The 208,287-nt window shown below is 60.8% G+C and carries 185 protein-coding genes, 2 tRNA genes and 2 riboswitches (1 of these 189 cut by a window edge); of the genes, 128 read left to right on the forward strand and 59 right to left on the reverse strand.

Annotated features, from left to right (window positions below):
- The 4 genes from JFN91_RS13805 to JFN91_RS13820 form a co-directional block, all read right to left on the reverse strand.
- Nucleotides 1-1,114 carry the 5' portion of a phospholipase D-like domain-containing protein gene (locus JFN91_RS13805; protein WP_199389769.1) on the reverse strand. The gene continues 416 nt to the left of window position 1, outside the view, so only the first 1,114 of its 1,530 coding nucleotides appear in the window; the start codon lies at nucleotides 1,112-1,114; the stop codon falls past the left edge of the window.
- Nucleotides 1,111-1,851 (reverse strand): endonuclease/exonuclease/phosphatase family protein, encoded by a 741-nt coding sequence (locus JFN91_RS13810; protein ID WP_199389770.1) that lies wholly within the window; start codon nucleotides 1,849-1,851, stop codon nucleotides 1,111-1,113. Before JFN91_RS13810 ends, JFN91_RS13805 begins: the two co-directional genes overlap by 4 nt.
- Nucleotides 1,852-2,150: 299 nt before the next feature.
- Nucleotides 2,151-3,623, reverse strand: a complete 1,473-nt coding sequence (locus JFN91_RS13815; protein WP_199389771.1) for a leucyl aminopeptidase — start codon at nucleotides 3,621-3,623, stop codon at nucleotides 2,151-2,153.
- A gap of 23 nt (nucleotides 3,624-3,646) precedes the next feature.
- Nucleotides 3,647-4,999 carry a class II 3-deoxy-7-phosphoheptulonate synthase gene (locus JFN91_RS13820; protein WP_199389772.1) on the reverse strand — a complete coding sequence of 451 codons (1,353 nt, stop codon included), beginning with the start codon at nucleotides 4,997-4,999 and terminating at the stop codon, nucleotides 3,647-3,649.
- A 204-nt stretch (nucleotides 5,000-5,203) separates the two neighbouring features.
- Between JFN91_RS13820 and JFN91_RS13825 the strand changes: the two genes are divergently transcribed.
- Entirely contained in the window at nucleotides 5,204-6,679 is a 1,476-nt protein-coding gene (locus JFN91_RS13825; RefSeq protein ID WP_236015149.1) for a C13 family peptidase, read from the forward strand.
- Nucleotides 6,680-6,926: 247 nt separating this feature from the next.
- On the opposite strand, the gene JFN91_RS13830 is transcribed toward JFN91_RS13825, so the two are convergent.
- Both JFN91_RS13830 and JFN91_RS13835 read right to left on the reverse strand, forming a co-directional pair.
- Nucleotides 6,927-8,309 carry a TldD/PmbA family protein gene (locus JFN91_RS13830; RefSeq protein ID WP_199389774.1) on the reverse strand — a complete coding sequence of 461 codons (1,383 nt, stop codon included), beginning with the start codon at nucleotides 8,307-8,309 and terminating at the stop codon, nucleotides 6,927-6,929.
- Nucleotides 8,294-8,533 (reverse strand): DUF4911 domain-containing protein, encoded by a 240-nt coding sequence (locus JFN91_RS13835; protein ID WP_199389775.1) that lies wholly within the window; start codon nucleotides 8,531-8,533, stop codon nucleotides 8,294-8,296. Before JFN91_RS13835 ends, JFN91_RS13830 begins: the two co-directional genes overlap by 16 nt.
- Before the next feature lie 211 nt (nucleotides 8,534-8,744).
- On the opposite strand from JFN91_RS13835, the gene JFN91_RS13840 reads away from it, so the two are divergent.
- The 5 genes from JFN91_RS13840 (at nucleotide 8,745) to JFN91_RS13860 (ending at nucleotide 19,816) form a co-directional block, all read left to right on the forward strand.
- A complete protein-coding gene (locus JFN91_RS13840) occupies nucleotides 8,745-9,956 on the forward strand; it encodes a COG1470 family protein (RefSeq protein ID WP_236015150.1) in 1,212 nt (403 codons plus the stop codon).
- 242 nt (nucleotides 9,957-10,198) lie between these two features.
- Nucleotides 10,199-15,802, forward strand: coding sequence for an OmpA family protein (locus JFN91_RS13845; RefSeq protein WP_236015151.1), 5,604 nt, complete (start codon nucleotides 10,199-10,201; stop codon nucleotides 15,800-15,802).
- Nucleotides 15,799-17,019, forward strand: a complete 1,221-nt coding sequence (locus JFN91_RS13850; protein WP_199389777.1) for a hypothetical protein — start codon at nucleotides 15,799-15,801, stop codon at nucleotides 17,017-17,019. The genes JFN91_RS13845 and JFN91_RS13850 overlap by 4 nt, the downstream gene beginning before the upstream one ends.
- 28 nt (nucleotides 17,020-17,047) lie before the next feature.
- Nucleotides 17,048-18,835, forward strand: coding sequence for a sensor histidine kinase (locus JFN91_RS13855; RefSeq protein ID WP_199389778.1), 1,788 nt, complete (start codon nucleotides 17,048-17,050; stop codon nucleotides 18,833-18,835).
- Nucleotides 18,836-18,847: 12 nt separating this feature from the next.
- On the forward strand, nucleotides 18,848-19,816 hold the full coding sequence (locus JFN91_RS13860; RefSeq protein ID WP_199389779.1) for a GGDEF domain-containing response regulator: 969 nt from the start codon (nucleotides 18,848-18,850) through the stop codon (nucleotides 19,814-19,816).
- On the opposite strand, the gene JFN91_RS13865 is transcribed toward JFN91_RS13860, so the two are convergent.
- Nucleotides 19,794-21,041 carry a peptidase U32 family protein gene (locus JFN91_RS13865; protein WP_199389780.1) on the reverse strand — a complete coding sequence of 416 codons (1,248 nt, stop codon included), beginning with the start codon at nucleotides 21,039-21,041 and terminating at the stop codon, nucleotides 19,794-19,796. The genes JFN91_RS13860 and JFN91_RS13865 overlap by 23 nt on opposite strands.
- 429 nt (nucleotides 21,042-21,470) lie before the next feature.
- Here JFN91_RS13865 and JFN91_RS13870 point away from each other — a divergent pair, with 429 nt between their 5' ends.
- The 8 genes from JFN91_RS13870 (at nucleotide 21,471) to JFN91_RS13905 (ending at nucleotide 29,577) form a co-directional block, all read left to right on the forward strand.
- A complete protein-coding gene (locus JFN91_RS13870; protein WP_199389781.1) occupies nucleotides 21,471-22,466 on the forward strand; it encodes a LysM peptidoglycan-binding domain-containing protein in 996 nt (331 codons plus the stop codon).
- Nucleotides 22,467-22,485: 19 nt separating this feature from the next.
- Nucleotides 22,486-23,565: a DNA-processing protein DprA gene (gene dprA, locus JFN91_RS13875; protein WP_199389782.1), complete on the forward strand. Its 1,080-nt coding sequence runs from the start codon at nucleotides 22,486-22,488 to the stop codon at nucleotides 23,563-23,565.
- Nucleotides 23,566-23,590: 25 nt separating this feature from the next.
- Entirely contained in the window at nucleotides 23,591-25,933 is a 2,343-nt protein-coding gene (gene topA, locus JFN91_RS13880) for a type I DNA topoisomerase (RefSeq protein WP_199389783.1), read from the forward strand.
- A 432-nt stretch (nucleotides 25,934-26,365) separates the two neighbouring features.
- The gene (gene trmFO, locus JFN91_RS13885; RefSeq protein ID WP_199389784.1) at nucleotides 26,366-27,679 is read left to right on the forward strand and encodes a methylenetetrahydrofolate--tRNA-(uracil(54)-C(5))-methyltransferase (FADH(2)-oxidizing) TrmFO; all 1,314 of its coding nucleotides are present in this window, start codon (nucleotides 26,366-26,368) and stop codon (nucleotides 27,677-27,679) included.
- Nucleotides 27,680-27,764: 85 nt separating this feature from the next.
- Nucleotides 27,765-27,965, forward strand: coding sequence for a hypothetical protein (locus JFN91_RS13890; protein WP_199389785.1), 201 nt, complete (start codon nucleotides 27,765-27,767; stop codon nucleotides 27,963-27,965).
- A 77-nt stretch (nucleotides 27,966-28,042) separates the two neighbouring features.
- Nucleotides 28,043-28,618: a Maf family nucleotide pyrophosphatase gene (locus tag JFN91_RS13895; protein ID WP_199389786.1), complete on the forward strand. Its 576-nt coding sequence runs from the start codon at nucleotides 28,043-28,045 to the stop codon at nucleotides 28,616-28,618.
- Between the two features lie 16 nt (nucleotides 28,619-28,634).
- Entirely contained in the window at nucleotides 28,635-29,330 is a 696-nt protein-coding gene (locus JFN91_RS13900) for a YggS family pyridoxal phosphate-dependent enzyme (RefSeq protein ID WP_199389787.1), read from the forward strand.
- A 16-nt stretch (nucleotides 29,331-29,346) separates the two neighbouring features.
- Nucleotides 29,347-29,577 carry a hypothetical protein gene (locus JFN91_RS13905; RefSeq protein WP_199389788.1) on the forward strand — a complete coding sequence of 77 codons (231 nt, stop codon included), beginning with the start codon at nucleotides 29,347-29,349 and terminating at the stop codon, nucleotides 29,575-29,577.
- Here JFN91_RS13905 and JFN91_RS13910 read toward each other — a convergent pair.
- Nucleotides 29,574-29,951 carry a hypothetical protein gene (locus JFN91_RS13910; protein WP_199389789.1) on the reverse strand — a complete coding sequence of 126 codons (378 nt, stop codon included), beginning with the start codon at nucleotides 29,949-29,951 and terminating at the stop codon, nucleotides 29,574-29,576. The genes JFN91_RS13905 and JFN91_RS13910 overlap by 4 nt on opposite strands.
- 333 nt (nucleotides 29,952-30,284) lie before the next feature.
- Here JFN91_RS13910 and JFN91_RS13915 point away from each other — a divergent pair, with 333 nt between their 5' ends.
- From JFN91_RS13915 to JFN91_RS13925, 3 genes are all read left to right on the forward strand, one after another.
- Entirely contained in the window at nucleotides 30,285-31,907 is a 1,623-nt protein-coding gene (locus tag JFN91_RS13915; RefSeq protein ID WP_199389790.1) for an ABC-F family ATP-binding cassette domain-containing protein, read from the forward strand.
- Nucleotides 31,908-32,166: 259 nt separating this feature from the next.
- Nucleotides 32,167-32,544, forward strand: coding sequence for a hypothetical protein (locus JFN91_RS13920; protein ID WP_199389791.1), 378 nt, complete (start codon nucleotides 32,167-32,169; stop codon nucleotides 32,542-32,544).
- A gap of 325 nt (nucleotides 32,545-32,869) precedes the next feature.
- Nucleotides 32,870-34,069, forward strand: a complete 1,200-nt coding sequence (locus JFN91_RS13925; protein ID WP_199389792.1) for a class I SAM-dependent rRNA methyltransferase — start codon at nucleotides 32,870-32,872, stop codon at nucleotides 34,067-34,069.
- A 10-nt stretch (nucleotides 34,070-34,079) separates the two neighbouring features.
- Here the strand turns inward: JFN91_RS13925 and JFN91_RS13930 are convergent, their stop codons facing one another.
- Nucleotides 34,080-34,487, reverse strand: coding sequence for a bacteriohemerythrin (locus JFN91_RS13930; protein ID WP_199389793.1), 408 nt, complete (start codon nucleotides 34,485-34,487; stop codon nucleotides 34,080-34,082).
- A gap of 131 nt (nucleotides 34,488-34,618) precedes the next feature.
- Here JFN91_RS13930 and JFN91_RS13935 point away from each other — a divergent pair, with 131 nt between their 5' ends.
- On the forward strand, nucleotides 34,619-35,215 hold the full coding sequence (locus tag JFN91_RS13935; protein ID WP_199389794.1) for a hypothetical protein: 597 nt from the start codon (nucleotides 34,619-34,621) through the stop codon (nucleotides 35,213-35,215).
- 71 nt (nucleotides 35,216-35,286) lie between these two features.
- Here the strand turns inward: JFN91_RS13935 and JFN91_RS13940 are convergent, their stop codons facing one another.
- Nucleotides 35,287-35,469, reverse strand: a complete 183-nt coding sequence (locus JFN91_RS13940; RefSeq protein ID WP_199389795.1) for a hypothetical protein — start codon at nucleotides 35,467-35,469, stop codon at nucleotides 35,287-35,289.
- 168 nt (nucleotides 35,470-35,637) lie between these two features.
- On the reverse strand, nucleotides 35,638-36,459 hold the full coding sequence (locus JFN91_RS13945; protein WP_199389796.1) for a polysaccharide deacetylase family protein: 822 nt from the start codon (nucleotides 36,457-36,459) through the stop codon (nucleotides 35,638-35,640).
- Nucleotides 36,460-36,614: 155 nt separating this feature from the next.
- Between JFN91_RS13945 and JFN91_RS13950 the strand changes: the two genes are divergently transcribed.
- From JFN91_RS13950 to JFN91_RS13985, 8 genes are all read left to right on the forward strand, one after another.
- Complete coding sequence (locus JFN91_RS13950) at nucleotides 36,615-37,061, forward strand: thioredoxin family protein (protein WP_199389797.1); 447 nt, start codon at nucleotides 36,615-36,617, stop codon at nucleotides 37,059-37,061.
- 98 nt (nucleotides 37,062-37,159) lie between these two features.
- A complete protein-coding gene (locus JFN91_RS13955) occupies nucleotides 37,160-37,306 on the forward strand; it encodes a hypothetical protein (RefSeq protein WP_199389798.1) in 147 nt (48 codons plus the stop codon).
- Nucleotides 37,303-39,159: a sensor histidine kinase gene (locus tag JFN91_RS13960; RefSeq protein WP_199389799.1), complete on the forward strand. Its 1,857-nt coding sequence runs from the start codon at nucleotides 37,303-37,305 to the stop codon at nucleotides 39,157-39,159. The genes JFN91_RS13955 and JFN91_RS13960 overlap by 4 nt, the downstream gene beginning before the upstream one ends.
- 1 nt (nucleotide 39,160) lies before the next feature.
- A complete protein-coding gene (locus JFN91_RS13965) occupies nucleotides 39,161-39,598 on the forward strand; it encodes a response regulator transcription factor (RefSeq protein WP_199389800.1) in 438 nt (145 codons plus the stop codon).
- A gap of 116 nt (nucleotides 39,599-39,714) precedes the next feature.
- Entirely contained in the window at nucleotides 39,715-40,362 is a 648-nt protein-coding gene (locus JFN91_RS13970; protein ID WP_199389801.1) for an outer membrane protein, read from the forward strand.
- A gap of 23 nt (nucleotides 40,363-40,385) precedes the next feature.
- On the forward strand, nucleotides 40,386-41,198 hold the full coding sequence (locus JFN91_RS13975; protein WP_199389802.1) for a PAS domain-containing protein: 813 nt from the start codon (nucleotides 40,386-40,388) through the stop codon (nucleotides 41,196-41,198).
- Between the two features lie 274 nt (nucleotides 41,199-41,472).
- Complete coding sequence (locus JFN91_RS13980; RefSeq protein ID WP_199389803.1) at nucleotides 41,473-43,881, forward strand: PAS domain-containing sensor histidine kinase; 2,409 nt, start codon at nucleotides 41,473-41,475, stop codon at nucleotides 43,879-43,881.
- A gap of 83 nt (nucleotides 43,882-43,964) precedes the next feature.
- Entirely contained in the window at nucleotides 43,965-44,450 is a 486-nt protein-coding gene (locus JFN91_RS13985; RefSeq protein WP_199389804.1) for a WbuC family cupin fold metalloprotein, read from the forward strand.
- Nucleotide 44,451: 1 nt separating this feature from the next.
- Here the strand turns inward: JFN91_RS13985 and JFN91_RS13990 are convergent, their stop codons facing one another.
- From JFN91_RS13990 to JFN91_RS14015, 6 genes are read right to left on the reverse strand one after another with little or no spacing between them, the layout of a single operon-like run.
- Entirely contained in the window at nucleotides 44,452-45,360 is a 909-nt protein-coding gene (locus JFN91_RS13990) for a polysaccharide deacetylase family protein (protein WP_199389805.1), read from the reverse strand.
- 18 nt (nucleotides 45,361-45,378) lie between these two features.
- Entirely contained in the window at nucleotides 45,379-46,290 is a 912-nt protein-coding gene (locus JFN91_RS13995; RefSeq protein WP_199389806.1) for a formyltransferase, read from the reverse strand.
- Nucleotides 46,280-47,218 (reverse strand): glycosyltransferase, encoded by a 939-nt coding sequence (locus JFN91_RS14000; RefSeq protein ID WP_199389807.1) that lies wholly within the window; start codon nucleotides 47,216-47,218, stop codon nucleotides 46,280-46,282. The genes JFN91_RS13995 and JFN91_RS14000 overlap by 11 nt, the downstream gene beginning before the upstream one ends.
- Nucleotides 47,215-48,378 carry a DegT/DnrJ/EryC1/StrS family aminotransferase gene (locus JFN91_RS14005; protein ID WP_199389808.1) on the reverse strand — a complete coding sequence of 388 codons (1,164 nt, stop codon included), beginning with the start codon at nucleotides 48,376-48,378 and terminating at the stop codon, nucleotides 47,215-47,217. The genes JFN91_RS14000 and JFN91_RS14005 overlap by 4 nt, the downstream gene beginning before the upstream one ends.
- Nucleotides 48,379-48,392: 14 nt before the next feature.
- Nucleotides 48,393-49,433 (reverse strand): bifunctional UDP-4-keto-pentose/UDP-xylose synthase, encoded by a 1,041-nt coding sequence (locus JFN91_RS14010; RefSeq protein WP_199389809.1) that lies wholly within the window; start codon nucleotides 49,431-49,433, stop codon nucleotides 48,393-48,395.
- 60 nt (nucleotides 49,434-49,493) lie between these two features.
- Nucleotides 49,494-51,155, reverse strand: coding sequence for a phospholipid carrier-dependent glycosyltransferase (locus JFN91_RS14015; RefSeq protein WP_199389810.1), 1,662 nt, complete (start codon nucleotides 51,153-51,155; stop codon nucleotides 49,494-49,496).
- A 407-nt stretch (nucleotides 51,156-51,562) separates the two neighbouring features.
- On the opposite strand from JFN91_RS14015, the gene JFN91_RS14020 reads away from it, so the two are divergent.
- The 17 genes from JFN91_RS14020 to JFN91_RS14100 all read left to right on the forward strand — a co-directional run bounded on the left by JFN91_RS14020 (nucleotide 51,563) and on the right by JFN91_RS14100 (nucleotide 66,243).
- Nucleotides 51,563-51,637, forward strand: a tRNA-Val gene (locus JFN91_RS14020).
- A 327-nt stretch (nucleotides 51,638-51,964) separates the two neighbouring features.
- Nucleotides 51,965-52,495, forward strand: coding sequence for a cob(I)yrinic acid a,c-diamide adenosyltransferase (cobO, locus tag JFN91_RS14025; protein WP_199389811.1), 531 nt, complete (start codon nucleotides 51,965-51,967; stop codon nucleotides 52,493-52,495).
- Nucleotides 52,496-52,529: 34 nt separating this feature from the next.
- The gene (locus tag JFN91_RS14030; RefSeq protein WP_199389812.1) at nucleotides 52,530-52,934 is read left to right on the forward strand and encodes a cobalamin B12-binding domain-containing protein; all 405 of its coding nucleotides are present in this window, start codon (nucleotides 52,530-52,532) and stop codon (nucleotides 52,932-52,934) included.
- Between the two features lie 183 nt (nucleotides 52,935-53,117).
- The gene (meaB, locus tag JFN91_RS14035; protein WP_199389813.1) at nucleotides 53,118-54,062 is read left to right on the forward strand and encodes a methylmalonyl Co-A mutase-associated GTPase MeaB; all 945 of its coding nucleotides are present in this window, start codon (nucleotides 53,118-53,120) and stop codon (nucleotides 54,060-54,062) included.
- A gap of 80 nt (nucleotides 54,063-54,142) precedes the next feature.
- Nucleotides 54,143-54,979 (forward strand): L,D-transpeptidase, encoded by an 837-nt coding sequence (locus JFN91_RS14040; protein ID WP_199389814.1) that lies wholly within the window; start codon nucleotides 54,143-54,145, stop codon nucleotides 54,977-54,979.
- 72 nt (nucleotides 54,980-55,051) lie between these two features.
- On the forward strand, nucleotides 55,052-55,690 hold the full coding sequence (locus JFN91_RS14045; protein ID WP_199389815.1) for a DedA family protein: 639 nt from the start codon (nucleotides 55,052-55,054) through the stop codon (nucleotides 55,688-55,690).
- Between the two features lie 287 nt (nucleotides 55,691-55,977).
- On the forward strand, nucleotides 55,978-56,724 hold the full coding sequence (locus JFN91_RS14050; RefSeq protein WP_199389816.1) for an RNA methyltransferase: 747 nt from the start codon (nucleotides 55,978-55,980) through the stop codon (nucleotides 56,722-56,724).
- Nucleotides 56,725-56,830: 106 nt separating this feature from the next.
- Nucleotides 56,831-57,577 (forward strand): 5'/3'-nucleotidase SurE, encoded by a 747-nt coding sequence (gene surE / locus JFN91_RS14055; protein ID WP_199389817.1) that lies wholly within the window; start codon nucleotides 56,831-56,833, stop codon nucleotides 57,575-57,577.
- A 59-nt stretch (nucleotides 57,578-57,636) separates the two neighbouring features.
- Nucleotides 57,637-58,281 (forward strand): protein-L-isoaspartate(D-aspartate) O-methyltransferase, encoded by a 645-nt coding sequence (locus tag JFN91_RS14060; RefSeq protein WP_199389818.1) that lies wholly within the window; start codon nucleotides 57,637-57,639, stop codon nucleotides 58,279-58,281.
- A 48-nt stretch (nucleotides 58,282-58,329) separates the two neighbouring features.
- On the forward strand, nucleotides 58,330-59,328 hold the full coding sequence (locus JFN91_RS14065; RefSeq protein WP_199389819.1) for a sigma-70 family RNA polymerase sigma factor: 999 nt from the start codon (nucleotides 58,330-58,332) through the stop codon (nucleotides 59,326-59,328).
- Nucleotides 59,329-59,345: 17 nt separating this feature from the next.
- A complete protein-coding gene (locus JFN91_RS14070) occupies nucleotides 59,346-59,861 on the forward strand; it encodes an adenine phosphoribosyltransferase (protein ID WP_199389820.1) in 516 nt (171 codons plus the stop codon).
- 51 nt (nucleotides 59,862-59,912) lie between these two features.
- Nucleotides 59,913-59,989, forward strand: a tRNA-Arg gene (locus JFN91_RS14075).
- Nucleotides 59,990-60,403: 414 nt separating this feature from the next.
- The gene (locus JFN91_RS14080) at nucleotides 60,404-61,468 is read left to right on the forward strand and encodes a toll/interleukin-1 receptor domain-containing protein (protein WP_199389821.1); all 1,065 of its coding nucleotides are present in this window, start codon (nucleotides 60,404-60,406) and stop codon (nucleotides 61,466-61,468) included.
- On the forward strand, nucleotides 61,465-63,222 hold the full coding sequence (locus JFN91_RS14085) for an SIR2 family protein (RefSeq protein WP_199389822.1): 1,758 nt from the start codon (nucleotides 61,465-61,467) through the stop codon (nucleotides 63,220-63,222). Before JFN91_RS14080 ends, JFN91_RS14085 begins: the two co-directional genes overlap by 4 nt.
- Before the next feature lie 160 nt (nucleotides 63,223-63,382).
- Nucleotides 63,383-64,345 carry a putative phage abortive infection protein gene (locus JFN91_RS14090; RefSeq protein ID WP_199389823.1) on the forward strand — a complete coding sequence of 321 codons (963 nt, stop codon included), beginning with the start codon at nucleotides 63,383-63,385 and terminating at the stop codon, nucleotides 64,343-64,345.
- Between the two features lie 69 nt (nucleotides 64,346-64,414).
- Nucleotides 64,415-65,032 (forward strand): type I restriction endonuclease subunit R, EcoR124 family, encoded by a 618-nt coding sequence (locus JFN91_RS14095; RefSeq protein ID WP_268898708.1) that lies wholly within the window; start codon nucleotides 64,415-64,417, stop codon nucleotides 65,030-65,032.
- Nucleotides 65,033-65,154: 122 nt separating this feature from the next.
- Nucleotides 65,155-66,243, forward strand: coding sequence for an endonuclease NucS domain-containing protein (locus JFN91_RS14100; RefSeq protein WP_199389824.1), 1,089 nt, complete (start codon nucleotides 65,155-65,157; stop codon nucleotides 66,241-66,243).
- 256 nt (nucleotides 66,244-66,499) lie between these two features.
- Here JFN91_RS14100 and JFN91_RS14105 read toward each other — a convergent pair whose 3' ends face one another.
- Both JFN91_RS14105 and JFN91_RS14110 read right to left on the reverse strand, forming a co-directional pair.
- Nucleotides 66,500-66,874 (reverse strand): hypothetical protein, encoded by a 375-nt coding sequence (locus JFN91_RS14105; protein WP_199389825.1) that lies wholly within the window; start codon nucleotides 66,872-66,874, stop codon nucleotides 66,500-66,502.
- Between the two features lies 1 nt (nucleotide 66,875).
- Entirely contained in the window at nucleotides 66,876-67,211 is a 336-nt protein-coding gene (locus tag JFN91_RS14110; protein WP_199389826.1) for a hypothetical protein, read from the reverse strand.
- Nucleotides 67,212-68,149: 938 nt separating this feature from the next.
- Here JFN91_RS14110 and JFN91_RS14115 point away from each other — a divergent pair.
- The gene (locus JFN91_RS14115) at nucleotides 68,150-68,464 is read left to right on the forward strand and encodes a helix-turn-helix domain-containing protein (protein WP_199389827.1); all 315 of its coding nucleotides are present in this window, start codon (nucleotides 68,150-68,152) and stop codon (nucleotides 68,462-68,464) included.
- 129 nt (nucleotides 68,465-68,593) lie between these two features.
- Here the strand turns inward: JFN91_RS14115 and dnaB are convergent, their stop codons facing one another.
- From dnaB to JFN91_RS14160, 9 genes are all read right to left on the reverse strand, one after another.
- A complete protein-coding gene (dnaB, locus tag JFN91_RS14120) occupies nucleotides 68,594-69,970 on the reverse strand; it encodes a replicative DNA helicase (protein ID WP_236015152.1) in 1,377 nt (458 codons plus the stop codon).
- On the reverse strand, nucleotides 69,924-70,802 hold the full coding sequence (locus JFN91_RS14125) for a hypothetical protein (protein ID WP_199389828.1): 879 nt from the start codon (nucleotides 70,800-70,802) through the stop codon (nucleotides 69,924-69,926). The genes dnaB and JFN91_RS14125 overlap by 47 nt, the downstream gene beginning before the upstream one ends.
- Nucleotides 70,803-71,043: 241 nt before the next feature.
- Nucleotides 71,044-71,271 carry a helix-turn-helix domain-containing protein gene (locus JFN91_RS14130; RefSeq protein WP_199389829.1) on the reverse strand — a complete coding sequence of 76 codons (228 nt, stop codon included), beginning with the start codon at nucleotides 71,269-71,271 and terminating at the stop codon, nucleotides 71,044-71,046.
- Nucleotides 71,272-71,447: 176 nt separating this feature from the next.
- Entirely contained in the window at nucleotides 71,448-72,095 is a 648-nt protein-coding gene (locus JFN91_RS14135; protein WP_199389830.1) for a hypothetical protein, read from the reverse strand.
- A gap of 36 nt (nucleotides 72,096-72,131) precedes the next feature.
- Complete coding sequence (locus JFN91_RS14140) at nucleotides 72,132-73,454, reverse strand: tyrosine-type recombinase/integrase (RefSeq protein ID WP_199389831.1); 1,323 nt, start codon at nucleotides 73,452-73,454, stop codon at nucleotides 72,132-72,134.
- Nucleotides 73,455-73,855: 401 nt separating this feature from the next.
- Nucleotides 73,856-74,146, reverse strand: a complete 291-nt coding sequence (locus tag JFN91_RS14145) for a hypothetical protein (RefSeq protein ID WP_199389832.1) — start codon at nucleotides 74,144-74,146, stop codon at nucleotides 73,856-73,858.
- Nucleotides 74,147-74,213: 67 nt separating this feature from the next.
- Nucleotides 74,214-74,510 (reverse strand): hypothetical protein, encoded by a 297-nt coding sequence (locus JFN91_RS14150; RefSeq protein WP_199389833.1) that lies wholly within the window; start codon nucleotides 74,508-74,510, stop codon nucleotides 74,214-74,216.
- A 425-nt stretch (nucleotides 74,511-74,935) separates the two neighbouring features.
- Nucleotides 74,936-75,919 carry a Gfo/Idh/MocA family protein gene (locus tag JFN91_RS14155; RefSeq protein WP_199389834.1) on the reverse strand — a complete coding sequence of 328 codons (984 nt, stop codon included), beginning with the start codon at nucleotides 75,917-75,919 and terminating at the stop codon, nucleotides 74,936-74,938.
- 254 nt (nucleotides 75,920-76,173) lie between these two features.
- Nucleotides 76,174-76,491 carry a hypothetical protein gene (locus JFN91_RS14160; protein WP_199389835.1) on the reverse strand — a complete coding sequence of 106 codons (318 nt, stop codon included), beginning with the start codon at nucleotides 76,489-76,491 and terminating at the stop codon, nucleotides 76,174-76,176.
- 329 nt (nucleotides 76,492-76,820) lie between these two features.
- Here JFN91_RS14160 and JFN91_RS14165 point away from each other — a divergent pair, with 329 nt between their 5' ends.
- From JFN91_RS14165 to JFN91_RS14175, 3 genes are all read left to right on the forward strand, one after another.
- Nucleotides 76,821-77,228: a hypothetical protein gene (locus JFN91_RS14165; protein ID WP_199389836.1), complete on the forward strand. Its 408-nt coding sequence runs from the start codon at nucleotides 76,821-76,823 to the stop codon at nucleotides 77,226-77,228.
- 353 nt (nucleotides 77,229-77,581) lie between these two features.
- A complete protein-coding gene (locus JFN91_RS14170) occupies nucleotides 77,582-78,250 on the forward strand; it encodes a PEP-CTERM sorting domain-containing protein (protein ID WP_199389837.1) in 669 nt (222 codons plus the stop codon).
- A gap of 270 nt (nucleotides 78,251-78,520) precedes the next feature.
- Nucleotides 78,521-80,401: a sensor histidine kinase gene (locus tag JFN91_RS14175; protein WP_199389838.1), complete on the forward strand. Its 1,881-nt coding sequence runs from the start codon at nucleotides 78,521-78,523 to the stop codon at nucleotides 80,399-80,401.
- A 62-nt stretch (nucleotides 80,402-80,463) separates the two neighbouring features.
- Here JFN91_RS14175 and JFN91_RS14180 read toward each other — a convergent pair whose 3' ends face one another.
- The gene (locus tag JFN91_RS14180; protein WP_236015153.1) at nucleotides 80,464-81,516 is read right to left on the reverse strand and encodes a polysaccharide deacetylase family protein; all 1,053 of its coding nucleotides are present in this window, start codon (nucleotides 81,514-81,516) and stop codon (nucleotides 80,464-80,466) included.
- Between the two features lie 812 nt (nucleotides 81,517-82,328).
- On the opposite strand from JFN91_RS14180, the gene JFN91_RS14185 reads away from it, so the two are divergent.
- The 11 genes from JFN91_RS14185 (at nucleotide 82,329) to JFN91_RS14235 (ending at nucleotide 92,196) form a co-directional block, all read left to right on the forward strand.
- The gene (locus tag JFN91_RS14185) at nucleotides 82,329-82,523 is read left to right on the forward strand and encodes a Flp family type IVb pilin (RefSeq protein WP_199389839.1); all 195 of its coding nucleotides are present in this window, start codon (nucleotides 82,329-82,331) and stop codon (nucleotides 82,521-82,523) included.
- Nucleotides 82,524-82,716: 193 nt separating this feature from the next.
- Nucleotides 82,717-83,079: a TadE/TadG family type IV pilus assembly protein gene (locus JFN91_RS14190; RefSeq protein WP_199389840.1), complete on the forward strand. Its 363-nt coding sequence runs from the start codon at nucleotides 82,717-82,719 to the stop codon at nucleotides 83,077-83,079.
- 27 nt (nucleotides 83,080-83,106) lie between these two features.
- A complete protein-coding gene (gene cpaB, locus JFN91_RS14195; RefSeq protein WP_199389841.1) occupies nucleotides 83,107-83,988 on the forward strand; it encodes a Flp pilus assembly protein CpaB in 882 nt (293 codons plus the stop codon).
- 97 nt (nucleotides 83,989-84,085) lie between these two features.
- Nucleotides 84,086-85,573 (forward strand): type II and III secretion system protein family protein, encoded by a 1,488-nt coding sequence (locus tag JFN91_RS14200; protein ID WP_199389842.1) that lies wholly within the window; start codon nucleotides 84,086-84,088, stop codon nucleotides 85,571-85,573.
- A complete protein-coding gene (locus tag JFN91_RS14205; RefSeq protein WP_199389843.1) occupies nucleotides 85,552-86,619 on the forward strand; it encodes a pilus assembly protein TadG-related protein in 1,068 nt (355 codons plus the stop codon). Before JFN91_RS14200 ends, JFN91_RS14205 begins: the two co-directional genes overlap by 22 nt.
- A 30-nt stretch (nucleotides 86,620-86,649) precedes the next feature.
- Nucleotides 86,650-87,798: an AAA family ATPase gene (locus tag JFN91_RS14210; RefSeq protein ID WP_199389844.1), complete on the forward strand. Its 1,149-nt coding sequence runs from the start codon at nucleotides 86,650-86,652 to the stop codon at nucleotides 87,796-87,798.
- Nucleotides 87,799-87,808: 10 nt separating this feature from the next.
- On the forward strand, nucleotides 87,809-89,122 hold the full coding sequence (locus tag JFN91_RS14215; RefSeq protein WP_199389845.1) for a CpaF family protein: 1,314 nt from the start codon (nucleotides 87,809-87,811) through the stop codon (nucleotides 89,120-89,122).
- A gap of 2 nt (nucleotides 89,123-89,124) precedes the next feature.
- Nucleotides 89,125-90,075: a type II secretion system F family protein gene (locus tag JFN91_RS14220; RefSeq protein ID WP_199389846.1), complete on the forward strand. Its 951-nt coding sequence runs from the start codon at nucleotides 89,125-89,127 to the stop codon at nucleotides 90,073-90,075.
- A gap of 13 nt (nucleotides 90,076-90,088) precedes the next feature.
- A complete protein-coding gene (locus tag JFN91_RS14225; RefSeq protein ID WP_199389847.1) occupies nucleotides 90,089-91,000 on the forward strand; it encodes a type II secretion system F family protein in 912 nt (303 codons plus the stop codon).
- Between the two features lie 98 nt (nucleotides 91,001-91,098).
- Complete coding sequence (locus tag JFN91_RS14230) at nucleotides 91,099-91,545, forward strand: response regulator (RefSeq protein WP_199389848.1); 447 nt, start codon at nucleotides 91,099-91,101, stop codon at nucleotides 91,543-91,545.
- A gap of 89 nt (nucleotides 91,546-91,634) precedes the next feature.
- Nucleotides 91,635-91,711: riboswitch (cyclic di-GMP riboswitch) on the forward strand.
- A 53-nt stretch (nucleotides 91,712-91,764) separates the two neighbouring features.
- On the forward strand, nucleotides 91,765-92,196 hold the full coding sequence (locus JFN91_RS14235) for a bacteriohemerythrin (RefSeq protein WP_199389849.1): 432 nt from the start codon (nucleotides 91,765-91,767) through the stop codon (nucleotides 92,194-92,196).
- Nucleotides 92,197-92,199: 3 nt separating this feature from the next.
- Here the strand turns inward: JFN91_RS14235 and JFN91_RS14240 are convergent, their stop codons facing one another.
- Nucleotides 92,200-93,420: a sensor histidine kinase gene (locus JFN91_RS14240; RefSeq protein ID WP_199389850.1), complete on the reverse strand. Its 1,221-nt coding sequence runs from the start codon at nucleotides 93,418-93,420 to the stop codon at nucleotides 92,200-92,202.
- 216 nt (nucleotides 93,421-93,636) lie between these two features.
- On the opposite strand from JFN91_RS14240, the gene JFN91_RS14245 reads away from it, so the two are divergent.
- A complete protein-coding gene (locus JFN91_RS14245) occupies nucleotides 93,637-94,278 on the forward strand; it encodes a response regulator transcription factor (RefSeq protein ID WP_199389851.1) in 642 nt (213 codons plus the stop codon).
- Between the two features lie 3 nt (nucleotides 94,279-94,281).
- Here JFN91_RS14245 and JFN91_RS14250 read toward each other — a convergent pair whose 3' ends face one another.
- Complete coding sequence (locus JFN91_RS14250; protein WP_199389852.1) at nucleotides 94,282-95,340, reverse strand: response regulator; 1,059 nt, start codon at nucleotides 95,338-95,340, stop codon at nucleotides 94,282-94,284.
- An 846-nt stretch (nucleotides 95,341-96,186) separates the two neighbouring features.
- Between JFN91_RS14250 and JFN91_RS14255 the strand changes: the two genes are divergently transcribed.
- Complete coding sequence (locus JFN91_RS14255; RefSeq protein WP_199389853.1) at nucleotides 96,187-96,513, forward strand: hypothetical protein; 327 nt, start codon at nucleotides 96,187-96,189, stop codon at nucleotides 96,511-96,513.
- Nucleotides 96,514-96,596: 83 nt separating this feature from the next.
- Here JFN91_RS14255 and JFN91_RS14260 read toward each other — a convergent pair whose 3' ends face one another.
- Entirely contained in the window at nucleotides 96,597-96,887 is a 291-nt protein-coding gene (locus JFN91_RS14260) for a hypothetical protein (RefSeq protein WP_199389854.1), read from the reverse strand.
- 58 nt (nucleotides 96,888-96,945) lie between these two features.
- Nucleotides 96,946-97,021: riboswitch (cyclic di-GMP riboswitch) on the reverse strand.
- Between the two features lie 67 nt (nucleotides 97,022-97,088).
- Nucleotides 97,089-97,394, reverse strand: coding sequence for a hypothetical protein (locus JFN91_RS14265; protein ID WP_199389855.1), 306 nt, complete (start codon nucleotides 97,392-97,394; stop codon nucleotides 97,089-97,091).
- A 988-nt stretch (nucleotides 97,395-98,382) separates the two neighbouring features.
- On the opposite strand from JFN91_RS14265, the gene JFN91_RS14270 reads away from it, so the two are divergent.
- From JFN91_RS14270 to yjjJ, 3 genes are all read left to right on the forward strand, one after another.
- Nucleotides 98,383-98,637 carry a DUF4160 domain-containing protein gene (locus tag JFN91_RS14270; RefSeq protein WP_268898709.1) on the forward strand — a complete coding sequence of 85 codons (255 nt, stop codon included), beginning with the start codon at nucleotides 98,383-98,385 and terminating at the stop codon, nucleotides 98,635-98,637.
- Between the two features lie 183 nt (nucleotides 98,638-98,820).
- Complete coding sequence (locus tag JFN91_RS14275; RefSeq protein WP_236015154.1) at nucleotides 98,821-99,135, forward strand: hypothetical protein; 315 nt, start codon at nucleotides 98,821-98,823, stop codon at nucleotides 99,133-99,135.
- Nucleotides 99,136-99,276: 141 nt separating this feature from the next.
- Nucleotides 99,277-100,776 (forward strand): type II toxin-antitoxin system HipA family toxin YjjJ, encoded by a 1,500-nt coding sequence (yjjJ, locus tag JFN91_RS14280; RefSeq protein WP_199389857.1) that lies wholly within the window; start codon nucleotides 99,277-99,279, stop codon nucleotides 100,774-100,776.
- 93 nt (nucleotides 100,777-100,869) lie between these two features.
- On the opposite strand, the gene ftsH (JFN91_RS14285) is transcribed toward yjjJ, so the two are convergent.
- The 4 genes from ftsH (JFN91_RS14285) to JFN91_RS14300 all read right to left on the reverse strand — a co-directional run bounded on the left by ftsH (JFN91_RS14285) (nucleotide 100,870) and on the right by JFN91_RS14300 (nucleotide 104,620).
- Nucleotides 100,870-102,795, reverse strand: a complete 1,926-nt coding sequence (gene ftsH / locus JFN91_RS14285) for an ATP-dependent zinc metalloprotease FtsH (protein ID WP_199389858.1) — start codon at nucleotides 102,793-102,795, stop codon at nucleotides 100,870-100,872.
- A gap of 79 nt (nucleotides 102,796-102,874) precedes the next feature.
- Entirely contained in the window at nucleotides 102,875-103,363 is a 489-nt protein-coding gene (locus JFN91_RS14290; protein WP_199389859.1) for an adenosine-specific kinase, read from the reverse strand.
- A gap of 92 nt (nucleotides 103,364-103,455) precedes the next feature.
- A complete protein-coding gene (locus JFN91_RS14295) occupies nucleotides 103,456-103,866 on the reverse strand; it encodes a hypothetical protein (protein WP_199389860.1) in 411 nt (136 codons plus the stop codon).
- A 79-nt stretch (nucleotides 103,867-103,945) separates the two neighbouring features.
- The gene (locus JFN91_RS14300) at nucleotides 103,946-104,620 is read right to left on the reverse strand and encodes a DUF6639 family protein (protein WP_199389861.1); all 675 of its coding nucleotides are present in this window, start codon (nucleotides 104,618-104,620) and stop codon (nucleotides 103,946-103,948) included.
- A gap of 358 nt (nucleotides 104,621-104,978) precedes the next feature.
- On the opposite strand from JFN91_RS14300, the gene JFN91_RS14305 reads away from it, so the two are divergent.
- Nucleotides 104,979-106,868 (forward strand): UvrD-helicase domain-containing protein, encoded by a 1,890-nt coding sequence (locus JFN91_RS14305; protein WP_199389862.1) that lies wholly within the window; start codon nucleotides 104,979-104,981, stop codon nucleotides 106,866-106,868.
- A gap of 686 nt (nucleotides 106,869-107,554) precedes the next feature.
- Here JFN91_RS14305 and JFN91_RS14310 read toward each other — a convergent pair.
- The 3 genes from JFN91_RS14310 to JFN91_RS14320 form a co-directional block, all read right to left on the reverse strand.
- Nucleotides 107,555-107,920: a hypothetical protein gene (locus tag JFN91_RS14310; protein WP_199389863.1), complete on the reverse strand. Its 366-nt coding sequence runs from the start codon at nucleotides 107,918-107,920 to the stop codon at nucleotides 107,555-107,557.
- 219 nt (nucleotides 107,921-108,139) lie between these two features.
- The gene (locus JFN91_RS14315) at nucleotides 108,140-111,529 is read right to left on the reverse strand and encodes an HYR domain-containing protein (protein ID WP_199389864.1); all 3,390 of its coding nucleotides are present in this window, start codon (nucleotides 111,527-111,529) and stop codon (nucleotides 108,140-108,142) included.
- 54 nt (nucleotides 111,530-111,583) lie between these two features.
- Nucleotides 111,584-111,901: a PilZ domain-containing protein gene (locus tag JFN91_RS14320; RefSeq protein ID WP_199389865.1), complete on the reverse strand. Its 318-nt coding sequence runs from the start codon at nucleotides 111,899-111,901 to the stop codon at nucleotides 111,584-111,586.
- A gap of 354 nt (nucleotides 111,902-112,255) precedes the next feature.
- Here JFN91_RS14320 and JFN91_RS14325 point away from each other — a divergent pair, with 354 nt between their 5' ends.
- Complete coding sequence (locus JFN91_RS14325; RefSeq protein ID WP_199389866.1) at nucleotides 112,256-112,951, forward strand: helix-turn-helix domain-containing protein; 696 nt, start codon at nucleotides 112,256-112,258, stop codon at nucleotides 112,949-112,951.
- 68 nt (nucleotides 112,952-113,019) lie between these two features.
- On the opposite strand, the gene JFN91_RS14330 is transcribed toward JFN91_RS14325, so the two are convergent.
- Nucleotides 113,020-113,331: a hypothetical protein gene (locus JFN91_RS14330; protein ID WP_199389867.1), complete on the reverse strand. Its 312-nt coding sequence runs from the start codon at nucleotides 113,329-113,331 to the stop codon at nucleotides 113,020-113,022.
- Nucleotides 113,332-113,508: 177 nt separating this feature from the next.
- On the opposite strand from JFN91_RS14330, the gene JFN91_RS14335 reads away from it, so the two are divergent.
- Entirely contained in the window at nucleotides 113,509-114,069 is a 561-nt protein-coding gene (locus JFN91_RS14335) for a YcbK family protein (protein ID WP_199389868.1), read from the forward strand.
- 136 nt (nucleotides 114,070-114,205) lie between these two features.
- Here the strand turns inward: JFN91_RS14335 and nhaD are convergent, their stop codons facing one another.
- The 6 genes from nhaD to JFN91_RS14365 form a co-directional block, all read right to left on the reverse strand.
- Nucleotides 114,206-115,489, reverse strand: coding sequence for a sodium:proton antiporter NhaD (nhaD, locus tag JFN91_RS14340; RefSeq protein WP_199389869.1), 1,284 nt, complete (start codon nucleotides 115,487-115,489; stop codon nucleotides 114,206-114,208).
- A gap of 154 nt (nucleotides 115,490-115,643) precedes the next feature.
- Nucleotides 115,644-117,023, reverse strand: coding sequence for a TRAP transporter large permease (locus JFN91_RS14345; protein WP_199389870.1), 1,380 nt, complete (start codon nucleotides 117,021-117,023; stop codon nucleotides 115,644-115,646).
- Complete coding sequence (locus tag JFN91_RS14350) at nucleotides 117,020-117,694, reverse strand: TRAP transporter small permease (RefSeq protein ID WP_199389871.1); 675 nt, start codon at nucleotides 117,692-117,694, stop codon at nucleotides 117,020-117,022. The genes JFN91_RS14345 and JFN91_RS14350 overlap by 4 nt, the downstream gene beginning before the upstream one ends.
- 75 nt (nucleotides 117,695-117,769) lie before the next feature.
- The gene (locus JFN91_RS14355) at nucleotides 117,770-118,780 is read right to left on the reverse strand and encodes a TRAP transporter substrate-binding protein (RefSeq protein ID WP_199389872.1); all 1,011 of its coding nucleotides are present in this window, start codon (nucleotides 118,778-118,780) and stop codon (nucleotides 117,770-117,772) included.
- 461 nt (nucleotides 118,781-119,241) lie between these two features.
- Nucleotides 119,242-120,618, reverse strand: coding sequence for a sigma-54-dependent transcriptional regulator (locus tag JFN91_RS14360; protein ID WP_199389949.1), 1,377 nt, complete (start codon nucleotides 120,616-120,618; stop codon nucleotides 119,242-119,244).
- Nucleotides 120,619-120,829: 211 nt separating this feature from the next.
- Nucleotides 120,830-123,328, reverse strand: a complete 2,499-nt coding sequence (locus JFN91_RS14365) for a PAS domain-containing sensor histidine kinase (protein ID WP_199389873.1) — start codon at nucleotides 123,326-123,328, stop codon at nucleotides 120,830-120,832.
- 164 nt (nucleotides 123,329-123,492) lie between these two features.
- Here JFN91_RS14365 and JFN91_RS14370 point away from each other — a divergent pair, with 164 nt between their 5' ends.
- From JFN91_RS14370 to lgt, 5 genes are all read left to right on the forward strand, one after another.
- Nucleotides 123,493-125,334, forward strand: coding sequence for a UbiD family decarboxylase (locus tag JFN91_RS14370; RefSeq protein WP_199389874.1), 1,842 nt, complete (start codon nucleotides 123,493-123,495; stop codon nucleotides 125,332-125,334).
- A 270-nt stretch (nucleotides 125,335-125,604) separates the two neighbouring features.
- Nucleotides 125,605-126,369, forward strand: a complete 765-nt coding sequence (locus JFN91_RS14375) for a TlyA family RNA methyltransferase (protein WP_199389875.1) — start codon at nucleotides 125,605-125,607, stop codon at nucleotides 126,367-126,369.
- Between the two features lie 38 nt (nucleotides 126,370-126,407).
- Nucleotides 126,408-126,752: a histidine triad nucleotide-binding protein gene (locus tag JFN91_RS14380; RefSeq protein ID WP_199389876.1), complete on the forward strand. Its 345-nt coding sequence runs from the start codon at nucleotides 126,408-126,410 to the stop codon at nucleotides 126,750-126,752.
- A gap of 63 nt (nucleotides 126,753-126,815) precedes the next feature.
- The gene (locus JFN91_RS14385; RefSeq protein ID WP_199389877.1) at nucleotides 126,816-127,313 is read left to right on the forward strand and encodes a DUF4124 domain-containing protein; all 498 of its coding nucleotides are present in this window, start codon (nucleotides 126,816-126,818) and stop codon (nucleotides 127,311-127,313) included.
- Between the two features lie 170 nt (nucleotides 127,314-127,483).
- Nucleotides 127,484-128,257, forward strand: a complete 774-nt coding sequence (gene lgt, locus JFN91_RS14390) for a prolipoprotein diacylglyceryl transferase (protein ID WP_199389878.1) — start codon at nucleotides 127,484-127,486, stop codon at nucleotides 128,255-128,257.
- On the opposite strand, the gene JFN91_RS14395 is transcribed toward lgt, so the two are convergent.
- The 5 genes from JFN91_RS14395 to JFN91_RS14415 form a co-directional block, all read right to left on the reverse strand.
- Entirely contained in the window at nucleotides 128,258-128,680 is a 423-nt protein-coding gene (locus JFN91_RS14395) for an ATP-binding protein (protein WP_199389879.1), read from the reverse strand.
- A gap of 31 nt (nucleotides 128,681-128,711) precedes the next feature.
- Nucleotides 128,712-129,053, reverse strand: coding sequence for an STAS domain-containing protein (locus JFN91_RS14400; protein ID WP_183347466.1), 342 nt, complete (start codon nucleotides 129,051-129,053; stop codon nucleotides 128,712-128,714).
- A 91-nt stretch (nucleotides 129,054-129,144) separates the two neighbouring features.
- Nucleotides 129,145-132,381 carry a SpoIIE family protein phosphatase gene (locus JFN91_RS14405; RefSeq protein WP_199389880.1) on the reverse strand — a complete coding sequence of 1,079 codons (3,237 nt, stop codon included), beginning with the start codon at nucleotides 132,379-132,381 and terminating at the stop codon, nucleotides 129,145-129,147.
- Complete coding sequence (locus tag JFN91_RS14410) at nucleotides 132,381-132,629, reverse strand: hypothetical protein (RefSeq protein WP_199389881.1); 249 nt, start codon at nucleotides 132,627-132,629, stop codon at nucleotides 132,381-132,383. The genes JFN91_RS14405 and JFN91_RS14410 overlap by 1 nt, the downstream gene beginning before the upstream one ends.
- On the reverse strand, nucleotides 132,626-134,188 hold the full coding sequence (locus JFN91_RS14415) for a bifunctional aminoglycoside phosphotransferase/ATP-binding protein (protein ID WP_199389882.1): 1,563 nt from the start codon (nucleotides 134,186-134,188) through the stop codon (nucleotides 132,626-132,628). The genes JFN91_RS14410 and JFN91_RS14415 overlap by 4 nt, the downstream gene beginning before the upstream one ends.
- A gap of 213 nt (nucleotides 134,189-134,401) precedes the next feature.
- Between JFN91_RS14415 and JFN91_RS14420 the strand changes: the two genes are divergently transcribed.
- From JFN91_RS14420 to JFN91_RS14485, 14 genes are all read left to right on the forward strand, one after another.
- Nucleotides 134,402-136,126, forward strand: a complete 1,725-nt coding sequence (locus tag JFN91_RS14420) for a tetratricopeptide repeat protein (protein WP_199389883.1) — start codon at nucleotides 134,402-134,404, stop codon at nucleotides 136,124-136,126.
- Nucleotides 136,123-137,703, forward strand: a complete 1,581-nt coding sequence (locus JFN91_RS14425) for a peptide-binding protein (protein WP_199389884.1) — start codon at nucleotides 136,123-136,125, stop codon at nucleotides 137,701-137,703. Before JFN91_RS14420 ends, JFN91_RS14425 begins: the two co-directional genes overlap by 4 nt.
- 43 nt (nucleotides 137,704-137,746) lie before the next feature.
- Nucleotides 137,747-138,727 carry an ABC transporter permease gene (locus tag JFN91_RS14430; RefSeq protein WP_199389885.1) on the forward strand — a complete coding sequence of 327 codons (981 nt, stop codon included), beginning with the start codon at nucleotides 137,747-137,749 and terminating at the stop codon, nucleotides 138,725-138,727.
- A 76-nt stretch (nucleotides 138,728-138,803) separates the two neighbouring features.
- Nucleotides 138,804-139,655 (forward strand): oligopeptide ABC transporter permease, encoded by an 852-nt coding sequence (gene opp4C, locus JFN91_RS14435; RefSeq protein WP_199389886.1) that lies wholly within the window; start codon nucleotides 138,804-138,806, stop codon nucleotides 139,653-139,655.
- A gap of 221 nt (nucleotides 139,656-139,876) precedes the next feature.
- The gene (locus JFN91_RS14440; protein WP_199389887.1) at nucleotides 139,877-140,389 is read left to right on the forward strand and encodes a hypothetical protein; all 513 of its coding nucleotides are present in this window, start codon (nucleotides 139,877-139,879) and stop codon (nucleotides 140,387-140,389) included.
- Nucleotides 140,390-140,598: 209 nt separating this feature from the next.
- The gene (gene tilS / locus JFN91_RS14445; protein WP_328747142.1) at nucleotides 140,599-141,915 is read left to right on the forward strand and encodes a tRNA lysidine(34) synthetase TilS; all 1,317 of its coding nucleotides are present in this window, start codon (nucleotides 140,599-140,601) and stop codon (nucleotides 141,913-141,915) included.
- A 179-nt stretch (nucleotides 141,916-142,094) separates the two neighbouring features.
- Nucleotides 142,095-143,933 carry an ATP-dependent zinc metalloprotease FtsH gene (gene ftsH, locus JFN91_RS14450; RefSeq protein WP_199389889.1) on the forward strand — a complete coding sequence of 613 codons (1,839 nt, stop codon included), beginning with the start codon at nucleotides 142,095-142,097 and terminating at the stop codon, nucleotides 143,931-143,933.
- The gene (gene folP / locus JFN91_RS14455; protein WP_199389890.1) at nucleotides 143,933-144,769 is read left to right on the forward strand and encodes a dihydropteroate synthase; all 837 of its coding nucleotides are present in this window, start codon (nucleotides 143,933-143,935) and stop codon (nucleotides 144,767-144,769) included. Before ftsH (JFN91_RS14450) ends, folP begins: the two co-directional genes overlap by 1 nt.
- Before the next feature lie 45 nt (nucleotides 144,770-144,814).
- The gene (gene cdaA, locus JFN91_RS14460) at nucleotides 144,815-145,573 is read left to right on the forward strand and encodes a diadenylate cyclase CdaA (RefSeq protein ID WP_183347435.1); all 759 of its coding nucleotides are present in this window, start codon (nucleotides 144,815-144,817) and stop codon (nucleotides 145,571-145,573) included.
- Nucleotides 145,570-145,959, forward strand: a complete 390-nt coding sequence (locus JFN91_RS14465) for a YbbR-like domain-containing protein (protein WP_199389891.1) — start codon at nucleotides 145,570-145,572, stop codon at nucleotides 145,957-145,959. Before cdaA ends, JFN91_RS14465 begins: the two co-directional genes overlap by 4 nt.
- Before the next feature lie 84 nt (nucleotides 145,960-146,043).
- Nucleotides 146,044-147,408 (forward strand): phosphoglucosamine mutase, encoded by a 1,365-nt coding sequence (glmM, locus tag JFN91_RS14470; protein WP_199389892.1) that lies wholly within the window; start codon nucleotides 146,044-146,046, stop codon nucleotides 147,406-147,408.
- Nucleotides 147,401-148,120 (forward strand): pyridoxine 5'-phosphate synthase, encoded by a 720-nt coding sequence (locus JFN91_RS14475; RefSeq protein WP_183347430.1) that lies wholly within the window; start codon nucleotides 147,401-147,403, stop codon nucleotides 148,118-148,120. Before glmM ends, JFN91_RS14475 begins: the two co-directional genes overlap by 8 nt.
- Nucleotides 148,121-148,258: 138 nt before the next feature.
- Entirely contained in the window at nucleotides 148,259-148,540 is a 282-nt protein-coding gene (locus tag JFN91_RS14480) for a peptidylprolyl isomerase (protein WP_199389893.1), read from the forward strand.
- Between the two features lie 84 nt (nucleotides 148,541-148,624).
- Nucleotides 148,625-148,894 (forward strand): hypothetical protein, encoded by a 270-nt coding sequence (locus JFN91_RS14485; protein WP_199389894.1) that lies wholly within the window; start codon nucleotides 148,625-148,627, stop codon nucleotides 148,892-148,894.
- 433 nt (nucleotides 148,895-149,327) lie between these two features.
- On the opposite strand, the gene JFN91_RS14490 is transcribed toward JFN91_RS14485, so the two are convergent.
- The 5 genes from JFN91_RS14490 to JFN91_RS14510 all read right to left on the reverse strand — a co-directional run bounded on the left by JFN91_RS14490 (nucleotide 149,328) and on the right by JFN91_RS14510 (nucleotide 156,291).
- Nucleotides 149,328-150,887 (reverse strand): DHA2 family efflux MFS transporter permease subunit, encoded by a 1,560-nt coding sequence (locus JFN91_RS14490; RefSeq protein WP_199389895.1) that lies wholly within the window; start codon nucleotides 150,885-150,887, stop codon nucleotides 149,328-149,330.
- 197 nt (nucleotides 150,888-151,084) lie between these two features.
- The gene (locus JFN91_RS14495) at nucleotides 151,085-152,161 is read right to left on the reverse strand and encodes an HlyD family secretion protein (RefSeq protein WP_199389896.1); all 1,077 of its coding nucleotides are present in this window, start codon (nucleotides 152,159-152,161) and stop codon (nucleotides 151,085-151,087) included.
- Between the two features lie 69 nt (nucleotides 152,162-152,230).
- Entirely contained in the window at nucleotides 152,231-153,496 is a 1,266-nt protein-coding gene (locus JFN91_RS14500) for a TolC family protein (protein ID WP_199389897.1), read from the reverse strand.
- A 13-nt stretch (nucleotides 153,497-153,509) separates the two neighbouring features.
- Nucleotides 153,510-153,944 carry a MarR family winged helix-turn-helix transcriptional regulator gene (locus JFN91_RS14505; RefSeq protein ID WP_236015155.1) on the reverse strand — a complete coding sequence of 145 codons (435 nt, stop codon included), beginning with the start codon at nucleotides 153,942-153,944 and terminating at the stop codon, nucleotides 153,510-153,512.
- A gap of 229 nt (nucleotides 153,945-154,173) precedes the next feature.
- On the reverse strand, nucleotides 154,174-156,291 hold the full coding sequence (locus JFN91_RS14510; protein ID WP_199389898.1) for a lytic transglycosylase domain-containing protein: 2,118 nt from the start codon (nucleotides 156,289-156,291) through the stop codon (nucleotides 154,174-154,176).
- A 684-nt stretch (nucleotides 156,292-156,975) separates the two neighbouring features.
- On the opposite strand from JFN91_RS14510, the gene rnr reads away from it, so the two are divergent.
- The 35 genes from rnr to JFN91_RS14685 all read left to right on the forward strand — a co-directional run bounded on the left by rnr (nucleotide 156,976) and on the right by JFN91_RS14685 (nucleotide 196,620).
- Nucleotides 156,976-159,189, forward strand: a complete 2,214-nt coding sequence (gene rnr / locus JFN91_RS14515; RefSeq protein WP_199389899.1) for a ribonuclease R — start codon at nucleotides 156,976-156,978, stop codon at nucleotides 159,187-159,189.
- Nucleotides 159,190-159,270: 81 nt separating this feature from the next.
- Nucleotides 159,271-160,119 (forward strand): twin-arginine translocase subunit TatC, encoded by an 849-nt coding sequence (gene tatC, locus JFN91_RS14520; protein WP_199389900.1) that lies wholly within the window; start codon nucleotides 159,271-159,273, stop codon nucleotides 160,117-160,119.
- A 15-nt stretch (nucleotides 160,120-160,134) separates the two neighbouring features.
- Nucleotides 160,135-161,121, forward strand: coding sequence for a bifunctional riboflavin kinase/FAD synthetase (locus JFN91_RS14525; protein ID WP_199389901.1), 987 nt, complete (start codon nucleotides 160,135-160,137; stop codon nucleotides 161,119-161,121).
- A gap of 66 nt (nucleotides 161,122-161,187) precedes the next feature.
- A complete protein-coding gene (locus tag JFN91_RS14530; RefSeq protein WP_199389902.1) occupies nucleotides 161,188-162,216 on the forward strand; it encodes a lysylphosphatidylglycerol synthase transmembrane domain-containing protein in 1,029 nt (342 codons plus the stop codon).
- Nucleotides 162,206-164,062 (forward strand): glycosyltransferase family 117 protein, encoded by a 1,857-nt coding sequence (locus JFN91_RS14535; RefSeq protein ID WP_199389903.1) that lies wholly within the window; start codon nucleotides 162,206-162,208, stop codon nucleotides 164,060-164,062. The genes JFN91_RS14530 and JFN91_RS14535 overlap by 11 nt, the downstream gene beginning before the upstream one ends.
- Nucleotides 164,062-164,916 (forward strand): shikimate dehydrogenase, encoded by an 855-nt coding sequence (aroE, locus tag JFN91_RS14540; protein WP_199389904.1) that lies wholly within the window; start codon nucleotides 164,062-164,064, stop codon nucleotides 164,914-164,916. The genes JFN91_RS14535 and aroE overlap by 1 nt, the downstream gene beginning before the upstream one ends.
- Nucleotides 164,917-164,988: 72 nt before the next feature.
- Nucleotides 164,989-166,695, forward strand: coding sequence for a type IV-A pilus assembly ATPase PilB (gene pilB, locus JFN91_RS14545; RefSeq protein WP_199389905.1), 1,707 nt, complete (start codon nucleotides 164,989-164,991; stop codon nucleotides 166,693-166,695).
- A gap of 32 nt (nucleotides 166,696-166,727) precedes the next feature.
- Nucleotides 166,728-167,831: a type IV pilus twitching motility protein PilT gene (locus JFN91_RS14550; protein ID WP_199389906.1), complete on the forward strand. Its 1,104-nt coding sequence runs from the start codon at nucleotides 166,728-166,730 to the stop codon at nucleotides 167,829-167,831.
- 40 nt (nucleotides 167,832-167,871) lie between these two features.
- Entirely contained in the window at nucleotides 167,872-169,095 is a 1,224-nt protein-coding gene (locus tag JFN91_RS14555) for a type II secretion system F family protein (protein ID WP_199389907.1), read from the forward strand.
- Nucleotides 169,096-169,099: 4 nt separating this feature from the next.
- Complete coding sequence (locus tag JFN91_RS14560) at nucleotides 169,100-170,722, forward strand: two-component system sensor histidine kinase NtrB (RefSeq protein ID WP_199389908.1); 1,623 nt, start codon at nucleotides 169,100-169,102, stop codon at nucleotides 170,720-170,722.
- A 57-nt stretch (nucleotides 170,723-170,779) separates the two neighbouring features.
- Nucleotides 170,780-172,156, forward strand: coding sequence for a sigma-54-dependent transcriptional regulator (locus JFN91_RS14565; protein ID WP_199389909.1), 1,377 nt, complete (start codon nucleotides 170,780-170,782; stop codon nucleotides 172,154-172,156).
- 215 nt (nucleotides 172,157-172,371) lie between these two features.
- A complete protein-coding gene (locus JFN91_RS14570) occupies nucleotides 172,372-172,596 on the forward strand; it encodes a type IV pilin protein (RefSeq protein WP_199389910.1) in 225 nt (74 codons plus the stop codon).
- Between the two features lie 35 nt (nucleotides 172,597-172,631).
- On the forward strand, nucleotides 172,632-172,994 hold the full coding sequence (locus tag JFN91_RS14575) for a hypothetical protein (protein WP_199389911.1): 363 nt from the start codon (nucleotides 172,632-172,634) through the stop codon (nucleotides 172,992-172,994).
- 149 nt (nucleotides 172,995-173,143) lie between these two features.
- Nucleotides 173,144-173,938 (forward strand): ABC transporter permease, encoded by a 795-nt coding sequence (locus tag JFN91_RS14580; protein WP_199389912.1) that lies wholly within the window; start codon nucleotides 173,144-173,146, stop codon nucleotides 173,936-173,938.
- Nucleotides 173,935-174,798 carry a hypothetical protein gene (locus JFN91_RS14585; RefSeq protein WP_199389913.1) on the forward strand — a complete coding sequence of 288 codons (864 nt, stop codon included), beginning with the start codon at nucleotides 173,935-173,937 and terminating at the stop codon, nucleotides 174,796-174,798. The genes JFN91_RS14580 and JFN91_RS14585 overlap by 4 nt, the downstream gene beginning before the upstream one ends.
- A gap of 8 nt (nucleotides 174,799-174,806) precedes the next feature.
- A complete protein-coding gene (locus tag JFN91_RS14590; RefSeq protein ID WP_199389914.1) occupies nucleotides 174,807-175,670 on the forward strand; it encodes an ABC transporter ATP-binding protein in 864 nt (287 codons plus the stop codon).
- Nucleotides 175,651-177,372: a tetratricopeptide repeat protein gene (locus JFN91_RS14595; RefSeq protein ID WP_199389915.1), complete on the forward strand. Its 1,722-nt coding sequence runs from the start codon at nucleotides 175,651-175,653 to the stop codon at nucleotides 177,370-177,372. The genes JFN91_RS14590 and JFN91_RS14595 overlap by 20 nt, the downstream gene beginning before the upstream one ends.
- Nucleotides 177,369-178,211: a decaprenyl-phosphate phosphoribosyltransferase gene (locus JFN91_RS14600; RefSeq protein ID WP_199389916.1), complete on the forward strand. Its 843-nt coding sequence runs from the start codon at nucleotides 177,369-177,371 to the stop codon at nucleotides 178,209-178,211. Before JFN91_RS14595 ends, JFN91_RS14600 begins: the two co-directional genes overlap by 4 nt.
- On the forward strand, nucleotides 178,208-179,185 hold the full coding sequence (locus JFN91_RS14605; RefSeq protein ID WP_199389917.1) for a glycosyltransferase family 2 protein: 978 nt from the start codon (nucleotides 178,208-178,210) through the stop codon (nucleotides 179,183-179,185). The genes JFN91_RS14600 and JFN91_RS14605 overlap by 4 nt, the downstream gene beginning before the upstream one ends.
- Entirely contained in the window at nucleotides 179,182-179,949 is a 768-nt protein-coding gene (locus JFN91_RS14610; protein WP_199389918.1) for a glycosyltransferase family 2 protein, read from the forward strand. The genes JFN91_RS14605 and JFN91_RS14610 overlap by 4 nt, the downstream gene beginning before the upstream one ends.
- Nucleotides 179,933-180,697, forward strand: a complete 765-nt coding sequence (locus JFN91_RS14615; protein WP_236015157.1) for a glycosyltransferase family 2 protein — start codon at nucleotides 179,933-179,935, stop codon at nucleotides 180,695-180,697. Before JFN91_RS14610 ends, JFN91_RS14615 begins: the two co-directional genes overlap by 17 nt.
- Entirely contained in the window at nucleotides 180,694-181,533 is an 840-nt protein-coding gene (locus JFN91_RS14620) for an ABC transporter permease (RefSeq protein ID WP_199389919.1), read from the forward strand. Before JFN91_RS14615 ends, JFN91_RS14620 begins: the two co-directional genes overlap by 4 nt.
- A gap of 11 nt (nucleotides 181,534-181,544) precedes the next feature.
- A complete protein-coding gene (locus JFN91_RS14625) occupies nucleotides 181,545-182,840 on the forward strand; it encodes an ABC transporter ATP-binding protein (protein WP_199389920.1) in 1,296 nt (431 codons plus the stop codon).
- An 85-nt stretch (nucleotides 182,841-182,925) separates the two neighbouring features.
- On the forward strand, nucleotides 182,926-183,714 hold the full coding sequence (locus tag JFN91_RS14630; RefSeq protein WP_199389921.1) for a class I SAM-dependent methyltransferase: 789 nt from the start codon (nucleotides 182,926-182,928) through the stop codon (nucleotides 183,712-183,714).
- Entirely contained in the window at nucleotides 183,711-185,528 is a 1,818-nt protein-coding gene (locus JFN91_RS14635; RefSeq protein WP_199389922.1) for a glycosyltransferase family protein, read from the forward strand. The genes JFN91_RS14630 and JFN91_RS14635 overlap by 4 nt, the downstream gene beginning before the upstream one ends.
- Nucleotides 185,525-186,934 carry a hypothetical protein gene (locus JFN91_RS14640; protein WP_199389923.1) on the forward strand — a complete coding sequence of 470 codons (1,410 nt, stop codon included), beginning with the start codon at nucleotides 185,525-185,527 and terminating at the stop codon, nucleotides 186,932-186,934. Before JFN91_RS14635 ends, JFN91_RS14640 begins: the two co-directional genes overlap by 4 nt.
- A gap of 17 nt (nucleotides 186,935-186,951) precedes the next feature.
- The gene (locus tag JFN91_RS14645) at nucleotides 186,952-188,130 is read left to right on the forward strand and encodes a glycosyltransferase (protein WP_199389924.1); all 1,179 of its coding nucleotides are present in this window, start codon (nucleotides 186,952-186,954) and stop codon (nucleotides 188,128-188,130) included.
- Between the two features lie 61 nt (nucleotides 188,131-188,191).
- Nucleotides 188,192-190,231: a glycosyltransferase gene (locus JFN91_RS14650; RefSeq protein WP_199389925.1), complete on the forward strand. Its 2,040-nt coding sequence runs from the start codon at nucleotides 188,192-188,194 to the stop codon at nucleotides 190,229-190,231.
- Nucleotides 190,232-190,233: 2 nt separating this feature from the next.
- Nucleotides 190,234-191,166, forward strand: coding sequence for a glycosyltransferase family 2 protein (locus JFN91_RS14655; protein WP_199389926.1), 933 nt, complete (start codon nucleotides 190,234-190,236; stop codon nucleotides 191,164-191,166).
- Nucleotides 191,159-191,995 carry a class I SAM-dependent methyltransferase gene (locus tag JFN91_RS14660; RefSeq protein ID WP_199389927.1) on the forward strand — a complete coding sequence of 279 codons (837 nt, stop codon included), beginning with the start codon at nucleotides 191,159-191,161 and terminating at the stop codon, nucleotides 191,993-191,995. The genes JFN91_RS14655 and JFN91_RS14660 overlap by 8 nt, the downstream gene beginning before the upstream one ends.
- Nucleotides 191,996-192,003: 8 nt before the next feature.
- Nucleotides 192,004-192,945 (forward strand): glycosyltransferase family 2 protein, encoded by a 942-nt coding sequence (locus JFN91_RS14665; RefSeq protein WP_199389928.1) that lies wholly within the window; start codon nucleotides 192,004-192,006, stop codon nucleotides 192,943-192,945.
- A gap of 34 nt (nucleotides 192,946-192,979) precedes the next feature.
- The gene (locus JFN91_RS14670) at nucleotides 192,980-194,152 is read left to right on the forward strand and encodes a glycosyltransferase family 9 protein (protein ID WP_215907398.1); all 1,173 of its coding nucleotides are present in this window, start codon (nucleotides 192,980-192,982) and stop codon (nucleotides 194,150-194,152) included.
- A gap of 42 nt (nucleotides 194,153-194,194) precedes the next feature.
- Nucleotides 194,195-194,878, forward strand: coding sequence for a glycosyltransferase family 2 protein (locus JFN91_RS14675; protein WP_199389929.1), 684 nt, complete (start codon nucleotides 194,195-194,197; stop codon nucleotides 194,876-194,878).
- A gap of 37 nt (nucleotides 194,879-194,915) precedes the next feature.
- Nucleotides 194,916-195,293, forward strand: coding sequence for a hypothetical protein (locus tag JFN91_RS14680; RefSeq protein WP_199389930.1), 378 nt, complete (start codon nucleotides 194,916-194,918; stop codon nucleotides 195,291-195,293).
- A complete protein-coding gene (locus JFN91_RS14685) occupies nucleotides 195,277-196,620 on the forward strand; it encodes a hypothetical protein (protein ID WP_236015160.1) in 1,344 nt (447 codons plus the stop codon). Before JFN91_RS14680 ends, JFN91_RS14685 begins: the two co-directional genes overlap by 17 nt.
- On the opposite strand, the gene JFN91_RS14690 is transcribed toward JFN91_RS14685, so the two are convergent.
- Nucleotides 196,612-198,405 (reverse strand): hypothetical protein, encoded by a 1,794-nt coding sequence (locus JFN91_RS14690; RefSeq protein WP_199389931.1) that lies wholly within the window; start codon nucleotides 198,403-198,405, stop codon nucleotides 196,612-196,614. The two genes, JFN91_RS14685 and JFN91_RS14690, sit on opposite strands and share 9 nt — an antisense overlap.
- Before the next feature lie 149 nt (nucleotides 198,406-198,554).
- Nucleotides 198,555-200,243, reverse strand: a complete 1,689-nt coding sequence (locus JFN91_RS14695) for a hypothetical protein (protein WP_328747138.1) — start codon at nucleotides 200,241-200,243, stop codon at nucleotides 198,555-198,557.
- A 370-nt stretch (nucleotides 200,244-200,613) separates the two neighbouring features.
- On the opposite strand from JFN91_RS14695, the gene JFN91_RS14700 reads away from it, so the two are divergent.
- The 8 genes from JFN91_RS14700 to JFN91_RS14735 all read left to right on the forward strand — a co-directional run bounded on the left by JFN91_RS14700 (nucleotide 200,614) and on the right by JFN91_RS14735 (nucleotide 208,177).
- Nucleotides 200,614-201,411, forward strand: coding sequence for a glycosyltransferase family 2 protein (locus JFN91_RS14700; RefSeq protein ID WP_236015162.1), 798 nt, complete (start codon nucleotides 200,614-200,616; stop codon nucleotides 201,409-201,411).
- 2 nt (nucleotides 201,412-201,413) lie between these two features.
- On the forward strand, nucleotides 201,414-202,406 hold the full coding sequence (locus tag JFN91_RS14705) for a lysylphosphatidylglycerol synthase domain-containing protein (RefSeq protein WP_199389933.1): 993 nt from the start codon (nucleotides 201,414-201,416) through the stop codon (nucleotides 202,404-202,406).
- A complete protein-coding gene (locus JFN91_RS14710) occupies nucleotides 202,403-203,830 on the forward strand; it encodes a hypothetical protein (protein WP_199389934.1) in 1,428 nt (475 codons plus the stop codon). Before JFN91_RS14705 ends, JFN91_RS14710 begins: the two co-directional genes overlap by 4 nt.
- Nucleotides 203,827-204,231, forward strand: a complete 405-nt coding sequence (locus JFN91_RS14715; protein WP_199389935.1) for an HAD family hydrolase — start codon at nucleotides 203,827-203,829, stop codon at nucleotides 204,229-204,231. Before JFN91_RS14710 ends, JFN91_RS14715 begins: the two co-directional genes overlap by 4 nt.
- On the forward strand, nucleotides 204,231-204,971 hold the full coding sequence (locus JFN91_RS14720; protein WP_199389936.1) for a glycosyltransferase family 2 protein: 741 nt from the start codon (nucleotides 204,231-204,233) through the stop codon (nucleotides 204,969-204,971). The genes JFN91_RS14715 and JFN91_RS14720 overlap by 1 nt, the downstream gene beginning before the upstream one ends.
- A 44-nt stretch (nucleotides 204,972-205,015) precedes the next feature.
- Nucleotides 205,016-206,635 (forward strand): hypothetical protein, encoded by a 1,620-nt coding sequence (locus JFN91_RS14725; protein ID WP_199389937.1) that lies wholly within the window; start codon nucleotides 205,016-205,018, stop codon nucleotides 206,633-206,635.
- A 201-nt stretch (nucleotides 206,636-206,836) separates the two neighbouring features.
- Nucleotides 206,837-207,244: a hemerythrin domain-containing protein gene (locus JFN91_RS14730; protein WP_199389938.1), complete on the forward strand. Its 408-nt coding sequence runs from the start codon at nucleotides 206,837-206,839 to the stop codon at nucleotides 207,242-207,244.
- A 168-nt stretch (nucleotides 207,245-207,412) separates the two neighbouring features.
- Nucleotides 207,413-208,177, forward strand: coding sequence for an undecaprenyl-diphosphate phosphatase (locus JFN91_RS14735; RefSeq protein ID WP_199389939.1), 765 nt, complete (start codon nucleotides 207,413-207,415; stop codon nucleotides 208,175-208,177).
- Nucleotides 208,178-208,287: the final 110 nt, after the last annotated feature.

Consider the following 208,287-nt stretch of genomic DNA (forward strand, 5'->3'; position numbering starts at 1 on the left):
CCGAGCCGATGGTGAGGAAGCGGTCGTCGATCAGGAGCAGCTTGCTGTGGATGAAGGTCATCTTGCGGTTGCCGTGATCCATCTCGGCCGAGGAGTAGACGCTCAGCGTATGCCCGGTCTTTTCGGCAACCTGCTGCAGGGCACGGATCATGCGCATCTGGGGCAGCCCCAGGAACAGCTCCTCGGTCAGCGGCAGCCGGTCCGGGAGTATCATGATGATCTGCAGCGGCGGGCGCTCCGCCATGCTCATCCGGGCCACCAGGGACCAGAACACCACCTGCGAGCTGAAATACTGGTTTTCCAGGTAGATGAGGTGCTGCGCCGACATGATGGCGTTGACGAACAGGTGCCGGATCTCGTGGACCTCGCGCTGGTCGGTGAGCGGTGTGCGCGCGACGGTGCGGCACACCGCGACCCGCGACGTGGGGAGGGGAAAGGCACCGGCAGGAACCGTCGGCGTCAACGCCCCCGCCTGCGGCAGTTTCAGCTCCCCCCCTCCAGAGTCGCGCCAGCGCTGCCGGAACAGCTCGAGCAGGACACCGACCACCGGCCCGGTGTGGTAGGTCTGAATGTCATGGTAGGAGCCGTACCTGGCGCCGTCGACGTCGACCCGGGCAGGGTTGTCCTTCATGTGGCGGCGATCGTCCCAGCGTGCGGAGCAGATGTCCATTCCGCCGAGGTAGGCGATGGCGCCGTCGGCGATGACGAACTTCTGATGGTGGGTGGCGCCGGTCGCGTGGACGCTGTCGAACCGGAACTGCACCTGCTCGTTGGTGGTCCAGTTGAAGATGATGTCCTGGAACCACTCCCTTTCCAGCGAGAAGACGGTGCTGAAATCCCAGGCGAGGATGTAGATGTGCAGGTGCGGGTTCACTTGGCAGAGCCGCTGCAGGAACTGCAGGAACCTCGTGTCTACGACGGCGCCGTGTTCCTCGTCCCCGCGCAGTAGGCGGACCTCCGAGTCGAACTGCCACCCGGCCAGGAGCAGGTAGCTGTGCGCGGCCAGGGCGGTGTGGTAGAAGGCGCGATAGTAGTCCTCCGCATCGACCAGTACCCCTGTACCCTCGACCGGATAGATGCCCATGCAATTGGTGCCGGGTTTAAGGACCGTCATGGCAGCTCCAGCGTGACGACCAGAGGCAGGTGGTCTGAGGCAACCCTCGTCAGCGGGGTGCGCGGCACCCAGACCTGGCGCACCTTGAGCTCCCGCGATACGAACATGTGGTCGATACGCATGAAAGGGAGCTGAGAGGGCCAGGTGCCGCGCGGGAGGCGTCCCTTGAGGCCACGCTGCACGTCGTGCAGTTGCCGGGTAAGTAGCCGGTAGACCGATGAGCCGGCCATGGCGTTGAAGTCGCCGCACAGCACCACCGGGTGGCTGCACTCCGGATGTTCCAGCCATTCATGGCCGGTCATCGCCCGGGCCTGCTGCATCCGTTCGCCGCGGTTCAGCCCGAAGTGGGTGGCGAGCACCTGGATTACGTGGCCGCGCAGCGTCACCTCGGCCCAAACCGCACCGCGGCGCTCGAAAGACGGGTGCAGTGGATCGGTGGGCACCGCGCCCGCCTTGATGAGCCGAACGTCGCCGCGGCTCAGCACGGCGTTGCCGTAGCCCCCTTCCTTCAGGTGGATGGAGGAGTGGAAATGAAACGACATCTCCAGTGTCATGGCGATGAGGTGGGCCTGGTCGATCATCTGGGTGCGCGGCAGCCCGGCGTCGAGTTCCTGCAGCGCCACGATGTCGGGGTTGCACCGATCGATGACCTCTGCGATGCGCAGCGGGGAGAGTTTGCGGTCGGTCCCGATGCAACTGTGGACGTTGTAGGTCATCACGGAGAATGTTCTGGGCATGGGAGGCTCCCGGGGCCGCTGGCCCTAGGATTAAAAAGCTTTTATAGAGTACATAGCAGGTGGGGGATGTCAATCGGAGCACACCGTCGGAGGTCCGACTGGTCCGACTAGTCTGACGGCGGGCGTTGGGCGTTGGGCAGGGGGCAGGGGGCAGGGAGGGGGAGGGGGAGGGGGAGGGGGAGGGGGAGGGGGAGGGTGCCATCATTGCCGCATGTTGCAGCTTCACCCACCCCCCGACCCCCTCCCGTCAAGGGAGGGGGGGAAAGGCCAATGGTCAGCGGAGATTACAGATTAATGCATCACCGTGCCTGCAGGAACTCCAGCAGCAACCGGACGCCGACGCCGGAGGCGCCTTTGGGGCCGTAGGGGCGGGCCTTGTCGTTCCAGGCGGTGCCGGCGATGTCCAGGTGCGCCCAGCGGGTGTCGCCGACGAACTGCTTCAAGAACCAACCGGCGCTTATGGCACCGCCGTCCCTGCTGCCGGCGTTCTTAAGGTCGGCGACGTCGCTCTTCATTACCTCGCCGTATTCCTCCCAAAGCGGCAGGGGCCAGGCCCGCTCGCCGGTCTCGTCGCCGGCCCGCTTCAGGGCGTCCACCAAGCGCTGGTCGTTGCCCATGAGACCGCTCGCTTCGTGCCCGAGGGCGACCACGCAGGCACCGGTAAGGGTGGCGAGGTCGACCATGGCGGCGGGCTTGAACTGCTGCCGGGCAAAGTGGAGCGCGTCGCACAGGATCAGGCGCCCCTCGGCGTCGGTGTTGGTGATCTCGATGGTGGTCCCGGACATGGAGGCAAGGATGTCGCCGGGTTTGAAGGCGTTGCCGTCGGGCATGTTCTCGGCGGTGGGGATGATCCCCACCACGTTCACCGGGAGCTTGAGCCGTGCCGCCGCTTCCAGGGTACCCAGCACAGCGGCGCTGCCGGCCATGTCGGTTTTCATCGCCTCCATGCCGGCGCCGGGCTTGATGGAAATGCCGCCGGAATCGAAGGTGATCCCCTTGCCGACCAAGGCCACCGGACGCCCCTTGCCGCCGCGATACTGCAGCACGATAAGGCGCGGCGCGACGGCTGCCCCTTTGCCGACGCCGATGAGCGCATTCATCCCCATCTGCTCCAGCTCTTCCAACTCGTAGACCCGGCATTCCAGCACGTTGCGCTCGGCAAGCTCCCGGGCCGCCTGGGCGAGGTATGCGGGAGTCACCACGTTGCCGGGGTGGGAAACCAGGTCGCGGGCCAGGGTGACGCCGTCATTTACGATCTGTGCCCGCTCCAGCGCCTGGCGCCCGGCCGACTCCTGGCCCGCGGGGAGCAGCACAGTCAGCGTGTCGAAGCCGAAACGTTCTTCTTTTTCCTTGGTCTTGTACTGCTCGAAGCTGTAGCTGCCAAGCAGCATCCCCAGCGCCGCGTTCTCGGCGGAGTCAGGGGCGGCAACGGCGAGGTGCAGGGCGCTGCTGAAAGAGGAGACGCGTGCGCCGCGCAGCGCGGACACGGCGTTGCCGGCACCCTGGCGCAGACGCTCGGCGCTCATGTCCTTTTTCTTGCCCAGCCCGACCAGCACCAGGCGTTCGGCCGGGAGCTTCCCCAGCGTATGCACAAGCTTGGCGGAGCCGTTCTTGCCGGTGAATTCACGGCTCTCCGCCAGGCGCCCGAGCAGGCCGCCCAGGGCGGTGTCGCAGTCGTGGTACAACTGGTCCTTGTCGTCCTCGAAACAGCCAAGGACCAGGGCGGAGGTGGCGTGCCGCAGCGGGTGGGCAGAGCTGATTTCGATTCTCATGGGAATACCTCGCTAAGGTTTGGTTACTTGCACGGGTGCAGCATTTCGGCGAGCTCGAAGGCGAGCTCTACGCTTTGCTCCGCGTTGAGGCGCGGGTCGCAGTTGGTCTGGTAGTTCAGGTGCAGGTGCTTGTCCAAAAGCTGCCTGCTGCCGCCGGTGCACTCGGTGACATGGTCGCCGGTCAGCTCCAGGTGCACCCCGCCCGCCACGGTCCCCTCGGCCTTGTGGATCTCCCAGAAGGTCTTGATCTCGCGCAGGATGTCCTCGAACTTGCGCGACTTCTGTCCGAACTCGTTCTGGTAGGTGTTGCCGTGCATCGGGTCGCAGCTCCAGACCACACGATACCCCCCGCGGCTCATCTCGCGCAGCAGCTTGGGGAGGTAGTTGGCCACCTTGTCGGCGCCGAAGCGCGTGATCAGGGTGAGGCGCCCGGCCTCGTTGTCCGGGTTGAGCCGGTCCACGATCGCTTTGATGTTGTCGATGTCGTAGTTGGGACCGATCTTCATCCCCAGCGGGTTCTTCACGCCGCGCAGGAACTCGATGTGGGCGCCGTCCAACTGCCGGGTGCGGTCGCCGATCCAGAGCATGTGGCCGCTGCAGTCGTACCAGCCGCCGGTGGTGGAATCCATGCGGGTGAGGGCCTCCTCGTAGTCGAGCAGCAGCGCCTCGTGCGAGGTGTACAGGGTCACCTGGTTCAACTGCGGCGTGTGCTGGGGGTCCAGGCCGATGGCGGTCATGAAGTTGATGGTCTTCCAGATCTGGCGCACCAGGTCCTCGTACTTCTGCCCGGCGGGGAGGGCGTCCAGCGAGGCGCGGTGCCAGGCCTGCACCCGGTCCAGCGCGGCGTAGCCGCCCAGGGTGAAGGAGCGCACCAGGTTCAGCGTGGCGGCGGCGCGGTAGTACCCCTCCAGCATGCGGCGCGGGTCGGGCGTTCTCGCCTCCAGGGTCGCCTCGGGGCTGTTCACCATGTCCCCGCGGTAGCTGGGGAGTTCGACGCCGTTCACCATTTCCGTATCGGAGGAGCGGGGCTTGGCGTACTGCCCTGCCATGCGCCCGATCTTGATGACCCGCTTCTCGCCGGCGTAGGCAACGACCACCGACATCTGCAGGATGACCTTCAGCAGTTCCCGGATGTCCGGGCCGGTGCAGCGCGAAAAGTCCTCGGCGCAGTCGCCGCACTGCAGCACGAAGGCGTTGCCGTCGACAGCCTCGGCAAGCTGCGCTTTCAAGGTCTGGCACTCGCCCGCGAAGACCAGCGGTGGCAGCTGCGACAGCGTTTTCAGCGAATCGTCCATTGCGGGCCCTGCCGGCCAGACCGGCTGCTGCATGGCGGGAAACGAGCGCCAGCTCGATTTGCTCCATTTCGTGGTAGGCATGCTGAAACCTCTTTCATCGGTGAGAATGGGTATCCGTTGCAAGCGCACAAGGCTGCAGGCGAACGCGTTGCAATGGTAGCAGGATTGCACCCGATTGAAAAACTAAAAAGTTAATAAAATCAATGAAGGTCATGTTAAAGACTCTTCCAAACCGGCGCCGTCGTGGTATGATGCACGACCATGAATGAGGATCGTCCCACCGACATGACACCTAAAAGCCCCACTAAAGCACCAGCCGAAACTGCGCCCGATACGGCGTGCGCACAGCCGTGCAGCGCGCAAGACGGCGTACCTGTCGAGCCGGTGACGCTAAAGAGCACCCTGTCCCGCCTCGGGGCGGATCTGTACGGCGGCCTGCGCGGCGCATGCTTTCTCCGCTCGGGTTTCGAAAGGCTCGACTGCACGCCACTGAGCCTGCTGCTGCTGGTCGTCGCAGACCTGGTGCTGAACCTGCTGGTCTCCCTGCTGCTGGTCGGGCGCGGCGGGAGCTTCTCGCTCTCTTCGCTGCCGTACTTCCTTTTCTACCTGCCCCTTTTCCTGCTCTTCGCTGTAGCGGCCAGGTACCTGGTGCACCGCCCCCTCGCCATCTCCGGTATCGCCGCCACCTTGGTCGCTTTCAGCATCCCCATCGAAGTCTGCCACGGCATCCTGGAGTGGCTCGCCCAGTGGCGCTCCTTCGAATGGTTTTCAGACTACCTCGCCGCTCCGCACTACTACCGCTTCTTCGGCTGGTGGATCGCCGCCTCCCTGGTCTTCCTGCTGCGCCTGGATGGTCCGCGCGGTTTGGGGCGTCGCCTCCGCCTGGCGCTCCTGTTCCTGGTGCTGGTGGCCGTGCCGCTCTACTATTACCAGCGCGCCGACCTCTGGGTCAGCAAGGAGGGGGGCAACGAGAGCGGCGAATTGTCGCTCACCGACGAGGTGCTTACGGCGCAGAACCGGCTCCTGGATGAGCAACTCGCCGCCCTGCAGCCCGGGCGCCGCGGCCACAGCGACCTCTATTTCGTCGGCTTTGCCGGGGATGCCTCCCAAGACGTATTCCTCAAGGAACTGAGCGTGACCCGGCAACTCTTCGACACCCGCTTCGGGACCGAGGGGCGCTCGGTGCTGCTGGTCAACAATCCGCAGAGCGCCACCGCGCTCCCCTTCGCCACGGTCGGCAACCTGGAACGAGCCCTGGTGCGGGTGGGCGAGGTGATGAACCGCGACGAGGACGTCCTCTTTTTCTACCTGAGTTCGCACGGTTCCCGCGATCAGGAACTGGAGGTGAGCAATCCTCCGCTGGAGCTGAAGCAGGTGACGCCGGAACTGCTGCGGCGACTGCTGCGCAAGGCGGGGATCAGGTACAAGGTGGTGGTGGTTTCGGCCTGCTTCTCCGGAGGTTTCATCCAGCCGCTGCAGGATCACGACAGCCTGTTGATCACGGCGGCCGACGCGACCCACGAGTCCTTCGGCTGCGGCTTCGGGGAGAACTACACCTGGTTCGGGGAGGCCTTCGTCGGCGACGCGTTGCGCAGCACCTACAGCTTTACGGAAGCCTTCGAAAAGAGCCGCGACACCATCAGGAAGTGGGAAACAGAGAAGGACGAGACCCCCTCCAACCCGCAGATCTGGGCCGGGAAAGACATCTGGCCGATCTTGAAGAGGCTGCAAAAGGAACTGGAGCAGCGGGGAGGAAAATAGATAACAGCGTCGATGCAGGCGTAATGGAACCTGCTCGTCGATGCTTTGATGCCGCGGAGAGGGCTCCTCTCACGCGGCATTTTGTTGGAAGTCCCCCTTTTACAAAGGGGGATTTAGGAGGATTTGCTTTGGTTGAGGAGAGGGAAATCCCCCCTGTCCCCCCTTCGCAAAAGGGGGGGACGTGATGCCGACTTTCAACAGAAGAACATCTGCAAAGGGGGGAAGGCAGGTCAGGGGAATTCTTTTATTACCGTGCACCGCCGACGGTGATGGCGGGGATGAGAAGGGTCGGCTGGGCGTCGGAGACCGGCACGCCCTGGCCGTCCTTGCCGCAGGTGCCGATGCCGAAACCGAGGTCGCTGCCCACCATGGCGATCCGGCGCAGCACCTCGGGGCCGTTCCCCGCCAGGGTCGCCCCCCGGACCGGCTCGCCGATGGCGCCGTTCTCGATCAGGTACCCCTCGGTGACCTCGAAGACGAAGTCGCCGTTCACCGTGTTGACCTGTCCTCCGCCCATGCGCTTCACGAACAGGCCGTTGGGCACGCTCCTCAGGATCTCGCCGGGGTCGCTGTTTCCCGGCGCGATCAAGGTGTTGGTCATGCGCACGATGGGGCGGTTGCGATAGGATTCTCGCCTGCCGTTGCCGGTGGAGGCACAGCCGTCCTTCAGGGCCGAGAGCCGGTCATACAGGTATCCCTTGAGGATGCCGTTTTCCACCAGCACCGTCTTCTGTGCCGGCGACCCTTCGCTGTCGAAACCGAACGAGCCGCGTGCGTAGGGGATGGTGGCGTCGTCGATGACCGTGATCAGTTCCGAAGCGACCTGCTCGCCGATCCTCCCTCGGTACACCGAACTTCCCGCCTGCACCAGATCCGCCTCCAAGCCGTGCCCGATGGCCTCGTGCACCATGGTTCCCCCCGCCTCGCTGGAAAGGACCACCGGGAACTGACCGGCCGGGGACTTCCGGGCCCCCAGCATCATCACGCCGCGCGCCGCAGCCTTGAGCGCCAGTTCCTCGGGCGGGAATTCGTCAAAGAGTTCGAAGCCGCGGGCGGCGCCCACCGGCTCGTACCCGGTCTGGGTTACCTTGCCGTCCTGCGCCACGACCTGGGCGAGAAAGACGGTCGAGCAGGAACTCTCCTCGTGGAACTCGCCCAACGAATTGACGCTCTGGGTTTTGACCCGGGTATCGCGGTACACCGCCAGCACCTGCCTGATGCGCGCATCGTAGCCGCGCGCGGCGCGGTCGGCCCGCCCCACCAGCGCGACCTTTTGCGCCAGGTCCACCTGGTCGGGGGGGACCGCCACCGCGTAACCTGGCGCGGACTTGCGGACGCAGAGGTTGAAATCGGGGTGGGGGACGCCGCTGCGCACGCCGCGGCTCACCGTTTCCGCCAACTGCAGCAGGGAGTCCTGGCTCAGCTGGTTGGTGTAGGCATAAGCAGTCGAAAAGCCCGATATGACGCGGATACCGATGCCGCGGTCGGCCGCCGACAGCACCCGCTCCACCTTGCCGTCCTCGCAGGTAACCGAGGTGTAGGCGCCGTCCTCGTAGTAGATGTCGGCGAACTCGCCCCCCGCGGCCAGGGCGCGCTTTAGGATCGCCTTGACGTCTACGCTTTCGAGCACGGCTCACCTGCCTCGGTCACCTCGGTGACCTGTATCTCCTGCCCCAGCGCCTGCATCATCGAGTCCACCTGGTCGGCGAAGCATACCGGGTAGTTGACCCGGACGATACCCCGCTTGCCGTCGATGGTGCTCATCATGGTCAGCCCCTCGTGGGCCTCCAGGATGTATTTCATGTACACGATGTCGCGGTTGGCCAGCTGGTAGTAACGGTTGGCGGTTTCCATCATTCCTCCCTCGGGACCTTTCGGTCCGGTTTTCGTTCATACCATTTGAAGGGGGAAAAGACAAATCTTCTTTCCCCCGGTTGCCTATGCGCCACCGTCTGATATTTTCTAAGACATGATATTAATTCTTTCTAATAAGTTCTCTTCCCCCCCTAACACCCTGATCCGATTGTTTGCGCAGCTTTGCTGCGTTTTGTTTTTCCTGTTCTTCATGGGAAATGAGGCCTTCGCCGCGTGCCGTCCCGACCTCATGGTCCGGCTGGCCAGCGAGACCGATGCGGCCTACCTGGGCGAGGGGATCTACGAGGGCACTGCGGTGGTGCAGACCCGGTCGCAGCCGGCCTACCCGGGGCTTCCGGCCCAGTTTCGGGTACTCCTGAAGAACGCGGGAGACCAGCCCGATCGCTTCCTGCTCACCGGGCCCGGCAGCGGCAGCGCGGTCACGGTCAGCTACCTCGATGGCGCCGGTGCCAACCAGTCCGCCGCCCTGTCCGGCGCCGGGTATCTTACCGCGATGCTGGCCCCTGGAGAATCGCTGGTGTTGCTGGTGCGGGTGAGCCCGGCTAGCTTCACGGCCGGGGCTAGCTACCGGGTAGCGGTAACGGCGCTCTCCATCGGTGACCCTCTGGCCGTGGACCAGGCGAAGACGGAGACGGTGGCGTGTGTGCAAACCCCTGCGGTGACCGTCTCCGCACCGCCGGACGGGTCCGGCGCCCCCGGCACCGTGGTCAACTACCCGTACACCGTCACCAACGTCGGCAATGGCGACAATGCCTTCGCCCTCTCCGTCACCATGGGGAGCGGCTGGAGGGGGGAACTCTTTGCCGACGACGGCGCCGGCGGTGGGATCGCCGGCGACGGCATACGCCAGCCCGGCGAGACCAACGGCTGCCTTGGAACGGGATCCCTGGCGCCGGGGGGAGCCTACCGGTTCTTCCTTGCGGTCACCGTTCCGGAGGCAGGAAACGACGGGGCACGCGGTGAATCGCTACTGGCGGTATCGGGCACCGGTGCCAGCGGGACCGACCAGGTCAACACCACTGCGGTAGCCCCCGTCGTGGTACTGAGCGAGGGGGTGCGCAACCTCACCAAGGGAGGGATCTTCGCGGCCAGCGCCGATGCAGTGCCCGGGGACCTGCTGCAGTATCGCATGGCCGTCACCAACGGCGGGTCGGCCCCGGCCAGCTCGGTAACCATCGACAGCCCCATACCCGCCGGACTCTCCGTCGCGCCGGATTCGCTGCTGTTGTCCCTGGTGTCGGACGGCGAAGGGGCACCCTGTGCGGCAGCGGAATGCGGCTTGGCCAGCATCGCGGAGGGGAGCGTCACCGCACAACTCGGCACCGGGGCCACAGCCAGTAGAGGCGGCGTCGTGCCACCGGGCAAGACCATCTATCTGTTTTTCAAGGCGCAGGTTCAATAATGCACACAGATTAGCGACCATCGTCCGCTACCTTCCGGCTCCCGCCTTTTGAAAAGGCTCTATTAGCGAATGCTGTTGGTATTTCCTGGTTCCCAAGCTCCAGCTTGGGAACCCCATATGGCGCAAAGCTCCAGCTTTGCATCCGAGGGAAGTCGGAGCTTCGGAGAGGTTTGCGTTCCCAAGGTGGACCTTGGGAACGAGATCAAGGCACAAGTTCAATAATGCAATGATCGGGGAAAGTCATGACGGTCCCGGGATGGCGCAACATGGGAGGGAAACTGGTCCGGGCATGCCTCCTCGGGGTGGCGCTCACGCTCGCCTTTCCTGGTGCTGCGCGCTGCCTCACCCCGTCCGGAACCGTGATCAGCCACGACTTCACGGCGCGTTTCGCTATGCCCGCCCTGCACCAGGCCCGCTCCAACCAGACCCAGATCGTTATCAAGGATCTTGCCGACCCGGCACTGGTCCCTCCCCGGACGGCGTCCGCCAAAGTCGGGGTCCCGGTGGACTTCCAGCACGTACTTACCAACAGGGGAAACTTTGCCGACAGCTTCCAGCTGAAGGCGGTGGTGGCGCGGGGGGTGACCGACACCGGCCCGGCGCCCACGTTCCGTTTCTACCAGGCCGACGGCGTGACGCCGGTGCCCGCCACCACGGAGGGCGTGCAGGTCATCGGACCGGTTCCCGCAGGTGGTTCAGTAGATCTGGTACTGAGGGCGGTTGCTCCCGTGGGGGGCGAGGGGAAGGTGGCCAACATCGTCGTTTCGGCGACCTCGGTGCTGGTCCCGGCCCGGAGCAGCAGTGTTTCCGACCAGTTGCTGGTCCCTGTTCCCGGCGGCGTCACCATTTTGAAGACGGTGAGCCCGGGAGGGGCGGTGCTGCCGGGGGCGGTGCTCTCATACGGCCTCTCCCTGATCAACGGCGATGCGTCACCCGTGGCCGGTGTGCTGGTGGTGGATCCTCTGGATGAGCTTCTCGAGTACCAGCAGGGGAGCGCAGCGCTGCCCGGAGGACTGGCCGGCACGGTCAGCTATGACGCAGGCAGCAGGTCATTGCGTTTCGCGATCCCGATGCTGCCGGCAGGTTTCAGCGGAGAAGTCACTTTTCGTGCCGCGGTGCGCAAGGATGCCCCCGGCAATGCCCCCATCGTCAACACCGCCGGCGTCACCAGCAGCCTGAGCGGCGCCCCCATTCTCAGCAACAGCACCTTCAACACCGTCCTGGCGCGTGCCCTCGTGGTCACCAAGCAGGCCGGCAGTACCGTGGCCGAGGCGGGGGACATCGTGGCCTATACCGTCCGGGTGGAGAACGTCGGGGCGGCGCTTTTGGAGCACGTCATGGTCGAGGACCGCATCCCCAGGGGCTTTCGTTACCTGAAGGGCTCCAGTCACGTGGACGGCTTTGCCGTCGCCGACCCGCGCGGAGCCGCGCTGAAGCTGAGTTGGGACGTGGGGAGCATGGCTCCCGGCGCGGCAAAGGTGCTCTCCTACCGGCTGGTGTTGTCGGCGGACGTCCCCGTCGGCACCAGCGTCAACTGGGCCCGGGCCTCCGGCGTCACCGGGAGCGGCAGCAGTATTTCCCCTCCGGCCTCTGCGGCGGTGAAGGTGCGTCCCTCCATTCTCGGGGACAAGGCGGTGATCCTGGGCAGGATCTTCCGGGACAGTAACGGCAACGGCGTGCCCGACCCCGGCGAGCCGGGCGAGCCCGACGTGAGGATCTACCTGGAGGACGGCTCCTTCGTGTTCAGCGACAGTGAGGGGAAGTACAGCTTCACCGGTGTCGCTGCCGGGAACCACGTGCTGAAGATCGACCGCAGCACCCTGGACCCCGCACTGCGCTCGCTGCCGTACAACACCGCCTTTGCCGGGGTGGGGTGGTCGCAGTTCGTCACCGTCCCCTTCGGCGGCCCCGCGCGCGGTGACTTCGCGCTGGTGCCGGCAATGGAGGCGCTCTCGCCCCCTGCCGCCGCTGCCGCCGGGGCAGCTCCCCCGACGCCGCTCGCACCGGCGACTCCCCTGGCGCCCATGTCTTCGCGCTCTCCCATGAGCCCCGCTCCCTCCGCCGACTGGCTCCTGGTCGGTTTGGGGAGTGTGACGGTGGGAGCCAAGGCCGGCGGTGACGCCGGGATCTTCGACGAGGAACGGCTTGCCTTCTACACCCGTGGCCCCTTGTTGGGCGACTACCGCTTCACCGCTGCCTACGACTCGGACAAGGAGCGCCGCGACGGGGTGTTCCAGGCCATCGACCCGGAAAAGTACTATCCGGTCTACGGCGACGCCACCGACATCGGTTACGACGCGCAGTCCCGTGGGAAGCTCTACCTGAAGGTCGAGTCCTGCCGCTCCTACCTCATGGAGGGGGACTACCGCACCGACCTCTCGGAAAACGAGTTCTCCCGCTACGACCGCGCGCTGAACGGCGCCAAGCTGGAGGTGAATCGGGACCACCTCACCGTGAAGGGGTTCGAAAGCCGCACCGAGGAAACCATCACCCGCGACGAGATCCCGGGCAACGGCACCTCCGGCCATTACCTGCTGTCGCGCAGGCCGGTCTTCGAGAACAGCGAACGGGTCCGCATCGAGGTGCGCGACCGCTATCACTCGGAGCGGGTCATTTCCATCACCGAGAAGGTGCGCTACGCCGACTACTCCATCGATTACCTCGCGGGCTCCATCCTGTTCAAGGAGCCGGTCCCGTCGCTGGACCAGTTCCTGAACCCGGTCATAATCGTGGTCACCTACCAGGCTCAAGGGGGCGGCGGAAAGCGCTACGTCTACGGCGGTCGCGTCCAGGTCCGCTCCGACCAGGGCTCTTTTCTCGGCGGGACCGCCGTCATCGAGGAGCACGCCGGCAAGGACACCTCGCTGTATGGCCTCGACGCCGCGTGGCGCCTGGGCCGGTGGCTCGCCGTGAAAGGCGAAGGGGCGGTCAGCGAGAGCCTGGAGAAGGGCAGGGGGAGCGCCTGGAAGACGGACCTCACCCTTCGGCCGGTGGACCCGGTCTCGCTCGGGCTCTACTACCGCAAGGTCGACGCCGATTTCTTCAACCCATCCATGAGCGGCGACGAGACCGGCACCGAGAAGTACGGCGGCCGGCTCGACTACCGCGCCCCGTTCACCACCCTCGTCGTCGCGGAGAGCTTCGTGCAGCGCGACGAGATCGCGCGGCGCAGGCTGGTCGGCAACCAGCTCGGGGTGGCGAGGAAATTCACCCTGCTGGACGCGGAGGCGGGCGTGAAGCTTATGAGCGAGGAGAAGGAGGGAAAGAGCGGCGATGCCGACCTGGTCTACGGCGGCGTCAAAGGGAGCATCACGCCGCGGCTCGACGCCACGCTGCGCCGCGAGCAGCTGCTCTCCACCTCCAGCATCGCCGAATACCAATCCAAGACCTTCCTGAAGCTCGACTACCGCTTGAGCGACCGGACCAAGGCGTTCATCACCGAGGAATACCAGGAGGGCTCGCCGCTGATCAGGCACGCCACCCTGTTCGGTCTGGAGAGCAGACTTTCCGAACGGATGCGCCTTACCACCGGCTACAGCCTTTCCAGCGGCGTGCTCGGCAGCACGGAGCAGAGCAACATCGACCTGCACAGCAAGCTGATGGAGCACGACGGCTTCAGCCTCGCCTCGCGCACCGGCTACCAGCTGGAAAACTCGCTCTCCGGGGAGCGCGGGCAGGCGGTACTGGGGCTGAACAGCCGCTACCGCGTGGCGCAGGGGGTGTTCGTGAACTCGAGCTTCGAGCGGGTGCAGACGGTGCAGGGCGACGGCGGCACGAGGACCGCCTTCACCCTGGCCGGCGAGTACCTGCGTCCCCAGGACCTGAAGGTGACCGGCCGCTACGAGGTGCGCACCGGGCCCGGCGAGACCGCCTCGCTCTACGGCGCCCATGCTGCCTACAGGTTAACCCCCTCGTGGACCCTGTTAGGGAAGGCATCCTTCTGGGACCGCGACACCGATGCGGGCAACGACGTCACCGTGGACAGCTACCTGGGCGGCGCCTTCCGCCCCCTGGCCGGCAACCCGTTCCAGCTCCTCTCCCTGGTGCGCTACAAGGTGGAGACGCGCGGCACCCTTGCCGGAAGCCCGAACCTGCGCGGCGTGATCGTCTCGTCGGAACCGACCTACCGCCTGGTGAGCCGCTGGACGGCGCAGGGGAAATACGCAGGCAAACTGAGCTGGTCCGCAGGAACCGGGGGGCGCTGGAACAGCTACACCGACCTCTTCCTCGCCGGCCTCTCCTACGATCTGGCCGAGCGCTGGGAACTCTCCGCCTACCTAAAACTCATGAACCAGTACGATGCCGGCATGCACTCCCTTGGTGTGGTGGGAAGCGCCGGTTACCGGGTCTACCGCAACGTGGTGCTCTCGGCAGGCTACAACTACGCCCGGCTCGACGACCGCGACCTGACCGGCGAGACCTACCAGGGGCAGGGCCCCTTCCTGGGCATCAAGGTGAAGTTCGACGAAGACATGTTCGCATCCGCCGACGCGAGGGCGCTGCCGCTGCCCGACCCTCCCCCGGCGCCGGTGGCAGCGGCCCCGCCCGCGCCGGACCCGGAACCGGTCCCGGCGGTGCTGGTGACCCTGGAGCGCACCGACGAACCGCTGCTCTTATCCGGCAGCGCGGAACTCTTCACCCTGCTCGTGAACGGTGAATCGGCCCGACTGCCATCCACTGCGGTCACGCTGTCCCGGGAACGGTTCGCCTCACTGGACCTGAAGGGGGCGCGCTTCGCCACGCCGCTGCGGCTCCTGGCCAGCGTCGAAGACCCGGACCAGATCCGTTCCTGGAGCATCGTGTTCATGAACCGCGCCGGAGAGGAGATCAGGAAGATCGGCGGCAAGGGGGCCCCCCCCAGGCGTATCGACTGGGAGGGGAAGACCGACCGGAGTCGGGTGGAGCAAGGGGGAATCTACCAGTGCCAGCTCCAGGTCACCTACCTGGACGGGTCCGTGTTCCGCACCGGTCGCGAACTCTTCGGCGTGAACCGGCGCGAGGCCGTGCTGCTGACCCTGGCGGGCGGCGCCTTCGTTTTCGACAAATCCGCCCTGACCACGGAGGCCAAGCGCCTCCTGAGCGGGGCGGCCCGGGTGCTGCGGGAGCACCCCGACGAGCAGGTCATCGTCGAGGGGCACACCGACGGCATCGGCAGCGTGGAGTACAACATGGCCCTTTCCAAAAGACGCTGCGACGCGGCCGCGGATTACCTGGTGCGGTCGGAGGGGCTCGCCCCGGCGCGACTGGTGCGGCGCTGGTACGGCAAGTCGAGACCGGTCGCCGACAACATCACCACCCCCGGGCGGCGTCTGAACCGCCGCGTGGAGTTGAAGGGGGACTACGAGCAGCTGCGGCCGACCGGCCCCGACGACCGGTATCGCACCCGTCCCTTCGTGACCATCAACGGGCGCGACATTCCGGTCGACACGCTGGGGCGGTACGAAACCACCATCCCCGGCGAGACCCGCCGCCTCAAGGTGGAGATGGGGGATTCGCGCGGCAGGTTCCTTGCCACCGAACTCCCGCTGCCGGAAGTGACCATCGCGCAGCCGGGCGGTGCCGTCATCGTCCGCTACGGGGCCGCAGCTTCCGGCGTAAGCGTCTCCCCGGACGGGGCCATCCAGTGCCGGGTTTCCGGGAGTACCGGGGAAGGGGAGCGGCTGGAGCTTGACGGCCGCGAGGTTCCGCTGACCTCGCTGGGGACCTTTGCCCTTGACTACCCGCTTGGCAGCAGCGACCGGGTGCTGGGCATGGTGGTCAGAAACGGCGCCGGGTGCTCCAAGCTCCTCAACTTGCGGCTGCGGACCGAAAAACAGCTGGTCCCGCCGGATGCGGTGCAGCCATGACGGCGCGGGAGCGTTTGCGCAAATGGGCCGGCGTGGCCGCCGAGACGGCACTCTCGCTGCTGCTTGTCCTGGTGCTCTTCTGGCTCTTCATCCTGTTTCTGTTCGCCGTTTTCCCTTCAGGGACGCCGCTCAAGGAACTGGTCTCGGAATCGGGCGAACCCGCGCCTGCACGCAGCGGCTTGAAACGGCCGGAGGCCGCCCTGCAATCCCTGGTACGGGACGTGCGCTATCGGCGCGGTGACTCGGTCGCCTGGGGGGATGCCAGTGAGGGGATGCTCCTGTACAACCGCGACGCCATCCAGACCTTCGACCGCTCCGGCGCCACCATCTCCTTTGCACCCGGCGACGCCCTCGCCATGGGGAGCAACTCGATGGTGGTGGTGACCCGCCTGAACGAGACGGTGGAGGGGGGGGCAAGGTCGTACCGGGTACACGTCGAGGGGGAGCTTAGGGGGAGTTTTTCGGCAGAGAAGCGGGTGCGCCTGGAGGTCGCCACCGCAGGCCACCTGGCCCGGGTGGTGCCGGGGCGCTCGCGCTTCACCTTCACCCCCCTCGGAGACAACGCCGCCAGTCTCACCGTCCATGCCGGAGAGGTTCGGGTCCAGGGAGAGGACAGGGTGATCAGGGTCCCGGCCCACTACGGGGTGACGCTCAGGCGGGGTGTGCCGCTGGGCCCTGCGCTCCCCCTGCCGGGCTCACCCAAGCTGAAGAACGAGAACCTGCTCTACCGCTACCGCCAGCTCCCGCCCAGGGTCCGCTTCAACTGGACCGGCGGCGAAGGGGTCTACCACTTCCAGCTCTCCGACGAGCCGCGCTTCAAGAAGGTGCTGCTGGACAGCAGGGTCACCGGCTCCGAGTTCGCGGCCGGGCTGCTCGACGCCGGGAACTACTACTGGCGGGTGAGCCGCATCGAGGATGGCAGGGAAGGCCCCTTCAGCCGGACCGGCCGCTGCCGTCTGCAGCAGCTGCTGGACCCCCCCCCGCTCCGGGTGGAGTTCCCGTCCGCCTCCGTCGGCATAGGAAGCTTCCGCCTCACCGGCAGGTGCCAGCCAGGGGCCACGGTCTACGTGAACGGTACGGCGGCGGTCATCGGCGACGACGGCAGTTTCAGCCACGAAGTCGAGCTCAAGTCGGGCGTCAACCTGATCAGGGTCGAGGCGGTCGACCAGGCCGGCAACGCAAGCTACGCCTCGCGCGTGGTGTACGGCAAAGAATAGGGACGGCAGAGAATAGGGGAGGCCATAGATGCAAAACAGACTCAAATTCCCGCTCCGGTTCAAGATGCTCCTCTCCCAGCTGCTGGTGGTCTCGGTGGTGCTGAGCCTGATCACCTTCACCATGGCCAACCTGTTCCAGGCCGACAAGACCGCCTACATCCACGATCTCACCTCGACCATGGTGCTGCACACGGCCGAAGAGGCAAACACGCTGGTGGCGGGCTACACCGAGAAACTCAGGCTCTTCTCCAGACTCATGGGAGACCAGGAGATGGCGGGGCGCGAGCAGGCGCTGCAGGGGCTCTTCGAGGAGTTCGGCGAATTCGTCATGGTGAGCCGCAGCGGCGCCGACGGCGAGCAGAACGTCTACGACCAGGGAGCACTGGCAGGCGCCGGGGTGACCGCGGAGCAGCTATTGTCTTACCGCGAAAGCCATCCGCTCCCTCTGCCCAGCCCCGGGGGGGGAGCGCGCCTGCAGCTCTCGACGGTCGGGCCCGGGCTTCCCACCCTGACGCTCGCTATTGCCGAACCTGCCGCCAGAGGGGAGGAGCCGGTGGTGACCTCGGGGGTGATCCGCCTGGACCGGCTGCAGCGGCTGGCCAGCCGTTCGCGGGTCTTCGACACCTTCCTGGTCGATGCCTCCGGCAATTACCTGGCGCACGCCGATCGCCGCAGAATCGGCCAGGCCCCGCAGACCGGGTGGTGGGGCAAGGTACGGGGCACGCCGCGCCTGAGCGGGCTGACGCTCGAATACCAGGAACGTGATCGGGCCATGGTGGGAGGCTTTTCCCGCACCGAACTGGGGGAGGTCACGGTCGGGGTCCAGATCCCGAAAAGTACCGCCTTTCTCACCTCCCGGGCGCTGCTGTTCGACCTCCTGGTGCTCTCCCTGGTCCTGCTGGGCGGCGCGGCGCTCCTGAGCCAGTTCTGGTCGCACCGGCTCACCCGCCCCATCGAGAAGCTTTCCGAGGCCACCAGGATGGTGGGGCAGGGTCGTTTCGAGATCGAGGTGCCTGCCGTCTCCGGCGACGAGATCGGTGCCCTGGCCGGTTCCTTCAACCGCATGGCGGTGGAACTCAAGCATCGCGAACAGGCGCTGAAGGACCTCTACGGGCAGCTGGTGCAGTCCGAGAAGATGGCGGCGTTCGGGGCCCTCGGGGCGGGCATCGCCCACGAGGTGAAGAACCCGCTGGCGGGGATCCTCGGCATCACCCAGCTTTCGCTGCGCGGCGTGGAGAGCGGCCACCCGCTGGAGAAGAACCTGCACATCATCGAGAAGGAGACCAAGCGCTGCAAGACCATCATCGAGAACCTCTTGAAGTTCGCCCGGCAGGAACAGGTGGAGTTCGGCGAGGTGGACATGGCCCAGGTGGTGGCGGATGCGCTCGCCATAGTGGACCACCAGCTGGGGATCAACAGCGTCAAGGTGGAGCAGGTGGTGGAGCCGGGGCTTCCCGCCTGCCGCGGCAACGCCAACCAGCTGCAGCAGGTGCTCATGAACCTGATGATCAACGCCCAGCAGGCGATGGGGGGGACGGCGGGAGTGGTGCGGCTCTCGGCGCGCCGGCTGGAAGAGGGGGGGCTGGAACTGCGGGTCTCCGACAACGGCCCCGGCATCCCCAAGGAGATCCAGGCCAAGATCTTCGACCCCTTCTTCACCACCAAGCCGGCGGGGCAGGGGACCGGGCTGGGGCTATCGGTAAGCTACGGCATCGTCAAGGACCACGGCGGGGAGATCCGCCTGGAGAGCGAGGAGGGGGTGGGGACCACCTTCATCATCACCCTTCCCGCTCCTGCCGCCGCCAATGCGGCCTAGAGGAGGACGGACATGGAGCTTTTAGTCGTCGACGACGAGGAGACCTTGAGAAGCGTGGTGTCGCAGGTACTGACCGCGGACGGGTTCACCGTCTCCGAGGCGGCCAGCGGCGAGGAGGCCCTGGAGGCGTTCCGGGCCGGGTCGCACCAACTGGTGATCACCGACATCAGGATGAGCGGCATGAGCGGCATCGAGCTTTTGAGCGAGATCAAGAGCCACAACCCGGACACCCAGGTGGTGATCATGACCAGCCACGCCTCGCTCGACAGCGCGCTCACCGCCCTGCGGGCCGGCGCCTACGATTACCTGGTGAAGCCGTTCGAGAGCCTCGACCTGATCTCGGCGGTGGCGGGGCGGGCGGCGGAGAAGGCGCGCCTGGTGGCGCAGAACCGCGAGCTCCTGGAGCAGCTGACCCGGGCCAACCGGGAACTGCAGGAGGCAAACCAGGCGCTCAAGGAGGTGGCGGTGCGCGACGGCCTCACCTCGCTGTACAACCACCGCTACTTCCAGGAGGCCTTCGCGCAGGAAGTGGCCCGCTCCAAACGCTTCGACAAGCGCTGCAGCCTGATCTTCTTCGACGTGGACAACTTCAAGCACTACAACGACACCCACGGGCACCCGGAGGGGGACCGGCTCCTGAAGGGGCTGGCCCAGATCGTCATTTCCCACTCCAGGGCCTGCGATGTCGCCGCGCGCTACGGGGGGGAGGAGTTCGTGCTGCTCTTGCCGGAGACGGGAAAGGAAGGGGCGGTGAAGGCGGCCGAGGAGATGCGGGCGCGGGTGGCGGAGCACCCCTTTGCGGGGCGGGAAACCCAGCCCCTGGGGCGGGTCACCGTGAGCGTGGGGGTGGCCTCCTTCCCGGAGGACGGCAGCGAGGCCCAGGCGCTGTTGGAACGTGCGGACCAGTTCCTGTACCAGGCCAAGAACAGCGGCAAGAACAAGGTGGTGACGGCGGTGGCTACTCCGTCTTCTCCCGTCTGATCAGGTCGAATTCGCCGGCACCCTGAACTCCCACCAGGATCACGTGCTGGTTGGGATGCGCCACGGTGAGGGGGACGCCGTCCAGGTCGGTCATGGCGGAGAGCGTGAAGCGGGTGAAATGGGCGCCCTGGCCGATCAGTTCCAGCACGTCGCCGGCCTGGAGCCGGTTGCGCACCACGACCTGGACCCCTGCCTCGACCTCCTTTTCCACCAGTGCCACGAACTCGAAGTTGCGCACGTAACAGGAGAGGTACTCGTGGTCCACGTCGCGCGGTTTGCCCAAAAGGAACCCGGTGGTGTAGCCGCGGTGGCTCACCTTGGCCAGTTCCTCGAGCCACTCCGGCTTGAGCCGGTACCCCTGCGGGTCCTCCCAGTAGCGGTCCAGCGCCTCGCGGTAGATCCGGATCACGCTCGCCGCGTAGTAGATCCCCTTCATGCGCCCCTCGATCTTCAGGGAGTCGACGCCGCACTCGACCAGGGCGGTGAGCTGCTCGATCAGGCAGAGGTCCTTGGAGTTGAAGATGAAGGTGCCGCTTTCGTCCTCGTGGATGGGGAAGTACTCGCCGGGACGGGTCTCCTCCACGATGGAATAGTTCCAGCGGCAGGGCTGGGTGCACTCACCCTTGTTGGCGTCGCGCCCGGTCATGGCGGAGGAGAGCAGGCAGCGCCCGGAGTAGGAGATGCACATGGCGCCGTGGATGAATACCTCGAGCTCGACGTCGCAGCGCTGCGCCGTTTCCCGGATCGCGTCCAGGGACATCTCGCGGGCCAGGTTGACCCGTGTCACCCCCTGGGCCTGCCAGAAACGGGCGGCACGCCAGTTGGTGGTGTTGGCCTGGGTGGAGAGATGGATGTCCCGCCCCGGGCAGCGCTCGGCGATGAGCGCAACCACGCCGGGGTCGGCGGCGATGAAGGCGTCCAAGGGGATGTCGGAGACCTCGGCCAGGTAGCGCTCCAGGGCCGGGAGATCGTCGTTGTCGGCGAAGGCGTTCACGGTGAGATAGACCTTCACCCCGTGCGCGTGCGCGTAGGCCACCGCCTCGTCCAGTTCCAGCCGGGTGAAGTTGCCGGCCAGGTTCCTGAGGCCGAATGCCTTCCCCCCCAGGTAGACGGCGTCGGCGCCGTAGCGGATCGCCACCTTCAGCTTCTCCATGTTGCCGGCCGGCGCCAGCAGTTCCGGTTTCACCCGCGGGCGTACCACCCGCTCCCCCTGTGTCTCAGCCATAGCCAACTTCTCCAGCCCCATCCCGTTACCAGTCAAACCGTGCTCCTTGTCGGTGCTTCGCTGCCGGGTTGCCTTGTCGCTTGAGCGGCCGCACCCGGACACCGGACAACCTAGCATACACCGGGCGGCTAAGGGAACCCCCCAAAGGCGCTTTCCCCTTGACATTGATAGGCAAAAGGCTTTAATTATGTTAAATTTTTTCGGTACCAAGGGTTGCCACGCCAAAAAAGGGGTCTGCTAAGCTCTCGGTTTCATAAGCTTATCCGGCACCCCTTTCATGCTTTCCCTATAAAATGCGTCCCGAAAACTAATGAATGGTTCGCTGTCGATCTGGTTACCGTTGTCATGAGCGCTGTATCACTTTGCACACCTCGCCACGGGGTAAGGGCGAGGAGGAGGGTGGGGCGTTTGGTGCCCCTAAAGGAGCCTATGAAAAAACACCTCTGTCTGGCACTGCTCTTCCTGGGGCTGACCGCACCGTTTGCGGCGGCACAGGAACAACCCACCATCTACACCATCGTCCCCGGCGACACCCTGTGGGGGCTCTCGCAGCGCTTCCTGAAGGATCCCTACTACTGGCCCAACGTCTGGGCCAACAACCAGTCGGTCGGCAATCCCCATTTCATCTATCCGGGCCAGAAGGTACGCATCTATTCCGACCGCATCGAGATCGGGCCGGCGACCGACGTCCCGGCGGCGCCCCAGGCCTCCGCCTCCCAGGAACAGCGCGAGGAGCCGCAAGCGGTGACCTTCTCGGTCAACGGCAGCGAAGGGTTCCTGATCGAGAACGGCATGAAACCGTCCGGGACCGTGATCTCCCTGCACCAGAACCGGGAGATGGCCGGCACCGACGACATCGTCTACACGGACATCGGGCGCGCCCAGGGCGGCAACCCGGGTGACCGCTACCAGATCTTCAAGAAGATCGGCCCGGTAAGCCACCCGGTCACCAACGTGATCCTCGGCCAGCAGGTGATACCGCTGGGCGAGTTGCAGCTCTCCGAGCTGGAGGAAAAGGCTTCCAAGGCCATCGTCACCAAGTCGTTCCAGGAAATCAGCGCGGGCTCCTTCCTGCTTCCCTACCAGGAGCGCAAGCTGACCATTCCGCTCAAGTCCGCCGACCGCGATCTCACCGGCTATATCGTGCAGACCCAGACCGGCAACCAGGCCCTGGCGGTAAACGACGTGGTCTTCCTCGACCTGGGCAAGGCCCAGGGGGTGCAGGCCGGCAACATGCTGTACATCGTGCGCGACGTGGTGCCCGACCAGCGCTACGCCAACGCCAAGATCGAGAAGCTCCCGGTGGAGGTGATCGGAGCACTTGTGGTGGTCTCCATCGGCATGAACAGCTCCACCGCCGTCATCGTGAAGAGCGTGGACACCGTGTACCGCGGCGACCGCGTGGAGATGAAAAAGAGCAGGTGACGCCAAAGGGGGTAACCCCATGGATCACTACTATTGGTTCGCGCTGAAGTCCGTGCCGCAGGTGGGTAACGTCACCTTCCTGCGGCTTTTGGCGCACTTCGGATCTCCGCAGGCGGCGCTCGAGGCTTCCTTCGAGGAGCTTGCCGCGGTCAAGGGGGTGAGCGCTGCTACCGCCCGCTCCATCGCCGGGCACGACTACCGCGCCGGGGCCGAGGCCGAATGCGAGCGGGTGCGGCGCGGCGGCGCGCAGGTGGTGGACATCCTCTCCGAACGCTACCCGCGCCTCTTGATGCAGATATCCGACCCGCCCCCCTTCCTCTACCTCAGGGGGGCTATCGAGGGAAGCGAGACCGCGGTGGCCATGGTCGGCTCCCGGCATGCCACCCAATACGGCCTGTGTACCGCGACCCGCCTCGGCAAGGAGTTGGCCGGGCAGGGTGTCACGGTGGTTTCCGGCATGGCGCGCGGCATCGACACCGCCAGCCACTGGGGGTGCCTCAAGGCGGGAGGGCGCAGCATCGCCGTCCTCGGCTGCGGCGTCGACGTGATCTATCCGCCGGAAAACGCTGCGCTCTACCGCACCCTGTGCGAGCAGGGCGCGCTGGTCAGCGAGTTCCCCATGGGGACCTCCCCCGTGCCCGAGAACTTCCCCAGGCGTAACCGCATCATCAGCGCACTGGCCCGCGGGGTGCTGGTGGTCGAGGCGGGGGAGGGGAGCGGATCGCTGATCACGGCGCAGTACGCGCTGGAGCAGGGGCGAGAGGTGTTCGCCGTCCCGGGTAACGTCACCACGTCCGGCAGCCGCGGCGTCAACGGTCTCATCAAGCAGGGAGCCAAGCTGGTGGAACGGGTGGAGGACATCCTCGAGGAGCTTGGCATCGTGCCGTTGGCGACCCACCCCCAGGAACAGCCCCCGGCTTTCCCGCTCACCCCGCAGGAGGCCGAACTCTACACCCTGCTCAGTCAGGGCGTGCTGCAGATCGACGATATCATCGTACAGAGCGCGTTGACAGCAGGCGAGGTTTCCGCTACCTTACTTCGCTTGGAAGTGAAAGGGATCATCATTCAGCTTCCCGGCAAACGCTTTGCGGTCGTCTGAACCAATACCGTAACCAGGTGGACACATGTCTCAGAATCTCGTCATAGTCGAGTCTCCCGCCAAGGCGAAGACCATAGAAAAATTTCTCGGCCCCGATTACAAGGTGCTGGCGTCGTTCGGCCACGTGCGCGCGCTCCCCAGCAAGCAGGGGTCCGTGGACGTGGAGCACGATTTCGAGCCCAAGTACGCGGTGCTCCCCGAGAGCAAGAAACACATCGACGCCATCAAGAAAGAGATGAAGGGGATCTCCTCGCTGCTCCTGGCGACAGACCCCGACCGCGAGGGGGAGGCCATCTCCTGGCACCTCCTGGCGGCGCTCGGACTGGACGGCAAGAAGAAAGTACCCTTCGACATCAAGCGCGTGGTGTTCCACGAGATCACCAAGGACGCCATCGTGCACGCGGTGCAAAACCCGCGCGGCATCTCGGGGCACCTGGTGGACGCGCAGCAGGCGCGCTCGATCCTGGACTACCTGGTCGGCTTCACCCTCTCCCCGTTCTTGTGGAAGAAGATCCGTTACGGTCTCTCCGCAGGGCGCGTGCAGTCGGTCGCGCTGAGACTCATCTGCGAGCGCGAGAAGGAGATCCAGGCCTTCAAGGAGCAGGAGTACTGGACCATCGGCGCCAAGCTGGAGACCGCTAAAAAGCAGGGGCTCACCGCGGCGCTGGTCGAGGCGGAAGGGAAGAAGCTCGGCAAGTTCGACATCCCGGACCGCGAGGCGGCCTTCAAGCTCTATGCGAAACTGGGGGGCAAGGGCGAATTTCCCAAACAGGAAGGTGACGACGGCGCGACGCCGCTCGTGGTGCAGACGCCGACGAACCCGGAGTACCGCGTCGACAAGGTCACCAAGAGCGAGAGAAAGCGTTCGCCTTCCCCGCCGTTCACCACCTCCACCTTGCAGCAGGAGGCGGCCAGGAAACTGGGCTTCTCCGCCAAGAAGACCATGTCCACCGCGCAGAAACTCTACGAGGGCATCGACGTCGGCGAGGGTGCCGTCGGTCTCATCACCTACATGCGTACCGACTCCGTGGCGCTCTCCAACGTGGCGCTGGAGGACGCGCGGCAGCTGATCACCTCGCTCTACGGCAAGGAATACGCCCTTGAGAAGCCCCGCTTCTTCAAGAACAAGTCCAAGAACGCCCAGGAAGCGCACGAGGCGGTCCGCCCGACCTACATCTCCAAGACCCCGATCGAGGTGAAGAAGTTCCTCACCTCGGACCAGTTCAAGCTCTACGACCTGATCTGGAAGCGGACCGTCGCCTGCCAGATGGCCGAGGCGCTTTTGGACCAGACCTCGGTCGAGATCACCGCCGGCGCGGGCTTCCGTTTCCGCGTGGCCGGCACCGTGATCCGCTTTGCCGGCTTCATGAAGCTCTACATCGAGGGTGTCGACGACGAGGCCGAGGACAAGGAGAAGGAAGGGACGCTCCCGCCGCTTGCCGAGGGTGACATCCTGAAGCTGCAGCAGCTGCTCCCCGAGCGCCACTTCACCCAGCCGCCGCCGCGCTACACCGAGGCGACCCTGGTGAAGACCCTGGAGGAGTACGGCATCGGGCGTCCGTCCACCTACGCCTCGATCATGAACACCATCATCGAAAGGAAGTACGCGCGCCTGGACAAGAAGCGCTTCTTCCCCGAGGACGTGGGGATGGTGGTCTCGGACCTGTTGACCAACCACTTCAACCAGTACGTCGACTACAACTTCACCGCCAACCTCGAGGAACAGCTCGACATGGTGTCGCGCGGCGAGAAGCAGTGGCGGCCCCTGTTGCACGAGTTCTGGGGGCCGTTCATCAACCTCTTGAAGCTCAAGGAAGGTGAGGTGAGCAAGTCCGACCTGACCACCGAGGCCACCGACGAGGTCTGCCCCGAGTGTGGCAAGCCGCTGGTGGTGAAGCTGGGCAAGTTCGGAAAGTTCTTCGCCTGCACCGGCTACCCCGAGTGCCGCTACATCCGTCCTCTCGACAAGGAGACCGGCGAGGTGGTCGAGCCGGTGGTTTCCGAGGAAGTCTGCGACAAGTGCGGCAGCCACATGCTGATCAAGGAAGGGCGCTTCGGCAAGTACCTGGCATGCTCCGCGTACCCCAACTGCAAGAACATCCAGCCGCTGGTTAAGCCCAAGGGAACCGGCATCACCTGCACCGCCTGCGGCAAGGGGGAGTTGATCGAGAAGAAGTCCCGCTTCGGCAAGCTCTTCTACTCCTGCAACCGTTATCCCGAGTGCAAGTTCGCGCTGTGGGATCTTCCCGTGCAGAAGCCCTGTCCCAAGTGTGGTTTCCCGCTGTTGGTGAAGAAGGTCTACAAGCGTGAGGGCGAGTTCCTCAAGTGTCCCAAGGAAGGTTGCGACTACCAGAGCAACAAGGAGTAGGGGTGAGGGGGACTGGCTCCGCAGGTGCCTGTCCCCTTACCGCCAGTATCGGTAATGAGCGCGGGGTCTTCGGACCCCGCTTTGATTTTGGCGGCACAAAGATCAAAAGCTTCAACGCCAAGGGGCGAAGGCGCAAAGGCGCAAAGGGAAAAGCAGGTTGTGTTTCCCCCCTCTTTTAGTTGTAGAGGTTTCTCTTTGCGTCTCTGCGGCACTGCGTCTTTGCGTTAAAGCTTTTAAAAGGCTTTTGGTAACGCAAAGCCGCAGAGTCGCAAAGGGACAAGCGGTTTTCCCTTCTGAAGGTTTTCGTTGTTTCATTGCGTCCTTGCGTCTTTGCGTTATATAAATGGTTTTTGTCTTAGATTTTTCTCTGCGCCCTGGCGGCTCTGCGTCTTTGCGTTAAAGCTTTAGTTGTTAATAGATTTAGGAGAAGTAATGACCCAGCAGATCACGGTAATAGGCGGCGGACTGGCCGGATGCGAGGCGGCCTGGCAGGCAGCCAAGCGCGGCGTGAAGGTTCGCCTGTACGAAATGAAGCCCGGCAAGTACTCCGAGGCACACCACCTCCCCGGGCTCTCCGAACTGGTCTGCTCCAACTCGCTGCGCGGCGACTCCCTCGAGAACGCGGTCGGCCTCTTGAAGGAAGAACTGCGCCGCCTCGACTCGCTCTTCATGGAAGGGGCGGAGGCCACCAAGGTCCCCGCCGGTGGCGCGCTGGCCGTCGACCGCGAACTCTTCTCCAACTACATCACCCAAAAGATCGAGGAGCACCCCGACATCGAGGTGGTGCGCGAAGAGCTGACCCATATCCCGGAAGAGGGGATCGTGGTGGTGGCCTCGGGCCCCCTCACCAGCGGCGCGCTGGCCGAAGAGATCGGCCGCCTGGCCGGCAACTACCTCTACTTCTACGACGCCATCGCCCCCATCGTCGCCGCCGATTCCATCGACTACGACAAGGCCTTCCGCGCCTCCCGCTACGGCAAGGGTGACGGAGACGACTACCTCAACTGCCCGATGGACGAGGAGCAGTACCACGACTTCGTCAAGGAACTCCTGGCCGCCGAGAAGGTGGAGCCCAAGAGCTTCGAGAAGGTGGTGCACTTCGAGGGATGCATGCCCATCGAGGAGATGGCGAGCCGCGGCGTGGAGACGCTGCGCTTCGGCCCGATGAAGCCGGTGGGCCTCACCGATCCGCGTGTCGGCGTGGAACCCTACGCCGTAATCCAACTGCGTCAGGAGAACCGCGAGGCGACCATGTTCAACCTGGTCGGCTTCCAGACCAAGCTCACCTGGCCCGAGCAGAAGCGGATCTTCCGCATGATCCCGGGCCTGGAGCAGGCGCAGTTCCTGCGCCTGGGCTCCATGCACCGCAACACCTTCATCAACGCGCCGGAGCTCCTTGCCGCCACCTGCCAGTTGAAGAGCGATCCCCGCATCCTCTTCGCCGGCCAGATCACCGGCGTGGAAGGCTACGTCGAGTCCGCCTCCAGCGGCTTCGTCGCCGGGGTCAACGCGGCGCGTATGGCCAAGGGGGAGGAACTGGTCGTCCCGCCCGCTGAAACCGCCATCGGCGCGCTGGCGCGCCACATCACCAACACCGAAGCGGCCCACTTCCAGCCCATGAACGTCAACTACGGGCTCTTCCCGCCGCTCATCGGGCGCATCAAGAAGAAAGAAAAGCGCGGGCTCCTGGCCCAACGAGGTCTGGAAGCACTGCAAGCGTGGCTGCCTAAGGTCGTAGCTGAGTAGTCGCCGCGCCCCAGCGTCCCCACCTTGTAAAAGGGGGGACAGGGGGGATTTCGAGCCGCCCGCCGGGCGTGCCGGGGAGGTTGCTATGACGGGGAACAAGGAACGGCAGGAGATAAGCGTCGTCGGGCGGCTGCTTTCGCTGGAGGCCCTGGTCTTTGTCATGGGGGTCGCCTCCCTGGTGTATGGCCTGGCCACGGGCACGCACTGGAAAACGGTACTGGGCGTCATCGTCGTCCTTGCCGTCATCCTGATCTTTAGATTCTGCCGCCGTTGTAGGGGCGAATAACCATTCGCCCCTACAGTAAACCATGCCGTTCCAGTCGCCGTCCCATCGAGGAGAGGCGGCCTTGAAGAGGAGAAACAATGTCAGCAACCACCATCGTCCTGGCCTCCGCCTCCCCCAGGCGCAGCGAACTCCTGGAATCCGCCGGGATCAGCTTCCGCGTTCTGCCCGCCGATATCTGCGAGGATCAGCTCCCCGGCGAGGAACCGGTCGACCACGTGCTGCGCCTGGCCGAAGGAAAGGCTAGGGCCGCGGCCGGAATGACCGAGGGGCGCTTCTTCCTCGGCGCCGATACCATCGTCCTCTGTGACGGCGAGATCATGGGGAAACCCAAGGACCACGCCGACGCCCAGCGCATGTTGAGAAAGCTTTCCGGCGTGCCGCACGAGGTGGTGACCGGCTTCGCCATCTACGACCGCGAGCGCGACGACGCCCTGGTGGAGGCGGTGCGCACCAAGGTCTTCTTCAAGCCGCTGCGCGACGAGGAGATCGACGCCTACATCGCCACCGGCTGCCCCTTCGACAAGGCCGGCGGCTACGCCATCCAGGGGGGCGCCGCCCACATGGTGCAGAAGATCGACGGCTCCTACACCAACGTGGTGGGGCTGCCGCTGTGCGAAGTGGTCGAAAAGCTCAGGGTCTTGGGCGCACTGTAGCAGGAAGGGAGTAGTGATGGGCGAGATTGCCGAACATCTCAGGGAGATCCGTGAACGCATCGCGCAGGCCGCAGTCCGGGCCGGCCGCGATCCCAAAACGGTGCGCCTGGTAGCCGTTTCCAAGACCAAGCCTGCCGCTGCCATAGCAGAGGCCTTCGCCTGCGGCCAGGTCATCTTCGGAGAAAATTACGTCCAGGAACTGGTGACGAAGCAACCCGAACTCCCGGCGGAGATCTCGTGGCATTTCATCGGCAGCCTGCAGAGCAACAAGGTGCGCCAGATCGCCGGCAAGGTGGACCTGGTCCACTCGGTGGACCGCCCGAGCCTGGCCCGCGAGATCGACCGGCAGTGGGGTGCCCTGGGCAAGGTGTGCGACATCCTGGTGCAGGTGAACATTTCCCGCGAAGAGACCAAGGGGGGGACCAGCAGCGAGGAACTCCTCGACCTGGTGCGCGAGGTAGCACAACTGCCCCACATCAAGGTGAAGGGACTGATGACCATGCCCCCGTTCTTCGACGACCCCGAGGGCGCGCGCCCTTACTTTCGCAAACTGCGCGAGCTGGCCGACGAGGTGAGGGAGGCTGCCATCCCCGGGGTGGAGATGCTGGAGTTGAGCATGGGGATGTCAGGCGATTTCGAAGCCGCCATCGAGGAAGGTGCCACCCTGGTGCGGGTCGGCTCCGCCCTGTTCGGCGAGCGCCAGTACCACTGAAACGAAGGAGATCATGATGCCAGGGCAGGGAAAGCAGGTATCAAAGCTGCGGCGCCCCTTCGTGGTAGCGGGCGCCGTGGTGGGTGCATCGTTTAGTGCTTGGTATCTCTACCGCAACTTCCGCAGCAGCGCGGCCGCGACCGATCCCATCTGGACCCGCTTCGTCAACGTCGCGCTCATCATGTTCGTGTCCATCTACCTGGCCAACCTGCTGCGCCGCGGTGTGGAGTCCCTCAAGAAGCGCTAGTCTTCCTCGGCGATCTTGGCCGGTGCCGGCACCAGCGCCAGGAAGGTGGAAACCCGCTGGGCCACCAGCGATTCCAGTATGGCGAATACCAGCGAGATGGTGGCGTAGATAGCCAGCGTCGCCTCCATGGAGGCCGGGATGGAAAGGTCGTGCTGGGAATGGCGCACCATCCAGATCATGGCCACTGCCACCGCGCCGCAGCCGAACTGCCGCCACACCCAATTTTTCTGCTCGACAAGTAGCTGCATCAACTGCTCGATCTCCCCTTCCAGGAAGCAGCGTTCCGCCATGATCCAGGACATGTAGATGCGAGGCAACATGACAGCGGTCATGGTCATGGTGACGGTCATCATCAGTGCGCCGAACATGTTCATAAATCCCCCTCCGTTACCCGATCAGATTCATTGCTCTTGCCGTAGCACAAACAAAGCCCAAAACGCCTCGTGGCGACATTATCTCTCATTAAGACGAAAGGCACGTCATTACGACATGTTGCACTCGCTGCTGGTGTGTCGAAGTGCAGGGTGGGGTGAATCATGCGGTGCATCGTGTACGGCTTTTGAACAGGTGCTGTTCGGTTATTACGCTAAAAGGCGCAGCAAAAACGAAAGAACCGGCGGTCTGCTTTCTTGAAGAAAATTAAGTTGTCACTGTAGCCGCGTTCGTGCTAACGCTGATAAGTTGCGAATTCAGCACAGGGAGAAAGCATGATCCATCTGTCCAACATCACGAAACAGCACGGCTCGCAGGTCCTTTTCCGCGACGCCAGCTTCCAGATACTGCCCGGCACCCGTTCCGGCCTGGTCGGCCCCAACGGCGCAGGCAAGACCTCGCTGTTCCGGATCATCACCGGAGAGGAAGAGATCGACGCCGGCGATATTACCGTCGCCAAGAAGACCACCATCGGCTACTTCTCGCAGAACATCGGCGAAATGTCGGGACGCTCCGCCCTTGAAGAGGTGATGGCGGTTTCTGCAGAGACGGTGCGCCTGGCCGGCGAACTGAAGCAGATGGAGGAGCAGATGGGGCTACCCATGTCCGATGACGACATGGCGGCACTACTGGAGCGTTACGGCTCCGCCATGGAGGAATTTGAGCACCGTGGCGGCTACGATCTCGACTCGCGCGCCAAGGAGGTCCTGACCGGCCTCGGCATCGGCCCGGACCGCTTCAACAACCCGGTGGAATCCTTCAGCGGCGGCTGGCGCATGCGCGTGGCCCTGGCCGGGATCCTGACCCTGTCGCCCGACGTGCTCCTTTTGGACGAGCCGACCAACCACCTGGATGTCGAATCCATCATCTGGCTGGAGGAGTGGATCGCCAGCGAGTACAAGGGCGCGCTCCTGATGACCAGCCACGACCGCGACTTCATGAACCGCGTGGTGAACCGCATCGTCGAGGTGGCCAACAAGACCGTCACCACCTACGGCGGCAACTACGATTTCTACGAGAGGGAACGCGACATCCGCCGCGAGCAGCTCCTGGCGAGTCACAAGCGCCAGCAGGAGATGCTGGCCAAGGAAGAGGAGTTCATCGCCCGTTTCGCCGCCCGTGCCTCGCATGCGGCGCAGGTGCAGTCGCGGGTGAAGAAGATAGAAAAGATCGAACGCATCGAAATCCCGCCCGAAGAGCGCGTGGTGAAGTTCGAGTTCGCCACCCCGCCCAGAAGCGGCGACGACGTGGTGGCCATGGACAACCTGGGCAAGAGCTGGTTGAACCCCGACGGCAGCGTCCATCCCATCTTCTCCGGGGTCACCGGGGTCATCAAGCGCCTGAGCAAGATCGCCGTGGTCGGTGTTAACGGTGCCGGCAAGTCCACCTTCCTGAAGACCATCGCCGGCCAGACCGACGCCACCGAGGGGAGCGTCAGCCTTGGCGCCAACGTCGAGCTCGGTTACTTCAGCCAGCACGCCATGGAGATCCTCGATCCCAAGAAGACCATCTTCGAGACGGTGCAGGACGTCATTCCGCTCGCCACCATCGGCGTGATCCGTAACCTCCTGGGCGCCTTCCTGTTCCAGGGGGACGACGTCGACAAGCGCATCGAGAACCTCTCCGGCGGCGAGAAGAGCCGCGTGGTACTGGCCACGCTCCTGGCGCGCCCGGTCAACTTCCTGGTGCTGGACGAGCCGACCAACCACCTGGACATCCGCTCGCGCGAGATTCTCCTCGATGCACTGGAGAACTTCCAGGGGACCGTGATCCTGGTGAGCCACGACCGCCACTTCCTGCGCAAGCTGGTCGACCGCGTCATCGAGGTGGACCACGGCGAGATGCGCCTCTACGAGGGGAATTACGACTACTACCTCTCCAAGACCGCGCATGCCTGAAACTCCCCCTAGCTAGAGGGGGGGGCCTTAAAGCGGGACCCTGAAAACTCCTCTTTAGCTAAGGGGGCCAAAAAAGTCCCCCTTTAACAAAGGGGGACTTTAGGGGGATTTGCTTTTTGGGGGTAAGCGGAAGGTTGCGGGAAGATGTCGCTAATCGGTAAGATTAACGCCCCTTACATTGATTGTTTGCCTTGAGCGCCTGCTCCGTGTTATAAGAGCGATGCTGTAATTCAATGACATCAAACAAAGGAGATCTGCAATGTCGAAAAACCAGAACGAAATGACCTTTAAATACATCTTCACCTACGATTACAACCCCATCTATGTCAACGGTGCCCACGGCGGTATCTCTCCGCGCGGCGAGCTGGTGATCAACTTCTACCTCGAGCGCCAGCCGCTGCCGAACGCCATCAGCCACGAGATCACCCAGGCCGGCCAGATCGGTCCCGAGACCGAGGTAGAGCCGTCTGATCTGGGCCGCAGCCTGGTGCGCCAGGTCATCAACGGCATCGTCGTGAACCACCAGACCGCACGTGAACTGCACTACTGGCTGGGCGAGAAGATCAAGGAACTCGACGCCCTGGAACAGGCTCGCCAGGCCATGGCCGCTGAGCAGGCCGGCCAGGTCACCCACTAGAGCACCGCTACAGCAAAGTAAAAGGGGCGGCATCCCATACGGGATCGCCGCCCTTTAGTATTTATACGGCCGATAGGCCCGATCACCGCAGCGGAGACTCTCCTCCCCCCGGAGGGGGGGACGCTAGGTCCAGGCTTGCCGCCCCCGTTTTTGCAGCTAGACAGGGAATTATAGCTGTGTCGTCCCACGCTCCTCCCCCCGGAGGGGGGAGGTCGGGAGGGGGGATTAGACGCTGATGTCCCTCTCCCTGTCCCTCCCCCTCCGGGGGAGGGGACGCCAAGTCCGGGCAGCCCAGTTAAGAGATTTAAGAACGTTGAGGAGTCACATGTCCAAACAGTACGTGGTAGGAAACGAGTCGGTGCGCATGATCGAGCTTGGGCATCCCTGGATCATCGCCGATGCCTATACCAAAAAGTGGCCCGCCGGCGAGGCCGGGGACCTGGTGGAACTGGTCGACGGCTCCGGGCGCTTTCTCGCCTCGGCACTGCTCGACCCCAGGGACCGCATCGTCGCGCGCATCCTGTCGCGCCAGCGCATGCGTCTCGACCGGGGCTGGGTGCAGGCACGCCTGGAACGGGCCGTGGCGCTCAGGAAAAACCACGCGCAACTGGACGACTCGGACGCCTACCGGCTGGTCAACGGCGAGGGTGACGGACTCCCCGGGCTCACCGTGGACCGTTACGGTGACTACCTCATGGTGCAGGTGTACTGCTCGGGCTGGCGCAGGCATCTGAAACTGGTGACCCAGGCGCTGGAAGAGCTCCTGGCGCCGGCGGGAATCTACGAAAAGGGACGCCCCCAGAACACCAGGGAACTGGAGGCGGAGAGCGACACCAAGAAGTACGGGCGACTGCTGGCGGGGAAACCCGCCCCCGAGCCGCTTTTGGTGCGGGAAAACGGGCTCACCTACCGGGTCAGCCTCGAGCTCGGCCTGAACACCGGGCTCTTTCTCGACATGCGCAAGCACCGGCGCGACCTCATGGCCCGGGTGCAGGGCAAGCGCTTTCTGAACCTGTTCTCCTACACCGGCGCCTTCTCGGTTGCCGCCGCGGCGGCCGGTGCGAGCCTGGTCACCAGCGTCGACGCTTCGCCCGGCTACATGGCCCAGGCGAAGGAGAACTTCGCGTTGAACCGGCTCAACCCCAAGCGGCACGAGTTCCTGGTCGGGGACTGCTTCACGGTACTGGACGACCTGGCCCGGCAGAAGAAGGTCTACGACGTGATCCTGATGGATCCCCCCTCCTTCTCCACCACGGCCAAGAGCCGCTTCACCACCCGCGGCGGCACCTCGGACCTGGTGGCCGCGGCGCTCAGGCTGCTCAAGGCGGGCGGGCTGCTGATCTCTTCCTCCAACCATCAGAAGGTGGACCTGGCGGACTACCTGAAGGAGTTGCGCCGCGGCGCGCTGCAGGGGGGGGACCAGTTGCAGGTGGTTTCCTTCGGCGGGCAGCCCGAGGACTTTCCCTATCCCGTGTCCTTCCCCGAAGGGCGCTACCTCAAGTACGTCATCGCGGTCAAGGGGTGACCGGGCGGGATCAGCTCACCCCGCAGTCGTGCAGGAATTTTGCATAGCGTTTGTCGGTAAGCTCGATGTGGTTGAGCACCCAACTGGACAGGAAATTCAACAGCTCCAGGGCGAGCCCCGGCCGCCTGGAGCTCAGCCGCTCCTTGAACGCGAAGGCCTTGGCGATGAAGCGCTGGTGCTCCAGTTCATGCAGGGCCATCTCGGGGTATCTGTGGGTACGGAACAGCTCTTCCTCCACCGCGAAGTGCGCCTGCGCGTAGTTGAACAGGTTGGTGAGCACGTCTTCCAACACGTCGGCGCTCTCGTTGTTCCTGATTGCCTGGTCCAACTCATCCATCATCTGGATCAACCTTTTGTGCTGCTCGTCCACCTTCACGATCCCCACACTCAAACTTTCCGACCACTCGATTATGTCCATGAACCTCTCCCTTTGGGGGCGTGTTGAAACAGTGTATGCTTGCTCCGTAGCCAACCGGACCCACTCTGTGTTATCTTTTTCCCTTCGCCGTCAACTTCACCGCCAACTTCTCCGCAGCACCCGGAGCCTTCATGGCCGAGCCCAGACCGCCCGAACTGGAAATCTCCTGCCAGCAGATCCTGCTGCCCGACTCTTCCGTCTATTCCGTGCAGTGGATCGATCTCCCCGTGGAGGCGGCAGTGCGGGGCACCCCCGCCTTCCTGCTGGAGCACTACTTCAAGGTAGTGCGTCGCTGCACCCTGGGGCTGATCACCCCGGTCATGGGACCCGGCGGCGTCGAGTTCCGGATCACCGGGACCCGCTATGCCCTGCTCGCCTTCAGCGCGGCCCGTTTCGAAACTGACCAGGAGACCCGGGCGGTCCACCTCTGCATCAGCGGCGGCATCCTGGTACAGCCCGGGGAGTGCGACAGCGGCATGTTTTCCCTTTTGAACACGACCCGGCCCGATGGCGGGCGGGTCACGGTGCAGCTCTCCGACTACTGCCCGCTCCTTTTGGGGAGCAGGAGCCCCAGCCGGCTGCGCAAGCTCTGCTACGGGATGACGCAGTCGTTCTTCCACAAGGTGGTGACCATCAGGTACCTGGCCTCCCTGTTTCGTGAACTGTCCGGCGTGAAGGCGCAGGTCACAGTCAGAAACGTGGTGGTGCGCCAGGGAACGGATATCTGACCCAAGCTACTTTTCGGATGGAGATGAGACTACTTGAGGGATTTGCAGCGGGATAGTGACACAGGGGGGCTCTAGTCGGGCTTCTTCTGGTTCAGGGCTTCGTAGAGCGCGATCTGCTCGGCGCTCGAGAGCTTTTTTTTCGAGCAATGCTTGCCCAGGCACATCCTGCACCTGTCATCGGAACACCACTGGCAGAAGCTGCAGTCAGGGCAGGGGTGCTTCTTGCAGTTCCGGGAATCTTTCTTTTCGTCCATGTGACCGCTCTTACTGCTGTGACTGAAAAAGCGGCGCCGGCACCTTTGCCGTGCGCCGCTTTTCTTATAGCCGATTAGTAGACCACGTTCTCTCTGGTAAAAGTCCCCCTTTTGCAAAGGGGGATCAGGGGGATTTGCTTTTCGTCGGGAGAGGCGCCCCGAGGAAGCTTAGTACACCACGTTCCTCTTGGGGGCGGTCCCCTCGACGATGCGGGCGAAGGATTTGCCCTGGTCCGCGTTGATCAAGAGGTAGCGCGGCAGCTTCATGGCCACGTCGCCCGGGCCGGCGTGGTGGGCCTCGATGGTGAAGGTCGCCACGTAGCCCGCCTCGGCCGCCTTCTTGAGCAGGTAGTCGTCGTAGATGCCGAACGGCCACGCCAGCAGGTCCACCTTGGTCCCCAGCTTCTCTTCCAGTTTCGCCTTACTCTTCTTGAGCTGGGTCTGCACCGACTTCTCGAATTCTGCCGGCGCCATCTTCTTCTTGTCGTGCCTGAAGTTGGGGTGCCAGAAGGTGTGGGACTGGATGTCGAAGCCGTTCTTCTGCAGGGTTTTCAGCTGTTCCCAGGTCATGGCGTACTTGGCGTTGGAGATGGCCGAGGGGTAGACGAACACGGTGACCGGGACGTTGTACTTCTTGGCCAGCGGCAGCATGTCGCTGTAGACGGACTTGTGCGCGTCGTCCTCGACGATCACTACCGATTTCGGGGCGGGTGCCGGTCCCTTCTTCAGGTAGTAGTCCACGAGCTTTCTGAGCGGAATCACGGTGTAGCCGTTGTCGCGCAGGTACTTCAGGTGTTCCTCGAAGACCGAGGTCTTTATGGTCATGCCGTCGGCCACGGTGGGGCCGAAGCGGTGGTACAGGAGTATGGGGACGTGGACCCCCTGGCTGGCGACGGGCTGGGCCGGCTTGGCGGCCGGGGTGACGGCCTGCGCGCCGGTTACGGCCAACAGGGCGACGGCGAGCAGCAGGAGCAGGATACGAAACTTCATCGGTACAAAACCTCCGGTTGATTTTCAAACAACCCAACATAGCAGAAAGCACGAAAATGTGAAACGCCGAATCCGCACGAACTTCAAAAGGAGCGGATGGATGCCCGGCGGGATGGTAGAATTCTCCAGTTCCATTCCAGTACAAGGAGGAAGACATGACATCATACCAGATCAAGTGCCCCGGTTGCGGTGCCGTCAATCGCATCCCCGCCGACAAGGAGGGGGTGGCCGGGACCTGCGGCAACTGCCGCGCCAAGCTCCCGCCTCTCTACAGCACCCCCCGCGAACTCCACGACGCAGACTTCGACGCCTTCGTCGCCGCATATCCCGGACCGGTGCTGGCGGAGTTCTGGGCCCCCTGGTGACCGCACTGCGTCTCATTCGCACCGGCGGTGCGAAAGGTTGCGGCACTCCTGGCCGGGGAGGCCCTGGTGGTCCAGGTGAACACGGATCAAAGCCCGGTACTGGCGGGGCGCTTCGGGGTGCGCGGCATCCCGGTGCTGCACCTGGTGCGCAAGGGGAAGTCGGTCGAGCAGCTCTCCGGGGCGCAGCCGGCAGAGGCGGTGGTCGCCTGGTTCAGGCGTTTGCAGACTAAAGGCTGACCGGTACTGGCATAGATGGTTGGCACTGCTCATTGACAGCGACCGATGGTTTGGCAGAATTGATGTCGGCTACTTCATAATGAGAAAGGGAGGTGACAATGACGAGGGACCAACTGCAGATCCTTGAGAATCAACTGGTGGCCAACTGTCAGTACAAAGGCATTCAGACCACCATGCACAAGCTGCTGGAGAGCCTCTACGAGGGAAAGAGCCTCGATGCCATACTCACCGAGATGCTTGAATGAATAACACCCCGCCGCAACGAAGGCCTTCGATCCGTCGCCAGTTGTCCATCCTGGTCGCCGCCTGCGTCCTGCCGGTCTGGCTGATCGCTGCCGTTATGGCGCGTCACGCCTATGTCTCCAAGCTGGACCAGGTGAGCCGCGACCTGCTCGAGAATGCCCGCGCCATGACCATGGCGGTGGACCGGGAACTGGACAACGTCCAGGCCTCTCTCAGCGCGCTGGGCAGTTCCCCCTCCTTCAGGAGCGCCGATTTCGTCGCCCTGCACCTGCAGAGCAAGGAAATCCTCAAGAACTTCCCCGGTGCCGACATCATCATCGCCGACCGTACCGGGCAGCAACTGGTGAACACCTACCGCCCCCTGGGGAGCACGCTTCCCAGGCGCGGCAACCTGGACACCGTGCGCCGCATCTTCGAAGAGAACAAGCCCGTCGTCAGCAACCTCTTTCGCGGCGCCGTCACCAAACGCCCGGTGATCGCCATCGACGTGCCGGTGGTCATCGACGGTGCCGTCGCCTACGACCTTTCCATGTCCTTTCCCTCGCAGGTGCTCTCCTCGGTGCTGCAAAGCCAGAACGTCTTCAAGGACTGGTACGGGACCGTGGTGGACCGCAACGGCGTGATCACCGCCCGCACCAGGAACCTGGACCAATTCGTGGGCAAGGAACTGACCGGAGACCTGCGTGCAGCCCTGTCCCGGAGCAACGAAGGGGCGCTGCTCATCAAGACGCCCAAAGGAGGCACCACCTTTTCCGCATTCTCCAAATCCTCCTTCTCGGGATGGACCGTGGTCATTGCGGTCCCCGCCGAGGTCGCGCTGGCCGACATCTATAGCTGGATGCGCTGGGCGGTGGGGGTCGGCGTCGCCATTTCGCTGCTCGGGATCCTGCTGGCCTCCTGGCTCGCCAGCCGCATCGCGCGGGACATCCAGTCGCTGGTGCAGCCGGCGCTGGTCATCGGTAGCGGTGAGGTCGCCCCTGCGGTCGCCACCGGTTCCAAGGAGACCTCCGAGCTGGCCGAGGCACTGGTGCAGGCATCCCACCTGCTGCAGCGCCGGGCGGCGGAAAGGGATCAGGCGGAACGGCAGCTCTCCCTCACCATCGAGGACCTGCGCCGCGAGACGGCGGAGCGGAGCCGGGCCATGGAGGAGGTGCGCCGGCAGGAACAGCTCCTCATCCAGCAAAGCCGCCAGGCGGCCCTGGGGGAGATGGTGGGCAACATCGCCCACCAGTGGCGCCAGCCGCTTAACGCGCTGGGCCTTTTGGTGCAGCAGCCCCTTTTGTTCCACGAACTGGGCCAGCTGGACCGGGAGTTTCTCGTGGAGCACGTCGCCAAGTCCATGGCGATCGTGCGCCACATGTCGGAGACCATCGACGACTTCAGGAACTTCTTCAGGCCCGACAAGGAGAAGCTGCGCTTCAAGGTCGCCGACGAAGTGGCCAAGGTGCTCTCGCTGGTGGACGGCAGCCTGCAGTCCCTGGGGGTCTCCCTCAAGGTGCTGCAGCAGGGGGACCCGGTCATCGAAGGGTACCCCAACGAGTTCGCGCAGGTCCTGCTCAACATCCTGATCAACGCGCGCGACGCCATCGCCGAGCGGGCGGTGGCTGCTCCCGCGGTTCAGGTCAGCATCGCGGAGCAGGAGGGGAGGGCGGTGCTCACGGTAACGGACAACGCCGGAGGCATACCCGTGGAGATCATGGCCCGCATCTTCGACCCCTACTTCACCACCAAGGGGCCCCAGGCCGGGACCGGCGTCGGGCTTTTCATGTCCAAGACCATCATCGAGAAAAACATGGGGGGGCTGCTCACCGCGTGCAACGTGGACGGCGGCGCGCAATTCAGGATAGAGGTTTGACATGGCGACTACCATGATGCTTGTCGAAGACGATCGCGATACCCTGGACATCCTCGCCGTCGTGCTGCGGCGCAAATTCGGCGACCTGCAGTTGTGCACCGCAGGGAACGGCAAGGAAGGGTTGGAACTGTTTAAGGAACGGGGTGCGGACATCGTGATCACCGACGTCAACATGCCTGAAATGGGGGGCGTCGCCATGGTGCAGGCGATCCGGGGGATCAAGCCGCAGGTGCAGTTCATCTTCATCACGGCCGATGCCGGGAGAGCAACCCTGGAGCACTCGGTGGGGGGGGGCTTCGAACTCGACCATTACATCGAAAAACCCATCGATTACCGTGACCTCTTCTCAGCCATAGAGGAGTCACTGGCAAAGCTGACGGCTATGGCGTCGGTCGCGCCTGCCGGTACTGAATCGAAGCCGCAACACAAAGCGCTATAAAGCGAATACGATGACGAATGGTGTACAAGCGCCCGCCCAGGATGTATACTGAGCCCCGTTTCCCTGAGCTGTCGTACTGCTATCAAAGAGACCAGTCACACACAAGGAGGACGTCCATGAAAAAGAACCTGCTCGCTATCCTCGTTTTGTCATTGCTTGCTCTTCCTGCCGCCGCCATGGCGACGCCCCCTCACCCCGGCCCGTACGTCTCCGGCTTTATCGGGGTGACCGTTCCCGAAACCGTCAATGCCACCAGTTTCGACGGCGTCACCACGTTCAACGACCGCATCAAGTTCGACCCGGGGCTCAACGTCGGCGGCACGCTGGGCTACGACTTCGGCCTGATGCGTCTGGAAGGCGAGATCTCCTACAAGGATCTGCAGCTGAACCGGGTCACCGATCGGGACAGCGGGCAGCGCTTCCGGATCGCCGACGGCAACGTCGATACCACCGCCTTCATGGCCAACGTCTTCTTCGACATGCATAACAACACCCCCATCACTCCCTATCTCGGCGGCGGCATAGGCTTCGCGGCGCTGCACCTGAACGACGTGTCCAGCACCGCCGGCGATTTTCTCTACGAGGCCGACGACCAGGTGGTGCTCGCCTACCAGGCCGGTGCCGGTCTGGAGATCGCCCTGAACCGCCAGCTTTCTCTCGACCTCGGCTACCGCTACTTCGGCACCTCGCAGGCCTCCTTCATCAACACCGAGTTCGAGGTCCAGACCCACAACGCGACCATGGGGCTTAGGCTGAAGTTCTGACACGAAGACCACCCGGGGTAGTCATGAATGATCTGAGCGCTCACAACCAGGAACTGGAGCGGCAAAACCAGCAACTCCTGGACGCCTACGCCCAGTTGGACCGGGCCCTGGCTCAGTACGCCGAACTGTACGATTTCGCGCCGGTAGGCTACCTGACCATAGGGGAGGGGCGGCGCATCGAAAAGGTCAACCTGACCTGCTGCACCCTGTTGCAAAGGGACCGGGTGGTGCTGCTGGGGAAGGATTTTCTGGAACTGGTTGCCAGGGAGGACCGCCCGGCCCTGCTCGATTACCTTGACCGGATCTGCTGCCACAGCGACGGGGTCGAGTGCGAGGTACGGCTGCACAACGGCACGCCGGTCCGGTTGGAGTCCGCCGTTTCACAGCAGCACCGCGAGTGCCGCATCGTCATGCTGGACGTGACCCGGCAGAAACAGGTCGAGGGGGCCCTGCGGGAAAGCGAGAAACGTTTCAAGGCCCTGGTGGAAGTCACCTCGGACCTGGTCTGGGAAGTGGATGGCAACGGGGTCTACACCTACGTCAGTCCCAAGGTGTTCGACCTGCTCGGTTACACAGTCGAGGAGGTGGTGGGTAAGACTCCTTTCGACCTGATGCCGCGTCATGAGGCCGACCGGCTGCTCATGATTTTCGCCGAACTCGCCGCGCGCCAGGAGCCGTTTCACAACCTGGAGAACATCAACATACGTAAAGACGGCAAGCAGGTGCTCCTCGAGACCAGCGCCGTACCCATCTTCGACGCCGACGGCGTCTTTTGCGGTTTCCGTGGCATCGACCGGGACATCACCCACCGCATGTCCCGCACCGGGGAAACTTAGCCCCTTCACTCACTGCGACCAATATACAAGAAGGCCGGGTCCCATGCCCCGGCCTTTCTTGTCAGTATCCTCCTGCGCCGGGAGTATGGGGGCGGATTATTTCGTTGTAATAAAAGCGTTGTGTGATATTTTGGGCACCACTTCAGAGTGGTTGCCTCCAAGAAGGGATCGGCCACAGCAAAAACAGGTGAAACGACAGGTTGCCGGCGCTCGAAGTCAGGTGGTACCTGTGCCAAGGCGCCTGCGCCCCGGCCGGTGGTAATGGTGGTTGATTATGCATAGGTTTGGTAACATCACTGCGCCGCTGCTCACGTGCTTCGTGACGCTGATCGCCACCCTTTACTGGGCGGATCCCCAGGTCGTGTTGGAGCCGACGGCGCTCCTGCCGGCTCTCAACACGGTTTTTCTCGCCTGCACCCCTTTCGTCATCGTTGTCATCTCCACCAGGCTGTTCCTGGCTGTCGGCCGCCTCCCCCTGCTCATGCTCGGTTGCGGCATGCTGGCGCTGGGGGGAGCAGGGGCGGTCTCGGGATGGTTCATAGGCCGGCCCGGCGGCCCCAACATCACCGTTACCATCTACAACAGCGGCGCCCTGTTGACCGGGCTGCTGCTTCTGGCCAGTGCCGTCATCCCGCTGCTCCGGGCGAAGGAGTCCGCTCCGCGGCTCCGGTTGCCATTGGTGCTGGCCTTCTACCTGGGTGTCGCGGCCATCTCGGGGAGCATCGTCGCCGCCGCGGCCACCGGCCTTGCGCCCGCTTTCATCGTCCAGGGAGCCGGTCCCACCCCGACCGGGAGGGGGGTTCTGGCGGCTGCCATTGCCTTTTACGCGGTGACCGCCGCTTTGTCCTTGAGGCAGTACGTAAAGATTCGGGTGGAACTGCTGCGCTGGTATGCCACCGGTCTCGCGCTTTTCGCCACCGGGCTGGCCGGCGTGCTGCTGCAGAAGTCGGTGGGGAGCCCGATCGGGTGGGCCGGGAGGACGGCCCAGTACACCGGCGGCATCTGCATCCTGGTGGGGGTGCTGACCTTCTGGAAGACCATCCTCAGCACCGGGCGCCCCCTCGCCGAGGCCTACGACGAGGTTTCCCGCCGGCGCATCAGCGAACTGGAGCAGATGAACGCCCAACTGAAGGACATGATGCAGGAGCAGAGCATCATTCTGGAGAACGTTCCCATCGCCATATTCAAAATCGCGGGCCGCAAACAGATCTGGCTCAACCGCAAGGCGGAGGAGCTCTTTCAGTACTCGAAGCAGGAGATGGAACTCCAGACCACCCGCAGGCTGTATCCCAGCGATGAAGCGTACGATCTTTTGGGAAGACAGGCATACCCTGTTCTGGTCCAGGGGCTGTCGTTTGAAACGGAACAGGAACTGATACGCAAGGACGGTGGCCGGCTTCGGGTCAGGTACATCGGCAAGGCCATCGATCCGCCGGATCTCTCCAAGGGGATCCTGTGGCTTTTGGAGGACGTGACCGAGCGCAGGGCGCTGGAGTTGAAACTGGCCGAGAGCGAGGCCAAGTTCCGCAACCTGGTGATGAACGCACCCTTCCTGGTCACCAACGTCGACCGGGCCGGCACCATCGAATTTATCAACCGCTGCTCGGAAGGTTTCGAACCCCACAGCGTGACCGGCACCAGTTCCTACGACTACCTGGTAGGTGACAGCAAGGAGATCTACCGGGCCGCGTTGGAGCGGACCTTCCAAGAGCAGACTCCGCAGAGAATCATCGTGTCGGGCCTCGGTGACAACGGCGGCACCCGCTGGTTCGAGACCGTGCTGGGGCCGCTGGTGGCCGATGGAAGGATGGATTCCGCAATCCAGGTCACCATCGATATTACCGAACGCAAGCTCGCCGAAATCGCCCTGCAGGACGCCAGGGACGAGTTGGAACGTCAGGTTGCGGCGCGGACGGAGTCGCTCACTGCGGCCAACGCCAGGCTGCGCGCCGAGGTCGAGGAGCGCATGCGGGCCGAGGATCAGATCCTCGAGCACCAGAAGAAAATGGAAGCCCTGACCCAGGAACTTTCCCTCACCGAGGAGCGCGAACGGGAGCGTATCGCCGGAGAGTTGCACGACCAGGTCGGACAGCACCTCATCCTGGTGAAGCTCAAGCTGCAGTGGCTGGCCAACGAGCTGTCCTCTGAGAAGGATGTCGTGATAGCAGAGGAAATCGACAAGCTCCTTTCCCAGTCCATCCAGGACATCCGGTCCCTGACCTTTCAGCTGCGCCCCCCCATCCTCGCCAACGCGGGGCTCGCAGCGGCCATCAAGTGGCTGGCGGAAGAGCTCAGGGAAAATTACGGCCTCAACTTCGAACTGCTGGACGACAACACCCCCCTGCCCCTCAGGTATGAAGTCCGCTCCTCCGTATTCCAGGCGGTGCGCGAAATCCTTTTGAACGTGGTCAAGCATTCGCACTGCACTCTGGCCCGTATCAGGCTGGGGAGCGACGCCGGCCGCGTTCAGATCGAAATCTCCGACAACGGCACCGGTTTCGACCCGGCCGAGGTGGCGCAGAAAAAGAGCCGCACCGGGGGATTCGGCCTCTTCAACGTGCGCAGGAAGATCGAGTACCTGGGGGGCGAACTCCTGATCGAAACGGAGCTGGGGGTGGGGACGCTGGTGGTGGTGGCGGTGCCGGCCGAAGTCGCCGGCCCGGGAGAGACACCTAAACAGTAAGAGCCGGAGCAGTGAGCCTGCCGGCGGCAAGGCAGGTGCAGCAATCGCAGCGCCTCATTCACGTGTCACGGGAGCAAGATCATATGAAAACAATCGATCACGACGATCTCGACAGCCTGAGCGCCGAGGCGCGCCAGTCGCCGCGCCAAAGGATGAACCGCAACCTGCACGGCGAGCTGGCCGACCCGGTCCAGCGCCTGGCCATCGCCATGGAGCCCGGTACCTACATACGTCCCCATCACCATCGGCAGACCTGGGAGATCCTGACCCCGCTGCGGGGGCGCTTCGTGGTGTTGAGCTTCGACGACAGCGGCGTGGTGGTCGGGCGTGCCGTGCTGGGGGAGGATACCTGCGTGGTAGAAATTCCCGTGGGGGGGTGGCACGCGGTGCTTTCCCTCGACGAGGGGGGTGTCATCTTCGAGGTCAAGTGCGGACCCTACGCCCCCTTCAAGGAGGAAGACTTCGCCTCCTGGTCCCCGGCCGCCGAGGACCAGGCGCACGGCGAGCTGATGCGCTGGTTCGCGCATGCCCGGGTGGGGGAGCGCTGGTCCGGCTGCGGGGAAGCGTAAGTCAGAGCGCCGGCCCCTGCAGGGCGACCGGCATGGCCCGGCCGGCCGTGTATCCCATGGTCACGGTGCAATCCGGGGCGGCGGTACCGTACTCGGCGGCCGCCTCCATGAGGGTCATGAAGCGCACGCCGCGCCCGGTCAGCCGGGTGAGCAGGTCCTTGAAGGGGGCGGCGAGGGCTTTCCCCTCGAGTTCCGCGTGGATGGTGTGCACGTTCAACCCGGAGCGCAGCCGCCTCAGGTAGATGTCGTTCACCGTGTCGGCGCTGACCCCGTTCTCCCCGATCAGCTCGTCCATGGTGGGCCAGGTGGAGGGGACCTGCAGGGTCCGGAAGCGCTTGCCGTTCAAAACGGGGTAGAAGGGGAACTCTCCCCTGGTGTCGCTGCAGTAGGCAAGCCCCAGCGCGTCCTGGGCCTCGAACGACGCGGCACTGACGGTCCAGCCGGGGGCGGCGGTGGTGGCCGCGGCACGGCCGAAGATCTCCTCGAAGCTGGCGCGGGCGCGCCCCAACTCGGTCTCGACCTCTGCGCGGGAGAGCCGGTGCAGGTGGTCGTGCCACTCCACGTGGTCCCAGCAGTGGATCCCGATTTCGTGGCCGGCATCCTGCACGCTCCTGATCACCGCCTGCAGCTCCCTGCCGATCACCGGCGCCGGGAGCAGGGTGCCGTAGAGCATGGTCTTCAGGCCGTACATGGCCGGCGCCTTGGTGCGCAGCATCTTGGCCAGGAACCCCTTGTGCAGCAGGCGGCGCACCGCCTTGCCGGAGTTGTCGGGGCCCAGGGAGAAATAGAAGGTGGCGCGGACCCCGAAAGCTTCCAATAGCCGCAGCAGGTTGGGGATGCCGTCACGGGTGCCGCAGTAGGTATCGACATCCACCTTGAGCGCTACGGTCTGTGGTTCATAGTGATGCATGCAGTCTCCGCTCCCGCTTCAGGTGAAAAGCGCGCCGTCGCACGGCGTCGCCTGCACGAAGTCTGCGGCGCACAGCTCCGCCGCCCCTTCCAACTGCAGGCGCCTAAGTTCCAAAAGGCCGCTGCCGGTCCCTACCAGGAGCGGCTGCGCGGAGAGCACCCGCCCCGGCTCCCCCGTCCCCTCGACGGGAAAGGCCTGCCAGACCAGGAGCTTCTTGCCGGCCAGGGTGGTGAAGGCGCCGGGGTAGGGGTGGGTGACGCCGCGCACCAGGTTGTAGATCTCCAGCGCGCTGAGGCTCCAGTCGATGCGTCCGTCCTCCGGCTTGCGGCCGCCGCAGTAGTTGCCTGCCTTGAGATCCATCGGTATCCGTGCCGCGGTCCCCGCTACCAGTTGCGGCCAGGAGCGGCGCAGCACCGTCACCGCGGCCTCGGTCACCTTGTTGAAGACGTCGAAGGCGGTGTCCTCGAAGGCAATCTCCACCTGTTGCTGGTCCACGATCTCGCCGGCGTCCGGCTTCTCCACCATGTAGTGCAGCGTGGCTCCCGTGGCACGCTCCCCCTTGATCACCGCCCAGTTGACCGGCACCCGCCCGCGGTAGCGCGGCAGGTAGGAGCCGTGCATGTTGAGGGCGCCGCGCCCGGCCAGGGCCAGTACCTCGGGGGAGATCATGTTGCGGTAGTAAAAGGAGAGCAGGAAGTCCGGGGCAAGTTCCGCGATCATGGCGCGGTTCTCCGGGGCGTTGATGCTGCTGGTCAGGCACGGGATGCCGTGGCGTGCCGCCAGGGCGCGCACCGACTGGAACCAGATCTCCTCGCCGGGGGAGTCCTCGTGACTGAAGACCAGGCGGACGTCGGCCCCCTGCCGCAGCAACTCCTCCAGGCAACGGTAGCCCACGTTGTGGTAGGCGCAGACGACCACCTTATCCCTCATCGCTTCCTCCATAGACCCTGCGTACCACGTAGCGCGGCCTGCGCCGCACCTCCTGGTAGATCCTCCCCACGTACTCCCCGACGATCCCGATCCCGAAGATGGTGATGCCGATGAAGAAGAACAGGATGGCGAACAGGGTGAAGACCCCCTCCACCTCGGCGCCGACCACGAAACGCCTGATCAGCAGGAAGAGGGCGAAGGCGAGGGCGCCCAGCGCGGTGACGATGCCGGTCAGGGCGAAGAGCTGCAACGGCACCACGGAGAACCCGGTCATCAGGTCGAAGTTGAGGCGGATCAGCTTGTAGAAGGAGTACTTGCTTTCCCCCTCGCTGCGCTCCGCGTGCGCCACCTCAATCTCGCTGGGGCTCGAGGCGAAGGTCTGCGCCAGCGCGGGAATGAAGGTGCTCGCCTCCCCGCAGCGGTTGATGTTGTTCACCACGTTTCGGTGGTAGGCCCTCAGCATGCAGCCGTAGTCGGTCATCTTCATGCCGGTCATCTTGCGGGTGGTGATGTTCACCAGGCGCGAGGCGCTCTTGCGGAAGACCGAGTCCTGGCGATTCTGCCGGATGGTCCCCACCACGTCGTGGCCGTTTTCCATCTCCGCCACCAGCTTGGGGATCTCCTCGGGCGGGTTCTGCAGGTCCGCGTCTAGGGTGACCACGATCTCGCCCCGGCTGATCTCGAAGGCGGCCATGATGGCCATGTGCTGGCCGAAGTTGCCGTTGAACTCGATCACCCGCACCTCGGGGTAGTGGTGCGCCAGGCGTTTCAGGATCTCCAGTGAGCGGTCGCGGCTGCCGTCGTCGGTGAAGATGATCTCGAAGGGGCGGCCCATGCCGGCCAGGACCGGGTAGAGGCGCTGCATCAGGTTGTCCAGGTTCCCTTCCTCGTTGTAGACGGGAACCACGATGGAGAGGTAGGGGGTCATGTGCGGTTCCTTGCTATCACGGTTTTCACCGCCTCGACGACGTCGCGGGCGTCATCCTCGGTCATCTTCGGGAATAAGGGCAGCGACAGGATGCGGTCCGAGGCATAGTCGGCGTTGGGGAGTGCGTGCTCCGGTTGCGGCAGGTTGGCCCGGTACCAGGCGTGGCGGTGCACCGCCTTGTAGTGCAGCCCGCTGCCGATGTTGAGCTCCTTGAGCTTGGCCATGAACCCGTCGCGATCGATGGCGAGGCGTTCGATCTTCACCAGCGGCGTGTAGAGGTGCCAGGCGTGGCGCTGCGGGTAGGGGGCGTACGCGGGGAGGCACAGTTCCGCGACGTCGGCCAGTTGCTCGTTGTAGAAGTGGGCGATCTCGGTGCGCCGGTCGATGAAGCCGTCCAGTTTGGGGAGCTGGTGGATGCCGATGGCGGCCTGGATGTCCATCATGTTGTACTTGAAGCCTGGGAGCACGATGTCGTAGTTGGGCGTGCCGCTGGCGGCGAAGCGTTTCCAGGCCTCGCGGCTCATGCCGTGGAACTTCAACAGCGACACCTCCTCGGCCAGCGCCTCGTCCGGGGTGCAGACCATGCCCCCTTCGCCCGTGGTGATGTTCTTGTTGGGGTGAAAGGAGAAGATGGAGACGCTGTCGAGGGAGCCGATCCTGCGCCCCTTGTACTCGGTCCCGGCGGCGTGGGCCGCGTCCTCGATCACGGTGAGGCCGAACTCGCGCGCCAGCGCGAAGATCGGGTCCATGTCGCAGGGCTGGCCGGCGAAGTGCACCGGTATGATGGCCCGGGTGCGGGAGGTGATCTTCTCGCGCACCCGGGATACGTCCAGGTTCAGCGTCCCCGGCTCGATGTCGACCAGGACCGGCTTCAGTCCGCACAGGACGCAGATGCTCACCGTTGAGGCGAAGGTCATCGGCGTGGTGATCACCTCGTCCCCCTCCTGGAACTTCAGGGCCAGCAGGGTCAGGTGCAGCCCGGCGGTAGCCGAGGAGAGGGGCACCGCGAAGGGGGCCCCCACGTAGGCACGGAACTCCTCTTCGAAGCGTTTCACCTTGGGGCCGGTGGTGATCCAGCCCGATTTCAAAGAGTCGACCACCTCGTTGATTTCGGCGTCCTCGATGGTCGGTGTGGAAAAGGGTAGAAACTCGCTGCGCACGTGGCCTCCGGAGATTACAAAAGGTGCTGGATGGTTTCCCGCTGCTCGATGAGGTAGAAGTCGAGGGTCTGCTTCAGGGCGTCGTCCACGGACGTGGTCGGCTGCCACCCCAGGTGTTTTTTCGCGTTTTGTACCGAGGGGACCCGGTTCAGCATGTCCTGGTAGCCCTTGCCGTAGTACTCGCCCGAGGTGACCTCGACGATGCGGCAGTTTTCTGCCTTCTCCCGGTAATCAGGATACTGTTTTACCAGTTCGAGCAGCTTGTGCGCCAGTTCTTTCACGGAGAGGTCGTTGCCGGGGTTGCCGATGTTGAAGATGCGGGCGTCGGCGCAGCCGTCGCGGTTCTCGATGATGCGCATCAGGCAGTCGATGCCGTCCTCGAGGAAGGTGAAGGAGCGGCGCTGCTCGCCGCCGTCCACGAGCTGGATCGGCTCTCCGGCCAGGATGTTGTAGAGGAACTGGGTCAGCACCCGGGAGCTCCCCTCCTTGGCGGTGCTGATGGAGTCCAGCTTGGGACCGATCCAGTTGAAGGGGCGGAACAGGGTGTAGCGCAGCCCCTCGTGGGCGCCGTAGGCGTAGATGACCCGGTCCAGCATCTGCTTGGCGCAGGAGTAGATCCAGCGCTCCTTGTTGATCGGGCCGAGCATGAGCGGCGAGCTCTCTTCGTCGAACTCGCGGTCGGGGCTCATGCCGTAGACCTCGGAGGTGGAGGGGAAGATGACGCGCTTGTTGTACTTTGCGCAAAGACGGATCACCTTGAGGTTTTCCTCGAAGTCGAGTTCGAAGACGCGCAGCGGATCCTTGACGTAGGTGATGGGGGTGGCTATGGCCACCAGCGGCAGCACCACGTCGCACTTCTTGATGTTGTATTCGATCCACTCCTTGTTGATGGTGATGTCACCTTCGAGGAAGTGGAAACGCGGGTCACCCATGGACCTCTCCAGCTTGTCGCAGGCCATGTCGAGGCCGTAGACCTCCCAGTCGGTGGTGGTCAGGATGCGGTGGGTAAGGGCGTTGCCGATGAAACCGTTGACGCCCAGGATCAGTACTTTCATGTCTCTCTCCTTTGCTGCTGGTTGCCTCCGGCGGGCCAAGGCGGGCCGGAGGCTAATTGCTTATCTGTTGGTTACGAGGTAGTGCTTCGAACTCTGCCACAGTATGCGCGGCTTGACGGCGGAGCCGGCCGAGAGCTCGCCCAGGTAGTCGCGCAGTATCATGGCGTACACGGGTTTGGGGCCGTTCCAGAGGGCACGGAACCCGTCGCGGTTCAAAAACCAGGCGGACTGGTCACCGATCTTGCTGCCGAACTCGATCTCTCCGGGGCCGTCGAAGATGACGCAGCGGCGCTCCGCGTAGTAGCTCAGCCCCTGGCGCAACCCCTGGCTCACCAGCACCGCATCCGGAGCGGCGAGCTTTTTGACGATCTGTCCCGGCTCGCGGTAGGATTTGCGCTCCACGAAGAGCGGGAAGACGATGTGGGGCGCGGTCAGAAAGAGGAGGATGGAACCGGCAAGAAGGCCCACGAAGAGTTGCCGCGGGTCCTCGCGCTTCGCCGCCGCCAGCACGACGGCTCCCTGCAGGATGACGATGGAACCGATGACCAGCCCGCCGATGGGCCCTACCAGCGCCCGGTGCGCCACCAGCGGGTAGAGCAGGGCCGCGCACCCCAGCAGGACCAGGAGCCCGCCGGAGGCAAGCGCGGGGCGGCGCAGGGGGCGGAAGTCGCCGTTGAAGGCGCGGTCGAAGAGTCCGGCGATCAGGATGGCCAGCGCCGGGTACACCGGCAGGATGTACGCCGGCAGCTTCGAGTTGGACTTCGAGAAAAACGCGAAGATGATGATGGCCCAAAGGGCGAGATACAGGCGCGCTTCCCCCCCGGTAGCCGCCCGGTTGCGCCAGAAGTTGCGCAGCGCCGTCGGGATGAAGAAGGACCACGGGATCATGAAGCCGAACAGGATGGGGATGAAGTACCAAACCGGCTGGTAGCGGCGGTGCACCTTGGTCAGGAAGCGCTCGAAGTGCTCGTGGATGAAGAAGAACTGGAAGAACTCAGGATTGCGCTGGCACACCAGCACGAACCAGGGTGCCGCAACCGCCAGGAACAGCAAGAACCCCGTTACCAGGCGCATTTCCTTGAGGATGCGCCAGCGGCGGGTCAAAACGATGTGCCAGAAAACGACCGCACCCGGGAGCACGATGCCGATCAGCCCCTTGGCCAGTACCGCCAGCGCGGCGAAGAGGTAGAAGAGGTAGTAATAGCCCGGCCTGGGGTGATCGGCGTCGCGGGCGGCCAGGATGTAACTGCCCAGGGCGACGGTCATGGTGAAGGTAAGCGGTATGTCGGTGATGTTGATGCGCGCCTGGATCAGGAACCCGGTGCAGCCGCCCAGGACGAGTGCGGCGAGGAGGCCGGTGCGGCGGCCGAAGAGCTCCCGCCCGAGGTGGTAGCTGAACAGCACGGTGCCGAGCCCGCTCAGGGCGCAGAAGAGCCGGGCCGAGAACTCGCTGATGCCGAACAGGGAGAACGAGAAGGCGTTCAGCCAGTACAAAAGCACCGGTTTCTCGAAGTACTTTACATAATTGAGCAGCGGGGTGATCAGGTCGCCGCGTTCCAGCATCTCCCTGGGGATCTCGGCGTAGCGCGTTTCGTCGGGATCGATGAGGGGGAAGTGCCCCAGGAGTTGAAGAAAGAGCAGGCCGAACAGTAGGGTGAGCAGCAAAAGGTCCCGTCGCCGTGATTGGTGCGGCCGGGTAAGGTAGTTCAGCTGAAGTGGCATGCGGGTGGCTCCCCCCGTGACTGTTTTGGTCACGCGACGGTGGGTGTAGTCAGCAAACGGTTGGCAATGTTACGGTATAGCGCATTACCTGTGTATGACATGTAAATGACAATAATGTCATAAAACGGCGATAATAGTCTGGTCGGTGCGTAACTCCGGGGGGTTGTGGAGTTGTTAGTGTCTTGTAATGCTGAGCCGGGAAAGCTGCCAGTGTTTGTATGGGCGTGGGGTGCGCTGCGTGGGACGTTCCTCGCGGGATTCACTTAGTAATATTTCGCCTCATGCTCCGACAATAACAGTTGGCGGTACTTTATACACTTACGACAAACCGCGCCCTAAGACAGTCGTGCCCCCGACAAACAGGCCTTGACATCGAAAAAGGCATCTGCTACATAGACAGGACACATGGGCGATTAGCTCAGCGGGAGAGCACTGCCTTCACACGGCAGGGGTCACTGGTTCGAACCCAGTATCGCCCACCATGCAAACAGCAAAGGCCAAGTCACACGACTTGGCCTTTTTTTTTATCCACATCCTGTCTCTCGCGATTTCTGTTGATTATCCATAACGCGCCTCGTCCGGGTCGTGCCACGTCCTCCTTTGCGAAGGGGAGACAGAGGGTATTTGCCTGGCCAAGTCTGAACGCCAGCTCATAACCACAAGACGCTAACGTTGTTCTAGATATTGCCTCTTTGGCCTTGACACTTTCCTTGGGCAATTGCTATAGTGCTGCGTCGCCGCGGAGCTCACGTTAGCGTCAGCGCAAGCCGCAGGTAGCGGCCGCGGCCAACACACCACCGGGGGATATCTTGAAACTGGAACGCGGTCTTATTCAGGTGTATACCGGCAACGGCAAGGGAAAGACCACGGCTTCGCTGGGGCTCGCCCTGCGCGCCACCGGCCGCGAACTGAAGGTTTGCATGATCCAGTTCATGAAGGGTGGCGGACCCTACGGCGAGCAGATGGCCGCCGAGAAGCTGGCTCCCTTTCTCACCATCATCCAGACCGGGCGCCCGGGATGGGTCAACAAGGACAACCCCGCCCAGGCCGACAAGGACCTCGCCGCCGAGGCGCTGGCCCTGGCCGCCGAGAAGCTCACCAGCGGCGACTACGACCTGGTCATCCTCGACGAAGTGAACGGCGCCGTTTCCATGGGGCTTCTCCCTGTCGAGCGTCTGCTGGAGCTGATGGCCTCCAAGCCGGACCAGGTGGAGCTGGTGTTGACCGGCCGCAACGCCCACGAAAAGGTCATCGAGGCGGCGGACCTGGTCACCGAGATGCGTGAGATCAAGCACTATTACAAAGCCGGCGTCGATGCGCGCGTCGGCATCGAGAAATAACTACCATTGAATTTATTGATATCGGAGGTTTGCCATGGCTGAAAGAAGAATTCGCGTGCTGGTGGGAAAGCCTGGTCTTGACGGCCACGACAGGGGTGCCAAGATCATCGCCCGCGCCTTTCGCGATGCCGGTTTCGAGGTAATCTACACCGGACTGCACCAGACCCCGGAGCAGATCGTCTCCGCCGCCATCCAGGAGGACGTCGATCTGGTTGCCCTTTCCATCCTCTCCGGCGCCCACAACACCCTGCTTCCCGCGGTTAAGGAGATCATGACCGAGAAGGGTGCTGCCGACATCGTGCTCATGGCCGGCGGCGTCATCCCCGAGGACGACATCCCGGGTCTCAAGGCGGCCGGCATCGCCGAAGTCTTCACCCCCGGCACCTCCACCGAAACCATCGTCGGCTGGGTCCGCGACAACATCACGCCCCACGCTTAAACTAAAACGGACGTTCAACGTTCTACGTTCAACGTTAACTGCAAAACTTTGACGCAATCCATGCGCCGCGTGTTGCCTAGAGCAGACGCGGCGCACGCCGTAGAAGTCACCAACATGCCGCACGGTGGCGACGCGCTCACTCGAACGTTGAACGTTGAACCTTGAACCGCTTCTGGAGTTCTTATGACCCTGGCCGAACGCGTGCTCGACGGCGACATACGCGCCGCCGCGCGCCTGATGCGCGACATCGATGACCGCTTCAAGAGCGCCATCGAGGAACTGAAAACCCTCTACCCCCACACCGGCAACGCCTACATCATCGGCATCACCGGCCCCCCGGGGGCGGGTAAATCGACCCTGGTGGACCAGATCGTCTCCGCTTACCGGAAGAAGGATCTCCTGGTGGGCGTGGTGGCCATCGACCCCACCAGCCCCTTCTCGGGCGGCGCCATCCTCGGCGACCGCATCAGGATGAACCGCCACGCCGACGATGCCGGCGTCTTCATCCGCAGCCTCGCCACGCGCGGGGCGCTGGGGGGGCTTTCGCGCTCCACCACCGACGTGGTCAACGTCATGGACGCCATGGGGATGGACGTCATCGTCATCGAGACGGTCGGGGTAGGGCAGGACGAGGTGGACATCGTCAGCACCGCCCACACCACGGTGGTGGTCATGGTCCCGGGGCTGGGCGACGACATCCAGGCCATCAAGGCCGGCATCCTCGAGATCGGCGACGTCTTCGTGGTCAACAAGGCCGACCGCGACGGCGCCGAGCGCACCGCCCGCGAGCTCACCACCATGCTGGAGATGAAGCACCCGGACGCAGACGGGTGGGCGCCGCGCGTGCTGCAGACCGAAGGGGCACGTGGCGTAGGCATCGAGGAGCTGGTGCAGGAATTCGACGCGCACCACATCTACCTGAAGGAGTCGGGTGCCCTGCAGCGCCTTATCGAGGAGAGAAACGCAAAACTCTTCGCCGACACGCTCCGGGAAGAACTCTTCGAGACCGTCTTCGGCGCCATCAAGGGGAACGGCAAGTATGACGAGATCGTGGCCGGTATGCGCGACAAGAGCATGGACCCCTACAGCGCGGTCCAGGAAGTCATGGCGGGACGTGCTTTTTCTTGACCGAGCGTGGCAAAGGTGCTAATTAAGAACGAAATGGGGCGTAGGCCCCATTAGTCGTTTCTCGGTTGGGAGCAGGCAAGATGTTACGTAAGATTTTGGCTTTTGTTGTCCTGGCAGTCCTCTTTTCCATCGTGGTTTACAACCCCTCCGCCACTTCCGAGCCTGGCGCCAACCCGCAGGATCCGGCCAAGGAAGACCTCTCCCGGGTAGAGTACCCGAGCCTCGCCAAGGTCCCCTGGCGCGCCCACTTCATAGAGCCGCAGGAAACGCTGGAATCGCTCTTCGGCCCCGACTGGGTCACCGTGGCCCGCTTCAACCGTATCGACCGGCGCCACGTCTATCCCGGCATGACCATCAAAGTCCCCGTCGACATCGTCGCCGCCCGCAGCTACACCCCAATGCCCCAGGAGTATCCGGCGGCCAAGGGGTACGGCAAGTACATCCTCATCGACATGACCGAGCAGTGGATGGGCGCCTACGAGAACGGCAAGCTCAAGTTCTCCGCTCCCGCCGCGACCGGCGCCCCCGGGCACGAGACCCCCGTCGGCGTCTTCCGCATCGACGCCCGGCACCGCAACCACACCTCGTCGCTCTACAAGACCGAGGACGAGAGCGGCCAGTACCCGATGGACAACGCCATGCGCTTCCACATCGGTCCCGACAACGTCTCCTACTGGATCCACGCCCGCGACCTGCCCGGCAAGCCCGCCTCGCACGGCTGCGTCGGCCTCTACGATGAAGGGATGCAGAACCGGGTCTACGGCATACCGGACAAGCCGCAGCTGATCGACTCGCAGAAGTTCTACGCCTGGGCCGTGGGGGAGAACGAGTACGACGGAGACACCGGCGACCTTGAGGAGTTGGAGGACGCACCCGCCGTCGAGGTCAGGGGGACCAACCCCGTTTACCGCAAATAATAAAGCGCTATACTCTCCAGTTGTGCCCGCCACTGAATGTAAGGCGATCCCACTGTCACAGCTGGAGCTTTTGTGCAGGAACTGTTCAGAGAATACCTGCAGACGCACGGCTACTGGGTGCTCTTCCTGGGGACCTTCCTGGAAGGGGAGGCCATCCTCATCTTTGCCGGTTTCCTCGCTTTCCAGGGGTACCTTAGCGTCTACCTGGTTATGGTAGCCGCGCTGGTCGGCTCCTTCCTCGGTGACCAGTTCTACTTCCACATCGGCCGTACCAAGGGGCCGCAGCTATTGCGGCTCTTCACCACCTTCGCCAGGAAATTCAGGAAGGCCCTGCGGCTCATCGAGCGCTACGGCACCTTCGTCGCATTCGTATCCCGGTACACCTACGGTTTCCGCATCGTCCTTCCCGTCATCCTCGGCATGACCAGTTTCCCTTCGCGTCGTTTCCTGTATCTGAACTTCCTCTCCGCCCTGGCCTGGTCCGTCGTGTTCTCCCTGGCCGGTTACCTCTTCGGCAAGACTGCCTCCCTCTTCATAGAGGATCTGCAGAGCTACGAGCCCTACCTTATGTTGGTATTAGCCGGGATGCTTGCCTGTCTGTGGTCCAGTCACTTCGCCGTGCAGAGGTGGCGCAAGCGTCACGCGAGGGCCAGGCTCAAGCGCATCAAATCCCGCCCCCGCCGCCCCAAGACCACCTACAACCACCGCTAGGAGAAGGGGACTGGCTCCGCCAGGTGCCTGTCCCCTTTATCTCAGCATGTGGCTGCAAGTCAAAAGCAGTTACGCGAAGACACGAAGTAGTCGCGAAGCACGCAAAGGAAAAGCTTTTTGGGGTTACCACCCAAAAGGCCTTCTTCCCGTTCTTCGCGGATTCCTAGCGTTCTTTGCGTAACTGCTTTTCTGGCTCGTTTCTCCGTTGTCAATTGCCCTGGCTTATGGTCTAATGCCGCCCGCGGCGGGTTTCCGGCCGCACATTCCGCAACGACGAAGGGCATTGCATGGATTTGAAGGAAAGAGTTTCCATCGTACTGGTCGGGACCCAGAGTCCCGGCAACATAGGGATGGTCTGCCGGGCCATGAAGAACATGGGACTGCGCGACCTGCGCCTTGTCAACCCCTGCCAAGTGGACCACCTGGACGCCATCAAGTTCGCCGTCTCCGCGCGCGACCTGTTGGAAAGCGCGCGTATCTTTACCTCCCTGGAGGAGGCCCTCGCCGACAGCGAGTTCTCGGTGGCGACCACCAGGCGCCACGGCAAGTACCGCGCCGAGATCTCCACCCCGCCCGAGATCGTGGAGCGCTTCGCCGCCTGCGCGCCCAATAGCCGCATGGCGCTGGTCTTTGGCCGCGAGGACAGCGGACTCACCACCGACGAGGTGGCCATGTGCCGCTGGCAGTCCACCATCGAAACCGCGGACGAATTCGGCTCGCTGAACCTGTCCCAGGCCGTGCTCATCTTCTGCTACGAATTCCTTAAGGGGGCCGCTCCGGCGCCGGTCAAGGCCGCCCGGGAACTGGCCGGTTCCGCCTCACTGGAACCGATGTACGCCCACATGGAAAAGACCTTCCTGAGGATCGGCTACCTGAACCCGCAGAACCCGGACCACATGATGCGCACCATGCGCCGCATCTTCTCCCGCGCCGAACTGGACGAGCGCGAGGTGGCGTCGCTGCGCGGCCTCTTGTCCCAGATCGATTGGGCCTGCGCCGAATTCAAGGGGAAGAAGGGCGCCGGATTTCCTTGATGGTTAAAATGTGTTAAAGTTTGTTTCCGCTCCGCCGAAGCGATCTGGGTGAGGCGGACGCTGTATCTGGACCTGTTCTGCTGTAACTGACTGCGAGGGACCTACCGTGAAGATTCTCCTTACCAACGACGACGGTGTGCATTCCCCCGGCCTGGCCGCCCTCATAGAGCGGGTGTCCCAGGTGGCGGAGGTGGTCGTGGTGGCGCCGGACCGCGAGCAGAGCGCGGTCTCCCACGCGCTCACGCTGCACCATCCCCTGCGTGCCGCGCGCATCGCCGACAACGTCTACGCGGTGGAGGGGACCCCCACCGACTGCGTCAACCTCGGCATCCACAGCCTTCTTTCCTTCCGCCCCGACCTGGTCATCTCCGGGGTCAACCGCGGCGCCAACCTGGGCGACGACGTCACCTACTCCGGCACGGTGGCGGCCGCCCTGGAGGCGACCCTGATGGGCATCCCCGCCATCGCCGTCTCGCTGGCCACCCGCAGCGCCGGCGAGAACTTCGACTCCGCCGCCGCCTTCGCGGCCCAACTGGCCCTGAGCGTACAGCGTCGCGGGCTGCCGCGCGACACCTATCTCAACGTGAACGTCCCCGACGTCCCGGCAGGTGAGCTCCTCCCGGCCCAGATCACCCGCCAGGGAAAGCGCAGTTACGAGGGGACCATCGTGGACAAGGTCGATCCCCGGGGGCGTAACTACTACTGGATCGGCACCCTGGACCTGAGTTTCCAGGACGTTCCCGGCACCGATTACCATGCCGTTTCGCGCGGCCACGTCTCCATTTCGCCGCTGCACATCGACCTCACCAACCACGCCGCCATCGGCGAGTTGCAGGGGTGGGAACTGCCGTGATGCTGGACTTTTAGCACGTCATTTGTTATATTTCCCCGCTGCCAAAGATCGGGGGGGGAATGAATTCAGCTGTAGCACGCAAGAGGATGGTCGCCGAACTGGTGAAACGCGGTATCACGGACCAGCGGGTGATCAACACCATGCTGGAGTTGCCCAGACACATATTCGTGGAAGAGGCGATGGCCGCCCAGGCCTACAGCGACGGCTCCCTTCCCATCGGAGAGAAGCAGACCATCTCGCAGCCCTACATCGTGGCGCGCATGACCGAACTCCTCGCCCTCACCGGGCGTGAGAAGGTGCTGGAGCTGGGCACCGGCTCCGGATACCAGGCCGCCGTTTTGGCTAGCCTTGCCGACCGCGTCTGCACCGTCGAGAGGATCCGCCCGCTGGCCATGAAGGCGCGCAAGGCGCTGGACAGCCTGAGGCTTTTGAACGTGAACCTGAAGATCGGGGACGGCACCGAGGGGTGGCCCGAGGAGGCGCCTTTCGACGCCATCCTGGTTACCGCCGGGGCTCCCGCCCTGCCGGAGTGCCTGGTCGAACAGCTGGCGCCCGGAGGGAGGCTGGTGATCCCGGTCGGGGACCGCGTGGATCAGAAACTGTTGGTGATACGGAAGGCGGCCGACGGCAGCGTGACCCGCGAGGACGCCGACGACTGCCGCTTTGTGAGACTGATCGGCAAAAACGGCTGGAACGACGAGTAGCAGCACAGGTTGCCCCACATCACTCTGGCTTTGCCAAAGGAGTCTGGCATGGAAAACGACGAGCTTTTGGAGGAGAAGGATCCTCTCTTTCTTGATGGCGAACACGATCATGACCCGGACCCGGATGCCCTCGAACTCGAAGAGGTAGAGGAGGTCGAGGAGGCGGAAGAGGTCGAGGAAGAAGAGATCAAGGCCGCCGTGGTGGAGCACTTCGATGACGCCATCAAGCTCTACCTGCGCGAGATCCAGAAGACCAAGCTTCTGACCGCGGACGAGGAGAAGGAGCTTGCCGCGCGCATCGACCTGGGCGACAAGGCCGCGCGCGACCGGATGATCGTCTCCAACCTGCGCCTGGTGGTGAAGATCGCCAAGCGCTACATAAACCGCGGCCTCCCCTTCCTCGACCTGATCGAAGAGGGGAACATGGGTCTCATCAAGGCGGTGGAGCGCTTCAAGCTCTCCAAGGAATGCCGCTTCTCCACCTACGCCACCTGGTGGATCAGGCAGTCCATCGAGCGCGCCCTGGTGAACCAGTCGCGCACCATCCGCCTGCCGGTGCACGTCTCCGACGACATCAACAAGATGCTCAGGGTGACCCGCGAGCTGGTGCAGAAGATGAACCGCGAGCCGACCGTGAAGGAAGTCGCCGACGCGCTCGAGGTGAACGTCACCTACGTGCGCCGGCTCATGGTGCTCCTGAAGAAGACCTACTCCATCGAGCGCCCCATGGGGGAGAACAACGACTACTTCCTCATCGACACCATCGAGGACACCTCGACCATCTCGCCCGCGGTGCTGCTGGAGGACCTGAACAAGTACGAGCTGGTCTCCAAGTGGTTCGAGACCCTCTCCGACGCGGAGAAAAAGATCCTGACGCTCCGTTTCGGCCTGGACGACAAGGACCCGCAGACCCTGGACACCATCGGGCGCAGCTTCGGCGTCACCCGCGAGCGGATCCGCCAGATCGAGGCGAAGTCGCTGGAGAAACTGAGAAAAATAGTGGAAGCCACCGACATAATGGGGCGCAGTGCAACTACTGGTAATTAAAGGAGCGGCCGTTGGACATGGAAGATCTTAAAAGCATCATCAGGAACATCCCGGACTTCCCCAAGAAGGGGATTCTCTTCAAAGACATCACCACGCTTTTAGGGGACGCCAAGTCGTTTCAGCGCATGGTAGACCTCATGTCCCACCGTTACGTGGGGCAGAAGATCGACAAGGTAGTCGGTGTCGAGGCGCGCGGCTTCATCATCGGCGCCGCCCTCGCGTACAAGCTGGGTGCCGGCATCGTGCTGGTGAGAAAGCCGGGCAAGCTTCCTTCCAAAACCTTCAAGAAGACCTACGATCTCGAGTACGGCACCGACACCCTTGAGATCCACACCGACGCCTTCAACAAGGGTGATCGCGTGCTGATCGCCGACGACCTCCTGGCCACCGGCGGCACCATGGCCGCAGTCGTCGACATGATCACCGCCATGGACGTCGAGTTGGTCGAGTGCTGCTTCATGGCCGAGCTCGAATTCCTGGAAGGCGCCAAGAAGTTGCCTGAGGGCAAGGTCTTCTCGTTGTTGAAGTTTTAATAAAACTTCTTGCCAAACAGGCGGTGGTATTGTATAAAGTCCGTCTGACTTGTCCCCGTAGCTCAGCAGGATAGAGCACTTCCCTCCTAAGGAAGGGGTCGGACGTTCGAATCGTCTCGGGGACGCCAATGAAAATAAAGGGTTACAGCAAACGCTGTAGCCCTTTTTTCTTTTATTTTCTGTTTGGGTAACACATGGGTAACATTGTGGGGGCGGAAGAGTGTACTTGGCTGTAGCTCTATGCAGTTTAATCTTTGCTAACCTCTTGCGCTGTGATAATTTGCGCTCTCTGCTGATCGTGGGGCGGTGCATGAAACTCTTCTATGGAAAGGAGTTTTATGGTCCCTCCAAAGAAAAACGTTAATGGCACCGTTGCTGATATCGGCTATGAGGCTGAACTATCGCAGACGGCAGGATGGCGCGACAGGAGTTGTAGCCAACGAGCGGGACACGAGGTCTCCCGTCACCTGGCGCGATGCTCTGCTACCGAAGCTTCTATCAGGCAAACTCCGAGTTTCGGCTATGGAATGTGAGGGTATGGTATGAGTAGGCAGGAATATGACATCCCGAAGAACGTCGACCACTATCTAGCTATCGTATCGAAGCTGTATTCACAGGAAGGTGAACAGCTGAAACAAGAGATTCTTGTCAACGCCCAAGTCCGCGTTCATGAGGGGTGGAGTTGTGACAACTGGAATGGCGGTACCTATGGCCATGCACTTTATTTGAGTATACCGGAGGCGATTTTCCTTGGTATCGTTCGTGATCGTGACAATCTGCAAGCGGCGATCAAGGATGACATCAACAAGGTGCACAACGTCAAGAACGAGTTCATAGAAGAAGTTTTTATCGAGATGGAGGTGACAGAGGACAAGGATTGGCGGAAAGAATCCGGCCTCCTTATGCGTGGCAAGCGCGTTATCTCACCTGAAGCAGAGAAGCGGATATGGTCGGATAGCGGATTCAGGGTTTTTCTCAGCCATAAGACCGAGGCCAAGAAAGAAACGGCTGAACTCAAACAGGCTCTGAAGCTGTACGGCATCTCATGCTTTGTTGCACATGAAGATATCCACCCGACGCACGAATGGCAGAATGAGATAGAGAACGCTCTTGGCTCCATGGACGCGCTGGTTGCGCTCATGACAGAAGGATTCCATGACAGCAACTGGACCGATCAGGAAGTCGGATTTGCCTTCGGCAGAGGAGTTCCGATCATAGCGGTGCGACTTGGGAAGGACCCTTACGGATTTATTGGTAAATTTCAGGCTTTGACGTGCCCATGGAACATGGCCCCGCTGGAGATCGTCAAGCTACTTATCAAGCACGATAAGATGGTTGATACGTACGTTTCTGCCGTAGAGACTTGCAGCAGTTGGAACAACGGGATAGCCATCGCCCAAGCACTCCCATTCATTGATCGTATATCGGATGCTCAGGAAGCTCGGTTGTTGAGGGCATACAACGAGAACGGCGAAGTCAACGGAAGCTTTGGTTTCAATGGCGGCAAGCCTTCGCAATATGGCAGAGGCTTAGCATATCATCTCAATCGAATTACAGGCAGGACCTACAATCGTCAGTCAGACTGGACACTTTCGGTGACATCATGATAGATCCGATACACTCACTTTCATTCTCGATTCACTCCAACAAGGGGGTATACGCTGTTTTGCTCGGCTCGGGCATCTCAAGGTCGGCTAAGATACCTACAGGCTGGGAAGTCACTCTTGACCTTGTCCGCAAGCTTGCAGCGATTTCTGGTGAACCTTGCGATCCGTCACCCGCAGAGTGGTACAGGGCAAAGTTCAATCGAGACCCTGACTACTCAGTGCTTCTCGCGACACTCGCCAAGACTCCATCTGAACGTCAACAATTGTTGCGGGGATATTGGGAACCCACCGATCTGGAGCGTGAGGAGGGGGCAAAGCTGCCAACGGCGGCCCACCAAGCAATAGCCTCTCTAGTGGAACAAGGCTTTATAAGGATAATCATCACCACTAACTTCGACAGGTTAATGGAGGCCGCGCTTGCAGATGTAGGTATAACACCGACAGTCCTGAGCATTCCAGACCAGGTACACGGAACGTTACCTTTGATCCATACCCGTTGCTGCGTCTTCAAGGTTCATGGAGACTACTTGGATACTCGCATTCTTAATACTCCAGAGGAACTAGCATCCTACCCACCCGAATTCGATGCCCTGCTCGATCGTATCTTCGACGAGTTTGGTTTGATCGTCTGCGGGTGGTCGGCGGACTGGGATGAAGCGTTGAGGCGAGCTATATTCAGGACCCCATGCAGGCGGTTCGCTACCTACTGGGCTGCTCATGGAGAGCCAAGCTCTACAGCGCAGCAGTTGATCGCCCATCGGAATGCCAACGTCATTAACATCGATGGTTCCGATTCCTTCTTTCAAGCATTACAACAACAGGTACAGTCGTTGGAGGAGTTTTCGCGCCCACACCCCCTGTCGATTGAGGCTGCTGTGACAAGTCTGAAGCGGTACTTGAGTGAACCGCGCTTTCGCATACAGTTGGACGACCTTGTTAGTTGTGAGATTGATCGGATTATTGCGGCCACGTCTGGTCCGAAGTTCTCTGTAACCAATCCCGTCCCAGATCTTACTAACTCTACTGCTCGCGCACGAACTTATGAGGCAGTCAGCTCAACTATGGTTGCCATGGCGACTATCGGAGGACGATGGGTAGAGGAGCAACATTATACAGTCTGGCAACGCGCCCTTGAGAGGCTGGTCCTGGCCATTCCGCGTGAAGTCAATGGTACTACTTATATAATGTGGGCAGGCCTGCAGAGATATCCAGCGACTTTGTTGCTCTATACCTTAGGTATCGCATCGTTGGAGGCCGGGTGCCTGCAATTCTTGGGCAAGCTCTTCTCCACTCAGATCCACCTAGAATATCAGGAACCAGTTGCTGTCGTGACAATGCTACCTCCGTGTTGCATGTTTGAAGATAGTCATGTAGCCCGACAGCTTGAGGGAATGGAGCGTCGCCACGCACCGATGAATGATTGGATACACAACTTTCTGCGCCCCCAGTTCAAGCAGACATTCCCAAGCGATAAACGGTTCACTCTGTTGTTTGACAAGCTGGAGATATTAATGGCGATGAGCTGTGCATATCATTCCAGCAATTCTGGTAGCTCATACTGGGCACCACCAGGTGCCTTTGGTTACCGGCACAGTTCACGAGACGCCGTGCTGAAGGAGATCCAAGAGTCCATCGAAAAGAAAGGAGAACAGTCGCCGTATATTTCCAGTGGTATCTTCGGCACCTCGGTTGAGACCTGTAACGACTCTCTTAAGGCTTTCAAGTCATTCATCGCCCAGATTAGATGGTACTGACCAGGAGCCAATCTCATGGGCAACCTCAATGAATCGTGATGGAACAAGCACGCGGTGTTCGCTGCAGTGCCTCGGATACACTGACAATATAAAAGGTAGTGGGGATAACCAAAAAGCTTGATTTCTTTAGTTGTATGTAAATATTTAGGTGAGGAGTGAAATGCTATTGTCTATCTGTCATGCAGTAATTGTCTTGGTCGCATCACTTTCAATTGTCACTGGGCTAGGTTTATTTGTCGTACATGCTGTTGATCCTGATTTTTGTGTTGGTGTATCTATTCACCGTCGCAAGCTGGGACTTCCATTATCATTCTGGATACCGTTTTTAATAGTAATTTCAATCTGGGCCTTATTTTTTATGGGTTTGGTGCATTATGTCAAGCCATTCGATGTTGCAGCACCTGCGGCCTCAACTTCTGTTGAAACTCCAGCGCCGCCCCCTCTTGTATCAATTTATGGACAAGTAGGGGATAGTTTCGGCACCCTTAATGCGCTATTCACAGCTCTAGGGTTCGCTGGTGTTATAGCAACTTTATACGAGCAAAAGAAACAGCTTTCAGACCAACAGCGTGAGACAGAAGAAAGCAAAAAACAATCAGCTAAGCAGCAGTTTGAAAATTCCTTCTTCGAGCTGATGAAAATGCATGGGGAGATGTTAAAGTCACTGAGGCTTAATAAAAGATTCAACGAAACGACTACACAAGATGAAGATCCATTTTGTACCCATTATTTGGAGCTGAAAAATAAGTTTGTGACTGTACGGGAGACGCTGTCGTCGAAAGACCCAAGTGTTCATATTAATGCCAGTTATGTTGTCTTTTTTAAAAGTGTTCAATCCGAGTTAGGGCCATATTTCAGGAATTTGTACAATATTATAAAGTTTATAAATAATGCTCCAATTGATGATAAGAAGGTGTATGTAAATTTTGTCAGAGCACAGATGTCTGTGTATCATCTTGCTATTTTGTTTTATAACTGTCTCAGTATAAATGGTTGTGAAAAGTTCAAGGAACTCTTAGAGAATTATGAGTTCCTCGAAGATATGGACTTAACTCTATTGTTTGATTGGGAGCACAAGTCTCTCTACGCACCTCAAGCATTTGGGAAAATGCTGATAGATTAGATGGCAGGGGAACGTTTCAGAATATGTTGGCTGAGGGGCGGAGGTGATGTTGGTGCTTAATTACCTCTGCTGTTTCCATTTGACGATTTCGCGGGCAATGAGATTCTGAGCGAACGCGATTTTCAGGACTACCAGAGCCTGTACTTGAACCTGTACGCCGAATTCCGCAGCATGGCGGATGCGGAAAAAGAGTCAATAAACGACGATGTGGTGTTCGAGGTCGAGCTGATTAAGCAGGTCGAGATCAACGTCGATTACATTCTGATGCTGGTTGAGAAGTACCTGAAGAAAAAAGGCTCGGGTGGAGATAAGGAGATCCGGGCTGCCATCGAGCGTGCGATCGATGGCAGCCCCAGCCTGCGCAACAAGAAAGACCTCATCGAGAAGTTTGTGGATTCTGTCTCCACGAACGCCAAGGTCGATGCGGAATGGGTCGCCTTCATTGCAGCGAAAAAGACTGAGGAGCTTGACAGGATCATCGCGGATGAAGGCCTTAAAGCTGACGAGACCAAGGTGTTTGTTGACAACGCATTCCGAGACGGTGCGATTCCAGCTACCGGCACGGCCATCACGAAGATTCTTCCGCCGGTTTCAAGATTCAGCAAAAACAACGGCCATGGCGTGAAGAAGCAAACGGTGCTGGACAAGTTGAGTGCGTTCTTCGACCGTTTCTTCGGTCTGATCTGAGGGTAGGGCACGGCCATACGTTGGCCTTCATTCGGGATGTCATTACTACAGTAGGGGCGTGAAGGCCAAGGGGGATAAGATCCTCCTTTTCTTCTGTCTGTCCTACAACGAAGGGAAAATATATGCCTATTCGCACTGCACTCTGGAAGGTGGGCGCCCAGCCCCAGTTATTGGTGGAATCATGTCTTGCTAGTGAGCAACTCCTCGAAGAAATGATTATCTCTGCACCACGGATCTTGTCTGAGGAATGGATGCTAATAGGACGGCAAGAGAACACTGGATTGGGAGGCCGCATTGATTTGCTTGCCATCGCCCCCGATGGTTCACTTGTGCTCATCGAATTGAAACGCGAAAGGACCCCTCGTGAGGTTGTAGCACAGGCTCTTGATTACGCGTCTTGGGTGGAGAATCTTCTTCCCCAAGACATTGCAGGTATCTATAGCCGCTTTGCTCCCGGAAGAAGCCTCAATGAAGACTTCCTTCAAAGGTTTGGACAGCAATTGGAAGAGGATGGTCTCAATAAAAACCATCAAATCATAATTGTTGCTGCTTCACTCGACGATAGCACAGAGCGCATAGTAGCATATTTGAGTGCTAGAGACATCCCTATCAACGTCCTATGTTTTCAAATCTTCACTCACGGGCAAGACCAATTGTTGAGCCGTGCATGGTTACTAGATCCAGTACGCACACAAGTTAGCGCCTCATCGACCCCTGACGGACCAATTGAGCCTTGGAATGGAGAGTTTTACTGCTCCTTTGGTAACAGTGAGTCGAGGTCATGGGCTGATGCGGTTGAACTAGGGTTCATTTGTGGCGGCGGAGGGGCATGGTATAGCAGGACCTTGGAGCTTCTCAACCCAGGGGATCGCGTTTGGGTAAAGGTACCAGGAACTGGTTTTGTTGGGGTTGGTCTTGTTACTGGGCGTTCCCAACCAGCTACCGATTTTAAAGTAATAACTCAGGACGGGGAAAAGCTGGTACAGGACGTCTCTCAAAATGCCGCCTATCACCGGGAGTTCATCGATGACAAGGAGCGATGCGAATATTTCGTCTCAATGAAATGGTTGCAAACTGTTCCACTGGAGAGAGCAATAAACGAGGTCGGATTGTTTGGCAATCAGAACACGATCTGCAAACCCACAACCCCTAAATGGCGGTCAACGGTTGATCGACTAAAGGAAAAATTTCCGAAGTGGAACGAAACGTAAGGGCAAGCTCACAGCTGGATCACTCCAGAGAGAGGCATTCCCCTTTGTTGGTACAAATAGGATAAGGATTGTGCATTAAAGGAGAAGACGGAACTTTGTAGATAAATCTACTGATGCTTTAAAAACAGAGGGTTAGCAGGTGGATGCCACAGCTTTACTCCAGATAATGATAGCAAATGTTAACATTTTCGTGAGTTGCAGATTGATGGCGCTTTGGTGAGAAAATTGTCGGCTACAGTTGTCATTGAGTCTTACCTCAGGCTTTTAATGGCCCACAGAGGAGATCGCGCAACTGTTTAGCCTGTGACTGACTCAGGCACCGGTCTGCCGATCCCAAGATAACTGCTTCATCGACAGTTACCACTTCCGGTAATGCTTGCCTCAAATCCAAATCTCCCACCATCAGCACAAAGTTCGTGATAGCAACGTTCTCGATGAGGAGCGGTCTTAAGTCAAGGTACGCAAGAATTACATCCAGATCTAAATGCTGGGCTTGAAGCCGCTCACACTCCCTAGAATGAAAATCATTGATTCCCTGCTGGTCGAGGCAGAATGCTTCCTTAGCCCAATCAGTCTGCAAAATCTGTGTCCTGGCTATTTCATTCCACACCGAAGCCACCACGCTTAGCATGCTACCTCCTCTTCGTCTCTAACAATTCCTTATAGAAGGTTAACGCGTACGGCTTGATGCTAGGTCCGTACTTTTCTACCAACTGCGTTGCAAAAGTCTGCGCTGATTTATTCCCTACGTAATTGCTCCTCTGAATTTCGCTCCACATTCGGGAAAAGTCAGGCCTCAAACGGTTGTAGACCTCATCGTTGAAAGCCGGATAGTTCGGTCTACGAAGGTTGATTTTTACTTGATGAAGTTTCAAGGCAAGCATGTCTTGCGCTGCATGGATCACTTTTTTCCTTGCCGTGAGACTCAATGCGTCGAGTGCTTCCTGGGTATCTCGGTCCATGTTCATTTCAACCTCAGAATGCCGTCCTTTGCTGGTACATATCTGCTTTCAGGCTAGCTACCTAACGATAGGTCCTGGTGCATCAAAATCATTACCTATCGGTAGGTAGGTCGTGGTCAGCCCCGAAAAGGAAATACCATTCACCGCCTTTTGTTTTAGCGTGCCAAGCTTGGTTCATCCACTTGACTGGGCGACGCTCTTGTTTGAGTCCCCACCAGCTCCTTTGGGTCCAGTAAATATTCGGAGAGTCAGGTTCTATGGTATACGAGTCGCTGCCAAAGGTGAATATCGCAATCAGAATCGGAACAAAGATAAGAGGGAGTATATCAGTCGAGGACTCCATGATGAATTTCATATTATAACTCCAGAGTTCAGGGCATTGGAGGGGGCCTGTCTGCTAAATCGCCCTCACAGCCGTTCGGGACAGGCAACGTTCATTGGCTCATTTGGTGCGGACAAGGTCTGGACAGGCTGCGCGGCAAGCGTCGGCGGCTTTGTCACAATAATAGCTGGCTGGAAAGGTTCCGCCGGAGGATGACAGGCAGGTGTTAAATTCTTTCTCGCACGTGTAAAAACAGGACTTCCCTTGCTGACTCGACCATTCATAATACTTGCCGGAAGTGCATCCGAGCATAGATATGAGACATGCGCCTACAACCACTGACTTGAGGCTAATCACCTGTACCCCCGTTGAACTATCTATATTTTGCCCGCATGGAGTTTATATGATGCTGTGGACAGAGAGAAGGGGGGGGCATAGCCCCGTACCCGCTGCTAGGGGCTGTCAACACAGGCCCACATTTCCGACAGGACTTTGCAGTCAAAATCTACATATTCGATGGCGAATCTATCTCAAGTATAGATAATGTCAATAAAAATCGTTTTATGCTGTGGTTTCAAAACCCTTCTGGACAGCGGATTATCGACGCTCCAGGAGGAGAAAGATGAATAGTACTAAGGAACTATTAGGGTTACGAATAAGAGAGCTGCGAAAAACCAGGGAGTTATCCCAAGATCAGCTCTCTGAGAAGATTGGGATCGATGCAAAGCATCTCAGTCGAATTGAATTAGGGAAGAGTTTTCCTTACATGGAAACACTCGAAGGGATTGCCGAAGCCCTTGATGTGGAAATCAAGGATCTTTTTGAATTTCATCATGTCGACATCGTTGATAAGGGGTCGATTGAACGGCTGCTTTTGCGGGCAAACGAAAAGAAGCTTAGGCTGATTTTCAAAATTGTTAAGGCCATTGTTGATTAACCAAACAGAGAATGCTCCCTTGCTTTTTTAGTGAATGGCTCACATGCTGCAGGGGGGGGAAGACTCTAAAGAACCGCCTACACCAGTAGTGGGCCTTTTGCAGTTGAGATGTGGCGCTTTCACCTGCTGCTATATTGCTTCAAACCTCTGATACTCCCCGAGCCAGCAAGCTGCGACGCTTATATTGCGCTCCCCAGCCCGTTGTTTCTCTATGATGATTTCTGCTTTTGCCTGATGCACACGATAGGTGTGTCGGGCGTCGTCAGTTCTGTTTTTGCATTGCTCACAATAGGCCGCTGGCCGGTACGGAAACAAAATGACATCAGCATCTTGTTCGATTTCTCCTGAGTCGCGAAGGTCGCTCATGATTGGTCGTTTGTCGTTCCGGGCGTCTACCGCCCGTGACAACTGGGCAAGGGCAACAATGGAGATGTCCAACTCTCTGGCCAGTTGCTTCAGTCCTCGACTTATCTCTCCGAGACCTTGTACCCTGCTTATCTTGGGGTCTGAAAGCGCCATAAGCTGCAGATAGTCAATAACGATCAGGTCAAGTCCCTCCCTTTTCTGCCGGTACGCCTTTGCTCTCATCTCACGCAAACCAATTGCTGGGGTGTCGTCTATCGATAATTTCCAACCGTATATATTCCCCATGACCTTTGCGAGCTTCGACCATTCCGCGTCGCCTAACTGACCACTACGAATGTTCTGGTACTTGATGCCATGGCCAGCAGCAAGCCTCTCAACGATGTCCACTCTACTCATCTCCAAAGTGAATAGGAGGGCAGACTTTCCAGAGGTGCATGCATTTGCCAGGATGTTAACCCCAAGCGCTGTTTTCCCCATAGAGGGGCGCCCGGCGATGATGATCAACTCACCTGAGTGCATGCCCGAGGTAGCTTTATCGAGTGCCGGCAGGCCGTACGGGAGTCCTTGAACATCTCCTTTGGCCTCGTACCTCTTTTCTATTCTCCTTATTGCGTCTCTGACGGCTTCTCCCATACCGACCGGTGCAGTGGACCTCTTCTCTATGGCTGGCTGGATCGCGTGTTCAAGCTTTTCAACGGCCTTTTCGAGAGTGCCCCCATCGTAGATGATCCGAACCGCTTCCTGGGCCTTGGCAATCAGCCGCCGCTCTTGTGCCTTCTCCGCCACGATTCGACAGTAAAAAGCTATGTTCGCGGCCATGGGGACGAAGTCCACTAAAGTGGCGAGATATGAAGCACCTCCCACTTCTTCCAGTGCCCCCATGCGCGCCAGTTCCGTGGAGAGCGTCACCAAGTCCACAGGTTCGTTCCGGTTACATAAACCCGCCATCGCCTTAAATATCTGCCGATGCCCTTCCCGATAAAATGCCTCTTGTGTAAGGAATTCATCCACAGTAGCGATGGCGGCATTCTCCACTAAAATACCACCAAGGATGGACATCTCTGCTTCGATGTTCTGAGGTGGTAGCCCTCTCTCAGTTATCATATTGCGCGAACCTCTGTCGGATTTTCTCTGCTTCATCGGCTGTCACGGGTGAAAATGTCGTCGCTTGTGCTTCGGTATCGGACGTTGATACGGCAGGGATTTCATCTTCCCACCTCCGGCCACTGAGCCATCCCTGTGCCATCTTGGGGGTCTTACCGCTGGCATGGAGATCAGGGCGCCGCATCGCTTCTTGCTTGGCCGCACCAACAATGCGTTGGACAAGGCTGTCGGTCATAACGGGGATATCAAGCCAGGAATCTGCCGCCTCAGCTTTTCCTGCCTTGTAATCGAAGACGTTCCAGAACAAGTTGAACCAGTCAAGCCGCTTCCCTGTGAGCTTCCTTTTTTTCTTGGTGAGGAAGAAAGCCACGTCATCCGTGTGTTCCTCGACGTCGCGAGACGAGAGGATCGTCTTTTCCTTTTTTCCCTTCTTACAACCTTCTTCTGTATCGTCTGGGACTATTGAGGGCTTCGCCTGGGCTTCAGTACGGGCCTCATTGTGGGCTTCATAGTTCCGTGGATTCTGATAACGGTCGTAATTACAAATGGTTATTATCAGTCCGCGTGTGGTCTTCGTTGTGGTGATCATTGCGGCCTTCACAAAGAATTCGTAGGCGCTTCGTATCTTGTCAGGGGTAGGGGTGTTTTTTCGAAACCCTTCGTGATAACTCGTGGCTGCCTGCATATCACCAATGGTCGCCACCAATTGGCCGCGTTTGAGCTTGTCCCTGTCTTTCCAGTTCGCCCGATCCAGCATCCATGCCCAAAGCTTGAAGTACAAGGGGGGCTTATCCATCATCTCACCATAAAAAAGTTTTCTGGCGAAAAGGACATATCCGCCCGGTATGTAGGAGTCTGTTCCACTCATTCGCCGAATCCTGCCTTTACAGCTGTCATTGTGTAATTTCGTCCCGCGTAGGCTCGAATGGCAGCTCTCCTTTGAATTTGGTCCAGGCAGGAGTCTCCGCTGCCCCACATTCCAGCGAGCTGAGTCAGTAGTTGTATTTTTCTTGTGCTTTCAAGTGCGGCACTCATGAGGGAAGGCGAAAGGTTTCGATTTAGGAATGGCTCGTCGTAATACCTTGCCGGGACGGTCATGGCTGATCTCCTTAAACCGCTTGAGCTTCGGTTGTGGACCCGAAAACTCTTGCATCAAGGAATGCATCGAGATCGGACATGCGGTAGCGGACGGAGCGACCGATTTTGGCGAAGCGAGGGCCTCTCCCATTCCAGCGCCATTGTTCAAGCGTTGCCGGTTTTACCTTGAGATATGCTGCTGCTTCCGGGGTAGTGAGTGCTGCTTGGCGTGGCGCTACTACTGAGGTTTCGTTTTTCATGTCCGGGCTCCCTGTAATGTTGGTTGACGTTCTACAGGGGATAGACTAAGGAGGCTTTTATTGGTTGTCAGACGATGAGGATTTTATTTTTTGAATGCGGGTATAACTTCGCTAAACAAATTACATTTTTTCGAAGAAATGAAAAAGTCCCGAGGATGTCGGGACTTTTGGGGGGATCATTTGCAGAGGTTCTTCTTGATTTTCGTTAGCCTGTTTTGGACCGTTTTCGTCCTATAGGTTCGATCGTCTGTCTCAATTTTGCCTTCTTTGTCAATTGACTTAATGATTGCACGAGCTTGGTCTTCAGTTTTCATGAGGTGCCGCAGTTTAGAGATAACTTCTCGATACTTTGGAAAATTCCCAGAAGACTTCTGTAGCTCCAATGCTGCTCGGGCAACGAGTTGCCAGATAAGGTCCTTTGGGGGAGCATGGCTCAGTCCTGATTCCAGAGGAGTTTCGTCGCAGAAGCCTGCGAATGCAATGCTCTGAAGGGTTTCAGATAGCAACTGAGAAAGATGAATGGAAACCGGCTCGTCGTAATCTTGGACCTCGATCTGGGTATACTTCTCAAGATCCCGTCTCCATACGAACATATTTGCTGGGAGCAACCCATCCTTACAGGCATAATACAGCGTCCGCCAACTTTCAGGGGCAATGTCTAGGTCGGGAGCCTCCTTAGCATGGGCAAAAAGTTGCGGAAAGTAGTCGCCACGTTCGTTGTAAAGATGTCGCAGAAGTAGCTCTGGGGTGACAGGAGGATATGTCACGTAGGGAATCAATCGTAACGGTACGACTTCTGAATTTGAAATGATAGGAAGTTTCATATATGCGGTACCTTCATGTGTCTGGGAGATATAGAGCTACCTCGTAACTTGGATCTTGCGCGTCAGTGGTATAACGTTGCTCTCGTTTCTAAGAGTGATACTTGCTAGTTTCCGTCCCCAAGCTTCAAGCGCCTGTTGTTTTTCTTTGTCGTAGCTGTGGCGGTTGTAGGTGCGAATGACACCTTGCTTCACGTGGTTCAGCACGGCGTCAATTATTTCGTCCATGAAACCCATCCCAGCCATGAAAGTTGCAGCCGTGCGCCTTAGGTCATGAGGTGTGAATTTCTCTACATCGAGCCTGTTTTCGGTGGCCGGCTTCCCCGCTTTGTCGTAGAGCTGCTTGCCATCCTTCCCAATGACGGGCCACGCGAGATTTCGCCTGACGGCAACAGGCAGCGAGTGAGAGTCTATCGGTTGTTTCTTGTTGTCATGGGGGCAGGGGAAGATATAACCCTTTGGCATTTGCTCCCCGCTTTCCGCACCGATGGCTGTGAGTGGGCCGATTAGCTCAAGTGCCAAATCTGTCAGGTAGACACGGTGCTCCCGGCCGTTCTTTGCACGCCCTGCGGGAATGGTCCACCAGTGGCCGTCTATCTCGCTGGAGTGCATCCCTGACACTTCGCCAGGACGCTGGGCGGTCACAAGCACCAACTTAAGCGCTCTCTTCATGTCGTCGCTCATAGATGCCTTGTCAAAAGCTCCCCACAATGCCCTCACTTCGTTTTCTGTCAAGGCACGCTCGCGGCTAGTGGTCGGGGCAAGCGCCTTGATCCCGGCAAAGGGCGTGTGTGGGAGGATGTCCCGTTCTACCGCAAAATTGAACATCTTCCGCGTGATCTTCAGTACCTGGTTACTCATGGCAGGGGCGCCACGTTCGATAATACTCTCAAGCAACAAGATGACATCGCGCTTCTTGATATCCTCTGCTTTCCGCTTCCCCCAAACCGGCACCACCTCAACGTTTAGAAGCCGCTCGTCTGCAGCCCCTGATCGCTTGTTGACCGCGTGCTTGTCCAGGTACTCCTTCACGAGGTCCTTCACCGTGAGTGCCCGTGCCATCTCTTCGGCAAGCCGTGCTCGCTCTCTCTTCGTTGCGTTTGGGTCGGTTCCCTTCCCCATGTCAGCAAGCATCCCTTCCGCTTGTTTTCGGGCCTTCTCGGCGGTGATCTTGTCGGCTGTGTCTATTTTCGCTCTCACCAGCTTCCCGTTGACCCGTCGCATGGTGAAGTAGGTCTTAACGGTAGAGGAGACCCGGATGCCAAAGCCTCTGAGAGCGTCATCGAAGTAGTCTACCCTCTGCCCGTCAGCTGCTGGCTGAAGTCGATCAACACTCGTCTTGGTGATGTGGATTACTGGCATGGCACCCCCTTGGTTTTACTATCCTTGCTGGCTGGGTAACGTGTGGGTAACAGTTTGGAGTGAACAGTGGGTAACTGTGTAGAACAAAACTATTGTATAAGTGCCGGAAAGTCAACATAAAATCGAATGTGATAGAACTGGGTAAGGTGTCGGTAGGGGTGTGAGTTGTTTACTCCTAAGGAAGGGGTCGGACGTTCGAATCGTCTCGGGGACGCCACAAAGAGATGAGGGCCTGCAGCTTTTTGCTGCAGGCCCTTTTTGCATGTTCTGACTGACGCGCTCGATCCATTTTCTTGACCTTGGACCGGCTCCTCCCTCTGATCTATCTCTGACCCGGCGAGAGCCAAGGTTACACGTCTGAGTATAGGTTGTTATGTTCAGGAGCAACCTGTTTCCATGGCCTAGTTGTTTATGAGCTTGTCCGCAAGATCCAGTAGCAGGTCTTTGGCTTCACCTCTGGTGATTGCGACTGGTGTCTCATCAACAGTGAGGAAGATGGGATTGTGGATCTTCCGTTGCGACATTTGTCGTATCATGCCATGAAAGATACCGGCAAGAGGTACATCAAGTTCCTTACACCTGCGTTCAAGCGCGTGCTTTTCCTCTTCAGTTACCCGAACGGTAATGCTGATACGTCGAGCTTTGTTGTTGCAGGATCCTAACGGTCTGCCTTTTTTCAGAATTCCTTTCATAACCGGGCCCTTTTCCAAATCTGTCTGCGACGCTGAACCTTTAGGGAAGACAAAGGAATTGAGTTCGTTACTGTGATATCTCCGCGGGTTGTCCTTCTACTGCTTCGATCATCTCTTCCAGGTGGTTTGAGAGTGCCTCGTACCAAAAATGTGGTTCTCGTGCTGCGGCCATTTCCTCCACCAGCAACGTAAGATGGTCAAAAGCCGAATCCTCGGCCTCCAATCGAGTGGCCAGTGAATGATTAAGCATGGCGGTCTGCAACCGGAGAAACTTCACCTCCAGCGTCAGAAACGATGTCTTTTGAAGGTTGATTTCAGCAACCCGTCTTGCTGCCGCTTTCACCGCGAAGAATCGATCGTCCATGGCGTGCTCCTCACTGTTCGCAGAAAAAGTCGCCCCCCTCTCCAATGAAGAGTAGGGGGGCAGTACAACAAACCAGGATTTAATATTAGCATTTATTTATGTTGTGGTAAAGTTGATCTTCTGGTTTAGAGATGTCTCTCAGCAGTAATATCCCGCCCCGCGACGGCTCACATGCCAATGAATGTTAGTCGTACCGAACGGTAAACAATTGAGTTGCAAGTAAAAATTTGTCTTGAGAGTGTTCTGCTGCTTCATCCCATTCCGATATTTAACTACATACCTTAAGCTTCGGGCGTAAACGCAATAAGAGATTTTCCTAATCTCTGATGTGCCGGAGCGCAGTGCTGAGTAACGTCGTCGTACAGCCATTGGAGTAGCATGGCTAGCTTGTCACATATCACAGAGGCGGGGTGTCGCTTAACGTGCTACAGGCGGACGGGTGCCCCTCGCCATTTCAGAGACTCCTTAATCGCTTCCAGTACTCGGACAACCCTTAACCCCGCGTGACCATCGTTGATAGGGGTGATGTCGTTAGATATGCAACTCAGGAAGTACTCCACTTCTTTTTTCAACGCCTCGCCTTCGGGTACCTTCGGAGCCCACATGTCACCGCTCCGGTAAGCCATCATCATGCCGTCGTGATAGGCGCCCTTATCATATACCTTGATTTTTTCGTCATGGTCCAAATCGTTCCATACTAACATCCTGTTCTGGCCGCCTATCAGGGTTGTGCGCACCTTTACTGGTGAAAGCCAATTTACATGCAGGTGAGCGATAACGTTGTCCGGAAAATAGAGTGTAACGTAGGCGACATCTTCATTGGAGTTAAAGTGCGAGACGCCGGTAGCAGTGACAGTTGTAGGTGGCAATCCGATCAAATAATCCATGATCGAGATGTCGTGAGGGGCAAGGTCCCACACAACATTCACGTCTTTTTGAAACAGGCCGAGGTTGACTCTGACCGAATCGAAATAATACAAGTCCCCAAGGACCTTGTTGTCCAGGAGTTCTTTGATTTTATTGACTGCCCCAGTGAAGAGAAACGTGTGATCTACCATTATTTTAAGATGCTTTCTGTCGGCTAGCTCGATCAACTGCTCCGCTTGGGCTCCTGATGCCGTGAAAGGTTTTTCTATGAAGACATGTTTCCCGTTTTCTAGCGCCAGCTTGGCTATGTCGAAATGCGACGATACCGGAGTAACGATAGCAACAACATCGATATCAGCTCGTTGCACTAATTGATGGTAACTCTGCACCAATTCCACATCCGGGAAATTTAGCTGTGCACGGCAAAGCGACTTCTGGTCAGCATCACAGATTGCAGTCACTTTTGCGTCAGGTGCCTGATAAAAATTCCTCGCGACATTAGGCCCCCAGTACCCGTACCCCACGATGCCCACTTTTATCATGATGACCTCGCTGATGTTGTTAATTTGATGTTGGCACGAACCGCAGAGAGCGAAACCAGTCTAGCCAAGGGTAAGAATTTTTAAACGGAGAGAATTTCTTGCGTGCCGGTAGGATTATTTCTGTGGTGACCCGATGTGTGTCTGCGGGCGCTGGAAAGGGAATAAGCCAAGCATGGAAGGGCATAGACACCATCGGTGATGCTGTTCAAAAGAGGGGATTGCGGAAGACGAAACGGATTCGCTGGCGGTAAGATTTAATAGCTGATGAGCTTGCTGGTAAGATCCAGCAGCAGGGCTTTGGCCTCGCTTCTGGTGATTGCAACTGGAGTCTCGTCGACAGTCACAACGATGGGATCATCGATCTTCCGCTGCGACAGTTGCCGGATGAAGCCATGAAAGATACCGGCGAGAGGCACATCAAGTTCCTTGCTTCTTAATTCTAGTACTTGTTTTTCGTCCGCTGTTACCCGAACGGTTATGTTGATCCGGCGAACGGATTTGCCGTTGCTGGATCCTAACGGCCTCCCTCTTTTTCGAGATTCCTTCATCATGTAGTCCTTTTGCATGTTCATCGGACCTAATCCCCTGGCACTGGGCAGTCGGCAATCAGAAGAATCATTGCAACCCAGTCTATCGCAAGATCGGTTTTGCTGAATGAAGTGAGTTTCTCAATCAGGCAGGATTTTCTCTGAGAGCTGTCAGGTCATCACCTTCAGCACCATCTTCTGGTTGTCGTCACATTTCCCAAGGTAGACCACCGTCGGCCTTACGCTGGTGAGGAATGGGCAGTCAACGGCTTGGAAATCCACCGGCTGGTGTTACCCTCCTACTGGTTCCGCCGGCTGAACCTTCGCGGCAACTGGTGAGGTGCCCAAATGGGATATACACAAAGAGGTGTGACATGAGGGAAAAGATTTGTGTGGTCTGTCTTAGAGCGTTTACCACTCCGGCAGCGCCGGTGATGGTATACGAGCTAAACGACTGGGGCGACGCTTCTCCCACCGCTCACGGTTTACTGCCCGGTCCAGAGCACCCTCCGACGCATCAAGCCAATCTTGGACTCTGCCTGGAACATGAGGAGTATTTCAAAGAGGGGCTGGTCGCCGTGATCGAGATAGAAACGCTTAAAACCCAGGAAGAGTACAACGCGATGGCGTCTCGTGCCGAGGGGAGGACAGGCAATATGCTGTACCTGCCGAAGGAGGTTGTTCTAAGGTTGGCACTCTTCCCGCCCAACAATGCGGTGGTCTTTTGTGAGCGGGAACCGTTCGATCGACTCAAGGAGGCAACAAAAGACGTATGGTCGTAGGCCAGAAGCTGATTAACAAGGACCTGGAAGGAGTACCCGCCGGACAAGAGATTCACGTCCAATTGTAGTGGTTTCTTCATCTTGTCCAAATGCTCAGGCGGCTACGGATTCTCCTGCCGATAAATGTTCCTTATTCAACCTTCTTACCAACTCCTGAATCTGACATCGGCCAACAGTCCCCGCTAATGGACCCACAGTCGATGACCGAAGCCCCGCCTCCCGCGCCATTTCCTGGTCCCCAACTTGTAGGGACCAACATTGACACCATTATGGACTGAGATAAATTTATGGGCGTTTCCCGGCCGGGGATGATGAGGATTCAGCCGCACATCACAACTAAAGGGGAGATTACTATGAAACAACAACTTTCCTGTGTCGTGGCTGCAATGGCGTTGCTGGCTACAGTAGACGCAGGGGCAACAACTCTTAACTACTACCTCGACCAAAATAACTCCACCCTCACCGGTGGACCGTGGGCGACTGTTACTTTGTCGGATGATGCTGACGACGGCAGAGTTCATTTCACGGTCGACCTGCTAAAGGCGGGGTACGACTCGGTCGGTCCTAACTTTGGCCTACAGGATTTCTACTTCAACGAGAACACTGGCGATCCCAATTTTGCAAAGGATTTCATCGTACAGTTTTCCTCACCAACCACTTGGACCAATCAGTACTCTCCCACCAGCGATTTAGGGGGAGTGGGGCCCTACGGCAAGTTTGAACTTAGCGACGATGGAACAGGAAACGACAGGACAACGCATCTCGACTTTTATCTGAGGTCGTTGGCGGGTGCCTTGTCTGCAGAAGAATTTGCCGTGACGTCTCCCAGCACAACCTACATGTTTGCTGGTCACATTGGAGGTTTTTCAGATGTCGGGAGCGACGGCTTGACGTATGACAGCGCTCAGTTCGCATCATCAGGGATGCCTGTCGCTCCTATACCTGAGCCGGGCACCATGACGTTGCTTGGCGCTGGCTTCTTTGCTTTGGCAGTTCGTTCCAAGCGTCGCAAACCTGCATAAAGCGCAAGAAGAACTGCGACCAACGACGTACAGGGGCTGGTGAACGGCAAAGTTAGCATCGAGTTACAACTTTGGGGTGAGAATCGGCGTGTAAGCACCTGTTAGTGCGTTTTTCTCGAGCTTTGCAAAGATATGGGCTTAGCCGACTTTGGCTAAGCCCATATCCTATGCTACGACTGGTAAGGCGTATGGGCACCTTTGAATCAGGCGCCCGAAGGCCTCTCAGTTGCTTCATTAGCGGTGGCTGACTTCCCGCCGCGGGTGGAAGCTATGAACCCGTTACTCAAAATGCCGATTCGAATGCAACTCCTTGTTATTGTGGCCATTGTGGCTGTACCAGCAGCCGGCATCATCATCTATTCCGGGGAGCAAAACAGAAAGCAGGCCATAGAACATGCCCGGGCAGAGACGCAAACCGTGGTTGGGTTGGTGGCGTCGGAGCAAAGACTCATGCTTGCATCCGCCCAGCAGCTCCTGATTACCTTGGCCCAGTTGCCTGAGATCAACGAAAAAGAGGCGGCCAATACCACGTTTTTCCTGAGGCGCATTCTCAGGCTACATCCCACCATCGGCAACATTTTCGTCGCTGACCGCGCAGGCTTCATCTGGGCCTCCGCTGCTCCCTTCGAGAAAAAAATCAACGTAGCCGATCGACGCTACTTCAAAAACGCCATCGCTACCGGGCGGCTCTCTTCAGGCGAATACCAAATCGGCAGAATCTCCCATAAACCCAGTCTCAATTTCGGGTACCCATACTGGGACAGTCGAGGGAGATTGACAGGTGTTATCTGCGTTTCTCTTGACATGCAGCGTTACAAGGATCTGTTGGAGCAATTCCGCCCGCCCGGGCGGACCCAAATGGTGCTCATAGATCACGATGGCATGGTGCTGTTCGGCGTACCCCAGCGTGGGCCACAGACGGGAAAAGCATTTGACCAAAGACTATTCAGGTGGATGCAGCTGGGGCCAGATACTGCTACATCGATTGCCTCCGGCCTTGCAGGAGACTCTCCAGGAGAAAAGCGATACATAAGTTATCAGAAGTTGCGGCTACAGGGTGAGCCAACTCCCTACATGTATGTGTGGGTCGGTATTCCGGTCGAGTCTGCCCTGTCGGCTGCCACGTCGCGGCTGGTAAAGAACATGTCGCTGCTTGGGCTGGTTCTTATCTCCGCACTCTTGCTGGCATTGTTTATCGGCAAGTATTCCATCTCTGACAGGATCACCGTTTTGGAAAGGGCCTCCTTAGACGTGGCGAACGGCGAGCTTGGTATGAGAGTGTCAGATGCCGTCAGGGGAGGTGAGCTCGGAAGATTGGCTGGGACCTTCGATGCCATGACAAGAGAGCTGTTGTCGAGGGAGCAAATACTTGGTGAAAAACAAAGGCTGCTGGAAGACCTTAACGCTAACCTTGAGCTACGCGTCACTGAGGCAGTCGCCGAATTACGGAACAAGGATCAGATGCTGATACAGCAGGGACGTCAGGCGGCAATGGGAGAGGTTGTGGGAAATATCGCTCATCAATGGCGTCAACCGCTTAACATGCTGGGGCTGATCATCCAGGAAATGGGCATGCTCTACGACCATAAGCTTTTGAGCAAGGAAAGCATTTACGCCAGTACCCAAAAAGCGATGGCAGTGATCAATTCAATGTCCAAAACGATAGACGATTTCGGTTCATACTTCAAACCCGATCACACCAAGAAGGTTTTCAACGTTAGTACTGCTTTGTCAAAGACTTTATCCCTCGTTTTGCCAATGATGAACAATCAGCACATCGAGGTAAAGATATCAAAAATTGAGCCTGTTGAAGTTTATGGATTTGAAAGTGAGTATGCGCAGGTTCTTCTAGCTATCATTACGAATTGTAAAGATGCTTTTGAAGCTATCGGACTGGAAAGACAGCGCATTATTGACATAACCGTCAGCAGGATCGACAAGAGGTCTTTGGTAACAGTTGCCGACAACGCAGGGGGAATCAACCCGGGAATAATCGACAAAATATTCGACCCCTATTTCACCACCAAGGGGCCCGATAAGGGCACCGGGATAGGGCTGTATATGGCAAAGACTATAATAGAGCAACACATGGGTGGACGACTTACGGTGCGGAACCTTAAAGATGGCGCTCAATTCAGGATAGAGGTTTGAACCCCGATCATAAAACAACCGAGGCAACCGAGGATGCTTGAGTCCCAGGCTGCCAGTCGCAACTATGTAAAAAGCGCCTCATAACTCCTGTCTTTGATTTCTGCTGTGTTGCACCCGCACTCTTTCCGTAGGGGATTTTTCTGAAATAGGCACTTCGCACCGGTACCTTCGGGGCCCATACACTGGTGCTCCCCTACGCTTTGGGTCCAGAAACACGCAACTTCTCGTGGCAACGCGTGCCAGTATTCCCCTTGGTATTCGCTCTTCAGATGGGTCAGCAGTTCCCGGTACAGGACTGGGTGATACTCCTCGAAGTTGGGAGGGGCATCAAAGCTCATGTAGTCCGGGTGAGTAATGAGCAGCACCATCCCTCCATGCTCCGCGATCCAGCGCAACTTTTCCTTCCAGATCGAGGTGTCCTTCTCGCGGAAGATGACAAACAGGGTGAAATCCTGCGGCAAGGTGTAGGGCAACTCGACGTACTCCCTGCCGGCAACGGTGGTCTGGTGAACCGGGAAAATAGTCCCCAGCGGGTCCGGCTGGGGCTCGAATGGGTCGGAGTCGAAGGACGATGCTTCGTAGCAGATGTTCAGCGCGTGCAGCCACTCATAGTTATGATACACGCAGGGAGATCGAAAACCCACCGCTCCCCACTCCTTGAGGTAGCCGTTGATCTTGACGGCATGCCTGGCAAAGGTCTCTGCAGATTCATACAACTTTCTGTTATGCTCCAGTCCGTGCACCCCCACCTCGAAGCCCCCCTGGACTAGCTTGTGACGCAGATCTTCGGGAACATGGTACTCCTCCGCTACAAAGTTGAAGCAGGAGCGGAATCCTAACTCTAGTTCCAGCTCCATCAGTTGCTCGCATCTCTCCACCCCTCGCGCGGTATCCACATCATGGGTAAGTACAACGGCGAACTTTTTCCCGTGGGGCCACCCCTTGAAACCAGGCGGCGGTTGGCCGGCTGCAGGATCTATGGGCCAGGTGCTGCGGTACTTTGCCCTTTTCAGTCTTGCCACAACGCCACGGATAACTAGCTGAGCCCTACGTGGGATAAATGGTTTCAGGTGATAGTAGGTGCGGGCAAGCTTTTCGTGTAATCGGGATGGCATGACGGTACCTCCGTCAGTTGGATTGCTGAAAATTAGAGGCTACTATAGCTGACTGTTTAGTGCATGCAACAACCCATTGGCAGCCTCAGATACAGCAGTAACTAAAGGGGCCTTTACCTGCAATCGGATACCGAAGCCGGAGCACCATTGCCAGTAGTCAATGGAGCCGCCTTGTCAGGGAAAGTCTTGGTTTGGCGCAACGCAGCAAACGCAGCTCGCACAGTTTTATAGTTGAAAGGCCGCAGGGTTATGCGAGCTACAACGTTAATATCATCATATGTAGCGATCAGGGCGCGGCGCGGCCGACCGTTGCAAAATTCTGTTTTGGTTTTAAATTGAGAATTAGAAAATGTTAACTAATTGTCGTGGCAGGTTTCACTATTCGCCCACGTTTGCTTCACATGATTCCCAGTCAGAGGACTAGGGGCGTTCAGGAGGGGAAAGAAATGAATATTCTTACTATCGTCCTGTTTGCGTTGTTGTCTGCGCTGTCGTTTACCGTTCAAGGTTGCGACAGGAACTCAAATACCGAAAGGTTTAATCCCGCCCCGGCGTCAGATCGAATAGCCACTTCTGCAAGCCCTTCCTTTAGCAGTACCTCAAACATTGCAAGCAATACAGCATATGCAGCCTCGCCTAGATGAACAGGAAAAGCAGTAACTGGAACTTAACACTGCACTGTCAATACCTCATCTGCTTTCTTAGCGGTTTGTTTTGAGCCTACAAGTGACAGGTTTGCTTCTGGGAACGGCATGGGGTCGTTTCGTGGAGCTTCGACCACCACAACAAACAGTTAAAAAGGAGAATGGAACATGGAAAAACTTACCAAGATGTATGTCCAGATGCAGACGAAGTTGCAGGATCAGAAAGGGGCAACCATGGTGGAATACGGACTCATGGTGGCGCTCATCGCAGTGGTAGCCATGGTCGCCGTGGGGACACTGGGGGGAGAGGTTAGAGACGCGTTCACTGACGTTACAAATAAAATCAAAACGCCAGGGGTATAGCAACCACCACCCCGCACTTTTGCTACAACAGTCGAAGCATTTATACACGCACATCACAATACAGCGCGGTGTACTAACGGCTACTTTGACCGGCCCTGTGGGGGAGGACAGGCGGCTTCCGTCTCTCCTCCCCCTCATAAATCTTTCGAGGCATCTCATGGTTCAACTACGTAACCAAAAAGGGCAGGCACTTGTGGAACTGGCCATCTTACTGCCGTTGTTGCTCCTCATAGTGTTCGGCATAACCGAGTTCGGCAGAGCCATGTACATCAAGAATTCCTTGACCAACGCTGCGCGCGAAGGAGCTCGAAGAGCCTCCGTAAGCCCGAATGACCCCACTGCGGAACCGACACTGGCGGACCTGCGGAGTCATGTCGCCGAGGCATGTCCTTTCCCCATCAACACGGCGGCGGTCACCATAGAATCGACATCAACGCCCCCCCAGCACGGGGCGAGCACCATAACGGTAACAGTTCCTTATGACTTCACATCCGCCGTTAACCTCATTGACTTGAACTTCACCTTGAGGGGGCAGGCCTCGATGTTCTACGAGTAGTCGAGCCACCATGCGCCAGGAGGAATCATGTCCAGACCAACTCCCATGACCACCATAGCGGTCGTTGCCCTTTTCCTAGGAGGAATGGCAACCCTGCTCGCAAACCACTATCTCAAGAAACAAGCGGCCAAGCCATTTCAAGGGGTCCCCATAGTATCCGCGTCGGTGGATCTGCCGCTGGGAACCAAACTGAATGGGACCCAGGTGAAAATGGTGACCTGGCCCAAGGATGCCGTCCCTGCCGGTGGCTTTACCGACCCGACGCCACTGGTCGGCCGGGTTCTGATCCGGCCCGTCAGCACCGGCGACATCATAACGGAATCGAAGCTGATGCCGCAAAAACACTCAGGCGGCATCATGACCTACATAGTGCCGCAGGGGCATCGCGCGGTAACGGTATCGGTGAACGAGGTGGCCGGGGTGGCTGGCTTCATAACGCCTAACAGCCGGGTCGACGTTCTGCTGACCATTCCACGCCCCGGAAGCACCAACGACAAGGACAACATAAGCAAGATCATTCTGCAAAACGTCCCCGTCCTGGCCACCGGACAGGTCACTGAGCAAAAGGAGGGGGGCAAACCCGGGGTGGTGCCGACGGTAACGCTGGACGTGACACCCGAGGAGGCTGAGAAGTTGGTCGTGGGCACCAAGAAGGGGTCGCTCCAGTTGCTGTTGAGGAACGTCATCGATGTCGCATCGATAGATACCAAAGGGGCCACAGTATCCAAGGCCCTAGGAACAGCGGATATGCAGCAGCGTACCGTCGTTGTGCGCACACCTGCCCAGCCCAAAAAGCCGGCTGTCAGGCCGGCCGTGGCGGCGCCCCTGCCCCCTCCTGCGCCGGTGAAATATCAGATGGAAGTTTTCAGGGGGGGGGCGAAGTCCCTGCGGGAGTTTACGCCGGACTAGGGGGAAGGTTACCGGGTCAGGCATGCCTCAAGTTCGGTCGGGAACCGGTCGGGTTGGCTGCTGGCACTTAACACTATTTTCATATCGAGGTGACTTGATGAAACCATTCACAACTGGAAAGAACGCCTGCCTGCTGTTGATACTTTTAGTGGTCATCTTACCCATGTCATCGCTAGCCGCTGTCCCTACAGAGGTCGTGGTGAACCGGAGTGTGCTGCTCAACCTCAATACCAAGTCTGAACGTGTCTCCATAGCCGCACCCCAGGTTGCGGAACTCGTCATCATTTCCCCTACCCAACTTGAAATCATCGGAAGGAAGGTCGGGGCAACGACGCTGATAGTCTGGGAGGCGGGGGGCAAAAGCACGTTTTTCGACATCAGGGTCAAGCGGGATGTGAGTGCTATCGAGGACCGGATGGAACTGCTGCAGAACCAGATCAAAGACATCGCCCCCAACGACACTATAAAGGTTGATTACGCAAACGACACAATCGTACTTTCCGGTAAGGCCGCCAACGAGCAGACCGTGGCAAAGGCGGTAGAACTGGCGCGGGCCTATGCCGGTAAAGACGACGCAGCGGGAGAGAAGATCCCCCCAGCGGATAATAGCCTCGACACCTCCGCACCATCGTATCAGTACGTGGACAACCGCAACGAAACATCCAAGCCGCCGGGGGGGGGGCAGCAGGCTGTGACCGTGCTAAACCATGTTGAAATCGATGAGCCTCAACAGGTCCTTCTGGAGGTGAAAGTCGCCCAAGTCGACAAGAGTGCTCTCAAATCCTTGGGCCTCAGCTTCTTTGTGCGCGGAGCGAGCGCCGAGGGCTTCTCCAACCTGGTCGGGGCTCCGTCCGGTGACCTGACTGTGCGCAACCCGGACGGCAGTACGACCAAAGCCACCGGCATAGCCGGCCCTATCCCGGGATTGGCCAGTATCACCCCACTTGATCCGTACCAGTTGGGCATTTCGGTCTTTGACCCCGGAATAGGGGCTGTCCTGAAGGCCCTTGTCAGCAAGAACCTCGCTAAGGTTCTGGCCGAGCCTAACCTCATGGTGCAAAGCGGGCAGGCAGGGAAATTCCTCGCGGGCAGCAGAATCCCTTTCTCTTACGTCTCGGGTGTCGGAGCCCTCTCCAGTACATCGATCCAGTTCATCGATGTCGGGGTGAAGCTCAACTTTAGGCCGGAGGTCCTGGAAAACGGGTTGATTTCGTTGCGAATCGAACCAGCTGAGGTCAGCAGCATTACAGGGGTGCTGGCGGTGAACGGCTATCCCATCATCGACACCCGCGAAGTGCGCACCCGGGTGAAGCTCAGAAACGGCGAAAGCCTGATACTGGCCGGGCTGCTGCAGGAAGAGGCCATAAAGGCGATGTCCAAGATCCCCATCCTGGGAGACATACCCATTTTGGGCGCCCTGTTCCGCTCCACCCAGGACGACATCAAGGAAAAGGAGCTGGTCTTTTTTATCACCCCAAGATTGGCCATGGCTAATGCCCCCGGCAGTAAGATCCCGCTCCCCACGGACAAACCGCTCACTCCCGAGCAGGAAAAGGAGTTTCAATGGATACCCCTGCCCAAGTAGGTCGTAACGAGAAGGGGATGGTGCTGATTTACCTGGCCATCCTGGTGGTGCTCCTGTTCGGTTTTTTGGGATTGGCGGTGGACACCGGGCACCTCTTCAAGGTGCGGAGCGAACTGCAAAACGCCGCCGATGCCGCGGCCTTAAAAGGGGCCTATCACCTGTACACGATGCCCACGGATCCCACCGAGCTTCCGGTGCTGCAGTGGGACGTGGCCCGCCTGCAGGCAGAGCAGATGATCACGGAAAACCGCTCGGACAACATCGCGCTCAAAGACGCCGTAGTCGAGGTCGGGTACTGGAACATGAGCAGCCATACGCTGCAGTCGACGACCCTGGCTGCTCCTACCGCACATGATGTTCCTGCGGTCAGGGTTGTGGCCTCCCGCTCGGCGGGAAACAACGGCGGCCCGGTGGCCAATTTCTTCATGCAGCTGTTCAAAGAGCCAAAGACTGCAGTTGGCTCACGGCCCGCTGTCGCAGTAAAGGGCGCGCCAAGCGCCATGCCCCCGGGAGGGCTTTTCCCCATGGCACTCTCTAGTTGCATGACCGATTCCTACTTCAAACAGAACCCTCTGCCGGACCCTCCGCCGACGATAAAGATCTATGGCCCTTATGGGCCAGGGGGGCCGAATTGCTACTCAGGTCAGTGGACCTCGTTTAAAACCGGCGCCAGCGATACGGACACTCTCAGGGATCTCATGTACGAAGGCAACTCGGACACGCTGGCAACCGGAGATTCCATTTTTATCGAACCGGGCGCCAAGGCGGCTGCCTACAGCCCAATACTGACCAACTGGCTTCCGGAAGGGGGAAAGGACGTCATCATGGCGGTGGTCGACACTTACACCGAGGACGGCAGCGATCCCCTCTCCTCCAAAGGGACGCTGAAGATAACAGGTTTCGCTACTTTTCACATCGACACAGCTGTCGGCGGAAGTGACAAGGCCGTCTATGGCCATTTCGTCGGGTTTTCCACCACCCCCCCCGGGGCGACGCCAGGCGGCACCTTCGCCGGCGCTTTGACCATGCCGGTCTTGGTGCAGTAGCAGCGCTCTGATCAAGAAAGGAACCCTCGTATGAAACAAGTAACGGCTTATGTGGTTGACAGCGATGCCGATGCTACGGCCCACATCAGGCAGATGCTGGGCAGCATGGCTGACAACGTGCGCCTGTTGGGGGCCGCCAGGACACTGCAGGAAGGACTGCAGGAAATTCAGACCTGCCACCCCAACATAGTCCTTCTGGAGGTCAAGGACCTGGAAAGGGGAGCCAAGGAAACGGAGTTCCTGCTCTCGCGCTGCCCGAACAGTGCAACCTTCGTAAGCAGCGCTACGCTCAGTCCGGAGTGGATTCTCAAGCTGATCAGGGCGGGGGCCAGCGAATACTTGAGCAGACCTGTCTTGGCCTCCGAGCTTGCCGATGCGGTCAGAAAAGTAGCCAAGTCTCACGCCGTGTCGAGCAGTTCCGTCGGCCACAAGGGAGAGATTTTTTCTGTGTATCACCCTTCAGGCGGGGTAGGCACTACCACCGTAGCTGTTAATCTGGCCGCGACGCTGGCGGCTCGGGGTTACAGCACCGCCTTGGTGGACCTTAACCTTTCCGGGGGCGATGTCAGTGCTTTTCTCGATTTGACGCCCCGTTACACGATGGCCTGCATGGTGCCCAAGGCCGGGCAGGTCGACACCAATTTCCTGAAGAGCATCATGATGCCGCACAGTTGCGGCGTCGAGATTTTGGACGGTCCTGACCAACCTAAGGAGGCGAGCCGGATCGGTGCCGGTCTGGTCCAGGAAACGGTCGCCTTGCTACGTACCTGTTTCGATTACACGGTGATCGACACCGGCGGCGAACTCTCTGAAAAAAATCTAGCCGCTTTCGAGTTGTCGGACCGTGTGCTTTTCACAACAGTGCTGAGCATCCCCGCCCTCAGGACGGGGCAACGCTACCTGCGCGCGCTGGCCGGCGAAGGGCATGGTCCGGAACGGGTGAAGCTAATCGTGAACAGGCATCTTCCCAGAGATGAAATCAAGATGACGGATGCTGAGAAGGTGTTGGGAACGAAGGCGTTTCACGTGCTACCCAACAGTTATGCCGACATGAGGCTGGCCATGAACAGGGGAGAGCCGGTGGCGCATTGTCTTCCCAAGGCGCCTTTCAGTAGAGCGATGGACCAGCTAGCCCGGCAGTTGTGCCCGGGCAAAGCCAACGCCAAAACTGCACCGTAACGGAGGGCATATGGTCTTTACCAGCTACCAAACAAACCATGGGCAGTCACCACACCGGGCGGCGCTTTCATTCCAGGAGTTGAAAAGCCGTATCCACAGCCTGCTCATAGATCGAATCGACCTTACCAAACTAGAGCTTTTAAGAAGCGGCGAGTTGGAAAGGGAGATCGGCGCCGTGATTGAAAAACTCATCGTCGAGGAAGGAGTACCGCTAAGCAAGCAGGAAAAGGAGAGGCTCGTCATGGAGGTGCAGCATGAGACCTTCGGGTACGGTCCTCTTGAGCCGCTGCTGAGTTCCCCCGACATATCGGATATCTTGGTAAACAACTACTTCAGCACCTATATCGAGCGCAACGGCAAGTTGGAAAAGACCACCGTAACCTTTCGTGACAACACGCATCTGCTCCAGATAATTGAACGCATCGTGACCCGGGTGGGAAGACGGATCGACGAGTCCTCCCCCTTCGTCGATGCCCGCATGCCCGACGGGTCCCGGGTCAACGCGATCATTCCGCCCTTGGCACTGGACGGGCCGGCTCTCTCCATCCGCCGCTTCGGAACGGTGCCGCTCAGGATGACCAACCTCATCGAATTGGGCACGCTGGACCACCGGCTGGCGGCACTCATCGAGGGGGCGGTGAAAACGCGACTGAACATCCTGGTCTGCGGTGGAACCGGCACCGGCAAGACCACGTTGCTCAACGTGATCTCTGAATTCATTCCGGAAAGTGAGCGCATAATCACCATCGAGGACTCAGCCGAGCTGCAATTGAAACAGGACCACGTGGTGCGCCTGGAAACACGCCCGGCAAACATAGAAGGTACCGGTGAAGTAACACAGCGGGACCTGGTACGCAACGCGCTGCGCATGCGGCCGAACCGGATCATAGTGGGCGAGGTGCGTGGCGGGGAAGCGCTTGACATGCTGCAAGCCATGAACACCGGGCACGACGGCTCCATTTCCACCATTCACGCCAACACGGTGCGCGACGCCTTGTCCCGGCTTTCCACAATGGTCATGATGGCAGGCATGGAACTGCCGGACCGGGCCATCAAGGAGCAGATCGCATCGGCCATCAACATCATCATCCATTTGGTGCGGTTTCCTGACGGTACCCGCAGGATCGTCAAGTTTGCGGAGATAACCGGCATGGAGGGCGATACCATCACCATGCAGGACATCATCTGCTTCCAGCAAACCGGGGTGGACGAAGCAGGGCGGGTGCTGGGCAGATTCCATACCACCGGTGTCCGGCCTCGGTTTGCAGACCACCTGAAGACCCACGGATTCACACTGCAGCAGAACATATTCCAAGGGGGGTAGTGATGAGGGTGACCTTGCTGCTGGTCTTCATCAGTGTTTTTGTCGGCACGTTCCCGCTGGTAGCAGCAGTGCGGGCGGTAAGGCAGGCGCATCAGATAAGGCGGAGGGTGCGGAACCTAGCCGTGAGCGCAGGTGTTCCAGATGAGGGCCCCGAGTATGCGCTGCTACGGGAAACGACTGTGGCCGAGCAGGTACTGGCACGTTTGCCGATAACGAGGTCCATAAAGACACAAGTGGAGCTCTCCGGGGTTGAGCTTTCGACTACGCAGTTTCTGCTATTGGTTGCAGTGGCTTGGGTCACCGGGTTTGTCATTTTGTACATCTGGAAGGAAAGCGTGGCCGCTGCATGCTTGGCGGCGCTTGCGTTTGGTGCACTTCCCTTTGCCTACATCGTCAAGGCCAAGCAACGACGCAACGAGCGCTTTGCCGAGCAGCTACCTGATGCCCTCGTCATGGTGGCCCGCTCGCTGAGGGCTGGGCACTCCTTGGCGGCTGCCGTAGAACTGGTCGGTCAGGAACTGCCGGAGCCGGTGGGCGGGATGTTCAGGCAGGCCTACGAGCAGCAAAAACTGGGAGTCAGGATGGTCGAGTCCCTGCTGTCGCTTAAAAACAGAGTTGAAAGTCCGGACTTCAGCTTTTTCATCACCATCATCAGGATAAATCGGGAGTCCGGCGGCAACCTCTCCGAGATTCTCGACAAACTGGCCGACACGCTCAGGGCCCGGCTGCAGATACGCAGGCAGGTCGATGTTCTCACCGCGGAAGGTCGCATCTCCGGGTACATACTGGTTGCGCTGCCGGTGGCGATGTTCGCGGTGTTCTACCTGCTTCGACCCGGCTACCTGGACGTTTTTTTTACGAGAGGCCTCTGCCAGTACCTGCTTGGCGCCGCGGTTTTGGGGCAGGTCGTGGGGTACCTGATGATCCGGAGGATCATCAACATATCCATCTAGGGGGTATCACGAAATGCTCACCCTTATCACCATTTCGATCTTCGTCAGTGTGACAGTCCTTGTAGGTGCTCTGCTATATCCTCTGTTGAGCAGGCGGGAGGCCTTGCGAAACCGGCTGGCCAAACTTATTCCGGTGAAGGATGACACACCGTCACTGGTGGCGGAGACGGAAAAATGGCAGAGTGCGCTGGCGAGCGTAGGCACCAGGTTGCAAGGCAAACCAGGTACGCTGCAGGTACTCCGTGAAACCGTCACCGCTGCAGGGTACAAAAAGGAAGCAGTTTTCGCTTTCGTGGGGGCCAAGATCGTCTTTGCCATCACCTTTGCTGCTGTTTACCTGGTGCTCTTCGCGCTGCCCCGCGGCACTTTGACGGGCGGCACCTCGATCATCATTACCCTCTCACTTGCCACTGCAGGGTATCTTCTTCCCACCCTCTGGCTCGATCACCGCGCCAAGGCACGCAAGACTGCCATCTTTCATGCCCTCCCCGACGTGCTCGACCTTTTGACCGTCTGTGTCGAAGCGGGCCTGGGGCTCGACGCTGCCCTGGTCAGGACCGTGGATAATTTCCAAGAAAAGAAATGTCCGCTGATTGAAGAGCTCGAAATCGTGATACTCGAGATCGGCGCCGGGAGGCCTCGGCCCGAGGCGCTCAGAGGGCTTGCCGAAAGGACGGCGGTCGATGACATAAAGGCACTGGTTTCCATGCTGGTGCAGACAGACAAACTCGGCACGAGCCTCGGCAAGACCCTGCGGATCTACTCCGACTCGCTGCGAACCAAAAGAAAGCAACTGGCAGAGGAACAAGCCGCCAAAACGGCAGTTAAAATGCTTTTCCCGCTGACGTTCTGCATTTTCCCGGGACTCTTGGTGGTGATGCTGGCACCGGCTTTTTACAGGGCGCTCAAGCTGTTCAAGCACTGACAGGATGGGGCAGCTTTGCCCTTTCCCCTTTTCATGTTTCCAACTACTGAAATAAACCCTCTGGGCGTGTGCTTAGCAGATGAAAATGGAGCTATGTCATGGCAAAAGTAAAAGACCTCTGCCTGATGACGGTTCTTTATGTTGATGACGATATTGAAGTCAGTAACATGTTCGGCCACATGTTCAGGATCAACTATCCCAGGCATAAGATAATACATGCGGACAACGGATTTGACGCCCTAGTGAAGACCAGACAGTTCAGTCCCGACCTTTTCATCGTCAACGTATCCATGCCATACGTAAGCGGAATTCAACTGGCGGAGGAGATCGTCAGGGAAGGCTACCTTGCCCCCATCGTTTTCCTATCAGCGTACGATGACTCTGAGACAATCAGGATGTGCAAGAGCACAGGGTGTGCTGGCTATTTCCGCAAGCCAATCGACTTTCCGTCACTGTTTTACGAATTGGACAACACGATGGTAGAAATCTTTCTGAAGCGGTTGGAGCAGGCTAGGTTACAAAGACGTGTTCTCGACAGGCTTTAATGTTTAAAAGGTCACAGTTGTATTAAAATTTCTTGACTAAAGCGTCAGAATGTACTAATTGTGGGGCCACATATCCTTCACTTATAGATAAACGACAAAACTAAACCATCCGCGAGGGTGGGACGGAAAGCCCACAGGGTCTCCACGAGACAGCCGGGACGCCGAAATATCTACTGATATATCGGCCCCGGCTTGTTTTTTTTTGATCAGGAGCTATTAATGGTCTTGCCAGAGTGGAGTTCACAATTGTCTATAGGTTTGAAGCCGGTGGACGACAACCATCAGCTCCTCTTCAAACTGCTCCACATAATACATGCTGAGGCGACTTACTCTGGTGAGGGCATGGTCGCCTTGCTAACGGCGCTATTGACGTTGAGCATGTGCCACTTCAGGTGCGAAGAGGATTGGATGACGAGACTTGCCTTCGCAGGGACAGCCCTCCATAAAGAAGAACACGATGCCTTTGTCGCGCGGGTTACATCATACAGGACGGCTTTTATGAAGGGGGAGGCAGTAAATAAGGGCTTGGTGTTCTTTCTGGAAAGCTGGATGGTGCAGCACTTCTGCAGTACTAACAAAGAATTCAGAATCTTCCTCTTGCAAAACGGATATGTCACAAACCGACCTGGTAAGGTGGTATTGGATATTTAAACTTCACTGTCCTTCTAGCGGCAGGACGACAGCTACAGCTGTCTTGCCAGGCTTGGAGCGTACAGACAAGTTCCCCTTGAAGCACTCGATCCTCTGGTTGATATGCGCAAGCCCGAAACCTTTGCTGTAAGAAGCCGGGAATCCGATCCCGTCATCCAACACCGAAAGTCGCAACTCATTTTGCCTGGCGTGCAACCGGACCTTGATGTTTTTGGCTTTTGCGTGTTTTACGGCATTTATCAGCAGTTCGCTGGCGGTCTGGTACAAAACCGTGCGTAATTGTTCGGACGTTTTCATGTTACTTATGTTGCTCGAGAGCTCGAAACGAAAGTGATGTTCACGAGCCAGCCGTTCTCCCAGGCTCTCGATGGCCTGCACTACGCCAAGGTCGTAGAGCAGGGGAGGACTGAGATCGTTGCAGGCGCGCCTGATTTGATGCATCGCGCCGACTATCAGGTCGCTTAATACCTGGAGTTGTTCTGTTTGGAGTCCCCCCTCTTCCTGCGACATATCGAGTTTTAGCTTGCCCAGCGCAAGATGCTGTACCACGTTATCGTGCAGTTCCATTGCGATTCGACGGCGTTCCCGCTCTTCCGATTGCACCAGGTCTGCGGTGAGTTGGGACAGTAGGTCGTATGAGTCTTTCAATTTACGTTCAAGAGCAATGCGCTCCTGGATTTCTGCCTGCACCTCCTGATTCAGGCGGGCCAGGGTTTTATTCGCCTTGGATAGCTTTTCGGTCCGCTCCTCGACCAGAAACATCAGGCAATCCTGGGCTTCGCGCAGTTCGTTTTCAAGCACCATCCGTTCATTTATGTCACGCGCCAGGCAATGCCAGATGGCATGGTCCTCACAGACCTGTATTTGAGCATCTGCTTCAACCCAGCGCGGCTTCTGATTGGGGATGGCAATGCGAAACTCACGCGACCACGGCAATCCGGTCTTACTGCAATGGTCGATGGAACTGAGCACCACTTGGCGGTCCTCCTCGTGCAGGTGGGTGAATAGCGCCGTGGCGTCCGCCTTTACCTCACCTGGAGAAACACCGAAAATGTCCTGTATGCTCGGACTCGCATAGGTTATTTCTTTGCTGCCGTCAGAAAATATCCGGTATTGGAAGATGGCGGCAGGTATATGACGGGTCAGAGTCAGGAGGTGTTGAACGCTTGTTTTGTCGACTGCTGTGTAATCCTTTACCTGATCAACGAGGCATTCAGTGGGCATTGTGTCTCGTCCTCATTTCCTTGGCTGGAGTTTTGTTGGCCCAATATAAATATAAATTATTAATAATTCAACCTCTTTGTAGGGTGCGGGTCTTGGTGGGGATGAAACAAGCCTTTTCTTCGAAAGGGCCGCAAAATTGACAGAATTCTTCCTCTGTGATAGTTGTCTATGTAGCTTTGTTATAAAACGCTAATCCTGATACGGCTAGGGGGCGATATGAGCATCAAAATCTTATTGGCAGATGATCATCACATGTTCAGGGAAGGCATGCGCGTCCTGCTCGAGCGTGAGCATGACATGACGGTCGTGGCTGAGGCCGACGATGGGCTTTCTGCCGTAGATTTGGCATTGGAGACTTTGCCGGACGTCGCAATATTGGATCTGAGCATGCCCGGGTTGAAAGGCACGGAGGTGGCGAGCAGGATCATCGAAAAAGCGCCTCAAGTGGAAGTCATCATCCTGACTATGCACAGCGACAGGCAGTACGTTGTAGAGGCACTGAAGCTAGGGGTCAAGTCCTTCATATTGAAGGAATGGGCCTTTCACGAGGTAATAACCGCAGTTCGATGTGTCTCTAACCATGCCTCTTATCTCAGCCACCGGCTCAGCGATACCATCATTTCCGGCTTTACCGACGAGCACAGCGTCTCCAAGAGTTACAACCTGACTCCGCGCGAGGAGCAGACTTATCGACTGCTGGTGACAGGCAAGAACTGCAAGGAAATTGCCTATGAATTAAACCTGTGCATCAAGACAGTCGAAACATATCGCCTCAAATTGATGAAGAAACTTAAAGTGACCAATATTGCCCAGCTGGTCAATCACGCCGTGCAGGATGGGATCGTCGGCAGATCATGATGCTCAAGTGATCACCAGGGAATCATAATAGACCGATGAATCCGTGCAAAGCGGTCTATAGAAATGAAAGCTGCTGGTGCCGCCACCCCCATTCACGTGGTACCTGGCCATCTCCGCTTTTTTGAGCAAGGCTGCGGCATCGTGTCCGTCATCGGGACAAACGCTGACACCTACCTTCATCGCCACAGGTGTGTGATTTCCGTCCCTGCAGAAAGCTGCCGTGAGGTCATCTTTGATGGACAAGACATGCTTTCTCACTTCGCTCCAGGTAACCACATCGAAGAGCACCAGGCTGAACTGAAGCGGGCCGAGTCGGCCAACAGGAAAATACCTGCTGGTCATCCTGCCGATAAAACGTTCCATCCCTCTCTCCAAGTCTGCCCCGATGGCTTCCACCGTACCCTTGCTTTTCTCGCAGGGCGACTGCAAGTCCTCTATTTCCATGAAGAACACGGACAATGACCGCTCTTTTGCCGACGATATGGCAACACGCAAGAGAGCTTCAAATGCATGTTTGTCGGGCATGCCGGTGAAACTGGTACAGGCGCTTCTCGCTGGCACCTCCCTCAGTTTCTCCCGGTTGGCAGGTGCGCTCCAATAACTGCTCACCGAATGGCCGGCGGGAACTGGTGGAGGAGTCGTTTCGGCGAGAATGACTTTTGGTGTGTCCATGACGCGGTGAACACGCATCGCACAGCGCAACCTGAAATGTAGCACGAGGTGATGGCAAGGCATGGTCACGATGTCAGTTGCTCCGGCATCGTAAGCGGATCTGATCGCCTTTTCCTCGTTAATCCAGATCACAGCCAGAATAGGTTCTTGCCATCCTCCGGCCTGCTGCCGTATGTGCGCGCAAAAGGAGAGGCCGGCCTCCGGGGTCTTCATCAGGTTTACCACGACGAGGTCTGGCGCAGTGATGGAGCGTTGTTCAACTGCCTCTTCATACCCTGTCGCCTCATGTACTGAGAAACCTGTCTGTTCCAGGACTGTCCGCGTAAGCAAGCGCGTTAGAGCATCGCAATCAAGAAGCAGTACACTACCCGGAATTGTCTCGCAGCACATACCCCCTCCGATATCTCTGACTGATGTCGTTAGTATATATTAACGTTTATTTCGTCACAGTGAGGGGAAGTGCGATAAAGCTGCTTTTGAACCGGCACAGTCGTCTGACACATTACTCCTTTTCCTTAATTCTGGTTTAAGGTTTTTGCTATGCTGACAAAGAATGAATTAATGTGTAAAGTGCAATGCATGGATTAAGAGTGTTATGCATTGTGGGGTGGTCATCCCATGGGTAACCCGAGGAAGGGTGCGTGCAATCAAGGTGAGGTGAGATGGATTTCCGGTACAGTATCATAAATGATTGTCTAGTTCTGGTCAGACAGTGCGACATACCACTAAAAAAAAGATTGCACGTCGAAACTTTGCTATACCAAATGAAGCGGCTTCTCCTGAAGAGTAATGCCGTTGCTACCACGGACGAAAGTTGCAGTGTTCACTCGTTCGCCGAGTTGCTCCTGATGGTATATGCAGCTTGCTCTCAAGAGGATCAGCACGACGCGATGTCACATGTCACCGACCGAATAGACGTCATGCTGCGAGAACTAGGTACGGGCAATACACATTGCGACAGAGGCAGGCTTTCATGACCCTCCATTTTGTATGCATCCGGCGGAGCTGATCGATGCGAAGAAAACGAGAGGACTATTTCCAACAGACCAGGTCAGGCGGCTGTCTGCCATATTGGGTTCTTGACGAAATCGCGGCTCAAGGGCGGACGCGGCGCAGGCCTGCCGGCAGACCAGCAGGGGGGGCAGGAGAGGTCATCATCGCAGGACTATTGCTGTGTCTCTTTATTTACCGCCTGTTCTGAAGATTCGGAAAGCTGATAGCACCAGGGAGGAAGACATGAAGGGAATCGGCTTCATCGTCATTTTCATGCTGTTGCAGTCTTCCGGCAATGCTCTTTGTGCTGTATCGTCAGGGAACGGTTCTCGAGACTGCGTCAGCTCTATCGGCTACATTCCCCCTTTCAGGCCAGTTGATAGGACCCACACGCCAAGCATCGACAGCCCATCACCGACTAATCACCGCATGTTGTTTCCCACCATACCTGGACGTGGTTACGAGATCCGTTCCGCTTTTCCGGCCGCTTTGTTCCATAGCATTGCCAATGACGGCTTGTACCGGTGGCGCACTATCTACAGGGGCATCATCGATAATGCCGTGCGTTGACAGATACCCTGCCTTCGCTGACATGCGGGAGACTGCACCGGGGGAGGTCATTCGACGGGATTGATGACCCACCTGATCTGAGACTACTCCGGTATTCCATCTTCAACTGCATTGGCCCGTACAATCATCTTTTCTTTAAAGCGTGCATCGCTTTGCATCCTCATCCTGAAATTCGACGACGCTAGAGCCATCCTTGAATCCACCAGAAAATTATAATATTCCTCCTCGAGCTCATGGCCAGGTATGATGATGCGGTATTTCTGGTGCTGTTGCTGCGAGTCGGCCACCTTGCTCACAACGCAGTGTGGGTATCTCTTCGATATTGTTTGTATTCCATCCTTGCCGATTAACAATGTATCTATAATTGCACCCATGTTTGACCCTTCTCCGTTTTGAGATAAAAACGCCGGGTACCGAAAGTGTTCATGATATTTCGGCGACCCGGCTGTCTCTGAGAGACCCATTGGTTTTCCGTCCCAGCCTCGCGGTTGGTTTAATATTATCCATCTCTATGAAGGGTGCATGAAAGAAAGCACCTGATAGCATGACCTGCGGTGGAATCGCCATTATTAACGTCAGTTGCAACTGTCAAATTCGCGCTCTCTTTCAGAAAGAGCGACGAGTATGTTCCCGATATGCTCCATAAGCTCGTTGACATTCTCGCTTCTGCCATCATGACGCAGAGCTCGGACTTCGAGGTGGAGTTGGTCAAAGGCGTCTTTGCTGCAGACCCCTCTGACATCCTCAGTCAGGTCCTGGTTCAGCATCACCCTCAGCAACTGCATGAATTGAATTTCCAGCCGTAGTTTTTTCACCGCAGAGATGTTGCTTTCTTTCAATAGCTGCATGCACTGCTTGATCACCTGGTATTGTGGACTCATAACACCTCCTTATAGGCTACAGCTATTAATAAACCGCTGTTGCAACTACGCGCCTACCAACTCCTTTGCTCAGCCTGATGCCTTTGCCCATCTGTAACCACCTTGTCAACTCTACAATGTTTACATTTGTGTCATCAAATGTAAATAAGGTCTAATCAGTAATTGCTGTAATGCTGCCACTATTGGACGTGGACAGAGTATTTCCCCGAAATCTTTGAGAGAAAAACTCGCTTACTAAGAGAAACTCTGAGGTTTGCGATACGGGATTGTGGTGTATTTCATGGGGGAAAAGTGCAAAAGTCACGGCTTCCTAAAGTTTAAGTGTTGGATTTGTGCCTGTTATGGGAGCGTCTAAGGAGCATCGCCCTTCGATGCTAGCTGCCGCCAGCGTGCCGGCTCGCTTTACAAAAATGACATAAAAGTTAAAATTCTCATATAGACTAAGGTGGACAGCTTCTCTATGACACTACGCGAAAAGGAGGCAACAATGACCTTAGCCGTTAGCAAGGAGACGCTTCTTAAGAGAGCTCGGCTCTATCCCGATGTAATCCACCTTCATCTGGACGACGCAAGACTATGCGTCAACTGTGACACCATCCACTCTGGGAGTTGCTGTCCCACCTGCGCCTCAACGAACTGTTTAGCGCTATCCTCCGTTATTGGCAGGATGTCTCACAATCTATATGCTCAAAGACAGGCGGAGCAGACGCGCAGGTATATCAGAGAAACGGCTAAGGTTACTTGTGGAAAGACAAAAAGTGTGCAAGCACAAGAGGTCGGATGGCCACATTTCCTGCACCTGTTAAGTTGGTTGCGATGACCAGGTTGCAGTGTAGCGCTCACCGACAGAGGATTTAACGTTTAGGAAGGGAGAGCGGGCTATGGAAGAGAGACCGGCTTCACTAACCAATGCCGGGCGCAGTGTCGCAGCGTCGTTGCCGGTCTTTTTTCAACACTTGACCTGAATCCAAAAATGCCCATCATCTCGATGTTTTTCGGCATCATTGTCTACATGTTCTCTCACGAGGGAAAGGGGTCCTCTCCACCGCACGTGCACGCCTCATATGGAGATGACAATGCCATTTTTTCAATCCAAGACGGTATGCTCCTAGACGGTAAATTACCTGAAAACAAACAAATACTTGTTCAGGCGTGGATAGAGATTCACAAGGAAGACCTCCAGGCAGACTGGCGTTTGGCCGTCTCAGGGCAGACGCCTCTGCCAATCAAGCCACTTGACTGACCCCACCGGCACGGCTGGAGAGAGGTGTGGAAGAAAGTGCTTGAAAGAGATGCTGAATCTGGGTATATCTACTCCGCGTTGAGCGTGCGAGATGGGCGATGACGGCCTGTCTCGCATATTACGGTTACAAGGCACTTACGGGGTTTCCTGTGGGTGCTTTTTTATGTTTCGGCTGGAGAGTGGATGGAAATTGTACAACAGGATATTAAGCGGCTGGACAGGGTCCGTGAGGCGATTGAGCGCTACGCTGTCGACCGCCTGCAGACCATCGGCAGACATGAGGCGTACACGAAGGAACTGGAACAGCAGCGATTAAACTCCGTAGACTGGCGCGAGAAGAATGACCTAGTGGAGAAACTGATCGAGCACGGACACCACTCCCCGCGCAAATATCTTCATGAATTCACCCAGCAGGCCTCTCCCTACTTCGGCATCCTCGGCATTCAAGAAGTCCCGAGAAGTCCCGGGTCAGGCTTGCAAAGTTGCAATCTCTCCTGATCTATATGCCAAGGAGCCAAGGGGGCGGGTATAAGAATATAGTTTCAGTACAGACATGGGAAGCCCGTGATGTGAGTTCGGCGGAGAAGGGTAAAAAGACAAGAGGACACGTGAGAATATAACTTCCTGAGCGAGGAAGTTATGATCTCTGTGTCCTCTTGTCTTGGGGCTGCTATTCATGATTGTGGAGCTTGCTGGCGTTATGCATTGAAAATACGCGGGAAATCTGTTAAGAATGGATTCGCTAATCTATTCACGAATCCATTCACAACATGGGGCATCATGTCCCGCGCGCAAGCTGATAACGAAGCGAGACTCCTGGCGTATCTCGCTACCGGCGTTCGTACCTCTGAAGACATTCAAGAGCGACTCAATCTAAGCCAGCCTTCTGTCTCGCGCCTTATCTCACGGGTATCCGAACAGGTCGTGATCATCGGTAACGCGCGCACAAGACGCTATACCATCAGACGCGACCTTAGAGGCCTCGGGGGGGAGTTTCCTGTTTTTCGCGTGGACGAAGACGGGAACGCCTCTTTCATTGGGGCGTTAAGCGCGATAGGGCATGACGAGTATCTGTGGCAGCCGAAAGGTGATGGTGCTGTCCAATACAAAAGCCTGCCATGGTTCCTGTCGGATCTGCAACCGGACGGCTTTACTGGGCGAGCTTTTGTTCGACGCCTGTCTGAAACTCTCTCTCTGCCGTTGCGCATATTCGATTGGACCGATGACCACGTGCTCGTTGCTCTTGCCTACCTTGGCGAGGACTTGATGGGCAACTTGATTATCGGCCAGCAGTCTCTGGACCGGTACTTCAGCCAGTCACATGAGAGATCCGATCTCATTACCCACGATGAATTAGTAACAGCCTATCCGACGATGGCGAAGAACGCCATGGAGGGCCAGCCGGTCGGGTCGTCTGCGGGGGGGGAGCAGCCCAAATTCACCGTGAGGGTGGATAGGGGAGGGGAGATCGAGAATCTCCTCGTGAAATTCTCCCCTCCCGTTCATTCCGTCGAAGGACGCCGCTGGGCGGACCTTTTAATCTGCGAGCACATCGCCCTCGACATCGTCGGGGAAGTGGGGATAGCCGCTGTCAAGACTTCCCTGGTAGTGGCTGAGGATAGGGTTTTCCTCGAGGTGACCAGGTTTGACAGGGTAGGACGATGCGGCCGGTTGCCGATGATTTCCCTGCGCGCTATCGACAATGAATTCTACGGGCGGCAAGACAACTGGGTTGCTGCTGCTGATAGAATGGAAGCCGACGGCAGGTTGACCAGTGACGACGCTCGCAATCTCAGATGGCTGTGGGTATTCGGTGATCTCATAGCCAACACCGACAAGCATTTTGGCAACGTGTCTCTCGCTTCCGTTTCTGCCGACCGCTTTACGCTGAGACCTGCCTATGACATGCTTCCCATGCTCTACCGCCCCATGGATGGGGCAGCGCCAGAGCTCACCTTTAAGCCACCCGTCTTCTCGACGCAGGCCGCCAACCAATGGGATTCGGCCCTGACCGCGGCGGCCACCTTCTGGGAGCGGGCCGCGGCGGATAACAGGATCTCAGAAAGGTTCAGGCAAATCTGTGATGACAATCTGGCCATCGTTCGCAGCCTCGAAAAGGGACCACGGCTGATCCCTTAGCGGCGGTAGGGGACCGGTGCAGACGTCGGTGAAGAAAGAGGTGGAGGGGCCGCTGAGTAATCAGGGGTTAGCTGGTAACAGCTAAACCCTTTTTTATTGGCGTGTCCCATCGTGGCAGGGCGGACCATGCTCGAGCAGGTTCGCCTGCGGGAAGGAGTCCCGCAGTATCCGCTCCACATCCGCCTTTTCGAGAACCTCTTCCTGCAACAGCGCCCCTGCCAGGGCATCAAGGGTATGCCTTCTGTCTTTTAGTATCCTGGTCGCCGTTGCCTCCGCTTCCCTTATGATCAGCTGGATCTCCTGGTCCATGACCCAGGCCATTTCCTCGCTGTAGCGTTTGGGTAGGGACAGTTCTCTGCCGAGGAAGGGGTGTTCTTCACCGCGGCCAAGGTTCATCGGGCCGACCTTGTCACTCATCCCCCACTGCGCAACCATCTTCTCGGCCAGCGCGGTTGCGTCTTTGAGGTCATTTTGCGCTCCGCTGCTGAACTCGGCATACACCATCTTTTCCGCAACCCTCCCCGCTAGGCTGATGCTCAGGCGATTCATCAGGTAGGAACGGGGATAATAGTGGCGATCTTCTCCTGGAAGGAGTTGCGTCACCCCCATCGCCATGCCGCGAGGAATGATGCTGACCTTGTAGATCGGATCTGCGCCCGGCAGTTCCCAGGCGACGAGGGCGTGGCCGGCCTCATGGTAGGCGGTTATCCGCTTTTCCTCGTCGCTGATGGTCAACTCCTTGACCGCCCCCATCAGGATGATGTCCTTGGCTTCGCTGAAGTCATGCGCGTCCACCTGCTCCTTCCCCTGCCTCAGGGCCACCAGCGCTGCTTCGTTGGCAAGGTTCTCCAGGTCCGCGCCGGTCATCCCCGGCGTCCCCTTGGCAAGGATTTCCAGATCCACATCCGCCGCCAGTTTCTTGCCGCGTACATGGATTTCCAGGATCGCCTTTCGTTCCTGCCAACCGGGCCGATCGATCACGATATGGCGGTCGAACCTCCCCGGCCTGAGCAGTGCAGGGTCCAGAACGTCGGGCCGGTTGGTCGCAGCCATGACGATAACCTCCTCGTGGGGGTCGAACCCGTCCATTTCGCTCAAAAGCTGATTCAAGGTCTGTTCCCTCTCGTCATGCCCGCCGCCGAGTCCCGTGCCACGGGTCCGGCCGACCGCGTCGATCTCGTCGATGAAGATGATACTCGGATGGGTGCTTTTGGCCTTCTTGAACATATCCCTGACGCGTGAGGCGCCGACCCCGACGAACATCTCGACAAACTCGGAAGCACTGATGCTGTAAAAGGGGACGGCCGCCTCACCTGCCGTAGCGCGGGCAATCAAGGTCTTTCCGGTCCCCGGTGGGCCGACCAGCAGTACTCCCTTGGGGACCTTCGCCCCGATCCTTTCGAATCGGGAGGGGTCCGTGAGAAACTCGATGGTCTCCTTCAGTTCGAGCTTAACGGTGTCCATGCCGGCAACATCATTGAAGGTCACGCTCGGCTTGTTGACGTCATAGAGCCTGGCCTTGCTTGCGCCGAAGGTAAAGAGCCCTCCGGCGCCCCCCTGTATCTGCTGGTTCCTTCTCAGGATCACTACCCAGACACCGATAATGAGCAGCCAGGGGAGCAGTGCAAGCACGGTCTGCCGCAGCGGACCTTGTTCCGCGGATTCGATGTTTATGGCGACTTTTTTTTCCTGCAACTGGACAAGCAGTCCCTCCCCCTGGAAGGAGGGAAGTATTGTCCTGAAAAATCTCACCTGCGCGGGCTTTCCCGCCTCTTGCAGCGGGAGGCTCACCTCGTTGCGCAATTCGCCGCTCACTGCTTCTTTCTTGATTACTACAGACCTGATATTCCCCGCGCTAAGCTGCTCCATGAACTGGCTGTAGTTGATTGGATGGCGCAGAGGGGCATTAAGGTTGAAAGTACTGTTCCATAAGGAAATTAGCAGGACAACGAACATGAACAGTGCGATCTTCCATAAAATCTGTGTGTCGGGGGGGAGGGCCTGCTTGGTGTCGTTCATGATCCACCCGTGTTTGAGGTGCACCTTCGGGATGCGCCCCCATGAGTTTGTCCGCTAATCCGCCACGCCTCGGAATTCTTCAGCGCTTGTAGCCTATACGCCGCAGCAGGTCGCGCCGTTCCTGCCGGTCCTCGTCCGTTTCCACACCTTTGGGCGGCAGCCCGTCGATGACCCCGAGGATACCCCACCCCTGAAGCGTCGAGGCAACGACGACCTGGAGCGGATTGGCCGTGGCACAGTAAATCCGGCACACCTCCGGGCAGTTTTTGATCTGGTTGAGCACGTTTATGGGGTAGGCATCGCGCAGCAGAACGCAGAAAACATGACCGGCGCCGATGGCCTTGAGCACCTGTACACATCCCTGAACCAGTTCTTCATCGTTCCCCTCAGTCCTGATCAGGCACGGACCGGATGCTTCGGTAAAGGCGACTCCGAAGCGTGCCTGCGGCACTGCCGTGGCAATGACTTCGTACAGGTCCTCGGCCGTCTTTATAAAGTGTGTCTGGCCTATGATTATGTTGGACCCTTCGGGATACTCGATCCTTACATCATGGATTTCCACGTTCATGGGTACCTCCTTTGGTTGACAAGGTAACCTGCGACCGTTGCAGAATACTAGCATCTCTCCCCCTCACGGGGCACTTCGCTTCATGGGCTTATCTAGTGAATATGGATCCGGTTGACGTCGGGCGCAGAGATTTGATAGGCTCCGACTCCCGTGTCTCCGTAGAAGACGGCGCCGGTGCGAATGCCGAGTTGGAGGCGAAGCCCGGATTTAAGCTGCAACTCCGCCGGCACCGTATCGCCACTGGCTGGGCCAAAGCCGACTTCTCTCAGGTCGTGGAAGTAGACGCTCATGACTCCGGCCCCTCGTTTCCCCTCGAGAAAAACCTTGCCGTCCATTGAAAACCTCGTCAATTCGACTTTCATTCCTGAGCGGTCGGTAACTTGTACCTTGATGTTCTCATCTGTTTTGGGCACCTCTCCCTCCGGTGCGCCTCCTAGGCTGGCCATGGCCGTTAACACGGCTGCTGTTAAAAGGACCAGCGCGGCTGTCATAAGGTTTCTCATACCGTCTCTCCTTTCCTTCGTCAAATTGGATGCAGCTTACACCAGGCCATGCTAGGAAAAAGGAACTTTCAGCAGAAAGCTAATCGTCTGGCAACCCCTTGAGTAACAACTCGCGGATGAATCCTGACCCGTTGCCTTGTCTGCAAAAGTGCAAGTAGGAATTCAATATGAACTTGGCCGGGTCCAGCATGTAGTAGATCAGCGAAATCTCTGCACTGCTTGCAAACCCTGATATCCCGGGGTAATTGGCTTTTATCTTGTCTTGCTCTGCTTCGGGAAGTGTTGAAAATTGAACCACGGAGGCAATGTATTCACTTGCGGCCCATGTCGGTACCCCAGTTGTGAATTCATTTTGCGCAGCAGCATGTGTGATTTCATGGATTACGACGCTGCGCCACATGGCCAGGGTCATCGGTATTCCGAAAAGTGGCGTCGTCTTATCTGCATCACACGCTGCTTCGTAATCCAGGAGCCGGATTTCGTTGTGGGTTGCGTTGTAGTATCCTAATGATCCATGCTGACCGTTTTTAGGCAATTTCCTGGACAGCCTTATGGTTAGGTTGTCGGGCAGGTTCAAGTCGAGCGATCTGAGAAAGGTGCCCCCAACTTGCACGGCCTCACAGACGACATCCGACATAGCTTTTGTTTCGGCAAGCACGGTGATCGTCGAATGCTGACAAAGGATGCGGCTGGGCTCCGCAAATAGAGGGGTTCCATACAGTACGAGGGCTACCAGCAGCAAACTGGTCTTCATTTTCCCTCCGTCAGGAACATCTCCACGCGGAAAGCACCCGGCTGTAACAGTGTCTTGAATGCCCTGACAGTATATCACTTTACGATGGCCGCGTGTCTTGACGCGACAAGTGGGGGAAAGTGACACGGATATGCCTCGAGCGGTATCGGATATGCTCGGTTTTCGGCCGGGGGAGGCGGATGATTGCGGCAGAAACACTGGTGGTTCGCTAGAAGAAAGTGCTTGAAACATTGCATGGATCTGGGTATATCTAGTCCGCGTTGAGCGTTTCGGGACGGACGGCTTGGCATATCTTGAGGTACAAGGCACTTACGGGGGCTCCTGTGGGTGCTTTTTTATGTTTGGATATGGGGAGTTGATGGAAATTGTACAACAGGAAATTGATCGTCTGGGCCGCGTGCATGAGGCGATCGAGCGCTACGCGGTCGACCGCCTGCAGACGATCGGGAGGCACGAGGCTTACACGAAGGAGTTGGAGCAGCAGCGCCTGGCTTCGGTTGACTGGCGCGAGAAGAACGACCTGGCGGAGAAACTGATCGAGCACGGGCACCACTCGCCGCGCAAATACCTGCACGAATTCACCCAACAGGCCTCTCCCTACTTCGGCATCCTCGGCATCCACGATAACGACCGCAGGATCGGCAAGAAGGAATACCTGATCGGCAACCAGACGCTCATGGACGGGCAGCGGGTAGTCATCATCGACTGGAGAAAGGCGGAGATCACCGGCCCCTTCTACGAGGGGTACGACATCGGCGAAGAGTACGAGCTCACCATACGCGGCGTCGAGAGGGAAGGGGTGATCACCCGCCGGGACAAGGTGACCATCAACAGGAAGGCCCTGAACCGCATCGAGACTCCCTCGGAAACCTACGAGCTGCGCGGGGACGCCTGGCACAAGAACGGCGGTGCCGTCGAGTCCACCGCCGACACCAAGGAGCGGGCCGAGGATCACCGCATGGTGGATTCCATCGCGGCACTGATCTCCCCTGAACAGTTCCGGGCCATCACCAAGCTCAGGGACGGCGTGGTGGTCATTAATGGCGCGGCGGGAGCAGGCAAGACCACGGTCGCCCTGCACCGGCTCTCCTTTCTCATGTTCGACGCGCCCGAGAAGTACCGCCCGGAGCGGTGCATCGTGCTCATGTTCAACCGCGTCCTACGCGACTACGTCAAACAGAGCAGCGACACTCTCCTTGGCCCGGTCCGGGTCGATACCTACAGTGCCTGGTCCCTGACCGCGCTCGCCGCCCTCGGCGTGCATTCGCTGAAGACCGTCTTCGACGATCCCTTTGGCGCGCAGAAGAAGAGCAGCCGGGTTCCGGCCCTGCTGGCGAAGTACGTGAAGGAAACGACCAAGATCGAGCCGTTGACCGACCTGTGGCGCTTCCTCATGCAGGACTACGTCGTCGCGGCCCTCTGCACGGATTCCGGTGCCGAGTTCCAGCAGGTGGCCCAGAGGAAGTTCGCGGCGAAGGAGCGGACGGTCTCGTTCTCCGATGTGAGCATCCTGCTCCGCCTGGCCCAACTGCGGCGCCCGGCCGGCGCCGTGGTCATCGGGGCCCTCAACGCCTACGACCACATCGTGGTCGATGAGGCACAGGATCTCTCGTCACTGGAACTGCGCACCATCGTGGCCGCCACCTCTGCGGCGCGCAGCATTACCATCTGTGCCGATGAAAAGCAGCAGATCCTCAGTTTCCTCGACTCGCAAGGGTTCTCCAGTGTCATGGCCCAGCTCCATTCACAGGGACTCGAGAAGGAGAATTTGACCGTCTCCTATCGCTGCCCGAAAGAGATCGTCGATCTGGCCGCCCAGGTGAGCGGGCGCAGCGCCGACACCACCAAGGCCCATTCCGGTGTGGTCGAGTTCCACCCCACCAGCAATGCCGCTCAGTCCATGACCAAGATTCGGGAGCTCGTGGAGGGACTTGAGCAGGCGGCGCCCACCTCGCTTACCGGGGTCATCTGCAAGAAGAAGGCTGATGTCAAAGCGCTCCACGCTGCGCTCGCTAGCGTGCCCGGTCTGCACGCGGAGGGAGAGGTCTCCTTTGCCCCCGGCGTTCAGGTCATCCATGCCCACGCCATCAAAGGTGTCGAGTTCACCAACGTCATCCTCTACAACCCCAGTTCCTACGACTACCGCCAGACCGGTCCCGACCGGAACCTTCTGTACGTCGCCATCACACGTGCCTGCAAGACCCTCCACATCGTCCACCACCAGCCACTGGCGCAGGGACTGCGGTAAGAAGCTTTTGTGGCATGCCGTGAGACCTTGATGGCATACCGACCATGCATGGATGGCATACCGACCATGGATGGGTGGCATACCGACCATGCATGAGTGGCATACCGACCATGGATGGGTGGCATACCGACCATGGATGGGTGGCATACCGACCATGGATGAGTGGCATACCGACCATGGATGGGTGGCATACCGACCATCCATGAGTGGCATACCGACCATGGATGGGTGGCATACCGACCATGCATGGATGGCATACCGACCATGGATGGGTGGCATACCGACCATGCATGGATGGCATACCGACCATGCATGGATGGCATACCGACCATGGATAGGTGGCATACCGACCATGCATGAGTGGAATACCGACCATGGATAGGTGGCATACCGACCATGCATGAGTGGCATACCGATCATGTATGGGTGGCATACCGATCATGTATGGGTGGTATGCCGATCACGGATGGGGGGCATGCCGTTAACCTTGAGGGCATACCGGTCATGGTTGGGTGATATGCTTTTGATGCATGCTGCTTGCGGGGATAAAGCAGATGGGGAATAGAGCGTAACTTGGCGGGAGACTAACGGAAATAAAAAAAATTCCCTCGAAGTGGTCACCGTGCTTCCACCCTCGAGGGAACGAGTCGACGTATTTATTTGTTGCTCATGCTTTCTGGTCAACTTTATGCCGGCGAAGGAGATTTCCTCTTCCTGGTGTAAGGGGTTACCACTTCCAGGCCCGCCTGCATCAGCGCCGGAATGTCGTCTTCAGTGGCAATTACCTGGAGATAAGCGGCGATCTTTTTGAAGATGTCGATCAGCTCCTTGAACGCCTTATTACGTAACACGATAGCCACCCGGTCGTAATTGACGGCAGCGTTGTACTTCTGGTCTGCGTCGTCGAGCAATTCTTTTACTCGACCGAGGGCGATGCCCTGGTCGGTTATGTTCCGGTACAAGGCCAGGCCGCTCAATCCGGTGTAGTATCTTTTGCAGTTACCGAGGAAGACAGCTGGTCTGCCTGCAAGGTCGAACTTTAGATGTAACATGGATACCTCCCGCGTTGGAAGATTGGTGTGCACTAATGCGTTGGCGTCATCACTATACCGGGCTCCTCCGAATTCCGCAACGCCTCCAGTGAAAAAAAATTGTTCATCGCTCCATCGGATGGAAAAGGTTGGCGACGAGAGGGTATCACGTGCTGCTGCTACAACAACAAAAGGAGGCGGGGAATTCCCCGCCTCCTTTTGTTCTGATGCTGGCCTTGCTTACTTCGCGAGCTTGATCGGGAAGGGGCCGGTCTTCTGGCCGGTGAGGTTGCTCTCGATGTAGACGTTGTACACGCCGGCGGAGAGACCGGTGGTCTTCCAGTTGAACTGCCAGGTGTTGGTCAGGCTGTCGTACTGGAGACCGCTTGCCCCTGCATCGTCAAGGGTGATCGCATCAGGGGAGTCGACGCCGTTGCTGACCTGGTAGATGGTGACGGCGGGCCGGGCACCGGCGCTCACGAGGACGGTCCCGGTGCTGTTGGTGAACTGCCACTTGAGCGGAATGGCGCTCTTGATCTTGTAGGCCTTGTTGGCATCGTACGGAGCCAAGAGGCCGTTGAAGCCGTACTGCACGTTCACGTCGAACTTCGCGCTGGAGGTGTTGCCGTGAGCGTCTTTGGCGCTGCAGGTGACAGTGGTGGTGCCGAGGGGGAGACTGCTGCCTGAGGCCGGGGAGCAGGTGACCGGGACGCTGCCATCGACCAGGTCCGTCGCGGTCGGCGCATACGTCGCGGACTGTCCGATGATCAAGGTGAGCCCCTTGGGCACGCCGTCGAGTTTCGGTGCCGTGGTGTCCTTCACGGTGATGGACTGGGTAGCGGTGCCGGTGTTGCCAGCGGCATCCTTGGCAGTCCAGGTCACAACGGTAGTCCCGATCGGGAAAGAGGCAGGCGCGTCGCTGGTCAGGCTGGTAACGCCTACCGCGTCGCTGGCCGTGGCGGCGCCGCTGCCGGCTGTCGCAAAGGCAATGCTGGTGCTGGGGCCGGTGGCCTCAATGGTAACTGCTGCAGGCGGAGTCACTACCGGTGCGGTGGTGTCCTTAACCGTTACCGACTGCTTCGCGGTGCTCGTGTTGCCGGCTTCGTCGCGCGCAGTCCAGGTGACCACGGTGGTCCCCACCGGGTAGAGGGCGGGTGCGTCGTTGGTGAGGCTCTTCACCCCGACGGCGTCGGTTGCGGTGGCTGTGCCGATGCTGACCGGCGACTGCGGCGCGGTCGCCTCGACCACTACTGCCGCGGGGGCTGTCAAGGCGGGTGCGGTGGTGTCCTGCACGGTGACGGACTGCTTGGCCTTCCCGGTGTTGCCGGCCGCATCACTGGCGGACCAAGTAACCACGGTGGTGCCGACCGGGTACAGGAGGGGGGCGTCGCTGGTGATCTCCTTGACCCCGACGGCGTCGGTTGCGGTGGCGGTGCCGATGGCGACCGGGGAGTTCGGGGCGGTCGCCTCGACCACAATGGCGGCCGGAGCGGTCACCACTGGCGCGGTGGTATCCTGTACGGTGATGGACTGTTTGGCAGTACCTTTGTTGCCGGCCTCGTCGCTTGCGGTCCATACGACCTCGGTGGTGCCGACCGGGTACAGCGCGGGTGCGTCACTGGTGATCTCTTTCACGCCGACGGCGTCGGTCGCGGTGGCTGTGCCGATGGTGACCGGGGAGAGTGGCGCGGTCGCCTCGACGAGGACCGCCGCGGGGGCGCTTACCACCGGGGCGGTGGTATCCTGCACGGTGACGGACTGCTTGGCATGGCCTACGTTGCCGGCCGCATCGCTGGCGGACCAGATGACCACGGTGGTGCCGACCGGGTACAGGAGGGGGGCGTCGCTGGTGATCTCCTTGACCCCGACGGCATCGGTTGCGGTGGCGGTGCCGAGGGCGACCGGGGAGTTGGGGGCGGTCGCCTCGACCACAATGGCGGCCGGAGCGGTCACCACTGGCGCGGTGGTATCCTGTACGGTGATGGACTGTTTGGCAGAACCTTTGTTGCCGGCCTCGTCGCTTGCGGTCCATACGACCTCGGTGGTGCCGACCGGGTACAGCGCGGGTGCGTCACTGGTGATCTCTTTCACGCCGACGGCGTCTGTCGCGGTGGCTGTGCCGATGGTGACCGGGGAGAGTGGCGCGGTCGCCTCGACGAGGACCGCCGCGGGGGCGGTTACCACCGGTGCGGTGGTATCCTGCACGGTGACGGACTGCTTGGCGTGGCCTGCGTTGCCGGCCGCATCGCTGGCGGACCAGGTGACCACGGTGGTGCCGACCGGGTACAGGAGGGGGGCGTCGCTGGTGATTTCCTTGACCCCGACGGCGTCGGTTGCGGTGGCGGTGCCGATGGCGACCGGCGACCGCGGCGCGGTGGCCTCGGCCACGACTGCGGCGGGAGCGGTCACCGCCGGTGCAGTCGTGTCCTGAACCTTGATGGAGAAGTTGCCGCTGGCGGCGTTCTTGGCCGCGTCGGAAACGCTGCAAGTGACGGTGGAGGTGCCCAGCGGGAACAAGGTGCCGGAGCCGGGGGTGCAGGCGACGGTGAGGTCGCCGTCGACGTTGTCCTTGGCGCCCGGCAGCGTGAAGCCGACCTCGGCGCCGGCAGCGGAGGTCGCTTCGGCGGTGATATCCGAGGGGAGGTTGGACAGCACCGGCGCGGTAATGTCGAGCACCTTCACGGAACACTGCTTGCTGTCGGTGAGGGCGCCGGCATCGGTGACCAGGAGCTTGAAGGTCATGGTGTCGTTGACGGAGTCGAGATACGGCGCTGCGAAGCTCAAGGTCTTGGCGGTCGCCTGGTCGTAGCTGGGCAGGGTGGCGTTGGGTGTGCCCAGCGACTGGCTCCAGTTGTAGCTTGCGATGCCGTTGTCGCTGTCAGAGGAACCGGAGCCGTTGAGGGTGATCTGTGCCCCTTCGTTCACCGTCTCGGGGCAGGAGAGGGCGGCCTTGGGAGGGTCGTTGACCCAGAGCACGTTGACGATCTGGTCGGTGCTGCTGGACAGGGAGCCGTCGGAAACGATCAGATGGAAGCTGAGCGAGGCGCCGTCGGGGAAAGGAACCTGGGCGGGTGCGGTAAAGGTCGCCTTGGCGCCGTCCGCCGTCAAGGTCACAGCGGGGCCCGTCAACTGGGACCACGTGTAGGTCAGGGGATTGCCGTCAGGATCGGAAGAGGAGCTGCCGTCGAGGGTGACCGTGGTCCCTTCGTACACCTGGCTCGGCGCGTAGGTCGCAGACGCCACCGGCGCACGGTTGGTGACCACGTTGGCGACGTTCACGTTGGTGGTGAGGCTCCTAGTCTGCAGGGGAGAACAGCCGGTGACCGTGAGCTTGAAGGTGAGGGTGGCGCCGGAGGGGCCGACCTCGGGGGCGGAGAAGGTCGGCTGTGCGGCTCTGGGATCGTTCAGGGTCACGGCCGGGCCTGCAGTCTGTTCCCAGAGGTAGGTCGCGGCGTCCTTGGACGGCTGCCCGTTCAGCTTCACCAGGGTGGGGACGCCGCTGGCAGACTTCTCGTCAACGCTCTGGTTATCTGGGGAAATGTGCGGCTCGACGTTGCAAGCCGGTGGTGCAGCCAGTACGGGCGATGCCATCAGCAACCAAACCATCACGGAAAGTAGTTCTCTTCTCATGTCCTGGTCCTCCTCCTCAGTAGTATCGACGTGCGCATCAGTGCAAAAGGTTGTTCAGACGGTTAAGCTAGCGGCAGCATCTCCCGCTGCGTCTACCAGATGTTTGGTTATGGCGACGGCGATGCCGAACCGGTCGGCCTCATGCTCGACCCGCACCACGTCTGCCTGGCAGCGCAGCCGCACCTTTTGCCCCTGGTTCTGGTGCTCCAGCAGCATCACCAGTTCCAGGCTCTCTCCCAAAGAGACCTGCTGGTCGGTGAAAAAGTAGAGGCCGCAGGCGCTGAAATCGCGGGTGATACCCATGCCCTGCTTGATCTCCAGCGGGATCTCCCCTTTGAACCGGACCGAGTTTCTTTCAGCGAAAGTTTTCATATAGTCACGTCCGAAACCCGCAGGCATAGTCGCTGGTAGTAGATGGTCTAGTGATACGCCAGAGTTTCAAAGAATTGAATATACTGGGGGGCATAATTATCTATTACTTTAGATATAGACGATGGGCTCTGAGGTAGGCAGAGACGCTCTGTTAGATTTGAACTTGCGCTCAATCCTTTTGTCACGGCGACCGATACTTAATCATATGTTGCGGGGACGATCCGGAATGGGCCTGTTACTGCCGCTGATCGGGCAGCGGTATGTCATCAAACAGACTCTAATTCGTGGGGGTAATTGTCTACAGCAATTTATATGAAAATTTGCTATAAAAGCTTCCCACGTGGAGGATGATTGATGACTATTGAAGAAGCTTTTGGCATTGTGATCCGCAGATTGAGGCGGGAGCGCAACCTCTCCCAGGACAAGCTGTCCATGTCCAGTTGCCTGGATCGCAAGTTCATCTCCAATATCGAAGGGGGGAAGCAGCAGCCAAGCCTGGTTTCCATCTTCGCCCTCGCCAGTGCCCTCAACACTTCCGCTTCCAGCATTATCTACGAGACGGAATTCATTCTGAAGATCAACACGCCTGATCGGCTGAGGAACGAGGGTTCCAAGATAGATTGGATCAGTAGCATGGAGATCATGATGAACAAGATCAACAACAGTTACCAGGGGTCGGAGACCATCCTGATCGTGGATGACGAGAAGCAGCTCCGCGAGATGCTGTCCGACTTTCTGGCCAGCTACGGTTACAAGGTCATTACCGCCGAAGACGGACAGGATGCCATCGAGAAATATACTGAGAACGGTCCCATCCACCTGGTGGTCCTGGACGTGGTGATGCCGCGCAAGGACGGCATCAGCTGCTTCAAGGAGATCAAGAAGGTGAACCCGAAGGCTAAGGCGGTTTTTATGAGCGGTTACCGGCCGGACCACCTGCAGGCGAAGGAGGATTTCCACCTGATCCAGAAACCTTTCTCGCCGGTCGAGATGATCAAGGCGATCAGGAGCGCACTGGAGTCGGACTCGGAGCAGACCACCGAGCTGTGAGGGAGAGCACGGCAAAACGAAGACAGTTAAGGGGAAGGGGAGTTCATACTGAACTCCCCTTTTCGCGTCTAGGGGTGCTGGTAGAACAGGCTGAGCAGCCACGCGGTGGCCAGTGTCGAGGCGAACCAGACCAGCGCCCGCGGCGTGATGTCCTTGGGGATGTCGATGTAGGGGCGCTCCCCGCGCAGGGACTGAATCTTGTACTCGATGCTCTGCTTGCCGTGCACGAAGACCGCAATGGAGACCGGGAACCAGATGGCGCCGGTTATGGTGCAGAGGGCGCTTACCGGGCCGGTGAGGTGTTCTCCGGTGGAGAGCATCAGGGCCAGGGTCATCCCGGAGAGCAGCGACGAAGTCTTGGTGGCGTAGGGTATTTTCATGGCCAGTCCCCCTGCAGTTGGGAGGGTGGGTGCCGACGAAGAGAGGAAATCATACCGCGCCACATTAGCAAGTTAGAGAATCGTTGCGGGCACGCCGCGGTTGACAGGGAAGGAGGCTTTGTGGTAGCAAGGGGTAGCCGTGTTTGCCGGCTAACTCTTTGATTTGTAGGAGTTTATGTGAAAGATAAAATATTGTGCCGCAGGATGTTTCTTAAGTCCTCGGCTTTTTTCGCAGCCACGGTCCTGGGGGCAAAATCGGCCTTTGCCAAATTAATGGAAGGGGGGGGGGTGCCGGAAGGGAAGCTCTCCCTTTACAACGTGAACTGCAAGGAAAGGCTCACCGTCACCTACCGTAACAGCGTGGGCGAGTACTGCGACGAGGCGCTCCAGGCTCTCAACTGGATCTTCCGCTGCCATCATACCAACGAAACCACCGCCATGGACCTGCGCGTGCTCGAGTACCTGAACCGGCTGGACAACTCCCTGGGCGGGGACAACGAGATCCACATCATCTCCGGCTACCGCTCCCCCGAGTACAATGCCCGCCTGCGCAGCCGGTCGGCAGGGGTGGCCAAGGACAGTCTGCACATGAAGGGGATGGCCATCGACCTCGCCATCCCGCGCGTCGGGCTGGACCGCATCAGGCGCACCGCCATCGCCCTCGCCGCCGGAGGGGTAGGTTACTACCCCCAGTCCGGCTTCGTCCACATCGACTCCGGCCTGTTCAGGAGCTGGTAGACCTGCCAGTCTCGGGCTGGCCGTATATATTTAACAGGAATCTGAGCAGGACGTGGAATGCGTGGCACCGGTTTTAATGCGACGAAACTGAGGTTGGTTATGGGAAGGATGATCTTCAACCAGCCACGCCGTGGGATCAGCCGAAGAGCCTTGTCTGCAGCAGGTAGACGCCGATGCCGCCGAAGTAGCCGAGCAGTGCCAGACCGCTGATCCGCTTCACGTACCAGAAGAAATGCAGATTCTCCAGTCCCATGGCCGCGACCCCCGCGGCCGAGCCGATCACCAGGATCGAGCCTCCCGTTCCCGCGCAATAGGCCATGAACTCCCAGAGGAAGCTGTCCGCCGGATGCTGCGCCAGGTTGTACATCCCCATGCTGGCCGCGACCAGGGGGACGTTGTCCACGATGGCGCTTACGAGCCCGATGAGGGTCACGATCAGGTCCAGGCGACCGACGGCCCGGTCCAGCCAGGAGGCGATTGCCACCAGGATGTGGGTGTGCTCCAGAGTGGCCACCGCGAGCAGGATGCCGATGAAGAAGACGATGGAACTCATGTCGATCTTCTCCAGTGCGTGGGCGAGGGTGAAGTGCCGTTTGTCCATCTCCTCCTTGTTGCGGTGCACCAGGTCGCCGGCGAGCCAGAGCAGGCCGAGCCCCAGTAGGATTCCCATGAAAGGGGGGAGGTGGGTGACCATCTTAAATAGCGGCACGCTCACCAGGATGCCGATGCCGAGAAAGAACATGAGATTGCGCTCGAAAAGGGTCGTTTGCGGCAGGTCCCCGTTTTCCTGACGCGCCGGGGCCAGCACCTCGCGGTCTTTCAGCTGGTAGGCAACGACAGCCAGCGGCAGCAGGAGGTTCACCAGGGAAGGGGCAAGTACACCTTTCATGATCTCAAGGGGGGTAATCTGGCCGCCTATCCAGAGCATGGTAGTGGTGACGTCGCCGATGGGAGTCCAGGCGCCACCGGCATTGGCGGCGATGACGATGAGACCGGCGAAGAAGAGGCGGTCCTCCTGGCGGTCCAGGAGCTTCTTCATCAACGAGATCATGACGATGGTGGTGGTGAGGTTGTCGAGGACAGCGCTCAGGAAGAAGGTGACAAAGCCGACCAGCCACATCAACGAAGAGAGTTTGCGGGTCTTGATGTGGGCCGTGATCACCTCGAAACCGTTGTGGGCGTCCACGACTTCCACGATGGTCATGGCGCCGATCAGGAAGAAGACGATCTGTGCCGTAGCGGCCAGCGATTCGTTCAACTGATGCACGACGAGGTGGCTGTCGGGACCCCAAAGGGCGTACACGGACCAGAGCAGCCCAGCGCCAAGCAGTGCCGACGAGGATTTGTTGATCCTGATGGGGTGCTCCAAGGCAATGGCAGCATAGGCAACGAGAAAAATAGCAATGAGCAGTGATGTCATGTCCGTGGTTTCCTGTCAGTGACATTAAGGTGAACTTGGCATAAATAGCCCAACTGCAGCGCAGGGTAAAGGATTTTCGAACGCTACGGGTGCGAAGAGAAAGGGCCTGTCCGATGGACAGGCCCTTTTGAACAGTGCACCTCTGTCGCAGATGCTAGTACCCAAGCGCGCGCGGCAGCCAGAGCGAGATGATCGGCACGTAGGTGACGAGCAGCATGAAGCCCAGCATGGCCATGAGCCAGGGCCAGACCGCTATGGTGAGTTCCGAGATCCCCATCTTGGTGATGCCGCTGGAGACGTAGAGGTTCAAGCCCACCGGCGGGTGGCACATGCCGACCTCCATGTTCACCGTGATCAGTACACCGAAATGCACCGGGTCGATGCCGAGCTTCATGGCGACCGGGTACAGGATCGGGGCGAGAATCAGGATGATGGAGGAGGGCTCCATCACGTTGCCGGCCAGAAGCAGCAGCACGTTGGTGACCAGGAGGAAGGAGACCACGCCCAGGTTGTGACCGAGGATCCAGTCCGCCATGAGCTGCGGGATGTTCTCGTGGGTCATCAGGAAGGAGAAGAGCACGGCGTTGGTGATGATGTACAAAAGCATCGCCGACATGCTGGCCGAGTCGAGCAGCACCTTGGGGACCTTCTTGAAGGGTACGTCGCGGTAGACGAAGACGGCGATGACGAAGGCGTAGACCGCGCTCATGGCGGCGGCCTCGGTCGGGGTGAACATGCCGGAATAGATCCCGCCCAGGACGATGACTATCAGGAGCAGGCCCCAGATGCTGTCGCGGAAGGCCTTGGCCCGCTCGCCCCAGGTCGCCTTCTTCATGCGGGGGAGGTTGCCCTGCTTGGCCCTCCACCATGCCACGAGGCCCAGCAGCGAGGCCAGCATGAGGCCGGGGATGACGCCACCCATGAAGAGCGCGCCGACCGAGGAGTTGGTGGCGACGCAGTAGACCACCATGGGGATGGAAGGGGGGATCAGGATGCCTAACGAGCCCGAGGTGGTGATGACGCCGGCGCCGAAGCGCTTGGGATAGCCGGCGCGCACCATGGCCGGCATCATGATGGAGCCGATGGCGACCACCGTGGCCGGGCTGGAGCCGGAGACCGCGGCGAAGAGGGCGCAGGCCATGACGCCGGCAAGGGCGAGACCGCCATGCCAGTGGCCGACCATGGAGGTGGCGAAGTTGATCATCCTCTTCGCCACGCCGCCGTGGGTCAGGAAGTTACCCGCCAGGATGAAGAACGGGATCGCCATGATCTCAAACTTCTCGATGCCGGTGAAGAGCTTCATGGCCACCGCTTCGGTGGGGACCTCCGAGAAGAAGAACAGGAAGGTGAGGACGGTGAGGCCCAGGGCGATGGAGATGGGCATGCCGGTCAGCATGAGCGCCAAAAGCAGCGCGAAGACGATGCCGGTGCTGCCGAGGGTGGCTATCGCTCCAAGGATCACGGCGATGCCCAACAGCCAGGTGGCCGCCTTTTTCTTGGAAAACTGTTCCCAGCCAACTACTGCAGTACTCATTTCACACCCCCCTGCGCTTCCTTATGGTTGAACTTGTGCTGCTCGTACTCTTCCAGCGCCTCGGTGGAGTCGAGCGTGCCGATCTCGTCGATGCCGTCGACATGGGCGTGGTCGTGGTGCGGCAATTCGCCGGTGCGCAGGAAAGCGACGCCCACCTGGAGGAAGCGCAAGCACATGAGGTACGAACCCAAGGGGACCGCGGAGTAGACGATCCAGGTCGGCCACTCGAGGTCGGGGGTGATGGGGCCTTCGATCAGGTCGGTGACGTTCATGCCCAGCTTGTTGAACAGGGCGTAGTGAAACCCGTTCTCCCAGACGAACTTGGCGCCCAGGGTGCCGATCAGGCCGGTGAAGAGCGCGCCGCCGAGAATGGCTATCACCACGGTCACCTTGCGCCAGGAATCGGGGAGGCGGGTGACGAGGACGTCGACGCCGACGTGGATGCCGCTGCGGACGCCGTAGGCGGCGCCGAACTTCGCCATCCAGACGAACATGTAAATGCAGAGCTCCTGCGCCCAGCTCATGTTAATGGTCAGCAGCCAGTCCTGCAGTGCCGGGATGGGCAGGCCGGACAGATAGCGATGGCCGACGGCCAGGGCGATGATCACCGTGGCGGCGGCGATGAGGAAGGTGATGATGATTTCCTCAAGATGGTCAAGATACTTCATCATGATGGGCTTCTCCTGGAACTCGTTCAAACGGCCGCCCGCGCGAGCGGGCGGCCATGACGTGCAGGTGTGGTGTGGTTAGTTCGCGCTGTAGCCGGTGGCGGCGTAGACTTCCTTGACGATGTCGGTACCGATGCGGCCGATGTTCTCCTTGTGCGCCTTGTCCATCGCCTTCTTCCAGGCGGCCCGCTCCTGAGGGGTGAGGGTGATCAGCTGGCTGCGACCGGACTTCTTGACGGCGGCCAATGCCTCGTCGTTGTCCTTCTTGGCCACATCGTTGGCGTACTTGGTGGCGTCCTTCATGCACCCTTCCAGGATGGTGCGGATGTCGGCCGGCAGGCCCTGCCAGAACTTCTTGTTCACGATGACCGCGTAACCCAGGTAACCGTGGTCGGAGAGGGTGACGTACTTCTGCACCTCGTGCATCTTCTGGGTGTAGAGGTTGGAGGGGGGGTTCTCGGTGCCGTCGACGACGCCGGTCTGCAGCGCCTGGTACACCTCGGAGAAGGCGAGCACCTGCGGGATGGCGCCCACGGAGCGCATCTGGGAGTCGAGCACCTTGGAGGACTGGATGCGCATCTTCTGGCCCCTGAAGTCGGCCACGTTCTTGATCGGCTTGTTGGCGCTCATCACCTTGAAGCCGTTATCCCAGTAAGCGAGACCGAGGATGCCTTTAGACTCAAGCTTCTTCAAAAGCTTTGCGCCTACCGGCCCCTGGGTCACCTTGTGCAGTTCCTGGTAGTTGTCGAAGATGAAGGGGAGGTCGAACACCTCGAACTCTTTCACGCCCAGCGGAGCGAACTTGGCCAGCGACGGCGCCAGCATCTGGACTGCGCCCAACTGCAGTGCCTCCATCTCTTCCTTGTCCTTGTAGAGTTGGCTGTTCGGGTAGACCTCGACCTTGACGCGTCCCTTGGTGCGCTCCTCGGCCAGTTTCTTGAAGTAGTCTGCGGCCTGCCCTTTGGGGGTGTGCTGTGCGACGACGTGGCTGAACTTGATAACGATGGGTGCGGGGGCGGCCAATGCGGTCACGGGCAGGGCAAGGGCTGCGGCCATGACCAAAGTTTTAAAACAAGCTTTCAGGTTCATACGGTACTCCTCCTTGGGGTGTGTGCTGCAGTTGTTAAAACTGTCTTATTAGCTTTGTGGTTCTTGCACCTGCCATCGTTGACGGTGGTGCGTATACGATACACTGTTTTGTTGCAACTGCGGTGCCACTGGTGTGGTGGTGTAACTCGTTGTTTTTGGTGGTGTGACCGCAGCAGAATGATGGTTGTGGCGGAATTTGGTGGCTGAAATCCGCCACTGCAGTGGCGGATAGTTGCCAGCGCAGGGGGAGGGCGCGGGATTAGAATGAGGTCGGGAGGGGGCGCGGCGTGTGAAAGGTTGGTTGGTTGTAGCTAATGTTTGGTGGGCGGTGAAAATAGAACGGGTGGGTGGGGGAGGGGGGCTGTTTTCTCCTGGAAGTTATGGGAGTTATGGGAGTTATGGGAGGGCGCCAGGGGGCGAGGGGGCGACTGCCGCTTTGGACGACAGTCGCTGACGTCAAGCTAGAGGCCGTACTTGTCCATCTTGTAACGCAGGGTGCCGCGCGGAAGCTTCAGGTTGGCGGCGGTCTGCAATACGTTGCCGCCGGTGGCCTGCAGGGCCCGCTCGATCAGGGTCTTCTCGATGCTGCTGATTGCTTCCTCGAGCCCCAGCCCCTCCGGGATGGTCACGGCATTGGCCGAATGGGGGGCTGCGGCGTCGTTGTACTGGCCGGTCCTGATCTCCTGGGGCAGGTATTCGGGCAGCAGGGTCGGTCCGTTGCGCATGATGCAGATGCGCTCGATGACATTTCTTAACTCCCTGACGTTGCCGGGCCAGGCATAGTGGGCCATGAGCCGCTCCGCCTCGGGCGAAACATCACGGAAGTGGCGGCCGAAGGAACGGCTGAAGCTGTCCAGGAAGTAGCTGGCCAGCGCGGCGATGTCGGCTACCCGTTCCCGCAGCGGGGGGATGTGGATCGGGAATACGTTGAGGCGGTAGAAGAGATCCTCGCGGAAACTCTTCTCGGCGATGCGCTGCAACAGGTCGCGATTGGTGGCCGCGACGACCCTGACGTCGATCTCGATGTCCTTGACCGCGCCGACCCTGCGGATGGTCTTTTCCTGCAGCACCCGCAACAGCTTCGCCTGCATGGCCATGTCCATCTCCCCGATCTCGTCGAGGAAGATGGTGCCGTGATGCGCTTCCTCGAAAAGTCCCTTCTTCCTGGCGGCGGCACCGGTGAAGGATCCCTTCTCGTGGCCGAACAGCTCGCTTTCCAGCAGGGAAGCGGGAATGGAGGCGCAGTTGATGGCAACGAAGGAGGCCTCCCTGCGGTCGGAGAGGTCGTGGATGGCGCGGGCTACCAGTTCTTTGCCGGTGCCGGACTCGCCGGTGATGAGCACGGTCGAGGGGATGCGGGCGATCTCGCGCACCTGGGCCACCACCTCGTTGAAGGCCTCGCTTTTGCCGATGATGGGGGAGGGGCCGGGGAGGGAGCCGTCGCCAAGCCTTAGTTTTCTCACTTCGCGCTTCAGGGTCTGGGTCTTCAGGGCGAGCTTCACGATCAGCCTGAGCGCGTCCGCCTTGAACGGCTTCTTCATGTAGTGGAAGGCGCCCAGCTTCAAGGACTCCACCGCGGTTTCCACCGACCCATAGCCGGTGATGATGATCACCAGCAGTTCCGGGTCGATCTCCTTCAGGTTTTTCAGTACGTCGATGCCGTCCTCGGTGCCGAGGTTCAGGTCCAGCAGGGCAAGATCGATCTCTTCGGAGGCGACCAGGTCGCGGGCCTGCTGCCCCGATGCCGCGGAGAGGACCTCGAATCCCTCGCTGGAGAGGATACGCTGCACGTTTTCACAGATGAAGGCTTCGTCGTCTATGATCAGTATCTTTTCCATGGCTTCCTTTTTTTTGTCCACATCCCCTCTCCCTCCGGGAGAGGGCCAGGGTGAGGGCGTTGCCAGTGGCACGATGGCTGCAGCCGGCCGGGCCCTCACCCGCCCTTCGGGCACCCTCTCCCGGGGGGAGAGGGGTGAGCGGCTTATTGTTACTTAGTATCCAAGCCAAGAGCAAGGGGACAGGCACCTCGCGGAGCCAGTCCCCCTCCTGCTATGGTACGTCCAGCGGCAGTTCCACGGTGAAACGGGTTCCCTCTCCCGGCGCGCTCTCCACCTGGACCCTCCCCTGGTGTTCCTCGATGATGCGCTGGGTGATGGAGAGGCCGAGTCCCGTGCCGGCACCTTTCCTGGTGAAGAAGGGCTCGAAGATGAGGGGGAGATCCTCCGCGGCGATGCCGGGACCGTCGTCGCTGATCTCTATCACCGCGTGGCTGTCGCGCACCGCGGTGCGCACCTCGATGCGGCCGCCTTGCGGGAGCGCCTGCTGCGCGTTCTTGATGATGTTCAGCACCGCCTGCTTGATCTTTTCCGGGTCGAGCCTGAAGGGAGGGACCTCGCCTTCGACCAGCAGAAGCTGCACCTGCTGCTTCTCACAGGGGCGCCGCAGCAACAGCACCGTGTCGTTCACCAACCGGTTCAGGTCGCAGACGCGGAACTCGGCCCGCACCGGCGAGGAGTAATTCAACAGGGCGTTGACCAGCTTTTCGACCCGCTCGATCTCGGCCAGCGCCTTCTTGATCAGCTCCCGGTCGGCACTGTTCGACGCCGCCTGGTCGTGCAGGTCGTCCAGCAGCAGCGAGATCCCCGTGAGGGGATTTCTCACCTCGTGCGCGATCCCCGCCGACAGCTTGCCCAGGGAGGCGAGCCGGTCCAGGCGCATCATCTCCTCGTGCAGGTTCTCCCGCTCGGTCTCGTTTCGCAGCGTGATGGTGAGCCCGTGTTCGGAGTCGTGCCCAATGGGGAAGAAGCCGACGTCGAAATGGGTCTTGCCCGGCTCGTGGTCGAAGCGGAAGGTCTCCCGGCCGTACCCGGAGTTGGTGGCGAAGACGGCGGCTATGCGCTCGCTCAACCCCTCCCAGTCCCGGAACAGCTCGCGGTAGTGGATCCCCTCGACCACGTTCTCACCCAGGAAGAGCCTGCCGGTGCGGTTGATGGAGGTGAGGAAGCCGTGCGGCGAGAAGGTGACGATGCCGCTGGAGATACTCTCCAGGACGCTCGCCTTGAAGTTGCGCTCGTCCATGATCTCCAGCCGCGACTGCTTCAGCTCCTCCAGGGTGGAGAGGAGGCTCAGCTTGCGGCGGTCCAGCTCGTCGGCCATGTTGTTGAAGGTCTGGGCCAGGACGCCGATCTCGTCGGCCGAGTTCACCGCGACCCGCTCGGCGAAGTCGCCCGCCGCGAGCTTGCCGGCGTTCTCGGTCAGCTGCCGCAGCGGGATGCTGATGCCGCGGGAGAGGAGCCAGGCGGAGAGGGCGGAGACCAGCGCCGTGAGCAGGATGATGACGGCACTGGTGCGGCGGTGCTCGCCGAGCTGCCTGGCGATGAGCCTTCCCCCTTTGCGCGATGCCTCGTGGAAACGGTCCACCTGGAAGCCGATGGTGACGCCGCCGAAGACGCCGTGTTTGGCGTAATCGCCGGTGTCGTAGAAGATGGGGGCGAAGGCCATGATCTTCTTGGCGCCGCCTACGTTGGTGATGTCGACGTACCCTTCCTGCCTGGCGCGCACCGCCGCCGAGACCTTGGGGTAACCGGGGTGGACGAAGCCGGCCTGATCGAGGTTGAAGGGGATGCGGCCGCTCTCTATTTCAGCCTTGCCGGAGCGGGCGGTGTAGGGGGGGACCAGCCGCCCCTGCGGGTCCACACCGCGGATGTCCCAGAACTTTGGGTGGGTGATGATCCACCCCTCGTCGTCGAAGAGGAAGGCGTAGTTGCCACTTTGGTAGGAAGGAAAGAGTGCCGACGCGTTCTTGCCGGGATCGATGTGCTGGGTGAATTCCATCAGGTGGCGGTGGTCCAGGGAGAGAAGCACCATGCCGTTGAAGGTGCCCTTGGCGTCGAACAGGGGCGCACCGAAGCGGATCACCCCCTGGTACATCTTGCCGTCGTAGGCGCTCTCCGGGTCCGCGGCCCCCGCCAGTTGCTCCTGCTTGCCGATATGGAAGCCGGTCAGGTGGGAGACGTAGATCTCACCCGGCTTCAGCGCGCGCACCCGGGCGAAGTACTGCTCGCTCTTGAATTCGGTGTTGGCCGGGACGGAGACGTCGGCAAGCTGACTGTTGGGGACGAAGCGGCCGTTACGGATCACCACCTGCTCCTTGCCGTTTCTGTCGATGAGGGCGATGGAGCGGTAAATGGGGAGGAACTCGTGGGTCCCCTGTGCGGCCGTGGAGCTGCCGCCGCGCTGCCACACCTCGGAGAGCCGGGTCTGGTAGAAGTTCATGAGCGCCGGCTGGGAGAGGGGGGAGCGGGAGAGAAAGAAGAGGTCGCACTCGCACTGGTGCAGGAAATCCTTGATGTTTTCGGCAAGGTCGCGCGCCTTCATCTGCAGCGATTCGACGGCCTGGCGGTCGTCGGAATCGCTGATCTCGGCGGAAAGCCGGGCGCTGGTGGACTGGAGGTTGGCCAGGAGAATGGCGGAGGAAACCAGCAGCGGCAGCAGGGAGAGCAGCAGCGTGATGACCAGGATCTTTTTGAAGATGGTGAAACGTGGCAAGAGGCTCCCCCGCATGGTAATCAGGGCAGCAGGTTAGCACAAAACCGCGGACACGAACAGCGTTGCTTTCAGGCGCCCGGGGCGGGGGTCTTTTATATTGACTTGGTTGCGGGGGTGCATTAAAAGTAATGCGGTAATAAGGCTTGGAGCTGTGGAGGAATTGGTTGGGATATAAAGACCTTGCATCTTGCGTGACTGACCTGGAGCGCACCGGCGCCCTGGTCAGGATCGACTGCGAACTGTCCGCGGAACTGGAGATCGGTTCCATTCAGCGTCGGGTGTACCAGGCGGGCGGGCCGGCACTGCTCTTCACCAGGGTCAAGGGGAGTTCCTTCCCCATGCTGGGCAACCTGTTCGGCACCCTGGACAGGACCAGGTACATCTTCAGGGATACCCTGAAAGCGGTGGAACGCCTGGTGAAGCTCAAGGTCGACCCGCGTTGCGCGCTGCGGGAGCCCGCGACCCTCGTGGGCGCCGTTCCCGCCGCCTGGCACCTGCTCCCCAAGAGTGTTAGCGACGGCCCCGTCATGGCCAACCGCACCACCATCGACAAACTCCCCCAATTGAAGTCCTGGCCCGACGACGGCGGCGCCTTCATAACCCTGCCCCAGGTCTACTCCGAGAGTGCGTTGCAGCCGGGTCTGCGCCATTCCAACCTGGGCATGTACCGGGTCCAGCTCTCCGGGGGGGAGTACCGCACCAACGAGGAGATAGGCCTCCACTACCAGATCCACCGCGGCATCGGCTTCCACCACGCGGAGGCGATCGCCAAGGGTGAGCCGTTCCGGGTCAACATCTTCGTCGGGGGCGCCCCCTCGATGACCGTGGCCGCGGTAATGCCGCTCCCGGAAGGGATGCCCGAACTCTCCTTCGCCGGCCTTTTGGCCGGGCACCGCATCGAGATGGTGCGGCGCGACGGGAGGCTTCCCATCCCCGCCGAGGCGGATTTCTGCATCACTGGCGTCATCGATCCTGCCAAGACCCTGCCCGAGGGGCCCTTCGGGGACCACTTCGGCTACTACAGCCTGGCCCACCACTTCCCGGTGCTCAAGGTGGAGGAGGTGTTCCACCGCGACGGCGCCATCTGGCCCTTCACGACGGTGGGGCGCCCGCCCCAGGAGGACACCTCCTTCGGCGCGTTCATCCACGAACTGACCGGGCCGCTGATCCCGACCGTGATTCCGGGGGTGAAGGCGGTGCATGCCGTGGACGCGGCGGGGGTGCATCCGCTGCTGTTCGCCATGGGGAGCGAGCGCTACGTACCCTACGGGGAGCGGCGCACGCCGCAGGAACTGTTGACCATCGCCAACGCGGTGCTCGGGCAGGGGCAGCTCTCCCTGGCCAAGTACCTGATGATCGCCGCACACGAGGATGCACCGAGGCTCGATATCCACGATATCCCCGCGTTTTTGGGGCACGTGCTGGAGCGGATCGACCTGCGCCGCGACCTCCACTTCCAGACCGCCACCACCATGGACACCCTGGACTACTCCGGCTCGGGGTTGAACAGCGGCTCCAAGGTGGTGATGGCGGCCATCGGGGAGAAGCGGCGCACGCTTGGGACCGAGCTCCCCGCGGCATTGAGGCTTGCGCCCGGTTTCTCGGCGCCGGCACTGTGTCTTCCCGGCGTCATTGCCGTGCAGGGACCGGCGTGCAGCACCCCCAAGGGGGAGGCGGACGCAGAGATCGAGGCACTGTGCCAGGCGCTCGAGGGGGGCGAAGGGCTGGACGGGTTCCCGCTCATCGTCGTCTGCGACGACAGCCGCTTCACCGCGGCCGAATTGAACAACTTCCTCTGGGTCACCTTCACCCGCTCCGACCCGGCCGCGGACATCTACGGTGTCGGCGCCAGCACGATCTGCAAGCAGTGGGGCTGCAGCGGGCCCCTGGTCATCGACGCCAGGGTGAAGCCGCACCACGCGCCGCCGTTGATCGAAGACCCGGCGGTGGAGAAGAGGGTGGAAGAGCTGGCCGCACCGGGTGGGCCGCTGCATGGGGTGTACTGATAAAAACCCCAAAAGCTTCAACGCAAAGACGCCAAGGCGCGAAGACGCAAAGACAAGATAACTGGGAACTGCAAAAGGCTTTTATTTAACGCAAAGACGCAAGGCCGCAAAGAGAATACATACGGAGAACTGCAAAACCTTTAACGTTATGAATTAACGTAAGACACAAGACAGTAAAATGCTTCAAAACTGTTTTGTAGTTCTTTGCGCCTTTGCGTCTTTGCGTTAACAATGCCTGTTTTTGCTTTTTTGTTTTCCAAGGGAGTTAGGTTGGCAAAGGAAAGACTGGACAAGCTGGTCATGGAACGGGGACTGGCGCCCTCGCGGGAGAGGGCCAAGGCACTGATCATGGCGGGACAGGTGGTGGTGGACGACCACCTGGCGGACAAGGCGGGACTCATGGTGCCGCTGGAGGCCGAAATCCGCCTGAAGGGGGAACCGCTCCCCTACGTGAGCCGCGGCGGCTTGAAACTCGCCCAGGGACTGGACCGCTTCGCGATTCCCGTCGAGGGGCTGGTCGCGGTCGACGTGGGGGCCTCCACCGGCGGTTTCACCGATTGCCTCTTGCAGCGCGGGGCCCAAAGGGTCTACGCTGTCGACGTCGGCTACGGCCAACTGGCCTGGAAACTGCGCGAGGACCCGCGGGTGGTGAACCTGGAGAAGACCAACATCCGGCACCTGGAGTCGCTGCCGGAGTTCCCCGACCTAGCCGTGATCGACGCCTCCTTCATCTCGCTGGACAAGGTGCTCCCCCCGACGCTGCGCCTGATCAAGGAGAACGCCACCATCGTGGCCCTCATCAAACCGCAGTTCGAGGTGGGGCGCGGCCAGGTGGGGAAGGGGGGCGTGGTCAGGGACGAGAAGAAGCACCAGGAGGTCGTGGAGAACGTGACCGAACTGGCAAAGGAACTGGGGCTCCAGGTGCTGGGGGTGTGCGAGTCGCCCATCCTGGGACCCAAAGGAAACAAGGAATTCCTGATCCACCTGCAAAAACAAGGGGGCGTCACGCCCGCCCCGGCTGCGCCGGAGGCTTGACCAACGCTCAAAGGGATCACTTTCAACTGGAGGAAATCATGAGTGATTGTCTGTTCTGCAAGATGGCCGAGGGGACCATCCCGGTGAAGAAGGTCTACGAGGACGACCTCCTGTTCGCCATCGAAGACATCAACCCGGTCGCGCCGGTCCATATCCTCATCATCCCGAAGAAACACGTGGTGAACAACCTGGATCTGACCCCGGCTGACGACCAGTTGATCGGGGCGGTGCACCGGGTGGCGGCATCGCTGGCCCGCGAGCGCGGCTTCGACCAGGAGGGCTTCCGCCTGGTGAACAACAACAACGCCGGTGCCGGGCAGTCGGTGTGGCACATCCACTTCCACCTGCTGGCCGGCCGCAAGCTCGGGTGGCCTCCGGGCTAACCGCAGCGCTCGAACCAGTTGCGAGCTGCCGAGACCAGGAGGTCCGGCTAAAGGAGGACCAAAATGAAGAGATTGCTCGTGTTGTTGCTCCTGCTCTACCCGCTGACCGCAGCTGCGGAAACCTACCAGTGGACCGATGAACGGGGCACGATGAACTTCGCGGACGACCTGGGGCAGGTACCCAAGAAGTACCGCAAGAAGGCACGCAGGCTTGGGCAGGAAGATACCAGTCCCAAGGTATTCGAAAGTGGTGCGGCGGAACCCGCCAAGGCCAAGGGCGAGGATGCCCAGGGGGCGAAGAAGCTCTACGGCGGCAAGGACGAGACGGTGTGGCGCAGGGAGTTCCTGCAGGCCGAGTTCAACCTGAAAAACGCCCAGACCGACCTGACGACCCTCAAGGGGAGGCTCGCCGACACCTCGCACATGCAGCGCTCCGAGTACCTCGCCATTCAGAACAGCATCAAGTACGCCGAGGACCGGGTCCAGGCGCAGCAGAATAAGCTCGACCAGTTGCGGGAAAGTGCCGACCGCCTCGGCGTCCCGCCCGAATACCGGAAGTAGCTCCCATGGGGACTGGCTCCGCCAGGTGCCTGTCCCCTTACTGCTTCTGTCCCTTTACTGCTTGGGCAGGTGTTTGAGCCGAAACGAGCGTCCCGCTAGAGGGACAGGCACCTGACGGAGCCAGTCCCTTCTGCCGTCGGGCAAAATATTATCACTTTGGAGAATGCAGCATGATCTTCCCGAACATCGACCCGGTCTTCCTGCGCCTGGGGCCGCTGGAATTCCGCTGGTACGGTCTCATGTACATCTGCGGCTTCATCGCCGCCTACTTCATCATCCTGTCCGGGGTGAAGCGAAAGGGGCTCCCCCTGAACCGGGACCAGGTCGCCGATCTGATCTTCACGGTCGCTGTGGGGGTGATCCTGGGCGGGCGCCTGGGCTACATCCTGTTCTACAACTTCGCCTTCTACCTCGCCCACCCGCTCAAGCTGTTCGCGGTCTGGGAGGGGGGGATGTCGTTCCATGGCGGCCTGGTCGGCGCGCTCCTGGCCAGCATCTACTACGTGCGCAAGTTCAAGCTGGGCTTCTACCCGCTGGCCGATCTCGGTTTCCTGGCGGCACCGGTGGGGCTGGGCTTCGGCCGGATCGGCAATTTCATCAACGGCGAACTGTATGGCCGGGTCACCGACGTCCCCTGGGGAATCGTGTTCCCGGCCGGCGGACCGCTGCCGCGCCACCCGTCGCAGCTGTACGAGGCATTCCTGGAGGGGCCGGTCATGTTCCTGATCCTGTACCAGGTCTCCAAGAGGGTGCGCTGTGACGGCGCGGTGGTATGGTCCTTCATCGCGTTGTACGGCCTGTTCCGGTTCCTGGTGGAGTTCGTCAGGCAGCCCGACGAGCAGCTCGGGTTTGTGGTGGGGGGATTTTCGATGGGGCAGATGCTTAGTTTGCCGATGTTCCTGCTGGGCGTGGCGATGGTGTGCTATCGCTGCAGGCGGGGATAATCAGCCCAGCTTCTTCTTCATCTCCAGCATGTTTTCCTTGCAGTTTTTGCGGTAGGCCACCGAGTCCATCAGCGTGCGGATCAGGAAGATCCCCCGGCCCCGGTCCTCCAACTCCTCGAAGTTGGGGGCCGGGATGGCGTTGATGTCGAACCCCTGGCCGTCGTCGTAGACCCTGATGGTCAGGTCGTCCCGGTGCAGGGTGATCACGATGCGTACCAGTTTTTCCGGCTCTTTGGGGCCGGCATGTTTTATCGCGTTCACCATCGCCTCGGTGAGAACCAGGTTCAGATGGTAGGCCAAGACCTCCTTGTCGCCGCTGTAGCGCTCCAGCTCACGGGCGATATCCTCCCCGATCTTCCCGATCAGACTCAGGTATCTGGTCTTGTTGGGAACCTTTATGTCGACCTCGATCGTGTTTCCCATCTGATGCCTCGCTTTGCCGCCGCCCGACCCGCTAGGACTGGAAGTTTTCCACTGCCTCCACTGTGGAAGGGAAGATCTCGAAAACCCGGTGCAGGCGCGTCAGTTCGAACATCGACTTGACCTGGGACTGCAGCGAGGAGAGTTTCAGGTTGCCCTGGTGCGAGATGGCATTCTTGAACCCCGAGACCAGCGCACCCAACCCGGAACTGTCGATAAAACGAACATCCTTCAGGTCCACCAGGACGTTCTTCTTGCCGTCCTCAAAAAGCTTCTGTACCGCGCTTTTAAGCTCGGTGGAGTTGTGTGCGTCCAGCCTTTCCTCCTTGACGTATATTATTACAACGTCGTTCCTCGTCTCGGTCGCTAGGTTCATGTCCATCTCCTTGTAGTGAGGTCCGTACGGTATACCGCCAGATTTATTGTGCAATAAGTGCCGACATTTAGCAAGTGGCGCCGCCTTTGGTTCAGGTAACTTTCATGACTACCATGGATATGTCGTCCTGTAAAGGATTGGGCCACGCGTAGGAAGAGACCTCCGAGAGCACCTTTTCGACCACCACCTCCGGGTCCTGGTCCAGCATGGTGCCGAGGAGCGCGCACAGCCTCGGGATGCCGAACAGTTCCCCCGCGCTGTTCTCGGCCTCGATGATGCCGTCGGTGTAGATGAAGAGGAGATCCCCCGCCTGCAGCGCCAAGTGCTGTTCCTCAAAGACGACGCTGCGCTCCACCCCGAGGATGAGACCCTCGGCATCGAGTTCCACCGGGCTCCCGGCGCGGAACAGAAGCGGCCGGGTGTGCCCGGCGTTGGCGTACCTGAGGGACCGGGTCCTGCTGTCGTACCTCGCGCAGAACATGGTGATGAAGAGTTCGGCGCCGGTGAGGTCGTCGTGGAGCAGTTCGTTCAGGAGCTTCAGGAGGTCGCTCGCCGAGCGCGGCTCCTTGATCTGTGCCCGGAGCACGCTGCGGGTTTCCACCATGATGAGGGCGGCGCCTACGCTGTGGCCGGAGACGTCGGCCATGACCAGGTCCACCACCTGGTCGCCCCGCTGAAAGAAGTCGTAGTAGTCCCCCCCGACGTGCGCGGCGGGGACGCAGCGGCTGGCGATGCGTACCCCGGGCAGGGTGGGGGGCTTTTCCGGCAAGAGCGACAGCTGGATCTGCTTGGCGAGCTCGAGGTCCCGGGTGACCCGGGCGTTCTCCAGAAGGGCCGCCTCCTTCTGATGCCGTTCCCGCTCCTTGGCCTCGCGTTCCTCCACGATGCGCACCGCCTGGGCGAGCTGACCGGCGAGGCTCTCCAGAAGCTCCACGAACTGCTCCGTAAAGAGCCCGACGATGGAGCGCGAGAAGACCGAGAGGATGCCGACCGGCTGGGCCCCCTCGCTGGCGATGGGGATGTGGGCGAAGGACTTGATCCCCTCACGGCGGAAGATCTCCTTGGCGATGGGCTTGGTGATGAAGGCGGTGTCGTTGAAGAACTCGGTGCGGCGCCCGAGGAAGGCCTCGCCGACGTGGGTGTCGATCTCCAGGATGCGGTCCTCCGCGGTGAGCCGCTCCCCACCGATGCCGCGGAAGCAGCGCACCTGCAGCACCGAGTCCTCGTTCAAAAGGCGGATCACGGCGAGGTCGAGCTTGAACTCGCGCAGCAGCAGCTCCAGCAGGTCGCCCATGATGATGTCCAGCTCCAGCGACCGGTTCATGATCTCGGAGGCGCGCAGCCTGACGAAGAGGGCCTCCCGGCTCTGGTCCCGCGAGGTGCGCACCGTGGAGAAGATGTCGTAGACCGGCTCCATGCGCGAGCCGATATCGGAGAGGAAGCTCTCGACCACAGCGCCCGCCGCAGCGCCGCCCAGAGATCCGGCCAGCGTCTTCTCCACGAAGCGCTTCAGGTTGGGAAGCTCGAACTCCGAGACGCCCCCCTTGCTGTCGATCTCGCGGTCCCCGAGGTAATCGGTGATGGCGGCGTTGGCCTGCTGTTCGCCGATGAACTTGGACATGAGGTTCACGAACTGCACGATGGTGACCGGCTTGGAAAGGCGTTTGGTCTCCCACTGCGGCGTGGCGCTCTCCGGGGTGAAGACGCGCACGAAGCGGATCACCTGCTCGCGCTCCTTCTCCGTCTGGTCCAGGAGGATGGACAGGGAGAGGTAGGAGGCGATGTTCATGAACATGCTCCAGAACAGGGTGTGGGTGTACGGGTCCAGCCCGGTCAGCCCGAACAGTTCCTGGGGGCGCAACAGGGCGATGCCGAAGGGGCCGTGGAGCAGGAAATTACCCTGCCAGCCGCCGGCTTGCAACAGCGAGGGCATCAGCAGCGTGTAGAACCAGACTCCGAAACCGGCCAGAAGCCCCACGATGGCGCCGGCCTTGTTGCCGCGGGGCCAGTAGAGACCGCCGATGAGGGCCGGCGCGAACTGGATCGCCGCGGAGAAGGAGATGAGCCCCATGTTGGCCAGCATGTAGCTTTCACCGACCACGCTCTGGTACAGGTAGCCCAAGAGGATGACCAGTACGATGCCGAAACGCTTGAGGTTGATGAGCAGCAGAGGAAACCAGGAGCGCGGCTTGAGCTTGATCACCACCGGCAGCAGCACGTGGTTCAACAGCATGGTGGATACGGCGATGGACTCCACCATGACCATCCCGGCCGACGCGGAGAACCCCCCCAGGAAGGCGAGCAGCGCGAGCCAGGGGTAGCCGAGCTGCATGGGGAGGGTGAGCACGAAGTAATCGGCCCCGGTGTTGTTGCCGTTCATGAGCACGCCGGCCAGGGCGATGGGCATCACGAACAGGTTCATCAGGAACATGTAGGTCGGGAAACGCCAGGACGCCGTGTTCAGGTGCGACTCGTGCGCGTTCTCCAGCACCATGATCTGGAACTGGCGCGGCAGCAGCATCACGGCACCCATGGAAAGGGTCAGGATGCTGAACATGGAGGCGTAGGAGTTGTTGCCGCGGTCGCTCAAGGTGGTGAGCCGCGCCAGGAGCTGCGGATCCTTCGCCTGTACGCGCTGGAAGATGTCGGCCATGCCGTTGAAGGTGAAGTAGGTGATGCACAGCCCGACGGTAAGCATGGCGAAGAGCTTCACCACCGATTCGAGCGCGATCGCCGCCACCAGGCCGTCGTGGCGTTCCGTGGAGATCAGGTGCCGCGCCCCGAACAGGACGCTGAACACGGCAAGAAAGAGCGCGGTGAAGAGTCCCGGGTGGGGGGAGGGCATGTAGACCCGTTCCATGAACCCGACGTGGAAGTCGTGGTAGCCGGTGATGATGGTGAAGGAGGTGGAGATCGCCTTCAACTGTAGGGCGATGTAGGGCATCACCCCCATCAGGGTGATGACGGTGATGATGCCGCCCAGCCATTGCGAGGAGCCGTAGCGGGAGCTGATGAAGTCGGCGATGGAGGTGATGTTGTTTTCTTTCGAGATCCTCACCATCTTTTTGAGCAGGAACCACCAGCTGAAGGCGGTCAGGGTGGGGCCCAGGTAGACCGGGAGGAAGTCGATGCCGGTGGTGGCGGCCTTGCCGACCGAGCCGTAGAAGGTCCAGGAGGTGGCGTAGACCGCTATGGAGAGGGCGTAGACCCAGGCGTTGGCGGTGATGCTGCGGCCGGCCTTCTGTCTCTGGTCGGCGTAGTAGGCGACCAGGAACAGGAAGGCTATGTAGAGCAGGGCGGTGCCCCAGACCCAGTTTACATCCAGCATTACATGTGCCCCTTGGTGTCGCTGTCCTTGCGTGCCGCCCGGCTGAACAAGTACACGATGAAGATGGAGAAGACCCAGCCGGTCAGCAGGTAGAGGTAGAGGAGCGGGATGCCGAAGGGGAGGTTCGGCTTGTTGAAGATGCTGATGAAGGGGTAGTTCATCATCACCAGGCCGAGGACGAAGGCGATCACCCAGGTGTCCTTCAGCTTGAGCCGGTGCAGCACCATTTGCTTCAAGGTCGTCTTCATGGCGTCAACCCCATTGCGCAGAGCACCCGCTCCGCCTCGTCCCAGACCGGGAGGGTGCTGTCGAGGAGCACGCTTTCCCCGGGCTGCGGAGCCTGGAATTCCGCGCGCTGCCGCTGGTACTGCTCCCACCGGGCGTCGGAGACCTCGGCAGGGTCGTGGCGGCGCCGCTCCAGACGTTCGCGGGCAACCTCTTCAGGACAGCGCGTTTCGATGACCAGGAAGGGCACCCTCATCCGCGCGGCAAGCATGGAGAACCGCTCCCGGTCGGCGCGCCGCTGGAAGGTCGCGTCCACCACGATGCCCCTGCCGTCGGCTAGCGCACGCTCGGCTTCGGCCAGGAGGGCGTCGTAGGTGGCGCGGTCCATGGCCTCGCTGTAGATCCCGGCGCGGTAGCTAGCGTCGGGCTCGATGCCGGCCGCCGGCACGCCGGCCAGCGCCTTGCGCACCAGGTCGGAGCGGGTCAGGTCGAACCCCAGTTCACGGCTGGCTTCGGCGGCCAGGCTGCTCTTGCCGGAGCCGCTCAGGCCGCAGGTGAGGATGAGCGTCGGGGCGAGCCTGCTTCTCAGGGTGTAGCCGCGCGAGAGGCGGAAGTAGCGCCGCGCAGCGTCGCGCACCGCCGCGGATTCCTCCGGGGGCATGCCCGGCTGTCCCAGGCGCAGGCTGGTCACCTTGCCGCGCACGAAGGCACGCTGTGCCTTGTAGAAGTCCAGCAGCGGCGCCATGCCGTGGTCGCCGCTGGCAGCGCCGTAGGCGCAGAGCAGCGCACGGGCAAGCTCGGGGCGGCCGGCGTACTCCAGGTCCATGAGCAGGAAGGCAAGGTCGGCGGCGGTATCGATGTAGCGGAAGCGCTCGTTGAACTCGATACAGTCGAAGATGCAGACCGGGTCGGTGAGGCAGATGTTGCCGGAGTGGAGGTCGCCGTCGCAGTCCCTGATGAAGCCTGCGGCGATCCGGGCCTGGAACAGCGTCTCGTTGTCGGAAAGGAAGGAGGTCACCCATTGGCGGATTTCCGCCAGCTCCCCGGCCTGCAGCGTGGTGCCGACGAAGGCGGCGCTCTGGCTGAAGTTCTGCTCCCAGTTCCGGCCGATCGTGGCGGACGAGCCACAGGCATCGATCTGCGCCCCGCGTTCCGCTGTCGCATGGAAGGAGGCCACGGCGGTCGCGATGGAGGCCATGTCGGCGGCACAGGCGGTCCCGTCCTTCAAGAGTTGGTCCAGCATGCGCTCCTGGGGCAGGCGCTTCATCTTGACGGCATAGTCTATGACCTTGCCGGCACCGCTGAAGGCTGCACCCTGCGGGGTCTCGCGGAGCTCCACCACCCCCAGGTAGACCTCGGGGCACAGGCGCCGGTTCAGGCGCACCTCCTCGTTGCAGTAGAAGCGGCGCCGGTCCAGCGTGGTGAAGTCCAAAAAGCCGTAGTCGACGGCCTTTTTTACCTTGTATACGAAGTGGTCGGTGATGAAGATAAAGGAGACGTGGGTCTCGACCAGGCGCACCTCTGCCGTCGGCTCTGGGTAGGCTGGTGCTTCAAGTAGCGATTTTATAAGCTTTTGATCCATCGTTTTGCCGGTAAACCAATGATTTCACTTGAGAATAGTACCATACCCCATTTGAGGTGCAACAGCCTAAAATGCATCTAAATGTTGTTTGACGCTGCTACCTATTTATGCTAGCTTTCATGTAGTTAACCGCGCCACCCCGGATACTGTATCCCACCGGGGTGCCGCGTTTTTTAGATTTGGCCCGAAATCTACCGAAGCCACAGGTAACCCATGACCAAGAAGTGTCTAGCGCTCCTTTTCCTGCCCCTGCTGATCAACGCCTGCGCCACCGAGCAAGCTTCGGTCTCGTCACCGCTTAACGAGTTGGGCGCGGTAATCGCGCCGACCCCTCCCCCGGGAGAAGGGAGGAACCTCTCCCTGTTCGCCCAGGCGCGACTGCGTGCCTCCGAAGGAGACCAGGAGGGGGCGCTGCTCCTGCTGCGCGAGGCGATCGCCGCCGATCCCAAATCCGCTTACCTGCACAACGCCGCTGCGCAGATCTACCTGCAGCAGAACCGCCCCGAGGATGCCCTCACCGAGTGCCAGGCCGCCATCGCCATCGATCCCTCTTCTTTGCAGGCGGAGCAGCTGTGCGGCAACATCCTGATGAGCCTGCAGCGCGAGAAGGAAGCGATCCCGCACTACAAGAAGGTGATCGAACTTGACCCCACCAAGGAAGAGGTCTACCTGCACATCGCCATCTACTACCTGAAGAGCTTCGAGTACGAGCAGGCGGTGGACACCCTGAAGGCGCTGGTGAAGGCGTCGCCGGACTCGGCGCTTGGGTACTACTACCTCGCCAAGACCTACGAGCAGATGCGGCTCCCCAAGGAGGCGCTCGGCTACTACAAGAAGGCCGTCGAGCTCAAACCCGATTTCGAACAGGCCCTGATCGAGATGGGGATCTCCCAGGAGACCCAGGGGCTGATCCCGGACGCCATCGACAGCTACAAGGACCTGTTGGAGATCAATCCCAACAACGCCAACGTCATCCAGCACCTGGCGCAACTCTACATCCAGCAGAAACGCCTGGACGAAGCCCTCGCCCTGCTGCAACAAAAGGGGGGCAAGTCGCTGGAGACCTCGCGCAAGATCGGCTTGCTGCTGCTGGAACTCGAGCGCTACGACGAGGCCATCAAGACCTTCCAGGACATCCTCGCGGTGGAGCCCGCCGCGCAGCAGGTCCGCTTCTACCTCGCCTCGGCCTTCGAGGAGAAGGAGGATGTGGACCAGGCGATCGAACAGTTCAAGCTGATCTCCCGGGACTCTCCCTACTACTTCGACGCCTTGGGGCACCTGGCCTACCTGTACAAGGAGAAAGGGCAGCCGGAGAAGGGAGTCACCCTGCTCTTGCAGGAGATCAGCGAGCAGCCTAACCGCATCGAGCCCTACCTGCACCTGGCCGGCTTCTACGAGTCGATGGAGCAGTACCAGCGCGGCATCGACACGCTGAAATCGATGGACCCGAAGCTGCAGTCCGATGCGCGCGTACTGTTCCGGTTGGGCATCCTCTACGACAAGATGGGGCAGAAGGAACTGTCGGTCAACATGATGAAGAAGGTGCTGGAGGCGACTCCGGACGATCCGCAGGCGCTCAACTACCTAGGCTACACCTACGCCGAGATGGGGGAGAACCTGGAGGAGGCGCTGACCTACCTGAAAAAGGCGGTGAGCCTGAGGCCGGACGACGGCTTCATCCTGGACAGCCTGGGGTGGACCTACTTCAAACTCAAGCGCTACAACGACGCCATGGTCAATCTGGAGCGGGCTGCCGAGCTTTCCGGCGGCGATGCCACCGTGCTTTTGCACCTGGCCGACGTCTACTGCGCCGCCCGCATCTTCAAGAAGGCGCTGCCGCTCTACAAGAAGCTGCAGAAGATGGAGATGGAGCCCGAGCAGAGCGCCGAACTCGCCGAGAAGATCAAGCACTGCCGCCAGGAAGCCGGTGAAAAATGAGCCTGGCACGCACTGTCTGCCTCCTGCTCTTCCTTTTCTTAACCGCCTGCGGGCAGGATGCGCCCTGGAATAAGGCACAGGCACAGGGGGGCGCGCAGTTCGTCACCGGGAGCATCGGCGAGCCTTCCAACCTGATCCCGATCCTCGCTTCCGACAGTTCCTCCAGCGACATCTCGGGACTGGTGTACAACGGGCTGGTGCGTTACGACAAGAACCTGAAGCTGGAAGGGGACCTGGCCCAGTCGTGGGAGGTTTCTCCCGACGGGCTGCAGATCACCTTCCACCTGCGGCGCGGGGTGAAGTGGCACGACGGCCACGACTTCACCTCGCGCGACGTGCTGTACACCTACCGCGTCACCGTCGATCCCAAGACCCCGACCGCATATGCCGAGGATTTCAAGCAGGTGCAGAGCGCCCAGGCGCCGGACAGCTACACCTTCCGGGTCACCTATGCCAAACCCTTCGCCCCGGCGCTCGCCTCGTGGGGCATGCCGATCCTGCCGGCGCACCTTTTGGAGGGGAAGGACATCACCAAGAGTCCGCTCTCGCGCAACCCGGTCGGCACCGGCCCGTACATCTTCAAGGAGTGGATCCCGGGGCAGAGGGTAATCCTGGAGGCAAACCCGAAGTACTGGGAGGGGGCACCGCACCTCTCCCGTTACGTCTACCGCATCATCCCCGACAACTCGACCATGTACATGGAGCTCAAGGCGGGCGGGGTGGACATGATGGGCCTGTCCCCGGTGCAGTACCAGCGCCAGACCACCGGCAAGGAATTCCTGGCGCGCTTCAACAAGTACCGCTATCCGGCCTCGGCCTATACCTACCTGGGCTACAACCTGCGCCTGCCCATGTTCCAGGACGTCAGGGTGCGCCGGGCCATCACCTGCGCCATCAACAAGGAAGAGATCATCCAGGGCGTGCTGCTCGGCATGGGACAGATCGCGCACGGCCCCTACAAGCCCGGCACCTGGGCCTACAAGCCCAAGGTGGACAACGACCCGGCCTACGATCCTGTCAACGCCAAGGCGCTTCTGCAGGAGGCGGGTTACCGGATGGGGGCGGGCGGGATCCTGGAGAAGGACGGCAAGCCGCTCAGCTTCACCATCATGACCAACCAGGGCAACGATCAGCGCCTGAAATGCGCGCAGATCATCCAGATGCGTCTGAAAAAGGTCGGCATCGACGTGAAGATCCGGGTGATGGAGTGGGCATCCTTCCTCACCAACTTCATCGACAAGGGGAAGTTCGAGGTGGTGCTCATGGGGTGGACCATCTCCCAGGACCCCGACCTGTACGACGTCTGGCACTCGTCCAAGACCGGGCCCAAGGAGTTGAACTTCATCCATTACCTGAACCCGGAACTGGACCGTCTCATCGTGGAAGGGCGCGGCACCTTCGATATGGCCAAGCGGCGCGACTGCTACTACCAGATCCAGGAGATCCTGGCTAAGGACCAGCCCTACACCTTCCTGTACGTGCCCGATGCGCTGCCGGTGGTGACCTCAAGGATCAAGGGGATCGAACCGGCACCTGCCGGGATCATGCACAACTTCATCAAGTGGTATGTGGATTAGGGGCGAGGGTGCAAGCCTGTTGCAGCCACTACTTTAGAGATCTATGGCCAACTACCTGATCAAACGGATACTCATGCTGGTCCCGCTCCTTTTGGGGATCACGCTGATCACCTTCACGGTGATCCATCTCGCGCCGGGGGAACCGGTGGAGATGGCGACTGCCATGAGCCCCAAGGCCTCGGCCGCGACGCGGGCGCGGCTGCGTGAGTTCTACGGGCTGGACAAGCCGCTGCACGTGCAGTACGGCATGTGGCTCTCCAACCTCTCGCGGCTGGACTTCGGCCGCTCCTTCGCGCCTGACAACCGGCCGGTCCTGGACAAGATCAAGGAAAGGATCCCGATCACCATCTCGCTCAACGTGATCGCCCTGATCCTCGAGTTCGGCCTGGCGCTCCCCATCGGTATCATGGCGGCCGTGCACCGGGACACGCTGCTGGATCGAGCCATCTCGGTCTTCGTCTTCGTCGGGTTTGCCGTGCCCACCTTCTGGCTCGCACTTTTGTGCATGTACCTGTTCGGGGTGAAACTTGCCTGGCTCCCGATCTCCGGGATCCACTCGCTGGGAAGCGACCAGTGGTCCTTCTTTTGGCGCACTGCCGATCTGGCACGGCACCTGGTGCTCCCCATCTCCATCGCCACCTTCGGCTCTCTGGCGGGGCTGTCCCGCTACATGCGTTCGACCATGATCGAGGTGCTCTCGCAGGACTACATCACCACCGCCCGGGCCAAAGGTGTGCGCGAGCGTGTCATCATCTACCGCCACGCCCTGAAGAACGCGCTCCTTCCCGTGATCACACTGCTGGGCTTCTCGCTCCCCGCCCTGATCGGCGGCAGTGTCATCTTCGAGACCATCTTCTCCATTCCCGGGATGGGACAGCTCTTCTACCAGGGCGTCATGGCGCGCGACTACCCGCTGGTGATGGGCATCCTGGTGATCGGCGCCTGCCTGACACTGATCGGCAACCTGTTGGCAGACCTCTGCTACGCCGTGGCGGATCCCCGCATCAGGCACGGGAGGGGATAGGTGAGGCAGATTAAGACCAAGATTAAGACAAAGATTAAGATTGAGACTGCCCGAAGCCAGGCGGTACGGGGGCTGTATGCGTGACAACGTGAGCAGCCCGGTTAGGGAATTCTGGGAGCGCTTTACGACCAACCGCTTCGCTACGGCGGGACTGGTGGTGATCGTGGTCCTGTTCCTGCTGTCCCTGGCAGCCGCCCTGGTGACGCCGTACAGCCCCGACACCATCGACGCATGGCACGTACTGCTGCCGCCTTCCGCCAGCCACTGGTTCGGGACCGACGAATTGGGGCGCGATGTCTTCACCCGCGTCGTGTACGGCGCCCGCGTCTCGCTGAAGGTAGGATTCGTTGCCGTCGGCATCGCGGTGGTCATCGGGACGGTAATCGGGCTCTTCGCAGGCTTTTACGGCGGCTGGGTGGATTCGGTGCTGATGCGGCTGGTGGACATCATGCTCTGCTTCCCGACTTTCTTTTTGATCCTCGCGGTGATCGCCATGCTGGAGCCTTCCATCTGGTACATCATGGTGATCATCGGCCTCACCGGGTGGATGGGGGTGGCACGACTGGTGCGCGCCGAGGTGCTCTCGCTGAAGAGCCGCGACTTCATCCTGGCGGCGCGGGTTTTGGGGGCGTCGGACCTGCGCATCATCTTCCGGCACATCCTCCCCAACGCCCTGTCGCCGGTGCTGGTTTCCGCGACCCTGGGGGTCGCGGGCGCCATCCTGACCGAGTCCGCACTTTCCTTCCTGGGGATCGGGGTGCAGCCGCCGACGCCGAGTTGGGGCAATATCCTGACCTCCGGCAAGGACTATATCGAGTTCGCCTGGTGGCTGTCGCTGTTCCCGGGCGTGGCCATCCTGGTGACGGTGCTCTCCTACAACCTGGTAGGGGAGGGGATCCGGGACGCGCTGGATCCGAGACGGCAGTGAGAGGCAGAAACCGTTCAATGTTCAACGTTCGACGTTCCCGAATTTGCACTTGACGTGGTGAGGGAGTCTTGACGGCTTCTTCAGTGCAGGTGGCTTGGGAGGTGGGATCAAGCTGGGTTGAGTGCGTACGTGGGCGCTGTCACCTTGAGGTTAGAAATACGAATGCACCCGCTGAACGTTGAACATTGAACGTTGAACATCTTTTAAGATAAGAGGAGCACATGGCTGAACTTTGCGAAGAGGCATTCGACGTGTTGAAGGTTGATAAAAGGGATTACGTGCCGACGACCCTCGAGGACGAGGTGCGGGTGGATAAGCTGGTGAGCGACCTGCTGCACCGCTTCTACGAGGAGATACAACTGACCGGCATGCCGCCGGAACAGGCGACGGCGCTCGCGGGCGCGGCGGATTACTTCACCCGCGATTTCGTGGTTTCCATAAAGGGGCGCAGTATCTTCGACGAGCGCGCGGGTATCGTGCGCCAGTTCGCCGGCAACTGGTACATCGTCAATACCATGGAGCCGCTGGCGACCGAGATCGAGGGATACCTGGCCGGGATCCGCGAGTTCTACCGATTCCTCTACGGGCACCAGCTCATCTCGCTCAAGTTCCTCCAGGCCATCGAGGCGGAGTGCTCGGAACTGGATTACTACGCCGGGCGCATCGAGTCCTTCTGGGATATCGTGGGGGACGGGTACAACACTTGGGAAAGGGAGTGCACGCTGAAGGACTAGAAACTGTGGACCCGGTGGACCCGGTGGACCCGGTGGACCCGGTGGACCCGGTGGGGCGCTCAACTCTCCGCACTCTGCGTCGCTTGCTACAGCCGCTGCACCTCTGCACCTCCTTCCGCTTACTTTGTTGACTCCAGGAGCACGCACCTTTGAAAGACCTCGTCGCCATCGTCCGCAACCAACACCTCTTTGCTCCGGGGGAGACCGTGGTGGTCGCGGTCTCGGGGGGCGCCGACTCGGTGGCTCTACTGGATATCCTGACCCGGCTCGAGGACGAACGCCTGAACCTCGTGGTCGCCCACCTGAACCATTGCCTGCGCGGTACCGAATCCGACGACGACGAAAAATTCGTCTCGGCCCTCGCCACCCGCCACCACCTTCCCTTTGTCGCCATCCGCGTCGATGTCGCTTCCTTCGCTGCAGCGGAAGGCCTCTCCATGGAGGACGCGGGACGGCAGGCACGCTATGCCTTCTTCCATGAGATCGCCAGACGCCGCGGTGCAAAAAGCATCGCGGTGGCGCACCATCTCGACGACCAGGCGGAAACGGTCCTGATCCGACTGCTGCGCGGGGCAGGCGGCACCGGGCTGAGCGCCATGACGGCCGGCGGAGACGGTTTGGTCAAACGGCCGCTGCTGCAGGTGAGTCGCGCTGAGCTGGAGCTTTACTTGAACGGTCGCGGTCTAACCTGGCGCACGGATTCGACAAACTCCGACACTACCATCCTGCGCAACAGCATCCGGCACGAACTGATTCCCACCCTCAGGAAGTACAACCCCAGGATAAGCGAGCGCCTCGCCGCCACGGCCGAGATCCTCGCCGCCGATGAAGAGCTACTGGAACATCTGACCTGCAGCGCCTTTGAACGGCTGGCTTCGCACGAGGACGAGACGGTTGTCTTCGATATAGAAGCTCTCCTAAAGGAGCACCGGGGCCTGCGCCTGCGCCTGTACCGTCACGGGCTGCACGAACTGCGCGGCGACCTGATGCGCATCGCGCTTACTCACCTGGAGGCGATTGACCGCCTGGCGAGTTCCAGTCGGCCCAACGCGAGCTTGAAGCTGCCGGGCGCACTCCGGGTCGAGCGCTGCTATGGCCGGCTCAGCTTCACCTGCGCCGCGCCGCAGGCCGCTAAACGCTGGGAGCTGGTGGTATCGGAAGAGGGGAGCTACAAACTCGACAACGGCATGACGCTCACGGTGCGCCGGGTGGAGCGTCCCGATGACCTTGCCACCGGGTCGAAAAGGATCGTGTATCTGTCGGCGGAGGCAGCGCCGTTCCCCTGGCTGGTCCGCCCCTTCACCCCAGGCGACCGTTTCACCCCACTGGGGATGACAGGATCACAGAAGGTGAAGGAGCTGTTCATCAACGAGAAATTGCCACTTCATGAGCGTAGCCGCGTGCCGCTCGTTTTCAGCGATGGGGAGATCGTCTGGGTGGGTGGGGTGAGAGTGGGAGAGAAGGGACGGGTAACTCCCGCGACTGGCGCGGTTTTACGAGTGGAAATTCTTGATATTACACCTTAAAGCTCTTGTCAACCTGCACCCTTTATGGTAATCCTTTTTACTCATTTGAACGCTTTTTTCTTCATTCTCATAAGGAAGCCGACACAGGCGACCGTTCAACCAAGCAGCACGCTTTCTGTGTCATGACAAAACCATTGCAGATTGAGTGTTTGCAGCATACCGATTGATCGGGAGGAAACTTGAATCAATTCTATAAGAACTTGGCGCTCTGGCTTGTTATCAGCTTGATGATGATCCTGTTGTTCAACCTGTTCAACAAGCCCAAGCCGACCCAGGAAAAACTGGACTACAGCGACTTCATCGAGGCGGTGGAAACCGGCAAGGTGAAGAACGTGAACCGCCCGGTGGCCTCGGTGGTCATCCAGGGCGACGAGATCCTCGGCAAGTTCGCCGACGGCAAGGAGTTCAGGACCTTCAAGCCGGCCGACGCCAACCTGACCGACAAGCTGATCGAGAAGAAGATTGCCGTGTCGGCCCGCCCGGAGGAGGAGCACTTCTCCTGGTTCTCGCTGCTGGTCTCCTGGTTCCCGATCATCTTCCTGGTCGCCGTCTGGATCTTCTTCATGCGCCAGATGCAGGGGGGCGGCGGCAAGGCGATGGCCTTCGGCAAGAGCCGCGCGAAACTCCTCACCGAGGCGCAGGGTCGCATCACCTTCGAGGACGTGGCCGGCATCGAGGAGGCCAAGGACGAACTGGAGGAGATCATCTCCTTCCTGAAGGATCCCAAGAAGTTCACCAAGCTGGGCGGCCGCATCCCGAAAGGGGTCCTGCTCATGGGCCCTCCGGGCACCGGTAAGACCCTCTTGGCCCGCGCCATCGCAGGCGAGGCCGGGGTTCCCTTCTTCTCCATCTCCGGTTCCGACTTCGTCGAGATGTTCGTCGGCGTGGGCGCCTCCCGCGTCCGCGACCTGTTCGTGCAGGGCAAGAAGAGCGCCCCGTGCATCATCTTCATCGACGAGATCGACGCCGTCGGCCGCCACCGCGGCGCAGGTCTGGGCGGCGGTCACGACGAGCGCGAGCAGACCCTGAACCAGCTCCTGGTCGAGATGGACGGCTTCGAGTCCAACGAAGGGGTCATCCTGATCGCGGCGACCAACCGCCCCGACGTCCTCGACCCGGCGCTGCTCCGCCCGGGCCGCTTCGACCGCCAGGTCGTGGTGCCGCGCCCGGACGTGAAGGGTCGCGAGATGATCCTCAAGGTGCACACCAAGAAAACCCCGCTCGCACCGGACGTCGACCTGGGCGTCGTGGCCCGCGGCACACCGGGCTTCTCCGGCGCCGACCTCTCCAACGTGGTCAACGAGGCAGCGCTGCTCGCCGCCCGCAAGGAGAAGAGCATGGTCGAGATGATCGACTTCGACGACGCCAAGGACAAGGTCCTCATGGGTGTCGAGCGCCGCTCCATGGTCATCTCCGACGAAGAGAAGAAGAATACCGCGTACCACGAGGCGGGACATACCCTGATCGCGAAACTGATCCCGGGCGCCGACCCGGTGCACAAGGTCTCCATCATCCCGCGCGGTCGCGCTCTCGGCGTCACCATGCAGCTCCCCATCGAGGACAAGCACAGCTACTCCCGCGAGTCCCTGCTGGACCGCATCGCCGTACTCTTGGGCGGCCGCGTCGCCGAGGAGATCATCTTCAACTCGATGACCACCGGCGCCGGCAACGACATCGAGCGCGCCACTGACATCGCCCGCAAGATGGTCTGCGAGTGGGGCATGAGCGAGAAGCTGGGTCCGGTTTCCTTCGGGAAGAAGGACGAGCAGATCTTCCTCGGCCGCGATATGGCGCACCAGAAGAACTACTCGGAGGCCACCGCCATCGAGATCGACCACGAGATCAGGCTCATCGTCGAGCAGAACTACGCCCGCGTGCAGGACCTCCTGAAGGCGAACCTCGACTCCCTGCACCGCATTTCCCTGGCGCTCATCGAGAAGGAAAACCTGACCGGCGAGGAGGTCGATCGCATCATCGAAGGCAAAGAGGTCTCTGCCGAACCCGTCGTCGCCGAGTGATGATGAAGGCGAAGACTTGGGAACTTTCCCGACGCACCCTGTCCCTGGAGCGTCCGCAGATCATGGGCATCCTGAACGTGACTCCGGACTCCTTCTCGGACGGGGGGCGCTTCTTCTCGCTGGAGGCCGCCGTGGAGCGGGCCCGTGAGCTGGAGCGGGAAGGTGCCGACATCATAGATATCGGGGGTGAAAGCACCCGGCCCAATGCTCCCGCGGTCAGCCTGCAGGAGGAACTGGACCGGGTGCTTCCCGTTATAGAGGCCCTCAAGGGACGCATCACCGTTCCCATCTCCATCGATACCTACAAGGCCGGGGTGGCGCGCGCCGCATGTGCCGCCGGTGCCGAGATCGTCAACGACGTTACCGGACTGATGTTCGATCCGGAGATGGCTAAGGTGGTGGCCGAGGCCGATGCCGGCGTGGTGGTGATGCATACCCGGGGCATGCCCGACACCATGCAGAAAGACACCGGCTACGACGACCTGATCGCGGACGTGAAGGAGTATCTGGCCGGCTCCATTGCGCTGGCCAGGAAGGCGGGGCTCCCCGAAGAGCGCATAGCGATCGACCCGGGGCTCGGCTTCGGCAAGAGCGTCCAGGGCAACCTGGAACTGATCAAGCGGCTGGAGGAATTCCTGCCGTTGGGACGGCCCATCCTGGTGGGACCTTCCCGCAAGTCCTTCGTCGGCGCCGTGACCGGCCGGGACGGGGGAGAAAGGGTGTTCGGCACCGCTGCCGCGGTCGCAATGTCGATCGTGCACGGGGCCACCATAATTCGTGTGCATGACGTGGCAGCCATGAGGGACGTCGCCTTGATGACGCGGGCGCTCATGTAGGCCGCGGGACCAAAACCGGAAGCTAGAGCTTCCCGACCGGTGCGGATGAACTCTTTCCTGCAAAACATAGGCATACTGCGGGACCTCCTGGACCTGTCGCTCGCGATACTGATCGTCTCCAGGCTGGCGCGACTGCTCAAGGGTGTGCTCGCGCTACGCATCCTCGCCATCCTCTCGGGCCTGGTGGCCCTGCACCTCCTGGCGCGCTTTTTCTCCCTGCAGACCGTCCGGATCATCGTCGACCTCATCCTGGGGTCCTCCGTGGTCGGGCTCGCGGTCATCTTCCAGACCGACATCCGCAGGGCGTTCGCGACGCTGGCCCGGAGCCGCACCGAGAAGGACGTCGAGATGTCGGACGTCATCGACGAACTGGTGTTCGCGGTCGCGGGGCTGGCACAGAAGAAAATCGGCGCCCTGATCGTCATCGAGCGGGCCATCTCGGTGGACAGCTACCTCGCCGTCGGGACCGACATCGACGCCAAGGTGACCAGCGAGCTGATCTCATCGATCTTTCTGCCGTACTCGCCCATCCACGACGGTGCGGTGATCATCCAGCACGGCAAGCTGACCAAGGCGGGCTGTTTCCTGCCGCTCACCCAGAACCTGGAGGTGAGCAAGAGCCTGGGCACCCGGCATCGCGCGGCGATCGGGCTCACCGAACTGGTCGATGCCGTGGTCGTGGTCGTTTCCGAGGAGACCGGCACCGCCTCGGTCATCGTGGGGGGCAAGAAGACCGACGTGGTCGACATGCCCTCGCTGGGCAAGACGCTGAGAAGGCTGGTGGAGCCGAGGTGGCTTAAATGACCATGCACGTCAAGGGACATGACTGGCTGAAGGGGGTGAAGCTCCTCTCGGTGCTCCTGGCGGTGCTGATCTGGCTCAGCGTGATCCTGGAGCGGCCGGGGGAGATGCTGCTCGTCTTGCCGGTCAACTTGCACCGGATGCCGGCTGGGCTGAAGCTGGACGGCGTTGCGCCAGCCGAGGTCGAGGTGGTTGTCGCGGGCCCGCGCATCGTGCTGTTCCTGCTCCCCTTCCGCCAGACCAGGTGCGACATAGATTTGGCGGGTGCGCAACCGGGGCTGCAGCAGGTGTCGATGAAAGAGGCGGAGTTTGACCTGGACCCGGAGATCAAGGTGATGCACGTGGCGCCGGCTACGGCGAGCTTCGTGCTGGCGCAAAAAGGAAACTAAGTACCTGCTTCTTGTCAGCCCTCCCTCGCCCTTCGGGAGAGGGGATGTTGAGTAACGGTAAATAAATCAATTAGAGGTGAAGTGATGAAGAAACTGTTCGGTACCGACGGTGTCCGCGGAGTGGCCAACGTCTACCCGATGACGGCGGAGATGGCCATGCAGATCGGCCGCGCCGCCGCCTACATATTCAAAAACGGCAAGAAGCGCCACCGCATCGTGATCGGCAAGGACACCCGTCTTTCCGGCTACATGCTGGAGAGCGCCCTCATGGCCGGTATCTGCTCCATGGGGGTGGACGTGCTGCTGGTCGGCCCGCTGCCGACTCCGGGCATCGCCAACATCACCTCCTCGATGCGCGCCGACGCCGGGGTGGTCATTTCCGCCTCCCACAACGCCTTCGAGGACAACGGCATCAAGTTCTTCTCGCGCGACGGCTTCAAGCTGCCGGACGAGACCGAGCTGATGATCGAGGAACTGATCTTCTCCAAGCGCATCGACTCCCTGCGCCCGACCGCGAAGGAGGTGGGCAAGGCCTACCGCATCGACGATGCCCAGGGACGTTTCGTGGTCTTCTTGAAGAGCACCTTCCCCAAGGATCTCGATCTTTCCGGGTTGAAGATCGTGCTCGACTGCGCCAACGGCGCCGCCTACAAGGTGGCCCCGGCCGTCTTCGAGGAACTGGGGGCCGAGGTAATCACCATCGGCGTGAAACCCACCGGCACCAACATCAACGCGGATTGCGGCTCGCTGCATCCCGAGGTGATGAGCGAGGCCGTAAAACAGCACGGAGCCGACCTGGGCATCGCCCTCGACGGTGATGCCGACCGGGTCATCTTCGTGGACGAGTACGGCAACGTGGTGGACGGCGACAAGATCATGGCCATCTGCGCCACGGACATGCTGAAAATGGGGACCCTGAAGCACAACACCCTGGTGGCCACCGTTATGAGCAACATGGGCCTGGACATCGCCATGAAGCGCGCCGGCGGCGAGGTGATCAAGACTGCCGTGGGCGACCGCTACGTGGTCGAGGAGATGCTGAAGGGAGGCTACAACCTCGGCGGCGAGCAGTCCGGCCACATGATCTTCCTGGACCACAACACCACCGGTGACGGCATCCTCTCCGCGCTGCAGGTGCTCGCCATCATGCAGCGTCGCCAGAAGCGCCTTTCCGAACTGGCGCTGGTGATGCACTCCCTGCCGCAGGTACTGGTCAACGTACGCCTGCCGCAGAAGACCGACGTGATGCAGGTCCCCGAGATCGCCAAGGTGATCAACGACGTCGAGGAGAAGCTCAAAGGGGAGGGGAGGGTGCTGATCCGCTGGTCCGGCACTGAGCCGCTGCTGCGCATCATGCTGGAAGGCAACGACGAAGCGACCATCCGCAATTGGGCCGACGAGATCGCGCAGACCGCGTCCGCCGCCCTGGGAGGTGAGAACCGTGGCTAGACTGGGAGTGAACATCGACCATGTGGCGACCCTGCGCAACGCGCGCGGCGGTGCCGAGCCCGATCCGGTGGCGGCTGCCGCCATTGCCGAATTGGCCGGCGCCGACCAGATCACCATCCACCTGCGTGAGGACAGAAGGCATATCAAGGATCGCGACCTCAAGATCCTGCGCGAGACCGTGAAGACCAGGCTCAACCTGGAGATGGCGGCGACCGACGAGATGGTTGCCATCGCGCTGAAGGTGAAGCCGGAATGCTGCACCCTGGTTCCCGAGAAGCGGGCGGAGCTCACCACCGAAGGGGGGCTCGACGTCAGGATCCACCAGGAAGCGCTGAAGGTCGCCATCGAGAAACTGCAGGCCGGCGGCATCATCGTGAGCCTCTTCATCGATCCGGACCCGGATCAGATCAAGGTGGCCAACAAGATCGGCACCGATTACATCGAGATCCACACCGGTTCTTTCGCCGACGCCCCGACCTGGAAGGAAGAGAACCTGGAGCTGATCAAGATCGAGAACGCGGTGAAACTGGCGAGGAAGCTCGAGCTTGGCGTCAACGCCGGGCACGGCCTCAACTACACCAACGTGAAGAAGGTGGCGGCCATCGGCGGCATCGAGGAGTTCAACATCGGTCACTCCATCATGTCCCGGGCTATCCTGGTCGGCCTGGACCGCGCCGTGCGCGACATGTCGGAGCTCGTGCGCTACGCCTAGTCTAAAAGGGGACAGGCTGCTTTTGTAAGTGACAGCGAGGAAAGGGGACAGGCACCTGCGGAGCCAGTCCCCAAACAGATGAAAAACAAGGGGGACAGGCACCTGCGGAGCCAGTCCCCTCAAACAAAGGAGATAACAATGGCAAGAGCTGCAGCAAGTCATATATTGGTGGCAACCGAGGCAGAGTGCGTCGCACTGAAGAACCAGATCGAGGCAGGTGCCGACTTCAGCGAGGTGGCGCGCGCCAATTCCCTCTGCCCGTCCGGCAACCAGGGTGGGCGCCTGGGCGAGTTCGGCCCGGGCCAGATGGTCCGCGAATTCGACGAGGTCGTCTTCAGCGGCGAAGTGGGCAAGGTCCTGGGCCCGGTGAAGACCCAGTTCGGGTACCACCTGATCCTGATTACCAGCCGCACGGCGTAAAAAAGCTTCCCCCTCCCTGACCCTCCCCCTCCGGGGGCGGGGACGTGCGTGGGGGCGATCCGGTTGTTAACACGGAGGAATTTGATGGCGGATAACAACGAGAAGCAATCCCTGGTCAGCCTCATCTTCAGCGCGCCTGTCCTGCTCGGGCTGGTCGGCGTTGGGTGCATGATCTACGGCGTGGCAGAGGGCTTCAAGGTCATGCAGTTCTTCTTCGGTGTCTGCATCGTGCTGGGCAGCGTCGGTCTGTACTTCATCAGGAAGAAGGACTGGGACGCGCACTGGAAGGAGATGGAACAGGTCCGCGAGGCCCACGAGAAACGGATGGCGGAAGAGACGGAAAAGAAGAAATAGCGGCCGGAAGACCGGACGGGAATAGTAAAGGCGGGGGAGTGATCCCCCGCCTTTTTTAATGCCCAAAGCCCTAACGCAAAGGCGCCAAGGCGCTAAGACGCAGAGGATTGATCTCGTTCCCAAGGTCCACCTTGGGAACGCAAAGCCTCGCCGAAGTTTCAACTTCCCTCGGATGCAAAGCTGGAGCTTTGCGCCATATGGGGTTCCCAAGCTGGAGCTTGGGAACCAGGAACGGGCGGGTGAGGGCTCTGCCGGCTCGGATAATCTGCTTTGAGCAACGCCCTCACCCTAGCCCTCTCCCGGAGGGAGAGGGGATGTAGAAGCATTCGGCGGAAGATCATGCTAATCGGGATGTACGCCAAAGGGGGGAGCGTAGGGGGCAAAGGCAGCCATTGATCTTGAGAGTTTGCTGGATTGGGTGGTTTTTCAGCCGCTAGTGTGCGGCGCCGGGGGGGAGGTGTTTCTGCGGCTTTTTCAGCAACAAAAGGAGCGGGATGATGATCAGGAAGGCGATGCCGACGATGAAGAAAATCCGGTTGTAGGAGAGCATGTAGGCCTGCCGGACGACCTTGCCGTAGATGATGGCGAAGGCGCCCTGCTCGGCTGCGGCGGGACCCAATCCCCGGTTCAGCATGGCCCCCTTCAGCATGGCGACCTGGGACTGCGCCATCGGGTTGTACGGGTTCACGTGGGCGACCAGGGTGGTCTGGTAGAACTGGGAGTAGCGCGCCAGAAGGGTGGCCGAGATGGCGATGCCGACACTGCCGCCGATGTTCCTCAACAGGCTGAAGATCCCGGTGGCGTTGCCCATCTCTTCCTTGGAGATGGTGGCCAGGGTGACCGTGGTGAGCGGCACGAAGATCATGGCGAGGCCGATACCGAGGACCACGCGGGGCCAGACGAAATCGCGGTAGGCGGCCTCCAGGGTGAAACCCTGCATGATGTGCATCGACCAGGCGGCAATGAGCAGCCCGACGAAGACCACCTTCCTGCCGTCGTAGCGCTGGATGATGGCGCCTACGAAGGGCATGCAGACCAGGGTGGCGACCCCGCCGGGGGCGAGCACCATGCCGGCCATGGTGGCGTTGTACCCCATGAGCGTCTGCAGGAAGAGGGGGATCAGCATGATGGAACTGTACAGGCAGAAGCCGACGGCGAACATGACGAGGTTGCCCGCGGAGAAGGAGACGTTCTTGAACAGGCGCAGGTTCACGATCGGGTGCGGATGGGTCAGCTCGACGTAGACCAGCGCCGCCAGCGAGACGGCGGTAAGAATGGAACAGGCGACGATGAAACCGGAGTTGAACCAGTCATCCTGCTGCCCCTTGTCGAGCACGATCTGCAGCGCGGCCAGTCCCACGGTCAGAAGGGCCAGGCCCCAGTAGTCGATGCTCGCCTTGGCCCGTTTCAGGTAGCTCGGGTCGTAGATGAAGAAGGTGGCCATGACCACGGCGATGATGCCGATGGGGATGTTGATGTAGAAGATCCAGCGCCAGCTCATGTTGTCGGTGATCCATCCGCCCAGCGCCGGGCCGATGATGGGGCCGAACATGGCACCGACGCCGAAGATCGCCATCGCCATCCCCTGTTGGTAGGGAGGGAAGGTCTCCATCATGATGGCCTGGCTCATGGGGATGAGTGCGCCGCCGGCTGCCCCCTGCAGCACCCTGAAGAAGATGAGCAGCCCCAGCGAGGGGGCGGCGCCGCACATGAGGGAGGCGAGGGTGAAGAGGGTGATGCAGGTAATGAGGAAGCGCTTGCGGCCGAACATGCGCGCCAGCCACCCGGTCATGGGGAGCACCACGGCGTTACTCACCAGGTAGGAGGTGAGCACCCAGGTGATCTCGTCGGTGCCGGCGTTGAGGCTACCCTGCATGTGCGGGAGCGCCACGTTGGCGACGGAGGTGTCGACGATCTCCATGATGGCGGGCAGCATCACCGTGATGGTGATCAGCCACTTGTTGACGTTTTTTTCTTCAGCGCTCTTTTTCATCAAACCGCCAGAGGATGTGGCCGGCCCATCAGCGTCGCTGCGGCGATGGCCGGAACAGGTCTCATACCCAGAGTGTCGAACAGCGAGTTCCCTCCCCTGGAGGGGGAGGGACAGGGAGGGGGCTATCTTCGAGCCACCTTGGCTAAGCCCCCCTCCCAACCTCCCCCCTCCGGGGGGAGGAGCGCTGAGAATCGCTGCTAGTGCCCGAACCCCAGGACCTGCCCGAAGGTCTGGCCGGTGAGGATGGTGGGCACCACGCTCATACCGACGCGCAGCAGGTGGTCGGGATCGCTCCTCTTGTCGATGGCGATGCGCACCGGGATCCTCTGGGTCACCTTGACGTAGTTGCCGGTGGCGTTTTCAGGGGGGAGCAGCGAGAAGGCGGCGCCGGTGCCGGCCATGATGCTCTCGACCTTCCCGGTGAAGTGGCGGCCGGGATAGCCGTCCACGGTGAAATCAACCTCCTGCCCCGGGCGCACGTTGGTCAGCTGGCTTTCCTTGTAATTGGCGGTGATCCAGGCGTCCTCGAGCGGGACGATGGCCATGAGCGCCTGTCCGGGCTGCACGTAGTTGCCCACCTCGACCCCTTTCCTGGTCACGAAGCCGTCGCTGGGAGCGACGATGCGGGTGTAGGAGAGGTTCAGCTTGGCGGCCTCCAGGTCTCCCTGTTTCTGGGCGACCCTGGCATCCTTGGATCCGCTGCCGGACATCCCGATCATGGCCTTGGCGCGGTTTTCGGCTTCCTGCGCCTCGCGCACCTGGGCCTGCGCCACCTTGTGCGCGGTCCGGGCGCGGTCCAACTGCTCCCTCGGGATCACTTCCTTGGCGTAGAGCGCCTCGGCGCGCTTCAGGTCGAGGCTGGCCTGTTCCAGGCGCGCGGCGGCAAGGCCTACGTTGGCGCGCGCGCTCTCGACTTCGGCGTAGTCGCCGGAGGTTTCGTTCTTGGCCATTTCCAGGGAAGCGGCAGCGCTCTTCAGCCGCGCCTGGTAGTCGGCCGGGTCCAGTTCGACCAGCACGTCCCCCTTGTGCACGAACTGGTTGTCGACCACGGCGACCCGCTGCACGAGGGCGGGGATGCGGCTCGCCACCGAGTGGACATGCGCCTCGACGAAGGCGTTGTCGGTCTCTATGTGGGTCTTGCTGCGCACCCACTGGCGCAGGCCGAACAGGGTGCCGACCAGGATGATGATCAAAAGGACGATGGCGCCGCGCTGTTTCTTGGTAAGGCCGCCCTTTGCGGGTGCCGCGGTCGGTTCAGTGGTTTCTTCTGCCATGTGTGTATCTCCGGTATCGGGTGCGGCCGGTCGACCGGGCGCTGTCCCGTAAATGGTGGTGCCGGGGCGTTACAGTTCGCCCGTTGCCCTCTTGACCCTCGCCGCGGCGACCTGGAGGTCGAACATGCTGCGATAGTAGTCGGTCCTGGTCTTGGTCAAGAGTGTCTGGGCGTCCACGACCTCGGTTGCGGTGCCGACGTGCTCCTGGTAGCGGTCCTTGGTGATGCGCAGGTTCTCGACACCTTGGGTGATGGCCTTTTCTGCCACGCGGATGCGGGCGTCGGCGACCTTCAGGTCGTTCATGGCCATGCTGTATTCCAGCCGGGTCCGCTCCTCGAGATCCCTCAGCCTTTCCTCGTCCCGGGAACGGGCCTGGACCGCCTGCCTTACCCGGGCCGCGGAAGCGGGACCGTCGAACAGGTTCACCTTGAAGCCCACGGTCAGCGCGGTGATGGCCTGCTCGCGCACCTTGCTGTTGGAGAGGTAATCGACGCCGAACTTGGCGAAGAACTCGGGGTAGTGGCTGGTCTTCGCCTCATTGACGGCGTAGTCGTCGGCACCGACCAGGGCCTTGAGAGCGGAGACTTCACCGCGCCGGGAGAGGTCGGGAGCGCCGCTATCACCCGGCAGTTGCGGGCGCTGCGACTCGTCCTTTAACTCGGCCCGGAAATCCGGGGCGGCACCGGTCAGGTAGTTCAGGAGCAGCCAGCCGTTGGCCACCTCGTTTTCGGCACTCAAAACGTTCTGCCGGCTCGAGGCGACCCGCACCTCCGCCTGCAAGAGATCGTTCCTGGTGACCACCCCTTCGTCGAACATGGCCTGGGCCGTTTTGCGGTGCGATTCCATCTGCACCACCTCTTCCGCTGCGGCCTGTACCAGTTTCTGGGCGGTCAGGATGCCGTAGTACGCCTGCACGACCTGCAGAAAGAGGTCCTGCTGACTGCCGGAATAGGAATACTGGGCCGCCTCGCCGCGCAGCCTCGCCATCCCCTCGTTGTCCCGGGTGCGGCCGAAGTCGTACAGGGTCTGGTAGACGCTGAAGTTGAAGAAGGGGTAGCGCGGGTCCTGGGTTTCCTGCGACTGGTTGCCGAACTTGAAGGCCTGGGCCTTGGCTTGGGCGACGTACCCCCCCTGCAGGTCGATGCGGGGAAGTTTGGTGGAGCGGGCGACGTTGACCTGCTCACGGGCGATCTCCACCTCGCGCGAGGCCGATTTGAGACCCTGGCTGGTGGCCGCGGCGCGGTCCAAGGCCTCCCTCAAGGTAAGGGACTCGGCATGGGCGGTGCCGGTGAGCACACATAAGAGCAGGGTGAGCAGAAATAATACTGAATGCATGAATGCTCCGGAATCAGGTGCGGATCTTCTCGAGCAGGGATTTCAACGTTTCCACTTCCTGCGGCTCGAGCTTGGCGATGAACATCTCCTGGGCGCGCAGGGCAATGGGAGTCAGGACCGGCTGCAGTGCCTTGCCCTTTTCGGTGAGGCAGATGCGGTAGGCGCGGCGGTCCTCAGGGTCTGCTTTGCGGACCACCAAACCCTCTTTTTGGAGCCGGTCGATGAGCCCGCCCATGGTGGTGCGGTCAATCTGGCTGTTGGCTGACAGCAGCGACTGGCTGAGACCGTCTTCGCGCCAGAGAAACCCGAGTAGGCCGAACTGTTGGGGAGTTAAATCATGTCCTTCGAACTGTTCCTTGAAGATCAGGCACGCCCGTTGGTAGGCCTTGGCCAGCAGGAAGCCTACCGTTTTCTCGATATCGAGAGGCGTAGTGTTCATTTCGTCCATAAAGCCCTCGGTCGCTGCGGTTGGCGGTTCAAACATTCGACCCAGGAGGTAAATCGGATCTGTGGGAGGCTGATCATTATGCATATAATCAGTATGCTGTCAATAACGGGAATCCCCCGTTTTTACTGAAGGTAGGAATACTGTGGCGGGCAAGGGAGCCAGACAATAAAGACGCCGCAACGCTGCAAGCGTCCGGCGCCGTCTAGTTACAGGTGTGGTCTTAGGTGTACTAGCGGAGCGCAACCTTCTGCTGTCCGCCACCCTGGTTTTCCTTGGGCGTCCCCTTCGGCTGTTCCGGCTGCTTGAAAGGGGGAAGGCGGTACAGCCTCTGGTACATCTGCATGCTGCTCACCACTTTCTTCACGTACTCGCGTGTCTCCCTGAACGGGATGCTTTCCACGAACTCGTCCTGGGGCAGGTCGCCGTAGGCCTTCTGCCAGCGCTTCACGTTGCCGGAACCGGCGTTGTAGGCGGCGACGGTGAGGGTGAGGTTACGGTCGTACAGTTCCAGCAGGTCCTTCAGGTGCCGGGTGCCCAGCTTGATGTTCAGGTCCGGGCTGGTGAGTCTTTTGGAATCGCCCTTGGACATCGCCTCGGCGGTGGCGGGCATGATCTGCATCAGGCCGACCGCGCCTACCGGTGAGAGGGCCCCGGGGAAATAGTTGCTCTCGGTGCGCATCACCGCGTACACCAGGCTCTCGGGGACGGCGTGAGCCGCGGCGTTTTTGGCGACATCGTCCCGGAACGCCAGCGGGAAGGTCACGCCGAGGACGGTGGCGTTGTCCTTGTCGCCGCGCCTGGGCTTCTCATTGGCCATGGTGTGGTAGGCGCCGTTGTAGTTACCCATTTCCAGGTAGAGCCTGGCGATCCCGGCCGGGTTTTTCCCCTTCTTGGAAAGAGAGAGTTCCCGTGCCGCCTCCTCGAAGAGCCCGAGGGTGATCAGCGCCTTCTCGCGCTCGAACCCGGAAGGCATGGGGAGCACCTCGGCCAGGTTTTTAGGGGGCTGCGGCAGCGCCTCTCCGCCCTGGAACTGGTTGCTGATCAGGGCGTAGTACCCGAGCGGAAATTCGGTGGCCAGGGTGGCCAAGACGGACTGGGCGCCCTTGTCGTCACCGGTGAGGGTAAGGGTCCTGGCCAGCCAGTAGAGCGCCTTGTCACGGAGGTCCTCGCGCTCGGCGAGCTTTCTGAACTGTGCGGCCGCCTCCTGGTAATCATGGGCCTGGTAGCTGCACCAGGCGGTCTCCCACAGCACGTTGCCGTTTTTCTGGCTGGGGGCCATGGTCAGGTACTTCTTGAACAGCGGCACCGCCTGGCTCCATTGTCTTTGGAACCGTTTCAGGTAGGCCGCCTCCAGCATCGCCTCCTGGGCCACCGCGCCACCCTTCGGGTCCTGGCCGAGTTTCAGGAAGAGCTGGAATGCGTCGTCCCCCTTGCCGGCTTTATCCAGCGTGCGCGCCAGCCAGAGATCGGCCTCGGTGTTGCCCGGCAGCGAGCTGAAGGTGCTTTGCGCCTGCTGGTAGCGCTTGGACCTGTAGAGGGACTGCCCCTTCTTGAACTTCACCTTGCGGGCGAACTCGTCGCTTTCGCCGGCGAGCGGGATCTCCGCATAGGCCTCCGCGGCTTTCAGGTGGCGACCGAGGTCGGACAGGGTGCCGGCGCGCTTGTACAGTTCGGCGCTGCTGTAGGGATCGACCTTGATCCCTTGGGCGGCAAGCCCCTGCAGCTCTTGCGCAGCCTTGTCACCAAAGGGGGAGGCCGGGTAGACCAGGTAGATGTTGCGCAGGACCGCGGCGGCCGCGGCGGCATCGCCCAGTTTGATCTTGCACAGCGCGGAACCGAAGATGGCGGAGATGGAGTCGTTGCCGGAGGGGTAGCGTTCCACGAAGGTGGCGTAGCTTTGCTGCGCCTCTTTGGGGTAGCCTGCCGCGGCGAGGGTGTCGGCGTAGAGGATCAGGGCCTGGCGTGCCAGGCGGCTGTCGGCGTGGTCCTTGAGCAGTTTATACAGGGGAGCCAGGGCCTGGTCGTTGCGCTGCAGTTTGGAGAGGGCGAGCCCCTGGTAGTACAGGGCGTAGTCGGCGAGGAGCGGATACCCCTCGGCGGCCGTTGGGAGCTGCGCGGCGGCTTCTTCCCATTGTTCCATCTTGGCGGCGGCGATGCCCGCCACGAACGCGCGCAGGGCGGGGTCGTTGATGGTCGCTGCTGCCTCGCGGGCGCCGCGGAAGTCCTTGACCTGCATGCGCTGGGCTGCTGCACTGAGCGACGTGTCGGCTTTGTTGAGGTTGACGGCTGAGGCGGGAAGGGTGGTGTACAACACGATCGCGGCTGCTGCAATGGTACGGCAAAACATGGCTACTCCCTGTCGTTACAAAAGCTAACCCGTATTTGTACCGAACCGTGGCGGAAAAGGCAATGCAAAAGCTGCCGACATTCTGTGTGTTCTGACCCCACATCCATCCACATCCCCTCGCCCTCCGGGGGGGGAGCACCGTCCACCCCCCTCACCCTCCGGGAGAGGGGCAGGGGTGAGGGCGTTGCCAAGGGCAAAATGACCGCAGCCGGCTGAGCCCTCACCCGCCCTTCGGGCACCCTCTCCCAGAGGGAGAGGGGACTCGCGGACCACCAACGCGCAGGAGTCCCCTCGGATGCAAAGCTGGAGCTTGATCTCGTTCCCAAGGTCCACCTTGGGAACGCAAAGCCTCTCCCGAAGCTCCAACTTCCCTCGGATGCAAAGCTGGAGCTTTGCGCAAAAGGGGGTTCCCAAGCTGGAGCTTGGGAACCAGGGAATAGCTGGAGCTTGGGAACCAGGGAATAGCTGGAGCTTGGGAACCAGGGAATAGCTGGAGCTTGGGAACCAGGAAAAGCTGGAGCTTGGGAACCAGGAATTAGCGCCAATGTGGCACCTCCCCCCACCCCCTAACCCCCTCCCGCGAGGGGAGGGGGAGAATGCTGCCTGCTCTTTCTTGACTTTCCGATGCCCCTTCTGCATTATCCAACGGTACTGATTTCAATATCTTCCCGAAGGGGTTCTGTAATGCGTAAAGGTAAAGACGGCATCATGAGGCTGCTCGGCAAGGGGGAGCCGGTTCCATACCGGCAGATGCTGAAGGCTCTCAACGTATCCCGGCACGAGCGCGGCCGCCTGGACGACATGCTCGACTACCTGGTCGAGACCGGGGAGATCGCCAAGCTGCCGGGACGGATCTACACGGTGGCCGGGGCAGGCGACACGGTGCGCGGCAAGCTTTCCACGCACCGGGACGGCTATGGCTTCGTGATGCCCGAGGACGGCGGCGAGGACCTCTTCGTGCCGGCACGCTACCTCTCTGAATACATGAACGGCGACACCGTTGAGGCACAGGTGGTGTCGACCCGGCGCGACGGCAAGCGGGAGGGGCGCATCACGGCGCTGGTGCAGCGCGGCGTCACCGAGATCGTCGGGCGCTTCGAGGCGGTCGGCAAGGGGGGACGGGTGATCCCGGACGACCCCAAACTCGGACGCGACCTGTTCGTGACGCCTGGCCCCGCAGGCGGCGCGTCCAAGGCGAAGAACGGGCAGATCGTGCTGGCGGCGATCACGTCGTACCCGGCGGGTGCGCGCCCGCTGGAGGGGCGCATCGTCGAGGTGCTGGGCGAGGCCAACGACCCGGAAGTCGAGGCGCTCACCGTCATCAAGAAGTACGAGTTGCCGCACGTCTTCGACGAGAAGGTCATGGCGGAAGCGGAACGGCAGCCCCAGCAGGTGACCGAGGAGGCAATCCAGGGGCGGGTCGATCTGCGCGAACGGCTCACGGTCACCATCGACGGCGAGACCGCCCGCGATTTCGACGACGCGGTCTCGGTCGCCCGGGAAGGGGACAAGATCCGCCTCTGGGTCTCCATCGCCGACGTGTCGCACTACGTCGCCGAGGGCTCTCGCCTGGACACCGAGGCCTACCTGCGCGGCACCTCCGTTTATTTCCCGGACCGCTGCATCCCGATGCTCCCCGAGCAGCTTTCCAACGGCATCTGCTCTTTGAACCCGCAGGTGGACCGACTCACCATGACCGCGGAGATGCTCTTCGACTCGACCGGCGCCAGGGTGGACCAGAAGTTCTATACCAGCGTGATCAAAAGCGCGGCGCGGCTCACCTACACCACGGTGAAGAAGGTCCTGGTGGACCGGGACGCCGAGGCCATCGAGTCGAACCGGCACCTGGTGGCCGACCTGAAGGTGATGGAGGAACTTTCCCTCAGGCTGAACGCGGTACGCAAGGGGAGGGGGAGCATCGACTTCGACCTCCCCGAACCGCAGATCATCCTGGACCTGCAGGGGGAGACCACGGCCATCGTGCGTGCGGAGCGGAACCTCGCCCACCGCATCATCGAGGAGTTCATGCTGGCGGCCAACGAGGCGGTGGCGCATTTCCTGGAATCGACCCCGGTCCCGTCGCTGTACCGCATCCACGAGAACCCCGACCCGGTCAAGCTGCAGGACCTCTCCGAGTTCGTCTTCGGCTTCGGCTACATCCTAAAGGTGGTGGACGAGAAGGTGAGCCCGGTCGCGCTGCAGAAGCTCTTGGCCGAGGTGGCGGGGAAGCCCGAGGAGCGGCTCATCAACGAGGTGCTCTTGCGCTGCATGAAGCAGGCGCGCTACAGCGCGGAGAACCTCGGCCACTTCGGCCTGGCCGCCTCGTCCTACACCCACTTCACCTCGCCCATCCGGCGCTACCCGGACCTCGTGGTGCACCGCATCCTGAAACGGGTGCTGGCCGGCAAGATGACCAAGGCGGACAAGGACCGGCTGGAGGCCAGGCTCCCCGAGACCGGGCTGCACACCAGCAAGCGCGAGCGGGTCGCCATGGAGGCGGAGCGCGAGATGGTGGACCTGAAGAAGATGCAGTTCATGCGCGACAAGATCGGCGAGGAGTACGACGGCTACATCACCGGCGTCGCCCCCTTCGGCCTCTTCGTGGAACTGATCGATCTCTTCGTGGAGGGGATGGTGCCGGTGGCGACCCTCCCCCAGGACTACTACGTGCACCTGGAAAAGAGCCACGCCCTGGTGGGCGAGAGAAGCCGCGCCATGTACCGCATCGCCGACAAGATCAGGGTCAAGGTGGCGGCGGTGAACGAGCCGCGCAAGCAGGTGGAGTTCGCCCTGGTCGGCACCCTGGAGAAGCGCCCCATCGAGCCCATCGCCGACGTGCGCAACGCCTACCAGCGCATCCCCATCAAGGGGAAGCGACCCAAGCCCAGGCGCCGTTGAAAGCTGTTGCGCTGGCTTTCCGCGCTGTGGTATAGAGTTAGTTTGAGCTCTGCGCGGCATTAATTAGGAGATACACGTTTTATGGTTGAAGAAAAGGTACTGCCGTTCATGGAGCACCTGGTGGAACTCCGGAAACGGCTGATCGTCTGCGTTTTCGCCATCATCATCGGCATGGGGGTCGCCTGGAACTTTTCCACCGACCTCTTGAAGTTCGTGGAACAGCCGCTGACCGGTAAGACGTACCTGTCGGAAATAAAGAAATCCCTCTACGAAAAGGTTAAGCAGAGCTACCCCGAGGCGTACCAGCGCATGAAGCTGGGCGAGGAACACCAGGTCGCCGAAAAGCCGCGCATGCTGAACTACAGCGCGCCGCTCGAGCCGTTCTTCGTGCAGTGCAAGATCTCCATGCTGGCCGGCCTGGTCATCGTGCTCCCGGTCCTGTTCCACCAGTTCTGGCTCTTCGTGGCGCCGGGTCTGACGCGCAAGGAGCGGCGCATGGTGGTCCCCTTCGTCACCACGGCAACCCTCGCCTTTTGCGCCGGGGCCATGTTCTTCCTGGTCATCATCTGGCCGGTGATCATCAACTTCTCGCTCTCCTACGAAGCGAGCGGGCTGCAGAGCTGGTACAACATCTCGGCCTACATCAACTTCTGCCTGCGCCTGATCCTCATGTTCGGACTCATCTTCGAGCTCCCGATCCTTGCGCTGCTTCTGGCCCGTTTCGGCATCGTCAACTACCGCATGCTGGCCACCCGCAGAAAATACGCGCTGCTGGCGAGCGCCATCGTCGCCGCGTTCCATGCGGACCTGGTGACCATGTTCGTCATCATGATCCCGCTCTATCTCATGTACGAGATCAGCATCTGGGTCGCGCTCCTGTTCGGGAAGAAGAAACTTCCCCCGGCCAACGTCGAGCCGGCCGAGGCCTGAGGACACCTACCCTTCATGGTCATTTTCAGAAGCGTTTCTGAAATAAAGGAAAAACTGCGCCGGCCGGTGGTGACCATCGGCAACTTCGACGGCGTGCACCTCGGGCACCGCGAGATCTTCCGCAGGGTGCGCGAACTGGCGCGCGAGATGGGCGGGGTTTCGGTGGTGATCACCTTCGTGCCGCACCCGTTGAAGGTGGTCGCGGCGCACCAGGAGGTGCGGTTGATCACCACCTGCCGCGAGAAAGAGGCCCTCATCGAGGGGTCGGGCATCGACTACCTGCTCGAGATTCCCTTCGACCGGACCTTCGCCGCCATGCCGGCGGCGGAGTTCGTACAGCGGGTGCTGGTGGACGCCATCGGGCTTGAGCGGCTGGTGATCGGCTACGACTACGCCTTCGGGCGCGGCAGGGAAGGGGACGTGGGGCTCTTGCGGGAGCTGGGCACCCGCTACGGCTACAGCGTCGAGGAACTGCAGCCCATCTCGGACGGCGCCACGGTCTACAGTTCCACCGCGGTGCGCAGGCTGGTGAGCGCCGGCGACGTCGCCGCCGCAGCGCAACTCTTGGGGCGGCACTTCGCCATCACCGGCAAGGTGGTGCACGGCCACGAGCGGGGGCGCGGGCTGGGCTTCCCCACCGCCAACATCGACACGGAGAAGGACCTGATCCCGTCGGTGGGGGTCTACGCGGTCAAGGTCTGCCTGGGCGACCGCCTCCTGGACGGCGCCTGCAATATCGGCCCGAACCCCACCTTCGGCAACGACCGGCTCTCCATCGAGGTGTTCCTGCTCGATTTCGAGGAGAACCTCTACGACCGCGAGATCACGCTCTTCTTCATCGAAAGGCTGCGCGGCGAGAAGAGGTTCGCGAGCCTGGACGAACTGAAGACTGCCATCGCGGCCGACGTGGAGCGCTGCCGCGAGATCCTCCGCGAGGCCCGGCCGGTCGCCTCGGAGAGCGGCGGCGACTGGGACTGCGTCGCCGCGGCAACGAAGCCGTAACCAAAAGGGACAGGCACCTGACGGAGCCAGTCCCCCCAAGCCATACGACCGAAGACGGGAGCCGGATTGTTCACGCAAAAACTCGATAAAAAGCTCTTGGTCGGTCTCGCCATCAGCGCCGTCTGCCTCGTTCTGCTGTTCCGCAAGATCGACTTCCACAAGATGGCCGAGGCCTTCGCCGGGCTGGACTACCGCTACCTGGTGCCGGCGCTCGTGCTTACCTTCGTCAGCTACTACCTGCGCGCCATACGCTGGAAGTTCCTGCTGCTCCCCATCAAGAAGACCAGCCTGGGCAACCTTTTCCCTTCCACACTGATCGGCTACATGGCCAACAACCTGCTCCCGGCGCGGCTGGGGGAACTGGTGCGCGCCTACTCGCTGGGGAGCAAGGAGGGGATCGGCACCAGCGCCGTTTTCGCCTCGCTGGTCCTGGACCGGCTGTGCGACGGCTTCACCATTTTGTTGGTGCTCCTGATCACCTTCTTCACCATCAGGCTGCCGGCCGGGATGGAAGGGGTCCAGCACGCGCTGGTCACCGGCGGCTACATCACCTTCACCCTTTATGTCTGCGTGATGGCCTTTTTGTTCCTGCTCAGGCGGCACACCGATTTCACCCTCGGAGTGGTGGCGCGCCTGGTGCGCCCGGTGGCCCCGCACCTGGGAGAGAAGATCGACGCCATGCTGCGCTCATTCATCTCGGGCATCCGCTTTCCGGGCGACGCCGCCAGCATCATGGGCACCCTGGTCAGCTCGCTGCTGGTCTGGGCCACCGCCATCTGGCCCGTGGATCTGATGCTGCGTGCCTTCGGCGTCGTGCTGCCGCCCACTGCGTCCATGTTCATCATGGTCTTCCTGGTCTTTGCGGTCATGGTGCCGGCCTCTCCCGGTTTCATCGGGACCCATCACCTGGCCTGTGTCACCGCCCTGTCCGCCTTCCAGATCGGCAGCGAGCGGGCCCTGAGCATTGCCATCGTCATCCACGCCATGGGCTTTTTCCCGGTCACCGTTGCCGGCCTTGGCTGCCTGTGGCGGGACAAGCTTTCCATCCGGAACATCAGCGAAAATACCTCTCAGGAGCAACTGCGTGAACAATAACGGAATCCTCGGCAGGCTGGACCACTTCGCCATCCTGGCCTTCAGCATCCCCTTGTTCATCTACCTTTTGACACTGGCCCCCACGGTGACCTTTTTCGACAGCGGCGAGTTCCTGACCGCTATCTCGTCCCTGGGTGTGGCGCACTCGCCGGGGTATCCGCTGTTTATCAACTACGCCAAACCCTTCACCTTCCTCCCCATCGGCAGCATCGCCTTCAGGGTCAACTTCGCCACCGCCGTTTCGGCGGCGCTGGCCTGCTACGGCGTCTACCTGCTGACGGTGAAGTTCCTGGAGGGGGAAGAGACCGCGTGGCAGGGGCGCTTCCGGGGGCTGCCGGTCAAGCTCTCCGCGCTGGCCGCCGCCGTCACCTTCGCCTGCACCGCGAGGCTGTGGCTGCAGTCCAACCACGACAAGCCCTATCCGCTGCTCGCCTTCATCTGCGCGGTGGTCTTCTACCTGATGCTTTTGTGGCGTGAGAGTTTTCTCTCCGGCGAAGAGCGCCCCGCCTACGTCTATCTCGGGGCCTTTCTCTGCGGCCTGGGTGCAGGCGCCCACCAGATCATGGTGCTCATGATCCCGACCTACGCCTTCCTGCTCTGGTCCGCCGACCACCGCGTCATCCTGCGCTTCAAGGAGTTCTTCATCGCCTTCGCCTTCGGCGTGCTCGGCTTCGGCATCCACCTGCACCTGATAGTGCGCGCCTTCCAGCACCCGGTGCTCAACTGGGGCGACTCCAAGAACCTGGAACAGTTCCTCTGGAACATCCTGCGCAAGGGATACCCGACCGAAAAGCCCAACCGCGACCTGAACCTGCTCTGGTCGCAGCTGAACGCCTTCAACGTACCCTACGAGTTCACCGTGGCGGGGATGGCGCTCCTGATCATCGGGCTTGGCTACCTCTGCTTCAGGAAGCGGGCGCTGGTGCTGGGTTACCTGATCGCCCTCGGCTCGTTCCTGGCGGTGATCGTCGGCTACTTCAACACCCCGGGCGAGCTCATCTTCCTGACCGAGGAATTCTTCACCCCGCTCTACTGCCTCTCCGCCGTGTTCATCGGGGTGGGGCTCTTCACCCTGTTCAAGGAGGCGGCCCAGCGGCTGCCCGACTCCATGCCGCTGCGCCTGGGGCTCCTGGCGCTGCTGTTCATGCTCCCGGTCATCATCTTCGCCCGCAACTTCGTGGAGAACGACCAGCACGAGAACTACATCGCCTTCGACTACGCCAGCAACACGCTCCGCTCGCTGCCGCAGAATGCGGTCATGTACACCTGGGGCGACTCCGGCGCCTTTCCGCTGTGGTATCTGCAGGGGGTGGAGCGGATGCGCGAAGACCTCGACCTGCCGCACACCCCGCACCTGGTGTTCGACTGGTACCTGGACAGCATGCCCCGCATGTTCAAGGGAAGCCAGCTGTACAAGCTCCCCATGGATTACCGTTCGCCGGACAACACGCTGCTCACCTCGGTGAGCGAGCAGTACAACCGCCGCCCGGTCTTCGTGGACTTCTCCACCAAGTACTCGATCAACTTCAACAATTTCGTGCTGCACCAGCGCGGCATCACCTTCCGGCTGGACAGCCCCAGTGTGCCGCAGTCCCAGCCCGATCTGGACAGCTGGCCCATGTACTCGCTGCGCGGGGTGCTGGGGGACCACGACATGTTCTTCCGCGACCTCGACACCGGCAAGGCGATCCTGATCTACGCCGCGGCCCTGATCGAGTCGGGGCAGACGCGGCTGCGCATGGGGCAGAAGGAGGCGGGTGCCCGTGACCTCAAGATCGCGGCCGCCATCTCGCCGGAAAACAAACCGCAGATCGACGCCATCCTGAAGGCGAGCGGGGTGCAGTGATGGCGATCACCGGGAAGACCACGGTAACCGGGATCATCGGCTGGCCGGTATCCCATTCGCTTTCGCCGGTACTGCACAACGCCGCGTTCCAGGCGCTGGGCCTGGACTGGATCTACGTTCCCTTCCCGGTGACGCCCGAGCGGCTGGCCGAGGGGATCGCGGGGCTCAAGTCGGTCGGCGTGGCCGGTTTCAGCGTCACCATTCCCCACAAGGTGGCCATCATCCCGCTGCTGGACCAGGTGACCCCCGAAGCCGAACTGATCGGTGCGGTCAACACCGTGGTGGCGCGGGAAGGAAAGCTCATCGGCTACAACACCGACGGCATCGGCCTCATCGCCGCCGTGCGCGAGAAACTCTCGTTCGATCCGGCCGGCAAGCACATCCTGGTGCTGGGTGCGGGGGGAGCGGCCCGCTCCGCCGTGGTCTCGCTGGCCCTGGCCGGGGCCGCCGGGGTCACCATCGCCAACCGCTCGCACGACCCGGCCGCAGCGCTGGCGCAGCTGGTTGCGGCACGGCTGCCCGAGACCCGCTTTGCCACCCGCGGTCTCGACTGCCTCTCCGACGCCGGCTTCATGGGGGGCTTCGACCTGGTGGTCAACACCACCTCGGTGGGGATGGCCGGGGATTCATTCCCGGGGCTCGCGCTCTCCGCGCTGAAACCGGGCGGATGCCTTTACGACATGGTCTACGCCCCTCCGGTCACGCCGCTTCTGGCCGAGGCCCGGGCGCTCGGGATCCCCTGCGCCAACGGCCTCGCAATGCTGGTGGCCCAGGGCGAGGCGGCGTTCCGGATCTGGACCGGTGCCATCCCGCCCAAGGGGTGCATGGAGGGCGCGCTGGCCGCGGTTCTGTAACATGGAGCTATTCCTTGACATTAACGCGATTACAAAATACCATTCACAGGATCTTTAACCCCTGAGGTAGCTATGCACGTAAGCAGACTGGGTGAACTGCTGGTCACAAACAACCTGATCACCAAGGAACAGCTGAAGCAGGCGCTCGCGGAACAGAAAGCTGCGGGCGGACAACTGCGTCTGGGTTCCATTCTGGTCAGGGATGGGCTGATCAACGAGGCAGATCTCACCTCGTTTCTCTCCAAGCAGTACGGTGTCCCCACTATCAATCTCGCCGACTACGAGGTTGATGCCGCCGTCGTCAAGATCATCCCCGCCGAGATCGCTCACAAGTACCAGATCGTTCCAGTGAACCGGGCCGGCTCCACGCTCATCATCGCCATGAGCGACCCGAGTAACATCTTCGCCATCGACGACATCAAGTTCATGACCGGCTATAACGTCGAAGTGGTCGTCGTCGCCGAGAGTTCGATCAAGGCCGCCATCGACAGGTTCTATGACCAGAGCGCCTCCCTGGCCGACGTCATGAGCGACCTGGAGATGGAGGACCTCGAGGTCATCGGGGACGAAGAGGACATCGACGTCGGCTCCCTGGAGCGCGCCACCGAGGACGCCCCGGTCGTCAAGCTGGTGAACCTCATCCTCACCGACGCCATCAAGAAGAAGGCGTCCGATATCCATATCGAGCCCTACGAGAAGTACTTCCGGGTGCGCTACCGCATCGACGGCGTGCTCTACGAGGTGATGAAGCCCCCCCTGAAGCTGAAAAACGCCATCACCTCCCGCATCAAGATCATGAGCGAGCTGGACATCGCGGAAAGGCGCCTGCCCCAGGACGGCCGTATCAAGATCAAGCTGGGGGGGGGCAAGGACATGGACTTCCGCGTCTCGGTGCTCCCCACCCTGTTCGGCGAAAAGATCGTTCTGCGTCTTCTGGACAAGAGCAACCTGCAGCTGGACATGACCAAGCTGGGCTACGAGCCCGAGGCGCTGGCGCACTTCCAGCGTGAGATCCACAAGCCCTTCGGGATGGTGCTGGTCACCGGTCCTACCGGTAGCGGCAAGACGGTTTCGCTGTACTCCGCGCTCTCCGAGTTGAACAAGGTCACCGAGAACATCTCCACCGCCGAGGACCCGGTCGAGTTCAACTTCGCCGGCATCAACCAGGTGCAGATGCACGAGGACATCGGCCTCAACTTCGCGGCCGCCCTGCGCGCCTTCCTGCGCCAGGACCCGGACGTGATCATGATCGGCGAGATCCGTGACTTCGAAACCGCCGAGATCGGGGTCAAGGCCGCCTTGACCGGTCACCTGGTGCTGTCTACCCTGCATACCAACGACGCGCCCTCGACCATCAACCGTCTGCTCAACATGGGCATCGAGCCCTTCCTGGTCGCCTCCGCGGTCAACCTGATCACGGCCCAGCGCCTGGCGCGCCGCGTCTGCGGCGAGTGCAAGGTGATCGAGGAGGTGCCGGTGCAGGCCCTGATCGACGCCGGCGTAGCGCCCGAGCAGGCCCCCTCGGTGGTCTGCTACCGCGGCACCGGCTGTGCCAAGTGCAACGGCACCGGCTACAAGGGGAGGGTGGGCTTCTACCAGGTCATGCCGATGCTGGAGCCGATCCGGGAGCTGATCCTGAACGGCGCCAACACCGCCGAGATCAAGCGCGAGTCCATGCGCCTGGGGGTCAAGACCATGCGCCAGTCCGGCCTCACCAAGCTCATGGAAGGGGTCACTTCATTCGAGGAAGTTCTGAGAGTCACGGTGGCCGATGACTGACGCCACCAAAGGGTAACGGAGACGAGGTATTCATGATCAACTTTCATCAAATGCTCAAGGAACTGGTGGAGAGGGGTGGCTCCGACCTCCACATCACCACCAATACCTCGCCGCAGATCCGCATCGACGGTAGACTCACCCCGATGGACGTCCCGCCGCTCACCGCCATCGAGACCAAACAACTCTGCTACAGCATCCTGACCGATGCCCAGAAGCACAGGTTCGAAGAGGAGAACGAGCTGGACCTCTCCTTCGGCGTCAAGGGGCTGTCGCGCTTCAGGGGGAACATCTTCGTGCAGCGCGGCGCGGTCGCCGGCGTCTTCAGGGTTATCCCGTACAAGATCCTCACCTTCGAGGAACTGGGGCTTCCCCCCGTGGTCAGGGCACTGTGCGACAAGCCGCGCGGCCTGATCCTGGTCACCGGGCCTACCGGCTCGGGTAAGTCGACCACGCTCGCTTCCATGATCGACCACATCAACCTCAACCGCCACGACCACATCGTGACCGTCGAGGACCCGATCGAGTACCTGCACCCGCACAAGGGGTGCATCGTGAACCAGCGCGAGGTCGGCGCCGACACCAAGAGCTTCAAGCACGCCCTGAAGTACGTGCTGCGCCAGGACCCGGACGTGGTCCTGATCGGCGAGTTGCGCGACCTGGAGACCATCGAGGCGGCGCTGACCCTGGCCGAGACCGGCCACCTCTGCTTCGCCACGCTGCACACCAACTCCTGCGCCCAGACCATCAACAGGATCATCGACGTCTTCCCTCCCTACCAGCAGACCCAGGTGAGGACCCAGCTCTCCTTCGTGCTGGAAGGCGTCATGTCCCAGACCCTGATCCCGAAAGCCACCGGGGGGGGGCGTGCGCTGGCGCTCGAGGTCATGGTCCCCAACCCCGCGATCAGGAACCTGATCCGCGAGGACAAGGTGCACCAGATCTATTCGCAGATGCAGGTCGGCCAGGAGAAGTTCGGCATGCAGACCATGAACCAGTGCCTGATGGGGCTTTTGTCGCGGCGCCTCATCACGGTAGACGATGCCCTGGGCCGCTCCTCCGAACCGGACGAGCTGAAGCAGATGCTGGCCCCGGGCGGCTCGGGCGCGGCACAGATGCGGCGTCCGCCGCAAAGATAGCAGCAGCCAGTCCCGGTTACACCGGGAAAGGAGTACCTAGATGGCAAAGTTCGATTGGGAAGCAAGAAGCAAGGCGGGGAGCGTCCAAAAGGGCGTCATGGAAGCCGCCAGCGCCGCCATGGTGGAGGCGCAGCTTAAGCGATACGGTTTCAACGGCATCACGGTCCGGGAGCAGGGCAAGGGCTTTGCCATGGAGCTCAAGATCCCGGGCTTCGGCGGGCCCAAGAAGATCGAGACCAAGGACCTGGTCGTCTTCACCCGCCAGTTCGCCACCATGATCGACTCCGGCCTGCCGCTGGTGCAGTGTCTGGACATCCTCTCCAGCCAGCAGGAAAACAAGACCTTCAAGGACATCCTGGTGAAGGTCAAGGAGAGCGTGGAGAGCGGTTCCACCTTCGCCGACGCGCTCGCCAAGCACCCCAAGGCATTCGACCAGCTCTACGTCAACCTGGTGGCCGCGGGTGAGGTCGGCGGTATTCTCGACACCATCCTGGCGCGCCTTGCGGCCTACATCGAAAAGGCGATGAAGCTCAAGAAGCAGGTCAAGGGCGCCATGGTCTACCCGATCACCATCATGTCCATCGCGGTCATCGTCGTGGGCGTCATCCTGATCTTCGTCATCCCGACCTTCGCCAAGATGTTCGCCGACTTCGGCGGGGAGCTGCCTGCGCCGACCAAGTTCGTCATCGCCATGTCCAACTTCCTGGTCAAGTACATCGTGGTCATTATCGCCGCCATGTTCGGCATCAAGTACGCCATCGGCAAGTACTACGCCACCCCGGCCGGCAGGAAGGTCATCGATGCCCTGGCGCTCAAGGCCCCGGTGGTCGGTCCGCTGGTCCGCAAGGTCTCCGTGGCCAAGTTCACCCGTACCCTGGGCACCATGATCAGTTCCGGCGTCCCGATCATGGACGGCCTCGAGATCGTCGCCAAGACCGCCGGCAACAAGATCGTGGAAGAGGCGATCTACAACGTGCGCCAGTCCATCTCCGAGGGCAAGACCATCGCGGAACCGCTCGCGGAATGCGGCGTCTTCCCCCCCATGGTGGTACAGATGATCTCCGTCGGCGAGGCGACCGGCGCCATGGACGCCATGCTCAACAAGATCGCCGACTTCTACGACGACGAGGTCGACGATGCCGTCGGTGCGCTCACCTCGATGATGGAGCCGTTGCTCATGGTGTTCCTGGGCACCACGGTCGGTGGCCTGGTCGTCGCCATGTATCTGCCGATCTTCAAGCTGGCAGGCACAGTCGGCGGTTAAGTGGATGATTGAAAAGAAAAAGGTCTTCTGGTTCATACTGCTAAGACTGCTGGTGGTGTCCGTGTTCCTGGTCACCACCGTTTACCTTGACGTTCACACCTACGACGTAAGTGGCGAGGTCGCCGGGAGAGTGCTGCTCCGGTTGATCGGCGCCACTTACCTTTTCTCGCTGCTCTCCCTCTGGGTGCTGCGCAAGGCGACCGCACTCACGGTGCGCACCCTCACCCATCTGCAGATCGTCTGGGACCTGATCCTGGTCACGGTGCTGATCCTGGTTTCGGGCGGGGTGACGTCCCACTACGCGTTTCTCTACTTCCTCACCATCATCAGCGCCAGCGTGCTCCTGGCCCGCTCCCAGGCCTACTACACCGCCTCGCTGTGCGTCATCCTCTACGGCGCGATACTGGACTTCCAGTACTACGGCAAGCTGGCCCCGCTGGGACTGACCGCCTACCCCGCGCAGCAGTGGGGGGCCGAGTACCTCTTCTACCTGATCTTTCTCCACTGCGCCGCCTTCTTCCTGACCGCGTTTTTGGCCGGGCATCTGGCCGAGCGCGCCCGGGTCTCCGAGAGCGCGCTGCAGGAAAAGGTGATCGACTACGAGGAGCTGGAGCGCCTCAATTCGTGCATCGTGTCCACCATCGACAGCGGGCTTCTGACCATCAACGCGTCGGGCCGGATCCGGGTCTTCAACCGCTACGCCGAACTCCTGACCGGGGTTTCCCAACAGGAGGCGTACGATCGCCCATTGACCGATGTCCTGCCCGGCTGCGCCTGCTTCGGGCCCACCTGCCTCGAGTCGGGGCAGGGGGAATTCCAGCACCGGGACCCTGACGGCAAGGAGCTGCTGCTCTCCTACAAGTCGGTTCCGCTCATGGGGAAGGACGGCGAGACGGTCGGCGCCATCATCGACCTGCATGACCTGACCGAGATCAAGCGCATGGCCGCGGACCTCAAACGTGCCGACCGTCTGGCCGCGCTCGGGGAGCTTTCGGCACGCATGGCGCACGAGATCCGCAACCCGCTGGCCGCCATCAGCGGTTCCGTGCAATTGGTCGCCCTGAGGCCGTGGGTGGACGAGAAGGACGAGCGTCTTTTTTCCATCATCATCAGGGAAACCGATCGCCTGGACGGGCTGCTGCGCGATTTCCTGCTCTACGCCAAGCCCAACCAGCCCAGCAAGGTCGCGCTGAACCTGCACAAGGTGATCACCGATCTCTGTGCCCTGCTGGCGACCGATCCCAGGATGGAAGGGGTCGAGGTCGACAACGAACTGCCCGCCGACCTGGTGGTGCAGTTCGACAAGGACCAGTGTTCCCAGGTGTTCTGGAACCTCCTGGTCAACGCCGCTGAAGCCATGACCGGTTCCGGCAGCATCGGCATCGACGGCGCCCTGGTCAGCAGCGACGGCCGCAACGAGGTGCGCATCCGCATCCGTGACAACGGTTCGGGGATGAGCCAGGACGACGTCAAGCAGGTCTTCGAGCCTTTCTTCACTACCAAGAAGGGGGGCACCGGGCTCGGGCTGGCCACCGTGTACCGCATCGTGGAAACCAACGGCGGCAGGATGTCGATCAACAGCACCCTGGGGAAGGGGACCACGGTCACCCTGCATCTGCCGGCGTAAAGGCAGGTTGAGGTTACGGTTGAGGTTAAGGTAGAAAAGCAATCCAAGGAGTATCTGATGTCTGCCAGAATTTTGGTTGTCGATGACGAACTGAGCATGCGGGAGTTCCTGGCCATCCTCCTCGATGGTGAGGGATACCTGGTGGACCAGGCGGACAGCGCCGAGACCGCCCTTGCCTGCATGGGGCAGCGGCACTACGACATGGTGATCTCCGACGTCAGCATGCCCGGGCTGAGCGGCATCGATCTGCTTTCCCGCATCAAGGGGCAGGCCCCGGACACCGCGGTTTTGCTGATAACCGCCTTCACCACCGCCGAGCAGGCGGTCGAGGCCATGAAACTGGGTGCCTACGACTACATCGGCAAGCCCTTCAAGGTGGAAGAGGTGAAGGTGCTGGTGCGCAAGGCGCTCGAGAAGCAGAGCCTGGTGCAGGAAAACAAGCGCCTCAAGGCCGAGGTGCAGGAGCGCTTCAGCTTCAGCGGACTGATCGGCAAAAGCAAGCAGATGCGCGAGGTCTACGACCTGATCGCCAAGGTGGCCGACAGTATGGCCAACGTGCTCATCACCGGGGAAAGCGGCACCGGCAAGGAACTGGCGGCGCGGGCGATTCATTACAATTCCCCGCGCAGGAACGCCTCCTTCCTGGCGGTGAACTGCGGCGCCATCCCCGAGACGCTCATCGAGAGCGAACTCTTCGGCCACACCAAGGGTTCCTTCACCGGCGCCATCGCCGACCGCTCCGGCCTCTTCGAGCAGGCCGAAGGCGGGACCCTGTTCCTCGACGAGATCGGGGAGGTGCCCCTGCAGTTGCAGGCCAAGCTGTTGCGGGTGCTGCAGGAGCGCGAGTTCCGCAGGGTGGGCGGGGCGACCTCCCTCAAGGCCGACGTGCGCATCGTCGCCGCCTCCAACCGCAACCTCGAAGAACAGGTGCGCGAGGGTTCCTTCCGCGAGGACCTGTTCTACCGCCTCAACGTCGTGCAGATCCGCATGCCGTCGCTGCGGGAGCGGGCCGAGGACATCCCGGCGCTGGTCGAGCACTTTTACAAGAAGTACTCGCTCTGGTCCGGCTCCGGCGACATCATCGCCCCCGATGCCCTGCGTGCGCTGTTCAACTACCCCTTCCCGGGGAACGTGAGGGAGCTCGAGAACCTGGTGGAACGCTGCGTCGTGCTGGGAAGCCGCGTCATCGTCCTCGATTGCCTGCCGCCCTCGGTGCGCGACCATCGCGTTACCGCGGCACCCACCGGGGAACTGGAGATCCCGGAGGAGGGCATCGACCTGCAGGCGTACCTGGACACCCTGGAACAGAAGCTCCTGGTGCAGGCCCTCGACAAGAGCGGCGGGGTCAAGAAGCGGGCGGCGGCGCTCCTCGGCATGACCTTCCGTTCCTTCCGCTACCGCCTGGCAAAATTCGGCATGGATGAGGCCGACTGACAAAAAACGTCACTTTCCGGTTGCCTAAATTGTCGCTGTGACACTTTGGGTTACTCTCTCAGAGGACCCGTCCAGCTGCAAAACCATTGTATTTAATCTGCTTATGTCTGTTTCGTTACTTTGGCCTACATGTTGCTCTATAGCTTACGTCTTGCGGTACCGATGATCTAACCAGATCTTCAATTCGGCAATCCACCAACGAAAAGGAGAAACAGATGTTAAACAAAATCAGAAGCAACAAAGGCTTCACCCTGATCGAGCTCTTGATCGTCGTCGCGATCATCGGCATCCTCGCCGCCATCGCAATCCCGCAGTTCTCCGCGTACCGTGCCAAGGCTTACAACAGCGCAGCCAACAGCGACCTGAAGAACATGAAGACTGGTATGGAAGCCTACATGGCTGACCGTCAGGCTTACCCGGCTTCTCTGGACGAGAGATAACAGCTAACATTATTCAACTTTAAAGGAGAGGTTATATGAAGAAGATAATCGCACTTTCGGCTGCAGTTGTTGTTCTTACCGCCAGCTTCGCGTCGGCATCGTCGCTGACCACCGGCGGCGTTTCCGGCGAGTCCAAAACCATCTACGGCGGCATCAGCACCGGCGATTCCTCCGGGACCACCGCTACCCTGATCGGCAAGCTTTCCAAGAACGTGAAGCTCGGCGTTGCTTACGGCACCGGCGGTTACGCTCTCGACACCAAGCACAGCAGCGGCAACACCCGCTACGGCACCGCGCATGACGCTACCGCGATCTACAAGCAGGAGATCGGCTCCACCGACCTCGCCGCTCCGGGCGCTGCCAGCTACTCCGCATTCTCCACCTGGACCGCAATGTAATACTGGTTGCAGGTTTGTTTTTCAAAAAACGAGATGTCTCGGCATCTCGTTTTTTTTATTTCGCTCTCCGGCCCTCCCCCGGTATAGTAGGCTGTCCTGTTCTGACAGGTTCCCTGTTGGGCCGGGAACCTATTGAGGTGCAATCGCCTATGCTGAACATCATGATGGTTACCCTGAAAGGGATCTTTCGCGATCGAGTCTTTCAAGGGATCATGGCGCTGGCCGTGCTGTTCCTTTTCATTCCGTCAGCCGCCTCGCTTTCCATGCGCCAGGTAACAGAGCTCTCGGTAACCCTCTCGCTGTCCCTAATCTCCTTCATCCTGCTGCTGCTGTCGGTCTTTCTGGGGGGCACCTCGCTGTGGCGCGACATCGAGCGCCGCTATTCCTATAGCGTGTTGAGCCTCCCGCTGCGGCGCAGCTCCTACGTGCTCGGCCGCTTCCTGGGCCTGGCGCTGTTCATGCTGCTTACCTCGACCGTTCTGGGGCTGGCCTCCTGCGCCGCGATTGCGGTGTCGTCCACGCTGTACCCTGCCGAACGCCCGGTGGTCTGGGGCTTTCTCCTGCTGGCGCTGGTCTACGCAACCCTCAAGTACGTCCTGCTGGTGGCGGTGGCCCTGCTGCTGTCCACGGTCAGTACCTCGTTCTTTCTCCCCATATTCGGGACCATCTGCACCTATCTCGCCAGCGGCATCTCGCAGCAGGTGTACGAGTACGTACACTCCCCGGCTGCCGCGCAGGCCGTGTCCCCCATGCTGAAACAGGCGGTGACGGTCGCCTACTACCTGATCCCGAACCTGGCCGGGTTCGACCTCAAGCTGAACGCGATCTACGGTGTGGCGCCCAACCCCGGCGGGCTGGCCCTTACCGCCGCCTACTTTCTCACCTACACCGCGATTTTGCTGGGCGCCTCGATCCTCGTTTTCAACCGCAGGGAGATGAAGTGAGCAGGCACGTCGCCACCATCTTGTTGCTGGCCGGCCTGATCGGCTACGGCGCGGTAATCGTCCCCTTCGCAGGCTACATGCGCGCGAAACCCGTCGAGGAGAAGCTCGGCTACGTCCCCAGCGTCAAGGTGTTGAAGTCCCTGAGCGTGGACCAGAAGGAAGTGGCCGGGGCTGCGTTGGTCTTCAAGGTGCTGATGTACTACGGCACCCTGATGGGAGACCTGCCCAAGGGTGCCATCGTCAACGGGCCCGGCGACCTTCCGGGGATGTCCCGCCTGCTGCATGCCGCGGTCCAGCTGGACCCCTACAACATGGACGCCTACTACTTCGCCCAAGGCATCCTCACCTGGGACGCGCACCAGTACCAGGTGGCCAACAACCTGCTCGACTACGGCATGAAGTACCGGACCTGGGACTGGTTCCTGCCGTTCTTCGCCGGTTTCAACAGCGCCTATTTCCTCAAGGACTACAAGAAGGCGGCGCACTACTACGACCTGGCCGGTGACCTGAGCGGCGAGCCCTTGTACAAGAGCCTTGCCAGCCGCTACATGCAGGAGTCCGGGGAGACCGACCTCGCCATCGCCTACCTGGGTGGCATGGTCAAGACCGCCAAAAACGAGGCCGTCAAGAAGAGCTACCAGCTGCGCCTGAGCGCCTTCCAGGAGGTGCGCCGCATCGAGCAGGCCCGGGACCGTTTCCGCGCCGATAAGGGGAGCCTCCCCATCTCGGTGGAGCAGTTGGTTCAGTCCGGTTACCTGAAGTCCGTCCCCGTGGACCCGTACGGGGGCAGCTTCTATCTCGGCCCGGACGGCAAGGTTGCCACCACCAGCAAGTTCGCCCTAGGCGTAACCAAGAAGTGAGGGATGTGATGTACGCATTGGAGATACGTGGACTGGGTAAAACCTTCAGAGGCAAAAAGCTGCGCACCGTGGAGGCCCTCAAGGGGATCGACCTTTGCGTGGAGCAGGGGGAGGTGCTTGGCTTTCTGGGCCCCAACGGCGCCGGCAAAAGCACCACCATCAAGTGCCTGATGGGCCTGATCCGCCCCACCGTCGGGAGCGCGACCATCCTCGGCAGGGACATCGCTTCGGCCGAGGCGCGCACCTCGGTGGGCTACCTCCCCGAGAACCCTGCCTTCTACGACTACCTCTCCGCGGAGGAGTACCTGCTCTTCGTCGGGCGGGCCTTCGGCATGCAGGGCGACCTGCTGTCCCGCCGCTGCGAGGAGGTCCTGAAGCAGCTCGAACTGTGGGAGCCGCGCCGCCGCCTGATCCGCACCTACAGCAAGGGGATGGTGCAGCGGGTCGGGCTTGCCCAGGTGCTCCTGCACGACCCCGAGGTGTACATCCTCGACGAGCCGATGAGCGGGCTCGATCCCATCGGCCGCGCCCTGGTCAAGGAGATCGTGCTCGACCTGAAGAGGCGCGGCAAGTGCGTCTTCTTCAGCACCCACATCACCGACGACGTGGAGAAGGTATGCGACCGCGTCGCCGTCATCAACCACGGCGAACTCAAGGTGGTGGACCGCGTGGAGAACATCCTCATGCGCGGCACCGAAGGGTACGCGGTCAGCATTGCGGCCGCAGACGGGAGCGTCGAGGAACGCGTCGTGGCCGAGGCGCAACTGCAGGGCGTCATCAGCGATGCCGTCGCCGCCGGCAGGTCGATACTGAAGGTCGAGCCGCGCCGCAAGAGCATGGAGGCGTTTTTCCTTGATATCGTGGGACATTAACATCACCCCGCGCCACACGCTGTTCGCCTGCCTGCTGCTGGTCTCCCTGATCCTCGCGGTATACTATCCCGCTCTGCTCAGCGGCATCCATTCCGTCGATGATCCCGGCATCGTCAACCTGTACTCCTCGTCCCCGCCGCTGTCCCAGATCCTGCTGCCCGGGCACGGTTACTACTACCGTCCGCTCCTGGAACTCACCTTCTGGCTCGACAACGCCCTGTGGGGGATGGAGCCGAGGGTCATGCACCTGGAAAACATCCTGCTGCACTGCCTCAACACCCTGCTGGTCTTCCTGCTGGCGCGCACCGCCTGCCGCGGGCAGGGTGACGGCGTCTCCTTTTGGGCCGGCATCCTGGCCGCTGTCGTCTTCGCCCTGCACCCCGTTAACGTGGAGGCGGTAGCCTGGATCGCCGGGAGATCCGACCTTTTGCTGACCCTCTTCGCGCTGGCCGCCTGGTTCGTCTGGCTGCGCTGGCTCTCGTCTCCGCGGTGGCGCGATCTCGCCCTGGCGCTTCTTTTGCTGCTGGCCGCCCTGCTCACCAAGGAGACCGCGCTCGCCGCGGGCGGGGTGTTTCTGCTGCTCGCCCTGGTCTGGGCCGGCGCCGCTTCGCTAAGGCAGCGGGCGGGCGCGCTGGGTCTCATGGCTGCGCCGGCGCTGCTCGTGGTTCTGACAGCCCTGCTGTTCCACTCCGGGACCAGCGCCCTCAGCCGCTTCTCCTCCGCCACTGCCCTGCGCCAGTGGCGTGCGCTCGGCGACGCCCTGGTCGCCCTCGGTTTTTACGCCGGAAAGCTGGTCTGGCCGCTCCCCCTGAACTTCGCCATCACCGAGGCCGACCCGCGCCTCGCGTTCCTGGGCGCTCTGCTGCTGCCTGCTCTCGCCTGGCTCTTCGTGCGCCGCCGCGTTGCCGCGGCCTGGTTCGCCGCGGCGCTTTTGATGGTGCTCCCCGCCGTGCTGGTCGCCGTGAACCAGGTGGCCTGGACCCCGTACGCCGAGCGCTACCTCTATCTCCCCTGCGCCTGCAGTGCCGTGGCGGTCGCCCCCCTGGTCCCCATGCGGCTGCAGGCGTCGCGCCCGCTGCTGTGGGCACTGCTGGGTGTGCTGGTCCTTTCCTGCAGCGCCGTGGATCTGAAGCGCACGCTGCTTTGGCAGGACAAGCCCGCCTTCTTCGAGGAGGCCGTGCGCCGCTCGCCCGGCTTCGGGTCGGTCTACAACGAACTGGGGGGGCAGCTGCTGCAGCACGACCGGGTGCCGGAGGCGGCCGAGGCCTTCGCCACGGCGCAGCGGTTCAACAAGCGCGAGTCCATGCGGCTGCTCATCAAGGCCAACCTGCTCGGCGTCGCCTTTGCCCGCGAGGACTACCTCGGGGTGCGCACCCAGTTTTTCCAGACCTTCAAGACCAAGCAGGAGGCCAACGCGGATTTTCTCGAGCTGCTGCAAAAGGCCGACAGCAGGAGACTTACCACCCTCTCCGGCGAGAAGAAGGTCGCCCTGACCCTTGACATCCTGGAAACGCTGGATCTCTTGGGGAAAAAACGCTATGATCCCTTCTGGTTCTACCGCAGCGGGCAGCTTTGCCTCGCTATCGGAGACAAGGCCAGGGCCGCGGAGTTCTTCTCCCGCGCCTACCGCCTCGCGCCTGCCGACTCACATTATCGGCAGCCGGCGGCGTTGTACCTGCGCAAACTCGGATCGGTTCCATGACACCACACTACCTGACCATGCTGCGCCCGACGCAGTGGTTGAAAAACCTGATGCTGTTCTTCCCCCTGTTCCTGGCCGGGCAGATGCTGACGCCGGACGCCGCCCGGCGCGGCTCGCTCCTTTTCGCCTCCTTCTGCCTGGTCTCCAGCGCGGGGTACATCTTCAACGACCTGCTCGACCGCCAGCGCGATGCGCTCCACCCCAAGAAGAGCCGCCGTCCCATCCCGTCGGGAGAGGTGAGCGTCTCCGCCGCCGCCCTTTACGCCGCCGTGCTTCTCATTGCCGGCATCGGGCTCGCCCTGCGCTTTCCGTGGCCGGTACTGCTGCTGCTGCTGTCCTACGTTGCCGTGTCGCTGTCGTACACCCTTATCTTCAAGTCGATGATCCTGGTCGATCTTTTCGCCATAGCGGCCGGGTTTCTGATCCGCCTCCACGCCGGCGGCGAGGTCTTTGCCATCCCGGTTTCCCCATGGCTCTTTCTGACCGTGTTCCTGCTGGCCATCTTCCTCAGCACCGGCAAACGGCTCAGCGAGACCAACGCCCTCGGTGACAGCGCCGGCGACCACCGTGCCAGTCTCTCTGGGTATCCCCCCGGGTTCCTGGCGGGGACCATGTACATGACCGGGGCCGCGGTGCTGGTGACCTACACCATGTACGTCGTGTTCCGCCCCAGGCTCATCTACACGGTGCCGCTGTGCCTGTTCGGCCTCTTGCGCTACATCATCCGGGTCACCACCGGCAGCAGCGGCGATCCCACCGAATCCCTGCTCAAGGACCGGGTCCTGCTCGCCGTCAGCCTGACCTGGGCCGCCATCGTCGTCTGGAGCGTCTACCGGTGAGCCGCGTCAGCATCATCGTCGTCAACTGGAACGGCTGGCGCGATACCCTGGAATGCCTGGAGAGCCTGCTCCGCCTGGACTACCCCGATTTCGCCGTGGTGGTCTGCGACAACGGCTCCAGCGACGATTCCCTGCAGCGCATCGCCGACTGGGCCGTGCAGCAGGGCGTGAGCATCGCCCGCTACCGGCGGGCCGAGGCCGAAGCGGGCGGCGACCCGGCCGAGCGGCCCTGGCTCACCCTGATCGAGACCGGCGCCAACCTGGGCTTTGCCGGTGGCAACAACGTCGGCCTGCGCTACGCCCTGGCGCGGCAGGATGCCTTCTGCTGGCTGCTCAACAACGACACCGTGGTCGAACCCGACGCCCTGACCCACCTGGTGGCCGCGATGCGGCAGGACCCGGCGGTCGGGATCTGCGGTTCCACCATCAGGCTGCACCACGACCGGGACCGGATCCAGGCGCTGGGGGGGGGCTACTACCATCGCTTCCTCGGGCTCCCCTGGCATTACGGCCGTTTCTCCCGCTGGAGTGCGGCGCAGCCGCTGACGGCGCGGGCCAAGCGGCGCATGAACTACGTCGAGGGGGCGTCCATGCTGGTCTCGCGCCGGTTCCTGCTCGAGGTCGGGCTACTCTGCGAGGACTATTTCCTGTACTTCGAAGAGGCGGACTGGGCCATTCGCGGGCGCGGCCGCTTCACCCTGGGCTACGCCCCTGAGAGCATGGTCTACCACAAGGTGGGGGCGAGCATCGGCACCAGCAGCAACCCGGCGCAGAAGAGCTTCACCTGCGACTTCTACAACATCCGCAACCGGATCAGGTTCGCCAGGCGTTACCACCCGCTCACCATTCCCACCGTGTACCTGGTGCTGCTCGCCGAGGCGGCGCTGCGCGCCCTGTGCGGCAGATGGGACCGGGCCGGGATGATACTGAGGCTGATGGCCAACGGCGCCGGCGGCCCGGAGCTGCGGCCGTGAAGATCTCCATCGTCACCGTCTGCCTCAACGCCGAGCAGTACCTGGAGCAGCAGCTGGCCAGCGTCGCCAGCCAGAGTTGGCGCGATCTCGAGCAGATCGTGGTCGACGGCGGCTCCACCGACCGGACCCTGGAGATCGTGCAGCGGGCGGCGCAGGACGAACCGAGGCTGCGCTGGACCAGCGGGCCCGACGGCGGCATCGGCGACGCCATGAACAAGGGGCTGGCGCTGGCCACCGGGGACGTGGTCGGCTTCCTGCACGCCGACGATTTTTTTGCCGATCCCTCGGTGCTGCACAAGGTGGCGGACGCGTTCGACGACCCGGCCACCGAGTGGGTCACCGGCGGCATCCGCTACGTGGACAGCCGCGGCGAGGTCGTCGCGGCGTACGCTCCGCGCCGCTGGTCCTACCGGCGGCTGTTGCGCGGCAACATCCTCTTTCACCCGGCCACCTTCGTACGGAGGGACGTGCTGCAAGCGGTGGGGGGCTTCGACCCTGCGCTGCGCTACACCATGGATTACGACCTCTGGCTGAGGCTCGGGCGGCGCTGCGCGCCGCGCCGGCTGGACCTCCCCGTCGCCTGTTTCCGGGTCCACCCGCACAGCACGTCGGTGCGGCACATCGACGCCGCCTTCCGGGAGGAGTTCCAGGTCCGCTGCCGCTACCTGCGCGGCAAGCCCGTGCAAAGGGTGCTGCACCTCGTCTATTTCGCCCTGAAGTTCCTCCCCAACCGCTGGAGTGTGCGACATGGCGCTGCGTCCTGATACGCCGTTGGTGACGGTGGTGATACCCTGCTTCAACATGGGCGGGTATGTCGCGGAGGCGGTTGCTTCGGTCCGGGCGCAGACCTTCAGGGACTTCGAGGTGATCGTCGTCGACGACGGCTCCGACGATCCCGGCACGCTGGAAGAGTTGCGGCAGGTCGCGGCCGGCGGGGTGACCGTGCTGCGCACCCCCAACCGCGGCGTGGCGGCGGCCAGAAACGAAGGTGTGGGCGCCGCCCGGGGAAGGTACATCCTGCCGCTCGACGGCGACGACCTGCTGTTCCCCCATGCGCTGGAGCGGATGGTTGCGGCGCTCAAGGAGGAGCCGGAGGTCGACATCGTCTCCTGCGACGCCGAGTTGACCGGGGGCGCAGCGGGGGTGCTGAGCCTACCCGAATTCTGCCCGGTCAGGCAGCTCAGCGAGAACCTGCTCTTTGCCAGCGCGCTGTACCGCAAGAGCGACTGGCAGAGGGTAGGGGGGTACTGCACCGGTTTCCGTTTCGGCTGGGAGGACTGGGACTTCTGGATCGCCATGACGCGGGGCGCCGCCAGGGTGGCGCGCGTCCCGGAGCCGCTCTTCCAATACCGGATCCGCCCCGACTCCCGCGACCGGTCCATGGCGTTGTGGCAGAAAGGGGCCATGGTGCTCTTGATACTTTTGCGGCACGCCGCAAGCTACCTGCGCTCGCCGGCGAGCCTGCTCCGGCTGGTGGCCAACGCGCGGGGCATGAACAGGAACAGACCATGACTACGGAAGAGATTGCGCTGCCGGAACTGCTGATTGAGCCCGACCGTCCCGTGCTCCACTACTGGCGCGACGTCTGGCGCTATCGCGAGCTGTTCTGGTTCTTCGTCTGGCGCGACCTGCTGGTCCGGTACAAGCAGACCGTCATCGGCGTATCCTGGAGCGTGCTGCGCCCGCTGGCGACCATGGCCGCCTTCAGCGCCGTCTTCGGCATCCTGGCCAAGCTGCCGTCCCACGGCGTCCCTTATCCGCTCCTGGTCTTCGCGGCGATGCTCCCCTGGAACTTCTTCGCCAACGCCCTCTCGGAAGGGGCCGCCTCGCTGATCGGCAACGCGAACCTGATGACCAAGATCTACTTCCCGCGCATCATCGTGCCCGCAGCCGCCATGGCAGTGAGCCTGATCGACTTCGTCATCTCCCTGGCCATCATGGCGGTGCTCATGCTCTGCTCAGGGTACTTTCCCGACTGGAGGGTCGCGTTCCTGCCGCTGTTCCTGCTTTTGGGGGCGCTGCCGATGGTCGGGGGAGGGCTGTGGTTCGCCGCACTGAACGTGAAGTACCGTGACTTCAAGCACCTCGTGCCGTTTCTGCTCCAGTTCGGCCTGTACCTATCCCCGGTCGGTTTCACCAGCGAGCTCGTCCCGCAGAGGTGGCGCCTGTTGTATTCCCTGAACCCGATGGCCGGCGTCATAGACGGCTTCAGGTGGTCGCTGCTGCGCGGGGCCGCGGAACTGTACTGGCCCGGCATCATCCTCTCCTCTTCGCTGTCCCTGTGCCTGCTGCTCTCCGGCATCTGGTACTTCAGGAAGGCGGAGCGTGTAATCGCGGACGTGATATAGGAACCATCGCCATGCCCAGCGCCATATGCGTAGACAACCTGGGAAAGAAGTACACCATCTCGCACATCCGGCAGGATGACTCGTCCCTGCGCGAGCTTCTGAGCCGGGGCGTCGCCCGTTGCGGGCACAGGCTGCTGCACCCGCTGAGCCCCGCCCCCGCACCGGCGCGGGTCAGCGAGGAGTTCTGGGCGCTGCAGGGGGTCTCCTTCGACATCGCGCGCGGCGATCGTGTCGGCATCATCGGCAGAAACGGCGCCGGCAAATCGACCCTGCTCAAGATCCTGTCCCGGATCACCCAGCCCACCACCGGCAGCGCCCGGGTCCGCGGCAGGGTGGCCAGCCTGCTGGAGGTCGGCTCCGGTTTCCACCCCGAGCTCACCGGACGGGAAAACATCTTTCTCAACGGCGCCATCCTCGGCATGAGCAAGGGGGAGATCGTCAAGAAGTTCGACGAGATCGTCGATTTCTCCGAGGTCGAGACCTTCCTGGACACCCCCGTCAAGCGCTACTCGTCCGGGATGTACGTGCGCCTGGCCTTTGCCGTGGCCGCGCATCTCGAGCCCGAGATCCTGATTGTCGACGAGGTGCTGGCGGTCGGCGACGCGCAATTCCAGAAGAAATGCCTGGGGAAGATGGAAACGGTGGGGAGTGAAGGCCGCACCGTGCTCTTTGTCAGTCACAACATGCAGGCGGTCAGATACCTCTGCAACAGCGCCATCGTGCTGAGGGAAGGGAAGGTGGCCTGCATCGACACCCCGGAGCGGGCCATCGACGAGTACCTGCGCGACGGTATGGTCAACGAAGGGGGCGGCGACCTGGCCGGGCGCATCGCCGCGCTTCCCCCCGACCCCGCCTTCCGTCTGGTCGCCATCGACCTGTCGCAGCAGGGAAGGGGTTGCGACGAGGTCGTGGAAAACGGCCAACCGCTCGACCTGGCCATCGAGTACGACGTGCTGCAGCAGACCACGGGGCTCAGGGTCTATTTCGACCTGTGCGACGAGTACGGCACCATCCTCTTCCGGAGTTTCCACGACGAGCAAAGCGACGGCATCCCGGTAGTCCATCCCGGGCGTTATCGCTCCCGGGCCACCATCCCCGCCAACCTCCTGGGTCCGTCCCGTTACGAGATCCGGGTCAGGGCGAGCATCTTCAACGTCAGGGCCTGTACCTCCCCCGAGGGGGTGCGCATCAAGCTGAAGGTCGAGCAGACCGGCCGGTACAACAAGGCCTACCTGGGCGACACCTTCCGGGGCAAGCTGGCCCCCACGCTCAGCTGGGAGAACGAGGCGGTAACGCCACTACGGTAGTTATGTGAAGAGGAATTTGCCCTCCGACGATTCTTGTAACCCGAGGCGACGGAGGTTGCCATGAAGCCTACTATGCGAGATGCCCGTGAAATTTAGATTCCCGAAGCTTTCCCAAAAAGGGGGACAGGCACCTGGCGGAGCCAGTCCCCTGGCCCCTCAAGGGCGTCCGGCGCCCCACTGCCACCTCGAGGCCAACGTGCTGACGGTCCGCAACCTGGGGTATCTGCAAAAGGCCCTGGGGTGGAGCCGCGCGCCCATCCTCGAGGATGACCATCTGCACCAGTTCGCCTACCTCGAAGACCTCAACGACCGCCGCCTGCGCGACGCCGAGGTCCTCGCCAGCGCCTGCTGCAACGGCGACCCCGGCATCATACTGGAGATCGGCACCTCGCACGGCCGGACCACGGCGCTCCTTGCGGTCAACGCGCCCTTAGCGACCGTGTACACGGTCAACATCCCCCCCGAGGAGATCGCGGAGGGTGGCAAAAACGTCACCTTTGCCCCTTCCAAAGAAGAGATCGGCTCGTATTACCGCGCCAAGGGACTTGCCAACGTCAGGCAGATCTTCGCCAACACCGCGCGCTGGGAACCCGACTTCGGTCCCATCGACGTGGCCTTCATCGACGGGTGCCACGACGCCGCTTTCGTCTACAACGACACCAGGAAGATCCTGAAACGATGCCGGCCGGGGAGCATCATCGTCTGGCACGATTTCAACCCGGAACTGGCCAGGGTGTACGGCTGGATCAACGAAGTCTGCAGCGGCGTGGAGCAGCTTTACCGCGACGGCATCCTGACCGGCAGGATCCTGCATCTCCAGGATTCCTGGACCGGCCTCTACGTGGTGGCCCAGGGGGACGGGGGCGCAGCATGAAAGTGGTGCTCGGGTACATAGCGTGGTCGGAGTACGCGCGCGAGTGGCACGAGGCTGTGGTGACCAGGGCGAGGTCGCTGGGGTTCGACGTCGAGGGGTTCTGTCTCACCCCGGGGGCGCCAAGGGAGCGCTACCAGTTCGCCGAGCTGGACCAGCGCTGGCAGTCCCGCGACCTGCAACTCGTCGACATGCAGCAGCGCCTCAAAAAAGCGCTGAAGGGCGCCGACGTCTTCTGGAACTTCAACGGCGCCAACGTCCACCCCGCCTGGCTTGCCGAGCTGGAATGCCTGAACGTGTACGGCTGCTTCGACGACCCCGAGGTCTCGCCGCAGCTGTCCCGGCCGGTCGCCCCCTACGCCGACGCCTGCCTCATCGGTAATCTCTCCTGCGCCCCCTTGTATGAGAGTTGGGGCGTGCGCACCCACGCCTGGGCCCCGCTGGCCTTCGTGGGGGACGACTTCGATCCCGCCCTGACACCGGAAACGGTGCTCAACGAGGAGCGCCCGCTGGACCTGGTCTTTTTCGGCGAGCGGGAGGGACACTGGCGCCGGGACCGCCTGGACCTGCTGGCGCGTGAATTCCCTCAGGCCCTGTTTCATGGCCGCGGCTGGCCCGGCGGGTATGCCGACGTCGAGCAGCGCCGCTCCGCTTACCGCCGGGCTAGGATCGGCTGGAACGTGCATAACGGCGTCGGGCCGGTGAACCTGCGCTTCTTCGCCCTGCTGGCCAGCGGGGTCCTGCAGATCTGCGACAACAAGTGCAGGACCGGACAGGTGCTGGCGCTGGGAGACGAGGTGGTCGGTTTCGACACCATCGAGGAGTGCGTGGAACTGACCCGTTACTACCTCACCCACGAGGAGGAGCGCAGACGCATCGCGGCCAACGGGCTGCGCGCCTACCGGGAGCGGTTCACCGAGGAGAAGATCTGGCGCTACTACTTCGACACCTTCGCACAGTGGTGCCGGGACAAGGAGCGCCTCAAAAAAGAGGCCGCGGTCTGGATGCCCTCCACGGCTCCCCCCAGGGGGCTCAGGGAGCGGGTCCTGGGCACCGCCGACCAGGTGGCGCAGCGCCTTGGCTACCAGAAAAAGGGCGAATGCGCCGCGGACATGGCCATGGCAGCGCCGGCCGCGCCGTCCCTGCCGTACCTCGAGCGCGACGAGGCCGGCGGCGTCAACCTCCAGGAGAAGGAGCAGCGTGCCGCTAGCGGCGGATTCTTCGAGTGGCCCAACATGGTCGCCCTCAACTGGGCCTGCACGCCGCTGGTGCGCGATGCGCGCTCCATCGTGGAACTGGGGTGCGGGACCGGCTGCTTCGCTTACGAGGCCTCGGCCGATCCGGCGCGCAGCTTCACCTGCGTGGACCGGGACGCGGCGGTGCTGGAATGGGCCAGGACCCACCGTGCCCGGAGCAACGTGAACTACTGCCAGGAGGAAGAGGCCCTTGCGCCGGGGCGGCGCTACGACCTGGTGGTCTCCATCGACGTCATCGAGCACGTCGGCGACTACAACCAGTTCCTCGAGCTCTGCTGCAGCCTTGCCGACCGCGCCCTGCTGACCACGCCCAACAAGCGCCGCAATCCCGGCCACGACCACGACGGCCCCCCCGAGTACTACCAGCACGTCAGGGAATGGAGCGCGGGGGAGTTTTACTGGGTGCTCCGGTGCTACTATCGCGAGGTCAGGCTGTACGCCCTGCCGGACCTCTACGTTCCCCAACTGGTCCCGGTCTCGGTAACGTCGAAGCTGACCCCCCTGGTGGCGGAGTGCCGCTTCCCGCTGCGCCCCGCGCCGGCAAACGGTGGTGGACGATGAAAAGACTTCACTTCCAGGGGATCAGCATCGACCCCGTCGGCGACGACCATTACACCGTGTCTCCGATCGCGGAGGTGCCGAGCGGCAACTTCTACTTCCTGAGTAACGACGTGCTCTCCCTGCAGCCGCAACCGCAGCGCCACGACAGCGATACCGTCCTGTGCGGCGTCGCCAACCCCCATTTCTTCCACGTCATCGCCCTGGCGGCGCGGACGGCGGGGCTGAAGCGCATCGTCGCGGTCGATTACAACTACGACCAGTTGCTGCACTTCCGGAACATGCGCGATCTCATCCTTGCCAGCGATAACCGCATCGCCTTTTTGCAGCGCCTGTTCAAGGTCACCTTCAACGCGCGCGCCATCGCGTTGCTGAACGGCGTCCGGCCTGCGAAGCCGGGCCAGCTCCGCGGCGGCGTGGAGAAGGATCCCTTCTTCGCGCTGGAGAAAGAACTCTGGAGCAACCTCACCTTCGACGCCGCCGCCTTCCAGACAAGCTACGGCCTGAGCGCAGAAGCGGCCGAAGCGGGGCTGCTGGTGAACTCGAGGACCGTCGGCGACATCGACACCTATTACGCGACCATGCTCTGCGGCTCCCGGTCCGACTACCCCCGCTGGCCCTTCACCGCCGCATTCGGCTCCGGGTTCTTGAGGGACGAGGCGACCTTTTTGCGGCTGCGACAGCTGCTGCGCCAAACCCCGCTCTACCTGCTGCACGGCGACCTCGCCCGGCTGTACCCGGAGCTTTTGTACAGTAACCGTTACCACCCGATGCTGGTGTGGTGCTCGAACCTGCTCTGCGACTATTTCATCGCCAAACACCCGGCCATCGAGGAGATCGTCACCCTGTCATGCCGGCTCGGCACCCAGGTGGAGCCTGTCTTTCCCGAGCAGGACCTGGTCCTATTGCAGGACGAGCGCACCCGCAGGCCCCTTCCCGAGGCCATCGACAACAGGCGCGGGCGCCGGCGCCCCTGGTCCATCCATACCAGGACCTTCGCCGTCGTGTGCCGTTACCTGCGCGGCGGCAACAACCTGGAGGTGATCGGCGTGCCGAGGTGGTTCGAGCAGGACGGGGGGGAGTCCAAGCTTCCCAGCACCTCCTACTGCATGCTGGAGCATTTCGGCGCTCTGCTCGGGGGGGGACAGCGCTTCGACACCATCCTGCTGCACATCCTGAGCGGCCACTGCGATTCGCCGGACCACTACCGGCGCCTGCTGCAGGACGCGCGGCGCATGACGGACAACCTGATCGTCCTGGAGCACAACCGACTCTCCAAGGATTTTCGCGGCACGGGGACCGGTGTGACGCTGGAGGAGATGCGCGACCTCCTCGGGGCCGAAAGCATCCTCGACTACGGCTCCGGTGAGCGCTGCGCCGACCGCAACCTCATCCTCGTCTACCGCTGACGGGGCAGGATCACGGCATGACGCAGCGCAACAAGAGCACGGAAGGGTTGACGATGGAGCATGGTCTGGCTGGCAGGCGGGCGCTGTTTGTTTTCGACTGCCTCGAGCTCGGGGGCGCCGAACGGCAGGGGCTTTTGCTTGCAGCACACCTGAAGCAGTCGCTCGGCATGGCGGTCTCCGTGCTCGGCCTGAGCGAGGGTCAGGGTAAGATCAGTGAACTCTGCGGCGAGATGGGCATACCCTGGCAGGGCGTGCCGTTGGATCTCTCCCGGGGGGGCATCGCGCTTGTCAGGGAGCTGTCCCGGGTTGTGGGCGCCATGCGCGCGGCCAGGCCGGACGTCATCCTTCCCTATACCTGGCGTCCCAACGTCGCCTGCGGCCTGACCTGGCGCCTGTCCGGCGCGCGGCTGTGCGTCTGGAACCAGCGCGACGAGGGGAGGGGGCTGCAATCGAGCCTCCGTTTTCGTCTCGCCGTCAAGCTGAGCAGCGGTTTCGTGGCCAACTCGCAGCAGGGGAAGGACGCGTTGCTGCAGAGGTACGCCCTTGCTGCCGAGCAGGTGCGCATCATCCCCAACGGCGTCGTGCTGGCCGAGCCGGTAAGAGACCGTAGCGCATGGCGGGATGGGCTCGGGATTAGCGCCGACTGTTTCGCGCTGGGCATGGTCGCCAATCTGCACTTTTTCAAGGACCACGCCACCCTGCTGCGGGCATGGAGGACGGTCCTGGACACCCTCGGGGACAACGCGGACGTAATCCTCCTGCTGGCCGGGCGCTTCTCTGTAGCCGAAGGGGAGTTGCGGGCACAGGCGCGCGAGTTGCGCCTGGAGGACAAGGTGAGGTTCCTTGGCGGCATCGACGATGTCTCGGGGCTTCTCGGCGCCGTGGATCTTTATGCGCACAGCTCCCTGGCGGAAGGGACGCCCAATGCGGTATTGGAAGCCATGAGCGCCGGCCTTGCCGTTGTTGCCACCGATATCCCCGGGATCAGGGGCGCTCTGGGGCACGAGGGTGAGCATGGCCTGGTGCCGCCAGGTGACGCAGATGCGCTGGCCGCTGCTATCCTCGCCTTCATGAAGGACCGGGAGTTGAGGGAAAGGACCGGCAGGGCGTTGAAAGAAAGGGCCGGGCGGCACTTTGCTCCCTCGGCCATGGCTCAGGCCAGCATCGCACTTTTGGAGTCCTTGTATCGGAAGTAGTGCCGCGGACGCGGTTGTCGCCGCAAGGCGGAAAGCAAAAGTGGAAGGTAAAAAGGAGTCTATGTCACAGCCTTTAGTCGCAGCCTGCGTTTTGTTCTACGAGAAAGTCGAGCAGACCATCCACTGCGTGACGAGCTTGCTTCCCGCCGGTATTCCCGTCCTCGTCCTCAACAACGGCTCGTCGGCCGCGGCGGTGGAGACCTTCGCGGCGTGGGCGGCGGCGCACCCCCAGGTGCAGCTGCTGCACGCGGAGCGAAACCTCGGCGTGAGCGCCGGGCGCAACCGCCTCATCGCGCAGACCAGCGCCGACTGGCTCCTCTTTGTCGACAACGACATCGTCATGGAGACCCCGCGCTGGCTGGAGCGCCTGCAGCACTACGCGGAGCTCGACGTCGAGGCGATCGTGCCGCGCCTGTACAACCACCACGACGGCTGCTACGCGAAGTTCATGGATATCGAGGTGCAGGGGCGACAGGCCGGCTTCGTGCCCCTTACCGGCAACCGCATGAACAACTTCCCCGGCGGCGCCGCGCTGGTGCGCAGGACGCTCTTCGACCGCCTGGGATGCTACGACGAGGGACTCTTCGTCGGCGTCGAGGACTTCGAGTTGAGCCTGCGCGGCGTCCTGGCGGGGGCTCCGGTGCGCGCGCTGCTGGTGCCCGACATCGAGCTGACCCACGATCACCTGGTGCCGCTTAGCACCGAGGCCGACCGCAAGGCGGTGCGCGACCGCTACGACAAGGACGTGCTGGCAAACTCCTACCGGCGCATCGCAGAAAAGCACGACCTCCTCTTGGAGGACTTCTGGGAGGAGTGGGTGGACCAGCAGATGGTCTCGCTCGGGTTGGCGCCGCAACAAGATGAGCAGCCGGCACCGGCGCGGCCGCAGGGGAAACCGCGCATCGCCCTGGTCGCCGACGTGGAAAACTGGGCCTTCGGCAACATATCGCGCAACGTGGTCAGCCACCTCTCCGGGAAGTACGACCTGCACATCGTCTACAGCGCCTCCTACGGACATGACTATGACCGGCTCCTTGCCGACCTGTACCAGCAGGGGTACGACCTGGTGCATTTCTTCTGGCGCGGCACCATCCTGTGCCTGTACCTGCACCTTTTGCGCACCATCCCCAAGCGCACCCCCGAGGTCCCCGAGTCCTTCATCAGGACCAGGCTCAGCTTCTCCATCTACGATCATTGCCTGCTCTCGGATCAGGACCTGCGCGACTACCGGATCCTGTTCAAGTACTTGGCCGACGGGTACGTGGTGAGCTCCCAGCGCCTGTTCCACACCTACTCCATGCTCCCCTCCTACCCGGCGCCGTACCGGATCATCGAGGACGGCGTCGACCTGGCCCGCTTCCACCCGCGCGACACCTCCCGCCTGCTGGACTTAGACCGCCCTCTCGTGGTAGGGTGGGCGGGCAACAGCGACTGGGGGATGGACGTGAACGCCACTGACTTCAAGGGGTTCAACACCATCATCAAACCGGCGCTCGACCAGCTCCGGCAGGAAGGGTATCGAGTCACTGGGCGCTTCGCCGACCGCAAGGTCGAGCATATCCCGTACGACAAGATGGTCGATTACTACAACTCCATCGATGTCTATGTCTGCGCCTCCTCCATCGAGGGGACGCCCAACCCGGTCCTCGAGGCCATGGCCTGCGGCGTTCCGGTCATTTCCACGGACGTCGGCATCGTGCCCCAGCTGCTCGGCCCGGAGCAGAAGCGCTACATCCTCATGCAGCGCACGGTCGAGGCATTGAAAGAGAAGCTGATCGCCCTGGCCCAGGATCCGCAGGAGCGGATGAAACTCTCCGCGGAGAACCTGGAGCGCATCAAGGGGTTCACCCGGGAGATGGAAATACCGAAGTGGGACGATTTCTTCCAGGCCATGCTGAGCCGGGAGACCGCGTCGAAGGAGCCGCTGAAACGGGCGCTCCTCGAGGTTCCCTACAACTTCGGCATCGAGCACACCGTCGACCTGTTCCTGGAGAAATCCTTGAGCTGGCGCATCACCAAGCCTCTGCGCCTGCTGCAATGGCATGTGACGCGGTTTAAGAACATGCTCCGGCTGCAGCTGCGCCGTCGCAGGGCAGGGTGACCATGTCCGTCCCTGCTCTTGCCAGCGCGCTCATGGTCAGCGTGGTCGTCTGTACCCGCAACAGGTCCGCCTCCCTGCGCAGGTGCCTGGCTTCCCTGGTCGCACAGTCGGCCGACGCCTCGCTGTTTGAGGTCATCGTCGTCGACAACGCCTCCACGGACGACACGGCCGCGGTTGCCCGCGCGGCCTTCGCCGGCAGGGACAACTTCAGGTACTGCCTGGAAAGCAACCTCGGCCTGAGCCACGCGCGCAACCGGGGCATCGCCGAGGCCGCGGCCAAACGGGTCGCCTTCATAGACGACGACGCCGAAGCCTGCCCGGACTGGATCGAAGAGATGCTCTCCTTCATCGGGAGGGTGACTGCCGTGGTTGCCTTCGGCGGGCCGTACCTGAGGATGGTCGATGGCGCCGTCCCCGCCTGGTTCCCGCCGGAGTACGGCAGTTCGGTGCTGTCGGAGGACGAAGGGGCGCTCGATTCGGTGACCCAGTTCATCTCGGGCACCAACATGGTGTTCCGCCGCGACGTGCTGCTGGCCCTTGGTGGCTTCCGCCCCGAACTCGGCATGAGCGGCACCAGGCTTTGTTACGGCGAGGAGACCCGCCTGCAGATCGACCTGAAGCGACAAGGGCACCAGGTCTTCTACGTCCCGGCGATGCGGGTGAAACACCTGCTCCCCGCGCAAAAGATGAAGTTGTCCTGGCTCATCAGGAACCTTTACGCCGTCGGGCGCTGCTCGTCGGCCACCTTCTGCCAAAAGAGGACGCTCTTGTCGTGCTGTTCCGGCATCTGCTACGGCATCGTCTTCGCGCTGCGCACCCTGGCGACGCCGTCGCACAACCCGCTGCGACGCAAGATCTACTACTCGCTGAAACCCCTGGTTTCCGAGTTGGGGGCGCTGCATCAATTCCTGCTTGAGGGGCACGACCGTGCATAGACCTGTTGACTGCGAAAGCGTGCTCGATGCCGTGATCGGCGAGCTTTGCCAGGCACCCATCGATCTGCTGAACATAGGCGACCAGGCGGGGGAGTCCGCCTATCTGGAACATTCCCGGTGCTCTTACCTGCGCACCCTGCGTGACATAGTGGCCATGGCCGATGCCCTGGGCGCCCCCTACGCCGAGATCCCCATCCTCGAGATAGGGGCCTTCCTCGGCGTGGTGAGTTGTGCCCTGGCCCGCCTGGGCTTTCCGGTCACCGCCCTCGATCTGCCCGAGTTCGTCCAAAACGAGCGGCTGCAGGAGCGCTACCGCCGTTACGGTGTCGCCTGCCTCGCCGCCAACCTGCGCGACTACTCGCTCCCGGCCGACACGGGGAGCTTCGCCATCGTGATCATGTGCGAGACCCTCGAGCACCTCAACTTCAATCCCCTGCCGGTCATGGCCGAAGTGAACCGGCTGCTGCGCAAGGAGGGTGGCCTCTACCTCTCGCTGCCCAACCAGGCGTCCCTGGTGAACCGGGTCAAGCTTCTGTGCGGCCGCTCCGTGCACAACCCCATCAGCGATTTTGCGGCACAGCTCTCCTGTGACAGCAACATGATCGTCGGGCTGCACTGGCGCGAGTACACCGCCGCCGAGCTGGAGGAACTGGTGCTCCGGTCCGGCTTCTCGGTGGACAGCCTCGGCTTTTACACCACGCATCGGGCCAGCCTTCCCGCCCGTCTGCTCTACCTGTTGTGCCCGACGCTCAGGGGCAACCTGACCCTGGCGGCAACCAAAGTTGAGGAGGTCGCGCCCGACTTCCACTTCCACGCCGCAACGAGGTGACCCCGCGTATGTCTCTTCCTGCATGGGAATTCGACACCCCCATCGTGATGCTCATCTTCAACAGGCCCGACACCACGAGCCTGGTCTTCGATGCAGTGCGCAGGCTGCGCCCCAGGCAGCTGTTCCTGGTGGCCGACGGACCCCGCGCCGGGCGCGAAGGCGAGGCGGAGCGCTGCCGGGAAGCCCGCGCCATCGTCACGGAGGTGGACTGGCAGTGCGAGGTCTACACCGATTTCGCCAGCGCGAACCTGGGCTGCATGAGGCGCGTTTCCAGCGGCGTCGACTGGGTCTTCGGGCAGGTCGACGAGGCCATCATCCTGGAAGACGACTGCCTGCCGCACCCCACGTTCTTTCCGTTTTGCCGCGAACTCCTGGACCGCTACCGCCACGAGCCGCGCGTCGCGCAGATAGCCGGGGTGAACTTCCAGTTCGGGCACAACCGCACCGGGGACAGCTACTACTTCTCGCGCTACAACCACGTCTGGGGATGGGCCACCTGGAAGCGCGCCTGGCTGATGAACGACAACGAGATGGTGCACTGGCCGGCCTGCCGGGAGAGCGGCATGCTGAACGGTTTCCTGGCCGACCGCAAACAGGCAGCCTACTGGAGCAAGGTGCTGGACCTGGTGGCCGCCGGCGCCATCGATTCCTGGGCCTGCCGCTGGACCCTGTCCTGCTGGCGGCATGGCCTCTTGACCGTCATTCCCGCGGTAAACCTGGTGTCCAACATCGGCTTCGGCCCCGGCGCCACCCACACGCCGGTTGCCAACCGGTACGCCGCCATGCCCGTGGAGCCGATGCCGTTTCCGCTGCGTCATCCGGCGGCGCTCGAGCCTTTCACGGCTGCGGACCGGTACACGCTGAAGACTCAATACCGGGAGTATCCCTTGATCCCCCGGGTGCTGGCTGCGCTGCGCATCCAGTGGCGCAAGCTATGGGGGCGGGAATGAACGTCCCGCTTCGGACACGGCGGTGAACCCGCGCATGGCAGGGACAGTGAACAGGTGGCGGGAGCGTTCGGTGCTGGCGCGCAACTTTCTGCTGGACGGGCTCGCCTCCGTGCTGCCGCGTCCGTCCGCCGCGCCGGGGGAAAAGCAGGCGGTCATGGTGGTGCGGCTCGACGTCATCGGCGACTTCGTGCTCTGGCTCGATGCGGCCGCCGCCCTGCGCCAGCGCTACCCGGCGGAGCGGTATCGGCTGGTGCTGGTCGGCAATGCGCTCTGGACCGACCTCGCGGCACAGCAGCCCTTTTTCGACCAGGTCGTCCCCGTGAACCTCGGCAGGCTTTTGCGTGATCCCGGCTACCGCTTCGAGCTGTGGCGGCGGTTGCGGGCCCTGCGCTGCGAGGTGGCCCTCAACCCCACCTTCTCTAGGCACTTCCCTTGTGACGATGCGGTGATGCGGGTTTGTGGCGCCCGCGAGCGGATCGGCTTTGCCGGCGATTTTGCCAACCAGCGGCCTTGGGAGATGGCTATCAGCAATCGCTGGTACACGAGGCTCATCCCTGCCGCACAAGGGCAACTGATGGAGCTGGAGCGCAACGCGGAGTTCGTGCGGGGACTCGGGGTGGCGTCGTTTCGTCCCGGCCTCCCCGAGTTGGTGGTGGCGGAGGAGCTACCCGCCGCACTGGCCGGCGAGCGCTATTACGTCGTGGTGCCCGGTGCCGGCAAGGCGCTCCGGCAGTGGCCCCTGGAGCGGTACGCGGCCCTGATGGAGAGGATCTGGGATACCTACCGCATCAAGGCCGTCATCTGCGGCGCTCCGGGCGAGGAAGCACTGGGGCGTCGGTTGCGGGAGCTTGTGCCGGAGCCGGTCCAGGCGGTCTATCTGACCGGCGCCACCACGCTGGCGGGGTTTGCCGCCGTCATCAAGGGGAGCGAACTGGTGCTCGCCAACGAAAGCAGCGCCATCCACCTCGCTGCCGCCGTGGGGACGCGGTCCGTCTGCCTGACCGGGGGAGGGCACTACGGCCGCTTCGTTCCCTATTGCCTGGAAAGTTCCGGGCCGTTGCCGGTGGTCCTGGAGCACCGCATGGCCTGTTTCAACTGCAACTGGGACTGCATCTACCCCTGTCGCGACGCCGCCGCCCCCTGCCTGGCAGGGATAACGGTGGACGAGGTCTGGGGGGCAGTGCGGAACCTGCTGGATCGATCATAGTACAGCAGCAATGTCATGGCCCCTTTGGGGCGAAAGGAAGATATGAACCTCTCCGTAGTGATCCCGATTTACAACGAGAAAGATACCATCCACGCCATATACCAGGCCGTCCGGAGCGTTGAGCCGGTCTCGGAAATAATCCTCGTCGACGACTGTTCCACCGACGGTTCCAGGGAGATCGTGCAGGGGCTGGCGGACGATATGACCGTGGTGCGGCTGCACGAGCACAACATGGGCAAAGGCGCCGCCCTGAGGACCGGTTTCGCCAGTGCCACGGGAGACATCGTCATCGTCCAGGATGCGGACCTCGAGTACGATCCCAGGCAGTTTCCGAAGCTGATACAGCCCATCCTGGACGGGAAGGCCGACGTCGTCTACGGCTCGCGCTTCGTGTCCGGAGATTACCGCAGGGTGCTGTATTTCTGGCACATGGTGGGCAACTCGTTCCTGACCCTGCTGTCCAACATGCTGACCAACCTCAACCTCACCGACATGGAGACCTGTTACAAGGCCTTCCGCAGGGAGGTCCTCGACAAAGTGACCATCGAGGAGAACCGCTTCGGCTTCGAACCCGAGATCACCGCGAAGCTTGCCAAGCTGAACCTGAGGATCTACGAGACCGGCATCTCCTACTCGGGCAGGACCTACCAGGAAGGGAAGAAAATCGGCTGGAGGGACGGGGTTTCCGCCCTGAGGTGCATCCTGAAGTACAACCTCTTCAGATGACGGAGCTATCGCCTCTGTCGAGCAAGTGCAGGTGGGCATGGAGCACAATTCCCTTTCACTGAAACTGTGGTGCGCAGCGCTGGCGGCCCTGGTGGTCGCCGTCGCCGTCGGCTATCCGCACGGCGCCATGCTGTGGCGTAACCTCGCCACGCCGCTGGCCGGGGAGCGCGAGGTGCTGCCGGCCGAGGCGCTGGTGCTGGTGGACTTGGTCCGGCAGCGCGGGGTGCGATCGGCCACCCTCTCCCCGCGCATCGCCGACAACCGCTTTCTGGCGCAACCCATGACGGAAGCCATCTACCCGGCACTGGTCAAGGACGGGGGCGAGCTTTACGTCAGCTATGCTGCCGAGGCGCTGCCGCCGGGATGCCGGCTGTTGCAGACAGTGAAAGGGGTGAGCATTGCCGGTTGCCGTTAATCTCATGCTCCCGTACCTGTTCGGGCTCGGGGGGCTGCTGTTCGTTCTTTGCTCCGGCCTGGAACGGGAAGCGGCTGCATCGGACCGCGCCGCACTGCAAGGCGTCGCCAGTTGCCTGCTCTTCGGGGTGCTGGTCAACCACGTGCTGGCGCTGCTGTTGCCCGGCATCGGCGCATCCCTTTGCGCCGGTGCTGCCCTCTCCGTCGTGGGCATCCTCGCCCTGACTGCCGCAAAGCGCGCCCTCGTTGCCCGCCTCTTCCCCGCCGCATGGCTGGTCCCATTTCTCGTGCTGTACGGCGCCTGCCTCTACCTCGTGGCGGGCGAACCGGTTTCCGGGTGGGATGCCCGCTCCATCTGGTTTCTGCACGGCAAGATGCTTTTTTACCACGGCTCGGTCGACGCCGGCGGGCAGTGGCGGCTACCTTCGCTGGTCTTTTCCCACACCGATTACCCCCTGCTGGTTCCCATCCTGGCTGCACAGATCGCCACGGTGGCCGGGTACTGGAACGAATACCTCCCAAAGCTGAGCCTGGTTGCGCTTTTGTGGCCGGCCCTTCTGCTCCTTCTCTCCATCCTGGGCGCTAAGTGGCGCCACGCCCTGTTCCTTTGCGTGCCGCTCCTCTTCCTGGGCACGTGGCTCACCAACGGCTACATGGACGGGTATCTTGCCCTCTACGCCGGCTTGGGCTGCTTCTACCTGGGACGGTGGCTGGACCGGGGGCGCCGCCTCGACCTGGTCACCGGCCTGCTCTCCGCCGGGATCGTGCTGGACCTGAAGAACGAGGGGATGCTTTACGTCTTGATCCTGTCGGCACTGCTCTGCTTATTCCTGCTGGTGTCGAGGCTAGGGCTTACGCACCTGAAGGGGGGCATGTGGCGGGGAGGGGCCATCATCGTTGCCGTCATGGCGTCGGGATGGATGCTATGGGAGAGGAAAAAACACCTGTTCCAGCTGCACAACGATCTGCGCCTCGGCCCCGAGTCCGTAGAGAGAGTGCTGCAGCGTCTGTCGGATGGGTCGCTGGCGGTGGTACTGAAATACCTGTACGTGGTGGACAACGTGAACCTGAGTCTCGGGGTGTTCCTGCTGGCACTGGTGGTTACGGCCCGGCATAAGGAGCGTCCGCGCCGGGGAGCGCTTTTTTGCGCCGCGGTCGCCCTCATTTATTTCGCCGGCATCGTTACCATCTACCTGGCCACGCCCTTTGACCTCGTCACCTTTCACCTCCCGACCGGTGACCGCACCATGCTCCCGGTGCACATCATGCTACTGGCCGCGTCCTTCTCGCTGTTCGACTCTGCCGAAGCCACTTCCGCACTATCCTGAAAGATCGATCACCAGGTTCGAGCCGTCGTCGAAGACTATCTTTTCACTCCTGCCAAGACTCAAGATCATGTCCTGAAAATTGAAGTTTAAGAGAGCCAGTCTTCTGACACGCTCTCCGTATGGCGAACCGTCGGAAAGCAACCGGCTGGAATAGCGATTGCGGCCGTAATTGGCATGGTCGCCGTATGAGAACGCCAGGTAGCGAATTCCTTGCGCCAAAAGATATTTCTTCAGCAATGCTTCGTTATTAGGTGGCAAGCCCGGAGGAGGAGATGCTCCGCCGTAATGGTCGAAGACGTGCACAGGGTTCCTCGAGAAATCCAGCAGGAAGGGATGTGAAGCGAATATGGCCATGGGCGCTTTCGACGGTATCGCAGCCTGCATCTTGAGCATCGAGGTCTGCATGGTCGCGAAAGACGTCCGGCGATCCTGCAGATCGCACCACGACTTGTAATTGCCTGCGATTCTGCCTGATTTCAGCGCAAACAGGATAAGGATGCATGCGGCTACATGGCGCAGCTTGCCGTTCTTGAAGCACCAGAGGATGGTCAATAGTGCGCCGACGCCTGCAATAGACTCTGCGTATCGAAAGAGGAACATGGACTTGTAAACTATGAGCCATGCCGTCGACAAAAGAGCCGCCACTCCCAGCCAGGCAAAGATAGCCTCCCTATTCTTACCGCAATGTCTCAATTGCAGCAGGCCGAGGCAGCAAACAAGGCTTTCGGGCATGGTGATGAATTTCCAGAAATACCCGGCGTACTTTGCCATCGGGAGGTGCGCATTGTTTGCTATTTCCAGCAAGCCGTAACTGCTTCCGTGATTGCCTGTTCCTGTTAAAGGAAAGAGCAGGGTGCCGCATGATTTCAAGGAGAGGAATAGCCACGGGGAGAGGAGAGCCAGCGTTAAGAAAAGAGTGGCAACAGTTTTGTAAGCGCCGGATATACGTCGCGCGTACAGAGACTTCAACAAATAGAGACACAAGAGGGCAAGGACCGGAACGATGAAGTAATTTTTTATCGCTATGAGGCCGGTTGAAATAATAGCGATTTGGAAGCAGGATATGTCGGTGTCATCCCTGGACAAGACCTCCGACGCCAAAAGCGACAATAGTGCTGCCGATATGTAAATGAAGGTGACATTGGCCGAGTTGAAATCCAGCAGGGCGCACATCAGTAAAATAAGCGCACCTTTTCTTTCGAAAATGACATTGGGCAGGATGGATAGCACAGCCCCGGCGATAAGGAGTATGCCGACCCCTTTGTCGAGGCCGGTAATGGAGTCCAACGGGAGAAAACACAGATATAACGACTGCAGGTACGCTGCGCCGCCCAGCACCCCCATGCGACGCTCGTTGAAAAAGTCTGGGGCTAACGTTCCGGTCTGCTGGATTTTTTGTGGAAGGACCAGGTAGCCATGGTAGTCATCATGAGCATTGAGCGCTCCCGCTGTACTGAATCCAACGCGCACAACTATGATGGCAAGGACAAACCATACAGTGAGAGGAATCTTCTTCAAAACGGCGAGATCTGCTGCTTGAGTCATGTACCCGGCAGCGCCAAGCAGGCCGATTATCGCGATGACGTATAAAGATTTCGGGCTCATTGACCAGAAGGTGAAGAAACCTCCGGCGCAGATAAGAAATGCCGTCCCAATGATGGCCAGAGAACCCGGATGCGCGTCGGGTTTACGGGCTCCCTTCAGGTTGGTTACCAGGTATCCCCATCCTAGCAACTGCAGGTAAAATGCGATGTTTGCTACTATACCTGTTGCAAGGGTTAGCATTTAAAATCTCCACAGATCTTTCAACTCGGCAGTCTCTTCCGTACTTCTCAACGTGTCCAGCGTGTGATGAAAACAGGGGAGCGACCAGCGGTTTCCAGCTCTCCCTCTCCCTTGACGGGAGGGGGGACATCGGGCTGGGGTGCGCCAGGTCATCTGCCCATTCCCGAACCCCTCTCATCGGCTCCATCTCCACTGCACGAGAGATCGCCCACGATCACCAGGTGGTCGAGCTGTTCGATGCCTTCCCGGCCGCGGTAATGCTGTCGCACCGCCACCAGCCACTGCCGCAGATTGGAGCAGAAGTTCGGTTTGCGGGGATCCGGCCGATTGTCACGCGGCTCGTAGCCGCTGTGCCCGTTGACGGTGGATATCCCCATGCTCTGCGCGGCCAGCATCGCATCGAGGTTCCTCTCGGCGCGCTGCTCGGCAAGGTCCTTGGGCAGATACAGGAACAGCTTTGCCTGCGGGTCGCGCGCGCGTACCAACTGCTCGACGCCCCGGGTGCGCTCTTGCGCCTCGATCTTGTCGTAGCTCAACCGCTCCGGATGCTTCAGCCCCTGATCGCAGACGATGAGGGCGAGCAGGGCGCAGGCGAGGCTCGCTGTTACCCACGGCGGTCGGTCCTTTAGCCGGCTCGCCGTGAGGTTTACCGCCAGCGCGACCAGCCCCGCGACCAGGAACGACTGCACCAGTATCATCCTTACCGGCGCCCTGATGGCATTAGCGCCCGGTGCCCAGTAGACCATCCGGTACAGAGACATCCCGTCGACGTACAGGGTCACCAGGACGGTGCCCAGCAGGGTGAGCGCAAAGAGTTTGGCCAGCACGCTCAGATGCCGTTGCGGCAACCGGGTCCAGAGCACGGGGATGAGCAGCAGGGCCAGCAGGGGGAAGAGCCCCATGAAGAGGCGATGCTCATGCGCCATGGGCAGAGCGTCTCCCGTGCGGGACAGGCATCCCCACATCAGGCTCTCCTCGCCTGCGTAAAAGAAGGAGCGGGCCCTCGGCAGCATCCCGGAAACGACCCCCCACGAGATCGGCTCGGAATGCATGGCGCGCAGGTAGTAGGGGAACATGAGAGGCAGCAGGGCCGCCACCGCTGCCACCAGCGACAGCACTCTTGCGGAGAACTCCTTGCGACTCCCCCACAAGACGGCGCGGATTGTCATCCTGTTCCGGTGCAGCAGCAGGTACGAGGCGCAGAAGAAGAGCAGGGCCAGTGACAGGAAATAGCCGACATAGATGGCGCAATAAAATTGCACGACCACGCATGCGCAGGCAGCGGCCAGGTCCCGGTTCCTTTTCTCTTCGAGGAACCTGAAGGCGAAGTAGAACGCGAGGGGAACCATGAAGCGCGGCAGCAATTGAATGTGTCCGAGCTGTGCGGACATGGGGAGGGAAAAGGCGAAGACGTAGGCACCGGCGGCCGTCGCAACAGGGGACAAGCGCAGCCGGTTCAGCACGAAGGCGGCGCTGGTGTAGTTGAGCGCGAACAGGGTTAGCATCCACAGCTGATAGGCGGTTTCCCGGTCCGAATTGAGGAGGCGGAAAAGCGCGTAGAGGGGGAGGGTGCCCAGGTGGTTGTCGGAAAGGGTCATCACCTGCGGCGCGGGGAAGAAGAACGGGGCGTTCCAGAAACTGGCGGCGTGCCCGGTGATCCACCGGTAGCCGTGCTCCAGGAAGTAGTTGTTCAGGCGCGCGTCCACGAGGTCGCCGGGGATGCGGGACAGGTCGGGATGCATGACCGACAGCGGCACAAAGTACATCCCCAGTAAAAGCATGGCCACGATGGCGCTGCAATCTCTCAGGGACAGTGGGGTGGGATCGTCACGCAGCACCGGTTCTCCGCATCAAGCTGGACGTTGGCATCACTCGCTGCACGGCACGAGTAACGCAGTCACATGGACGGTTGAAAATATTGCCTTTGCCGGGATTTGTCAATTGCGCACTCCGCTCTCCTGTCTGCTGTTGCAGCTCGATGGGGTATCGCGGTGCCGCTTGGCTCCGGACGCAGTGCCATTTACCGTTTCAGCCTCACCGGCGGAGTTTGTTTCCCTGCACTTTGCACGTGACTAACACAGGTGATTGGGGTATATGAGTTGGAACCGCGTGAATAGGTGAAGTACACGGGCCACGCTGACGGCTTAGCCGCGCCAACCGATGTATTTCCTGGTGCAGAGTCGGCCTATCAAACTCCATGAGACTGCCATGAACGACAGGATTTTAGCCTTTATCCCCGCCTATTGCTGTGCCGCCCAAATCCCGCGAGTTCTGAAACAGTTCGCCGATCCTGAAGTTCACGGCTTGTTCGACGAAATTCTTGTCGTCGATAACGTCAGCCCCGACGACACGGTGCAGGCCGCTCTTGATTGCGCCAGGGCGATGGGGCTCGGCAAGGTATCCGTGGTGCGCAACCAAAAGAACTACGGGCTGGGCGGGTCGCACAAAGCCGCCTTCACCTACGCGATCCGCAACGGTTTCACCCATGTCATGGTGCTGCACGGTGACGACCAGGGTGACGTCAAGGACATCACGGGCGTCTTGAGGACCGGCCGGCACCGCGACTATGACTGCTGCCTGGGGGCCAGGTTCCACCCCGGGGCACAGCTTCGTGGCTACTCCCTGTTGAGAACGACCGGTAACCATGTCTACAACTGGCTGTTTTCTATCGGCAGCGGTCGGAGACTCTACGACCTCGGCTCCGGGCTCAACCTGTACCGGACCTCGGCGCTGCAATCCTTTTACTGGCTGAAATTCCACGACAACCTCATGTTCAACTACTGTATGATCCTCGCCCATGTGCAGCGATCGGAAAGGATCCTGTTCTTCCCCATCTCGTGGCGGGAGGACGACCAGGTTTCCAACGTCAAGCTGTTCTCCCAGGCGCGCAGGACCCTCGGCATCCTGTGGCTGTACGTCAAGGATCGCACCGGGTTTCTTTCCCGCGAGTTCCGCGAAGTACCGGTGGAATCATACCAGTTCGAAACAGTTGCCAGCAGGCTGTGACCATGCCCAGACGAACCATATCCAGGGACTTCCTGTCAGATCTGTTGATCCTCGGTGTCATCCTGGCATGCTCGGTATTTCTCTTTTCCGACGTGCGTCATAATTTCCAGTACCTGGAAGGAAACAACGGCTGGCCGACGCACGGTTTCCTGTTCGTCCTGGCCGCAATGGGGAGCTATGCCGTCGCGCACTTGCTGCGCAGTCTTCGTCTGTGGTTGATCCTTGGGTCGGACCGCATCAGGTTCTCCACTGTCTTTGGCTGCCATGCCACCATCGCCTTGTTGACCTTTGCGGCTCCGTTCAAACTAGGCGACCTGCTCCGGGCCTCGGAGTTCTACCGACTGTTGAAAAACGACGCGCGCGGCATCTTCGCCGTCTGGTTCGACCGGCTCTTCGACGTTGCCGTCATCCTGGTCCTGTTGATTGTTTCCGTCTCGACCACCAGTCCGCTCCAACCGGTCCGACTGCTGCTGTTTTCACTGGGAGCGTTTCTGGCGGTCTCGGTCGCCCTGGGGGTCCTGCTCCCCGGAGCAGTTGCGGCCTTCATGCGCGCCTTGCTGCAATCCTCCAGCAGCAGGTCCTTGAGCGTCATGCGCAGCCTTTTGAAGCTCAAGTCGATCTTGTCCAGGATGCCGAAAATGGAGTTGCAGACTCTGTCTCTTCTGACCACTGTCACCTTTGCAGTGTGGGGACTGGAGTTGTTGTCCGTTTTCCTGCTCTGCATGGCTGTATCATCCGGCAATGATTCCGTGCCTGCACAGGCAATCGACATCCTGGCCTACACCCTCACCCCTCATGCCAACATAGGTGCCGCCCATTTTTCCATCTATAGATTGACCTGCAATCTTACCTTGCTGTTCCTGGTATCGATCGGCATCCGTTCCTACTTCAAAAGCAGGATGTCGGTCCTGGACAAAATCATCATCTTCCCTCGCTACTCCGTTTTCTCAAAGAACCGGATGGAGCCGGCAGGGCTGAAAGGACGCTTGCGGTGAGCATATTACTGGTTTTCGATGACCGGCGGGGGGTGGAAGTCGAACTGACCGCCTTGGTCGGTGCTGCCCGGTTCGGCGACATCGTGTTTCGCCGGCAAACCCTGTACGACCGGATGTGCTCCCTGGTGCGCAAACTCGGCTGGCAGATCGTTCGCGTCGACTCGGCCGACAGCCCGGATACCGTCGAGCAGAGGCTGGCGGAGGGACACACGCGCGTGGTGCACGTTGCCTCCTGGGTCGTACCGACCCTGGAAGTGACGGCTCTGGACCGGCTGGAGAGGGTAGCCATGGTCTCCGACCCGTGCCTGGCAACCCTCGACGGGGTGCCGATACCTTTGTTCGCCACGTCGTCGGAGCAGTACCTCAAGTCGTTTGCCTCACTGGCTATGCTCGACTCCGCCCAAAGCGGCATGGTCCAGGTCCCCTTCGACAACTCTTTTGTCGATATCAGCAACCTCTCCGGCATGGTCGATTTCTTAAGTGGTGCCTTCGGCAGCCGGCACTTCAACAGCGTTACCCGCACCCGGCAGCAGGTGGTCAAATTCTCCTCGGACAGCGACAAGATCAAGGCGGAGCACGACTACTATCACCTGGTGCCGGAATCGATGCGACGCTGGTTCGTCATGCCCTACGACCTGAAGAAGGACGAACGCGGGGCAAGTTACACCATGGAGCGGCTGCAGGTGCTGGATATGGGCCAGCAGTGGATCAACGGCGGTCTGAGCGTCGACGACTTTGATCGCTTTCTGGAGGACGTGGTACGGTTTCTCGACGAAAGACCGAGACGGACCTGTCCCCGGACCCGCGCCGTCGCCAACTTCGACCAACTGTATGTCACCAAGGTCCAGAAGCGCCTCAAGGAGTTCGAATCGTACCCGTTGTGCTCCTATGTCAACGACATGCTGCGCAACAGCACCGGGGTCGGTTCCCTGTCGGAGCTTTTCCAGCGCTATTTCGACCTGCTGTCACCCTACCGGCAGCGCGTGCCCGATTTCGAAAGCATCGGCCACGGCGACCTGTGCTTCTCCAACATCCTCTACGACAAGCGCATCCGGCTCCTGAAACTGATTGACCCCAAAGGTGCCACCGCCGGGGATGAGCTCTATACCGACCCGGCCTACGACTATGCCAAGCTTTCCCACTCGGTCCTGGGAGGCTATGACTTCATCGTGAACGGCTTGTGCAACATCTTCATAGACAAGGACCTGCGCTTGCGCCTGCACACACCCGAACCGGACTTCGATGCCTATGCAACGAGGTTCATCGCGCAACTCGAAAGTGCGGACATCGAGGTGAGGCAGGTGAGACTGTACGAGGCCTCTTTGTTTCTCAGCATGCTGCCTTTGCATCGTGACAACCCGCACAGCGTTTTGGCATTTGCCTTGGTCGCGGCGCACATTATCAAGGAGGTTGATGTTCAGTGAAAGAAGACTACCCAAACTACATTTACGTAGATCTGGATGGCACGCTGTGCCCGCTCAAGGGAGAAGGGGATCGTTACGAGGACCTTCCCGCCAACGAAGAAGTGATCCGCAGACTGCTGATTGCGCGTCAGCAGGGGTATCAGATTGTCGTGCACACCGCCAGGAACATGAGAACCTACCAGGGGCAGTTGTCCCGTATCAATATCGAGACGGCGCCGTCGGTTCTGGACTGGCTCAAAAAGCGCAACGTTCCTTTCGATGGGCTCTTGGTGGGCAAGCCCTGGCCGGGGCCGCGCGGTTTTTACGTCGACGACCGCACCGTTCGACCGGACGAATTCGTCAATCTCGATGACGAGGGGATCCGCAACCTGCTCAAGGGGCCGGCGGGCGGAGGGATTTGATGCATCCTGCTACCACTGTGGTGATCACGATGGCGGGGTTCGGATCGCGTTTCCGGGACGCGGGCTACCAGCAGCCCAAATACATGATCGAGGCCAACGGGGCCACCCTTTTCGACTGGTCCATGCGGGGGCTCCAGGCGTTCATCGACCAGGGGTCGCCGTTTCTGTTCGTGGTGCGCCGGGCCGACCAGGGGGCTGATTTCATACGCGCCCGGGCCAAGGCAAACGGCATCGATGACGTTCAGGTCATCGAGCTGGACCAGCCGACCGACGGACAGGCCACCACCGCCCGTCTTGCCTGCGATCACCTGGAGCCGGACACCCCCGTGGCCATCTTCAACATCGACACGGGCGTTCAGCCCTACCTGCTGAAGCCCGTACAGGCAAGCGGTGACGGGTGGATTCCCTGTTTCCGTGCACCGGGTGAAGCATGGAGCTTCGTTCGTACCGACGAGGCGTGCCGTGCCCTCGAAGTCCGGGAGAAAAAACGCATCTCCGAGCTTGCCACCATCGGTTTTTACTGGTTTTCCTCCGCTGCCCTGTACTGCAACGCCTACGACACTTATTATTCGTGCGCCGGGAGGGAGGAGCGCGGCGAGCGGTACGTGGCACCGGTCTACAACCAGCTCATCGCGGAGGGGCGGGACGTGATGGTTACGGAACTCGACTTCGCATCGGTGACACCACTGGGAACTCCTAAAGAGGTCGAAACGTTCATCGCCTTGAACAGGACCACGTGATGACGCTTTTTCTACCGATAACGGTTGGCTTTTAAGGAAAACTGATGAAACTGAAAATGCCCGGCTCGGTCCCGGTGTTCAACGTGTGCCTGGCCGCGTTGTTCTTATACTCCCTGGTTCCCATGTTGATCCCTCCCGCAACCATGGAAGGGTTCGAGGCGTACGTAACCAACGGGATCAATCACAACATCCATCCCCTGTTCAGCAGCATCACGTTCCCTTACTACAACATATCCAACAGGCTCGGTGAGTTTGTCTGTTACACCGCAGTCTGCAAGGCATTTGGTGTAGATGCGAGGAGCGCAGCCTGGGCTGCCAATGCGGTCTCCTATGTCAGCTACCTCCTGCTGGCAAGCCTTGCCATCACCAGGAAGTTCGGCGTCGCCTTTCCCGCGGTCCTGTTCGGTCTGCTGCTTTTTCCCGACACCTCGGCCGTCGCCTCGCAGACGTCTTCCTGCCTGTTGGCGCTCCCCTGGGTGGCGGCTTGTTTTCTGGCCATTTCCCATCGCTTCCCCTTGAACACCGTGGTTGCCGCCGCGATGCTGGCCATCGCGTCGGTTTTCAGGATCGACACCCTGGGCATCATGCCGTTCATCCTCGCGTGGTATTTCATCGACAACGAAGAGGGGATAGCGACTCAGGTAAAGAAACTGGCTCCGTTTGTGGTAGTGCCCTTTGCCGTGTGGGGCATTTACAAGCTGAAAGGCTACAACATCATCGCCGAGATCAAGTCCGCAAGCGCGCCGCTTCCTGCCAACTGGCGTGTCATGCTTATCATGGTCTCCTGTTTCTTCTCTATTCCGGCCATACTCCTTTCCTGTTACGGCTTCCTCGGCAGGATGGCGGCGGTGGCGCGGAAGCAGACGTCGCAGTTGCATCGCGCCGTTGAAGCTCTAGCCTTGGCGGCTTTATGTTTTGGCCCGCTGCTGCTTTGGATGTACCTGTATCGGACCAAGCCCGACACGCCCCGTTTTCTGATCGTGACATCTTTCTTCCTGGCGGTTCCAGTGTCTATGGGCGTGTCCAATCTGCTGGCGCTCCGAAGCAGGATAACCAGGTCGGTCTCCGTCTGCGCCCTGGCGTTCGTGATCGTTCTCAGCCTCTGTTTTTGGAACTCCAGGACCATGGCTTTGTCCGATGGAAGCCGGTTGCAGTACTTGAATATGGGGCTGCCTTATTACTTCTATAACCAAAAGGCAACCCTCTCCAACCAGTTCCAAAACCTGGACAACGTCCTCTTCGGTGCGAAAACAGCGACCTCGGGCCGCTCCATATTCGTCATCACCTCGTGGAGGGTGTTCAACGAAGTCAACAGGCTGCTTATCGACAAGGATTTCCGGTTGGTGGATGCTGATCCGCATGTTCTTTCCATCATAAAGAAGTTTCCGAGGCCGCTCGGCAACTTCACCTTCAAGAACCGCAACGGCAAAGAAATCGTCGTCATTCTCTCCGAAGCCCGTCGTGACTTCGATCCTGGTGATCCATCGACTCTTTATGATGTCATCGCGACGCTGCGCGGCACCGGAAAGATTGTGCTGCTGTCGGTTCACAACAACCTGAACCTGGCAGCTTCCCGCTACGGTGCCCGGGAATTAGTGTCCATAAGGGCCAACGACACCTACCTGCCCATTCATAACGACATTCATGTCATCCTCTGCGACTGACTCCACGGTGTCGGCGTGGTTTGGGGTGCCACAACAGCGGTGTCAGGCAGGTCCTTGTGCGGCCGCTCGTGTCGCCTCATGGCGACCGCTGCTTACTCCGTTTTCTTGACCTGCATCAAGCCCCCCGCCTCTCGACGCGCCTATACTCGGACCAGTGAAAAGGTTCTGTGGGACCGTAAAAAACGAGAGGAGAGGTGACGTATGGCAAGGTTGATAGATGAGCTGAAGCGTGATCACGTGGCAATCGAGGATATGCTCAACCGCGTCAAGGATACCAGTATCACCAACAAGGAGGCGCACAGGCTTCTTTTGGCGGCGCAGTCGACGCTGCTCGCGCATCTGCGCAAGGAAGACGCGCAACTGTACCCGGTGCTGAACCAGGCCGCGCAGGCGGACCAGGCACTGAAGCGCACCGTGGATTTCTACGCCAAGGACATGGACGAAATCTCCGGCAACGCGGTGGCATTTTTCAAGAAGTATTCTGCGGACGACGCCGTTATCGACATCGAGTTCGCCAAGGCATTGGGCAGGCTGTTCGCCACCATCTCCAGGAGGCTGCGCAGCGAGGAGAACACCCTCTACGCCGCCTACGAAAAGCTGCACCACTGAACAATCCCGCACCTGGAACCATGGGGAATGCCTCATCGGTTCCAGGTTGTACCACCGCCTTTCGCAATATTCCCTCACCTGAAAATTCTTCGCCGCATGTTCCCTTTACAAGCAGGGCAGGATCGGTTATTTTGCTCGCTTGAATCGGCGCATTAAAAGGAGTTTTCCGTGGGTATATTCGAGGCGATAGTACTGGGTATCGTGGAGGGGTTGAGCGAGTTTCTTCCCGTTTCTTCCACAGGGCATCTCATCCTGGCCTCGGCCGTTTTGAAACTGCAGCAGTCGGAGACCCACAAGGTTTTCGAGGTGGTCATCCAGTTGGGGGCCATGCTTGCCGTTGTCGAGGTGTATCGCAAGCAGCTTTTTGCCCGTCCCGACCTGATCAAGAAGGTCTGTTTCGCCTTCCTTCCCACCGGCACTATAGGTTTTCTGCTGTACAAGCTGGTGAAGTCCCTCTTCCAGCCTTCTCTGGTGAGCTACATGCTCATCGCGGGGGGCGTCGCCTTCATCGTCATTGAGTACTGGATGAAGGACCGACCGGCAACGACCCACACCCTGGACGAGATCAGCTACAAGCAGGCCTTCTCCATCGGGCTGGTACAGTGTCTCTCCATGGTTCCCGGCGTCTCCCGTTCCGGAGCCACCATCATGGGCGGTTTGCTGTTCGGCCTCGACCGCAAGGATGCCACCGAATTTTCCTTCCTGTTGGCGCTTCCCACCATGCTTGCCGCCACCTGTTACGACGTCTATAAGAACTACACCGTGTTCCACATGGCTGACTGGCAGAATATTGCCGTAGGTTTTGTCACCTCGTTCATCTTCGGTGTCATCGGCATCAAGGCCCTCTTGAAGTTCGTCACCAGCCACACCTTCATCCCCTTCGGCATCTACCGGATTATAGTGGGCGTGCTCTTCCTGGTTTTCCTCTTTTAGGACTGTCGCAACTCCAGCTTCAACCGTCTGGGTGTCCACCCCCTCGCCCTTTGGGAGAGGGGCAGGGGTGAGGGCCTTGCAGTGAGGCCACAAGGTGCCAGGTGGCAACA

The sequence above is a fragment of the Geomonas anaerohicana genome, assembly GCF_016458305.1.
Lineage (GTDB): Bacteria > Desulfobacterota > Desulfuromonadia > Geobacterales > Geobacteraceae > Geomonas > Geomonas anaerohicana.

Excerpts from the sequence above, each read along its gene's own strand:
- JFN91_RS13810 (WP_199389770.1), bottom strand. The coding sequence starts at position 1,851 with ATGCCCAGAACATTCTCCGTGATGACCTACAACGTCCACAGTTGCATC.
- JFN91_RS13815 (WP_199389771.1), bottom strand. The coding sequence starts at position 3,623 with ATGAGAATCGAAATCAGCTCTGCCCACCCGCTGCGGCACGCCACCTCC.
- JFN91_RS13820 (WP_199389772.1), bottom strand. The coding sequence starts at position 4,999 with ATGCCTACCACGAAATGGAGCAAATCGAGCTGGCGCTCGTTTCCCGCC.
- JFN91_RS13825 (WP_236015149.1), top strand. The coding sequence starts at position 5,204 with ATGACACCTAAAAGCCCCACTAAAGCACCAGCCGAAACTGCGCCCGAT.
- JFN91_RS13835 (WP_199389775.1), bottom strand. The coding sequence starts at position 8,533 with ATGGAAACCGCCAACCGTTACTACCAGCTGGCCAACCGCGACATCGTG.
- JFN91_RS13840 (WP_236015150.1), top strand. The coding sequence starts at position 8,745 with ATGGGAAATGAGGCCTTCGCCGCGTGCCGTCCCGACCTCATGGTCCGG.
- JFN91_RS13845 (WP_236015151.1), top strand. The coding sequence starts at position 10,199 with ATGACGGTCCCGGGATGGCGCAACATGGGAGGGAAACTGGTCCGGGCA.
- JFN91_RS13850 (WP_199389777.1), top strand. The coding sequence starts at position 15,799 with ATGACGGCGCGGGAGCGTTTGCGCAAATGGGCCGGCGTGGCCGCCGAG.
- JFN91_RS13855 (WP_199389778.1), top strand. The coding sequence starts at position 17,048 with ATGCAAAACAGACTCAAATTCCCGCTCCGGTTCAAGATGCTCCTCTCC.
- JFN91_RS13860 (WP_199389779.1), top strand. The coding sequence starts at position 18,848 with ATGGAGCTTTTAGTCGTCGACGACGAGGAGACCTTGAGAAGCGTGGTG.
- JFN91_RS13865 (WP_199389780.1), bottom strand. The coding sequence starts at position 21,041 with ATGGCTGAGACACAGGGGGAGCGGGTGGTACGCCCGCGGGTGAAACCG.
- JFN91_RS13870 (WP_199389781.1), top strand. The coding sequence starts at position 21,471 with ATGAAAAAACACCTCTGTCTGGCACTGCTCTTCCTGGGGCTGACCGCA.
- dprA (WP_199389782.1), top strand. The coding sequence starts at position 22,486 with ATGGATCACTACTATTGGTTCGCGCTGAAGTCCGTGCCGCAGGTGGGT.
- topA (WP_199389783.1), top strand. The coding sequence starts at position 23,591 with ATGTCTCAGAATCTCGTCATAGTCGAGTCTCCCGCCAAGGCGAAGACC.
- trmFO (WP_199389784.1), top strand. The coding sequence starts at position 26,366 with ATGACCCAGCAGATCACGGTAATAGGCGGCGGACTGGCCGGATGCGAG.
- JFN91_RS13890 (WP_199389785.1), top strand. The coding sequence starts at position 27,765 with ATGACGGGGAACAAGGAACGGCAGGAGATAAGCGTCGTCGGGCGGCTG.
- JFN91_RS13895 (WP_199389786.1), top strand. The coding sequence starts at position 28,043 with ATGTCAGCAACCACCATCGTCCTGGCCTCCGCCTCCCCCAGGCGCAGC.
- JFN91_RS13900 (WP_199389787.1), top strand. The coding sequence starts at position 28,635 with ATGGGCGAGATTGCCGAACATCTCAGGGAGATCCGTGAACGCATCGCG.
- JFN91_RS13905 (WP_199389788.1), top strand. The coding sequence starts at position 29,347 with ATGCCAGGGCAGGGAAAGCAGGTATCAAAGCTGCGGCGCCCCTTCGTG.
- JFN91_RS13910 (WP_199389789.1), bottom strand. The coding sequence starts at position 29,951 with ATGAACATGTTCGGCGCACTGATGATGACCGTCACCATGACCATGACC.
- JFN91_RS13915 (WP_199389790.1), top strand. The coding sequence starts at position 30,285 with ATGATCCATCTGTCCAACATCACGAAACAGCACGGCTCGCAGGTCCTT.
- JFN91_RS13920 (WP_199389791.1), top strand. The coding sequence starts at position 32,167 with ATGTCGAAAAACCAGAACGAAATGACCTTTAAATACATCTTCACCTAC.
- JFN91_RS13925 (WP_199389792.1), top strand. The coding sequence starts at position 32,870 with ATGTCCAAACAGTACGTGGTAGGAAACGAGTCGGTGCGCATGATCGAG.
- JFN91_RS13930 (WP_199389793.1), bottom strand. The coding sequence starts at position 34,487 with ATGGACATAATCGAGTGGTCGGAAAGTTTGAGTGTGGGGATCGTGAAG.
- JFN91_RS13935 (WP_199389794.1), top strand. The coding sequence starts at position 34,619 with ATGGCCGAGCCCAGACCGCCCGAACTGGAAATCTCCTGCCAGCAGATC.
- JFN91_RS13940 (WP_199389795.1), bottom strand. The coding sequence starts at position 35,469 with ATGGACGAAAAGAAAGATTCCCGGAACTGCAAGAAGCACCCCTGCCCT.
- JFN91_RS13945 (WP_199389796.1), bottom strand. The coding sequence starts at position 36,459 with ATGAAGTTTCGTATCCTGCTCCTGCTGCTCGCCGTCGCCCTGTTGGCC.
- JFN91_RS13955 (WP_199389798.1), top strand. The coding sequence starts at position 37,160 with ATGACGAGGGACCAACTGCAGATCCTTGAGAATCAACTGGTGGCCAAC.
- JFN91_RS13960 (WP_199389799.1), top strand. The coding sequence starts at position 37,303 with ATGAATAACACCCCGCCGCAACGAAGGCCTTCGATCCGTCGCCAGTTG.
- JFN91_RS13965 (WP_199389800.1), top strand. The coding sequence starts at position 39,161 with ATGGCGACTACCATGATGCTTGTCGAAGACGATCGCGATACCCTGGAC.
- JFN91_RS13970 (WP_199389801.1), top strand. The coding sequence starts at position 39,715 with ATGAAAAAGAACCTGCTCGCTATCCTCGTTTTGTCATTGCTTGCTCTT.
- JFN91_RS13975 (WP_199389802.1), top strand. The coding sequence starts at position 40,386 with ATGAATGATCTGAGCGCTCACAACCAGGAACTGGAGCGGCAAAACCAG.
- JFN91_RS13980 (WP_199389803.1), top strand. The coding sequence starts at position 41,473 with ATGCATAGGTTTGGTAACATCACTGCGCCGCTGCTCACGTGCTTCGTG.
- JFN91_RS13985 (WP_199389804.1), top strand. The coding sequence starts at position 43,965 with ATGAAAACAATCGATCACGACGATCTCGACAGCCTGAGCGCCGAGGCG.
- JFN91_RS13990 (WP_199389805.1), bottom strand. The coding sequence starts at position 45,360 with ATGCATCACTATGAACCACAGACCGTAGCGCTCAAGGTGGATGTCGAT.
- JFN91_RS13995 (WP_199389806.1), bottom strand. The coding sequence starts at position 46,290 with ATGAGGGATAAGGTGGTCGTCTGCGCCTACCACAACGTGGGCTACCGT.
- JFN91_RS14000 (WP_199389807.1), bottom strand. The coding sequence starts at position 47,218 with ATGACCCCCTACCTCTCCATCGTGGTTCCCGTCTACAACGAGGAAGGG.
- JFN91_RS14010 (WP_199389809.1), bottom strand. The coding sequence starts at position 49,433 with ATGAAAGTACTGATCCTGGGCGTCAACGGTTTCATCGGCAACGCCCTT.
- JFN91_RS14015 (WP_199389810.1), bottom strand. The coding sequence starts at position 51,155 with ATGCCACTTCAGCTGAACTACCTTACCCGGCCGCACCAATCACGGCGA.
- JFN91_RS14030 (WP_199389812.1), top strand. The coding sequence starts at position 52,530 with ATGGCTGAAAGAAGAATTCGCGTGCTGGTGGGAAAGCCTGGTCTTGAC.
- meaB (WP_199389813.1), top strand. The coding sequence starts at position 53,118 with ATGACCCTGGCCGAACGCGTGCTCGACGGCGACATACGCGCCGCCGCG.
- JFN91_RS14040 (WP_199389814.1), top strand. The coding sequence starts at position 54,143 with ATGTTACGTAAGATTTTGGCTTTTGTTGTCCTGGCAGTCCTCTTTTCC.
- JFN91_RS14050 (WP_199389816.1), top strand. The coding sequence starts at position 55,978 with ATGGATTTGAAGGAAAGAGTTTCCATCGTACTGGTCGGGACCCAGAGT.
- JFN91_RS14060 (WP_199389818.1), top strand. The coding sequence starts at position 57,637 with ATGAATTCAGCTGTAGCACGCAAGAGGATGGTCGCCGAACTGGTGAAA.
- JFN91_RS14065 (WP_199389819.1), top strand. The coding sequence starts at position 58,330 with ATGGAAAACGACGAGCTTTTGGAGGAGAAGGATCCTCTCTTTCTTGAT.
- JFN91_RS14070 (WP_199389820.1), top strand. The coding sequence starts at position 59,346 with ATGGAAGATCTTAAAAGCATCATCAGGAACATCCCGGACTTCCCCAAG.
- JFN91_RS14080 (WP_199389821.1), top strand. The coding sequence starts at position 60,404 with ATGAGTAGGCAGGAATATGACATCCCGAAGAACGTCGACCACTATCTA.
- JFN91_RS14085 (WP_199389822.1), top strand. The coding sequence starts at position 61,465 with ATGATAGATCCGATACACTCACTTTCATTCTCGATTCACTCCAACAAG.
- JFN91_RS14090 (WP_199389823.1), top strand. The coding sequence starts at position 63,383 with ATGCTATTGTCTATCTGTCATGCAGTAATTGTCTTGGTCGCATCACTT.
- JFN91_RS14100 (WP_199389824.1), top strand. The coding sequence starts at position 65,155 with ATGCCTATTCGCACTGCACTCTGGAAGGTGGGCGCCCAGCCCCAGTTA.
- JFN91_RS14105 (WP_199389825.1), bottom strand. The coding sequence starts at position 66,874 with ATGCTAAGCGTGGTGGCTTCGGTGTGGAATGAAATAGCCAGGACACAG.
- JFN91_RS14110 (WP_199389826.1), bottom strand. The coding sequence starts at position 67,211 with ATGAACATGGACCGAGATACCCAGGAAGCACTCGACGCATTGAGTCTC.
- JFN91_RS14115 (WP_199389827.1), top strand. The coding sequence starts at position 68,150 with ATGAATAGTACTAAGGAACTATTAGGGTTACGAATAAGAGAGCTGCGA.
- dnaB (WP_236015152.1), bottom strand. The coding sequence starts at position 69,970 with ATGAAGCAGAGAAAATCCGACAGAGGTTCGCGCAATATGATAACTGAG.
- JFN91_RS14125 (WP_199389828.1), bottom strand. The coding sequence starts at position 70,802 with ATGAGTGGAACAGACTCCTACATACCGGGCGGATATGTCCTTTTCGCC.
- JFN91_RS14130 (WP_199389829.1), bottom strand. The coding sequence starts at position 71,271 with ATGAAAAACGAAACCTCAGTAGTAGCGCCACGCCAAGCAGCACTCACT.
- JFN91_RS14135 (WP_199389830.1), bottom strand. The coding sequence starts at position 72,095 with ATGAAACTTCCTATCATTTCAAATTCAGAAGTCGTACCGTTACGATTG.
- JFN91_RS14140 (WP_199389831.1), bottom strand. The coding sequence starts at position 73,454 with ATGCCAGTAATCCACATCACCAAGACGAGTGTTGATCGACTTCAGCCA.
- JFN91_RS14145 (WP_199389832.1), bottom strand. The coding sequence starts at position 74,146 with ATGAAAGGAATTCTGAAAAAAGGCAGACCGTTAGGATCCTGCAACAAC.
- JFN91_RS14150 (WP_199389833.1), bottom strand. The coding sequence starts at position 74,510 with ATGGACGATCGATTCTTCGCGGTGAAAGCGGCAGCAAGACGGGTTGCT.
- JFN91_RS14155 (WP_199389834.1), bottom strand. The coding sequence starts at position 75,919 with ATGATAAAAGTGGGCATCGTGGGGTACGGGTACTGGGGGCCTAATGTC.
- JFN91_RS14160 (WP_199389835.1), bottom strand. The coding sequence starts at position 76,491 with ATGAACATGCAAAAGGACTACATGATGAAGGAATCTCGAAAAAGAGGG.
- JFN91_RS14165 (WP_199389836.1), top strand. The coding sequence starts at position 76,821 with ATGAGGGAAAAGATTTGTGTGGTCTGTCTTAGAGCGTTTACCACTCCG.
- JFN91_RS14170 (WP_199389837.1), top strand. The coding sequence starts at position 77,582 with ATGAAACAACAACTTTCCTGTGTCGTGGCTGCAATGGCGTTGCTGGCT.
- JFN91_RS14175 (WP_199389838.1), top strand. The coding sequence starts at position 78,521 with ATGAACCCGTTACTCAAAATGCCGATTCGAATGCAACTCCTTGTTATT.
- JFN91_RS14180 (WP_236015153.1), bottom strand. The coding sequence starts at position 81,516 with ATGCCATCCCGATTACACGAAAAGCTTGCCCGCACCTACTATCACCTG.
- JFN91_RS14185 (WP_199389839.1), top strand. The coding sequence starts at position 82,329 with ATGGAAAAACTTACCAAGATGTATGTCCAGATGCAGACGAAGTTGCAG.
- cpaB (WP_199389841.1), top strand. The coding sequence starts at position 83,107 with ATGTCCAGACCAACTCCCATGACCACCATAGCGGTCGTTGCCCTTTTC.
- JFN91_RS14200 (WP_199389842.1), top strand. The coding sequence starts at position 84,086 with ATGAAACCATTCACAACTGGAAAGAACGCCTGCCTGCTGTTGATACTT.
- JFN91_RS14205 (WP_199389843.1), top strand. The coding sequence starts at position 85,552 with ATGGATACCCCTGCCCAAGTAGGTCGTAACGAGAAGGGGATGGTGCTG.
- JFN91_RS14210 (WP_199389844.1), top strand. The coding sequence starts at position 86,650 with ATGAAACAAGTAACGGCTTATGTGGTTGACAGCGATGCCGATGCTACG.
- JFN91_RS14215 (WP_199389845.1), top strand. The coding sequence starts at position 87,809 with ATGGTCTTTACCAGCTACCAAACAAACCATGGGCAGTCACCACACCGG.
- JFN91_RS14220 (WP_199389846.1), top strand. The coding sequence starts at position 89,125 with ATGAGGGTGACCTTGCTGCTGGTCTTCATCAGTGTTTTTGTCGGCACG.
- JFN91_RS14225 (WP_199389847.1), top strand. The coding sequence starts at position 90,089 with ATGCTCACCCTTATCACCATTTCGATCTTCGTCAGTGTGACAGTCCTT.
- JFN91_RS14230 (WP_199389848.1), top strand. The coding sequence starts at position 91,099 with ATGGCAAAAGTAAAAGACCTCTGCCTGATGACGGTTCTTTATGTTGAT.
- JFN91_RS14235 (WP_199389849.1), top strand. The coding sequence starts at position 91,765 with ATGGTCTTGCCAGAGTGGAGTTCACAATTGTCTATAGGTTTGAAGCCG.
- JFN91_RS14240 (WP_199389850.1), bottom strand. The coding sequence starts at position 93,420 with ATGCCCACTGAATGCCTCGTTGATCAGGTAAAGGATTACACAGCAGTC.
- JFN91_RS14245 (WP_199389851.1), top strand. The coding sequence starts at position 93,637 with ATGAGCATCAAAATCTTATTGGCAGATGATCATCACATGTTCAGGGAA.
- JFN91_RS14250 (WP_199389852.1), bottom strand. The coding sequence starts at position 95,340 with ATGTGCTGCGAGACAATTCCGGGTAGTGTACTGCTTCTTGATTGCGAT.
- JFN91_RS14255 (WP_199389853.1), top strand. The coding sequence starts at position 96,187 with ATGAAGGGAATCGGCTTCATCGTCATTTTCATGCTGTTGCAGTCTTCC.
- JFN91_RS14260 (WP_199389854.1), bottom strand. The coding sequence starts at position 96,887 with ATGGGTGCAATTATAGATACATTGTTAATCGGCAAGGATGGAATACAA.
- JFN91_RS14265 (WP_199389855.1), bottom strand. The coding sequence starts at position 97,394 with ATGAGTCCACAATACCAGGTGATCAAGCAGTGCATGCAGCTATTGAAA.
- JFN91_RS14270 (WP_268898709.1), top strand. The coding sequence starts at position 98,383 with ATGTTTTTCGGCATCATTGTCTACATGTTCTCTCACGAGGGAAAGGGG.
- JFN91_RS14275 (WP_236015154.1), top strand. The coding sequence starts at position 98,821 with ATGGAAATTGTACAACAGGATATTAAGCGGCTGGACAGGGTCCGTGAG.
- yjjJ (WP_199389857.1), top strand. The coding sequence starts at position 99,277 with ATGATCTCTGTGTCCTCTTGTCTTGGGGCTGCTATTCATGATTGTGGA.
- ftsH (WP_199389858.1), bottom strand. The coding sequence starts at position 102,795 with ATGAACGACACCAAGCAGGCCCTCCCCCCCGACACACAGATTTTATGG.
- JFN91_RS14290 (WP_199389859.1), bottom strand. The coding sequence starts at position 103,363 with ATGAACGTGGAAATCCATGATGTAAGGATCGAGTATCCCGAAGGGTCC.
- JFN91_RS14295 (WP_199389860.1), bottom strand. The coding sequence starts at position 103,866 with ATGAGAAACCTTATGACAGCCGCGCTGGTCCTTTTAACAGCAGCCGTG.
- JFN91_RS14300 (WP_199389861.1), bottom strand. The coding sequence starts at position 104,620 with ATGAAGACCAGTTTGCTGCTGGTAGCCCTCGTACTGTATGGAACCCCT.
- JFN91_RS14305 (WP_199389862.1), top strand. The coding sequence starts at position 104,979 with ATGGAAATTGTACAACAGGAAATTGATCGTCTGGGCCGCGTGCATGAG.
- JFN91_RS14310 (WP_199389863.1), bottom strand. The coding sequence starts at position 107,920 with ATGTTACATCTAAAGTTCGACCTTGCAGGCAGACCAGCTGTCTTCCTC.
- JFN91_RS14315 (WP_199389864.1), bottom strand. The coding sequence starts at position 111,529 with ATGAGAAGAGAACTACTTTCCGTGATGGTTTGGTTGCTGATGGCATCG.
- JFN91_RS14320 (WP_199389865.1), bottom strand. The coding sequence starts at position 111,901 with ATGAAAACTTTCGCTGAAAGAAACTCGGTCCGGTTCAAAGGGGAGATC.
- JFN91_RS14325 (WP_199389866.1), top strand. The coding sequence starts at position 112,256 with ATGACTATTGAAGAAGCTTTTGGCATTGTGATCCGCAGATTGAGGCGG.
- JFN91_RS14330 (WP_199389867.1), bottom strand. The coding sequence starts at position 113,331 with ATGAAAATACCCTACGCCACCAAGACTTCGTCGCTGCTCTCCGGGATG.
- nhaD (WP_199389869.1), bottom strand. The coding sequence starts at position 115,489 with ATGACATCACTGCTCATTGCTATTTTTCTCGTTGCCTATGCTGCCATT.
- JFN91_RS14345 (WP_199389870.1), bottom strand. The coding sequence starts at position 117,023 with ATGAGTACTGCAGTAGTTGGCTGGGAACAGTTTTCCAAGAAAAAGGCG.
- JFN91_RS14350 (WP_199389871.1), bottom strand. The coding sequence starts at position 117,694 with ATGATGAAGTATCTTGACCATCTTGAGGAAATCATCATCACCTTCCTC.
- JFN91_RS14355 (WP_199389872.1), bottom strand. The coding sequence starts at position 118,780 with ATGAACCTGAAAGCTTGTTTTAAAACTTTGGTCATGGCCGCAGCCCTT.
- JFN91_RS14360 (WP_199389949.1), bottom strand. The coding sequence starts at position 120,618 with ATGGAAAAGATACTGATCATAGACGACGAAGCCTTCATCTGTGAAAAC.
- JFN91_RS14380 (WP_199389876.1), top strand. The coding sequence starts at position 126,408 with ATGAGTGATTGTCTGTTCTGCAAGATGGCCGAGGGGACCATCCCGGTG.
- JFN91_RS14385 (WP_199389877.1), top strand. The coding sequence starts at position 126,816 with ATGAAGAGATTGCTCGTGTTGTTGCTCCTGCTCTACCCGCTGACCGCA.
- lgt (WP_199389878.1), top strand. The coding sequence starts at position 127,484 with ATGATCTTCCCGAACATCGACCCGGTCTTCCTGCGCCTGGGGCCGCTG.
- JFN91_RS14395 (WP_199389879.1), bottom strand. The coding sequence starts at position 128,680 with ATGGGAAACACGATCGAGGTCGACATAAAGGTTCCCAACAAGACCAGA.
- JFN91_RS14400 (WP_183347466.1), bottom strand. The coding sequence starts at position 129,053 with ATGAACCTAGCGACCGAGACGAGGAACGACGTTGTAATAATATACGTC.
- JFN91_RS14405 (WP_199389880.1), bottom strand. The coding sequence starts at position 132,381 with ATGCTGGATGTAAACTGGGTCTGGGGCACCGCCCTGCTCTACATAGCC.
- JFN91_RS14410 (WP_199389881.1), bottom strand. The coding sequence starts at position 132,629 with ATGAAGACGACCTTGAAGCAAATGGTGCTGCACCGGCTCAAGCTGAAG.
- JFN91_RS14415 (WP_199389882.1), bottom strand. The coding sequence starts at position 134,188 with ATGGATCAAAAGCTTATAAAATCGCTACTTGAAGCACCAGCCTACCCA.
- JFN91_RS14420 (WP_199389883.1), top strand. The coding sequence starts at position 134,402 with ATGACCAAGAAGTGTCTAGCGCTCCTTTTCCTGCCCCTGCTGATCAAC.
- JFN91_RS14425 (WP_199389884.1), top strand. The coding sequence starts at position 136,123 with ATGAGCCTGGCACGCACTGTCTGCCTCCTGCTCTTCCTTTTCTTAACC.
- JFN91_RS14430 (WP_199389885.1), top strand. The coding sequence starts at position 137,747 with ATGGCCAACTACCTGATCAAACGGATACTCATGCTGGTCCCGCTCCTT.
- opp4C (WP_199389886.1), top strand. The coding sequence starts at position 138,804 with ATGCGTGACAACGTGAGCAGCCCGGTTAGGGAATTCTGGGAGCGCTTT.
- JFN91_RS14440 (WP_199389887.1), top strand. The coding sequence starts at position 139,877 with ATGGCTGAACTTTGCGAAGAGGCATTCGACGTGTTGAAGGTTGATAAA.
- folP (WP_199389890.1), top strand. The coding sequence starts at position 143,933 with ATGATGAAGGCGAAGACTTGGGAACTTTCCCGACGCACCCTGTCCCTG.
- cdaA (WP_183347435.1), top strand. The coding sequence starts at position 144,815 with ATGAACTCTTTCCTGCAAAACATAGGCATACTGCGGGACCTCCTGGAC.
- JFN91_RS14465 (WP_199389891.1), top strand. The coding sequence starts at position 145,570 with ATGACCATGCACGTCAAGGGACATGACTGGCTGAAGGGGGTGAAGCTC.
- glmM (WP_199389892.1), top strand. The coding sequence starts at position 146,044 with ATGAAGAAACTGTTCGGTACCGACGGTGTCCGCGGAGTGGCCAACGTC.
- JFN91_RS14480 (WP_199389893.1), top strand. The coding sequence starts at position 148,259 with ATGGCAAGAGCTGCAGCAAGTCATATATTGGTGGCAACCGAGGCAGAG.
- JFN91_RS14485 (WP_199389894.1), top strand. The coding sequence starts at position 148,625 with ATGGCGGATAACAACGAGAAGCAATCCCTGGTCAGCCTCATCTTCAGC.
- JFN91_RS14490 (WP_199389895.1), bottom strand. The coding sequence starts at position 150,887 with ATGAAAAAGAGCGCTGAAGAAAAAAACGTCAACAAGTGGCTGATCACC.
- JFN91_RS14495 (WP_199389896.1), bottom strand. The coding sequence starts at position 152,161 with ATGGCAGAAGAAACCACTGAACCGACCGCGGCACCCGCAAAGGGCGGC.
- JFN91_RS14500 (WP_199389897.1), bottom strand. The coding sequence starts at position 153,496 with ATGCATTCAGTATTATTTCTGCTCACCCTGCTCTTATGTGTGCTCACC.
- JFN91_RS14505 (WP_236015155.1), bottom strand. The coding sequence starts at position 153,944 with ATGGACGAAATGAACACTACGCCTCTCGATATCGAGAAAACGGTAGGC.
- JFN91_RS14510 (WP_199389898.1), bottom strand. The coding sequence starts at position 156,291 with ATGTTTTGCCGTACCATTGCAGCAGCCGCGATCGTGTTGTACACCACC.
- rnr (WP_199389899.1), top strand. The coding sequence starts at position 156,976 with ATGCGTAAAGGTAAAGACGGCATCATGAGGCTGCTCGGCAAGGGGGAG.
- tatC (WP_199389900.1), top strand. The coding sequence starts at position 159,271 with ATGGTTGAAGAAAAGGTACTGCCGTTCATGGAGCACCTGGTGGAACTC.
- JFN91_RS14525 (WP_199389901.1), top strand. The coding sequence starts at position 160,135 with ATGGTCATTTTCAGAAGCGTTTCTGAAATAAAGGAAAAACTGCGCCGG.
- aroE (WP_199389904.1), top strand. The coding sequence starts at position 164,062 with ATGGCGATCACCGGGAAGACCACGGTAACCGGGATCATCGGCTGGCCG.
- pilB (WP_199389905.1), top strand. The coding sequence starts at position 164,989 with ATGCACGTAAGCAGACTGGGTGAACTGCTGGTCACAAACAACCTGATC.
- JFN91_RS14550 (WP_199389906.1), top strand. The coding sequence starts at position 166,728 with ATGATCAACTTTCATCAAATGCTCAAGGAACTGGTGGAGAGGGGTGGC.
- JFN91_RS14555 (WP_199389907.1), top strand. The coding sequence starts at position 167,872 with ATGGCAAAGTTCGATTGGGAAGCAAGAAGCAAGGCGGGGAGCGTCCAA.
- JFN91_RS14560 (WP_199389908.1), top strand. The coding sequence starts at position 169,100 with ATGATTGAAAAGAAAAAGGTCTTCTGGTTCATACTGCTAAGACTGCTG.
- JFN91_RS14565 (WP_199389909.1), top strand. The coding sequence starts at position 170,780 with ATGTCTGCCAGAATTTTGGTTGTCGATGACGAACTGAGCATGCGGGAG.
- JFN91_RS14570 (WP_199389910.1), top strand. The coding sequence starts at position 172,372 with ATGTTAAACAAAATCAGAAGCAACAAAGGCTTCACCCTGATCGAGCTC.
- JFN91_RS14575 (WP_199389911.1), top strand. The coding sequence starts at position 172,632 with ATGAAGAAGATAATCGCACTTTCGGCTGCAGTTGTTGTTCTTACCGCC.
- JFN91_RS14580 (WP_199389912.1), top strand. The coding sequence starts at position 173,144 with ATGCTGAACATCATGATGGTTACCCTGAAAGGGATCTTTCGCGATCGA.
- JFN91_RS14590 (WP_199389914.1), top strand. The coding sequence starts at position 174,807 with ATGTACGCATTGGAGATACGTGGACTGGGTAAAACCTTCAGAGGCAAA.
- JFN91_RS14600 (WP_199389916.1), top strand. The coding sequence starts at position 177,369 with ATGACACCACACTACCTGACCATGCTGCGCCCGACGCAGTGGTTGAAA.
- JFN91_RS14615 (WP_236015157.1), top strand. The coding sequence starts at position 179,933 with ATGGCGCTGCGTCCTGATACGCCGTTGGTGACGGTGGTGATACCCTGC.
- JFN91_RS14620 (WP_199389919.1), top strand. The coding sequence starts at position 180,694 with ATGACTACGGAAGAGATTGCGCTGCCGGAACTGCTGATTGAGCCCGAC.
- JFN91_RS14625 (WP_199389920.1), top strand. The coding sequence starts at position 181,545 with ATGCCCAGCGCCATATGCGTAGACAACCTGGGAAAGAAGTACACCATC.
- JFN91_RS14635 (WP_199389922.1), top strand. The coding sequence starts at position 183,711 with ATGAAAGTGGTGCTCGGGTACATAGCGTGGTCGGAGTACGCGCGCGAG.
- JFN91_RS14640 (WP_199389923.1), top strand. The coding sequence starts at position 185,525 with ATGAAAAGACTTCACTTCCAGGGGATCAGCATCGACCCCGTCGGCGAC.
- JFN91_RS14645 (WP_199389924.1), top strand. The coding sequence starts at position 186,952 with ATGACGCAGCGCAACAAGAGCACGGAAGGGTTGACGATGGAGCATGGT.
- JFN91_RS14650 (WP_199389925.1), top strand. The coding sequence starts at position 188,192 with ATGTCACAGCCTTTAGTCGCAGCCTGCGTTTTGTTCTACGAGAAAGTC.
- JFN91_RS14655 (WP_199389926.1), top strand. The coding sequence starts at position 190,234 with ATGTCCGTCCCTGCTCTTGCCAGCGCGCTCATGGTCAGCGTGGTCGTC.
- JFN91_RS14665 (WP_199389928.1), top strand. The coding sequence starts at position 192,004 with ATGTCTCTTCCTGCATGGGAATTCGACACCCCCATCGTGATGCTCATC.
- JFN91_RS14670 (WP_215907398.1), top strand. The coding sequence starts at position 192,980 with ATGGCAGGGACAGTGAACAGGTGGCGGGAGCGTTCGGTGCTGGCGCGC.
- JFN91_RS14675 (WP_199389929.1), top strand. The coding sequence starts at position 194,195 with ATGAACCTCTCCGTAGTGATCCCGATTTACAACGAGAAAGATACCATC.
- JFN91_RS14680 (WP_199389930.1), top strand. The coding sequence starts at position 194,916 with ATGGAGCACAATTCCCTTTCACTGAAACTGTGGTGCGCAGCGCTGGCG.
- JFN91_RS14690 (WP_199389931.1), bottom strand. The coding sequence starts at position 198,405 with ATGCTAACCCTTGCAACAGGTATAGTAGCAAACATCGCATTTTACCTG.
- JFN91_RS14700 (WP_236015162.1), top strand. The coding sequence starts at position 200,614 with ATGAACGACAGGATTTTAGCCTTTATCCCCGCCTATTGCTGTGCCGCC.
- JFN91_RS14705 (WP_199389933.1), top strand. The coding sequence starts at position 201,414 with ATGCCCAGACGAACCATATCCAGGGACTTCCTGTCAGATCTGTTGATC.
- JFN91_RS14720 (WP_199389936.1), top strand. The coding sequence starts at position 204,231 with ATGCATCCTGCTACCACTGTGGTGATCACGATGGCGGGGTTCGGATCG.
- JFN91_RS14725 (WP_199389937.1), top strand. The coding sequence starts at position 205,016 with ATGAAACTGAAAATGCCCGGCTCGGTCCCGGTGTTCAACGTGTGCCTG.
- JFN91_RS14730 (WP_199389938.1), top strand. The coding sequence starts at position 206,837 with ATGGCAAGGTTGATAGATGAGCTGAAGCGTGATCACGTGGCAATCGAG.